The organism is Streptomyces sp. SID8374 (assembly GCF_009865135.1).
In the GTDB taxonomy this organism is placed as follows: domain Bacteria; phylum Actinomycetota; class Actinomycetes; order Streptomycetales; family Streptomycetaceae; genus Streptomyces.
The window spans coordinates 1,364,161-1,594,846 of sequence record NZ_WWGH01000001.1 but is presented as its reverse complement, the minus strand read 5'-3'; the positions used below and the strand labels follow the sequence as shown (position 1 = coordinate 1,594,846).

The 230,686-nt window shown below is 72.1% G+C and carries 201 protein-coding genes, 1 tRNA gene, 5 pseudogenes and 1 riboswitch (2 of these 208 running past the window's edge); of the genes and pseudogenes, 124 read left to right on the top strand and 83 right to left on the bottom strand.

Annotated elements, in window-relative coordinates:
* On the top strand, window positions 1–553 hold the final stretch of the coding sequence (locus GTY67_RS07165; RefSeq protein WP_026241475.1) for a 3-deoxy-7-phosphoheptulonate synthase class II. It extends 794 nt beyond the left edge of the window; only the last 553 of its 1,347 coding nucleotides appear in the window; its start codon lies off the left edge, out of view; its stop codon occupies window positions 551–553.
* Between the two features lie 176 nt (window positions 554–729).
* Window positions 730–1,062 (top strand): (2Fe-2S)-binding protein, encoded by a 333-nt coding sequence (locus tag GTY67_RS07160; RefSeq protein ID WP_161278130.1) that lies wholly within the window; start codon window positions 730–732, stop codon window positions 1,060–1,062.
* Window positions 1,063–1,087: 25 nt separating this feature from the next.
* On the opposite strand, the gene bfr is transcribed toward GTY67_RS07160, so the two are convergent.
* A complete protein-coding gene (bfr, locus tag GTY67_RS07155) occupies window positions 1,088–1,567 on the bottom strand; it encodes a bacterioferritin (protein WP_030117819.1) in 480 nt (159 codons plus the stop codon).
* 152 nt (window positions 1,568–1,719) lie between these two features.
* Here bfr and GTY67_RS07150 point away from each other — a divergent pair, with 152 nt between their 5' ends.
* Entirely contained in the window at window positions 1,720–2,352 is a 633-nt protein-coding gene (locus GTY67_RS07150; protein ID WP_093692972.1) for a sulfite oxidase-like oxidoreductase, read from the top strand.
* Here GTY67_RS07150 and GTY67_RS07145 read toward each other — a convergent pair.
* The 5 genes from GTY67_RS07145 to thiO form a co-directional block, all read right to left on the bottom strand.
* Window positions 2,349–3,206 carry a deoxyribonuclease IV gene (locus GTY67_RS07145; protein ID WP_161278129.1) on the bottom strand — a complete coding sequence of 286 codons (858 nt, stop codon included), beginning with the start codon at window positions 3,204–3,206 and terminating at the stop codon, window positions 2,349–2,351. The genes GTY67_RS07150 and GTY67_RS07145 overlap by 4 nt on opposite strands.
* A 28-nt stretch (window positions 3,207–3,234) precedes the next feature.
* On the bottom strand, window positions 3,235–5,169 hold the full coding sequence (pknB, locus tag GTY67_RS07140) for a Stk1 family PASTA domain-containing Ser/Thr kinase (RefSeq protein WP_161278128.1): 1,935 nt from the start codon (window positions 5,167–5,169) through the stop codon (window positions 3,235–3,237).
* A 114-nt stretch (window positions 5,170–5,283) separates the two neighbouring features.
* On the bottom strand, window positions 5,284–6,078 hold the full coding sequence (locus tag GTY67_RS07135; RefSeq protein ID WP_161278127.1) for a thiazole synthase: 795 nt from the start codon (window positions 6,076–6,078) through the stop codon (window positions 5,284–5,286).
* A 2-nt stretch (window positions 6,079–6,080) separates the two neighbouring features.
* Window positions 6,081–6,293 (bottom strand): sulfur carrier protein ThiS, encoded by a 213-nt coding sequence (thiS, locus tag GTY67_RS07130; RefSeq protein WP_161278126.1) that lies wholly within the window; start codon window positions 6,291–6,293, stop codon window positions 6,081–6,083.
* On the bottom strand, window positions 6,290–7,498 hold the full coding sequence (thiO, locus tag GTY67_RS07125) for a glycine oxidase ThiO (protein ID WP_161278125.1): 1,209 nt from the start codon (window positions 7,496–7,498) through the stop codon (window positions 6,290–6,292). The genes thiS and thiO overlap by 4 nt, the downstream gene beginning before the upstream one ends.
* Window positions 7,496–7,608: riboswitch (TPP riboswitch) on the bottom strand. It overlaps the preceding gene by 3 nt.
* Before the next feature lie 53 nt (window positions 7,609–7,661).
* On the opposite strand from thiO, the gene GTY67_RS07120 reads away from it, so the two are divergent.
* From GTY67_RS07120 to GTY67_RS07095, 6 genes are all read left to right on the top strand, one after another.
* Window positions 7,662–8,003, top strand: a complete 342-nt coding sequence (locus GTY67_RS07120) for a hypothetical protein (protein ID WP_093692966.1) — start codon at window positions 7,662–7,664, stop codon at window positions 8,001–8,003.
* A gap of 29 nt (window positions 8,004–8,032) precedes the next feature.
* On the top strand, window positions 8,033–9,277 hold the full coding sequence (locus GTY67_RS07115) for an FAD-dependent oxidoreductase (RefSeq protein ID WP_161278124.1): 1,245 nt from the start codon (window positions 8,033–8,035) through the stop codon (window positions 9,275–9,277).
* Window positions 9,278–9,347: 70 nt separating this feature from the next.
* On the top strand, window positions 9,348–9,713 hold the full coding sequence (locus tag GTY67_RS07110) for an Rv2175c family DNA-binding protein (RefSeq protein WP_030564177.1): 366 nt from the start codon (window positions 9,348–9,350) through the stop codon (window positions 9,711–9,713).
* Between the two features lie 81 nt (window positions 9,714–9,794).
* Window positions 9,795–10,445: a thiamine phosphate synthase gene (thiE, locus tag GTY67_RS07105; protein ID WP_161278123.1), complete on the top strand. Its 651-nt coding sequence runs from the start codon at window positions 9,795–9,797 to the stop codon at window positions 10,443–10,445.
* Between the two features lie 121 nt (window positions 10,446–10,566).
* Window positions 10,567–11,484, top strand: coding sequence for a methylenetetrahydrofolate reductase [NAD(P)H] (gene metF / locus GTY67_RS07100; RefSeq protein ID WP_093692963.1), 918 nt, complete (start codon window positions 10,567–10,569; stop codon window positions 11,482–11,484).
* 48 nt (window positions 11,485–11,532) lie between these two features.
* Window positions 11,533–12,483: a hypothetical protein gene (locus GTY67_RS07095; protein ID WP_161278122.1), complete on the top strand. Its 951-nt coding sequence runs from the start codon at window positions 11,533–11,535 to the stop codon at window positions 12,481–12,483.
* Between the two features lie 119 nt (window positions 12,484–12,602).
* On the opposite strand, the gene GTY67_RS07090 is transcribed toward GTY67_RS07095, so the two are convergent.
* From GTY67_RS07090 to GTY67_RS07070, 5 genes are all read right to left on the bottom strand, one after another.
* Window positions 12,603–14,105: an NAD(P)/FAD-dependent oxidoreductase gene (locus tag GTY67_RS07090; RefSeq protein ID WP_202461347.1), complete on the bottom strand. Its 1,503-nt coding sequence runs from the start codon at window positions 14,103–14,105 to the stop codon at window positions 12,603–12,605.
* Between the two features lie 31 nt (window positions 14,106–14,136).
* On the bottom strand, window positions 14,137–14,754 hold the full coding sequence (locus tag GTY67_RS07085) for a DUF4126 domain-containing protein (protein ID WP_093692960.1): 618 nt from the start codon (window positions 14,752–14,754) through the stop codon (window positions 14,137–14,139).
* A gap of 358 nt (window positions 14,755–15,112) precedes the next feature.
* The gene (locus tag GTY67_RS07080) at window positions 15,113–15,724 is read right to left on the bottom strand and encodes a TetR/AcrR family transcriptional regulator (RefSeq protein WP_093692959.1); all 612 of its coding nucleotides are present in this window, start codon (window positions 15,722–15,724) and stop codon (window positions 15,113–15,115) included.
* Window positions 15,725–15,753: 29 nt separating this feature from the next.
* Entirely contained in the window at window positions 15,754–17,841 is a 2,088-nt protein-coding gene (locus GTY67_RS07075; RefSeq protein WP_161278121.1) for a YhgE/Pip domain-containing protein, read from the bottom strand.
* A complete protein-coding gene (locus tag GTY67_RS07070; protein WP_093692957.1) occupies window positions 17,813–18,583 on the bottom strand; it encodes an ATP-binding cassette domain-containing protein in 771 nt (256 codons plus the stop codon). The genes GTY67_RS07075 and GTY67_RS07070 overlap by 29 nt, the downstream gene beginning before the upstream one ends.
* Before the next feature lie 193 nt (window positions 18,584–18,776).
* Between GTY67_RS07070 and GTY67_RS07065 the strand changes: the two genes are divergently transcribed.
* The 3 genes from GTY67_RS07065 (at window position 18,777) to GTY67_RS07055 (ending at window position 20,895) form a co-directional block, all read left to right on the top strand.
* Window positions 18,777–19,304 (top strand): SAV_6107 family HEPN domain-containing protein, encoded by a 528-nt coding sequence (locus tag GTY67_RS07065; RefSeq protein WP_093692956.1) that lies wholly within the window; start codon window positions 18,777–18,779, stop codon window positions 19,302–19,304.
* A gap of 125 nt (window positions 19,305–19,429) precedes the next feature.
* Window positions 19,430–20,188, top strand: a complete 759-nt coding sequence (locus GTY67_RS07060) for a methyltransferase (RefSeq protein WP_093692955.1) — start codon at window positions 19,430–19,432, stop codon at window positions 20,186–20,188.
* Window positions 20,189–20,490: 302 nt separating this feature from the next.
* Window positions 20,491–20,895 carry a DUF3040 domain-containing protein gene (locus GTY67_RS07055; protein WP_093692954.1) on the top strand — a complete coding sequence of 135 codons (405 nt, stop codon included), beginning with the start codon at window positions 20,491–20,493 and terminating at the stop codon, window positions 20,893–20,895.
* 150 nt (window positions 20,896–21,045) lie between these two features.
* Here GTY67_RS07055 and GTY67_RS07050 read toward each other — a convergent pair whose 3' ends face one another.
* The 4 genes from GTY67_RS07050 to GTY67_RS07035 all read right to left on the bottom strand — a co-directional run bounded on the left by GTY67_RS07050 (window position 21,046) and on the right by GTY67_RS07035 (window position 26,667).
* On the bottom strand, window positions 21,046–23,466 hold the full coding sequence (locus GTY67_RS07050; RefSeq protein WP_161278120.1) for a transglutaminaseTgpA domain-containing protein: 2,421 nt from the start codon (window positions 23,464–23,466) through the stop codon (window positions 21,046–21,048).
* Window positions 23,463–24,845, bottom strand: coding sequence for a DUF58 domain-containing protein (locus GTY67_RS07045; protein ID WP_161278119.1), 1,383 nt, complete (start codon window positions 24,843–24,845; stop codon window positions 23,463–23,465). Before GTY67_RS07045 ends, GTY67_RS07050 begins: the two co-directional genes overlap by 4 nt.
* Window positions 24,845–25,897 carry a MoxR family ATPase gene (locus GTY67_RS07040; RefSeq protein ID WP_161278118.1) on the bottom strand — a complete coding sequence of 351 codons (1,053 nt, stop codon included), beginning with the start codon at window positions 25,895–25,897 and terminating at the stop codon, window positions 24,845–24,847. The genes GTY67_RS07045 and GTY67_RS07040 overlap by 1 nt, the downstream gene beginning before the upstream one ends.
* Window positions 25,898–26,106: 209 nt before the next feature.
* Window positions 26,107–26,667, bottom strand: coding sequence for a carbonic anhydrase (locus GTY67_RS07035; protein ID WP_093692951.1), 561 nt, complete (start codon window positions 26,665–26,667; stop codon window positions 26,107–26,109).
* A 427-nt stretch (window positions 26,668–27,094) separates the two neighbouring features.
* On the opposite strand from GTY67_RS07035, the gene rsmH reads away from it, so the two are divergent.
* The 16 genes from rsmH (at window position 27,095) to GTY67_RS06955 (ending at window position 45,039) form a co-directional block, all read left to right on the top strand.
* The gene (rsmH, locus tag GTY67_RS07030; RefSeq protein WP_161278117.1) at window positions 27,095–28,060 is read left to right on the top strand and encodes a 16S rRNA (cytosine(1402)-N(4))-methyltransferase RsmH; all 966 of its coding nucleotides are present in this window, start codon (window positions 27,095–27,097) and stop codon (window positions 28,058–28,060) included.
* A 19-nt stretch (window positions 28,061–28,079) separates the two neighbouring features.
* On the top strand, window positions 28,080–28,745 hold the full coding sequence (locus GTY67_RS07025) for a septum formation initiator (RefSeq protein WP_161278116.1): 666 nt from the start codon (window positions 28,080–28,082) through the stop codon (window positions 28,743–28,745).
* 4 nt (window positions 28,746–28,749) lie between these two features.
* On the top strand, window positions 28,750–30,732 hold the full coding sequence (locus GTY67_RS07020; RefSeq protein ID WP_161278115.1) for a penicillin-binding protein 2: 1,983 nt from the start codon (window positions 28,750–28,752) through the stop codon (window positions 30,730–30,732).
* 187 nt (window positions 30,733–30,919) lie between these two features.
* Complete coding sequence (locus GTY67_RS07015; RefSeq protein ID WP_343238646.1) at window positions 30,920–32,491, top strand: UDP-N-acetylmuramoyl-L-alanyl-D-glutamate--2,6-diaminopimelate ligase; 1,572 nt, start codon at window positions 30,920–30,922, stop codon at window positions 32,489–32,491.
* Between the two features lie 4 nt (window positions 32,492–32,495).
* On the top strand, window positions 32,496–33,917 hold the full coding sequence (murF, locus tag GTY67_RS07010; protein WP_093686653.1) for a UDP-N-acetylmuramoyl-tripeptide--D-alanyl-D-alanine ligase: 1,422 nt from the start codon (window positions 32,496–32,498) through the stop codon (window positions 33,915–33,917).
* The gene (gene mraY / locus GTY67_RS07005) at window positions 33,914–34,984 is read left to right on the top strand and encodes a phospho-N-acetylmuramoyl-pentapeptide-transferase (protein ID WP_093686654.1); all 1,071 of its coding nucleotides are present in this window, start codon (window positions 33,914–33,916) and stop codon (window positions 34,982–34,984) included. The genes murF and mraY overlap by 4 nt, the downstream gene beginning before the upstream one ends.
* Window positions 34,966–36,408 (top strand): UDP-N-acetylmuramoyl-L-alanine--D-glutamate ligase, encoded by a 1,443-nt coding sequence (gene murD / locus GTY67_RS07000; RefSeq protein ID WP_202461345.1) that lies wholly within the window; start codon window positions 34,966–34,968, stop codon window positions 36,406–36,408. The genes mraY and murD overlap by 19 nt, the downstream gene beginning before the upstream one ends.
* A gap of 61 nt (window positions 36,409–36,469) precedes the next feature.
* Window positions 36,470–37,801, top strand: coding sequence for a putative lipid II flippase FtsW (ftsW, locus tag GTY67_RS06995; RefSeq protein ID WP_161278113.1), 1,332 nt, complete (start codon window positions 36,470–36,472; stop codon window positions 37,799–37,801).
* Between the two features lie 6 nt (window positions 37,802–37,807).
* Window positions 37,808–38,896, top strand: a complete 1,089-nt coding sequence (gene murG / locus GTY67_RS06990) for an undecaprenyldiphospho-muramoylpentapeptide beta-N-acetylglucosaminyltransferase (RefSeq protein ID WP_093686657.1) — start codon at window positions 37,808–37,810, stop codon at window positions 38,894–38,896.
* 62 nt (window positions 38,897–38,958) lie between these two features.
* On the top strand, window positions 38,959–39,753 hold the full coding sequence (locus GTY67_RS06985; RefSeq protein ID WP_161278112.1) for an FtsQ-type POTRA domain-containing protein: 795 nt from the start codon (window positions 38,959–38,961) through the stop codon (window positions 39,751–39,753).
* Between the two features lie 276 nt (window positions 39,754–40,029).
* Entirely contained in the window at window positions 40,030–41,253 is a 1,224-nt protein-coding gene (gene ftsZ, locus GTY67_RS06980; protein WP_093686660.1) for a cell division protein FtsZ, read from the top strand.
* On the top strand, window positions 41,250–41,993 hold the full coding sequence (pgeF, locus tag GTY67_RS06975) for a peptidoglycan editing factor PgeF (protein WP_161278111.1): 744 nt from the start codon (window positions 41,250–41,252) through the stop codon (window positions 41,991–41,993). The genes ftsZ and pgeF overlap by 4 nt, the downstream gene beginning before the upstream one ends.
* A 3-nt stretch (window positions 41,994–41,996) precedes the next feature.
* Window positions 41,997–42,716 carry a YggS family pyridoxal phosphate-dependent enzyme gene (locus GTY67_RS06970; protein WP_161278110.1) on the top strand — a complete coding sequence of 240 codons (720 nt, stop codon included), beginning with the start codon at window positions 41,997–41,999 and terminating at the stop codon, window positions 42,714–42,716.
* Between the two features lie 126 nt (window positions 42,717–42,842).
* Window positions 42,843–43,466, top strand: coding sequence for a cell division protein SepF (gene sepF / locus GTY67_RS06965; protein ID WP_093686663.1), 624 nt, complete (start codon window positions 42,843–42,845; stop codon window positions 43,464–43,466).
* Between the two features lie 90 nt (window positions 43,467–43,556).
* Window positions 43,557–43,841, top strand: coding sequence for a YggT family protein (locus GTY67_RS06960; RefSeq protein ID WP_006123846.1), 285 nt, complete (start codon window positions 43,557–43,559; stop codon window positions 43,839–43,841).
* A gap of 49 nt (window positions 43,842–43,890) precedes the next feature.
* On the top strand, window positions 43,891–45,039 hold the full coding sequence (locus GTY67_RS06955; protein WP_093686664.1) for a DivIVA domain-containing protein: 1,149 nt from the start codon (window positions 43,891–43,893) through the stop codon (window positions 45,037–45,039).
* A gap of 319 nt (window positions 45,040–45,358) precedes the next feature.
* Here the strand turns inward: GTY67_RS06955 and ileS are convergent, their stop codons facing one another.
* On the bottom strand, window positions 45,359–48,502 hold the full coding sequence (ileS, locus tag GTY67_RS06950; protein ID WP_161278109.1) for an isoleucine--tRNA ligase: 3,144 nt from the start codon (window positions 48,500–48,502) through the stop codon (window positions 45,359–45,361).
* 574 nt (window positions 48,503–49,076) lie between these two features.
* Here ileS and GTY67_RS06945 point away from each other — a divergent pair.
* The 5 genes from GTY67_RS06945 (at window position 49,077) to GTY67_RS06925 (ending at window position 53,803) form a co-directional block, all read left to right on the top strand.
* A complete protein-coding gene (locus tag GTY67_RS06945) occupies window positions 49,077–49,904 on the top strand; it encodes a TraR/DksA C4-type zinc finger protein (RefSeq protein WP_161278108.1) in 828 nt (275 codons plus the stop codon).
* Window positions 49,905–49,962: 58 nt separating this feature from the next.
* Window positions 49,963–50,553, top strand: a complete 591-nt coding sequence (gene lspA, locus GTY67_RS06940) for a signal peptidase II (protein ID WP_093686667.1) — start codon at window positions 49,963–49,965, stop codon at window positions 50,551–50,553.
* 43 nt (window positions 50,554–50,596) lie between these two features.
* A complete protein-coding gene (locus GTY67_RS06935) occupies window positions 50,597–51,538 on the top strand; it encodes an RluA family pseudouridine synthase (protein ID WP_093686668.1) in 942 nt (313 codons plus the stop codon).
* Window positions 51,535–52,026 (top strand): GNAT family N-acetyltransferase, encoded by a 492-nt coding sequence (locus tag GTY67_RS06930; protein WP_161278107.1) that lies wholly within the window; start codon window positions 51,535–51,537, stop codon window positions 52,024–52,026. The genes GTY67_RS06935 and GTY67_RS06930 overlap by 4 nt, the downstream gene beginning before the upstream one ends.
* A 190-nt stretch (window positions 52,027–52,216) precedes the next feature.
* Complete coding sequence (locus GTY67_RS06925; protein ID WP_093686670.1) at window positions 52,217–53,803, top strand: Na+/H+ antiporter; 1,587 nt, start codon at window positions 52,217–52,219, stop codon at window positions 53,801–53,803.
* 55 nt (window positions 53,804–53,858) lie between these two features.
* Here the strand turns inward: GTY67_RS06925 and GTY67_RS06920 are convergent, their stop codons facing one another.
* Window positions 53,859–55,010, bottom strand: coding sequence for a mechanosensitive ion channel domain-containing protein (locus GTY67_RS06920; RefSeq protein WP_093686671.1), 1,152 nt, complete (start codon window positions 55,008–55,010; stop codon window positions 53,859–53,861).
* A gap of 37 nt (window positions 55,011–55,047) precedes the next feature.
* Between GTY67_RS06920 and GTY67_RS06915 the strand changes: the two genes are divergently transcribed.
* On the top strand, window positions 55,048–55,626 hold the full coding sequence (locus tag GTY67_RS06915; RefSeq protein WP_093686672.1) for a dienelactone hydrolase family protein: 579 nt from the start codon (window positions 55,048–55,050) through the stop codon (window positions 55,624–55,626).
* 6 nt (window positions 55,627–55,632) lie between these two features.
* On the opposite strand, the gene GTY67_RS06910 is transcribed toward GTY67_RS06915, so the two are convergent.
* From GTY67_RS06910 to GTY67_RS06895, 4 genes are all read right to left on the bottom strand, one after another.
* Entirely contained in the window at window positions 55,633–57,300 is a 1,668-nt protein-coding gene (locus GTY67_RS06910) for an alkaline phosphatase D family protein (RefSeq protein WP_161278106.1), read from the bottom strand.
* A 179-nt stretch (window positions 57,301–57,479) separates the two neighbouring features.
* Complete coding sequence (locus GTY67_RS06905; RefSeq protein WP_161278105.1) at window positions 57,480–58,295, bottom strand: DsbA family protein; 816 nt, start codon at window positions 58,293–58,295, stop codon at window positions 57,480–57,482.
* Between the two features lie 65 nt (window positions 58,296–58,360).
* Window positions 58,361–59,092, bottom strand: coding sequence for a hypothetical protein (locus tag GTY67_RS06900; RefSeq protein WP_161278104.1), 732 nt, complete (start codon window positions 59,090–59,092; stop codon window positions 58,361–58,363).
* 81 nt (window positions 59,093–59,173) lie between these two features.
* Window positions 59,174–60,499, bottom strand: a complete 1,326-nt coding sequence (locus GTY67_RS06895) for a DUF2252 domain-containing protein (protein ID WP_093686675.1) — start codon at window positions 60,497–60,499, stop codon at window positions 59,174–59,176.
* Window positions 60,500–60,713: 214 nt separating this feature from the next.
* Here GTY67_RS06895 and dnaE point away from each other — a divergent pair, with 214 nt between their 5' ends.
* The gene (gene dnaE, locus GTY67_RS06890; RefSeq protein ID WP_093686676.1) at window positions 60,714–64,253 is read left to right on the top strand and encodes a DNA polymerase III subunit alpha; all 3,540 of its coding nucleotides are present in this window, start codon (window positions 60,714–60,716) and stop codon (window positions 64,251–64,253) included.
* Between the two features lie 93 nt (window positions 64,254–64,346).
* Here dnaE and GTY67_RS06885 read toward each other — a convergent pair whose 3' ends face one another.
* Complete coding sequence (locus tag GTY67_RS06885) at window positions 64,347–64,526, bottom strand: hypothetical protein (protein ID WP_093686692.1); 180 nt, start codon at window positions 64,524–64,526, stop codon at window positions 64,347–64,349.
* Between the two features lie 291 nt (window positions 64,527–64,817).
* Here GTY67_RS06885 and GTY67_RS06880 point away from each other — a divergent pair, with 291 nt between their 5' ends.
* The 4 genes from GTY67_RS06880 (at window position 64,818) to GTY67_RS06865 (ending at window position 68,981) form a co-directional block, all read left to right on the top strand.
* Window positions 64,818–66,092, top strand: a complete 1,275-nt coding sequence (locus GTY67_RS06880; protein ID WP_343238645.1) for an NYN domain-containing protein — start codon at window positions 64,818–64,820, stop codon at window positions 66,090–66,092.
* A 140-nt stretch (window positions 66,093–66,232) separates the two neighbouring features.
* Complete coding sequence (locus tag GTY67_RS06875) at window positions 66,233–67,216, top strand: ABC transporter ATP-binding protein (protein WP_109167554.1); 984 nt, start codon at window positions 66,233–66,235, stop codon at window positions 67,214–67,216.
* Between the two features lie 115 nt (window positions 67,217–67,331).
* Complete coding sequence (locus GTY67_RS06870; protein ID WP_093686678.1) at window positions 67,332–68,177, top strand: ABC transporter permease; 846 nt, start codon at window positions 67,332–67,334, stop codon at window positions 68,175–68,177.
* Between the two features lie 60 nt (window positions 68,178–68,237).
* Window positions 68,238–68,981, top strand: coding sequence for an ABC transporter permease (locus GTY67_RS06865; protein WP_161278102.1), 744 nt, complete (start codon window positions 68,238–68,240; stop codon window positions 68,979–68,981).
* A gap of 156 nt (window positions 68,982–69,137) precedes the next feature.
* On the opposite strand, the gene ybaK is transcribed toward GTY67_RS06865, so the two are convergent.
* From ybaK to GTY67_RS06845, 4 genes are all read right to left on the bottom strand, one after another.
* Window positions 69,138–69,635, bottom strand: a complete 498-nt coding sequence (gene ybaK / locus GTY67_RS06860; protein WP_161278101.1) for a Cys-tRNA(Pro) deacylase — start codon at window positions 69,633–69,635, stop codon at window positions 69,138–69,140.
* A 16-nt stretch (window positions 69,636–69,651) separates the two neighbouring features.
* A complete protein-coding gene (locus tag GTY67_RS06855; protein WP_161278100.1) occupies window positions 69,652–70,416 on the bottom strand; it encodes an LON peptidase substrate-binding domain-containing protein in 765 nt (254 codons plus the stop codon).
* A gap of 5 nt (window positions 70,417–70,421) precedes the next feature.
* Window positions 70,422–71,462, bottom strand: a complete 1,041-nt coding sequence (locus GTY67_RS06850; RefSeq protein ID WP_093686682.1) for a hypothetical protein — start codon at window positions 71,460–71,462, stop codon at window positions 70,422–70,424.
* A gap of 221 nt (window positions 71,463–71,683) precedes the next feature.
* The gene (locus GTY67_RS06845; protein ID WP_161278099.1) at window positions 71,684–73,285 is read right to left on the bottom strand and encodes an oxidoreductase; all 1,602 of its coding nucleotides are present in this window, start codon (window positions 73,283–73,285) and stop codon (window positions 71,684–71,686) included.
* A gap of 169 nt (window positions 73,286–73,454) precedes the next feature.
* Here GTY67_RS06845 and hisD point away from each other — a divergent pair, with 169 nt between their 5' ends.
* The 11 genes from hisD to GTY67_RS06795 all read left to right on the top strand — a co-directional run bounded on the left by hisD (window position 73,455) and on the right by GTY67_RS06795 (window position 85,553).
* Window positions 73,455–74,777, top strand: a complete 1,323-nt coding sequence (hisD, locus tag GTY67_RS06840; RefSeq protein WP_161278098.1) for a histidinol dehydrogenase — start codon at window positions 73,455–73,457, stop codon at window positions 74,775–74,777.
* Window positions 74,774–75,934 carry a histidinol-phosphate transaminase gene (locus GTY67_RS06835; protein ID WP_256062141.1) on the top strand — a complete coding sequence of 387 codons (1,161 nt, stop codon included), beginning with the start codon at window positions 74,774–74,776 and terminating at the stop codon, window positions 75,932–75,934. The genes hisD and GTY67_RS06835 overlap by 4 nt, the downstream gene beginning before the upstream one ends.
* Entirely contained in the window at window positions 75,931–76,527 is a 597-nt protein-coding gene (hisB, locus tag GTY67_RS06830) for an imidazoleglycerol-phosphate dehydratase HisB (protein ID WP_093686685.1), read from the top strand. Before GTY67_RS06835 ends, hisB begins: the two co-directional genes overlap by 4 nt.
* Complete coding sequence (locus tag GTY67_RS34460) at window positions 76,524–76,691, top strand: hypothetical protein (RefSeq protein ID WP_003969742.1); 168 nt, start codon at window positions 76,524–76,526, stop codon at window positions 76,689–76,691. The genes hisB and GTY67_RS34460 overlap by 4 nt, the downstream gene beginning before the upstream one ends.
* A gap of 13 nt (window positions 76,692–76,704) precedes the next feature.
* Window positions 76,705–77,349: an imidazole glycerol phosphate synthase subunit HisH gene (hisH, locus tag GTY67_RS06825; RefSeq protein ID WP_093686686.1), complete on the top strand. Its 645-nt coding sequence runs from the start codon at window positions 76,705–76,707 to the stop codon at window positions 77,347–77,349.
* Window positions 77,349–78,074, top strand: a complete 726-nt coding sequence (gene priA, locus GTY67_RS06820) for a bifunctional 1-(5-phosphoribosyl)-5-((5-phosphoribosylamino)methylideneamino)imidazole-4-carboxamide isomerase/phosphoribosylanthranilate isomerase PriA (RefSeq protein WP_093686687.1) — start codon at window positions 77,349–77,351, stop codon at window positions 78,072–78,074. The genes hisH and priA overlap by 1 nt, the downstream gene beginning before the upstream one ends.
* Window positions 78,071–78,484, top strand: coding sequence for a RidA family protein (locus GTY67_RS06815; protein WP_093686688.1), 414 nt, complete (start codon window positions 78,071–78,073; stop codon window positions 78,482–78,484). The genes priA and GTY67_RS06815 overlap by 4 nt, the downstream gene beginning before the upstream one ends.
* Window positions 78,481–79,236, top strand: coding sequence for an imidazole glycerol phosphate synthase subunit HisF (hisF, locus tag GTY67_RS06810; RefSeq protein ID WP_093686689.1), 756 nt, complete (start codon window positions 78,481–78,483; stop codon window positions 79,234–79,236). The genes GTY67_RS06815 and hisF overlap by 4 nt, the downstream gene beginning before the upstream one ends.
* 201 nt (window positions 79,237–79,437) lie before the next feature.
* Window positions 79,438–80,364, top strand: a complete 927-nt coding sequence (locus tag GTY67_RS06805) for an alpha/beta hydrolase (RefSeq protein ID WP_161278097.1) — start codon at window positions 79,438–79,440, stop codon at window positions 80,362–80,364.
* A gap of 156 nt (window positions 80,365–80,520) precedes the next feature.
* Window positions 80,521–83,808 (top strand): LuxR family transcriptional regulator, encoded by a 3,288-nt coding sequence (locus tag GTY67_RS06800; protein ID WP_161278096.1) that lies wholly within the window; start codon window positions 80,521–80,523, stop codon window positions 83,806–83,808.
* 188 nt (window positions 83,809–83,996) lie between these two features.
* Entirely contained in the window at window positions 83,997–85,553 is a 1,557-nt protein-coding gene (locus GTY67_RS06795) for a helix-turn-helix domain-containing protein (RefSeq protein ID WP_202461342.1), read from the top strand.
* Window positions 85,554–85,556: 3 nt separating this feature from the next.
* Here GTY67_RS06795 and GTY67_RS06790 read toward each other — a convergent pair whose 3' ends face one another.
* Window positions 85,557–86,189 carry a TIGR03085 family metal-binding protein gene (locus GTY67_RS06790; RefSeq protein WP_161278094.1) on the bottom strand — a complete coding sequence of 211 codons (633 nt, stop codon included), beginning with the start codon at window positions 86,187–86,189 and terminating at the stop codon, window positions 85,557–85,559.
* Between the two features lie 84 nt (window positions 86,190–86,273).
* On the opposite strand from GTY67_RS06790, the gene hisI reads away from it, so the two are divergent.
* The 11 genes from hisI to lgt all read left to right on the top strand — a co-directional run bounded on the left by hisI (window position 86,274) and on the right by lgt (window position 95,508).
* Window positions 86,274–86,657: a phosphoribosyl-AMP cyclohydrolase gene (hisI, locus tag GTY67_RS06785; protein ID WP_161278093.1), complete on the top strand. Its 384-nt coding sequence runs from the start codon at window positions 86,274–86,276 to the stop codon at window positions 86,655–86,657.
* 9 nt (window positions 86,658–86,666) lie between these two features.
* Window positions 86,667–88,160 carry an anthranilate synthase component I gene (locus tag GTY67_RS06780; RefSeq protein WP_093692217.1) on the top strand — a complete coding sequence of 498 codons (1,494 nt, stop codon included), beginning with the start codon at window positions 86,667–86,669 and terminating at the stop codon, window positions 88,158–88,160.
* A gap of 14 nt (window positions 88,161–88,174) precedes the next feature.
* Complete coding sequence (locus GTY67_RS06775) at window positions 88,175–88,855, top strand: TIGR02234 family membrane protein (RefSeq protein WP_161278092.1); 681 nt, start codon at window positions 88,175–88,177, stop codon at window positions 88,853–88,855.
* Between the two features lie 123 nt (window positions 88,856–88,978).
* Window positions 88,979–89,230, top strand: a complete 252-nt coding sequence (locus tag GTY67_RS06770; protein ID WP_093692221.1) for an HGxxPAAW family protein — start codon at window positions 88,979–88,981, stop codon at window positions 89,228–89,230.
* 484 nt (window positions 89,231–89,714) lie between these two features.
* The gene (locus GTY67_RS06765) at window positions 89,715–90,104 is read left to right on the top strand and encodes a DUF2752 domain-containing protein (RefSeq protein WP_202461777.1); all 390 of its coding nucleotides are present in this window, start codon (window positions 89,715–89,717) and stop codon (window positions 90,102–90,104) included.
* A gap of 115 nt (window positions 90,105–90,219) precedes the next feature.
* The gene (trpC, locus tag GTY67_RS06760; protein ID WP_030805722.1) at window positions 90,220–91,029 is read left to right on the top strand and encodes an indole-3-glycerol phosphate synthase TrpC; all 810 of its coding nucleotides are present in this window, start codon (window positions 90,220–90,222) and stop codon (window positions 91,027–91,029) included.
* Window positions 91,030–91,047: 18 nt separating this feature from the next.
* The gene (locus GTY67_RS34800; RefSeq protein ID WP_161278091.1) at window positions 91,048–91,260 is read left to right on the top strand and encodes a tryptophan synthase subunit(beta); all 213 of its coding nucleotides are present in this window, start codon (window positions 91,048–91,050) and stop codon (window positions 91,258–91,260) included.
* A gap of 141 nt (window positions 91,261–91,401) precedes the next feature.
* The gene (trpB, locus tag GTY67_RS06750; RefSeq protein ID WP_161278090.1) at window positions 91,402–92,688 is read left to right on the top strand and encodes a tryptophan synthase subunit beta; all 1,287 of its coding nucleotides are present in this window, start codon (window positions 91,402–91,404) and stop codon (window positions 92,686–92,688) included.
* Window positions 92,685–93,497, top strand: coding sequence for a tryptophan synthase subunit alpha (gene trpA / locus GTY67_RS06745; RefSeq protein ID WP_161278089.1), 813 nt, complete (start codon window positions 92,685–92,687; stop codon window positions 93,495–93,497). Before trpB ends, trpA begins: the two co-directional genes overlap by 4 nt.
* Window positions 93,498–93,599: 102 nt before the next feature.
* Window positions 93,600–94,427 (top strand): thioredoxin domain-containing protein, encoded by an 828-nt coding sequence (locus tag GTY67_RS06740; RefSeq protein WP_093693415.1) that lies wholly within the window; start codon window positions 93,600–93,602, stop codon window positions 94,425–94,427.
* Between the two features lie 121 nt (window positions 94,428–94,548).
* Window positions 94,549–95,508, top strand: a complete 960-nt coding sequence (gene lgt / locus GTY67_RS06735) for a prolipoprotein diacylglyceryl transferase (RefSeq protein ID WP_161278088.1) — start codon at window positions 94,549–94,551, stop codon at window positions 95,506–95,508.
* Between the two features lie 47 nt (window positions 95,509–95,555).
* Here the strand turns inward: lgt and GTY67_RS06730 are convergent, their stop codons facing one another.
* From GTY67_RS06730 to GTY67_RS06700, 7 genes are all read right to left on the bottom strand, one after another.
* Window positions 95,556–96,422 carry an aldolase/citrate lyase family protein gene (locus GTY67_RS06730; RefSeq protein WP_343238644.1) on the bottom strand — a complete coding sequence of 289 codons (867 nt, stop codon included), beginning with the start codon at window positions 96,420–96,422 and terminating at the stop codon, window positions 95,556–95,558.
* A complete protein-coding gene (locus GTY67_RS06725; protein ID WP_161278087.1) occupies window positions 96,419–97,618 on the bottom strand; it encodes a CoA transferase in 1,200 nt (399 codons plus the stop codon). Before GTY67_RS06725 ends, GTY67_RS06730 begins: the two co-directional genes overlap by 4 nt.
* Window positions 97,615–98,499, bottom strand: coding sequence for a ribokinase (gene rbsK / locus GTY67_RS06720; protein WP_093693418.1), 885 nt, complete (start codon window positions 98,497–98,499; stop codon window positions 97,615–97,617). The genes GTY67_RS06725 and rbsK overlap by 4 nt, the downstream gene beginning before the upstream one ends.
* Entirely contained in the window at window positions 98,496–100,154 is a 1,659-nt protein-coding gene (locus tag GTY67_RS06715; RefSeq protein WP_161279972.1) for an ADP-ribosylglycohydrolase family protein, read from the bottom strand. The genes rbsK and GTY67_RS06715 overlap by 4 nt, the downstream gene beginning before the upstream one ends.
* Before the next feature lie 98 nt (window positions 100,155–100,252).
* Window positions 100,253–101,449, bottom strand: a complete 1,197-nt coding sequence (locus GTY67_RS06710; RefSeq protein WP_093693419.1) for an ADP-ribosylglycohydrolase family protein — start codon at window positions 101,447–101,449, stop codon at window positions 100,253–100,255.
* Entirely contained in the window at window positions 101,373–102,641 is a 1,269-nt protein-coding gene (locus GTY67_RS06705; protein WP_161278086.1) for an ADP-ribosylglycohydrolase family protein, read from the bottom strand. Before GTY67_RS06705 ends, GTY67_RS06710 begins: the two co-directional genes overlap by 77 nt.
* The gene (locus tag GTY67_RS06700) at window positions 102,638–103,762 is read right to left on the bottom strand and encodes an ADP-ribosylglycohydrolase family protein (protein ID WP_161278085.1); all 1,125 of its coding nucleotides are present in this window, start codon (window positions 103,760–103,762) and stop codon (window positions 102,638–102,640) included. Before GTY67_RS06700 ends, GTY67_RS06705 begins: the two co-directional genes overlap by 4 nt.
* Window positions 103,763–104,059: 297 nt before the next feature.
* On the opposite strand from GTY67_RS06700, the gene GTY67_RS06695 reads away from it, so the two are divergent.
* From GTY67_RS06695 to GTY67_RS06685, 3 genes are all read left to right on the top strand, one after another.
* Window positions 104,060–104,791, top strand: a complete 732-nt coding sequence (locus GTY67_RS06695; RefSeq protein WP_161278084.1) for a VIT1/CCC1 transporter family protein — start codon at window positions 104,060–104,062, stop codon at window positions 104,789–104,791.
* Window positions 104,792–105,248: 457 nt separating this feature from the next.
* Window positions 105,249–109,808 (top strand): glutamate synthase large subunit, encoded by a 4,560-nt coding sequence (gltB, locus tag GTY67_RS06690; RefSeq protein WP_093693423.1) that lies wholly within the window; start codon window positions 105,249–105,251, stop codon window positions 109,806–109,808.
* Complete coding sequence (locus GTY67_RS06685; protein WP_093693424.1) at window positions 109,801–111,261, top strand: glutamate synthase subunit beta; 1,461 nt, start codon at window positions 109,801–109,803, stop codon at window positions 111,259–111,261. The genes gltB and GTY67_RS06685 overlap by 8 nt, the downstream gene beginning before the upstream one ends.
* A 168-nt stretch (window positions 111,262–111,429) precedes the next feature.
* Here the strand turns inward: GTY67_RS06685 and GTY67_RS06680 are convergent, their stop codons facing one another.
* Window positions 111,430–112,338: a rhomboid family intramembrane serine protease gene (locus tag GTY67_RS06680; RefSeq protein ID WP_161278083.1), complete on the bottom strand. Its 909-nt coding sequence runs from the start codon at window positions 112,336–112,338 to the stop codon at window positions 111,430–111,432.
* A gap of 173 nt (window positions 112,339–112,511) precedes the next feature.
* On the opposite strand from GTY67_RS06680, the gene GTY67_RS06675 reads away from it, so the two are divergent.
* Genes GTY67_RS06675 through GTY67_RS06665 form a run of 3 tightly spaced genes read left to right on the top strand, consistent with a single transcriptional unit; the run spans window position 112,512 to window position 114,362 of the window.
* Window positions 112,512–113,261 (top strand): VWA domain-containing protein, encoded by a 750-nt coding sequence (locus GTY67_RS06675; RefSeq protein ID WP_093693426.1) that lies wholly within the window; start codon window positions 112,512–112,514, stop codon window positions 113,259–113,261.
* The gene (locus tag GTY67_RS06670) at window positions 113,258–113,815 is read left to right on the top strand and encodes a HutD family protein (RefSeq protein WP_093693427.1); all 558 of its coding nucleotides are present in this window, start codon (window positions 113,258–113,260) and stop codon (window positions 113,813–113,815) included. Before GTY67_RS06675 ends, GTY67_RS06670 begins: the two co-directional genes overlap by 4 nt.
* A gap of 55 nt (window positions 113,816–113,870) precedes the next feature.
* The gene (locus GTY67_RS06665; RefSeq protein ID WP_202461339.1) at window positions 113,871–114,362 is read left to right on the top strand and encodes a pyridoxamine 5'-phosphate oxidase family protein; all 492 of its coding nucleotides are present in this window, start codon (window positions 113,871–113,873) and stop codon (window positions 114,360–114,362) included.
* A 69-nt stretch (window positions 114,363–114,431) separates the two neighbouring features.
* On the opposite strand, the gene GTY67_RS06660 is transcribed toward GTY67_RS06665, so the two are convergent.
* Both GTY67_RS06660 and GTY67_RS06655 read right to left on the bottom strand, forming a co-directional pair.
* Window positions 114,432–115,418 (bottom strand): acyl-CoA dehydrogenase family protein, encoded by a 987-nt coding sequence (locus GTY67_RS06660; RefSeq protein WP_161278081.1) that lies wholly within the window; start codon window positions 115,416–115,418, stop codon window positions 114,432–114,434.
* A complete protein-coding gene (locus GTY67_RS06655) occupies window positions 115,418–116,563 on the bottom strand; it encodes an acyl-CoA dehydrogenase family protein (protein ID WP_161278080.1) in 1,146 nt (381 codons plus the stop codon). Before GTY67_RS06655 ends, GTY67_RS06660 begins: the two co-directional genes overlap by 1 nt.
* Before the next feature lie 111 nt (window positions 116,564–116,674).
* On the opposite strand from GTY67_RS06655, the gene GTY67_RS06650 reads away from it, so the two are divergent.
* From GTY67_RS06650 to GTY67_RS06630, 5 genes are all read left to right on the top strand, one after another.
* Entirely contained in the window at window positions 116,675–117,460 is a 786-nt protein-coding gene (locus GTY67_RS06650; protein ID WP_161278079.1) for an SDR family oxidoreductase, read from the top strand.
* A 30-nt stretch (window positions 117,461–117,490) separates the two neighbouring features.
* Window positions 117,491–118,102 carry a TetR/AcrR family transcriptional regulator gene (locus GTY67_RS06645; RefSeq protein WP_176727584.1) on the top strand — a complete coding sequence of 204 codons (612 nt, stop codon included), beginning with the start codon at window positions 117,491–117,493 and terminating at the stop codon, window positions 118,100–118,102.
* A 52-nt stretch (window positions 118,103–118,154) separates the two neighbouring features.
* Complete coding sequence (locus GTY67_RS06640) at window positions 118,155–119,312, top strand: acetyl-CoA C-acetyltransferase (RefSeq protein WP_161278078.1); 1,158 nt, start codon at window positions 118,155–118,157, stop codon at window positions 119,310–119,312.
* A gap of 231 nt (window positions 119,313–119,543) precedes the next feature.
* Window positions 119,544–119,747 carry a cold-shock protein gene (locus GTY67_RS06635; protein ID WP_015607926.1) on the top strand — a complete coding sequence of 68 codons (204 nt, stop codon included), beginning with the start codon at window positions 119,544–119,546 and terminating at the stop codon, window positions 119,745–119,747.
* A 187-nt stretch (window positions 119,748–119,934) separates the two neighbouring features.
* Window positions 119,935–121,527, top strand: coding sequence for a DEAD/DEAH box helicase (locus GTY67_RS06630; protein WP_093693432.1), 1,593 nt, complete (start codon window positions 119,935–119,937; stop codon window positions 121,525–121,527).
* 216 nt (window positions 121,528–121,743) lie between these two features.
* Here the strand turns inward: GTY67_RS06630 and GTY67_RS06625 are convergent, their stop codons facing one another.
* The 4 genes from GTY67_RS06625 to GTY67_RS06610 are packed head-to-tail and all read right to left on the bottom strand — an operon-like array spanning window position 121,744 to window position 125,235.
* Window positions 121,744–122,850, bottom strand: coding sequence for a nitronate monooxygenase (locus GTY67_RS06625; protein ID WP_161278077.1), 1,107 nt, complete (start codon window positions 122,848–122,850; stop codon window positions 121,744–121,746).
* Window positions 122,850–123,599, bottom strand: a complete 750-nt coding sequence (locus tag GTY67_RS06620; RefSeq protein ID WP_161278076.1) for a CoA-transferase — start codon at window positions 123,597–123,599, stop codon at window positions 122,850–122,852. Before GTY67_RS06620 ends, GTY67_RS06625 begins: the two co-directional genes overlap by 1 nt.
* A complete protein-coding gene (locus tag GTY67_RS06615; protein ID WP_161279971.1) occupies window positions 123,596–124,456 on the bottom strand; it encodes a CoA transferase subunit A in 861 nt (286 codons plus the stop codon). Before GTY67_RS06615 ends, GTY67_RS06620 begins: the two co-directional genes overlap by 4 nt.
* A gap of 29 nt (window positions 124,457–124,485) precedes the next feature.
* Complete coding sequence (locus tag GTY67_RS06610) at window positions 124,486–125,235, bottom strand: enoyl-CoA hydratase family protein (protein WP_161278075.1); 750 nt, start codon at window positions 125,233–125,235, stop codon at window positions 124,486–124,488.
* A gap of 96 nt (window positions 125,236–125,331) precedes the next feature.
* Between GTY67_RS06610 and GTY67_RS06605 the strand changes: the two genes are divergently transcribed.
* Window positions 125,332–126,258 (top strand): SDR family oxidoreductase, encoded by a 927-nt coding sequence (locus GTY67_RS06605; RefSeq protein WP_093686361.1) that lies wholly within the window; start codon window positions 125,332–125,334, stop codon window positions 126,256–126,258.
* 108 nt (window positions 126,259–126,366) lie between these two features.
* Here the strand turns inward: GTY67_RS06605 and GTY67_RS06600 are convergent.
* A protein-coding gene (locus GTY67_RS06600) for an IS5 family transposase (protein WP_246570322.1) occupies window positions 126,367–127,196 on the bottom strand; the annotation gives its coding sequence in 2 pieces (ribosomal slippage) (window positions 126,367–126,857 and window positions 126,857–127,196; 831 coding nt in all).
* A 146-nt stretch (window positions 127,197–127,342) separates the two neighbouring features.
* Here GTY67_RS06600 and GTY67_RS34795 point away from each other — a divergent pair.
* Together GTY67_RS34795 and GTY67_RS34790 are read left to right on the top strand one after the other, a co-directional pair.
* Window positions 127,343–127,645: pseudogene (locus GTY67_RS34795) on the top strand (VOC family protein); the annotation flags it as partial.
* A gap of 366 nt (window positions 127,646–128,011) precedes the next feature.
* A complete protein-coding gene (locus GTY67_RS34790) occupies window positions 128,012–128,605 on the top strand; it encodes a GNAT family N-acetyltransferase (RefSeq protein WP_237502716.1) in 594 nt (197 codons plus the stop codon).
* 10 nt (window positions 128,606–128,615) lie between these two features.
* Here GTY67_RS34790 and GTY67_RS06590 read toward each other — a convergent pair whose 3' ends face one another.
* The 3 genes from GTY67_RS06590 to GTY67_RS06580 all read right to left on the bottom strand — a co-directional run bounded on the left by GTY67_RS06590 (window position 128,616) and on the right by GTY67_RS06580 (window position 130,954).
* The gene (locus tag GTY67_RS06590; protein ID WP_093686362.1) at window positions 128,616–129,398 is read right to left on the bottom strand and encodes an ankyrin repeat domain-containing protein; all 783 of its coding nucleotides are present in this window, start codon (window positions 129,396–129,398) and stop codon (window positions 128,616–128,618) included.
* 30 nt (window positions 129,399–129,428) lie between these two features.
* A complete protein-coding gene (locus GTY67_RS06585; protein ID WP_093686363.1) occupies window positions 129,429–130,331 on the bottom strand; it encodes a hypothetical protein in 903 nt (300 codons plus the stop codon).
* Between the two features lie 113 nt (window positions 130,332–130,444).
* Window positions 130,445–130,954: a MarR family winged helix-turn-helix transcriptional regulator gene (locus GTY67_RS06580; protein ID WP_256062126.1), complete on the bottom strand. Its 510-nt coding sequence runs from the start codon at window positions 130,952–130,954 to the stop codon at window positions 130,445–130,447.
* A gap of 140 nt (window positions 130,955–131,094) precedes the next feature.
* Between GTY67_RS06580 and GTY67_RS06575 the strand changes: the two genes are divergently transcribed.
* From GTY67_RS06575 to GTY67_RS06565, 3 genes are all read left to right on the top strand, one after another.
* A complete protein-coding gene (locus GTY67_RS06575; protein ID WP_161278073.1) occupies window positions 131,095–131,865 on the top strand; it encodes an SDR family oxidoreductase in 771 nt (256 codons plus the stop codon).
* A 19-nt stretch (window positions 131,866–131,884) separates the two neighbouring features.
* Entirely contained in the window at window positions 131,885–132,793 is a 909-nt protein-coding gene (locus tag GTY67_RS06570; RefSeq protein WP_161278072.1) for an NAD-dependent epimerase/dehydratase family protein, read from the top strand.
* A gap of 225 nt (window positions 132,794–133,018) precedes the next feature.
* Window positions 133,019–133,798: a serine protease gene (locus GTY67_RS06565; protein WP_093686367.1), complete on the top strand. Its 780-nt coding sequence runs from the start codon at window positions 133,019–133,021 to the stop codon at window positions 133,796–133,798.
* 108 nt (window positions 133,799–133,906) lie between these two features.
* On the opposite strand, the gene GTY67_RS06560 is transcribed toward GTY67_RS06565, so the two are convergent.
* Entirely contained in the window at window positions 133,907–135,706 is a 1,800-nt protein-coding gene (locus GTY67_RS06560; RefSeq protein ID WP_161278071.1) for a beta-galactosidase family protein, read from the bottom strand.
* A 161-nt stretch (window positions 135,707–135,867) separates the two neighbouring features.
* On the opposite strand from GTY67_RS06560, the gene GTY67_RS06555 reads away from it, so the two are divergent.
* Complete coding sequence (locus GTY67_RS06555; protein WP_161278070.1) at window positions 135,868–136,746, top strand: AraC family transcriptional regulator; 879 nt, start codon at window positions 135,868–135,870, stop codon at window positions 136,744–136,746.
* A 25-nt stretch (window positions 136,747–136,771) separates the two neighbouring features.
* Window positions 136,772–137,128 carry a chorismate mutase gene (locus GTY67_RS06550; protein WP_093686370.1) on the top strand — a complete coding sequence of 119 codons (357 nt, stop codon included), beginning with the start codon at window positions 136,772–136,774 and terminating at the stop codon, window positions 137,126–137,128.
* Here GTY67_RS06550 and GTY67_RS06545 read toward each other — a convergent pair.
* Entirely contained in the window at window positions 137,109–137,900 is a 792-nt protein-coding gene (locus tag GTY67_RS06545; protein WP_237502558.1) for an aquaporin, read from the bottom strand. The two genes, GTY67_RS06550 and GTY67_RS06545, sit on opposite strands and share 20 nt — an antisense overlap.
* A gap of 234 nt (window positions 137,901–138,134) precedes the next feature.
* On the opposite strand from GTY67_RS06545, the gene pepN reads away from it, so the two are divergent.
* Entirely contained in the window at window positions 138,135–140,660 is a 2,526-nt protein-coding gene (pepN, locus tag GTY67_RS06540; protein ID WP_161278069.1) for an aminopeptidase N, read from the top strand.
* Window positions 140,661–140,804: 144 nt separating this feature from the next.
* Here the strand turns inward: pepN and GTY67_RS06535 are convergent, their stop codons facing one another.
* The 4 genes and pseudogenes from GTY67_RS06535 to GTY67_RS06520 all read right to left on the bottom strand — a co-directional run bounded on the left by GTY67_RS06535 (window position 140,805) and on the right by GTY67_RS06520 (window position 144,144).
* Window positions 140,805–141,164 (bottom strand): metalloregulator ArsR/SmtB family transcription factor, encoded by a 360-nt coding sequence (locus GTY67_RS06535; RefSeq protein WP_093686372.1) that lies wholly within the window; start codon window positions 141,162–141,164, stop codon window positions 140,805–140,807.
* 118 nt (window positions 141,165–141,282) lie between these two features.
* Window positions 141,283–141,504: an alkylphosphonate utilization protein gene (locus GTY67_RS06530; protein WP_030079631.1), complete on the bottom strand. Its 222-nt coding sequence runs from the start codon at window positions 141,502–141,504 to the stop codon at window positions 141,283–141,285.
* Between the two features lie 634 nt (window positions 141,505–142,138).
* Window positions 142,139–143,728: pseudogene (locus GTY67_RS35290) on the bottom strand (SulP family inorganic anion transporter); the annotation flags it as partial.
* Window positions 143,729–143,802: 74 nt separating this feature from the next.
* Entirely contained in the window at window positions 143,803–144,144 is a 342-nt protein-coding gene (locus GTY67_RS06520; RefSeq protein ID WP_028415692.1) for a metalloregulator ArsR/SmtB family transcription factor, read from the bottom strand.
* A gap of 438 nt (window positions 144,145–144,582) precedes the next feature.
* Here GTY67_RS06520 and GTY67_RS06515 point away from each other — a divergent pair, with 438 nt between their 5' ends.
* Together GTY67_RS06515 and GTY67_RS06510 are read left to right on the top strand one after the other, a co-directional pair.
* On the top strand, window positions 144,583–146,007 hold the full coding sequence (locus tag GTY67_RS06515) for an aminotransferase class V-fold PLP-dependent enzyme (RefSeq protein WP_161278068.1): 1,425 nt from the start codon (window positions 144,583–144,585) through the stop codon (window positions 146,005–146,007).
* Window positions 146,004–147,431, top strand: coding sequence for a SidA/IucD/PvdA family monooxygenase (locus GTY67_RS06510; RefSeq protein ID WP_161278067.1), 1,428 nt, complete (start codon window positions 146,004–146,006; stop codon window positions 147,429–147,431). Before GTY67_RS06515 ends, GTY67_RS06510 begins: the two co-directional genes overlap by 4 nt.
* A 60-nt stretch (window positions 147,432–147,491) precedes the next feature.
* Here the strand turns inward: GTY67_RS06510 and GTY67_RS06505 are convergent, their stop codons facing one another.
* Window positions 147,492–149,333, bottom strand: coding sequence for a 5'-nucleotidase C-terminal domain-containing protein (locus GTY67_RS06505; protein WP_161278066.1), 1,842 nt, complete (start codon window positions 149,331–149,333; stop codon window positions 147,492–147,494).
* Window positions 149,334–149,477: 144 nt separating this feature from the next.
* Between GTY67_RS06505 and GTY67_RS06500 the strand changes: the two genes are divergently transcribed.
* Together GTY67_RS06500 and pyk are read left to right on the top strand one after the other, a co-directional pair.
* Window positions 149,478–150,203: an SIMPL domain-containing protein gene (locus GTY67_RS06500; protein WP_161278065.1), complete on the top strand. Its 726-nt coding sequence runs from the start codon at window positions 149,478–149,480 to the stop codon at window positions 150,201–150,203.
* A gap of 120 nt (window positions 150,204–150,323) precedes the next feature.
* Entirely contained in the window at window positions 150,324–151,763 is a 1,440-nt protein-coding gene (gene pyk, locus GTY67_RS06495; RefSeq protein ID WP_093686376.1) for a pyruvate kinase, read from the top strand.
* Between the two features lie 6 nt (window positions 151,764–151,769).
* Here pyk and GTY67_RS06490 read toward each other — a convergent pair whose 3' ends face one another.
* Both GTY67_RS06490 and GTY67_RS06485 read right to left on the bottom strand, forming a co-directional pair.
* Window positions 151,770–152,408, bottom strand: a complete 639-nt coding sequence (locus GTY67_RS06490; RefSeq protein ID WP_202461338.1) for a transcriptional regulator — start codon at window positions 152,406–152,408, stop codon at window positions 151,770–151,772.
* A gap of 109 nt (window positions 152,409–152,517) precedes the next feature.
* Window positions 152,518–152,592, bottom strand: a tRNA-Leu gene (locus GTY67_RS06485).
* Window positions 152,593–152,689: 97 nt separating this feature from the next.
* Here GTY67_RS06485 and GTY67_RS06480 point away from each other — a divergent pair.
* Window positions 152,690–153,346: a response regulator gene (locus GTY67_RS06480; protein ID WP_018512090.1), complete on the top strand. Its 657-nt coding sequence runs from the start codon at window positions 152,690–152,692 to the stop codon at window positions 153,344–153,346.
* A gap of 72 nt (window positions 153,347–153,418) precedes the next feature.
* Here the strand turns inward: GTY67_RS06480 and GTY67_RS06475 are convergent, their stop codons facing one another.
* From GTY67_RS06475 to GTY67_RS06445, 7 genes are all read right to left on the bottom strand, one after another.
* The gene (locus GTY67_RS06475; RefSeq protein ID WP_093686378.1) at window positions 153,419–154,135 is read right to left on the bottom strand and encodes an ABC transporter ATP-binding protein; all 717 of its coding nucleotides are present in this window, start codon (window positions 154,133–154,135) and stop codon (window positions 153,419–153,421) included.
* A complete protein-coding gene (locus GTY67_RS06470; protein ID WP_161278064.1) occupies window positions 154,132–155,112 on the bottom strand; it encodes an ABC transporter ATP-binding protein in 981 nt (326 codons plus the stop codon). The genes GTY67_RS06475 and GTY67_RS06470 overlap by 4 nt, the downstream gene beginning before the upstream one ends.
* 2 nt (window positions 155,113–155,114) lie before the next feature.
* Window positions 155,115–156,953: a branched-chain amino acid ABC transporter permease gene (locus GTY67_RS06465; RefSeq protein WP_343238643.1), complete on the bottom strand. Its 1,839-nt coding sequence runs from the start codon at window positions 156,951–156,953 to the stop codon at window positions 155,115–155,117.
* On the bottom strand, window positions 156,950–157,879 hold the full coding sequence (locus GTY67_RS06460) for a branched-chain amino acid ABC transporter permease (RefSeq protein ID WP_093686380.1): 930 nt from the start codon (window positions 157,877–157,879) through the stop codon (window positions 156,950–156,952). Before GTY67_RS06460 ends, GTY67_RS06465 begins: the two co-directional genes overlap by 4 nt.
* Window positions 157,880–157,975: 96 nt before the next feature.
* Entirely contained in the window at window positions 157,976–159,211 is a 1,236-nt protein-coding gene (locus GTY67_RS06455; protein ID WP_093686381.1) for a branched-chain amino acid ABC transporter substrate-binding protein, read from the bottom strand.
* A 631-nt stretch (window positions 159,212–159,842) separates the two neighbouring features.
* A complete protein-coding gene (locus GTY67_RS06450) occupies window positions 159,843–160,313 on the bottom strand; it encodes a hotdog fold thioesterase (RefSeq protein WP_093686382.1) in 471 nt (156 codons plus the stop codon).
* An 89-nt stretch (window positions 160,314–160,402) separates the two neighbouring features.
* Window positions 160,403–162,703: an FdhF/YdeP family oxidoreductase gene (locus GTY67_RS06445; RefSeq protein WP_161278062.1), complete on the bottom strand. Its 2,301-nt coding sequence runs from the start codon at window positions 162,701–162,703 to the stop codon at window positions 160,403–160,405.
* 120 nt (window positions 162,704–162,823) lie between these two features.
* On the opposite strand from GTY67_RS06445, the gene polA reads away from it, so the two are divergent.
* Window positions 162,824–165,535, top strand: a complete 2,712-nt coding sequence (gene polA, locus GTY67_RS06440) for a DNA polymerase I (RefSeq protein ID WP_161278061.1) — start codon at window positions 162,824–162,826, stop codon at window positions 165,533–165,535.
* Between the two features lie 121 nt (window positions 165,536–165,656).
* On the opposite strand, the gene GTY67_RS06435 is transcribed toward polA, so the two are convergent.
* On the bottom strand, window positions 165,657–166,532 hold the full coding sequence (locus GTY67_RS06435; protein WP_161278060.1) for a DUF4184 family protein: 876 nt from the start codon (window positions 166,530–166,532) through the stop codon (window positions 165,657–165,659).
* Between the two features lie 201 nt (window positions 166,533–166,733).
* Here GTY67_RS06435 and GTY67_RS06430 point away from each other — a divergent pair, with 201 nt between their 5' ends.
* The 3 genes from GTY67_RS06430 to GTY67_RS06420 all read left to right on the top strand — a co-directional run bounded on the left by GTY67_RS06430 (window position 166,734) and on the right by GTY67_RS06420 (window position 169,725).
* A complete protein-coding gene (locus tag GTY67_RS06430; RefSeq protein WP_161278059.1) occupies window positions 166,734–168,458 on the top strand; it encodes a lytic transglycosylase domain-containing protein in 1,725 nt (574 codons plus the stop codon).
* A 132-nt stretch (window positions 168,459–168,590) separates the two neighbouring features.
* Complete coding sequence (locus tag GTY67_RS06425) at window positions 168,591–168,728, top strand: SPW_0924 family protein (protein WP_107439751.1); 138 nt, start codon at window positions 168,591–168,593, stop codon at window positions 168,726–168,728.
* Window positions 168,729–168,753: 25 nt separating this feature from the next.
* Window positions 168,754–169,725: a DUF3068 domain-containing protein gene (locus GTY67_RS06420; protein WP_161278058.1), complete on the top strand. Its 972-nt coding sequence runs from the start codon at window positions 168,754–168,756 to the stop codon at window positions 169,723–169,725.
* Here GTY67_RS06420 and GTY67_RS06415 read toward each other — a convergent pair.
* Together GTY67_RS06415 and GTY67_RS06410 are read right to left on the bottom strand one after the other, a co-directional pair.
* Window positions 169,706–172,414, bottom strand: coding sequence for an ATP-dependent helicase C-terminal domain-containing protein (locus GTY67_RS06415; RefSeq protein ID WP_161278057.1), 2,709 nt, complete (start codon window positions 172,412–172,414; stop codon window positions 169,706–169,708). The two genes, GTY67_RS06420 and GTY67_RS06415, sit on opposite strands and share 20 nt — an antisense overlap.
* Window positions 172,415–172,511: 97 nt before the next feature.
* On the bottom strand, window positions 172,512–173,342 hold the full coding sequence (locus tag GTY67_RS06410) for a class I SAM-dependent methyltransferase (protein ID WP_093686389.1): 831 nt from the start codon (window positions 173,340–173,342) through the stop codon (window positions 172,512–172,514).
* A gap of 436 nt (window positions 173,343–173,778) precedes the next feature.
* Between GTY67_RS06410 and rpsA the strand changes: the two genes are divergently transcribed.
* A complete protein-coding gene (gene rpsA / locus GTY67_RS06405) occupies window positions 173,779–175,290 on the top strand; it encodes a 30S ribosomal protein S1 (protein WP_018512105.1) in 1,512 nt (503 codons plus the stop codon).
* A gap of 104 nt (window positions 175,291–175,394) precedes the next feature.
* Here rpsA and GTY67_RS06400 read toward each other — a convergent pair whose 3' ends face one another.
* On the bottom strand, window positions 175,395–176,354 hold the full coding sequence (locus tag GTY67_RS06400) for a right-handed parallel beta-helix repeat-containing protein (RefSeq protein ID WP_161278056.1): 960 nt from the start codon (window positions 176,352–176,354) through the stop codon (window positions 175,395–175,397).
* 238 nt (window positions 176,355–176,592) lie between these two features.
* Between GTY67_RS06400 and GTY67_RS06395 the strand changes: the two genes are divergently transcribed.
* From GTY67_RS06395 to GTY67_RS06385, 3 genes are all read left to right on the top strand, one after another.
* Window positions 176,593–177,531, top strand: coding sequence for a PAC2 family protein (locus tag GTY67_RS06395; RefSeq protein ID WP_161278055.1), 939 nt, complete (start codon window positions 176,593–176,595; stop codon window positions 177,529–177,531).
* Between the two features lie 142 nt (window positions 177,532–177,673).
* Window positions 177,674–178,279 (top strand): dephospho-CoA kinase, encoded by a 606-nt coding sequence (coaE, locus tag GTY67_RS06390; RefSeq protein ID WP_161278054.1) that lies wholly within the window; start codon window positions 177,674–177,676, stop codon window positions 178,277–178,279.
* Between the two features lie 66 nt (window positions 178,280–178,345).
* A complete protein-coding gene (locus GTY67_RS06385; protein WP_093686392.1) occupies window positions 178,346–178,714 on the top strand; it encodes a tetratricopeptide repeat protein in 369 nt (122 codons plus the stop codon).
* A gap of 24 nt (window positions 178,715–178,738) precedes the next feature.
* On the opposite strand, the gene GTY67_RS06380 is transcribed toward GTY67_RS06385, so the two are convergent.
* The gene (locus GTY67_RS06380) at window positions 178,739–179,071 is read right to left on the bottom strand and encodes a DUF6343 family protein (RefSeq protein WP_093686393.1); all 333 of its coding nucleotides are present in this window, start codon (window positions 179,069–179,071) and stop codon (window positions 178,739–178,741) included.
* Window positions 179,072–179,127: 56 nt separating this feature from the next.
* Between GTY67_RS06380 and GTY67_RS06375 the strand changes: the two genes are divergently transcribed.
* The gene (locus GTY67_RS06375) at window positions 179,128–179,835 is read left to right on the top strand and encodes a class I SAM-dependent methyltransferase (protein WP_161278053.1); all 708 of its coding nucleotides are present in this window, start codon (window positions 179,128–179,130) and stop codon (window positions 179,833–179,835) included.
* A gap of 50 nt (window positions 179,836–179,885) precedes the next feature.
* On the opposite strand, the gene GTY67_RS06370 is transcribed toward GTY67_RS06375, so the two are convergent.
* On the bottom strand, window positions 179,886–180,242 hold the full coding sequence (locus GTY67_RS06370; RefSeq protein WP_093686395.1) for a hypothetical protein: 357 nt from the start codon (window positions 180,240–180,242) through the stop codon (window positions 179,886–179,888).
* 350 nt (window positions 180,243–180,592) lie between these two features.
* Between GTY67_RS06370 and GTY67_RS06365 the strand changes: the two genes are divergently transcribed.
* The 4 genes and pseudogenes from GTY67_RS06365 (at window position 180,593) to GTY67_RS06350 (ending at window position 185,985) form a co-directional block, all read left to right on the top strand.
* Window positions 180,593–183,634, top strand: a complete 3,042-nt coding sequence (locus GTY67_RS06365; RefSeq protein WP_161278052.1) for a DEAD/DEAH box helicase — start codon at window positions 180,593–180,595, stop codon at window positions 183,632–183,634.
* Window positions 183,631–185,028 carry an SWIM zinc finger family protein gene (locus GTY67_RS06360; protein ID WP_161278051.1) on the top strand — a complete coding sequence of 466 codons (1,398 nt, stop codon included), beginning with the start codon at window positions 183,631–183,633 and terminating at the stop codon, window positions 185,026–185,028. The genes GTY67_RS06365 and GTY67_RS06360 overlap by 4 nt, the downstream gene beginning before the upstream one ends.
* Before the next feature lie 79 nt (window positions 185,029–185,107).
* Window positions 185,108–185,839 (top strand): hypothetical protein, encoded by a 732-nt coding sequence (locus GTY67_RS06355; RefSeq protein WP_093686398.1) that lies wholly within the window; start codon window positions 185,108–185,110, stop codon window positions 185,837–185,839.
* A 60-nt stretch (window positions 185,840–185,899) separates the two neighbouring features.
* Window positions 185,900–185,985 (top strand): annotated as a pseudogene (locus GTY67_RS06350).
* Between the two features lie 375 nt (window positions 185,986–186,360).
* Here GTY67_RS06350 and GTY67_RS06345 read toward each other — a convergent pair.
* Window positions 186,361–186,969 (bottom strand): peptidase, encoded by a 609-nt coding sequence (locus tag GTY67_RS06345; protein WP_161278050.1) that lies wholly within the window; start codon window positions 186,967–186,969, stop codon window positions 186,361–186,363.
* On the bottom strand, window positions 186,966–188,177 hold the full coding sequence (locus GTY67_RS06340; protein WP_093686401.1) for a pyridoxal phosphate-dependent aminotransferase: 1,212 nt from the start codon (window positions 188,175–188,177) through the stop codon (window positions 186,966–186,968). Before GTY67_RS06340 ends, GTY67_RS06345 begins: the two co-directional genes overlap by 4 nt.
* 86 nt (window positions 188,178–188,263) lie before the next feature.
* On the opposite strand from GTY67_RS06340, the gene GTY67_RS06335 reads away from it, so the two are divergent.
* Both GTY67_RS06335 and GTY67_RS06330 read left to right on the top strand, forming a co-directional pair.
* Window positions 188,264–188,941 carry a helix-turn-helix domain-containing protein gene (locus tag GTY67_RS06335; RefSeq protein WP_237502557.1) on the top strand — a complete coding sequence of 226 codons (678 nt, stop codon included), beginning with the start codon at window positions 188,264–188,266 and terminating at the stop codon, window positions 188,939–188,941.
* 53 nt (window positions 188,942–188,994) lie between these two features.
* Entirely contained in the window at window positions 188,995–189,639 is a 645-nt protein-coding gene (locus tag GTY67_RS06330) for a uridine kinase (protein WP_161278049.1), read from the top strand.
* Here GTY67_RS06330 and GTY67_RS06325 read toward each other — a convergent pair.
* Both GTY67_RS06325 and GTY67_RS06320 read right to left on the bottom strand, forming a co-directional pair.
* Complete coding sequence (locus tag GTY67_RS06325) at window positions 189,636–190,553, bottom strand: PfkB family carbohydrate kinase (RefSeq protein ID WP_161279968.1); 918 nt, start codon at window positions 190,551–190,553, stop codon at window positions 189,636–189,638. The genes GTY67_RS06330 and GTY67_RS06325 overlap by 4 nt on opposite strands.
* 41 nt (window positions 190,554–190,594) lie before the next feature.
* A complete protein-coding gene (locus tag GTY67_RS06320) occupies window positions 190,595–191,527 on the bottom strand; it encodes a pseudouridine-5'-phosphate glycosidase (RefSeq protein ID WP_161278048.1) in 933 nt (310 codons plus the stop codon).
* Window positions 191,528–191,632: 105 nt separating this feature from the next.
* Here GTY67_RS06320 and GTY67_RS06315 point away from each other — a divergent pair, with 105 nt between their 5' ends.
* Window positions 191,633–191,995 carry a cupin domain-containing protein gene (locus GTY67_RS06315; protein ID WP_093686405.1) on the top strand — a complete coding sequence of 121 codons (363 nt, stop codon included), beginning with the start codon at window positions 191,633–191,635 and terminating at the stop codon, window positions 191,993–191,995.
* 107 nt (window positions 191,996–192,102) lie between these two features.
* Here the strand turns inward: GTY67_RS06315 and GTY67_RS06310 are convergent, their stop codons facing one another.
* The 3 genes from GTY67_RS06310 to GTY67_RS06300 form a co-directional block, all read right to left on the bottom strand.
* Window positions 192,103–193,302, bottom strand: a complete 1,200-nt coding sequence (locus GTY67_RS06310) for an MFS transporter (RefSeq protein ID WP_343238743.1) — start codon at window positions 193,300–193,302, stop codon at window positions 192,103–192,105.
* A gap of 420 nt (window positions 193,303–193,722) precedes the next feature.
* On the bottom strand, window positions 193,723–194,280 hold the full coding sequence (locus GTY67_RS06305) for a methylated-DNA--[protein]-cysteine S-methyltransferase (RefSeq protein WP_161278046.1): 558 nt from the start codon (window positions 194,278–194,280) through the stop codon (window positions 193,723–193,725).
* Window positions 194,281–194,360: 80 nt separating this feature from the next.
* Entirely contained in the window at window positions 194,361–195,251 is an 891-nt protein-coding gene (locus tag GTY67_RS06300) for a glycerophosphodiester phosphodiesterase family protein (RefSeq protein WP_093686408.1), read from the bottom strand.
* Between the two features lie 236 nt (window positions 195,252–195,487).
* On the opposite strand from GTY67_RS06300, the pseudogene GTY67_RS06295 reads away from it, so the two are divergent.
* From GTY67_RS06295 to GTY67_RS06275, 5 genes and pseudogenes are all read left to right on the top strand, one after another.
* Window positions 195,488–196,102 (top strand): annotated as a pseudogene (locus GTY67_RS06295) (MHYT domain-containing protein); the annotation flags it as partial.
* 120 nt (window positions 196,103–196,222) lie between these two features.
* Complete coding sequence (uvrB, locus tag GTY67_RS06290; RefSeq protein WP_161278045.1) at window positions 196,223–198,352, top strand: excinuclease ABC subunit UvrB; 2,130 nt, start codon at window positions 196,223–196,225, stop codon at window positions 198,350–198,352.
* A gap of 159 nt (window positions 198,353–198,511) precedes the next feature.
* Complete coding sequence (locus GTY67_RS06285; protein ID WP_093686411.1) at window positions 198,512–199,090, top strand: TerD family protein; 579 nt, start codon at window positions 198,512–198,514, stop codon at window positions 199,088–199,090.
* A 114-nt stretch (window positions 199,091–199,204) separates the two neighbouring features.
* The gene (locus GTY67_RS06280) at window positions 199,205–201,190 is read left to right on the top strand and encodes a TerD family protein (RefSeq protein ID WP_161278044.1); all 1,986 of its coding nucleotides are present in this window, start codon (window positions 199,205–199,207) and stop codon (window positions 201,188–201,190) included.
* A 242-nt stretch (window positions 201,191–201,432) separates the two neighbouring features.
* Window positions 201,433–202,446: a TerC family protein gene (locus GTY67_RS06275; RefSeq protein WP_093686413.1), complete on the top strand. Its 1,014-nt coding sequence runs from the start codon at window positions 201,433–201,435 to the stop codon at window positions 202,444–202,446.
* A gap of 248 nt (window positions 202,447–202,694) precedes the next feature.
* On the opposite strand, the gene GTY67_RS06270 is transcribed toward GTY67_RS06275, so the two are convergent.
* Together GTY67_RS06270 and GTY67_RS06265 are read right to left on the bottom strand one after the other, a co-directional pair.
* Window positions 202,695–203,351, bottom strand: a complete 657-nt coding sequence (locus tag GTY67_RS06270; RefSeq protein ID WP_161278043.1) for an MBL fold metallo-hydrolase — start codon at window positions 203,349–203,351, stop codon at window positions 202,695–202,697.
* A gap of 63 nt (window positions 203,352–203,414) precedes the next feature.
* A complete protein-coding gene (locus GTY67_RS06265; RefSeq protein ID WP_161278042.1) occupies window positions 203,415–204,104 on the bottom strand; it encodes a maleylpyruvate isomerase family mycothiol-dependent enzyme in 690 nt (229 codons plus the stop codon).
* Window positions 204,105–204,282: 178 nt separating this feature from the next.
* Here GTY67_RS06265 and uvrA point away from each other — a divergent pair, with 178 nt between their 5' ends.
* Together uvrA and GTY67_RS06255 are read left to right on the top strand one after the other, a co-directional pair.
* Window positions 204,283–207,372 carry an excinuclease ABC subunit UvrA gene (gene uvrA, locus GTY67_RS06260; protein WP_161278041.1) on the top strand — a complete coding sequence of 1,030 codons (3,090 nt, stop codon included), beginning with the start codon at window positions 204,283–204,285 and terminating at the stop codon, window positions 207,370–207,372.
* Between the two features lie 286 nt (window positions 207,373–207,658).
* Window positions 207,659–208,087: a Rieske (2Fe-2S) protein gene (locus tag GTY67_RS06255; protein ID WP_093686417.1), complete on the top strand. Its 429-nt coding sequence runs from the start codon at window positions 207,659–207,661 to the stop codon at window positions 208,085–208,087.
* Between the two features lie 159 nt (window positions 208,088–208,246).
* Here GTY67_RS06255 and GTY67_RS06250 read toward each other — a convergent pair whose 3' ends face one another.
* On the bottom strand, window positions 208,247–209,173 hold the full coding sequence (locus GTY67_RS06250; protein ID WP_093686418.1) for a hypothetical protein: 927 nt from the start codon (window positions 209,171–209,173) through the stop codon (window positions 208,247–208,249).
* Window positions 209,174–209,400: 227 nt separating this feature from the next.
* On the opposite strand from GTY67_RS06250, the gene GTY67_RS06245 reads away from it, so the two are divergent.
* From GTY67_RS06245 to GTY67_RS06175, 15 genes and pseudogenes are all read left to right on the top strand, one after another.
* Window positions 209,401–210,015: a papain-like cysteine protease family protein gene (locus GTY67_RS06245; RefSeq protein ID WP_093686419.1), complete on the top strand. Its 615-nt coding sequence runs from the start codon at window positions 209,401–209,403 to the stop codon at window positions 210,013–210,015.
* A 4-nt stretch (window positions 210,016–210,019) separates the two neighbouring features.
* Window positions 210,020–210,901, top strand: a complete 882-nt coding sequence (locus GTY67_RS06240; RefSeq protein WP_093686420.1) for a hypothetical protein — start codon at window positions 210,020–210,022, stop codon at window positions 210,899–210,901.
* Window positions 210,902–211,000: 99 nt separating this feature from the next.
* Window positions 211,001–213,163, top strand: coding sequence for an excinuclease ABC subunit UvrC (uvrC, locus tag GTY67_RS06235; protein WP_161278040.1), 2,163 nt, complete (start codon window positions 211,001–211,003; stop codon window positions 213,161–213,163).
* The gene (gene rapZ / locus GTY67_RS06230) at window positions 213,160–214,161 is read left to right on the top strand and encodes an RNase adapter RapZ (protein ID WP_237502556.1); all 1,002 of its coding nucleotides are present in this window, start codon (window positions 213,160–213,162) and stop codon (window positions 214,159–214,161) included. Before uvrC ends, rapZ begins: the two co-directional genes overlap by 4 nt.
* Complete coding sequence (gene yvcK, locus GTY67_RS06225) at window positions 214,158–215,192, top strand: uridine diphosphate-N-acetylglucosamine-binding protein YvcK (RefSeq protein WP_093686422.1); 1,035 nt, start codon at window positions 214,158–214,160, stop codon at window positions 215,190–215,192. Before rapZ ends, yvcK begins: the two co-directional genes overlap by 4 nt.
* Complete coding sequence (gene whiA, locus GTY67_RS06220) at window positions 215,183–216,172, top strand: DNA-binding protein WhiA (RefSeq protein WP_084745309.1); 990 nt, start codon at window positions 215,183–215,185, stop codon at window positions 216,170–216,172. Before yvcK ends, whiA begins: the two co-directional genes overlap by 10 nt.
* Before the next feature lie 308 nt (window positions 216,173–216,480).
* A complete protein-coding gene (gene gap / locus GTY67_RS06215) occupies window positions 216,481–217,491 on the top strand; it encodes a type I glyceraldehyde-3-phosphate dehydrogenase (RefSeq protein ID WP_093686423.1) in 1,011 nt (336 codons plus the stop codon).
* Between the two features lie 114 nt (window positions 217,492–217,605).
* A complete protein-coding gene (locus GTY67_RS06210) occupies window positions 217,606–218,817 on the top strand; it encodes a phosphoglycerate kinase (protein ID WP_161278039.1) in 1,212 nt (403 codons plus the stop codon).
* Between the two features lie 6 nt (window positions 218,818–218,823).
* A complete protein-coding gene (tpiA, locus tag GTY67_RS06205; protein WP_093686425.1) occupies window positions 218,824–219,600 on the top strand; it encodes a triose-phosphate isomerase in 777 nt (258 codons plus the stop codon).
* A gap of 115 nt (window positions 219,601–219,715) precedes the next feature.
* On the top strand, window positions 219,716–219,952 hold the full coding sequence (secG, locus tag GTY67_RS06200; RefSeq protein WP_026241503.1) for a preprotein translocase subunit SecG: 237 nt from the start codon (window positions 219,716–219,718) through the stop codon (window positions 219,950–219,952).
* 109 nt (window positions 219,953–220,061) lie between these two features.
* Window positions 220,062–220,397 (top strand): RNA polymerase-binding protein RbpA, encoded by a 336-nt coding sequence (locus GTY67_RS06195; RefSeq protein ID WP_073217477.1) that lies wholly within the window; start codon window positions 220,062–220,064, stop codon window positions 220,395–220,397.
* 186 nt (window positions 220,398–220,583) lie between these two features.
* On the top strand, window positions 220,584–222,236 hold the full coding sequence (gene pgi, locus GTY67_RS06190; protein WP_093686426.1) for a glucose-6-phosphate isomerase: 1,653 nt from the start codon (window positions 220,584–220,586) through the stop codon (window positions 222,234–222,236).
* Between the two features lie 4 nt (window positions 222,237–222,240).
* Window positions 222,241–222,750: a PH domain-containing protein gene (locus tag GTY67_RS06185; RefSeq protein WP_161278038.1), complete on the top strand. Its 510-nt coding sequence runs from the start codon at window positions 222,241–222,243 to the stop codon at window positions 222,748–222,750.
* Window positions 222,747–224,276: a PH domain-containing protein gene (locus tag GTY67_RS06180; protein WP_161278037.1), complete on the top strand. Its 1,530-nt coding sequence runs from the start codon at window positions 222,747–222,749 to the stop codon at window positions 224,274–224,276. Before GTY67_RS06185 ends, GTY67_RS06180 begins: the two co-directional genes overlap by 4 nt.
* 85 nt (window positions 224,277–224,361) lie before the next feature.
* A pseudogene (locus tag GTY67_RS06175) lies at window positions 224,362–224,925 on the top strand (poly-gamma-glutamate hydrolase family protein); the annotation flags it as partial.
* A gap of 45 nt (window positions 224,926–224,970) precedes the next feature.
* Here the strand turns inward: GTY67_RS06175 and GTY67_RS06170 are convergent.
* The 6 genes from GTY67_RS06170 to tkt form a co-directional block, all read right to left on the bottom strand.
* Window positions 224,971–225,333, bottom strand: coding sequence for a VOC family protein (locus GTY67_RS06170; protein WP_161278036.1), 363 nt, complete (start codon window positions 225,331–225,333; stop codon window positions 224,971–224,973).
* Window positions 225,334–225,412: 79 nt separating this feature from the next.
* Window positions 225,413–226,195, bottom strand: coding sequence for a 6-phosphogluconolactonase (gene pgl / locus GTY67_RS06165; RefSeq protein WP_161278035.1), 783 nt, complete (start codon window positions 226,193–226,195; stop codon window positions 225,413–225,415).
* On the bottom strand, window positions 226,192–227,217 hold the full coding sequence (gene opcA, locus GTY67_RS06160; protein ID WP_161278034.1) for a glucose-6-phosphate dehydrogenase assembly protein OpcA: 1,026 nt from the start codon (window positions 227,215–227,217) through the stop codon (window positions 226,192–226,194). Before opcA ends, pgl begins: the two co-directional genes overlap by 4 nt.
* Window positions 227,214–228,746 (bottom strand): glucose-6-phosphate dehydrogenase, encoded by a 1,533-nt coding sequence (gene zwf, locus GTY67_RS06155; protein ID WP_093686433.1) that lies wholly within the window; start codon window positions 228,744–228,746, stop codon window positions 227,214–227,216. The genes opcA and zwf overlap by 4 nt, the downstream gene beginning before the upstream one ends.
* 5 nt (window positions 228,747–228,751) lie before the next feature.
* Window positions 228,752–229,870 carry a transaldolase gene (gene tal, locus GTY67_RS06150; protein ID WP_093686434.1) on the bottom strand — a complete coding sequence of 373 codons (1,119 nt, stop codon included), beginning with the start codon at window positions 229,868–229,870 and terminating at the stop codon, window positions 228,752–228,754.
* 33 nt (window positions 229,871–229,903) lie between these two features.
* Window positions 229,904–230,686 carry the 3' portion of a transketolase gene (tkt, locus tag GTY67_RS06145; protein WP_161278033.1) on the bottom strand. It continues 1,320 nt past the right edge of the window, so the window shows 783 of its 2,103 coding nt (coding positions 1,321–2,103); the start codon falls outside the window, past its right edge; it ends in the stop codon at window positions 229,904–229,906.

The window sequence follows — 230,686 nt, the reverse complement described above, 5'->3', positions numbered from 1 at the left end:
GATCGGTGAGCGCACCCGGCAGATGGACGGCGCGCACATCGAGTTCGCCTCCAAGGTCCGCAACCCGATCGGCATCAAGCTCGGCCCGACGACCACCGTCGACGAGGCCCTCGGCTACGTCGACCGCCTGGACCCCGAGCGCGAGCCCGGCCGGCTGACCTTCATCGTCCGCATGGGCGCCGACAAGGTCCGCGACAAGCTCCCCGAGCTGGTCGAGAAGGTCACCGCGTCCGGCGCCACCGTGGCGTGGGTGACCGACCCGATGCACGGCAACACCTTCGAGGCCGCCTCCGGCCACAAGACGCGCCGCTTCGACGACGTCCTGGACGAGGTCAAGGGCTTCTTCGAGGTCCACAAGGGGCTGGGCACCCACCCGGGCGGCATCCACGTGGAGCTGACCGGCGACGACGTCACCGAGTGCGTGGGCGGCGGCCACGAGATCTTCGTGGACGACCTGCACCAGCGCTACGAGACGGCCTGCGACCCCCGGCTCAACCGCAGCCAGTCCCTCGACCTGGCCTTCCTCGTCGCCGAGATGTACCGCGACCAGTAGGAATCCCTGGCGGGTATTCCCGCCGGACGCACCTGTGGGGCACGGATCCATGTGATCCGTGCCCCACAGTGCGTCTCCGGACTTTTGCGCGCCTCGCCGGACGGGTAAGGTTAGGTTAGCCTCACCGACGAAGACGGGGACGGCATCAGCGACCGGCCCGCAGGGAGGTGAACCGCATGTACGTCTGCTCCTGCTTCGGCATCACCGAGGCGCAGGTCAAGAAGCATGCGGACGCCGGGGCGTGCACCCCGCGCCAGATCGCCTCGGCCTGCAAGGCCGGCACCGACTGCGGCGGCTGCGTCCGGCGGATCCAGGCCCTGCTGGGGCGCGACTGCTCGCGCCGCGACCTCGTGGGCCGGCAGCGGGAGCCCGTCGCGGCGCCCGTCACCCACCCGGTCCCCGCAGCGGCATCCGTCACACACCCGGTCACCGCGCCGGTCGCGACCCCGGTCACGGCGGGGGTCGCCCTCTCCGCGGTCCGGGACGTCCAGCTCTCCGACGCCGCCTGACCCGCCTCGCGTAACGCGGCGGCTCTCAGCTCTCCGGCTGTTCGATCAGCTGTGCGATGTACAGCGGCTCACCGAGCTTCTCCACCAGCTCCAGCTGGGTGTCGAGGTAGTCGATGTGGTGCTCCTCGTCCTCCAGGATCGACTCGAAGATGTTCGCCGAGGTGATGTCCCCCTTGGCGCGCATCACCTCGATCCCGCGCTTGAGGCGGTCGATCGCCTCCACCTCGACCTGGCGGTCCGCCTGGAACATCTCGGTGACCGTCTGGCCCACCCGGACGTGGAAGAGCCGCTGGTAGTTGGGCAGCCCGTCCAGGAACAGGATCCGGTCCGTGAGGATCTCGGCGTGCTTCATCTCGTCGAAGGACTCGGCCCGGGTGTACTTGGCGAGCTTGGTCCAGCCGAAGTTCTCCTGCATCTTCGCGTGCAGGAAGTACTGGTTGATAGCGGTCAGTTCGGCAGTCAGCTGTTCATTGAGGAACTCAAGGACCTCGGGGTCGCCCTGCATCGCAGAGGCTCCTTCCAAGCGTGATCGACAAGGTGGCCGCATCCTCGCACCGCACTCACCGGCCGTCCAGTAAGTGCACGCTTAGTACGAGTTGACCCCATGGGGGTCTGCCCTGGTCATGACCACCCCTGCCTGTCTGTCACCATGGAGGCATGGGTCAGCCGGAAAGCCGGGAATACCGCGAATCAGAGCAGTCGGAGCTTCCACCGGGACAGCGACTGCAACGCGGATGGCCGGTCACCCACTACGGGCCCGTTCCCAAGTTCAAGCCGGAGCGCTGGGAGTTCCGGGTCTTCGGCGCCACCGCCGACGGCGACAAGCACTGCTGGAACCACCAGGACTTCTCGGCGCTCCCGTTCTCCTCCGTCGTCGCCGATCTGCACTGCGTGACGAAGTTCAGCATGATCGGCGCCGAATGGGGCGGAGTCCTCGCCCGTACGGTGCTGGACCTGGCACCGCCCGCGCCCGACGCCACCCATGTGATGGTCTGGGCCGAGTACGGCTTCTCCTCGAACCTGCGCCTGGACGACTTCGCCGCCGAACGCACCCTCTTCGCCACCCACAAGGACGGCGAACTCCTCACCGCCGAGCACGGCTTCCCGCTTCGCCTCGTCGTCCCGCACCTGTACGCCTGGAAGGGCCCGAAATGGGTCCGGGGCATCGAGTACATGACGGCCGACCGGCGCGGGTTCTGGGAGGAGCGGGGGTACCACAACATCGGCGACCCCTGGAGCGAGCAGCGCTACTCCTACCAGGAGGAGCCCGGGGACGGCCCGGAGCTCTAGCGGGTACCCCGCAGCTCCTTCAGGCGGGCCACGTCCGCCGCGTGCCCCTCCTTGCCGCCGGGCGTCTCGATGATCAGCGGTACGCCCTCGGTCGCCGGGTGCGCGAACAGCTCCCGGAAGGGCTCCGCACCGATGTGACCGGCGCCGATGTTCTCGTGCCGGTCCTTGTGGGCGCCCACCACGTCCTTGGAGTCGTTGGCGTGGATCAGCTTCAGCCGCCCCTCACCGACCGTCTCCACCAGCAGGTCGAGTGTCTGCCGCATCCCCGAGGGGCCGGCCAGATCGTGGCCCGCCGCGTAGATGTGGCAGGTGTCCAGGCAGATGCCCAGCTTGGGGTGGGCGTCCAGCGCCTCGAAGTACGGCCCGAAGTCCCACGTACGGGAGCAGAGCGAGGAGCCCTGGCCCGCCGTGGACTCCAGCAGCAGATACGGATCGTCGTCGTGGGTCAGCTCGTCCAGCAGCGGCCGCATGTGCTCCCGCACCTGGGCCAGCGCCTCGGAGCGGGGCCGCCCGCCGGTCGCCGAGCCGGTGTGCACCACCACGCCCAGCGCGCCGATCTCCCGGGCCCGGCGCAGCGAGTGGCGCAGGGAGTCCACGGACTTCTCGACCGTCGCCTCGGTGTGCGAGCCGAAGTTGATCAGATACGGGGCGTGGACGTACGCCGGTATCGACGCGGCCGCGCACTCCGACCGGAACAGCTCGTCCTGCGCCGGGTTCCCGGCGGGCGTCGCCCAGCCGCGCGGATTGGCGACGAAGACCTGCACGGCCTCGGCCGCCAGCTCCCGGGCGTAGGAGAGGCCGACCTTGGCGAGACCGCCGGCCACCGGGACGTGTCCGCCTACAGGGTTACGCATATATCGCTACCGGCTTCCGCATGTGGTCCTAGAACCCCTTGGTCCTGATGGTGATGGTGGAGCCCTCGGGGGCCTGCTCGCCGCCGTCCACGGACTGGCTCGCGATCGTGTTGCTGAAGGAGAGGAACGGCCGGTCGACCTTCACCTCGAAGCCCGCCTCCTCCAGGGTGGCCCGGGCCTCGTCGACGTCCCGGCCGGTGACGTCGGGGACGTCCAGCATCCGGGGGCCCTTGGAGACGGTCAGTTCGATGGTGTCGCCCTCGGCCGCCTCGGCGCCCGCGCCGGGGGACTGCTCGGCGATGTCCCCGTCGGCCTCGGAGGAGTGGACCCGGCCGGGCAGCACCTCCACCTTCAGCCCCTCCTCCGCCAGCTCCGCCGTGGCGTCCTCGACCGAGAGGCCGGTGACGTCCGGGACATCGACGGGGCTGCCCTTGCTGACGACCAGGGCCACGGCCGTGTCGGGGTTCCGGTCGGTGCCCGCGCGGGGGTCCGTACGGATCACGTCGCCGCGCGCCACGTCCTCGCTGAACTCCTTGGTCACCATGCCGGGGGCCAGGCCCACCTTCTTCAGGGAGCGCCGGGCGTCCGCGAGGGAGGAGCCCGCGACATCGGGGACCCGGACGATCTCCGGTCCGCGCGAGACGACGAGCTTCACCGAGCCGTTGCCCCGGATCCGGTCGCCGGAGGCGGGATCGCTGCCGACCACCGAGCCCCGCTCCACCGTGTCGCTGAAGACCCGCTCCACGCCCTTCAGCCCGAGACCCTCGTCGGCGAGCCGCTGCTCCGCCACCTTCTGGGTCTGGCCGAGCAGCGAGGGGACCTGGGTGAACTGGCCGGAGTTGATGTACCAGACGCCCGCACCGACGCCGAGCGTCAGCAGGACGGCGGTGATGATCGTGATCAGCTTGCGGTGGGGTCCGCCGAACGGGCCGCGCCGGGCGGCCCGGCGCCGGGGCGGGGCGACCGGAGGCGGCATCTCCAGACGGCTGGTGCGGTGCATGCCGCCCCCGTCCCCCTCGCCGTTCACCGGAAGGGCCCGGGGGATCACGCTCGTACGGTCCTGTGCGCCGTCATGGGTGTCCGACAGGGCCTGCGGCGGTACGGCGTCCAGCTCGGCCTCGGTCAGCGCGGCGCGGGCCTCCCGGGCCTCGGCCAGCAGCAGCACCGCGTCGTGCGGGCGCACCTCGGGGTTGCGGGCGGTGGCGCTCGCCACCAGGCTGTCCAGCGCGACGGGGAGCCCCGGTACGACGGCGGACGGGGCCGGGACGTCGGTGTTGAGGTGCTGGTAGATGACCTGGGCGGCGTTCTCCCCGGTGTGCGGCTTGGCGCCGGTCAGCATCTCGTACAGCACGACCCCGCAGGCGTACACATCACTGCGGGTGTCGGCGGTGCCGTGTTCGATCTGCTCGGGCGCCAGATACGACACCGTGCCCAGCAGCGAACCGGTGGTGTCGGTGGCCGTGCCGACCGCCCTGACCAGGCCGAAGTCGGCGACCTTGACCCGGCCGTCGTCCCCTATCAGGACGTTCTCCGGCTTCATGTCGCGGTGCACGAACCCCGCCCGGTGCGCGGCGCCGAGCGCGGCGAGGACCGGCTCCAGGATGTCCAGCGCGGCCCGGGGCTGGAGGGCGCCCCGCTCGCGCAGGACGTCGCGCAGGGTGCAGCCCGCCACGTACTCCATCGCGAGGTAGACGTACGCGCCCTGGGCGCCCTGGTCGAAGACCGCGACGACGTTGGGGTGGGCGAGCCGGGCCACCGACTTGGCCTCGCGGATGAACCGCTCCACGAAGGCGGCGTCGACGGCGAGCGCCGGGTGCATCACCTTGAGGGCGAGCACCCGGTCCAGACGGGTGTCCACGGCCCGGTAGACCGTGGCCATCCCGCCGACGGCGATGCGCGCCTCAATGCGATACCGGCCGTCGAGAAGCTGCCCGACGAGAGGGTCCTGGAGGGTCGTGTCCACCCCGAGAGTCTACGAGCCGCCACCGACACCCCGGACGGGCCGGGGCTCTCCCGGGGCCGTTCCCTTACCGATCCGTGACAAGGGCACGTCCCAGGTGGGGGGCGCGGGAGACCCTCAGAACGCCGGCCGCTCCGGATCCAGCGCCGCCCGCCCCTCCACCGGCGAGGACGCCTCGGCGAAGTGGCGGCGCGGGATGCGGCCCGCCCGGTACGCCAGCCGCCCGCCGTCCACCGCGTGCCGCATCGCCGCCGCCATCAGCTCCGGCTCCTGCGCCCGCGTCACCGCCGAGGCGAGCATCACCGCCGCGCATCCCAGCTCCATCGCCAGCGCCGCGTCCGACGCGGTCCCGGCCCCCGCGTCCAGGATCACCGGCACCCCGGCCCGCTCCACGATCAGCTCGAAGTTGTGCGGGTTGCGGATGCCGAGCCCGGAGCCGATGGGGGAGCCGAGCGGCATGATCGCCGCGCACCCCATGTCCTCCAGCTTCCGGGCCAGGACCGGGTCGTCGTTGGTGTACGGCAGCACGGTGAACCCGTCGTCGACCAGGACCTCCGCCGCGTCCAGCAGTTCGATCGGGTCGGGCAGCAGCGTCCGCTCGTCGGCCACCACCTCCAGCTTGACCCAGTCGGTGCCCAGCGCCTCCCGGGCCAGCCGCGCGGTCAGCACCGCCTCACCGGCCGTGAAGCAGCCCGCCGTGTTCGGCAGCACCTGGATGGAGAGCCGCTCCAGCACGGAGAGGACCGAGCCCTGCACGGTCGGGTCGAGGCGGCGCATCGCGACCGTCGTCAGCTCGGTGCCGGAGGCGATCAGGGCGCGCTCCAGGATCTCCAGGCTCGGCGCCCCGCCGGTACCCATGATCAGCCGGGAGCCGAAGGCGGCGGGTCCCAGGGTGAAGACGTCGTCGGACACCGTCAGCCTCCCTGGACGGCGGTCAGGACCTCGATGCGGTCGCCCTCGCCGAGCGTGGTGTCGGCCCACCGGCCGCGTGGCACGACGCACTCGTTGACGGCGGCCGCGACCCCGGAGGGCGCGGTGGTCAGGGCGGCGACGAGCCGGTCCAGCGCGGTGCCCGCGTCGAGGGTGCGCGGCTCCCCGTTGACCGAGACGGATACCTGAGGGGTCATGCGGACTGCTCCTGGAGTACGGGGGTGGCGGCGGCGGACGTGAACCGGCCCGGGGCGAAGGGGCGGGCCACCTCGGGCAGCTCGCCGGTGGTCAGCGCTTCGGCCATCGCGTCGCCGGTGACGGGCGTCAGCAGGACGCCGTTGCGGTGGTGGCCGGTGGCGAGGAGGAGACCGGGCAGGGCGGTCGGGCCGAGCAGCGGGGCGTTGTCGGGGGATGCGGGGCGCAGTCCGGCCCGGGTCTCGGTGAGCGGCAGCTCGGTGATGCCGGGGACGAGTTCGTGGGCGTCGCGCAGCAGCTCGTAGACCCCGCCGGCGGTGACCGTGGTGTCCCAGCCCATCTCCTCGCTGGTGGCGCCGACGACCAGCTCGCCGTTCTCGCGCGGTACGAGGTAGAGGTGGCCGCCCCGGACGACGGCGCGCACGGTCCGGCTGAGGAAGGGGGCGTACGCCGGGGGCACGGTGAGCCGCAGGACCTGCCCCTTGACCGGGCGGACCGGTGGCAGGACCTCCTCGGGCACCCCCGCGAGCCGCCCGCTGAGACTGCCCGCCGCCAGGACGACCTGGTCGGCCCCGGCCTCCGTACCGTCACCGAGCACCGCCCCGGCCGCCCGGCCCCCGGCGACGGTGAGCCGCTCGGCGGGAGCCCTGCGGAACACCACCCCCGCCCGCTCGCACGCGGCCAGCAGCGCCGCCGCGAGCCGGCGCGGATCCACCTGGTGGTCACCGTCCACCCGCAGCCCGCCCCGTACACCCGGCGCGAGCATCGGCTCCAGGCGGCGGCATTCCCGCCCGCTCAGCCAGACCGACTCAAGACCTGAGCGCTCCTGGAGGGCGTGCAGCTCCCGCAGATGCGCCCGGTCGTCGGAGTCCAGCGCGACGGCCAGCGTGCCGCAGGTACGGAAACCGGTTTCCCGGCCGCTCGCCGCCTCCAGCTCCGCGACGAACTCCGGATAGCGGGCGGCGGAGGCGAGGTTGAGGCCGAGCAGCATCTCCTCGCCGTAGTGCAGTTCGGTGACGGCGGCCAGCATGCCCGCCGCGACCTGGGCGGCCCCGCCGCCCGGACCGGGGTCGGCCACGGTGACGCCCAGCCCGCGCTGGGCCGCCCGCCACGCGGTGACCAGGCCGATGATGCCGCCCCCGATGACGAGGACATCGGATCCTGAGCTTCCCCCCGGAATTCCGGAGGTCTTCCCCGAGACGCGCATGGGTGTCCAGCCCCTCCCTTCGCCGGCATGACCCGGATCAGGTTCGTACGGTCGGAGGCGCTCCAGCCTCCCTCTCAGCCCGGTGCGTCCGGGCTCCCGCGAGTGTTCTACCGTGACCAGCCTAGACCCACCCGCCCACAGCACGGTCAAGGGAGCAGCCACCGTGGCCCGTTCACTCGACGGTCTCGTCCTCTCACCCGTCGCCGACCAGGCCCCGGGCCAGGTCGGCACCCGTACCCGCTTCACGTACCACGAGCAGGACGGCACGGTCTGGGCCGAGTACGCGGGCGGTGACGTGGTCCGCGGCCATCTCGTCGGCACCCGCGAGGGGGACGCCCTCGACTTCCGCTACGTCCAGCTCAAGCGGGACGGAACGACCTCTTCCGGACACTGCCTCTCCACCGTCACCGAACTCCCGGACGGCCGGGTGCGGCTGGACGAGCGCTGGGCGTGGGAGTCGCAGGAGGGCAGCGGGACGAGCGTGGTGGAGGAAGTCACCATCTGATCCGTAGTCAGATGAATAGACTGGTACACGTGAGCGAGCAGACGGAACACCACGCGGCGCGGCAGCGCACACGGAACGTCGTGATCGTCGGGGCGGGCATGGCGGGTGTGCAGACCGCCGTCGCCCTGCGGGAAGCCGGCTTCACCGGCCCCGTCACCCTGATCGGCGCCGAACCCCACCAGCCCTACGACCGGCCGCCGCTGTCCAAGGCGGTGCTGCTGGGCAAGGCCGAGGACTCCGCCTTCGACATCGACTTCGAGGCGCTGGAGATCACGCTGCGCCTCGGCCTGGACGTCACCGCCCTGCGCGCCGCCGACCACGTCCTGGACACGGCGGACGGCCCCGTCCCCTACGACGTCCTGGTCCTGGCGACCGGTGCCGAGCCCATCGCCCTGCCCGGCACCGAAGGCGTCCCCGGCGTCCATCTGCTGCGCACCCTCGACGACGCCGCCCGGCTGCGGCCCGTCCTGGAGCGGCAGCACGACGTGGTCGTCGTCGGGGCGGGGTGGATCGGCGCCGAGTTCGCCACCGCCGCCCGCGCCGCCGGGTGCACGGTCACCGTCGTCGAGGCCGCCGCCCGTCCGCTGGCCGGCACCCTGCCCGCCGAGGTCGCCGCCCCGATGGCCGACTGGTACGCGGAGAGCGGCGCCGAACTCCTCACCGACGCCCGGGTGGAGCGCGTCGAGGAGGGCGCGGTGGTCCTCGCGGACGGCCGGAGGCTGCCCGCCGGGGCCGTGGTCGTCGGCATCGGCGCCCGCCCCGCCACCGGCTGGCTCGCCGGCTCCGGGATCGAACGCGGCCCGGACGGCTCGGTCACCGCCGACAGCGCCCTGCGCACCTCCCTGCCCGATGTGTACGCCGTCGGGGACTGCGCCTCCTTCCCGTCCGCCCGCTACGGCGAGCGCCTGCTGATCCACCACTGGGACAACGCCCTCCAGGGCCCGCGCACCGCCGCCGCCGCGATCCTCGCCGCGGAGAGCGGTGCGCCGCTGCCGGTCCACGACCCCGTCCCGTACTTCTGGTCCGAGCAGTTCGGCCGCTTCGTGCAGTACGCAGGCCACCACGCCCACGCCGACACCCTGATCTGGCGCGGCGACGGCGCCGAGGCCACCTGGTCGGTGTGCTGGCTGAAGGGCGGGGCCCTGGTCGCCGTCCTCGCGGTGGGCCGCCCGCGCGACCTCGCCCAGGGCCGCAAGCTCATCGAATCCGGGGCCGCCCTCGACCCCGACCGGGTCGCCGACCCCGCCGTACCGCTGAAGTCCACGGCCCTGTGACCACCCGGGCCGACCCCCGTACGGTCGGCCCGGCTACCGGCTGTCGGTCCTGGATGGCACGCTTGTCCTTGTGACCGAGATCGACGCAAAGACCGATGCACTCGTCCCCGCCTGGCTCCACCTCCCCGACATCGCGGAAAAGCTCGATGTCGAGGTGACGCGTGTCCGGCAGCTGGTCAAGGAAGGCCAGCTCATCGCCGTACGCCGTGGTGAGAACCGGACGCTTCAGGTGCCTGCCGCCTTCATCGACGGCGACAAGGTGGTCAAGGGCCTCTCCGGCACCCTGACCCTCCTGAGGGACGACGGCTACTCCGACGAAGAGATGCTGGAGTGGCTCTTCACTCCCGACCCGACCCTGCCCGGCACCCCCGCACAGGCGCTGAGCGAGAATCGCGGTACGGAGGTGAAGCGCCGCGCGCAGGCGCTCGCCGTCTGACCGACACGACAGGAAGCGGCGTACGGGCCCCGCGTGCAGCGCGCGGCCCGTGCCCCGCCCCGACCACGGGGGGACTCCACCATGCCCACGCCTCGCGAGCAGCTGTCCGACGCCCGGCTCTATCTGTGCACGGATGCCCGTAAGGCGCAGGGTGACCTCCCCGCCTTCCTGGACGCCGTGCTCGCCGGCGGTGTCGACATCGTCCAGCTCCGGGACAAGGGCATGGAGGCCGCCGAGGAGCTGGAGCACCTCGCCGTCTTCGCCGACGCCTGCCGCCGCCACGGCAAGCTCCTCGCCGTCAACGACCGGGCCGACGTCGCCCACGCCATCGGCGCCGACGTCCTCCACCTGGGCCAGGGCGACCTTCCGGTGCCGGCCGCCCGCGCGATCATCGGTGCCGACCGGCTGATCGGCCGCTCCACGCACGCCGAGTCCGAGGTCGACGCCGCCGTCGCCCAGGACGGCGTGGACTACTTCTGCACCGGCCCCTGCTGGCCCACCCCCACCAAGCCCGGCCGCCACGCCCCCGGCCTCGGCCTCGTGCGGTACGCCGCCTCCCTGGAGCAGCCCCGCCCCTGGTTCGCGATCGGCGGGATCGACGCGGGGAACCTGGACGAGGTGCTGGAGGCGGGCGCCCGGCGCATCGTGGTCGTCCGGGCGATCACCGCGGCGGACGACCCGGCGGCCGCCACCGCCGAGCTGGCGAAGAGGGTCCGGGCGCACGCCCTCTGAGCAGCTCTTTCGCCCTCTCCGGGGCGCCGCTGTCCCAAGGGGTGGACGGCAAACCGGCAAAACGAGACAATCTCGGCTGCTCTGGTTGGGGAGGTGTCCGCCCCCTGGTTAACCTCGCCATATGGCCCTTGGGACAGCTTCCACCAGGACGGACCACGCACGCACGGTGCGTGACCTTCTCGCGACCGGCAAGACCTCGTACTCCTTCGAGTTCTGGGCGCCCAAGACCGAGAAGGGCGAGCGCAACCTCTGGAACGCGCTGCGCCGGATCGAGTCAGTGCGCCCGAGCTTCGTCTCGGTGACCTACGGGGCCGGCGGCTCCACCCGGTCCGGGACCGTGCGCGCGACCCAGCAGATCGCCGCCGACTCCACGCTCACCCCGGTCGCCCACCTCACCGCCGTCAGCCACTCGGTCGCCGAGCTGCGCAACATGATCGGCCAGTACGCCGACGCCGGGATCAGGAACATCCTCGCGGTCCGCGGCGACCCGCCCGGCGACCCGATGGGGGAGTGGGTGGAGCACCCGCAGGGCGTGAAGTACGCGGCCGACCTCGTCCGCCTCATCAAGGAGTCCGGCGACTTCTGCGTCGGCGTCGCCGCGTTCCCCGAGATGCACCCGCGCTCCACCGACTGGGAGACGGACATCGGCCACTTCGTCGACAAGTGCCGGGCCGGGGCCGACTACGCGATCACCCAGATGTTCTTCCGCCCGGAGGACTACCTCCGGATGCGTGACCGGGTGGTCGCGGCCGGTTGCGATACGCCGGTGATCCCCGAGGTCATGCCGCTCACCAGTGTGAAGCAACTGGAAAGATTCTCCCAGCTCAGCAACGCGACCGTCCCGGAGCCGCTGAAAGAGCGGATCCTCGCGGTCAAGGACGATCCGGCCGCTGTACGCTCCATCGGTATCGAGTTCGCAACGGAGTTCTGCGCGAAACTGCTGTCCGAGGGTGTGCCCGGGCTGCACTTCATCACGCTCAACAACTCGACGGCAACGCTCGAAATCTACGAGAATCTCGGACTGCACAAGCAGTCGTGACCGGCCGTACCCGCCCCCGAGCGGCTGCGGCCGCAGGAGGGGGCGGGCGTGGGCTGGACGGTCCTCTACATCGCATTCGGCTTGGTGGCGCTGTGGCTGCTGGGTGAGGTGCTGCTGCAATACAAGGCACGGCTGCGCTGGCGGCTCCTCGCCTTCGGCGGCTTCCTCGGCGTGGTCATGGGCGTCCTGCTCGCCTCCGTCCCGGTCATCGTCGTCGGCACCCTCGCCTTCGCCACCGGCCAGACCTATGTGACGCTCTCCTTCCGGCGCGGCTTCTCCACCGGCTGGGCCATAGGCGGCAGTCCGGGCGAGAGCCGCCGTCGCAAGGGCGCCGAGCGCGCGGCCGCCAAGGAGCCCACCCTTGAGGTCTCCGACCTGGAGGTCTCGGACCCCGCCGCCGAGCCGGGCTTCGACTCCTTCGGCCACGGCTCCGGTGCTCCGGCCGCCGCGTCCGACGCCACCTCGGTGTACGAGCCGCAGCCGCTGCCCGACGACACCGGCCAGTACGGCGTGTACAGCGACCCCGGCTACGCGGCGAACAGCCCCGGGGACCAGGGCCAGCACGGGTACGAGCCGCACCCCGCGGCCCAGCCGCAGTTCGCCGCGTACGACCCGTACACCGGCTACGACCCGCAGCAGGCCCAGGACACCTACACGGGACCGTACGACTACGGGACCGGCCAGCAGAGCTACGCCGCCTACTCCGACCCGTACATCGGCACCACCAACGGGTCGGCCCCCTACGCCGGTTACGACGCCTACGGCAACGGCGGCAACGGCTACGACAGCCAGGGCGGCCAGCAGAGTTACGCCGACCCCTACGCGCAGAGCTACGACACGGACCCGTACACCACGGACACCCCGCCCGGGGGCGTCTGGGTCCCGCAGCAGCGCGACGCCGAGCAGTACCCCCCGATGCCTCCCGAGCAGCCCGCCCCGTACGGCCAGGGCAACGGCAACGGCAACGACACCGGCCAGAACGAGCAGTACCGCTACTGAGGCCCGCTGACCCCCGCGGCTCGTCAGGCCCTCCTGTGAGCCGCGGAAGTCGTCACCGAGGGCTCCGGAAGTCCTGGCTGCCGGCTGCGGAAGCCGTCACCGCGAGCCCCCGGAAGTCCTCACCGCGAGCCCCGGAATCCGTCGCCCTCCACCACGAGCCCGGCCACCAGCGTCCCCGACATCCCGGCGTGCGCCAGCCCGCCGCCCGGGTGCGACCAGCCGCCCGCCAGATACAGCCCCGGCAGCCGGGTGAGGTTGCCGGGGTGCAGATACGCGCCCTGCGCACCGGCCAGCGCGGGCGGCGGCACCGCACCGCCCTCGGCCCCGGTTTCCGCCTCGGTCTCCGCAGGCGTACGGACCTCCGTGTGCAGGATCCGCTCCCGCAGCCCGGGCACGGCCGCCTCGGCCCGCTCCACCAGCACGTCCGCGAACCGCCGCCGCACCTCCGGGTCCGTCCACTCCACCGGGCCCTGCGGGGCCACCACCGCGCTCAGCGTCACCGCCTCGTGCGCACCGTCCGGGCGGGTCGCCGGGTCGTCGGGGCGCAGCACCGTCACCGTTGGGTGCGCCGCGACCCGGCCGCCGAACACCGCCTCCTGCTCCGCCGCCCCGTCCGCGCTGTGCACCACGGTCCGGTGCACCGCGTCCGCCTCCCGGCCCCCGCGCAGCGACAACAGCACCATGAACCGCCCCGGCACCGAGCCGCCCCGGACCGTCACATCGTCCGCGCCCCACACCTGCTGACCCGGCACCAGATCCGCGTGCGGCCGGACCCCCAGCACCACCCGGTCCGCCTCGGCCACCTCACCGCCCGTCAGCTCCACGCCCGCCGCCCGGCCGTCCTTCTCGACGACCCGGACCACCTCCGCCCCGAAGGCGAACTCCACCCGCCGGGCCACACACCGCTCGTACACCGCCCGGGCCAGCTCCCGCATCCCGCCCATCACGTACCAGCTGCCGAAGGTCTGCTCCATGTACGGCAGCAGCGCGGCGCTGGCGGGGGCGGTGCGCGGGTCGAGGCCGTACGCGAGCGCGTACCCGTCCAGCAGGGCGGCGAGCCGGGTGTCCGCCAGCTCCCAGGCGCCGATCTCCGCCACGGTGGCCGCCTGCCGGGTGCGCAGCAGCCGCCGCTGCCTCAGGGCGGGATACGGGTCGCGGCCCAGCACCCGGTGGTCCGCCCGCAGCGGCTCCTCCAGCAGCGGCCGCCGCGACCGGTCCCAGGCGTCCCGGGCCCGCTCCAGGAACCCGGTCCACCGCTCCCCGGCACCCGCGCCGAGCGCCGCGTCCAGGGCGGAGGCCACCCCGGCCCGGGAGGCGTTGGGCAGGGAGACCGCCGTGCCGTCGGCGAAGAGGTGCCGGCTCGCCGGGTCGACCTGGGTCAGCGTGACGCACTGCTCCAGGGACTCCTTGCCGGTCTTGACGAAGAGGTCCCGCTGGACGGCGGGCAGATGCAGCAGCCCGGGCCCGGTGTCGAAGACGAAGCCCTCGTGCTCATGGCGGCCGAGCGAGCCCCCGTAGCTCGCGGACCGCTCGTACACCGTCACCTTGTCGCCCGCGACGGCGAGCCGGGCGGCCGCCGCCATGGCGCCCGTCCCGGCGCCGATCACCGCAATTCGTGCCATGCCGGTGACTTTATCGACCGCCACCGACAGCTCAGCCGGGAGGCCAGGGCCCACCCGAGTCGGCCAGGTGCTTCTCCTCGCGGCGCTGGGCCCGGCGGCGCAGGAAGCGGCGGATCCGCGAGGTCAGGAAGACCACGAGGACGATCCCGAGGACCAGCAGAACCCCGGCGATGATGGCCGCCGCCACCGGGTTGAATATGGCGAACGTGACGACCCCGGCGACCCCGAGGTCCTCGGCGATGCTCATCCCGATGTTGCTGAAGGGCTCCGGGGAGGTGTTGACCGCCATCCGCGTGCCGGCCTTCACCAGATGGCTCATCAGCGCCGTCGACCCGCCGATCGCCCCGGCCGCCAGCTCCGGCAGCGAACCGCTCTCCCCGGCGAGGAGGGCGGCGATCACCGCACCCGCCACCGGACGGATCACGGTGTGCGCGGTGTCCCAGACCGAGTCCACGTACGGGATCTTGTCGGCCACCACCTCGCAGAGGAAGAGCACACCGGCCACGATCAGCACATCGGTGCGCTGCAACGCGTCGGGCACCTCGTCGGAGACGCCGGTCGCGCCGAACAGGCCGAGCAGCAGGACCACCGCATAGGCGTTGATCCCGCTCGCCCAGCCACTTGTGAACACCAGAGGGATTACGGACACGCAGGAGATCGTAACGACCCGGTCCGACAACGGGCTGGGGTCGGGTGCGCAGCCCTGAGTACCCGTACTCAGAGAGTGAGATGAGTAGGTGAGCGGATAGGCCCGGACCTGCGCGGACGGAAGAGTGGTGACCACGGAAGGGGCGCGGCGCCCGGACCGCCGGCACGGGGCGGCGGAACGGCGCGGCCCCTGACGGAACGGGGGTGCACGACGTCAGGACCCGGGGGCCACGGGGGAACACACGGGGTCACGGGGAACGGGTCCGACGGATGCACGGAAGACGCCGGTCCGGTGGAGTTCGCAGGGGGATGCGAACTCCGGCGGCCGGCGTCTTCGTGTTCTCCCGGAGCCCGGGCCCTCAGTGCCCGCTGACCCGCCCGTGCAGCAGCAGGGACAGCGCCGAGTGGACCTCGTCGATCGACCGCTCCGGCTGGAACGCCTGCCAGTCCAGCGCCGCCACCAGCACCATCCCGACCAGGGCCGCGGCCGTCAGCGGGATGTCGATCTCCTCGCTCAGCTCACCGCTGCGCACCGCCTCGCGCAGCACGTCCTCCACCACCGCGACAGCCTCCTGCCGCACCACCAGCAGCGTGGACTGCCAGGCGCGGTTGGTGCGCCAGAGCTCGGCCACGTACAGCTGGGTGAAGGCCGGGTAGCGGTCGATGAAGGCGAGGCCGGCCCGGATCATCGCGTCCAGTGCCTCGACCCGGGTGCCGCCGCGCTCCTCCGACTCCTCGGCGGCGGCCCGCAGCGAGGCCGTCAGCAGCCCGACGCCGTGCCGGAGCAGCTCCTCGAACAGTTCGGTCTTGCTCTTGAAGTTGTAATAGACCGTGCCCTTGGCGACCCCGGCCCGCTCGGCGATCTCGTCGACGGTGGTCGCCGAGAAGCCCTTCTCGGCGATGAGGGTCACCGCCGCCTCGTAGAGCCTCTGCCGGGTGGCCTGGCGGCGCGTGGTGCCACTGCTTTCCATGAGGCCGATTCTCCCAGCTTCCGGGGCGCTCACAGGCTCAGCTCCGGGTGCAGCCGGCTCAGGCTCCACACCTGCTTGCGGCGGGCGGTGAACGCGGTCAGGGCGAGGGCGCCGACGGTGAAGGCTCCCAGCACCGCGCAGCCCAGCCAGACCGGGCCGAGGGGACCGCCGGTGATGAGCCTGCGCAGCCCCTCGACGACGTACGTCATGGGCAGGTACGGGTGGATCGCGCCGAAGAAGCCGGGGCTGGTCTGGACGGGGTACGTGCCCCCGGCCGAGGTCAGCTGGAGCATCAGCACGACCAGCACCAGGATGCGTCCCGCCGCGCCGAAGCAGGCGTTCAGCCACTGCACGATCGCACCGAAGCAGCAGGTCACCAGCGCCAGGAAGGCGATCGTCCCGGCGGAGCGCTCCATCTCCAGGCCCAGGCCCCAGTGCAGGACGGCCATCAGGGCGCCGACCTGGAGGAGGCCGATCGCGGCGACCGGGAGCCATCCGGCGAGGGCGATCCGCCAGGCGGAGGCACCGGTGGACAGCGCCCGCCTGTTGAGCGGCTGGATGATCATGTACGCCACCATCGCGCCGACCCAGAGGGAGAGCGGGATGAAGTACGGGGCGAAACCGGTGCCGTAATTGGGTGCCGCGTGAAGGGACTTGGAGGCCAGTTTCACCGGGTCGGCCATGACGTCGGTACGGGCGTCACGGTCCTTCTTGTCGTAGTCCGGGATCTTCTCCACGCCGTCGTTGAGTCCCTGGGCGAGCTCGGCCGAGCCGTCGCCGAGCCGGAACAGCCCGCCGTCCAGGTTCTCCGCGCCCGTCTTGAGCTTGCCCATGCCGGTGTCCAGGTCGGCGGAGCCGGTACGGGCGCTGCCGAGGCCGGTGTGCAGGTCCGCCGCGCCCTTGGCGACCTTCTGGGCGCCGGTGTTGAGGGCGTTGACGTCCTTGACCGCCTGCTCCAGGTCGTTGTCCAGGGCCGGTGCGCGCTTGGACAGCGCCTCGGCCTGCTTCTGGAAGGCGGCCAGGTGGGTGTTGAGCTTCTTCAGATCGCCGTTCTGGTTGGTGACCAGGGTGTTCACATCGGCGGCGATCTTCGCGACGTCGACGGCCGTGGTCTTGGCGCGCTCCAGCGGCGGGCAGACCGCGGCGTCGGGCTCTTCGGCCTCCACACACTGGGTCCGGTGGATCTCCGTCAGGTCGTCGGCCGCCTTCTTGGCCTCGACCGCGGCGGTGGGCGCGCTCTTCACGAGCACGTCGAGGTTGTGCCGTACGGCCTGGGAGGTGTCGGCGACCAGCCGGGCGGTGTCCCCGATGGACTTCCCGTTGTCCTTGAAGAAGGGGCGGACATCTCCGGCGATCTTGTTGACCTTGTCGGCCAGCGCCTGGGTGCCGCCGGCCACCTGCCGCGAGCCGGAGGCGAGTTCGCCCGCCCCGCTGTCCAGCTTGCCGATCCCGTCGGAGAGCCGCTTGCTGCCCGCCTTGGAGTCCTTGAGGCCGTCCGCGAGCTCCTTGGAGCCCTTCTTCGCCTTCGATATGCCGCCCTTGAGCTCGTCGGCGCCCTTGGCCGCGTCGGCGGTCTTGTCGTGCAGATCGGAGAAGTTGACGAAGATGCGGTCCAGGAAGCCCCGCGAGGCGTTGGTGGAGGCGGCGTTGCGCACCTCGCCGAAGACCGTCTTGGAGATCTGCCCGACGATGTAGTTGTTTGCGTCGTTCGTCCGCACCTGGAGCGCGCCCGTCTCGGGGGAGTCCCCGCCGCTGGACGCGATCTTCTTGCTGAAGTCGGCCGGCATCGTCAGCGAGAGGTAGTACGTCCCGTCCTCGACGCCCTTGTCCGCCTCCGCGGAGCTCACCTCATGCCACGCGAACACCTTGGAGTCGAGGAGCTTGTCGCTGATCTCGTCCCCCGCGTTGAGCCGCTTGCCGTCGTTCGTGGCCCCCTTGTCGTTGTTGACCAGGGCGACGGGCAGCTTGTCGAGGTTCCCGTACGGGTCCCAGAACGAGAACAGGTACAGGGCGCCGTAGAGCAGCGGCAGGAGCAGCAGCGCGACCAGCGCGGCGGCCGGCAACTTCCCCCTGCGGAACCGCCTCAGCTCAAGCGCGGCCAGTTTCGGCGAACGCATCGGCCGTCTCCTCTTCGGTGGTGGGTGCGGTCGGGGCCTCGTCGGCGGCGGGCGTGGTGCGGACGATCCGGGCGTCCTCGGGGGCTTCGCTGCACACGGCGAGCACGGTGGTGCCGGAGTCGGCGATCGAGCGCAGCGTCAGCCAGGCCTCGGCGCGTTCGGCGGGGGAGAGCTTGAGGTCGGCGTCGTCCAGGGCCAGCACCCTCGGGGTGCCGATCATCGCCAGGGCGACGGAGAGCCGCAGCGCCTCCAGCCGCTCCAGATCCCGTACGGAGGTCCGTTCGGCCTTGGGCAGGGTCGCGGGGTCCAGCCCCGCGGCCTCCAGCGCCGCGTCGATCCGGGCCCGGGCGGTGGCCCGGCGCTCGGCGCGCGGGCGCAGCAGGGTGCGCAGCGAGGCCCCGTAACGGCCCTGGAGCAGGGCCCGTTCGCGCAGGTGCTCGGCGACGGTGAAGGCGGGGTCCAGCTCGCTGACGCCGGGCACCGGGCCCAAGGCCGCGATCCGGCGGACGGCGGCCGCCTTGCGGGGCAGTGCGAGTCCGCCCACTTCGGCGCTGCCCTCGGTGGCACGCATACGACCGGTCAGAGCGAGCAGAAGGCAGGTACGGCCGGAGCCGGACGGCCCCTCGACCGCGACGAGCGACCCCGGCGGAGCGCTGAACCCCACGTGGCGGAAGACCCAGCCGCGCGGCCCCTTGAGTCCGAAGTCCTCGGCGCCGACCGCGGCGCCGTGCGGGCTCTCCACAGACCCTCCCCTGATTCGTCCGTGATCCGGTCGCCACTCTTTTGAACTGACCGGTCAGTGCAAAAAGTTAGCCCGAACTCGCGCTCGAAGCAAAACGGCAGGTCAGGCAAGGGTTCTGACCGATTGTCAGTGGGGCCCGCCACCATGGACACATACGGCCATGGAGCCGTCACACGACGACAGGAGGTTCGTCATGGCCAGCTCGTCCGCAGCCGCCGCCCCGCGGCGCCGCGCAGGCAGCCCTGCCCCCTCACTGACCGGTCCCGCCGACGATGTGCACCCCGTGCTGCGCCGCACCACGGCACCGCCCGCCGCCCTCGACCTGCTCGCCAAGGCCCGCACCGGCCTGGACGAGGCCGCCGTGCTCCACGAACCGAACGAGCGCTACGCCACCGCCCACCTCGCGGCCCTGCGCACGGCGGCCGCCGTGCTGGCCGCCCGTGGCCGCCCCGAGACGAACAAGCGCGACCGCGACCGCATCCGGAGCGTCTGGGAGGTCCTCCCGGAGGCAGCCCCGGAGCTGACCGACTGGAGCGACCTCTTCGCCGCAGGGGCGCCCCGCCGGGCCCGTGCGGAGGCCGGCATGCCCGGCGCCGCCGACGACCGGGACGCGGACGACCTGCTCCGCGACGCCGCCCAGTTCCTGCGCCTGGTGGAGCGGCTGCTGGTCCTCCAGCCGGTGCTCCCGCAGCCGAGGACGGGGAGGCAGGCCACGGGGTGAGACGGGCCGGTGCCGGATGACCGGGACGGCGGTGCGAGGCAATAGGGTGGTCAACGCTCACATCACCACCTGCACTGTTCACGCTCCGCCGTCCCAGGCGGCACCGTGCCGAGGAGTCATCTGCCGTGTCGGACCAGCTGCGCCCCCGCGCCTCCCTCCGTACCGCCGTGGTCTGGGAGGTCCTGAAGGACGCTCTGGACCGTCAGGTCAAGGCGGCCGGCCGGGACGCCCTGGATGTTCTGGACACCGGCGGCGGCACCGGCAACTTCGCGGTGCCCGCCGCCCGGCTCGGCCACCGCGTCACCGTCGTCGACCCCAGCCCCAACGCGCTCTTCGCGCTGGAGCGCCGCGCCGCCGAGGCCGGGGTCGCCGACCGCGTCCGGGGCGTCCAGGGCGACATCCTCGGCCTGTTCGACGTCGTGGAGCGCGGCGGCTTCGACGCGGTGCTCTGCCACGGCGTCCTGGAGTACGTCGACGACCCCGCCGAGGGCGTACGGAACGCGGTCGCGGCCCTGCGCCCCTCCGGCGCCCTCAGCCTGCTCGCCGCGGGCCTGGGCGGGGCCGTCCTGGCCCGCGCGCTGGCCGGCCACTTCACCGAGGCCCGGCAGGCGCTCGCCGACCCGGCGGGCCGCTGGGGCGAGGGCGACCCGGTGCCCCGCCGCTTCACCGCCGAGCAGCTCACCGAGCTGGTCTCCGGGGCCGGCCTGGAGGTCGGCGCCGTGCACGGCGTGCGGGTCTTCGCCGACCTCGTACCGGGCGTTCTGGTGGACACCGAGCCCGGCGCCATGGACGCGCTCCTCAAGCTCGAAGCCGCCGTCGCCGAGCTGCCCGCCTTCCACTCCGTCGCGACCCAGCTGCACGTTCTCGGCGAGAAGCGCCCCTGAACCAGCCCCGCGGACCGGCCCCCGGGAGCACCCGCGCGGGCCGGTACGGGGCTGATCAGCAACGAAGCTGCACACGGAGTGGGACGCGGGACCCCCGTAGCGGGCAGGAGCCCCGTATGATCGGGTGACACCATCCGGCATGACGGATCGGTCGTCGGGGAATCTACGCCTCAGCAGCCGAGCCGACATAGCGGTCCGGACTGGCTGAACGCTAGAGGGCGGGTTTCACGGGGGCGAATCCCTGCCTATCCTGGAAGGGCCGCATACCGGTCGCCCCCGCGGCCGACGACGAGGAGGATCCCGTGCCGCTCTCGGAGCACGAGCAGCGCATGCTCGAGCAGATGGAGCGAGCGCTGTACGCCGAAGATCCCAAGTTCGCGACAGCGCTCGAGGGAACCGGGCTGCGTACGTACACCCGGAAAAGGGTCTACCAGGCGGTCGCTGGCTTCCTGGTGGGTATCGCGCTCCTCATGGCCGGAATGGTCGCCCAGCAGATCTGGATCAGCGTGGTGGGGTTCCTCGTCATGCTCGGCTGTGCCGTGCTCGCGGTCACCGGATGGCGCAAGGCGCCCAAGCCCGGTGAACAACAGCAGGCCGCCGCGGACAGCGGGGACAGCGGCTCGCGCCGCCGACCGAGACAACGCCGGTCGATGATGAACCGCATCGAGCAGCGGTGGCAGCGCCGCCGCGACGAACAGGGCCAGTAGGACTCCTGTCCCAGGCCCGGCCCCGGAGCACATCACGGGGCAGGGCCTGCCGGGCACGACGCAGGACCTATGCACCTACGGGTGAGGGGCGGCCGCATTTCTGCGGCCGCCCCTCACCCGTTCCACCACGTAGGCCTCCCGGCCCGCGCCTCAGCCGTGCTGGCGTGACAGCCTGCGCCACCGGGCCGTCCAGCGGCCGCGCCCCGGACGGTCCGTCCACCGCTGGACGAGCGAGGTCCACCGGTCCGAGACCGCCCACACCACCCGGACGGCCGAGCGGGGTGCGAGCCTCGCCCGCAGCCGTGCGCCCCGGCCCGCGTTCGCCTCCAGGCCCGCCCGTACCGTCAGCGCGTCCTCGGTCAGACCGGCTGCGGGGCGCGGCTCGGGGGCGTACAGCACCTGTTCCACCGCGCCCGCGATCCGGTGCACGGCCTCGGCCGCCATGATGTCGAGACCGCCCAGCCGCACGATCCGGGCCGCCGCCTTCCGGGGCGTCAGCGACTCGTCCGGCGCGATGCCGTAGTCCCAGGCGCAGTCGGTGATCTCCTGCCAGGCGGCCAGGGCCCTGGCCGCCGCGTCCGCGGGCGTACGCCCCCCGGAACCGAGCCGCCGGTTTCTCGCCCGGATCCGCCAGAGCAGCGGCAGCAGAGGAAGCAGCAGGACCAGGAGCGCCCCGAGGACCACCAGCAGGACCGTCCCGGCCGGGGTGCCCCGGTCGGTCGGGGCCGTCGCGCCGGGTGCGGCGGAGAGGCCGCACTCACCCTGTCGGCGCATCTGCGGCGAGCAGCTTTCCGGGGCGGACGGGACCGCGGACGGGGCGGCGGTCGCGTCGGCCGACGGCTGCGCCGGATCGCTCGCGCCACCCGTGGGGGTCTCCGGCAGGGTGTACGCCGGGGCCGACCCCCGGCTCGGGGTCGGCTCGAACCGGGTCCACCCGACGCCCTCGAAGTACAGCTCGGGCCAGGCGTGCGCGTCGCGCAGTCCGACCGAGTACGAGCCGTCCCCCTTGAGGGTGCCCGGGGTGAACCCCACCGCCACCCGGGACGGGATGTCCAGGGTCCGGGCCATCGCGGCCATCGTGAAGGAGAAGTGGATGCAGAACCCCTCCTTGTCACGGAGGAACCGCGCTATGGCCGAGGAGCCCGTCCCCGAACTGACCGAGGTGCTGTACCTGAAGCCGCCCTCGGAGGCGAACCAGCTCTGGAGCTTCACGGCCCGCTCGTAGGCGTTGGCCGAGCCCTCGGTGATCTTCTCGGCCTCCTCGGCCACCACGTTCGGCAGCGAGTCGGGGACCTGGGTGTACTCGCTGCGCAGCCCCTGCGGCGGCGATCCGGCCGCCGCCAGCTGGGCCGCGGTCGGCTGCACGATCAGGCTGGAGACCTCGTACTGCGCGCCGCCGGTGTTCTGCCCCTTGTCGCCGATGAGCGTGCGGCCCTCCGGCTCGTACCGCCAGCGGCCGCCGATCGCCACCTCGCTCGCCGGATAGGGGAGCGGCAGATAGTTCTGCTGGTAGGAGGGCGAGGTCGAGATGTTCGTCCGGATCTCGGTGACGTCGACGTCCCGGCCCAGACCGGTGGGCTGCGGGAGGCGGTCCGGCACATCCGTCAGACGGCGGGTCGAGGAGCGCCACTCGCTGCCGTTGAACTCGTCCAGGGCGATGATCCGCAGATAGAGGTCGCGCGGGTCCTGGGCGTTGGTGCGGTACGTCATCACCTCCCGGTCCTCCGGCTGGTTGAGGTTGTCCTTGAGGGAGACCAGCGGGTTCACCGCGGTGATGGTGCCGCCACCGCTGCCCTTGCCGCTCCCGCCGCCCCGGCCGCCCAGCAGACCGCTGTCCAGGGCGGGCAGGGCGAGGGGGACCACCAAAGCGATGCCCAGCGCCAGCACACCGATGCGCCGCCCGGTGCGGACCGGTGCGGACGTACCGCCGCCCCGGCCGGACAGGCCGTCCGACAGCCCTCCCGGCGACCGGCTCGCACCGCCGAAGACGCGCCCCCACTGGGAGAGCCGGTCGCGGCCCTCGGCCAGCAGGAGGAACAGATAGCCGCAGGCCGCCAGCAGGAACCAGAGCCACCCCGTCCCGCCGTCGCCCAGTCCGGCGGCGACCGAGTACAGGGCGAGCAGCGGCAGTCCGGCCGGGGCCGCGCTGCGGAAGGTCACCGCCAGGGCGTCCACCGCCAGCCCGATCAGCACCACCCCGCCGACCACCATCAGCCGGATGCCGTCCGTCATCGGGGCCGGGACGGCGTACGTACCGATGTCCTCGCCGCCCGCCACCAGCAGCTCACCGAGGCGCATGACGGCCTGCGGGCCCGGGACCACACCGAACAGGGCCTGGTCCCGCGCGAAGACCACGGTCAGCAGCAGCAGGGTCACCAGCGCCTGGGCGGCGATCGTCAGCGACCGGGCCAGCGGGACCCGGCGGGCGAGCGCGCCCACCCCGCCCTGGACCCCGAGCAGCAGCGCCGCCTGGAGGAGCCAGCCGGCCCCCTCCACCAGCGGGAGCAGCGCCCCCGACGCCAGGAGTGTCGCGGCGAAGGCGCAGAGCGCCAGCCGGGTCCGCCCGCTCATGACCATCCCCCCGGGAAGCCTGTCGAACCGCCGTTCCCGGCGGACTGGGTGTCGGTGCGCATCTGGCCCGCCAGCTGCCACAGTGCGGGCAGCTCGGCCCCGGGCTCCACGGGCACCACGATCCAGCCGGCCTCGCGCAGCCGGCGCACCCGCTCCTCGGCCCGGGCGGCCGTCGGGATCACCGAGAGCTCGGCGCCGCCGGACCAGCGGGCGCTGTCCAGGACGAAGGCGACCGCCGCCCCGGTGCGCTGCCGCATCCGGGCCGCCACCGAGGTCTGCTCCTCGTCGAGATCGCCGAAGAACGCGATCAGCAGCCCCTCGTTGCCGCCGCGCAGCACGTCGTGGGCGCGGGAGAGGCCGCCGCCGTCGGAGTGGCCGACGACCGCGAGGGTGTCCAGCATCAGGCCCGCCGAGTCGGCGGACTCCTGGGTCGACCCCGCGAAGCCGTCGGACCCCTCCCCGGGCACCGCGTTCCCGTCGTCCGTGAGCAGCCGTACGGCGAAGCCGCGCTCCAGCATGTGCACCAGGGCGGAGGCCGCCCCCGAGACGGCCCACTCGAACGCCGAGTCGGGCCCGGCACCCACGTACCCGACCTGCCGGGTGTCCAGCAGCACCGTGCAGCGGGCCCGCTGGGGCTGTTCCTCACGGCGGACCATCAGCTCGCCGTAGCGGGCGGTGGAGCGCCAGTGGACCCGGCGCAGATCGTCGCCGTGCCGGTAGCCGCGCGGGATGATGTCGTCCTCACCGGCCAGCGCGAGCGAACGCTGCCGCCCGTCGCCGTACCCCGACGCCTCGCCCGCCAGCCTCAGGGTGGGCAGCGCCACCGTGCGCGGGATGACCACGAGGGTGTCGTACGCGCTGAAGGAACGGGTCAGCTCGCACATCCCGAACGGGTCGCTGAGCCGCAGCTGCAACGGGCCCAGCGGATAGCGGCCGCGCAGGTCGGAGCGGACCCGGTAGGACACCTCACGCCGGCCGCCCGCCTCCACCCGGTCCAGCACGAACCGGGGCCGGGGCCCCAGCACGTACGGCACACGGTCCTGGAGCATCAGCAGCCCCGTGGGGAGCCGGGACACATTGTCCATCCGCAGATGCACCCGGGCCTCCGAGCCCGTGGGCACCCGGGACGGCGTCAGCCGCCGGGTACCCGTCACCCGGTAGCGGGTGCGGTAGAGCACGACCACGCAGACCAGGGGCAGCACGGCCAGCAGCAGCCCGACGCGCAGCAGGTCCGCCTGGCCCAGGACGTAGGCGCAGACGGCGGCGGCCACCCCGGCGGCGAGGAAGGACCGCCCCCGGGTGGTGAGCCCGCCGAAGGCCGCGCGCAGACCGCCCTTGCTGGAGCCGTCCTGCACGGCGCCGGGCTCGCCGGCCGTCATCACAGCCGCCGGGTGCCGGGCGGCTGCTGGCCGTACAGCGGGCGGCCCGGCTCGTGCGCGCCCTGCGCCGGGGGCACGGGGCCACCCGGAGAGGTCGGGACCGGGGTGCGCTGGATGATCTCCAGCACCACCTGTTCCGCCGTGCGGCGGTTCAGCTGGGCCTGCGCGGTGGGCAGCAGCCGGTGGGCGAGCACGGGCGCGGCCAGCGCCTGGACGTCGTCCGGCAGGGCGTAGTCGCGGCCGCTGAGCGCCGCCGAGGCCTTCGCGGCGCGCAGCAGGTGCAGCGTGGCGCGGGGCGAGGCCCCGAGTCTGAGGTCCGGGTGGCTGCGGGTGGCCCCGACCAGCTCCACCGCGTACCGCCGCACGGCGTCGGCGACGTGCACCGTACGGACCGCGTCGATCAGCTTCACGATGTCGTGGGCGTGCGCCACCGGCTGGAGGTCGTCCAGCGGGGAGAGGCCCCCGTGCACGTCCAGCATCTGGAGCTCGGCCTCCGGGCTCGGATAGCCGATGGAGACCCGGGCCATGAAGCGGTCGCGCTGGGCCTCGGGCAGCGGGTAGGTGCCCTCCATCTCCACCGGGTTCTGGGTGGCCACCACCATGAAGGGGTCGGGCAGCTCGTACGTCTTGCCGTCGATGGTGACCTGGCGCTCCTCCATCGACTCCAGCAGCGCCGACTGCGTCTTCGGCGAGGCGCGGTTGATCTCGTCGCCGATCACGATCTGCGCGAAGATCGCGCCGGGCTTGAACTCGAAGTCGCGCCGCTGCTGGTCGAAGATCGACACACCGGTGATGTCCGACGGCAGCAGGTCCGGCGTGAACTGGATGCGCCGCACCGAACAGTCGATGGACCGCGCCAGCGCCTTGGCCAGCATCGTCTTGCCGACCCCGGGCACATCCTCGATGAGGAGGTGCCCCTCGGCGAGCAGCACGGTCAGCGAAAGCCGTACGACCTCAGGCTTGCCCTCGATCACACCCTCCACCGACCTGCGCACCCGCTCCGCTGTGGTGGTCAGATCTGTGAGGCTCGCTCGATCGTCATAGGTCGTCACCCGGCCCTCCTCGGCCCTTTTTGCGCATGGACCGGTGTGCGTACCCGCCCGGCCCACCCCGAAATACGGACACTCCTCCGGAAGGCCCGGTGGAGGTCACCCACGCATTCTTGTTGCCGTTACCGCTTCGTGTCACTCGCCTGTGGATAAGTGGGTGCGAAATGTCAGTCTCTGCCGTGTTTCGCCGGGTGGGCCGGGCGGGCGGATGGTCAGGCGGGCTGGATCTCGCGGAGGAGACCGGTGGTCACGTCGAAGACGAAACCGCGGATGTCGTCGGTGTGCAGGAGGAACGGCGAGGTCCGCACCCGCTGCATCGACTGGCGTACGTCCTGGTCGGCGTCCGTGTAGGCCTCCACCGCCCAGACCGGCCGCTGGCCGACCTCGCGCTCCAGGTCCTGCCGGAACTCCTCGGTGATGGACTCCAGGCCGCAGCCCGTGTGGTGGATGAGGACGATGCTGCGGGTGCCGAGCGCCCGCTGGCTGATGGTGAGCGAGCGGATGACGTCGTCGGTGACGACCCCGCCGGCGTTGCGGATGGTGTGGCAGTCGCCGAGTTCGAGACCCAGCGCGGCGTGGAGGTCGAGACGGGCGTCCATGCAGGCGACGATGGCGACCTGGAGGACCGGGCGGGCGTCCATGCCCGGGTCGCGGAAGTCCTTCGCGTACGTGGAGTTCGCCTGGACCAGCTGATCGGTGACCTGGCCCCCCTCGCGGACCGCCGCGGCGGAGGACGTCACGGACTCGGCGGGGGAGTGAGCAGAAGTCGACATGGCTACGACGTTAGCCTTCCCACCTGGCCCGGGTGGGCTGTGAGAGCGGACAAAGAACGTCAACGCGCCTTGTTGTGAGCTAACCCACAAGCACCAGGAAACGCGCCCGTTCGGGTGGCGTTGCCGCTTCCGGACGGGTGGCACGACTCGCTGCCCGGTTCGTTGATCGCGAATCGATCGAATGGCAGGGTGGACTAAAGTAACGCGAAGTCACCACCCTGAATCCGCACCACCCGCACTCCGCACACCCTGCACCTCCTGCATATTCCGTTTTTCCCCCGTGATGTGCGGCGTACGTGCGGCCCGGCCCTCTCCCGCTCTCGGTCGGCCGACGCCCCTTCCCCGGCGCCGGCGGACCTCCCCTTCAGAGCGGGCGGGGACCAGGACGTACGTACCGGCCGCGCGGGACAGAGCCTGAGAGGGCGCATTGAGCCAGACCCGACACGTCCCGGTGATGCTCCAGAGGTGTCTGGACCTGTTGGCCCCGGCTCTTCAGGACCCGGCCCACCCGGAGCCCGTGGTCGTCGACTGCACCCTCGGCCTCGGCGGCCACAGCGAGGCGCTCCTCGAAGCGTTCCCCACCGCCCGGCTGATCGCCCTGGACCGGGACAAGGAGGCACTGCGGCTCTCCGGTGAGCGGCTCGCCCGCTTCGGCGACCGCGCCACCCTCGTCCACGCCGTCTACGACGAACTCCCCGACGTACTCGCCCGGCTCGGCGTCCCCAAGGTGCGGGGCGTCCTCTTCGACCTCGGCGTCTCCTCCATGCAGCTGGACGAGGCCGACTGCGGCTTCGCGTACGCCCAGGACGCCCCCCTCGACATGCGGATGGACCAGTCCACCGGCATCGGCGCCGCCGAGGTGCTCAACACCTACCCGCCCGGCGAACTCGTGCGGATCCTGCGCGCGTACGGCGAGGAGAAGCAGGCCAAGCGGATCGTCTCCGCCGTCGTGCGCGAGCGCGAGAAGGAGCCGTTCAGCAACAGCGCCCGGCTCGTCGAGCTGATCCGCGACTCCCTGCCGCAGGCCGCCAAGCGCACCGGCGGCAACCCGGCCAAGCGGACCTTCCAGGCCCTGCGCATCGAGGTCAACGGCGAGCTCGGCGTCCTGGAGCGGGCCATCCCGGCGGCCGTCGCGAGCCTCGCGGTCGGCGGCCGGATCGCCGTGCTGTCCTACCACTCGCTGGAGGACCGGCTGGTCAAGCAGGTCTTCGCGGCCGGCGCCGCCAACACCGCGCCCCCCGGCCTGCCCGTGGTCCCCGAGCGCTACCAGCCCCGCCTCAAGCTCCTGACCCGCGGCGCCGAGCTGCCCACCGAGGAGGAGGTCGCCGAGAACCGGCGCGCCGCCCCCGCCCGGTTCCGCGGTGCCCAGCGCATCCGGGAGGACGAGCGATGAGCACCACGGGGGGCGCGCGGTGAGCAGGCCGGCCGCACCGCTGAAGGGGCGGGCCGGACGGCTCGCCCGGCTGATGCCGTCCGCGTCGCCCAGCAGCGCGGCCCGCACCCCCTTCGTGCTGCTGGTCGTGCTCCTCCTGGGCGGCGGGCTCATCACCCTGCTCCTGCTGAACTCCGCGCTCAACGAAGGATCGTTCAGGCTCAGCAAGCTCAAGCGGGACACCACCGAGCTCACCGACGAGCAGCAGGCCCTCCAGCGCGACGTCGACAGCTACTCCCAGCCCGACGCCCTGGAGCGCCGCGCCCGGGAACTGGGCATGGTCCCCGGCGGCAGCCCCGCCTTCCTCAACCCGGACGGCACGGTCCGCGGAGTCCCCACGAAGGCCACCGCCCCGCCGCCCAGCCCCAGCCCCACCCCGAGCCCCGAGGCGACACCCGAAGGCGGTGCGCAGGCCGAAAGCGCGGACCCCACGGCCCCCACCGACCCCGCCGCCCCCTCCGGCTCCGCGAGCCCCTCACCGGGCGCATCCGCCGCGCCGGGAGCCCAGGGAGCCCCCGAGGCCCAGGGAGCCCCGGCGACCCCCGGCGCCCAGGCCGACACCGCCCCCACCGAGCCCGAGGCCCAAGGCGCCCCCGCCTCGGAGAACACCCCGGCGACCCCGCCCCCGACCACCCCCGGCAGGTGACGCAGTGCCGCCCAAGGAACCGCCGCGCCGCCGCGTACCCGGCCCGGCACGCCCCCGCAGCGGGGCCGACGGCCGCTCCGGCGCACGCCCCCCGGCCCGCCGCCCCCGCCCCGCCCCCGGCCGCACCACCGCACGCGGGCGCGCGCCCCGGACCTTGCGGCTGGGCAGCCCGCGCCCCCGGCTGCGGCTGGTCAGCCTCGGGCTGACGCTGGTCATGCTGCTCTTCGTGGCCCGGCTCCTCCAGGTCCAGGCCGTCGACGCCACGGCGTACGCGGCCAAGGCCGAGAAGAACCGCTACCTGGAGTACACGGTCGCCGCCGAGCGCGGGGAGATCACCGACCGCAGGGGCGTCGCGCTGGCCACCAGCGTGGACGCGCACAACATCACGGCCGACCCGAAGATGTTCACACCCGAGGACAGCAAGGCCCCCGACGCGCCCCAGCAGGCCGCCGCCCTGCTCGCGCCCATCCTCGGCAAGGACGTCGACGAGCTGGTCAAGAAGCTCTCGGCCCCCAAGAGCCGCTACACCGTGCTCGCGTACCGCCAGACCCCCCAGGTCTGGAAGCAGATCAAGGACCTCAAGGCCGTCTTCGCCGAGAAGGCCGCCGAGGACAAGCTGAACGGCGGCACGGGCGCCAACGTCCTGGCCGGGGTCCTCCAGGAGCCCACCACCAAGCGGGTCTACCCCAACGGGGACCTCGCCGCCGGGATACTGGGATTCGTCAGCGCCGACGGCAAGGGCGGCGGCGGCATCGAATCGCAGCTGGACAAGGAGCTCGCGGGCGAGGACGGCAAGATCCGCTACGCCCAGTCCGGCGGCCGCCGCGTCCCCACCGCGGGCAGCAGCGAGATCCCGGCCGTGCCCGGCTCCGACATCGAGCTGACCATCGACCGCGACATCCAGTGGGCCGCCCAGAAGGCCATCAGCGACCAGGTCGCCCAGTCCAAGGCCGACCGCGGCTACGTCATCGTGCAGAACACCCGGACCGGCGAGCTGCTGGCCATGGCCAACGCGCCCGGCTACGACCCCAACGACCTCTCCCAGGCCACCTCGGCGTCGCTCGGCAACGCGGCCCTCCAGGACGTGTACGAGCCCGGCTCCACCAGCAAGGTCATGTCGATGGCCGCCGTACTGGAGGAGAAGGCCGCCACGCCCGGCACCCATGTCACCGTCCCCAACCGGCTGCACCGAGGCGACCGGCTCTTCAAGGACGACGTCGACCACCCCACCTGGTACCTCACGCTCAACGGGGTCCTCGCCAAGTCCAGCAACATCGGCACCATCCTGGCGACCGGTCAGCTGGGCAAGACCCAGGCGGAGTCCAACCAGGTCCTCTACTCCTACCTGCGCAAGTTCGGCCTCGGCGCCAAGACCGGGCTCGGCTACCCCGGCGAGTCGCCCGGCCTGCTGGCCCACCCCAAGGACTGGTCGACCTCGCAGCAGTACACGATCCCCTTCGGCCAGGGCCTCTCGCTCAACGCCGTCCAGGCCGCCTCGGTCTACTCCACCATCGCCAACGGCGGTGTCCGGATCGCCCCCACCCTCGTACGCGGAACGAAGGGTGCCGACGGCCGCTTCACCGCCGCCGAGGCCCCCGAGGAGACCCGGGTGGTCAGCGAGAAGACCGCCAAGACCCTGGCGACCATGCTCGAATCCGTCGTCGACGACCAGGAGGGCACCGGCACCAAGGCCGCCATCCCCGGCTACCGGGTCGCGGGCAAGACCGGCACCGCCAACCGGGTCGACCCGGTCCGCGGCGTCTACAAGGGGTACACCGCCTCCTTCGCCGGCTTCGCCCCGGCCGACGATCCGCAGATCACCGTCTACTGCGCGATCCAGAACCCCACCAAGGGAAGCTACTTCGGCGGCCAGATCTGCGGCCCGATCTACAAGCAGGTCATGGAGTTCGCACTCAAGACGCTCCAGACCCCACCGTCCGGCAGCAAGCCGCCCCGGCTGCCGGTGTCCTTCAAACCCGGCGAGTGAACACGGGGATGCGCGAGCATCTCCTCCAAGGGAACCCTCAGTGACAACCATCACCCCCGATCCCGGGAACCGGAACGAGAACTTCCCGGGACCCGGTCCCTCGCTTCGCGAGAGCCCGCACCGGCCCGGTACGCTCACCGCCGTGCCCCACGCTGATCAGTCCCAAACCTCTCAGAAGGACGCGCCTGTGACCTACCCGGGAGCGCCCCGACCGGACCGGCTCCGGCCCACCCCCCTCGGCGAGCTGGCCGCCCGGCTCGGCGTCGACGCGACGGGAGCCGGTGACGTCACCGGCATCACCCACGACTCGCGGGCTGTGCGCCCCGGAGACGTGTACGCGGCCCTGCCCGGCGCCCGGTTCCACGGCGCCGACTTCGCGGCCCAGGCCGCGGGCCTCGGTGCCGCCGCCGTCCTCACCGACCCGACGGGCGCCGAACGCGCCGCCGCGACCGGCCTGCCGGTCCTCGTCGTCGAGGACCCGCGCGCCGTCATGGGCGAGCTGGCCGCCGACATCTACGGGCGGCCCGGCATCGGCCTCCTCCAGATCGGCATCACCGGAACCTCCGGCAAGACCACCACCGCGTACCTCGTCGAAGGCGGACTGCGCGCGGCGGGCCGGCCCACCGGGCTCATCGGCACCGTCGAGATGCGCATCGGCGACGAGCGCATCAAGTCCGAGCGCACCACCCCCGAAGCCACCGACCTCCAGGCCCTCTTCGCCGTCATGCGCGAACGCGGCGTCGAGGCCGTCGCGATGGAGGTCTCCAGCCACGCCCTGGTGCTCGGCCGGGTCGACGGCTGCGTCTTCGACGTCGCCGTCTTCAACAACCTCAGCCCGGAGCACATGGAGTTCCACTCCGGCATGGAGGACTACTTCCAGGCCAAGGCGCAGCTCTTCACCCCCGAGCGCAGCCACCGCGGCGTGGTGAACTTCGACGACGAGTACGGCCGCAGGCTCATCACCGAGTCCGGCGTCCCCGTCACCACCTTCTCCGCCGAGGGCCACCCGGACGCCGACTGGCACGCCGAGGACGTCCAGGTAGGCCCGCAGGACAGCACGTTCACCGCCGTCGGCCCCAAGGGCGAGCGGATCACCGCCCGCGCCCCGCTGCCCGGCCCGTTCAACGTCGCCAACACCCTGGCCGCGATCGTCACCCTGGCCGTCGCGGGCGTCGACCCGCAGACCGCCGCCGACGGCATCGCCGCCGTCCCCGGGGTCCCGGGCCGCCTGGAGCGGGTGGACGCCGGACAGCCGTACCTCGCCGTCGTCGACTACGCGCACAAGACCGACGCCGTCGAGTCCGTGCTGCGCTCCCTTCAGAAGGTCACCGAGGGCCGGGTGCACATCGTCCTCGGCTGCGGCGGCGAACGCGACACCACCAAACGCGGCCCGATGGGCGCCGCCGCGGCCCGCCTCTCCGACACCGCCGTACTGACCTCCGACAACCCCCGCTCCGAGGACCCCCTCGCGATCCTCGCCGCGATGCTCTCCGGCGCCGCCGAGGTCCCCGTCCACGAACGCGGCGACGTCCTGGTCGACGCCGACCGCGCCTCGGCCATCGCCGCCGCCGTCGCCCGCGCCGAACCGGGCGACACCGTCCTCGTCGCCGGCAAGGGCCACGAGCAGGGCCAGGACATCCACGGGGTCGTACGCCCCTTCGACGACCGCAAGGTCCTGCACGACGCCATCGAGCGGTCCCTGGGGCGCACCGGCGCCGCGGACCGTGCCCCTCACCACGAGAACAACAGTCAGGGATGACCAAGTGATCACCCTTTCCCTCGCCGAGATCGCCGAAATCGTCGGCGGGCAGCCGCACGACATACCGGACCCGGCAGTCACCGTCACCGGACCCGTCGTCATCGACTCCCGCGAGGTCGCGCCCGGCAGCCTGTTCGCCGCGTTCGCCGGCGAACGCGTGGACGGCCACGACTACGCGCAGCGCGCCGTCGAGGCGGGCGCGGCAGCCGTCCTGGCCGCCCGTCCCGTCGGCGTTCCGGCGATCGTCGTGGACGACGTCGTCGGCGCGCTCGGCGCGCTGGCCCGTACCGTCGTCGAACGCCTCGGCACCACCGTCGTCGCGCTCACCGGCTCCGCGGGCAAGACGTCCACCAAGGACCTGATCGCGCAGCTCCTCCAGCGCAAGGCCCCCACGGTCTGGACGCCGGGCTCCCTCAACAACGAGATCGGCCTGCCGCTCACCGCCCTGAGCGCCACTTCCGAGACCCAGCACCTGGTCCTGGAGATGGGCGCCCGCGGCATCGGGCACATCCACTACCTCGCCGACCTCACCCCGCCCCGCATCGGCCTGGTCCTCAACGTGGGCTCCGCCCACCTCGGGGAGTTCGGCAGCCGCGAGGCGATCGCCCAGGCCAAGGGCGAGCTGGTCGAGGTGCTCCCCGAGGACGGCTGCGCCGTGCTCAACGCCGACGACCACCTCGTACGCGCGATGGCTTCGCGCACCAAGGCCCGGGTCCTGCTCTTCGGAGAAGCCCCGGAAGCGGACGTACGGGGCGAGAAGGTCCGGATGACCCCCGACGGGCGGCCCGCGTTCGAGCTCCACACACCCACCGGGTGCAGCGACGTGACCTTGCGCCTGTACGGTGAGCACCACGTGTCGAACGCGCTCGCCGCGGCCGCCGTCGCCCATGAGTTGGGCATGTCCGTGACCGAGATCGCCGAGGCGCTCTCGGAGGCGGGCACCCTCTCCCGCTGGCGCATGGAGGTCACCGAGCGTCCGGACGGTGTGACGGTCGTCAACGACGCCTACAACGCGAACCCCGAATCCATGAGAGCCGCACTGCGTGCGCTGGCTGCCATGGGCCAGGCCCGAGCGGCCGACGGGGGGCGCACCTGGGCGGTGCTCGGTCAGATGGCCGAGCTCGGTGACGCGTCGCTCGCCGAGCACGACGCGGTCGGACGGCTCGCCGTCCGGCTCAACGTCAGCAAGCTCGTCGCTGTCGGGGGGAGAGAAGCCTCCTGGCTGCAACTGGGCGCATATAACGAGGGTTCGTGGGGTGAGGAGTCGGTGCACGTGTCCGACGCACAGGCGGCCGTCGACCTGCTGCGCAGTGAACTGCGCCCGGGAGACGTCGTGCTGGTGAAGGCGTCCCGGTCGGTCGGCCTGGAGAAGGTCGCCCAGGCACTGCTGGAGAACTCGACCGAGGGCGAGGTCGCCGGCCGATGAGGCAGATCCTCTTCGCGGGGGCCATCGGGCTCTTCCTGACCCTGGTCGGGACCCCGCTGCTGATCAAGCTGCTGGCCCGCAAGGGATACGGGCAGTTCATCCGGGACGACGGCCCGCGCACGCACGGCAGCAAGAAGGGCACGCCCACGATGGGCGGCATCGCCTTCATCCTGGCGACGATCATCGCGTACTTCCTCGCGAAGGTGATCACCGGCGAGGACATCCGGTACTCCGGCGTCCTCGTGCTGTTCCTGATGGCCGGGATGGGCCTCGTCGGCTTCCTCGACGACTACATCAAGATCGTCAAGCAGCGTTCGCTGGGCCTGCGGGCCAAGGCGAAGATGGCCGGGCAGCTGATCGTCGGCATCGCCTTCGCGGTGCTCTCGCTCCAGTTCGCCGACTCCCGGGGCAACACCCCCGCCTCCACCCGGCTCTCCTTCGTGGAGGACTTCGGCTGGTCGATCGGCCCGGTGCTGTTCTGCGTCTGGGCGCTGTTCATGATCCTCGCCATGTCCAACGGCGTGAACCTCACGGACGGCCTGGACGGACTGGCCACCGGCGCCTCGGTGATGGTCTTCGGCGCCTACACCTTCATCGGCCTCTGGCAGTTCCAGGAGTCCTGCGCCAACGCGGCCAACCTGACCAACCCCAGCGCCTGTTTCGAGGTACGCGACCCACTCGACCTCGCCGTCGTCGCCTCGGCCCTGATGGGCGCCTGTTTCGGCTTCCTGTGGTGGAACACCTCGCCCGCCAAGATCTTCATGGGCGACACCGGCTCGCTCGCCCTCGGCGGCGCCCTCGCGGGCCTGGCGATCCTGTCCCGGACCGAGTTCCTGCTCGCCATCCTCGGCGGCCTCTTCGTGATGATCACCATGTCCGTGGTCATCCAGGTCGGTTCGTTCAAGATGACCGGCAAGCGGGTCTTCCGGATGGCACCGCTCCAGCACCACTTCGAACTCAAGGGGTGGTCCGAGGTCCTTGTGGTGGTCCGGTTCTGGATCATTCAGGGCATGTGCGTGATCGTCGGCCTCGGCCTCTTCTACGCGGGATGGGCAGCCAAGAAGTGAGCACCGTGGACTGGCAGGGCAAGCACGTCACCGTCGCAGGACTCGGTGTCAGCGGCATCCCCGCGGCCCGCGCCCTGCACGAGCGCGGCGCGCTCGTCACCGTCGTCAACGACGGCGACGACGAGCGCGCCCGCGCGCAGGCGGCCGAACTGGAGGCGCTCGGCATCACCGTGCGCCTCGGCGACGGCGCCACCCTGCCGCCGTCCACGGAACTCGTCGTCACCGCCCCCGGCTGGCAGCCGGACAAGCCGCTCTTCCTGGCTGCCGCCGAGGCGGGCGTCGACATCTGGGGCGACGTCGAACTCGCCTGGCGGCTGCGCGGGACCAACGGCCGCAAGGCCGCGCCCTGGCTCGCCGTCACCGGCACCAACGGCAAGACCACCACCGTACGGATGCTGGCCTCGATCCTCGAAGCGGCCGGCCTGCGCACCGCGGCGGTCGGCAACATCGGCGTATCGCTGCTGGACGCGGTGCTCGGCGAGCAGGAGTACGACGTCCTGGCCGTCGAACTCTCCAGCTACCAGCTGCACTGGGCGCCCTCCCTGCGCGCCCACTCCGCCGCCGTCCTCAACCTCGCCCCGGACCACCTCGACTGGCACGGCTCCATGGAGGCGTACGCCGCCGACAAGGGCCGGGTCTACGAGGGCAACACGGTCGCCTGCGTCTACAACGCGGCCGACCCCGCCACCGAGGAGCTGGTCCGCGAGGCCGACGTCGAGGAGGGCTGCCGGGCCATCGGCTTCACCCTGGGCACCCCCGGTCCCTCGCAGCTCGGCGTGGTCGACGGCATCCTCGTCGACCGGGCCTTCGTGAAGAACCGCCAGAAGCAGGCCCAGGAGCTGGCCGAGGTCTCCGACGTCAACCCGCCGGCGCCGCACAACATCGCCAACGCGCTGGCCGCCGCCGCCCTCGCCCGCGCCTTCGGCGTGGAACCGGCCGCCGTCCGCGACGGGCTGCGCGACTTCCGCCCCGACGCCCACCGCATCGAACACGTCGCGGACATCGCCGAAGTCGCCTACGTCGACGACTCCAAGGCCACCAACACCCACGCCACCGAGGCCTCGCTGGCCGCCTACGACTCCATCGTCTGGATCGCGGGCGGCCTCGCCAAGGGCGCCACCTTCGACGAGCTGGTCACCGGCGCGGCGAAGCGGCTGCGCGGGGTCGTGCTGATGGGCGCCGACCGCGCGCTGATCCACGAAGCCCTGACGCGACACGCCCCCGAAGTCCCGGTGGTCGACCTCGACCGGACCGACACTGGGGCGATGTCCGAGGCGGTGGAGCACGCCGCCCGGCTCGCGCGGCCGGGCGATACGGTACTGCTGGCCCCGGCCTGCGCCTCGATGGACATGTTCACCAACTACAACAAGCGGGGCGAGGCGTTCGCGGACGCGGTCCGCGCACGCGCCGAGACGAGCGCCTGACCGACCGGGCTCCGCGCCGGGGCCGCGCCCCCGGGCACGAGCAGTGGAGGGGACAGCGACAATGCCGGCCGAGAAGAGCTCCGCCGTACGCAGCCGCCGGCCGGCGCCGCCCCGTGGCGCGGGACGCGGCTCCCCGGTCCCCCGCACCCCGCGCGGCGGAGGCGCGCGGCGCCTCTACGAGCAGGCACGCCGGGCCTGGGACCGGCCCCTGACCGCCTACTACGTGATCCTGGGCTCCAGCCTCCTGATCACCGTCCTGGGCCTGGTGATGGTCTACTCCGCCTCGATGATCAAGGCGTTGAGCATCGACAAGTCCTCGACGTACTTCTTCGGCAAGCAGTTCGTCGCCGCCGTCATCGGGGGCGCGCTCATGCTGATCGCCTCCCGGATGCCGGTGAAGCTCCACCGCGCGCTGGCCTACCCGATGCTGATGATCACGGTCTTCCTGATGGTCCTGGTCCAGGTGCCGGGGATAGGGATGTCGGTCAACGGCAACCAGAACTGGCTCTACCTGGGCGGCCCGTTCCAGATCCAGCCCAGCGAGTTCGGCAAGCTCGCGCTCATCCTCTGGGGCGCCGACCTGCTCGCCCGCAAGCAGGACAAGCGGTTGCTGACGCAGTGGAAGCACATGCTCGTCCCGCTCGTCCCGGTCGCCTTCATGCTGCTCGGGCTGATCATGCTGGGCGGCGACATGGGGACCGCGATCATTCTCACGGCGATCCTCTTCGGCCTGCTCTGGCTGGCCGGCGCCCCCACCCGGCTCTTCGCCGGGGTGCTCGGATTCGCCGCCGTCATCGCGTTCCTGCTGATCTGGACCAGCCCCAACCGGATGTCCCGGCTCTCCTGCATGGGCATCGTCGGCGAACCCGACCCGGACGGCGGCTGCTGGCAGGCCGCCCACGGAATCTACGCTCTGGCCTCCGGCGGATGGTTCGGTTCCGGGCTGGGTGCGAGTGTGGAAAAATGGGGTCAACTCCCGGAACCCCACACCGACTTCATCTTCGCGATCACCGGTGAGGAACTGGGGTTGGCAGGGACGCTGTCCGTGCTCGCCCTGTTCGCGGCTCTAGGCTATGCGGGTATCCGCGTGGCCGGACGCACGGAGGACCCCTTCGTCAGGTATGCCGCGGGAGGCGTGACCACCTGGATCATGGCCCAGGCCGTGATCAACATCGGTGCGGTGCTCGGCCTGTTGCCGATCGCCGGTGTCCCGCTCCCGCTGTTCTCCTACGGAGGGTCCGCCCTGCTGCCGACGATGTTCGCGGTCGGGCTCATGATCGCCTTCGCGCGGGACGATCCCGCCGCGAGGGCGGCCCTGGCCATGCGGAGGCCCGGGGTGAGATGGAAGACGATGAGACGGCGCGTCAAGAAGCGTTCGTCCGGAGAGCGGTGAATTTCGGTGCATGTCGTACTCGCCGGCGGGGGGACCGCCGGACACATCGAGCCCGCGCTTGCCCTCGCAGACGCCCTGCGCAGGCAGGACCCGACCGTGGGAATCACTGCCCTCGGCACGGAACGCGGCCTGGAGACCAGGCTCGTACCCGAGCGGGGGTACGAGCTCGCCCTCATCCCTGCCGTGCCGCTGCCCCGTAAGCCCACCCCCGAGCTGATCACCGTCCCGGGCCGGCTGCGCGGCACGATCAAGGCCGCCGAGCAGGTCCTGGAGCGCACCAAGGCGGACTGCGTGGTCGGCTTCGGCGGCTACGTCGCGCTGCCCGGCTACCTCGCCGCCAAGCGCGTCGGCGTCCCGATCGTGGTCCACGAGGCCAACGCCCGCCCGGGCCTCGCCAACAAGATCGGCTCCCGGTACGCCCACGGGGTCGCCGTCTCCACGCCGGACAGCAAGCTGCGCGGCGCCCGCTACATCGGCATCCCGCTGCGCCGCACCATCGCCACCCTGGACCGCGCCCGGGTCCGCCCGGAGGCCCGCGCCTCCTTCGGCCTCGACCCCAACCTGCCCACGCTGCTGGTCTCCGGCGGCTCGCAGGGCGCGCGCCACCTCAACGAGGTGGTCCAGCGGGTCGCGCCGCTGCTCCAGCGCTCCGGGATCCAGATCCTCCATGTGGTCGGTCCGAAGAACGAATTGCCGCGCATCGACAACATGCCCGGGATGCCGCCCTACATCCCGGTACCGTACGTGGACCGGATGGACCTCGCGTACGCCGCGGCCGACATGATGCTCTGCCGCGCGGGCGCGATGACCGTCGCCGAACTCTCCGCCGTCGGGCTCCCCGCCGCCTACGTCCCGCTGCCCATCGGCAACGGCGAACAGCGGCTGAACGCCCAGCCGGTGGTCAACGCCGGCGGCGGCCTGCTGGTGGACGACGCGGCGCTGACCCCGGAGTGGGTGCAGGGCAACGTCCTGCCGGTGCTCTCGGACCCCCACCGGCTGTACGAAATGTCCCGTGCCGCCGCCGAGTTCGGCCGGCGCGACGCCGACGACCTGCTCGTCGGCATGGTGTACGAAGCGATCGCCGCACGCCACTAGGCGTGCGGCGCGAGGCGGTGCGGACCCGGGGCGGGCGCCCCGGGTCCGGCGAAGGAGCGAGCGTGGCCGGACCGACGACCGCCCAGCGCGGCGCAACGGGGCGTGCGGACACCCCCGCCCGCCCGCCGCACATCGGCCCCGAGGAGCGCCGGATCAGCCGCCGTACGCTGCTGATCCTGATCGGTGTCGCGGCGGCCCTGCTCACCGCTTTCATCATCTGGGTGCTCTACGGCTCCTCCTGGCTCCGCGTCGAACGCGTCTCCACCACCGGCGTCGAGGTGCTGACCCGGCAGGAAGTGGAAGCGGTTGCCGCCGCGCCGATCGGAGCCCCGCTGATCTCCGTGGACACCGGGGCCATCGAAGCCCGGTTGCGCCAGAAGTTGCCTCGTATCGACTCGGTGGATGTCGTACGGTCCTGGCCGCACCGCATCAGCCTTAAGGTGACCGAACGCAAGCCGGTCCTGCTGGTCGAAAAGGGTGCGAAGTTCGTCGAAGTGGACGGTAGGGGCTTCCGGTTCGCCACGGTGGACCGGGCTCCCAAGGGCGTACCCCTGCTGGAGCTGAAGCCGGAACGGTCGGCGAGCCTGCGCCGGTTCGGCAGTGACCGTCTGTTGCAGGAAGCGGTTCAGGTCGCGGGTGAACTCCCCAAGGGGGTCGCCAAGGACACCGAGGCCGTACGGATCACCTCGTACGACGCGGTTTCCTTGCGGCTCACACGGGATCGGCTGGTGATCTGGGGCAGTAGTGAGGACGGGCCCGAGAAGGCGCGTGTTCTCACCGCTCTCATGAAGGCGGAGCCCAAAGCGGGACAGTTCGACGTGAGTGCCCCCAGCGCCCCTGCGGTATCGGGGAGTTGACGTGCATTTGTGCTGGCCAGCACCCTGGTTGGTCAGCGCTACGGGTGATCACATAGGGTGAAAAGAAAAACGGGAGGTTCGGCGTGTTCGTTGAACGTGCGCCACTTGTCGACTTAGTGTCCTGTTCGGAAGAGTCCAGGAAGCAGACACACTGGTAACCCTAAAGTTGAACGTTAGGGTTTGGGTCGGCGTTCGGACCGTCCCCATCGACATCAGTCGTCGCCGCGGGTCCTCCGCAGAGCGACGACACGTAACTCGAGGCGAGAGGCCTTCGACGTGGCAGCACCGCAGAACTACCTCGCAGTCATCAAGGTCATCGGTGTCGGCGGCGGTGGTGTCAATGCCATCAACCGAATGATCGAGGTCGGTCTCAAGGGCGTCGAGTTCATCGCGATCAACACGGATGCACAAGCCCTGTTGATGAGCGACGCCGACGTCAAGCTCGACGTCGGCCGCGAACTCACCCGGGGCCTCGGCGCCGGGGCGAACCCGGCCGTCGGTCGTAAGGCGGCAGAGGACCACCGTGAGGAGATCGAGGAGGTCCTCAAGGGGGCCGACATGGTCTTCGTCACCGCCGGAGAAGGCGGCGGCACCGGCACCGGCGGCGCACCCGTCGTCGCCAACATCGCGCGCTCGCTCGGCGCCCTGACGATCGGTGTGGTCACCCGCCCGTTCACCTTCGAGGGCCGGCGACGCGCGAATCAGGCGGAGGACGGCATCGCCGAACTCCGCGAAGAGGTCGACACCCTCATCGTCATCCCCAACGACCGCCTGCTGTCCATCTCGGACCGTCAGGTCAGCGTCCTCGACGCCTTCAAGTCGGCCGACCAGGTCCTGCTCTCTGGTGTCCAGGGCATCACCGACCTGATCACCACCCCGGGCCTGATCAACCTCGACTTCGCCGACGTCAAGTCGGTCATGTCCGAGGCCGGATCGGCGCTCATGGGCATCGGCTCGGCGCGCGGCGACGACCGCGCGGTCGCGGCGGCGGAGATGGCGATCTCCTCGCCGCTCCTGGAGGCGTCCATCGACGGCGCCCGGGGCGTCCTGCTCTCCATCTCCGGCGGCAGCGACCTCGGTCTCTTCGAGATCAACGAGGCCGCCCAGCTGGTGAGCGAGGCGGCCCACCCCGAGGCCAACATCATCTTCGGCGCCGTCATCGACGACGCCCTGGGTGACGAGGTGCGGGTCACCGTGATCGCGGCCGGGTTCGACGGCGGACAGCCGCCGACCCGCCGGGAGAGCGCCCTCGGCGGCAACACGAACAAGAGGGAGGAGCCGGCCGCTCCGGCCAGGCCCTCCGCGGAGTCCGCGCGCCCGGCCGGCGGACTCGGCTCCGTACCTCCGCGCGAGGAGAGCCCGGCCCCGGCCGAGCCCGCCCCCGCGTCGGCTTCGAGCGAGAGCCCGCTGTCGCAGGTCTCTCCGCCGCACGTCCCGCCGGCCCGTCCCTACCAGGACACCCAGGCCGAAGAGCTGGACGTACCGGACTTCTTGAAGTGATAGGTCACCACCAGGCGGAACCCGTCACGGGCAGCGCTCACTTCGCCTTCACCGACCGGTGGGGCGGGGTGAGCGCCGCTCCGTACGGTGAGCTCAACCTCGGCGGCGCGGTCGGTGACGACCCCGCCGCCGTCGGCGCGAACCGCGAGCGCGCGGCCCGCCGGCTCGGCCTCGACCCGGCCTCGGTCGTCTGGATGAACCAGGTGCACGGCCGGGACGTGGCGGTGGTCGACGGACCCTGGGGCACGGACGCGGAGATCCCGGCCGTGGACGCGCTGGTGACCACGCGGCGCGGACTCGCGCTCGCGGTCCTCACCGCCGACTGCACCCCCGTCCTCCTCGCCGACCCGGTCGCCGGAGTCGTCGGGGCGGCGCACGCCGGGCGGCCGGGGCTGGTCGCCGGAGTCGTCCCCGCGGTGGTCGAGGCCATGACCGCGCTGGGCGCACGCCCCTCCCGGATCACCGCGCACACCGGACCGGCCGTCTGCGGACGGTGCTACGAAGTGCCGGAGGCGATGCGCGCCGAGGTCGCCGCGGCCGTCCCCGGCACCTGGGCCGAGACCAGCTGGGGGACCCCGGCGGTCGACGTCACCGGCGGAGTCCACGCCCAGCTCACCGCTCTCGGCGTGAGTGACCTGCACCGTTCGCCGGTCTGCACCCGTGAATCGGGCGACCACTTCTCGTACCGCCGCGACCGCACCACCGGGCGGCTCGCCGGATATGTCTGGTTGGACGGATAGGGCATGACGGACCGTAAGGCTCAACTCGCGGCGAATCTCGCACAGGTGGAGGAAAGGATCACCTCCGCCTGCGCCGCGGCCGGCCGCAAGCGCGAGGAGGTGACCCTGATCGTGGTCACCAAGACCTACCCCGCGAGCGATGTGCGGATTCTGCACGAACTGGGAGTGCGTCATGTCGCGGAGAATCGTGACCAGGACGCGGCACCGAAAGCCACCGCTTGTGCGGATCTGTCCCTGACATGGCACTTTGTCGGACAATTGCAGACGAACAAGGTTCGTTCTGTGACGAGTTATGCCGATGTCGTGCAGTCGGTGGACCGGATCAAGCTGGTCACGGCCCTCTCGGCCGCGGCGGTCCGCGCGGAGCGCGAGCTCGGCTGTCTGATCCAGGTCGCCCTGGACGCGGAGAGCGGCGAGCGCGGTGAGCGCGGCGGGGTCGCGCCGGACGGGATCGAGGAGTTGGCGGCCGCGGTCGACGCGGCCGAGGGTCTGCGGCTGGACGGCCTGATGACCGTGGCGCCGCTGGCCGGACCGTTTGCCGGCAGGCAACGGGCCGCGTTCGACCGGCTGATGGAATTCGCCACCCGCCTGCGCACCGGTCATCCGGCTGCGAACATGGTCTCCGCAGGTATGAGTGCGGACCTCGAGGACGCGGTGGCGGCCGGAGCGACACATGTACGCGTCGGTACGGCGGTACTCGGAGTCCGACCCGGGCTCGGGTAACGTCGCGAAGCAAGTCGGACCACAGCAGAAAATATGGTCATTCCCCAGTACAACGGGGCGGACCACAGTGGATCGCGGGCACTTGGTGACGAATGCCGATCCACCACAGAGCGGAGGACTCGGAGCATGGCCGGCGCGATGCGCAAGATGGCGGTCTACCTCGGCCTCGTGGAGGACGATGGGTACGACGGTCCGGGGTTCGACCCCGACGACGAATTCGAACCTGAGCCGGAGCCCGAGCGGCGACGGCATCAGCCCCCGCACCAGGTGGAACGCGAGCGCGAGCGGGAGCGCGAAAGGGACGAACCGGTACGAGTGGTGCAACCGCCCGCCCAGCGCGAGCCGGTTCAGCTCCCCGCGGAAAGCGGGCGACCCGCCCGAATCGCCCCCGTGGCATCCATCACACCTGAACGTCCGAACATGGAGAAGAACGCACCGGTGATCATGCCCAAGGTCGTGTCCGAGCGGGAGCCGTACCGCATCACCACGCTGCACCCCAGGACCTACAACGAGGCCCGTACCATCGGGGAACACTTCCGTGAGGGCACTCCGGTGATCATGAATCTCACGGAGATGGACGATACGGACGCGAAGCGACTTGTCGACTTTGCCGCAGGACTCGTCTTCGGGCTCCATGGCAGCATTGAACGCGTGACGCAGAAGGTGTTCCTGTTGTCGCCTGCTAACGTCGATGTCACGGCGGAGGACAAGGCCCGCATCGCAGAGGGCGGATTCTTCAACCAGAGCTGAGAACACGACACCGGGAACAACCCGGCCGCGAGGCCGGTACCGGCCGAGAGGCCGGAGCTACGAGAGCCAGGGGAGAGGGAAGCGCGAGACATGGGCGTCGCACTGGATGTGGTCTATATCGCGCTGATGTGTTTCCTCATCGTGCTGATCTTCCGGCTGGTCATGGACTACGTCTTCCAGTTCGCACGTTCATGGCAACCCGGCAAGGCGATGGTGGTCGTACTTGAGGCCACCTACACTGTCACCGATCCACCGCTCAAGCTTCTGCGGCGGTTCATTCCGCCGCTGCGTCTCGGGGGCGTGGCACTCGACCTGTCCTTCTTCGTTCTGATGATCATCGTCTACATCCTGATCAGCGTTGTGGTCAGGTTGTGAGCGATACGGTCTTGCCGACTGCCGACGACTACGTAGAGGTGAAGAAGAGATGCCGTTGACCCCCGAGGACGTGCGGAACAAGCAGTTCACGACCGTCCGCCTCCGAGAAGGCTATGACGAGGACGAGGTCGATGCCTTTCTCGACGAGGTCGAATCGGAGCTGACCCGTCTGCTCCGTGAGAACGAGGACCTGCGCGCCAAGCTGGCCGCCGCGACGCGTGCCGCCGCGCAGAACCAGCAGCAACAGCAGCAGCAGGGTATGCGCAAGCCCCCGGAGCAGCAGGACCGCCCGGGTGCACCCGTCCCCGCCGCCATATCTGGACCGCCGCAGCAGCAGCAGCCCCCGCAGATGGGTCCGCCCCAGCTGCCCGGTGGAGCTCCGCAGCTGCCTGCCGGCCCCAGCGGTCACGGCCCCCAGGGCGGCCACGGCGGCCCGCAGGGTCCGCACGGCCCCGGCCCGATGCAGGGCGGTCCCATGGGTGGCCCGATGGGCGGCCCCATGGGTCAGCACCCCCAGCAGCAGCAGATGCAGCAGATGCAGCAGCCGCAGATGCAGCAGCAGGGGCAGGGCCCCGGTGGCGACAGCGCCGCCCGTGTCCTCTCGCTCGCCCAGCAGACCGCCGACCAGGCGATCGCGGAGGCCCGTTCCGAGGCCAACAAGATCGTCGGCGAGGCGCGCAGCCGTGCCGAGGGTCTGGAGCGCGACGCCCGTGCCAAGGCCGACGCCCTGGAGCGGGACGCGCAGGAGAAGCACCGCGTGGCGATGGGCTCGCTGGAGTCGGCCCGCGCGACGCTGGAGCGCAAGGTCGAGGACCTGCGCGGCTTCGAGCGCGAGTACCGCACGCGGCTGAAGTCCTACCTGGAGAGCCAGCTGCGTCAGCTGGAGACCCAGTCGGACGACTCGCTCGCCCCGCCGCGGACTCCGGCGACCGCCTCGCTGCCGCCGTCCCCCTCGCTGGCTCCGGCCGGTGCGGGTGCGATGGGTCACTCCATGGGCAGCTCCAACCACGGTGGCCACGGCGGCCAGCAGATGGGTGGCGGTCAGTCCATGGGCGGTGCGCCGTCCTACGGTGGGCAGCAGCAGATGTCGCCCGCGATGACGCAGCCGATGGCGCCGGTTCGGCCTCAGGCGCCGCAGCCGATGCAGCAGGCGCCGTCGCCGATGCGTGGGTTTCTGATCGACGAGGACGACAACTGAGCGGATCGCGCTCGCTGAGCGCGTAGCCGTCGGCAGTCAAAGGGCCGGGCCCCGGGGAAACCCCGGGGCCCGGCCCTTTGACGTGGGCGCCGCGCCGTTGTTGCCGGGTGCGGGTGGGGGCGCCTGCGGCGGGCCGTTCCCCTACCCGCCCCTTCCCGAAACCGGGGCGCTGCCCCGGACCCCGCTCCTCAAGCGCCGGAGGGGCTATCTGTAGCCTCGCCGGCGCTTGAGGAGCGGGGTCCGGGGGCGGAGCCCCTGAGGTGGGTACGGCGGAGGGCCCGGCCGGAGCGTGTCCGGCCGGGCCCTCCGTCCTACGGACCTACTGCTTGCGCAGGCGGAACACCAGCTCCAGGCCCTCGTCCTCGAACGGCGCGCCGTACGTGTCGTCCGCCTCGCCCTCCGCGTACTCCACCGCCAGCACCTCGTCCGCGATCAGCGGCTTGTGCTCCGTGAGGGCCTCCACCGTGGCCGGGGACGTCGAGGTCCAGCGGACGGCGATGCGGTCCGCCACGTCCAGGCCGCTGTTCTTGCGGGCCTCCTGGATCAGGCGGATCGCGTCACGGGCCAGGCCCGCGCGGCGCAGCTCCGGGGTGATCTCCAGGTCCAGCGCCACCGTCGCACCCGCGTCCGATGCGACCGACCAGCCCTCGCGCGGGGTCTCCGTGATGATGACCTCATCGGGGGTGAGGGTGATCTGCTCGCCCTCCACCTCCACCGACGCCGTGCCCTCGCGCAGGGCCAGGGAGAGCGCCGCCGCGTCCGCGTTCGCCACCGCCTTGGCCACCGCCTGCACGCCCTTGCCGAACCGCTTGCCCAGCGCCCGGAAGTTGGCCTTCGCCGTCGTGTCGACCAGCGAGCCGCCGACCTCCGAGAGCGTGGCCAGCGATGTGACGTTCAGCTCCTCCGTGATCTGCGCCCGCAGGTCCGGAGCGAGCGACTCGAAGCCCGCCGCCGCCACCAGCGCCCGCGACAGCGGCTGGCGCGTCTTCACGCCCGACTCCGCGCGCGTGGCCCGGCCCAGCTCCACCAGGCGGCGCACCAGCGCCATCTGGGTCGAGAGCGTCGGGTCGATCGCCGCCAGGTCCGCCTTCGGCCACGAGGACAGGTGCACCGACTCCGGGGCGTCCGGCGTGACCGGTACCACCAGGTCCTGCCAGACGCGCTCGGTGATGAACGGGGTCAGCGGCGCCATCAGCCGGGTCACCGTCTCGACCACCTCGTGCAGCGTGCGCAGTGCCGCCTTGTCGCCCTGCCAGAAGCGGCGGCGCGAGCGGCGTACGTACCAGTTGGAGAGGTCGTCCACGAACGCCGAGAGCAGCTTGCCGGCGCGCTGGGTGTCGTACCCCTCCATCGCGACCGTCATCTGGTCGACCAGCGCGTTGAGTTCGCTCAGCAGCCAGCGGTCCAGGACCGTGCGGTCCGCCGGGGCCGGGTCGGCCGCCGACGGGGCCCAGCCCGACGTGCGCGCGTACAGGGCCTGGAACGCGACCGTGTTCCAGTACGTCAGCAGCGTCTTGCGGACGACCTCCTGGATCGTGCCGTGGCCCACCCGCCGTGCCGCCCACGGGGAGCCGCCCGCCGCCATGAACCACCGCACCGCGTCCGCCCCGTGCTGGTCCATCAGCGGGATCGGCTGGAGGATGTTGCCCAGGTGCTTGGACATCTTGCGGCCGTCCTCGGCGAGGATGTGGCCCAGGCAGACCACGTTCTCGTACGAGGACTTGTCGAAGACCAGCGTGCCGACCGCCATCAGCGTGTAGAACCAGCCGCGGGTCTGGTCGATGGCCTCCGAGATGAACTGCGCCGGGTAGCGGCTCTCGAAGATCTCCTTGTTCTTGTACGGGTAGCCCCACTGCGCGAACGGCATCGAACCCGAGTCGTACCAGGCGTCGATGACCTCCGGGACCCGGTACGCCTCCAGCTGGCAGTTCTCGTGCGTGCAGGTGAAGGTGACCTCGTCGATGAACGGGCGGTGGGGGTCCAGGGACGACTGGTCGGTGCCTGTCAGTTCCGTCAGTTCCGCCCGTGAGCCCACGCAGCTCAGATGGTTGTCCTCGCAGCGCCAGACCGGCAGCGGCGTGCCCCAGTAGCGGTTACGGGAGAGCGCCCAGTCCACGTTGTTGTTCAGCCAGTCGCCGAAGCGGCCGTTCTTGACCGAGTCCGGGAACCAGTTGGTCTTCTCGTTCTCCTGGAGGAGGCGGTCCTTGATGGCCGTCGTCCTGATGTACCAGGACGGCTGCGCGTAGTAGAGCAGCGCCGTGTGGCAGCGCCAGCAGTGCGGGTAGCTGTGCTCGTACGGGACGTGGCGGAAGAGCTTGCCCCGCGCGTCCAGGTCCGCGGTGAGCGCCTCGTCGGCCTTCTTGAAGAAGACGCCGCCGACCAGCGGGAGGTCTTCCTCGAAGGTGCCGTCGGGGCGCACCGGGTTGACCACCGGGAGGCCGTACGCACGGCAGACCAGGAGGTCGTCGGCGCCGAAGGCGGGGGACTGGTGGACCAGACCCGTACCGTCCTCGGTCGTGACGTACTCCGCGTTGACCACGTAGTGCGCCTCGGCCGGGAAGTCGACCAGCGTGAAGGGGCGCTCGTAGGTCCAGCGCTCCATCTCCGCGCCGGTGAACGACTGGCCGGTCACCTCCCAGCCCTCGCCGAGGGCCTTCTCCAGGAGGGGTTCGGCGACGACGAGCTTCTCCTCGCCGTTCGTCGCGACGACGTAGCGGACCTCGGGGTGCGCGGCGACCGCCGTGTTGGAGACCAGCGTCCACGGCGTGGTCGTCCAGACCAGGAGCGCCGCCTCGCCGGCCAGCGGGCCGGAGGTGAGGGGGAAGCGGACGAAGACCGAGGGGTCGACGACCGTCTCGTACCCCTGGGCCAGCTCGTGGTCGGAGAGGCCCGTGCCGCAGCGCGGGCACCAGGGGGCGACGCGGTGGTCCTGGACCAGCAGGTCCTTGTTGAAGATCTCCTTCAGCGACCACCACACGGAGTCGACGTACTCCGGGTCCATCGTGCGGTACGCGTCGTCCAGGTCGACCCAGTAGCCCATACGCGTCGTGAGCTCGGCGAACGCGTCGGTGTGGCGGGTCACCGACTCCCGGCACTTGGCGTTGAACTCGGCGATGCCGAACGCCTCGATGTCCTTCTTGCCGTTGAAGCCCAGTTCCTTCTCCACCGCGAGTTCGACCGGCAGGCCGTGGCAGTCCCAGCCGGCCTTGCGGCCCACGTGGTAGCCCTGCATGGTGCGGAAGCGGGGGAAGACGTCCTTGAAGACGCGGGCCTCGATGTGGTGGGCGCCGGGCATGCCGTTGGCGGTGGGCGGGCCCTCGTAGAAGACCCACTCGGGGCGGCCCTCGGACTGGTCGAGGCTCTTCTCGAACACCTTGTTCTCTTGCCAGAAGTCGAGAACGGCGTGTTCCAGCGCGGGCAGGTCGACCTGGGCGGGTACCTGGCGGTACTGCGGCGATGTCATGTGCGGCTTCCTCCGGCGGACGTATTCCACTTCCGTCGGAGGGACGAGAGCGTCTCGGCTCCCGCGGTACCACCCTCCTTGGCCCCGGGCGTGCCCGTGGCCCCCTCATTGGGGTCGCGATGCCGGGTCTAGTGGCCTCGGTGTCCGTGGGGCGGAACCCACGGTCCGAGGCGTTCTTCCGGCGGCTCCGGGGTGATCTTCACGACGCGCTCGCCCCCGGGCTCCCACCGTCCCCGGGTCGCTGCTGGCTGCGTACGGCGCTACTCGTCCCATCCATGCCTTTCGCTGGGCCCAGTGTACGGGCCCGTACGGCTGACGGCCGACCGGTTTAACCCGGGGCCCGGGCGTGACCCGAATGGCCAGTCGGGGGCGTACGGAGTCGGCTGCGCGGTGCGGGGGCCTGCGGGGGCTGGATTACCGGGCGGGGAGCTGGGAACAACGGATGCAGGCGCGCCACGACCGGGTACGGGGAGGGGCGAAAGGGCGGCGTGCCCCGTTGCCGCGGGGCTGGGGTCGATTTATCGTCCCAGCACGATTCGCGTGCAAGATCACAATATGTGAAGGGGCCGCGGCCATGGTGGCGAAGAAGACGGCGGAAGAGACCGCGGCCGGGCAGAAGGCCGACGGGAAGCCACCGGCCGACGGGACGTCCGAGGACGGGACGGCAGAGGAGAAGGCGCCCGCGGGAAAGGCGGCCGGCAAGAAGGCGGTCGGCAGGAAAACGGCCGCCAAGAAGACCGCTGCGAAGAAAGCGCCTGCCAAGAAGACCGCGGCGAAGAAAACAGCCGCCAAGAAGAGCACCACGAGCACCAAGAAGAGCGCCGCGAAGAAGAGCGCGGCCAAGAAGGCTTCGAAGACGGCCGCAGAGACGGCCACGGGGGCGGCTGCGGCCGCCGAGGAGACGGGAGCCCACACGGTGGTAGCCAAGAAGAGCGCGAGTCGCCCCGCAGCCGGTACGGACGAGGCGGCCGTGCCGCCCGCCCGGGCCGCCGCCGCGACCGCTCCCGGCGAGCTGGCGGTACGGCCCGGGGAGGACCCCTGGACGCCCGAGGAGGTCACCGAGGCGCGCACCCTGCTGACCAGCGAGATCGTACGGCTGCGGAGCGAGCTGGAGGCCTCCGGCGCGGCGCTGGCCGGGCTGATGCGGGACTCCGGCGACGGCGCGGGTGACGACGAGGCCGACACGGGCACCAAGAACATCACGCGGGAACACGAGCTGTCGCTGGCCGCCAACGCCCAGGAGATGCTGGAGCAGACCGAGCGGGCCCTCGCGCGGCTGGAGGCGGGGACCTACGGGCTCTGCGAGATCTGCGGCAAGCCGATCGGCAAGGCGCGGATGCAGGCGTTCCCCCGCGCCACCCTCTGCGTCGAGGACAAGCAGAAGCAGGAGCGGCGCGGCTGACCCGTACAGGTGTGTCGTACCCTCGTCCTCAGTCAGGCACCTAGGTTGAGGGACTCACGTGGCAGAGGCGGAGCGCATCATCGGTACGCCGGACAATCCCGAGACCGAGCACCCGGACGAAGGCGGCTCCACGGCCGCCGACGCCGCGGTGAACGCGGGCCGGGGCAAGCGCAAGATCCTGGTGCTCATCGGCGTCTCCGTCGTCGCCTACCTGCTGGACCTGGTCAGCAAGCTGATCGTGGTCGCCAAGCTGGAGCACCAGCCGCCGATCGACATCATCGGCGACTGGCTGCAATTCCGGGCGCTGCGCAACCCGGGGGCCGCCTTCGGGTTCGGCGAGGCGTTCACGGTGATCTTCACGGTCATCGCGGCCGGTGTGATCGTGGTCGTGATCCGGCTGGCCCGCAAGCTCTACAGCCTGCCGTGGGCCATCGCCCTGGGGCTGCTCCTGGGCGGTGCGCTCGGCAACCTCACCGACCGGATCTTCCGGGCGCCCGGCGTGTTCGAAGGGGCGGTGGTCGACTTCATCGCCCCCAAGCACTTCGCCGTCTTCAACCTCGCCGACTCCGCCATCGTCTGCGGCGGCATCCTCATCGTCATCCTCTCCTTCAAGGGCCTGGACCCCGACGGCACTGTCCACAAGGACTGACCGGGCGGCGCGGGCACCGGCGGGCGCAAGGCATACTCGACAGGTGAGTACGCACCCCGAGATCCGCACCCTGCCCGTACCGGACGGCCTGGAAGGCGAGCGTGTCGACGCCGCCATCTCCAGGATGTTCGGTTTCTCCCGCACCAAGGCCGCCGAGCTGGCCGCTGCCGGGAAGGTCCAGGTGGACGGTTCGGTGGCCGGCAAGTCCGAGCGTGTGCACGGCGGCGCCTGGCTGGAGGTCGAGATGCCGGGAGCGCCCGCCCCGGTCCAGATCGTCGCCGAGCCCGTCGAGGGCATGGAGATCGTCCACGACGACGACGACATCGTGGTCATCATGAAGCCGGTCGGCGTCGCGGCCCACCCCAGCCCCGGCTGGACCGGCACCACCGTCATCGGCGGCCTCGCCGCCGCCGGGTACCGCATCTCCACGTCCGGCGCCGCCGAGCGCCAGGGCATCGTGCACCGCCTCGACGTCGGCACCTCCGGCCTGATGGTCGTCGCCAAGTCCGAGCGCGCCTACACGCTGCTGAAGGCCCAGTTCCGCGACCGGGTCGTCGACAAGAAGTACCACGCGCTCGTGCAGGGCCACCCGGACCCGATGAGCGGCACCATCGACGCCCCCATCGGGCGCCACCCCAACCACGACTACAAGTGGGCCGTCACCGCCGAGGGCAAGCCGTCGGTGACCCACTACGACCTCATCGAGGCGTACCGCGCCGCCAGCCTCCTGGACATCAAGCTGGAGACCGGCCGCACCCACCAGATCCGGGTCCACATGTCCGCCCACCGCCACCCCTGCGTCGGCGACCTGACGTACGGCGCCGACCCGACCCTGGCCAAGCGGCTCGGGCTGACCCGGCAGTGGCTGCACGCCGTGCGCCTGGGCTTCGAGCACCCGAGCGACGGCAGCTGGGTGGAGTTCTCCAGCACCTACCCCGCCGATCTCCAGCACGCCCTCGACACCATCGCCGCGGAGAGCCAGTGACCGCCGTACCACCCGCGTACACCACCCGCAGGGCCGTCGAGGAGAGCGACCTGGCGGCCTGCTTCCAGGTGCGCAAGGAAGTCTTCGTCGGCGAGCAGAACGTGCCCGAGGAGATCGAGTACGACGCCTACGACCCGACCGCCGTGCACGTCCTGGCCGTCGCGGCCGACGGCACCGCCCTCGGCACGGGACGGCTGCTGTACGGCGAGATCGCGGCCGGGAAGACCGGCGGCGACCTCACCGTCGGTTCGCTCGGCCGGCTCGCGGTGACCCAGCGGGCGCGCGGCCTCGGCGTCGGCGCCGCCCTGGTGCGCGCCATCGAGGAGGAGGCGGCCCTGCTCGGCCTGGCCGCCGTCGACCTGCACGCCCAGACCCACGCCCTCGGCTTCTACGAACGGCTCGGATACGTCGCGTACGGCCCCGAGTTCCCGGACGCGGGCATTGCCCACCGGGCGATGCGACGCGCACTGCCCCAGGCCCGGGGCTGACTTCGTCCGCGGGGGGTCTCGTCCTCCCCGTGAACCGTGCGTGGCAGGGTGGAGGCCCCGCCCGGCCGTCGACCCGGCCGGGCTCCTGACGGCCGCTCATCCGGCCGGACCCGCAGGCACGGCCGGCCGTGACCTGTGCCTCGGCCCGGCGTGAGAGGTACGGAACCGTACGCTCCGGAAGGCATCTCCCGTGGATCAAATGGCCCTGCTGCTCCTGCTGCTGCTCGGAGCCGTGGTCACGGTGCCGCTCGGCGCCCGCCTGGGGCTGCCGGCACCGGTCCTGATGACGCTGGCCGGGGTCGCGATGGCGTTCGCGCCCTTCGTGCCGAACGTCAGCATCCCGCCCGAGATCATCCTCCCGGCCCTGCTGCCGCCGCTGCTCTACGCCTCCGTGCAGCGCACCTCCTGGCGCCAGTTCGCCGCCAACAAACGGCCGATCTTCCTGCTGGCCGTCGCCCTGGTCTTCGTCACCACGGCTGCCGTCGCCGCGGTCGCCAACTCGATCGTGCCGGGGCTGCCGATCGCCGCCGCCGTCGCGCTGGGCGCGCTCGTCGCCCCGCCCGACCCGGTCGCCGCGACCGCCGTGGCCGGCTCGGTCGGACTGCCGCGCCGACTGGTGTCGATCCTGGAGGGCGAGGGGCTCTTCAACGACGTCACCGCGATCGTGCTCTACCACGTGGCCATCGCCGCGGCGGTGAGCGGCAGCTTCTCGGTGCCCGAGGCCTTCGGGCTGCTGATCCTCTCCGCCGTGGTCGCGATCGCCGTCGGCCTCGCGCTCGGCTGGCTCACCATCAAGCTGATGGGGCTCCTCGGCGACGCCACCCTCCAGGTCGGCCTGAGCCTCCTGGTGCCCTTCGTCGCCTACGTCCTCGCCGAGGAGCTGATGGGCTCCGGCGTGCTCGCCGTCCTGACCATCGCGCTCTACCTCGCCGAGCACACCGCCGACGCCGACGACGTGCTCGGGCGGCTCACCGGACGTACCTTCTGGGAGATCGTCGACACCCTGGTCACCGGTGTGGCCTTCGGGCTGATCGGCCTGGAGCTGCACAGTGTGTTCGGCACCTCCGACGGCCGCGAATTCCAGATGCTCGGCTGGGGGCTCGCGATCGTCGGGGTCGTCGTCGGCGTACGGCTGGCGTGGCTGCTGCCCGCCACCTGGCTCGCCAAACGGCTGCACACCCGGCGGGACGTCAGCGAGGAGATCCCGACCAGCTGGCGGGAGACCGTCGTCATGTGGTGGGCCGGGATGCGCGGGGTGGCCTCCGTCGCGCTGGCGCTGGCGATCCCGCTGGAGACGGACGACGGGCAGCCCTTCCCCGGCCGCGACGAGATCATCTTCGTCGCCTTCTGCGTGATCATGGTCACCCTCGTCTTCCAGGGGCTCACCCTGCCCTGGCTGGTCCGCAAGCTCAGGGTCCGCGCCGACTCCGACGCGGAGGAGGCCCTGGAGCGGGACCTCGCCCTGCGCGCCGCCAAGGCCGCCAAGCACCGGCTCAAGGAGATCCAGGAGGTCGAGGAGTTCCCGGACGAGGTCATGGAGCGGCTCCAGCGGGCCGCGTACGACATCGGGGCCCGGATCAACCCGGAGATCGTCGACGAGGAGCGGCGCGAGGCGTACGCGAAGCGGGCCGAGCGGTTCCAGGCGGTCAGCCGGGTCCAGCGCGAGATGATGTCGGCCGCCCGCCACGAGGTCCTCTCGGCCCGCAACGAGGCCGGCTCCGACCCGGAGGTCGTGGACCGGGTGCTGCGCTACCTGGACGTGCGCTCCCTGCGCTGAGGCTCCGGGTCCCGTACGGGGGCGGCCGCGGCCGCCCCCTGCGTACGGCCGCCCCTCAGCCCCGCCCCGTCCGGGGCGCCTTGGATTCGTCCAGGTCGCGGGAGGGGCCGGAACCGTTGCGGCCGGGCCGGGGCCGCGCCCCCGTCAGCTCCGCCCACTGCTCGCCCGGCGGCAGCGCGGCGGGGGAGCTGGCGATACGCGGCAGCGCGTACGGGTGGTGGTCGCGGAGCCAGCCGATCAGCTGCTCGCGCACCGCGCACCGCACCGTCCAGATGTCGTCCGCGTCCTTCGCCGTGACCACCGCCCGCACCTGGATCGTGGTCGGGGTCGTGTCGGTGACGGCGAGGGACCAGTCCCGGCCGTCCCAGGCGGCGATGTCACCGAGGATGTCCCGCAGCTTCTTGCGCATCGCGGCCACCGGAGCCGCGTGGTCCAGGTGGAAGAAGACCGTGCCGGTCATCTGGACCCCGCCGCGCGACCAGTTCTCGAACGGCTTGCCGGTGAAGTACGAGACCGGCATCGTGATCCGCCGCTCGTCCCACGTCCGTACCGCCAGGAAGGTCAGCGTGATCTCCTCGACCGTGCCCCACTCGCCGTCCACCACCACCGTGTCGCCGATCCGGACCATGTCCCCGAACGCGATCTGGAGCCCCGCGAAGAGGTTGCCGAGGGTCGACTGGGCGGCCACACCGGCGACGATGCCGACCACCCCGGCCGAGGCCAGCATCGAGGTGCCGACCGCGCGCATCGCCGGGAGCGTCAGCATCATCGCGGCGAGGGCGACGACCGTCACCACCGCTATCACCACCCGCTGGATCAGCGTCACCTGCGTACGGACCCGGCGCACCCGGGCCGGATCGCGGGTGGACGTGGCGTACCGCGCGTAACTGGACTCGACGACCGTCGCGGCGACCCGCACCACCAGCCACGCCGTGGCGCCGATCAGCACGAGCGAGAGGACCTGGCCGATCCCGGCCCGGTGCTCCCACACCCAGGCGATGCCCGACTGGCGGTAACTGCCGCGCAGCAGCGCGGTGATGATCACCACTTGCAGCGGTGGCCGGCAGCGCCGCAGCAGACCCCACAGCGGGGTCTCGTGGTGGCGGCTGTCGGCCCTGCGCAGCAGCCGGTCGACCAGCCAGCCGATCAGCAGGGTGATCACCACGGATCCGCCGAAGACGATCAGCGGGCGCAGCACGTTCTCCATCGTCCGGTCCTCCAAGCATTGAGGCGCAACTGGCACCATGGGCCTCATGAACATCATGCTTTTCCACTCGACCTACGGGCTCACGCCCGCAGTGCACGCCGCGGCCGCACGTCTGAGGGACGCCGGCCACGAGGTGCGCGTGCCCGATCTGTTCGAGGGGCACACCTTTGACACGGTGGAGGAAGGCATGGCCTTCAAGGAGGAGGTCGGCAAGGAGGAGCTGCTGAAGCGCGCCGTGCTGGCCGCCGCGCCCTACTCCGACCAGGGGCTCGTCTACGCCGGTTTCTCCCTGGGGGCGGCGACCGCGCAGACCCTGGCGCTCGGCGACGCGAAGGCGCGCGGGCTGCTGCTCTTCCACGGCACCTCGGACATCGCCGAGAACGCGACGGTGGACGAGCTCCCCGTCCAGCTGCACGTCGCGGACCCGGACCCCTTCGAGTCCCACGACTGGCTGAACAGCTGGTACCTCCAGATGCAGCGCACCGGCGCGGACGTGGAGATCTACCGCTACCCCGGGGCCGGCCACCTGTTCACCGACCCCGATCTCCACGACTTCGACCAGGCGGCCGCCGAGCAGACCTGGAAAGTAGCGCTCGGCTTCCTGGCCACGCTGTAGGGCGGCTCAGCGCACCGGCCGGTCCACCCGCTCCACCCGCTGCGTGCCCCGGCGCGTCCGGTAGGAGCGGGACCAGGCCGACGCGGCGTCCTTGGCCGTCTTGTCGGAGAGCACGTAGTAGTCCATCTGCGAGCGCTCGGCGGTGACGTCCAGGACGCCGTAGCCGTGCGAGTCCATGTCCACCCACTTCACATGGCGGTTGGCGGTGCGGACGGCCGCCGCCGCGGCCAGCGACACGGTCTGCGGCGCGACCCGCAGGATGTCGTCCAGGTTGTCCGAGGTCACCGACGTGACGACGAACTCTGTCGCCGCCGAGGGCGACAGCGGGTACGTCGCCGCCTTCACCGGCACCTCACTGGCCCAGGCCATGTGCACGTCGCCGGTCAGGAACACCGTGTCGGTGATCCCCCGGTCCCGCAGATGCCCGATCAGCTCCTTGCGGTCGTCGGTATACCCGTCCCACTGGTCGACGCTCACCGCCAGCCCCTCCTTCGGCAGCCCCAGCAGCCCGGTGAGCGGCCCCAGCAGATGGGCGGGGAGGGCCCCGAAGGCGACCGGCGAGATCATCACCGACGTCCCCACCAGCTTCCACACCGCGTCCGACCCGGCCAGACCCGCCTTCAGCCAGTCCAGCTGCGCCCGGCCGGTGATCGTCCGCTCCGGGTCGTCCACCGCCCCGTTGCCGATGGACGCCTGCTGGGAACGGAAGCTCCGCAGGTCCAGCAGGTGCAGGTCGGCCAGCCGCCCGAACCGCAGCCGCCGGTAGACCGTCCCCTCGGTGGAGGCGCGGACCGGCATCCACTCGAAGTACGCCTGCTTGGCCGCCGCCACCCGCTGCTCCCACACCCCCTCCGTCCCCGGGGTGTGGTTCTGCGCCCCGCCCGACCAGGCGTCGTTGGCGAACTCGTGGTCGTCCCAGATCGCGATGACCGGATGCGCGGCGTGCAGCGCCTGGAGGTCGGTGTCGGTCTTGTAGGTGCCGTGCCTGAGGCGGTAGTCGGCCAGGTTCAGGATCTCGTGGGCGGGCCGGTGCTCGCGCAGGGCCGCGCCCTGGGTCGGGTAGCCGCCGGTCGCGTACTCGTACAGGTAGTCGCCCAGGTGCAGCACCGCGTCCAGGTCGTTATGGGCGGCGAGATGGCGGTACGCGGAGAACCAGCCCGCCTCCCAGTTGGCGCAGGACACCACACCGAAGCGGAGGCCGGCCACGCTCGCCCCGGTGGCGGGCGCGGTGCGGGTACGGCCGACGGGGGAGCGGACCTCGGCGCCCTCGCCGCCCGCCGTGAACCGGAAGTGGTACGAGGTGGCCGGCCGCAGTCCGCGGACGTCGGCCTTCACCGTGTGGTCGGAGGCGGCCGAGGCGAGCGTCGTCCCGCTCGCGGCTATCGCGGTGAACTCCCGGTCCTCCGCGATCTCCCAGCGCACCGGCGTATCCGCCCCGCGCCCCGAACCGGGCTCCGCGCCGGGCTCAGGGGTGACGCGGGTCCACAGCAGGACCCCGTCGGGCAGCGGGTCACCGGAGGCGACGCCGTGGAGGAAGGCGGGGGCCGCCGCCTGGGAGTCGGCGGTGGCGGAGGTGGTGGTCGCGGCGGAGAGTACGGGGACGGCGGCGGCGGTCGCGGCGGCGGCCCGGACGACCGTGCGGCGGCTCGGCGAGGGTACGTGTCGACTGGTCACGGCCGATCACCCTACTGGCGCGTACAGCGAACGGGCGGGCGAACAGAGGAAGTTCGCCCGCCCGTCGGGAAACGGTCGCCGGGAGGTGGCCCGCCGGCCGGGGGAGCACCCGGAGAGGGCCGGACGGACGGCCGGGAACCGCCCGGACCCGGTCGCGCCGCCCGGCAGCCTCCGAGGCCTTACGCCTTCAGCGCCTTGTCCACCGCCGCAGTGAAGTCGGCCGCCGTCATCGGGGCGTTGTCGCTGCCCTCGGCCGTGACCTTCTTGCCGTCCATCTTCAGCGTCGGCGTGCCCTTGACGTCGCTCTTGTTGAACGCGGCGGACATCTTCATCGCCCAGGCGTCGTACGTACCGTCCTCGACGTCCTTCTGGAAGGCCTTGTTCCCCTTCAGGGCGTCCACCGAGTCGGCGACCTCGATGAGGTAGCTGTCCTTGGCGAACTTGTCCTCGCTCTCCTGCGGGTGGTACTTCGCGGAGTACAGCGCGGCCTTGTAGTCCAGGAACGCCTCGGGGCTCACGTTCAGCGCGGCGCCCAGCGCGCTCAGGGCGTTCTTGGAGCCCTCACCGTTGTCGGTGTTGTCGATGAAGGTCGCACCGACGTACTTGACCTTGTACTTGCCGGCCTCGACATCCTTCGCGAGGGTCTCGCCGACGCCCTGCTCGAACGTGGCGCAGACCGGGCAGCGGGAGTCCTCGTACAGCTCCAGGGTCTTCTTGGCGTCGGACTTGCCGATCACCACCGTGGTGCCGTCCTCGCCCGAGGTGTTCTTCGGCGCGGTGACGTTCTTCGCGTCGGCGGCCGCCTCCCAGGCGTCCGGCTTGTTCAGCTGCATCACGCCGTAGCTGATGCCGCCGACGACGGCGAGGGCCGCGACGACCGAGACGGCCACGATCAGCTGCTTGCGGGTGCGGTCCTTCTTGGCCTGACGCTCGCGCTCGGCGCGCAGCCGCTCACGGGCCGCTGCCTTGTTCTGCTGGGTGTTGCGCTTGCTCATGGTGGTGTTCTCCGTGCATGTGTGGGGAGTGGAAGGGTGCTGCTCGGCGTCCGGCCGTCCTGCCCTCAGGCAGCGGCGGCGTACGCGGTGAGCGGCGGCCCCCTCCGTCCCACGGAGTGCACGAGGAAGCGGGCCGGGGAGAGCGGGAGCACGCGCCCGGCGGCGCGGGGGAGACGGGCGGCGGACCGGATCGTCCCGCGCACCACGGCGACCGCGGTGAGCAGCGGCCGGAACGCCACCAGGGCCGCCGTGCGCAGCAGCCCCGCCAGCGCCGCCTCTCCGCGCCGCAGCCAGGCGGCCGCGAGCAGCCCGAGGGCCACATGGGCGGCGAGCAGCAGCCACGGCACGGCCGGACCGGGCTGCGCCAGCAGGGCCGCCGCGCGGTCGCCCGCACCGGTCACCCCGGCCAGCGGGGTGCCCACCGTGCCGACGCCCGCGAGGTGCGCCCCCCTCGCCCCGACCTCGCCGCCCCCGCAGAGCACGTCGAAGCCGACCGAGCGCAGGGGACCCGCGATGGGCCCGCCGGCCGCCCCGTAACAGAGGTGCTGGCCGGTGGTGAAGAGCGTGTCGGCCGCCAGCTCCAGCGGGACCAGGAGCCCCGCGATGGCGCCGAAGCCGCGCTCCCGGCCGGCCAGGGCGTACGCCACGGCGAAGACGGCCGCCGCGAGGAGCGCGACGGCGGTCAGCGGCAGCGGGACCCCGGAGAGCAGCACATGGGACGCCGTGGACAGGGTGACGACGAGCGCGGCGAAAAGCGCCGCGCGCACCACCCTGAGCTGCGTACCTGAGATGTCCATCGCCGGAAAGTGTGTCATGTGCGGAGGTAAGCGGACCTTAAAAGAAGCTGAGAGTCACAGCACGGCCGGATCCGGGCGGGCCTACAGGCCCGGGATCTTCCCGTTGCGGAAGAGGTCCACGAAGATCTGGTGGTCCGCGCGGGCCCGGGCCCCGTAACTGTGGGCGAAGTCGACCAGCAGCTCGCCGAACCCCTCCTCGTCGGCCGCGATGGCCGCGTCGATCGCCCGCTCCGTGGAGAAGGGCACCAGCGAGTGGCCGCTCTCGTCGTCCGCCGCCGCGTGCATGGTGGCCGTCGCCCGGCCCAGATCGGCGACGACCGCCGCGATCTCCTCCACCTCGTCGATCTCGGACCAGTCCAGATCGACCGCGTACGGCGACACCTCGGCGACCAGCTGGCCCGCCCCGTCCAGCTCGGTCCAGCCCAGCCACGGGTCAGCGTGCGCCTGGAGCGCCCGCTGCGAGATCACCGTGCGGTGACCCTCGTGCTGGAAGTAGTCCCGCACGGCGGCGTCCGTGATGTGGTGCGAGACCGCCGGGGTCTGCGCCTGCTTGAGGTAGATCACCACATCGTTCTCCAGGGCGTCGCTGTTGCCCTCCAGGAGGATGTTGTACGAGGGCAGCCCGGCCGATCCGATGCCGATGCCCCGGCGGCCCACCACGTCCTTGACCCGGTAGGAGTCGGGGCGGGTCAGACTCGACTCCGGCAGCGTCTCCAGATAGCCGTCGAACGCGGCCAGCACCTTGTACCGCGTAGCGGCGTCCAGGTCGATCGCGCCGCCGCCGTCCGCGAAGCGGCGCTCGAAGTCCCGGATCACCGTCATCGAGTCCAGCAGCGAGAAGCGGGTCAGCGAGCGGGCGGCGCGCAGCGCGTCCAGCAGCGGCCCCTCGGCGGTGTCCAGCGTGAAGGGCGGCACCTCGTCGTTCTTCGCGCCCGTCGCCAGCGCGTGGATCCGCTCCCGGTAGGCGGCGGCGAAGACCCGGACCAGGTCGGTGATCTGCTCGTCGGCCAGCGCCTTGGCGTACCCGATGAGCGCCACGGAGGCGGCGAACCGCTTCAGGTCCCAGGTGAAGGGGCCCACGTACGCCTCGTCGAAGTCGTTGACGTTGAAGACGAGGCGGCCGTTGGCGTCCATGTAGGTGCCGAAATTCTCCGCGTGCAGATCACCGTGGATCCAGACCCGGCCCGTGCGCTCGTCCAGATACGGGCCGCCGCGCTGCTCCCGCTCCAGGTCGCTGTAGAACAGGCAGGCCGTGCCCCGGTAGAAGGCGAAGGCCGAGCCCGCCATCTTGCGGAACTTGACCCGGAAGGCGGCCGGATCGGCGGCCAGCAGCTCCCCGAAGGCGGTGTCGAAAACGGCGAGAATCTGCTCCCCGCGCTGCGCTGCGCCGGTCTGCGTTTCCGACATTTCTTGCTGCCTCCTGCTGTCGTTGGCGTGGCTGGCCGGGACCGGGTCCGCCCCACTGCGAGCGTGACTGAGTGCATGACAAAACGGACGCCCGTCCCGCCCTCTCCAACGCTCGGCGATCGCGGGTAGTGCCCGCCGTCCGGGTCCGTCACGTCGTAGACTTCCACGCTGTCCCCCCGTCCGTCATCGCCCGACTTCCCGGAGGCCCGACGCCGTGACCAAGCCGCCCTTCACGCACCTGCACGTTCACACCCAGTACTCGCTGCTGGACGGTGCGGCGCGGCTCAAGGACATGTTCGAGGCGTGCAACGAGATGGGCATGTCGCACATCGCGATGACCGACCACGGCAACCTGCACGGGGCCTACGACTTCTTCCACTCGGCGACCAAGGCGGGCGTCACACCGATCATCGGCATCGAGGCGTACGTCGCCCCCGAGTCGCGTAAACACAAGCGCAAGGTGCAGTGGGGACAGCCGCACCAGAAGCGTGACGATGTGTCCGGATCCGGTGGGTACACCCACAAGACGATCTGGGCGGCGAACAAGACCGGGCTGCACAACCTCTTCCGGCTCTCCTCCGACGCGTACGCCGAGGGCTGGCTCCAGAAGTGGCCCCGGATGGACAAGGAGACCATCTCCCAGTGGTCCGAGGGGCTCATCGCCTCCACCGGCTGCCCCTCCGGCGAGGTGCAGACCCGGCTGCGGCTCGGCCAGTTCGACGAGGCGGTGCAGGCGGCCTCCGACTACAAGGACATCTTCGGCGAGGGCCGGTACTTCCTGGAGCTGATGGACCACGGCATCGAGATCGAACGCCGGGTCCGCGACGGGCTGCTGGAGATCGGCAAGAAGCTGGACATCCCGCCGCTGGTCACCAACGACTCCCACTACACGTACGCGCACGAGGCCACCGCCCACGACGCCCTGCTCTGCATCCAGACCGGCAAGAACCTCTCCGACCCGGACCGCTTCCGCTTCGACGGCACCGGCTACTACCTGAAGACGACGGACGAGATGTACGCCGTCGACTCCTCCGACGCCTGGCAGCAGGGGTGCGCCAACACCCTGCTGGTCGCCCAGCAGATCGACACCACCGGCATGTTCGAGGCGAAGAACCTCATGCCGAAGTTCGAGATCCCGGACGGCTTCACGGAGATCACCTGGTTCCAGGAGGAAGTGCGCCGGGGCATGCAGCGCCGCTTCCCGAACGGGGTCCCCGACGACCGGCAGAAGCAGGTCGAGTACGAGATGGACATCATCATCCAGATGGGGTTCCCGGGGTACTTCCTGGTCGTCGCCGACTTCATCATGTGGGCCAAGAACAACGGCATCGCGGTGGGCCCCGGCCGCGGTTCGGCGGCCGGTTCGATCGTGTCGTACGCGATGGGCATCACCGACCTCGACCCGATCGAGCACGGGCTGATCTTCGAGCGGTTCCTCAACCCCGAGCGCGTCTCCATGCCCGATGTCGACATCGACTTCGACGAGCGTAGGCGCGTCGAGGTGATCCGGTACGTGACCGAGAAGTACGGCGCCGACAAGGTCGCCATGATCGGCACGTACGGCAAGATCAAGGCGAAGAACGCCATCAAGGACTCGGCCCGGGTGCTGGGCTACCCGTACGCCATGGGCGACCGCCTCACCAAGGCGATGCCCGCCGACGTCCTCGGCAAGGGCATCGACCTCAACGGCATCACCGACCCCAAGCACCCGCGCTACAGCGAGGCGGGCGAGATCCGGGGGATGTACGAGAGCGAGCCGGACGTCAAGAAGGTCATCGACACCGCGAAGGGTGTCGAGGGCCTGGTGAGGCAGATGGGCGTGCACGCCGCCGGCGTCATCATGTCCAGCGAGCCGATCGTCGACCACGCACCGGTCTGGGTCCGGCACACCGACGGCGTCACCATCACGCAGTGGGACTACCCGCAGTGCGAGTCGCTCGGCCTGCTGAAGATGGACTTCCTCGGCCTGCGCAACCTGACGATCATGGACGACGCCATCAAGATGGTGAAGTCCAACAAGGGCATCGACCTGGAGATGCTCGCCCTGCCGCTGGACGACCCCAAGACGTACGAACTGCTCTGCCGCGGTGACACGCTCGGCGTCTTCCAGTTCGACGGCGGGCCCATGCGTTCCCTGCTCCGCCAGATGCAGCCCGACAACTTCGAGGACATCTCCGCCGTCTCGGCCCTCTACCGGCCGGGCCCGATGGGCATGAACTCGCACACGAACTACGCGGAGCGCAAGAACGGCCGCCAGGAGATCACCCCGATCCACCCGGAGCTGGAGGAGCCCCTCAAGGAGGTCCTCGGCCTCACCTACGGCCTGATCGTCTACCAGGAGCAGGTCCAGAAGGCCGCCCAGATCGTCGCCGGGTACTCGCTCGGCGAGGCCGACATCCTGCGCCGCGTGATGGGCAAGAAGAAGCCCGAGGAGCTGGCGAAGAACTTCGTCCTCTTCGAGAAGGGCGCCAAGGAGAAGGGCTTCTCCGACGCGGCGATCAAGGCCCTGTGGGACGTCCTGGTCCCGTTCGCCGGGTACGCGTTCAACAAGGCGCACTCCTCGGCGTACGGCCTGGTCACCTACTGGACCGCCTACCTCAAGGCGAACTACCCCGCCGAGTACATGGCCGCCCTGCTGACCTCGGTCAAGGACGACAAGGACAAGTCCGCGGTCTACCTCAACGAGTGCCGCCGCATGGGCATCAAGGTGCTGCCGCCCAACGTCAACGAGTCGCTGTCCAACTTCGCCGCCCAGGGCGACGACGTGATCCTCTTCGGCCTGACCGCCATCCGCAACGTCGGCCAGAACGTCGTGGACTCGATCATCCGCTCCCGCAAGGCCAAGGGGAAGTACAGCTCCTTCCCCGACTTCCTCGACAAGGTCGAGGCGGTCGTCTGCAACAAGCGCACCGTCGAATCGCTGATCAAGGCCGGCGCCTTCGACGAGATGGGCCACACCCGCAAGGGCCTCGTCGCCCACCACGAGCCGATGATCGACAACGTGGTGCAGGTCAAGCGCAAGGAGGCCGAGGGGCAGTTCGACCTCTTCGGCGGGATGGGCGAGGAGGAGAGCGACGAGCCGGGCTTCGGGCTGGACGTGGAGTTCTCCGACGTCGAGTGGGAGAAGTCCTACCTGCTCGCCCAGGAGCGGGAGATGCTCGGCCTGTACGTCTCCGACCACCCGCTCTTCGGCCTGGAGCACGTGCTCTCCGACAAGGCCGACGCCTCGATCTCCCAGCTCATGGGCGGCGACTACAGCGACGGATCGATCGTCACCGTCGGCGGCATCATCTCCGGCCTCCAGCGCAAGATGACCAAGCAGGGCAACGCCTGGGCCATCGCCACCGTGGAGGACCTGGCGGGCTCCATCGAGTGCATGTTCTTCCCCGCCACCTACCAGCTGGTCTCCACCCAGCTCGTCGAGGACACCGTCGTCTTCGTCAAGGGCCGCCTCGACAAGCGCGAGGACGTGCCCCGGCTGGTCGCCATGGAGATGCAGGTCCCCGACATCTCCAACGCCGGGACCAACGCGCCCGTCGTCCTCACCATCCCCACCGTGAAGATCACCCCGCCGATGGTCACCCGGCTCGGCGAGGTGCTCAGCCACCACCGGGGCGACACCGAGGTGCGCATCAAGCTCCAAGGCCCCCGCAAGACCACCGTCCTGCGCCTGGACCGCCACCGGGTCAAGGCCGACTCGGCCCTCTTCGGCGATCTGAAGGTGCTGCTCGGCCCGTCCTGCCTGGCCGGCTGAGCCCGGGGGCTTCGAACGGCGTACGAAGACGAGAGGGGCGTCCCGCACCGTGCGGGACGCCCCTCTCGTGCATGACCGCGAGCGGCCGACGCGTCAGTTGTGACCGAAGCGCCGCTGGTGCTTGCGCGCCACGTCGGACGGGCTGCCCTGGGACTGCGACTGCGGCTGGGCCTGCGACTCGAACGCCGTCGACTTGGCCTGCTCGGCGCTACGCTCCGACGCGGACGCGCGATCGTGCTGGCTGCCCTGCTTGCGGTTCTTGTTCTTGGCCATGGTGAATGCCTCCTGTGGGGAATCCTGGGGGGCCAGGACCATCGTCAGACTCACATAGCGCCGCAAACCGTGCATGTTGGATCATTACCGTGCGTAGCGGTATCCGCAGCGAGGGTCGTTCCGGCTCTGATCCCCAGACCTTTTCCAGCCCTTTCCCGATTCGCCACGCCGATGATCGAGTTCCGGCCGTTAACCCCTGCACGGTCGGGCAGACTCGAAAGAAACCCTGGGTAAGCGGACCCGGTCATCGAGGGGCGGGCCGCTGAACCGTTCCCGAATTCCTGGAAGAGGGTGGAACGCGTGGACCGTTGCGTCGTCCTGGTGGACGCCGGCTACTTGCTGGGCGCAGCCGCGAGTCTGCTGGCCGGAGAGCCCGCCCGTTCCCGCATCACCGTCGACCACGCGGCCCTCATCCAGGGGCTGCGCGAGCGCGCCGAGGCCGATACGCAGCAGCCGCTGCTGCGGATCTACTGGTTCGACGGCGCCCCCGACCGGGTGCCCCAGCCCGAGCACCGCAGGCTCCGGGTGATGCCCCGGGTGACCGTGCGGCTGGGAGCCCTGACCCGCAGCGACGGACGCTGGGCGCAGAAGGGCGTGGACGCCGCCATGCACGCCGAACTGACCGAGCTGGCCCGGAACCGGGCCTGTTCGGATGTGGTCCTGGTGACCGGCGACGGCGATCTGCTGCCCGGCCTGATGTCCGCCAAGGAGCACGGGGTCGCCGTCCACCTGTGGGCCGTCCAGGCCGCCGACGGCGACTACAACCAGTCCGAGGACCTCGTCGCCGAGGCGGACGAACGCCGCGTCCTGGACCGGGCCTGGATCACCAAGGCCGTCCGCGCCAAGGACACCGGCGGCAACTGCGCCCCGCCGCCCGCCCCGCGCCCCGAGATCGCCGCCATCCTCTCCGCCCCGCTGCCCGAGGCCGCCCTCGCCGCCTCCGCCGAGCGGGCCTCCGAGGCGGCGCAGGCAGCCCAGGCCGCCGCCGCCCGCAACGGCCCCGCCGCACCCGCCGAGCCCGGCCCCTCCGAGCCCGAGCCCGCCCCCGGCCACAAGACCGTCCCCACCCCCAAGGACCTCGCCGCCCTCCGCGCCCACGCCACCCACCCCGACCGGACGGCCGCCCAGAACGCGGCCCCGGCCAACGCCACCCTGCGCTGGTCCTCCGACAAGGGCTGGGTGGAGCGCTCAGGCCCCCTCGGCGAACCGGCCGAGACCGCCTCCCTGCCGACCCTCGCCCAGCTCACCAGCGCCGAACAGCGCTGGGCCGACCGGGAGGAGGACATCACCACCGTCGGCGGCGACCCCTTCGAGGTCGGCCAGGTCTTCGCCCGCCGCTGGATGGAACGCCTCCCGGAGACCGTCCACCTCCAGAAGCTCTCCACCATGTACCCCCGCATCCCGCACCGCATCGACGGCGAACTCCTGCGGTACGCGGCCCGCTTCGGCCTCCTCGCCCACAAGGACGACCAGATCGACGAGCACGACCGCTACGCGATCCGGGCCGGGTTCTGGCGCGAGATCGACGTGCGCGCGGCGGCGGAGCACGTGCCCGCGGGGGAGTAGGGGCGTACGAGGGCGCGAACAGGGGTGTACGGAGGCTCCGCGACGCGGGGTGGCCCCGGGCGCAAACCGGGGCGTGTGACCCCGTACCCTCGTACCTCGTGAGTACGGGCACAGCACAGGCGCAGAGCGACACCGGCACCGTGTGCGCGGTGCGTGACCTCGTCAAGACCTATCCCGCCGTCCGGGGCCGCCGCGGCGCGCCCGCCACCCCCGAGGTGCGGGCCACCGACGGGATCAGCCTCGACGTCGAACGCGGCGAGATCTTCGGACTGCTCGGCCCCAACGGCGCCGGCAAGTCCACCCTGGTCCGCCAGCTCACCGGGCTGATGCGCCCCGACTCCGGCTCCGTCGAGGTCCTCGGCCACGACCTCGTACGCCACCCCGAGCGGGCCTCCCGGCTGATCGGCTACCTCGGGCAGGAGTCCACCGCCCTCGACGAGCTGACCGTCTCCCTGGCCGCCGAGACCACCGGACGGCTGCGCGGCCTCCACCTCCGCGAGGCGCGCGCCGAACGCGACGCCGTACTGGAGGAGCTCGGCCTCACCGAGCTGGCCGGGCGGCCCCTGAAGAAGCTCTCCGGCGGTCAGCGCAGGCTCGCCTGCTTCGCCGCCACGCTCGTCGGGGACCGGCCCGTGCTGGTCCTGGACGAGCCCACGACCGGCATGGATCCGGTGGCCCGGCGGGCCGTCTGGGCCGCCGTCGACCGCCGCCGGGCCGAGCGCGGCGCCACCGTCCTGCTCGTCACCCACAACGTCATCGAGGCCGAGACCGTCCTCGACCGGGTCGCCGTCCTGGAGCGCGGCCGGGTCATCGCCTGCGACACCCCCTCCGGGCTCAAGGAGAAGGTCGCGGGCGAGGTCCGCGTCGAGTTGATGTGGCGTGAGCGGGCCCCGCTGGACGTCCCGGAGGTCGCGGCGCTGCGCCCGTCCGCCCAGGAGTCCGGGCGGCGCTGGGTGCTGCGGCTCAGCCCCGACGAGGCCCGGGCCGCGGTCGCCGCGGTGACGGGCGGCGCGGCCTTCGCCGCCCTCGACGATTTCACCCTGGCCACACCCAGCCTGGAAGATGTGTACCTGGCGCTCGGGGGAGACGCGGCCAATGCGAGCAAGGGGCTGGTGAAGGCGTGAGGATCCGGGGACGCGGGGCGCGGACGCTGAACGGCGTACAGGCGCCGTACGTATTGCGGTACGTGGTGGCGGGCGCGGTGGATGTACTGGACGGGTGTAAGGGGAGCGGCCTCAGGTGACGAGCATCATTCCGGCCCGGACCGCACCGTCGCGGCCCCGGCCCCTGCCCCGCCCCTCCGGCCCCGGCTCCGCCGCGCGGACCGTGCCCGCCCCGCTCGCGCCGCGCGCCCGGCTGCTGCCCTCGCTGGCCGCCGTCTACCGCGCCCAGCTCTCCCGGGCGCGGGTCGCCCGGATCCCGCTGCTCTTCGTGGCGACCTTCCAGTCCGTCGGGATCATGGTCCTGATGCGCGGTGTCGTCGACGGCGGGTCCGAGGCGCGTGCGGTGGTCGCCGGCTCCAGCGTGCTGGTCGTGGCGTTCGTCGCGCTCAATCTGCTCGCCCAGTACTTCGGCCAGCTGCGGGCGGGCGGCGGACTCGACCACTACGCCACGCTGCCGGTGCCGCCCGCCGCCGTGGTGCTGGGGGCGGCGGCCGCGTACGCCTCGTTCACCGTGCCCGGCACGGTCTTCACGGCGATCACCGGGAGCGTGCTCTTCCAGCTCCCGATGACCCATCTGTGGGTCCTGGTCGCCGTCATCCCGCTCTCCGGCGCCGCACTGGCCGGTCTGGGCGCGGCCCTCGGGCTGCTCGCCCCGCGCCAGGAGCTGGCCACCCTGCTGGGGCAGCTCGGCATGTCCGCCGCCCTGCTGCTCGGGGTGCTGCCGGCCGACCGGCTGCCGGAGCCGGTGGGGTGGGCGCGTGATCTGCTGCCCTCGACGTACGGGGTCGAGGCGCTGGCCCGCTCCTTCGACGCCTCGCCGGACTGGGGCATGATCGGCTTCTTCCTCGCCGTCTGCGCGGTGGTGGGGGTGCTGTCGCTGGCGGTGGCCACGTGGGCGTACCGGCGGGCGGCCGTACGGTAGGTGGCGCCGCTGGTGTGCCCCGTACGCACGGGTGCGGCATCCGGTGAGGCGCCGCACAGGGTGGCCTGGCACGATGGCACGGTGACCGCACCTCTGACGCCGCCTCACCAGCCGGACCCCCACGATCCGTGGCAGTCCCCGCCCTCGGGATCCCACCTCGCGCCCGCCTTCGGCTCGCCCGACGACCCGGACACGGCGACGGAGCTCCGTCAGACCGGGGTGGTCGTCGTCCTCGTGGCGCTCGCCGGGATCGCGCTCGGGCTGCTGTGGCTGTGGCTGGCCCCCCGGGTCCCCCTGGTCTCCGACGGCAGCGCCGTCTTCCTGGAGAACAGCGAGGGCGAGGAGGCGATCGGGGCGGACGGAACGTTTGTCCTGCTGGCGGCCGGGTTCGGCGTGCTGTCGGCGGCGGCCGTCTTCTGGCGGCTGCGGCGGGGCGGTGTCTTCGTCGTGGTGGGCCTGGCGCTGGGCGGAGTGCTCGGCTCGCTGCTGGCCTGGCGGGTCGGGGTCTGGCTGGGCCCCTCCTCCGACGTGGTGGCCCGGGCGCGGGAGGCCGGCAAGGGGGTCGTCTTCGACGCGCCGCTGGAGCTGCACGCGGTGGCGGTGGCGGTGCTGGTGTGGCCGTTCGTGGCGCTGGCCCTGCATCTGCTGCTGACGGCGGCGTTCGGGCCTCGGGACCCTGAGCCGGAGTGGTCGGGGGCGGGGTGGTCGTCGTACTACGGGGGGCCGGGGGCGGAGGGGCCGACGGCTGGGCCCGCTGGGCCGCCTGTGCCCCCGCCGCCGGGCGGGGGTTCGGGGGCGTCGTGAACGTGCGGGTGGGGCGCCCGCGGCGGGCTGTTCCCCTACCCGCCCCTTCCCGAAACCGGGGCTGCGCCCCGGGCCCCGCTTCGTCCTCAAGCGCCGGACGGGCTACAGACAGCCCCGCCGGCGTTTGAGGCGCGGGGGCAGCGCCCCCGGGTGGGCCTAGAGGCGCCCGATCTCCGCGAACACCGCCCCCGTCAGCCTCGCCAGGTCCTCCGCCGACAGCTCCACCTCCAGGCCCCGGCGCCCCGCCGACACGCAGATCGTCGGGTGCGACCGGGCCGACGCGTCCAGCACCGTACGCAGGCGTTTGCGCTGGCCCAGGGGGGAGATGCCGCCGCGTACGTAGCCCGTGGTGCGTTCCGCCGCCGCCGGGTCCGCCATCGTGGCGCGTTTGCCGCCCACCGCCGCGGCCAGGGCCTTGAGGTCCAGGGAGCCGGCCACCGGGACGACCGCGACCGTCAGTTCGCCGTCGACCTCCGCGACCAGGGTCTTGAAGACCCGGTCGGCGGAGACGCCCAGGGCCTCGGCGGCCTCCTCGCCGTAGGAGGGAGCCGCCGGGTCGTGGTCGTAGGCGTGGACCGTGAAGGCGGTGCCCGCCTGGGTCAGGGCGACCGTGGCGGGGGTGCCGCCCGACTGTTTCTTCGGCTTCTTCGCCACGGGAAGGGGTCCTTGTTCAGTTGGGGTGCGTCGGGGCGCGGGTCAGGTCCGGCGCGGGGAGCGAGGGCAGGTGGCGGATGACCGCCGTTTCCCGGCGCAGCAGCGTCAGCTCCTCGCGCAGGCGGGTCGCGGTGTCCGGGGCCTGGAGGAGGCGCTGCTTGGTGGGGATGTCCAGGACGGTGGCCGCCGCGACCAGGTAGGAGACGACGGAGGGGTCGTCGGGCAGCTCGGAGCCGGTGGCGAGGGAGCGTTCGGTCGCTCCCGCCAGACGCTTCTGGTAGGAGCGGAACGCCCGCAGGACGCCCTCGGCGAGGGCTCCGGCCTCGTCGGCCTCGTCCTCGGCGGGCGGCTCCTCGGTCACCTCCTCGACCTCGGCGCTCAGGTACGGGCCGCTCGCGTCGATTGAGAGCAGCCTGACCCGGGTGGTGCCGGTGGCCAGGACCTCGAAGCTGCCGTCGGGGCGTTCGCGGATGGTCGCCGCGTCGGCGATGCAGCCGACCCGGTGGAAGGTCTGGATGGGGTCGGGGCCGAAGCCCTCGGCGGGGGCGCGCTCGGCGGGGGGTGCGGAGGCGACGGGGTCCGGCATGCCGGTGCCCGTCACCGCGGTCTCGCGGCCGTCGCGGATGGCGACCACGACGAAGCGGCGAGGTTCGTCCTCGTCGCTCTTCAGCAGCTCCCGCATCATGGCGCGATAACGCTCCTCGAAGACGTTGAGCGGCAGCACGAGGCCGGGGAACAGCACCGCGTTGAGCGGGAAAAGGGGAAGACGGGCGGTGGTCACAACGCTCAAGCGTAATGGCCGCGCGGACGTCCGCGGTCGGCCCGGTTCCGCAGGGGGGTCACGGAGGCCACCTGGAGCCGTGCGCCGTCCCGTGCGTCGAGGAACCGGCCCAGCGCGTCGTCGGAGACCGAGGACCACGGGAACGACGTCGCGTGCTGCCCGATCAGCGTGAACTGCTCCAGCGCCTCGGCCCAGCGCCCACGGGCGAGGAGTACGTACGCGAGGAGGTTGCGGACCTCGGCGGGCCACGGGTCGCCGGGCCGGTAGGCGGCCGAGAGCCGGATGGCCGCGTCGGCGGCCGCGTCGATCCGCTCCTCCAGTACGGAGGTGGTCCGGCCCGCCGCCTGGGTGTCCAGGAGGAGCGCGAAGGCCGCCCGGACCGGCAGGGCCTGCACCAGGGAGTCCGGTACGGCGTCCTCGGCGGCCCGCTCGGCGAAGTCGAAGCACTCGCGGTGCGAGCCGTACCAGGCGGCCGAGAGGTAGCGCAGCGCCGCCACATGGCAGCCGTAGTGGTGCGCGGAGCGCCGTATCGCCTGTTCCCACAGCGACTCGAAGGCGGTGTGCGTGGCGTGGGTGCCGCGCGCGTGGTCCAGGGCGAGCCGCCAGGGCACCGGGTCGCGCGGGTCCGCCTCGGCGGCGGCGGTGATCAGCGGGCCGACCTCGTGGAGCCGCTCCGCGCGGGCGGGCGACTCCCAGGCCAGGCGGACCGCGAGCTCCGCCTTGACCAGCAGGGCGTCGGGGTCGCGCGGGGCGGCGGCCAGCCAGTCGGTGAGCCAGCCGTCCCGGTGGCGGGCGAAGGTGACGAGCCGGCCGAGGTAGCGGTCCCGGTTCTCCCAGTCGGCGGCGTCACGGGTGGTGGACAGGAGCTTGGCGGCCGGTTCGGGGTCGCCGAGGGCAGCGGCCACCAGCGCCGGGGAGAGCCGCTCGTCGGGGGCGTCGAGCAGCACGGCGTCATCCGCGGGCAGTCCGGCGGACAGCGGAGGGCTGTGCCGGATCATGCGCGCGGTACTGAGCAGAGCGCGAAGGAAGGCCATGGTGCAGACCATTGAAAAGCGCTGGTGAGGGCCGCGCCAGGGGTGCGCTGTGAAGCTTCTGTGCCGAGTGGATGGGTTGTATCAGGCCGGGTCAAGAAAGGGCAAAGGAAATGTCCGGCGGTGGCTTGAACATGACCCTCCGGGCACCTCGTCACCGTCACCCCAGCCGTCCCGCACATCCCTCGGACCCGCCGGTCCCGGCCGCTTCCACCCTCTTCGAGCTGCCCTTTCGGTCAGCCCCTGCGCAGCAGCCGGGAGGCGCCGGCGGCCACCGTCGTGGCCAATATCCACCCCACGAGCACCAGAGCGGCCGCCGCCCACTGCCAGCCGCCCTCCATCCGCCAGTAACCGTCCTGGCCGAGGTTGATCACCGGGATCAGGAGGTCCAGCGCGTAGAGCGCCGGATTCCACAGCGGCGACTCGCCGTCCTTGATCGACGCCGGGTCGTACTGCGAGAAGGCCGCCGTGCCCGCCGCCCACAGCACCGCCATCCACACCGCCGCCCGCCCTGGCCGGTACCCGTACGCCACCGTCCAGTCCTGGAGGAACCCCCAGGCCTTCGCGGCGGGCGGCAGCGTCTCCCGGCGGCGGCGCTGCTTGGCCAGCAGCACCTCCCGCGCGTCCGCGTCCTCACCGCTGCCGCGCAGCACCGTCGCCAGGCGCTCGTACGGCTCGGGCACATACTCCGGGGTCGCCGCCAGCACCCACTCCAGCCGCCGCGAGAGCGGGAAGTGGCCGTAGGGGACGAGGTTCTCGTAGACGAAACCGCCCATCGCCAGGCCGCCGGGCCCCGGCCAGCTGGTGGAGAGGTCGATCAGGGTCACCACCTTCGCCCCGTTCAGTACGACCCGGCCCTCCTCCGGCCGCTCCGCGTTGAACCGCAGCTCCGGCGTGACGATCCTGCGCAGCGACAGCTCCTCCTGCCGGGTCATCGAGAACCGGGCCTTGTGCAGGTCCACCGCGTCCCCGAACCGCCCGTCGTCCAGCCGCACCCCGCCCTTGCACTCGAAGATCTGCGACCGGGTCCCGCGCGCCGGAGTCGGGGCGTAGACCACGCCGTACGGGGGAGTCGTGCCCTGGTTCCCGGTGTCGACGCTCACCCACGCCTCGGTCATGTAGAGCGTGCGCTCCACCGTCAGCTGCGGCGCGTTCAGCGCGCGCCGGTCCTCCGCCGCCCGCAGATGGCTGCCGCGCAGACTCAGCGAACCGCCCACCTTCGCCCCGCGCAGGCTCAGCTCCCCGTGCGTCTCGATCATCTCGGCCTGAAGGTCCTGGGCGACCGACATACCGTCCCCGACGAACGCCCTGCCGTGCCGGTCGGGCCCCACGCTGAGCTGGTTGATCAGCAGGTCCGTGCCGATCTGGGCGTCGGTGAGCCGGATGCCCCGGTCGATCCGGCAGCGCGGCAGATGCAGATCGCCCTCCGTGTGCAGCCGGGCCGCCTCCAGCCGGGGCAGCAGACAGCCCACCATCCGCAACGTCGTGAAGTGGCACTCCGGCAGCACCACCTCCTGCTCGAAACGGCACCCCGTCAGCTCCACGTACGGCGAGACCCGGCCGCCCGCCAGGTCCAGCTTCCCGGTGATCCGCACCCCCCGGAGCTTGAGCGCCGGCACCCGGCCCGGCCGCGCGGGCGGCCCGCTCAGCAGCAGCCGCGCCACCGTCCGCGCCCCGACACTCCGCTCGGGTCCCCAGTTGTGCGGGGCGAACGGATCGTTGCGGCTGGAGTCGTAGGTGCGTAAGTCGTACGTCGTCCCGTTGCGGAAGGACTGCCACATGCCCAGCTCCGCTGCGCTGAGTCCGTCCGGGATATCGCCTTCGTGCGGCTCGGTCACGGCCGCTCCCTCCGTGCACACATGCTGTAGTGCTGTTCTTCCCTCTGCGTGACGCCGTGAAAGCTATCGGTCAGCAGTGACAAGGGGGCATGGCCCGAGATGGCTGAGACATGTATCAGCCAGTGATACGGGCGACCGGCGCTCCTGAGCGGTCTGCGAGAATTGCGGTGTGATCTCTCGAATCGACTTGCGCGGTGACACCCTCCCCGAGGGTGCCGCCCTGCGTGACCTGCTGCCCCGTGCCGAGTTCGACGTGGAAGCCGCCCTGGAGACGGTGCGGCCCATCTGCGAGGACGTACGCCATCGTGGCTCGGCGGCAGTGATCGAGTGGGGGGAGAAGTTCGACGGTGTCCGGATCGCATCGGTCCGGGTGCCCGCCGAGGCGCTGACGAAGGCCCTGGACGAGCTGGACCCGGCCGTCCGCGCGGCCCTGGAGGAGTCGATCCGCCGCGCCCGCCTCGTCCACCGCGAGCAGCGCCGCACCACGCACACCACCCAGGTCGTCCCCGGCGGCACCGTCACCGAGAAGTGGGTCCCGGTCGAACGCGTGGGGCTCTACGTCCCCGGCGGCCGCTCGGTCTACCCCTCCTCCGTCGTGATGAACGTCGTCCCGGCCCAGGAGGCGGGCGTCGAGGGCATCGCCGTGGCCTCCCCGCCGCAGAAGGACTTCGACGGGCTGCCGCACCCCACGATCCTCGCCGCCTGCGCCCTGCTCGGCGTGGACGAGGTGTACGCGGCGGGCGGTGCCCAGGCCGTCGCGATGTTCGCGTACGGCACCGAGGACTGCCTCCCGGTCAACCTGGTCACCGGCCCCGGCAACATCTATGTCGCCGCCGCCAAGCGCCTCCTCAAGGGCCGCATCGGCATCGACGCCGAGGCCGGGCCCACCGAGATCGCGATCCTCGCCGACGCCACCGCCGACCCGGTGCACGTCGCCGCCGACCTGATCAGCCAGGCCGAGCACGACCCGATGGCCGCCGCCGTCCTGGTCACCGACTCCGAGGAGCTGGCCGCCGCCACCGAGGCGGAGCTCGCCCCGCAGGTCGCCGCGACCAAGCACATCAAGGACCGCATCGAACCCGCCCTTGCCGGGCGCCAGTCCGCGATCGTCCTGGTCTCGTCCATCGAGGACGGCCTCAAGGTCGTCGACGCGTACGGCGCCGAGCACCTGGAGATCCAGACCGCCGAGGCCGCCGCCGTCGCCGACCGGGTCCGCAACGCCGGAGCGATCTTCGTCGGCCCCTGGGCCCCCGTCTCGCTCGGCGACTACTGCGCCGGCTCCAACCACGTCCTGCCCACCGGCGGCTGCGCCTGCCACTCCTCGGGCCTCTCCGTGCAGTCCTTCCTGCGCGGCATCCACATCGTCGACTACACCCGCGACGCGCTCGCCGAGGTCACCCACCATGTCGTGACCCTCGCCGAGGCGGAGGACCTCCCCGCCCACGGCGCAGCGCTCAAGGCACGGTTCGGATGGAAGGTCCCCCAGCAGTGACGAACGGCAGCACCACCCCCCGTGACGCAGGGACCGCCGGGAGCAAGGCGCTCAACCCCTGGGACGAGCTCCCCATCCGCGACGAGCTGCGCGGCCAGTCCCCGTACGGCGCACCCCAACTCGACGTCCCCGTACGCCTCAACACCAACGAGAACCCCTACCCGCTCCCCGAAGCCCTGGTCGACCGCATCGCCGAGCGGGTCCGCGAGGCCGCCCGCGGTCTCAACCGCTACCCCGACCGGGACGCCGTGGAGCTCCGCACCGAGCTGGCCCGCTACCTCACCCGCACCGCCGGGCACGAGGTGACAGCAGCACACGTGTGGGCGGCCAACGGCTCCAACGAGGTTCTCCAGCAGCTGCTCCAGACCTTCGGCGGCCCCGGGCGCACCGCGATCGGCTTCGAACCCTCGTACTCGATGCACGCCCTGATCTCCCGGGGCACCGGCACCGGCTGGATCTCCGGCCCGCGCAACGACGACTTCACCATCGACGTCGAGGCCGCCCGCGCCGCCATCGCCGAGCACCGCCCCGAGGTCGTCTTCATCACCTCGCCCAACAACCCCACCGGCACCGCCGTGGACGCCGACACCGTCCTCGCGCTGTACGACGCCGCCCAGGCCGCCGGGCCCTCGATCGTCGTCGTCGACGAGGCGTACGGCGAGTTCAGCCACCACCCCTCGCTGCTCCCGCTGATCGAGGGCCGCCGCGAGCTGATCGTCTCCCGGACCATGTCCAAGGCGTTCGGCGCGGCCGGACTGCGCCTGGGCTACCTCGCCGCCGACCCCGCCGTGGTCGACGCCGTCCAGCTGGTGCGGCTGCCGTACCACCTCTCCTCGATCACCCAGGCCACCGCGCTCGCCGCCCTGGAGCACACCGATACGCTGCTCGGGTACGTCGCGCAGCTCAAGAGCGAGCGCGACCGGCTGGTGGCCGAGCTGCGCGCCACCGGCTACGAGGTCACCGAGTCGGACGCCAACTTCGTCCAGTTCGGCCGCTTCGACGACAGCCACGCCGTCTGGCAGCAGATCCTCGACCGGGGCGTCCTGGTCCGGGACAACGGCGTACCGGGATGGCTGCGGGTCACCGCGGGAACCCCGGCAGAGAACGACGCGTTCCTCGATGCGGTACGCGAACTCAAGAAGGAGCACGACGCATGAGCCCCCGCGTAGGCCGCGTGGAACGCACCACGAAGGAAACGTCCGTGCTGGTCGAGATCAACCTCGACGGCACCGGAAAGGTCGATGTCGCCACCGGGGTCGGCTTCTACGACCACATGCTGGACCAGCTCGGCCGGCACGGCCTCTTCGACCTCACGGTCAAGACCGAGGGCGACCTGCACATCGACAGCCACCACACCATCGAGGACACCGCGCTCGCGCTCGGTGCCGCCTTCAAGCAGGCCCTCGGCGACAAGGTCGGCATCTACCGCTTCGGCAACTGCACCGTCCCGCTGGACGAGTCGCTCGCCCAGGTCACCGTCGACCTCTCCGGCCGCCCCTACCTCGTGCACACCGAGCCCGAGAAGATGGCGCCGATGATCGGCGAGTACGACACGACGATGACCCGGCACATCCTGGAGTCCTTCGTCGCCCAGGCGCAGATCGCCCTGCACGTCCACGTGCCGTACGGGCGCAACGCCCACCACATCGTGGAGTGCCAGTTCAAGGCGCTCGCCCGCGCCCTGCGGTACGCCTGTGAGCACGACCCGCGCGCCGCCGGCATCCTGCCCTCCACGAAGGGCGCGCTGTGACCGGCCTCAACACCATCCTGATCGTCGTCGGCCTCTTCCTGGCCGGCGGCGTCTACTCCTTCGCCAAGCAGGGGATGCCCAAGGGCGTCATCGTGCTGCTGTCGATCGGCTCCGTGATGTGCCTGGTGGCGGGCATCCTGCGGATCCAGGGCCTGTGGGACTGAGGACAGGTACGCCATGAGTGAGAACAACAAGAAGGTCGTCGTCTTCGACTACGGCTTCGGCAACGTCCGCTCCGCCGAGCGCGCCCTCGCCCACGTCGGCGCGGACGTCGAGATCACCCGCGACTACGACCGCGCGATGAACGCCGACGGGCTCCTCGTCCCCGGCGTCGGCGCCTTCTCCGCCTGCATGGACGGGCTGAAGCGGGCCCGCGGCGACTGGATCATCGGCCGCAGGCTCTCCGGCGGCCGCCCCGTGATGGGCATCTGCGTCGGGATGCAGATCCTGTTCGAGCGCGGCATCGAGCACGGCGTGGAGACCGAGGGCCTGGACGAGTGGCCCGGTACGGTCGGGCCCCTGAAGGCCGACGTCGTCCCGCACATGGGGTGGAACACCGTGGACGCCCCCGAGGACTCCCGGCTCTTCGCGGGCCTGGACCCCGAGGCCCGCTTCTACTTCGTGCACTCCTACGCGGCGCACGACTGGTCCCTCGAAGTCACCAACGCCAAGATCCGTGCCCCCAAGGTCACCTGGGCCACGCACGGCGAACGGTTCGTGGCCGCCGTCGAGAACGGCGCGCTGTGGGCCACCCAGTTCCACCCCGAGAAGTCCGGCGATGCCGGCGCCCAGCTGCTGACCAACTGGATCGAGACGCTGTAATGCCGAAGCTTGAACTGCTCCCCGCCGTCGACGTCCGCGACGGCCAGGCCGTCCGCCTCGTGCACGGCGAGTCCGGCTCCGAGACCTCCTACGGCTCCCCGCTGGAGGCCGCCCTCGCCTGGCAGAGCGCCGGTGCCGAGTGGCTGCACCTCGTCGACCTGGACGCCGCCTTCGGCACCGGTGACAACCGGGACCTGATCGCCGAGGTCGCCGGGGCCATGGACATCAAGGTGGAGCTCTCCGGCGGCATCCGGGACGACGCCTCGCTGGAGGCCGCCCTCGCCACCGGCTGCCGCCGCGTCAACCTCGGCACCGCCGCCCTGGAGACCCCGGAGTGGGTCGCCAAGGTCATCGCCGAGCACGGCGACAAGATCGCCGTCGGCCTCGACGTGCGGGGCACCACCCTGCGCGGCCGCGGCTGGACCCGTGACGGCGGCGACCTCTACGAGACGCTCGCCCGCCTCGACGCCGAGGGCTGCGCGCGGTACGTCGTCACCGACATCGCCAAGGACGGCACCCTCCAGGGCCCGAACCTGGGCCTGCTCCGGGACGTCTGCGCCGTCACCGACCGCCCGATCGTCGCCTCCGGCGGCGTCTCCTCGCTCGCCGACCTCCGCGCGATCTCCCTCCTCGTCCCCGAAGGCGTCGAGGGCGCCATCGTCGGCAAGGCGCTGTACGCGAAGGAGTTCACGCTGGAAGAGGCGCTCAAGGCGGTCGCCGCATGACGGAGCCCACGGCTTCGGCCTCCGTACGCCGGATCTCCACCGGCGCCCCCTGGGAGGACAAGTTCGGCTACTCCCGTGCGGTCGAACTCCCCAACGGCCTCGTCCTGGTGGCCGGCTGCACCTCCGTGGTGAACGGCCAGATCTCCGCGGGCTCCCCCTACGAGCAGGCCATCACCTCCTTCGACGTCGCCTTCGCGGCGCTGGAGCAGGTCGGCCTCACCCGTGAGGACGTCGTCCGCACCCGGATGTACATCACCCACGCCCGGGACGTGGACGACATCGGCCGCGCCCACAAGGAGCTGTTCGACGCCGTACGCCCCGCCGCCTCCATGATCATCGTGTCCGGGTTCGTCGACCCGAGCCTGGTCGTCGAAGTCGAGGTCGAGGCCTACCGAGGAGGCGCGAAGTGACTCTCGCCGTACGCGTCATCCCCTGCCTGGACGTCGACAACGGCCGGGTCGTCAAGGGCGTCAACTTCCAGAACCTGCGGGACGCGGGCGACCCCGTCGAGATGGCCAAGCTGTACGACGCCGAGGGCGCCGACGAACTGACCTTCCTCGACATCACCGCCTCCAGCGGCGACCGCGAGACCACGTACGACGTGGTCCGCCGCACCGCCGAGCAGGTCTTCATCCCGCTCACCGTCGGCGGCGGCGTCCGCACCCCCGACGACGTGGACAAGCTGCTGCGCGCCGGGGCGGACAAGGTCGGCGTCAACACCGCCGCCATCGCCCGCCCCGACCTCATCCGCGAGATCGCCGAGCGCTTCGGCCGCCAGGTCCTGGTGCTCTCCGTCGACGCCCGCCGCACCCCGGAGGGCACCTTCGAGGTCACCACCCACGGCGGCCGCAAGGGCACCGGCATCGACGCCGTCGAGTGGGCCCACCGGGCCGCCGAGCTGGGCGCGGGCGAGATCCTGCTCAACTCGATGGACGCGGACGGCACCAAGGACGGCTACGACACGGAGATGATCGAGGCGGTCCGCAAGCACGTCACCGTCCCCGTCATCGCCTCCGGCGGCGCGGGCCGCCTCGCGGACTTCGCCCCGGCGATCGAGGCGGGCGCGGACGCGGTGCTCGCCGCGTCGGTGTTCCACTTCGGCGACCTGCGGATCTCCCAGGTCAAGGACGCGCTGCGGGAAGCGGGTCACCCGGTCCGCTGAGGCAGGTGACCTCTTCCGGCGGTATCACCGGTGCGCCAAGACCGGTGATACCGCCGATGCGTGTGTACGGGCCGCACCGTGAGAGTGGCGACCGCCGACGAACGACGACGGCAGCCACGCGGTGCACCCGACAGCCCCCGGACGACGGGCTCGTGGGCCTCGCGTGGTGTGGTTCCCGCCACCACCGAGAGGAATCCCCCCGTGCAGCAGCACCTCCTCCCCTCACGCCAGCACCCCCCGCGCCCGAGCCGCTCCCGTACGCTGACGGGCCTGCTGGCCTCCGCCGCGGCCACCGCCGGTCTCCTGCTGACCGCCCTGGCACCCGGCGCCCAGGCCGTCGCCGCCAACCCCTACGAGCGCGGCCCGGCCCCCACCAACGCCTCCATCGAGGCGAGCCGCGGCTCGTACGCCACCTCCCAGACCTCCGTCTCCTCGCTCGTCGCGAGCGGATTCGGCGGCGGCACGATCTACTACCCGACCTCCACCGCCGACGGCACCTTCGGCGCGGTCGTCATCTCGCCCGGCTTCACCGCCTACCAGTCCTCCATCGCCTGGCTCGGGCCGCGCCTGGCCTCGCAGGGCTTCGTGGTCTTCACCATCGACACCAACACCACCCTCGACCAGCCCGACAGCAGAGGCCGCCAACTCCTCTCCGCGCTGGACTACCTGACCCAGCGCAGCTCGGTACGGACCCGGGTCGACGCGACCCGGCTCGGTGTGATGGGCCACTCGATGGGCGGCGGTGGCTCCCTCGAAGCCGCCAAGAGCCGTACGTCGCTGAAGGCGGCGATCCCGCTGACCGGCTGGAACACCGACAAGACGTGGCCCGAACTGCGTACGCCCACCCTGGTGGTGGGGGCGGACGGCGACACGGTCGCCCCGGTCGCCACGCACTCGAAGCCGTTCTACGAGTCGCTGCCCGGCTCGCTGGACAAGGCGTATCTGGAGCTGCGCGGCGCCTCGCACTTCACGCCGAACTCGTCCGACACCACGATCGCGAAGTACAGCCTTTCGTGGCTGAAGCGCTTCATCGACAACGACACCCGCTACGAGCAGTTCCTCTGCCCGATCCCACGGCCGAGCCTGACCATCGCGGAGTACCGGGGCAACTGCCCGCACACCTTGTAGAACCGGCGTAGCCGGCGCGGAACCGGCCCTCCGGCGGCTCCGGCACTGTGCCCGCGCACAGCGCCGGAGCCGTCCGGCTAGGAGCCCGCACCGCCCCGGCCGGGCCGCCGGACGCGCACCTTCCGCCTCCGCCCGCACGGTCCTACCGTGCCGAACGTGACCTCATCGACGACCGTCCACAGTCCGCTCCGGCTGTACGGCCGCAGCGGTGAACTCGCCATCCTGGAGGGCCTGCTGGCCCGGCTCCGGCAGGGCGACGGCGGCGCCCTCGTCCTGGCGGCACCGCCCGGACTCGGCCGCACGGCGCTGCTGCGCGAGGCGGCCGCCGCGCACCGCCCCCGGGGCCCGGTGCTGTACGCCACCGCCGCCCCCGCCGAACGCGCCCTGCCCCACAGCGGACTGCACGCCCTGCTCTGCTCGGCCCCTCTCACCCGGCCCACCCCGGAGTCGCTGCTCGCCCGCCTGCGCGAACTGGGCGCCGCCCGCCCGCTGCTGGTCTGCGCCGACGACGCCCACGCCTGGGACCCGGCCTCCCGCACCGCCCTCGGCTTCGCGGCCCGCAGACTCGGCGCGGACAGCCGTGTCGCCGTCCTGATCACGGCAGACGACGGCCCCGCCTTCACCGGCCTGCCCACACTCCGCCTCGGCCCGTTGGACGAGAACGCGTCGTCAGCGCTGCTGGACCGGCTTACGGGGGGTGGGGAGGGGGGCGTCCGGGGTGCGGGGGTTTCCGGTGGTGTGGAAGGCCCCGGTCGTGGTGGGGGGTTCGCCGGTGGTAGGGCGGGCCTTGTCCGGGGTGCGGGGGTTTCCGGTGGTGTGGAAGGCCCCGGTCGTGGTGGGGGGTTCGCCGGTGGTACGGAGGGCCTTGCCCGGGGTGCGGGGATGCCCGACGGCGTGGAGGTCCCCGGTCGTCCCCCGCAACGACTTTCCGGCGTTACGGGGGGACTCGACCCGGTCGTCCGCGCCGAGCTCCTCCGGGAGGCGGCCGGCAACCCCCGCCTCCTCACCGGGCTCACCGCCCGCCTCACCCCGGACCAGCTCGCCGGGCGGACCCCGCTGCCCTGCCCGTTGCCCGGCGCAGAGGGCGTGCTGGCCGCGCACGCGGACCGCCTCGACGGGCTCCCGGCGCACACCCGGGCGCTGCTCCTGCTGGCGGCCGCAGCCCAGGAGCACGAGCCCGCCGGCGCGGGGGCGGACGCCTTGCTCCTGCTGCGCGCCGGCACCCGGACCGGGCTGCCCCGGGACTTCCTGGACGGCGTCCTGTTCGGTTCGGCCGCCACCCAGGGGTTCCTCCAACGGGCGGGCAGCCGGGTCCACTTCAGCCACCCGCTGTTCGCCCGCGCGGTCCTGCACCACGCCCCACCCGCCCACCGCCGCGCCACCCACGAGCTGCTGGCGGCCCTGCTGGCGGAGACCGGCGACCGGACCACCGCCCCTGCCGCGTCGGCGTCTTCCGGTGGCCGCCCTGCCTCGCCGGGGGCGCCGGTGCGCTCCGGCGACGGGCCCGACCCGATGATGCACTCCGGCGCCCGCACCGCCTCGTCAACCCGGTCGGCGCACTCCGGCGCCCGCACCGGCTCGCCGGACGCGACGGCGCACCCCGGCGACCGCCCGGCCCCGTCGCCCACCCCGGCGGCCGCTGCCGGTGGCCGGGCCGCCGCGTCGGCGCTGTCGTCGCCGCCTCCCGGCGACCGCCCCGCCCCGCTCGCCTCCCTCGTCCAGCTGGCCTGTGCCGCCCCCGGCCCGGACATGGGGCTCGCCGCCCGGCTGGAGGCCGCCGCGACCGCCCCGTACCCGCATGCCGAGCGTTCCTCGGCCCTGGCCCGCGCCGCCGCGCTCACCACCGATCAGCCCCTGCGCTCGGCCCGGTTCGCCGCGGCGGCCGAGCAGGCGGCCCTCGCCGGGGACCCGGGACGGGCCCGCGCCCTGCTGGCCCGCACCGGGGCGGCGGGGGAGCAGGCCGCCGCGCCCCGCCACGGGCTCGCCCCCTACGTCCACGGCCTGCTCGCCCTGCGTTCCGGGCCCGCAGCCGATGCCCACGCGGCCCTCCTCGCCGCGGCCGCGCTCCTCGGGCCGTACGACCCCGGGCGGGCCCTCGACGCCCTCCTCGGTGCGGCCGAGGCGGCCTGGGTGATGGGGGACGCGGCCTGTTACCTGGAGGCCATGGGCCGCATCGACCCGGCCCCGTACGACCGTGCGTTCGCCGCCTACCGGGCCGGGATGTGCGCGGTGCTCGCCGGAAGCGCCGAGGCGGGGCATGCGCTGCTCCGCCAGTGCCTGCACCCGGCGGACCCCGCAGACCCGGCGGACCCAGCGGAACCGGTGAGCCGAGCCGCCCCCGCAACCGCCCCCGCCGCCCTCCTCCGTGCCGGGGTTGCCGCCCTCGTCCTCGGGGAGGTCGCCACCGCCTGCCGGACCGGGGCGCGGGCGCTCGCCGCCGTACGGACCAGTGGGCCCGACGCGCTGCTGCCGCAGGCCCTGGAGCACCTGGCCTACGCCGAGCTGCGGGCCGGGCTCCACGCGGGGGCCCGCGCCCATGCCCTGGAGGGGCTGCACGCCGCACGCCGTACCGGGCAGCCCAACAGCGCCGTCCACCTCCACGCCGCCCTGGCCCTCGCCGCCTCCGTGGAGGGGCCCGCCGAGGCCTGCGCCGCCCACTGCGACGCCGCGCTCGCCGGGGCCGGGCCGCACGGGCTGGCCCAGCCCGCGACCCTCGCCACCTGGGCCAGGGCGCGGGCCGACCTCGCCGCCGGACGCTCCGATGAGGCGGCCGCCCGGCTCGGCCCGCTGGTGCGCCCCGGCCCCCGGCAGGGCCACTTCGCCGCCCGGATGCTCGCCGTGCCCTGCTACATCGAGGCCGCCGTCCTCGCGGGACGGGCAGCCGCGGAGGCCGGCGAACTCCGCGCCGCCGTCGCCGAGTTCGCCGGGTGGACCGCCCGCACCGCCGACCCGCAGGCCCCCGCCCAACTCGCCCGCTGCCAGGCCCTGCTGGCCACCGCCGACGAGGCCGACGCCCGGTACGCGCAGGCCCTGGCCCACCACGAACGGGCGGGCGGCGACTTCGAACGGGCCCGCACCCAGCTCCTGTACGGGCAGTGGCTCCGCCGCCGACGGCGTACCCGCGAGGCCCGCACCCCGCTGCGCGACGCCCTCGTCGCCTTCCAGCGCTGCTCGGCCCGCGCCTGGGCGGAGCGGGCGGCCGGCGAGTTACGGGCGGCGGGGGAGCACGGCCCGTCGGTGCGGCCCGCGACGGACGGGGCGCTCGCCGCGCTCACCCCGCAGCAGCAGCGCATCGCCCGCTGCGTCGCCGAAGGGGCCACCAACCGCGAGGTCGCGCTCCGCCTCTCGCTCAGCCCGCGCACGGTCGACCACCACCTCCGCAACGTCTTCGCCGCCCTCGGCATCCGCTCCCGCACCGAGCTGGCCCGCCTGCTGGGCCCCTGAGCCCCGTCCCCGATGGCCGCGGGGTTGCGAGACCGTGATGACAAAGTTCCGCGCAGACCCCTAGGTACCGACCGGGCGGTATGCCATTCTGCGGGCGTCAGGATCATTCGGCTGTGCTCGTGCCCTGCCGGGCCGGGTGCTCCGAGCCGGCCGATCGCGCAGCCGGCCGATTCCCGGTGGAGGCCGCCATGCCACAGGTCGTACGTTCGCGGATCGCGGTGCTTCAGGGCACCCACCCCGTGTCGCCGTTGCCCCAGCGCCTGCGTTCCCTGGCCGACCGCGAAGCCGTCGAGGTGCTGCACCGGGCCGCCCGGGTCCTCGTGGCCTCGCTCCCGGTCCTCACCGACCGGCTCGTCGACGCCCTGTACGAACAGGAACCCGGCTACCGGGCGGCGATCGACTCCGACCGGGCCGAGGTCTGGCAGGAGGTCCACCACTCGCTGCGGCACAACGTCGGCTCGCTGATCCAGCCCCGGGAGTACCGCGAGGCCGCCCATCGCACCTCCCGCCGGATCGGCGAGATCCGCGCCGAACAGGGCGTCCCCCTCGACGCCGTCCTGCACGCCTTCCGGATGGGCGGCGCGATGGTCTGGCAGGACCTGGTGGACGAGACGGCCCGCCGCGACCCCGACGACGTACGGCTGCTCGTCCATGTCGCCGCCGATGTGTGGAACTTCGTCGACGAGCACTGCCGCATCGTCGGCGACGCCTACCGGCAGGCCGAGCGGCGGCTCTCCTGGCGGCGCGAGAACCAGCAGCGGCTGATGATCGCGGCGCTGCTGGACGGGACCGCGCGCATCGCGGACCTCTGCGAGGCGGCGGCCATGCTGGGACTGCCGGAGCAGGGACGGTACGCCGTACTCGCGGTGGCCTCCGCCCCGCGCGGACCCCAGCAGCCGGGCCCCGCCCGGCTATCCCTGAACCTGCCGACGGCCGCGCTGTCCCCGGGCGAGGCGCCGGACACCGCTCCGGACACCGCTCCGGGCCAGGCCCCGGACGGGCGGGCGGGATCGGACGGTCGGAACGGACCGGACGGGCACTTGCGCACCGCCCGGGGCCCGGGACGGGACGGCCGCCCGCACGCGATTCCGAGTCCGGCAGCGACCGGCCGCCCGCACGCGACCCCGAGTCCGGCAGCCACCGGGCGCCCGCAAGAGGTCCCGACCCCGGCACCGGACGGGCGCCCGCACCCGGCCCCCACCCCCGCCCCCCTCTGGCACACCGGCCCCGACGCCGAGTTCGCGATCCTCCGGCTCACCGGCGAAACGGGCGACCCCGACGAGCTGCGCGCCATCGCCGCGGCCCTGGGCGCCCCCGCCGGCACCCGGGCCGGGATCGGCTCGCCCGTGGACGGGCTGGCCGCGCTCGGGGACGCCCGGCGGCTGGCGGAGACCGCGCTGCGCGCCTGCCCGGCCTCCGGGGGCACGGTCCTGCTGGACGAGCACCTCCCGGACGCCCTCGTCGTCTCCTCCCCGGCCCTCGGCTCCGCCCTCGCCGACCGGGTGCTGGGCCCGCTGGACCGGCTGGACCCCTCGGACCGGGACGTCATCGTGGAGACCCTGACGGCCTGGCTGGACGCGGACGGCTCGGCGCAGCGGGCGGGCGCGCGGCTCTACTGCCACCGCAACACCGTCCTCAACCGGCTGCGCCGCTTCGAACAGCTCACCGGCCGCTGTCTGACCCGCCCCCGGGACGCCGTCGAGGTCTCCCTCGCCCTGGCGGCCCGGCGGCTCCTCGGGTCGTAGGGCCTACATCCCCAGCGCGGCCCGGTGCAGCCGGTCCACCGCGTCCTTCTCGCCCTCCACCTGCACATCCGCCGCGTCCTGCCGGCCGAACGCGAACAGCAGCAGCTCCGAGGGCTCCCCGGTCACCGTCACCACCGGGGCGCCCTTGTGGGCCACCGCCGTCCGGCCGTCCGGGCGGCGCAGCACCAGCCCCACCGGGGACTTGCGCCCCAGCACCCGGGAGGTCTTCTCGACGTTGGACCAGAGCACATCGGCGAAGACCGGGTCCAGCTCGCGCCGCGACCAGTCCGGCTGGGCCCGGCGTACGTCCTCCGTGTGGACGAAGAACTCCACCGTGTTCGCCGCCTCGTCGATCTGCTTGAGGGACATCGGCGAGAACCGGGGCGGTCCCGTACGGATCAGCTGGATCAGCTCCTCGTACGGCTTCGCCGCGAACTCGCCCTGCACCCGCTCCAGCCGGTTCTTCAGGGCGGAGATCACCAGCCCGCCCGCCGCGTCGGCGCGGCGCTCACGGACCACCACATGGGCGGCCAGATCACGGGTCTTCCAGCCTTCGCACAGGGTCGGTGCCTCGGGACCGGCCGCTTCCAACAGATCGGCGAGCAGAAGACGTTCACGCTTCGCATGGGTCGACATGCCCGCCAGCGTACGACCGTCACCCGGGGTCCGCCCAGTGGACGTCCGCCCGGGAAGCCCCCGCCACCACGGCACAATGGGCCCATGACCAGCAGCACGCCCGGCCCCACACCCCCCGCCAGCAGCCTCGACCCCGCCATCGCCGCGCGCCTCAAGCGCGGCGCCGACGGCCTGGTCCCGGCCATCGCCCAGCAGTACGACACCGGCGAGGTGCTGATGCTCGGCTGGATGGACGACGAGGCGCTGCACCGCACCCTCACCACCGGCCGCTGCACCTACTGGTCGCGCAGCCGCCAGGAGTACTGGGTCAAGGGCGACACCTCCGGCCACATCCAGCGGGTGAAGTCCGTCGCCCTGGACTGCGACGCCGACACCGTGCTGGTCAAGGTCGACCAGACGGGCGCCGCCTGCCACACCGGCGACCGCACCTGCTTCGACGCCGACGTCCTCACCCTCATCGACAGCTAAGGTCCGGCCATGGATCTCGACACCTTCCGCAAGCTGGCCGTCGACCGGCGCGTCGTCCCCGTCAGCCGCCGCCTCCTCGCGGACGGCGACACCCCGGTCGGCCTCTACCGCAAGCTCGCCGCCGAGCGCCCCGGCACCTTCCTGCTGGAGTCCGCGGAGAACGGCCGCACCTGGTCGCGCTACTCCTTCATCGGCGTACGCAGCGACGCCACCCTCACCGCCCGCGACGGCGCGGCCCACTGGCTCGGCACCCCGCCCGTCGGCGTCCCCGTCGGCGGCGACCCGCTGGACGCCCTGCGCGCCACCGTCGAGACCCTCCACACCCCCCGCGACCTGGTGAGCGACGCGGGGCTGCCGCCCTTCACCGGCGGCATGGTCGGCTACCTCGGCTACGACGTCGTCCGCCGCCTGGAGAAGATCGGCGAGCACGGCGGCGACGACCTGAAGCTCCCCGAGCTGACCATGCTCCTCACCTCGGACCTCGCCGTCCTCGACCACCAGAACGGCACGGTCCTGCTGATCGCCAACGCGATCAACCACAACGACCTCTCCACCGGCGTCGACGAGGCGTACGCGGACGCCGTCGCCCGCCTCGACGCCATGGAGCAGGACCTGCGCCGCCCGGTCGAGAACGCCCCGGCCGTCCTGCCCCCGTCCGAGCTGCCCCCGTACACCGCGCTCTGGGGCGGCGAGGCCTACCAGGAGGCCGTCGAGGACATCAAGGAGCGCATCCGGGCGGGCGAGGCCTTCCAGGTCGTCCCCTCCCAGCGCTTCGAGACCCCGTGCACCGCGAGCGCCCTGGACGTCTACCGGGTGCTGCGGGCCACCAACCCGTCCCCGTACATGTACCTCTTCCGCTTCGACGGGTTCGACGTCGTCGGCTCCAGCCCCGAGGCCCTGGTCAAGGTCGAGGACGGACGGGCCATGGTCCACCCGATCGCCGGGACCCGGCACCGCGGCGCCACCCCGCAGGAGGACCAGGCGCTCGCCGAGGAGCTGCTCGCCGACCCCAAGGAGCGCGCCGAGCACCTGATGCTCGTCGACCTCGGCCGCAACGACCTGGGCCGCGTCTGCGAACCGGGCAGCGTGGAGGTCGTCGACTTCATGTCGATCGAGCGGTACTCCCACGTCATGCACATCGTCTCCACCGTCACCGGCCGCGTCACCGAGGACCGCACCGCCTTCGACGTCCTCACCGCCTGCTTCCCCGCCGGCACCCTCTCCGGCGCCCCCAAGCCGCGCGCCATGCAGATCATCGAGGAGCTGGAGCCGAGCCGACGCGGACTGTACGGGGGCTGCGTCGGCTACCTCGACTTCGCCGGGGACTCCGACACCGCCATCGCCATCCGCACCGCGCTGCTGCGCGACGGTACGGCGTACGTGCAGGCGGGCGCCGGGGTCGTCGCGGACTCGGACCCGGTGGCGGAGGACACCGAGTGCCGCAACAAGGCCGCCGCCGTCCTGCGCGCCGTCCATACGGCCAACCGGCTCCACGACCGCTGACGCCGTAAGGGATAGTGGACGACGTGAGTGCTGTCCCCGTACCCCAGCCCCGTGCCCGAACCGCCGACGACGCACCCGACGCGTCTTCCGGAGCCGCGCCCGACTCCTCGGGCAGCCGCCGGTCGCTCGCCCTCGCGCTGCTCCTGGGTGCGGCCGGTGCGACCGTCGTCCTCCTGGCCTCCGGCCAGATCTGGGCCGAGGGCCGGGCGGCCACCGGCGGCGGCGCCCTGCCGCTGACCGCCGACGGCCAGGACATCACCGGGGCCCCGGCCGCCCTGGCGATCGTCGGCCTGGCCGCCCTCGTCGCCGTCTTCGCCGTCCGCGGCGCGGGCCGCCGTATCGTCGCCGCCCTCCTCGCCCTCAGCGGCCTCGGTGCCGCGCTCAGCGCCTGGGCGGGCGCCTCCGACAGCACGGCCCTCGACGAGGAGGCCGCCCGCACCACCGGTGACGCGGCGGCCACCATCGACGCCCTCACCCACACCGCCTGGCCCTATGTCACCGCCGCCGGGGGCGTGCTGATCCTGCTCGCCGGGCTGCTCGCCCTCCGTTTCGGCAACCGCTGGCCCACGATGTCGGGCCGGTACGAGCGCGACGGCACCCCGCGCCCCCGCAAGGCGCCCCGCACCGCCCCGGACCCGGACCGGCCCGAGGAGCTGTGGAAGGCGCTGGACCGGGGCGAGGACCCGACGGGCTAGACACTCCCGAGGGGTGACCCCCCGCTCACCTCCGGTGGCCCCGTGCGGGACAATGGAGGCGAGCCGTCCCCCGAGCGACAGCTACAGCGACACCCACTGCGCAACATCAACGAGGAGCAACTCATGGCGGGCACGAGCCACGGACACACCCCGGCCGCCTGGACCGGTGTCATCATCTCCTTCATCGGCTTCTGCGTCGCAGGCGTCTTCATGGTCGCGGCCAACCCGCTCGGCTTCTGGGCCGGTATCGCCGTCATCTTCGCCGGTGGCATCGTCGGTTACGCCATGAAGCTGGCCGGTCTCGGCATGCCGAAGGAGTCCTCCGAGCTGGCGGAGGCCCGGGCGCGCGCCGGAGAGGCGCAGGTCTCCCACTGACCCGCGCGGCCGACACGCAGCGAGGCGCAGCCCCGGGTGGGCTGCGCCTTTCCGTATGACCGGGGACAATCACCGGGTGGACGCCACCCCGACCCCGAACCCGAACCGTGAAGCCGAGCCCGAGGGCGTCGGCCCCTGGAACATGCCCCTGACGGTCTGCCCGACCCCGGACATGGCCCGGCCCACCACTTCAGCCCACCCTGTGTCCGTGGACGAGACCCTCGCCACTCCAGCCCGCCCGGCCTCGGGGGACGAGCTCCTGGCCACTCCAGCCCGTCCGGGCTCCGGGGACGAGACCCTCGCCACTCCAGCCCGTCCGGCGTTCGAGGACGGAACCCTTGCGGGGGTGGGCCCGGAGTTCACAGGCCCCTCGGGCGAGGAACCCTCGCAGGTAGCGGCCCCCCAAGGCCCCGGTTCCGTCCTCGAACGCCGGACGGGCTGGGTAGGGGCGCACGACCCCGTCCGCAAGCCCTCGCCGGGTCGGCTGAGGCGCCTCGCCACCCCCCTCGGCATCCTCGCCACCGTCACCGCCGCCTTCGCCTACGTCGGCACCGTCGACCCCAACGAGCCCGGCCACTACCCCGTCTGCCCCCTGCTCAAGATCACCGGCGCCTTCTGCCCCGGCTGCGGCGGCCTCCGCAGCGCCCACGCCTTCATCCACGGCGACCTCGGCGCCGCGTTCTCCTCCAACGCGCTCGCCACCACCGGCTACTTCCTCTTCGCCGCCGTCTGGGTCCTGTGGCTGGTCCGGGCCTGGCGCGGACAGCCGCTGCGGATCGCGCTTGCCCCCGCCTGGTGGTGGGGCATCGGCGCCCTGCTCCTGATCTTCACCGTGGTCCGGAATCTGCCGTTCGGCTCGGCGCTGGCGCCCTGAATGCCCAGGTAGTGGGACGCGGCGTGGCCGGATGCGGGCCCCGGGGCCTCCTGCGGATACCATCGGTATGGCTGATCCTGTTCACCGTCAACCGTTCCGGAAGGGGGCCGCTCGCGTGAGTGTGCTCGACGAGATCATCGACGGCGTTCGCGCCGACCTCGCGGAGCGGCAGGCGCGCGTCAGCCTCGACGAGCTGAAGGAGCGCGCGGCGCGTGCTCCCCAGGCGAAGGACGGAGTCGCCGCCCTGCGCGGCGAGGGCGTCACCGTCATCTGCGAGGTCAAGCGCTCGTCCCCGTCCAAGGGGGCCCTTGCCGCCATCGCGGACCCCGCCGCGCTCGCCGCGGACTACGAGGCCGGTGGCGCGTCCGTCATCTCGGTCCTCACCGAGGAGCGCCGCTTCGGCGGTTCGCTCGCCGACCTGGAGGCCGTCCGCGCCAAGGTCGACACCCCGATCCTGCGCAAGGACTTCATCGTCACCTCGTACCAGCTGTGGGAGGCCCGGGCGTACGGCGCCGACCTCGCCCTGCTGATCGTCGCCGCCCTCGACCAGGAGGCCCTGGTCTCCCTGATCGAGAGGGCCGAGTCGATCGGGCTCACCCCGATCGTCGAGGCGCACGACGAGGAGGAGGCGGAGCGCGCCGTGGACGCCGGAGCGAAGATCATCGGTGTCAACGCGCGCAACCTGAAGGACCTCAAGGTCGACCGCTCCACCTTCGAGCGCGTCGCCCCCGAGATCCCCGACCACATCGTCAAGGTCGCCGAGTCCGGCGTCCGGGGCCCGCACGACCTGATCGCGTACGCCAACGCCGGCGCCGACGCCGTCCTGGTCGGCGAGTCCCTGGTCACCGGCCGCGACCCGCGCGCCGCCGTCGCCGACCTGGTGGCCGCCGGCGCCCACCCGGCCCTCCGCCACGGCCGCGGCTGACCCGGGAGCCCCACGACCATGACCGACCGTCCCGCGCCCCGCACCCGGCCAGGCCTGCGCCCCGCCGGGGCCCCGGCCCGGGATCCGCACGCCCCGCTGGCGCGCGGGTGCAGGCCGCGAGGCTGCCGCGCCCCCGCCCGGCGCGTGCACGGACGGCGGGTGCGGTACGTGATCGGTGACGAGCCCGGCCAGGTGAACGGGATGCGATGGCGCCCGGGGTCCGCGCAGTAGCGAGCCCCGGCCGACGTACCGCAGTACCCACCCCCGTACGTACGACCGCACCACCCGACCGCACGCCGGTCCCGGTGGCGCTCGCTGCTCCGCGCATACGGTGAACCCACCCGTTGCCATGCATGCCGAGGAGCACGTCGCATGACGTCCGAATTCTTCATCCCGGACCCCGAGGGTCTGATCCCCAGCGCCGAGGGCTACTTCGGCGCGTACGGCGGCAAGTTCATCCCGGAGGCGCTCGTCGCCGCCGTGGACGAGGTCGCCGTCGAGTACGACAAGGCCAAGTCCGACCCGGCCTTCGCCGCCGAGCTCAACGAGCTGATGGTCAACTACACCGGCCGCCCCAGCGCGCTGACCGAGGTCCCGCGCTTCGCCGAACACGCGGGCGGCGCCCGGGTCTTCCTCAAGCGCGAGGACCTGAACCACACCGGCTCGCACAAGATCAACAACGTGCTGGGCCAGGCGCTGCTCACCAAGCGCATGGGCAAGACACGGGTCATCGCCGAGACCGGAGCCGGTCAGCACGGGGTCGCCACCGCGACCGCCTGCGCCCTCTTCGGCCTCGACTGCACCATCTACATGGGCGAGATCGACACCGAGCGCCAGGCGCTCAACGTGGCCCGGATGCGGATGCTCGGCGCCGAGGTCGTCGCCGTGAAGTCCGGCTCGCGGACCCTGAAGGACGCCATCAACGAGGCGTTCCGCGACTGGGTCGCCAACGTGGACCGTACGCACTACCTCTTCGGTACGGTCGCGGGTCCGCACCCCTTCCCCGCGATGGTCCGCGACTTCCACCGCGTCATCGGCGTCGAGGCCCGCCGCCAGCTCCTGGAGCGCACCGGCCGCCTCCCCGACGCGGCGGTCGCCTGTGTCGGCGGCGGCTCCAACGCCATCGGCCTCTTCCACGCCTTCATCCCGGACGCCGAGGTCCGCCTGGTCGGCTGCGAACCCGCCGGGCACGGCGTGGAGACCGGCGAGCACGCGGCGACCCTGACGGCCGGGGAGCCGGGCATCCTGCACGGGTCGCGCTCCTACGTCCTCCAGGACGACGAGGGCCAGATCACCGAGCCGTACTCCATCTCCGCCGGTCTGGACTACCCGGGCATCGGCCCCGAGCACTCCTACCTCAAGGACATCGGGCGCGGCGAGTACCGCGCGGTCACCGACGACGCCGCCATGCAGGCCCTGCGCCTGCTCTCCCGCACCGAGGGGATCATCCCGGCCATCGAGAGCGCCCACGCGCTCGCCGGTGCGCTGGACCTCGGCAAGGAGCTGGGCAAGGACGGGCTGATCCTCGTCAACCTCTCCGGCCGCGGCGACAAGGACATGGACACCGCCGCCCGCTACTTCGGGCTGTACGACACCGACGCCGCCGTCGAGGCGGACACCGACAGCGACCGTGCCGAGATCGAGGGGGACGCCAAGTGAGCGGCAACATCCAGCTGTTGAGCACCACCCTCGCCGCCGCCAGGGCGGAGGACCGGGCCGCGCTCATCGCCTACCTCCCGGCCGGCTTCCCGACCGTCGACGGCGGCATCGAGGCGGTCAAGGCCGTCGTCGCGGGCGGCGCCGACATCGTGGAGGTCGGGCTCCCGCACAGCGACCCGGTCCTCGACGGACCGGTCATCCAGACCGCCGACGACATCGCCCTGCGCGGCGGGGTCAAGATCGCCGACGTGATGCGTACGGTCCGCGAAGCGTACGAGGCCACCGGGGTCCCGATCCTGGTCATGACGTACTGGAACCCCATCGACCGCTACGGCGTGGAGCGCTTCACCGCCGAGCTGGCCGAGGCGGGCGGCGCCGGGTGCATCCTGCCCGACCTGCCGGTCCAGGAGTCGGCGCTGTGGCGCGAGCACGCCGAGAAGCACGGTCTCGCCACCGTGTTCGTCGTCGCCCCCAGCAGTCAGGACGCCCGTCTCGCCACCATCACGGCGGCGGGCAGCGGCTTCGTCTACGCCGCCTCCCTGATGGGCGTCACCGGCACCCGCGCCTCGGTCGGCGCCCAGGCCCAGGAGCTGGTGGGCCGCACCCGCGCCACCACCGACCTGCCGGTCTGCGTCGGCCTCGGGGTCTCCAACGCCGAGCAGGCCGCCGAGGTCGCCGGGTTCGCCGATGGCGTCATCGTCGGCTCGGCCTTCGTCAAGGCGATCCTGGACGCCCCCGACGAGGCCGCCGGTCTCGACGCCGTCCGCTCGCTGGCGGGGGAGCTGGCCCAGGGCGTCCGAAAGCGCTGACAGTCCGGCGCGTTCGAAAGCGGTGACCCTCGAAGTCACCTGAATGGGTGGAATATGGACCGGGGAGGCGCGTACGTGCCTCCCCGGTTCGTTGCTGCGGGTGTGAGCGACAAGATTCCTGAGGGAAACCGAAGTGCGCGTGAGCGCCTGGCCCAGCAGCGCGAGCGGGAAAAGGGCCGCGAGAAGCGCCGCCGTACGCTGATCGTCTCCTCCGCCGTGGTCGGCGTCCTGGCGCTGGCCGCCGTGGTCGGCCTGATCGCGGCCAACGTGGGCAAGGACGGCGGCAGCGACAGCGCCTCCGGCCCCGCCATCACCCCGTCGGGGGCGACCGGCGAGGACTCCCTGACCCTCCCGGTCGGCGCATCCGACGCCCCGTCCACGCTCACGATCTGGGAGGACTTCCGCTGCCCGGTCTGCGCCCAGTTCGAGAACGCCTTCCGGGACACCATCACGGAGCTGGTCGAGGCGGGCCGGCTCAAGGTGGACTACCACCTGGCCACGATCATCGACGGCAACCTCGGCGGCAAGGGCTCGCTGCGCGCCGCCAACGCCGCCGCCTGCGCCCAGGACGTCGGCAAGTTCGCCCCGTACCACGACGTGCTCTTCCGCAACCAGCCCCCCGAGCCCGACGACGCCTTCGCCAAGAACAGCCGGCTGATCGAGTTGGCCGGTGAGGTCGAAGGCCTCGACACACCGGGCTTCCGCACGTGTGTGGAGAGCGGCGAGCACGACAGCTGGGTCCAGAAGTCCGACACCGCGTTCCGCGAGGGCGGCTTCCAGGGCACCCCGACCGCCCTCCTCAACGGCGAGTCGATCTTCCCGAAGAAGGGCGACGAGCAGATCTCCGTGGAGAACCTGAAGAAGTGGGTCGCCGAGGCCAACAAGGGCAAGAAGCCCGGCACCGCCACCCCGTCCGCGCCCGCTTCCTGAGGGACCGGGCGGGGCCCCGCAAGGGGGCGGGCACACGGGTCCATGACAGGGCCCTCGTTATCCAGACGTTGCCGGGTGGCTTGCCGTACCCACCGCCCGGCAAGGTAGCGTCGACCCCGTCATGAATCTTGCCTCCATTCCCAGCCCGTCGACCGGCGTGATCGAGCTCGGCCCGATCCCGCTCCGCGGCTACGCGTTCTGCATCATCATCGGTGTCTTCGTCGCCGTCTGGATCGGCAACAAGCGCTGGGTCGCCCGTGGCGGCAAAGCCGGCACCGTCGCCGACATCGCCGTCTGGGCCGTGCCCTTCGGCCTCGTCGGCGGCCGGCTCTACCACGTGATCACCGACTACCAGCTCTACTTCAGCGACGGCCAGAACTGGGTCGACGCCTTCAAGATCTGGGAGGGCGGCCTCGGCATCTGGGGCGCCATCGCCCTCGGCGCGGTCGGCGCGTGGATCGGCTGCCGCCGCCGGGGCATCCCGCTGCCCGCCTGGGCGGACGCGCTGGCCCCCGGTATCGCCATCGCCCAGGCCATCGGCCGCTGGGGCAACTGGTTCAACCAGGAGCTGTACGGCAAGCCGACCGACCTCCCCTGGGCGCTGGAGATCAGCGAGGGCCCGAACCGGCTCGCCGGGACGTACCACCCGACCTTCCTCTACGAGTCGCTGTGGTGCATCGGCGTCGCGCTGCTGGTCATCTGGGCCGACCGCCGCTTCCGGCTCGGCCACGGACGGGCGTTCGCGCTGTACGTCGCCGCCTACTGCGCCGGACGCGGCTGGATCGAGTACATGCGGGTCGACGAGGCCCACCACGTCCTCGGCCTGCGCCTGAACGTGTGGACCGCGATCGTCGTCTTCGTCCTCGCCGTCACCTACATCGTGCTCTCCGCGAAGCTCCGCCCGGGCCGCGAGGAGATCGTGGAGCCGGACCGCGAGGCGGAGGCCGCCGCGAAGAAGGACGAGGCCAAGGACGCGGACGCCCCCGAGGCCTCCGGCGACCTGCTGAAGAAGGACACGGACCCGGCGGAGACCGAGGCCCCGGCCGGGGACCCCGCCCCCGAGGCCGCCGACAAGAGCTGACCTCGCGCGTCGCACTGCCCCCGATCGCCGGGCGGACCTGGGAAACCTCAGGACCGCCCGGCGATCGCCAGTGTGCGGCGCGCCGCCGCGACCACCGCCGCGTCCACGAACCGCCCGTCCGGCAGCGCCAGCGCCCCCGCCTCCACCGCCGACGCCGCGACGATCTCCTCCGCCTCCTCGATCTCCCGGGCCGACGGCCGGAACGCCCTCTCGATCACCTCCAGCTGACGCGGATGGATCGCCGCCCGGCCCAGCAGCCCGAGCCCCCGCCCCCGTACGCACGAGGCCCACAGCCCGTCCAGGTCCCGCACGTCCGGGAAGACCGACTGCGCGGGCGGCGGCAGCGCGGCCGCCCGGGCCGCCACCACGAGCCGGCTGCGCGACCAGTCCAGCCCGCTGTCGTCCCGTACGCCGAGATCCGCGCGCAGATCCGCCTCGCCCAGCGCGATGCCCCGGACGGCGGGATCGGCCGAGGCGATCGAGTACGCGTGCTCCATGGCGAGCGCCGACTCCAGCAGCGGATAGAGCGGTACGCCGGGGGCGACCGCCGCCACATGGTGCACGGAGACCGCGTGCGTGATCTTCGGCAGCCGGAGACCGGCGAGGCCCGGCAGCGCCATCAGCGCCCGGATGTCGTCCTCGCCGTGCACCCGGACATGGACCGGTACGGCGTCGGGAGCGGCCGTCACCGGGTCGGCGAGGAGTTCGGCGGTGGCGGCGCGCGCGTACTCCTTGCGGTCGGGGGCGACCGCGTCCTCCAGGTCGACGATGACCACGTCCGCCCCGCAGCCGAGCGCCTTGGCCACCACCTCCGGCCGGTCCCCGGGGACGTACAGCCAGGTCAGCGGGGGTCGGCCGAGCGGCGGAGGAGGGCCCTCCGGGGCCGGCGGGCCCGGGATCGGGCGGCCGGTCACAGCGCCCCCTGGTCGTGCAGCGCCGCGATGCGGTTCTCCGAGAGGCCGAGTCCGGCGAGGATCTCCTCGGTGTCCGCGCCGGGCGGGCGGCCCGCCCAGCGGATGGCGCCCGGGGTCTGCGAGAGCCGGAAGAGGACGTTCTGCATCCGCAGCGGCCCCAGCTCCGGGTCGTCGACCTCGGCGATCGTGCCCAGCGCCCGGTACTGCGGGTCCTCCATCACCTCCCGTACGTCATGGATCGGCGCCACGGCCGCCTCCGCCTTCTCGAAGCCGTTCAGCACCTCCTCGCGGCTGTGGCGGGAGATCCAGTGGCCGACCGCCCCGTCCAGCTCCTCGGTGTGCTCGGCCCGGGTGGTGCCCGACCCGAACCACGGCTCCTCGATCAGCTCGGGGCGGCCCACCAGCCGCATCACCCGCTCGGCCACCGACTGGGCGGAGGTGGAGACCGCGACCCAGTGGCCGTCGGCGGTGCGGTAGGTGTTGCGCGGGGCGTTGTTGCGGGAGCGGTTGCCGGTGCGCGGCTGGACGTAGCCGAGCTGGTCGTACCAGAGCGGCTGCGGTCCCAGCACGGTGAGGATCGGTTCGATGATCGCCAGGTCCACCACCTGCCCCTCGCCCGTCTTCTCGCGCCCGGCGAGCGCGGCCATCACCGCGTACGCCGTCGCCAGCGCCGCGATGGAGTCCGCCAGCCCGAACGGCGGCAGTGTCGGCGGCCCGTCCGGCTCCCCGGTGATCGCCGCGAACCCGCTCATCGCCTCGGCCAGCGTGCCGAACCCGGGCCGGTGCGCGTACGGGCCGAACTGCCCGAAGCCGGTGACCCGGGCCAGCACCAGGCGCGGGTTGACGGCGTGCAGCTCGTCCGGTCCGAGCCCCCACCGCTCCAGGGTCCCGGGCCGGAAGTTCTCCACGATCACGTCGGTCTCGGCGGCCAGCTGGAGCAGCACGTCCCGGCCACCCGGGGCGGACAGGTCCAGCGTCAGGGTGCGCTTGTTGCGGCCGAGCAGCTTCCACCACAGGCCGACCCCGTCCTTGGCGGGCCCGTGCCCGCGCGAGGGGTCCGGCTTACGGGGGTGCTCCACCTTGATCACATCGGCGCCGAAGTCCCCGAGCATGGTGGCCGCGAGCGGTCCGGCGAAGAGGGTGGCGAGGTCGATGACCTTCAGCCCGGCCAGGGGCCCTGCGGATGTCGTACTCATGCTGCCTCGATCTCGCTCCGGTACGGCATGGACGTGGACGCGCCCGGTTTCTGGACGCAGAGCGCGGCGGCCGAGGAGGCGAAGGCCAGCGCCTTGGCCACCGGCCTCCCCTCACCGAGCGCCACCGCCAGCGCCCCGACGAAGGTGTCCCCGGCCCCGGTCGTGTCGACGGCCCGCACCTCGGGGGCCTCGAACAGCACCGGCTCGCCGCCCCGGGCCGCGTACAGACTGCCCCGCGCACCGAGCGTGATGATCACCTCGGGCACCTGCCGCAACAGGATCTGCGCGGCCGCGTGCGGTTCGGCCTGCCCGGAGAGTTCGGCGGCCTCGTGCTCGTTGGGGACCAACAGGTCGATGTGGTCCAGGAGTTCATCGGGCAGCGGCTGTACGGGGGAGGGGGTGAGGATGGTCCGTACGCCCTGGGACCTGGCCGCGCGGGCGCCCTCCACGACGGCGGAGAGCGGGAGTTCGAGCTGCATCAGCAGCAGGTCGGCGGCGGCGATCGCCGCGATCTCGCCGGGGCCGAGCGCGGTGACGACGCCGTTGGCGCCGGGGATCACCACGATCGCGTTGGACCCGGAGTCGTCCACCACGATGTGCGCGGTGCCGCTCGGTCCCTCGGCGGTGTGGAGCAAGTCCGTGTCGACCCCGGCGTGTTCGAGGCCGTCGCGGAGCTGGGCGCCGTACGCGTCGTCGCCGACCGCGCCGATCATCGTCACCTCCCCGCCCGCGCGGGCGGCGGCGACCGCCTGGTTGGCGCCCTTGCCGCCGGGGACCGTCCGGAACTCCCGGCCGGTGACGGTTTCCCCGCGCTCGGGGGCGCGGGCGGTGTAGGCGACGAGGTCCATGTTGGTGCTGCCGAGCACCGCGATTCGGGTCATGGGCGCAGAGCCTCCTGGTGGGTCAGTGCGGCGAGGGTGTCGAAACCGGTCCGGTCGTAGCCGGGTACGGAGGTGGCGAGGCGGTTCTTCAGGGGGGCCGTCCAGTGGTCGGGCAGGGCGTCCGGGGCACCCGCCAGCAGCCCGGCGAGCGAACCGGCGGTGGCCCCGTTGGAGTCGGTGTCCCAGCCGCCGGAGACCGCGAGGCCGATGGACCGGGTGAAGTCGCCGTCGGCGTGGGTGAGGGCGGCGGCGAGCAGCGCGGCGTTGGGCAGCACGTGTACCCAGTGGTGGGTGTCGGCATACGCGGCGTGCAGCCGGTCCACCACGGTGTCGAAATCCCCTTCCGTACGCGCCGTTTCGATGCCGAGCCGGACCGCCCGCGCGTACCGCGAGTGCGGCGGCACGACCCGCAGCCCGGCGGCCAGGCAGCCGTGCACTTCGCTCTCGCCGCCCGCCGCCACCGCGAGCGCGGCCGCCGTGAACATCGCGCCGTAGACCCCGTTGGCGGTGTGGGTCAGGACCGCGTCGCGATGGGCCTGGGCGGCGGCTCCGGCCGGGTCGCCGGGGTGGGTCCAGCCGTGGACGTCGGCCCGGATCTGGGCACCGATCCACTCGCGGTACGGGTTGCGGTAGCGGGCGGTCCACGGGGGTTCGACGCCCGCGAGAAGATTGCCGTACGCGATCCGCTCGGCGGTGAAGGTGCGGCCCGCCGGGAGTTCGTCCAGCCAGAGCCGGGCCAGGTCGGCGGTGGTGAAGGAGCGCCCGTGCCGCTGGAGCAACAGCAGGGTGAGAAGCGGGTAGTTGAGGTCGTCGTCCTCGGGCATGCCGTCGATGTTCTCGGCGAGCGAGGTGGGGGCCGAGCGGCGGTTCCAGGGGTGTGCGGCGAGGAGTTCCGGGGGGACGCCGCGCCCGGTGAACCAGGTGGTGAGGGGCCAGTTGCCGGTGGCGCGGGCGAGGGCGCGGATGCCGTGAAGGGGCAGCTTCTCCACCGGCTTCCCGAGCAGACAGCCCGCCGCCCGCCCGAGCCAGGCGGCGTGCAGCCGGGCGGGGGTGATGGTGGGTGTCGATTCCCGGCGGGCGGTGGGTGTCGGGCCTGGGCGGGTGACGGGCAGCCCGTTCTGGTCGGTGACTGGTGTACGGCCCTGGCCGGTGACAGGCAGACCGAGGGCCTGGTCGGTGAGGGGCGTACGGTGCTGGCCGGTGGCCGGCAGCCCGCCCCGGTCGGCGACGGGCGGTGCGTCCTGGCCGGTGACGGGCGCCCGGCCCGGGCCAGTGACCGGCAGCCCGTTCTGGTCGGTGAGGGGCGTACGGTCCTGGCCGGTGACCGGCAGCCCGGTCTGGCCGGTGACGTGCGTACGGTTCCCGTCGGCGGGCGGGGCCTCGGGCGGGCCGGGCCAGTGGGGGCAGGCGGCCATGATGTCCGCCAGCTCGGTGGGCTCGTCGGCGGCCAACGGGGACTCCAGCAGGGCGAGTTCGTCGAGGAGCTGCCCGGCCAGTGCGCGCAGGCGCGGCGGTGCGGGGGGCTCGGAGGCGCCCGCGCGGTCCGGGGCGGGGGAGCCCCCGGCCGCGTACCACCGCTCCTCGATCGCCCGGGCGTCCCGCCCGTCCTGCGCGGCCTGCCGAAGCTCGTGCCCGACCAGGTCCTCGGGCTGCACCCAGGTGAGGCGGAGGTGGGGGTCCTGGGGCGGTTGGACGTGCGGGGCGTCGGGCTGTGCGTAGGGGTGTCCGGGCTGAGCCTCGGGCGGGTGGACGCTCACCGCGTACCGGCCAGCGCCGCGAACGCCTCCTCGTGGGACCGGCGGCGCTCCACGTCCCGGGCGAAGACCTCCCGGGCCACCTGCGCCAGGGTCCGGGCCGGGGCCTCCAGGTCCAGCCGGCTCGCCTCCGCCACAGTCTCCGCCCAGTCGGCCGGCACCTCACCGCCCAGCGCGCCCGCGATCGCGCCGCTCATCGTGGCGATGGAGTCGCAGTCCCGCCCGTAGTTGACCGAACCGAGCACCGTACGCCGGTAGTCGCCGCCTCCGACCAGCAACATGCCCAGCGCGACGGGCAGTTCCTCGATGGCGTGCAGCCGGGATGGGCGGCGGGCGCCGAGCGAGGGGGAGCGGTAGTCGGGGCCGACGGTGTCGAACGGTTCAACTGCCGCCCGCAGCGGGGCGAGCGCGGCCTCGAAGTCGTCGTGGCGCGCGGCCACTTCGCAGACGGCCTCGATCGCGGACCGGGTGCCGTCCTTGGCCAGGGTGAGTGCGGCGTCGACCACCGTGTCCGGCGTCGCGCCCGGGCGGCAGGCGGCGGCGACAGCGGCTGCGAAGACCCCGGCGGCCTCCCGCCCGTACGAGGACTGGTGGGGCGCGGCCACCTCCAGCGCCTCGGCGTACGCGGCCTCCGGATGGCCCGCGTTGACCAGCCCGACCGGGGCCATGTACATCGCGGCCCCGCAGTTGACGATGTTGCCCGCACCGGCCTCGCGCGGGTCGACGTGCCCGTAGTGCAGCCGGGCCACGAGCCACTTCTCCGCCAGGAAGATCCGCTGGAGCGGCAGCGCCTCGGCCTCCAGCTCGGGGATCCAGCGGGGGGAGAGGAGGTCCGGTACGAGGTGGTCGGCGACGGCGTACGCGTCGAGGTGGCCGCGGACCCGGTCGTAGACCCGGACCAGGGCGTGGGTCATCAGGGTGTCGTCGGTGACGTGCCCGTCGCCCTTGTGGTACGGGGCGATGGGGCGGGCGGTACGCCAGTTCTCGCCGTGCCAGGGGCCGACGATCCCGGTCACCCGGCCGCCGTGGCGCTCGGCGATCTGCTCGGGTGTCCAGCCCTCGACCGGGCCGCCGAGGGCGTCCCCGACGGCCGCGCCGACGAGGGCCCGGGTGATGCGGTCATCGAGGCCGGGAGGGGAGTGCGGTGTCGAGGGGGCGGGGACGGGCTCGGCTGCCGTGGCCGTTGTGGGCGTCATGTCGGAATTGTCCACCCGGGGCGGCCGGTTCCGTGGCTGCCAGCAGCCCGGCGAGTTCGATCAGGTCCAGGCCCGCGAGCCGGGGCAGCGCACATCCGGCGAGCGTCCGGCACGCCTCGCGCCAGCCCGCCGGTACGGCGGCGACCGAGCCGATCGCCCCGGTCAGCGCCCCGGCCAGGGCGGGCGCGGAGTCCGCGACCCGGGAGAGGCAGGCGGCGGCCGGGAGCGCCTGGGCGATCTCGCCCCGGGCGGCGGTGGTGAGGGCCAGGGCGACGGGTACGGTCTCGGCGGCGGCGATCCCGTAGCTGTAGACGTGGTCCACGATCTGGTGTTCCAGGACCGGGACCAGGGCGAACGCCCCGGCGGGCTCGTCGGCGAACTCCCGGGCGAGGCGGACCGCGTGCGCGGCGTTGCGGGCGATCTCGGTGCCCTCGGGGAGCTGGGCGAGGGCGGCGTTCACCACGGTGTCGACGTCCGCCCCGGCCAGCGCCACGGCGATCGCGGCGGCCATGGCCCGCGCCCCGTGCACCCCGTCGCCGTCCTGGGTGTAGCGGGCGTCGAACTCCGCGAGCGCCGCCGCCTCCTCGGGGTCGCCCGGGTGGACGACGGCGAGGACGGCGGCCCGTACGCAGGCGGCGTCGTCGAAGTAGTGCGGGTTGTCGTGCCCGGTGGCGGGCGGCCGCAGCCCGGCGGCCAGGTTGCCGAGCCCGGCCCGTACCGAGATCCGGGCCCGCAGCGGGAGCACCGCCGCCTCCACCTCGGGGGCCCGGGCACTGGCGGCGGCGACGGTGGCGGCGAGCGCGTTCCAGGCCCGGTCCACCGCGTCCCGCATCCGGCGGCCCGGGGAGAGGCCGTCCGCGTCGTCGGCCGCCGCCAGCACCGTACGCCCGGCGAACGCGGCCCACTCGGCGTCGTCGGACGGGCCGAGCCGCAGGGGCTCGGGCGGCTGGTTGAGGGCGATGGGGACGGGGAGCGTGGTCGTGGCGTTCTGCTCGGCGAAGGTGTCCAGCTCCCGGGTGAGCCGCCGGGTCCACTCGGGCATCCGGGCCGCCCGGTGCCGCGCGGCGGGCCACCCGGCGGCGTCCCCGGAGGCGAGGCCGAGGAGGAGGCCCTCGATCCGGGCGCGCCGGGAGGGGGCGGCGTCTTTGGCGGCGGCGGTCCCGGTGGTGGCGGGCAGCTCCGTCGTCGTCATCGCCGCTCCTCCCGTACGGGCTCGAAGGAAGCGGCCACCGACGCCATGTCCCGTACGGCGGAAGGCTCCCGCCCACCGCCCCGGCCCGCGCTCTCCACCGCCTCCGCGCCCTCCACCGCCTCCGCACTTTCCACCGCCTCCGTGCCCTCCGGTGTCAGCAGGTCCGCGATGTCCAGCACGTGGTACCCCCGCATCGAGGGCAGGCAGCTGCCCCGCACCGGGCCGATCGCCGCCGCCCACTCCGGCGGGATCGCGCCCGCCCCGTGCAGCGCCCCGGCCAGGGACCCCGCCACCGCCGCCGTCGTATCCGCGTCGCGGCCCATGTTCACGGCCGTCAGCACCGCCGTACGGAAGTCGCCCCGCGCCGCCGTGAACGCCCCGAACGCCAGGCCCACCGCCTCCGGTGCCAGGTCTGTCCACGGGTAGCCGCCGATCACCACCGCCGAGCGCACCGCCCGCTCCATCGTGAGCCGGTCCGGGTACGGGCGCTGGGCCGCCGCCACCGCGCGGCGCAGCGAGCGGGCCGTCCAGGAGTCCATCGGGACCACCGACAGCGCCGCCGCGATCACCGAGGCGAGGCCCGCGCCGACCATGGCCGCCGCCACCCCGGCCGCCACCGCCTGGCCCCCGTAGATCCCCTCGCCCTCGTGGCTGACCCGGCCGTCCACCGCCACCAGCCGGGCCGCCTCGGCGGGGCGCCCCGCCGCGAACACCCCGAAGGGGGCCGCGCGCATCGCGAGGCCGTCGCTCCAGGCGTGCCGGTGCTGGGCCGAGATCGGTGCGGCGAGGCCCCGGCGCAGGTTCTCCAGGGTGCCGCGCTCGCTGAACCCGGCGCCCCGGAACGGCCCCTCGTCCAGATCGGCGATCCAGTGGTGCCAGGCCCGCTCCACTTGGGAGACGGTGAGCGCGGAGCCGTGCCGGGCCAGCAGCAGCCCGGAGAAGATCGCGTACTCCGTGTCGTCGGTGCCCGCCGGGTCCTCGCTCACGAACCCTTCGATCCGGCCCCAGCGGCGGCGGATCTCCGAGGGCCGCAGATTCTCCGCCGGTGCTCCGAGCGCGTCCCCGACCGCGAGACCCAGCAGCGCACCCCTGGCCCGTTCCTTGCCGACGGCCGTGTCCATGGCGTCGCCCTCCGCTCGTCCGGCGAGTCCGATTCGGGTCCATCTCCGGGCCCTGTCCGCATATGTGCCACGCGGGGCGCGGCCGGAGGTCGTACGGCCGCAGAAAGGGACCACTCGGATGACCCGCCAGGAAAGCTGAGCCTGGCCTTTATTCGCAGGTCAGAGGGGTGGTAAGTCAGGCCTGCCTTGCTGGCGGAGGTCGCCCGTCCGGCGTACCTTGGACTTTGTCGAAAGTTGTACAGGCAACCACTTGGTGGGGGTGACAGCCCGCCGGGGGAGCAAGGGGAGACGCACACCGTGGCCATCATCGAGACCGACGCCGTCCTGCACGAGGCGCACCGGGACAACCACACCCACCGGGATGTGAACGGCGGCTGGCTGCGCCCCGCCGTCTTCGGTGCCATGGACGGTCTGGTCTCCAACCTCGCCCTGATGACCGGTGTCGCGGGCGGTGCGGTCTCCCAGCAGACCATCATCATCACCGGGCTCGCGGGCCTGGCCGCCGGTGCGTTCTCCATGGCGGCCGGCGAGTACACCTCCGTCGCCTCGCAGCGCGAGCTGGTCGAGGCGGAGCTGGCCGTGGAGCGGCGGGAGCTGCGTAAGCACCCCAAGGACGAGATGGCCGAGCTTGCCGCGCTCTACGAGGCCCGGGGCGTCGACGCCCCGCTGGCCGGCGAGGTGGCCCGGCAGCTCTCGCGCGACCCGGAGCAGGCGCTGGAGATCCACGCCCGCGAGGAGCTGGGTGTCGACCCGAACGACCTGCCGTCCCCTCTGGTGGCCGCAGTCTCCTCCTTCGGCGCCTTCGCCCTCGGTGCTCTGCTGCCCGTCCTGCCCTACCTCCTCGGCGCGAACGCCCTGTGGCCCTCGGTGCTCCTCGCGCTGGCCGGCCTCTTCGGCTGCGGTGCGGTGGTGGCCCGGGTGACGGCCCGCAGCTGGTGGTTCAGCGGACTGCGTCAGCTCGCCCTCGGTGGCGCGGCGGCGGCCCTGACGTACGGACTCGGCACCCTCTTCGGTGTGGCGGTCGGCTGACGGAGAGATGTGTCCGGGGTAGGGCTTACGGCGTAACGAACCCGCCCTAACGGCTTAACCCCGGGGCAACCCGTGTGACGTACGTCTTGGCACCGCCCTCTGGGCGGGAGCCGCCCGGCGGCCGTAAAATGAGACTCTATGCAGGGCTACACATAAGTAGCCGTTACTCGGTGGTTTCGTTTCCTTTGCCGCCGGGCATGAGCCGTAGGCACCGCAGGCAACGACGCCTGCTCTCTGCGGGTCTCCCCGGGCGCCGATCGTTCCGACAGCGACCCACCTCCTGGTCAACCGGTCACCTCTGGTCACCCAGTCACTTCCGGTCACCACGGTGTCCGTATGTTGGAACAAGCCTTCCGCTTCTTGAGAAGCGCCCCATCATGTAACCTGCACGAAATTTCGCAGAGGGCCAACGTCGTCCCTCGGCACCGCAAATGCCACGACGACGACGGGAGAGCCGATGCGTATCGACGCCTGGTCGCCCATGGACGGTCGCCCCGCCCAGCAGGGGATGTACGACCCCCGTAACGAGCACGACGCCTGTGGCGTCGGGTTCGTGGCCACTCTGACCGGTGTGGCCAGCCATGAGCTGGTCGAGCAGGCGCTGACCGTACTGCGCAACCTCGAACACCGCGGCGCCACCGGCTCCGAGCCCGACTCCGGCGACGGCGCCGGCATCCTCTGCCAGGTCCCGGACGCCTTCCTGCGCGCGGAGACCCCTTTCGAGCTTCCCGAGGCGGGTTCGTACGCCGTCGGTATCGCTTTCCTCCCCGCCGACGGCTCCACCGAGGCCGTCCGCACGATCGAGGAGATCGCCACCCAGGAGGGCCTCACCGTCCTCGGCTGGCGCGACGTCCCGGTCACCCCCGCACTTCTCGGCAACGGCGCCCGCGCCACCATGCCCACCTTCCGCCAGGTCTTCGTCGCCGACGGCGAGTCCACCGGCATCGTCCTGGACCGCAAGGCGTTCGTCCTGCGCAAGCGTGCCGAGCGTGAGGCCGGGGTGTACTTCCCCTCGCTCTCCGCCCGCACCATCGTCTACAAGGGCATGCTCACCACCGGGCAGCTGGAGCCGTTCTTCCCGGACCTCTCCGACCGCCGCTTCGCCTCCACGGTCGCGCTGGTCCACTCCCGCTTCTCCACCAACACCTTCCCGAGCTGGCCGCTGGCCCACCCGTACCGCTTCGTCGCGCACAACGGCGAGATCAACACGGTCAAGGGCAACCGCAACTGGATGAAGGCCCGCGAGTCCCAGCTCGCCTCCAGCCTCTTCGGCTCCGAGCAGCTGGACCGGATCTTCCCCGTCTGCACCCCGGACGCCTCCGACTCGGCCTCCTTCGACGAGGTCCTGGAGCTGCTCCACCTCGGCGGGCGCTCGCTGCCGCACTCGGTGCTGATGATGGTCCCCGAGGCGTGGGAGAACCACGACTCGATGGACCCGGCCCGCCGCGCCTTCTACCAGTACCACGCCACGATGATGGAGCCCTGGGACGGCCCGGCCTGCGTCACCTTCACCGACGGCGTCCAGGTCGGCGCGGTCCTCGACCGCAACGGTCTGCGCCCCGGCCGCTACTGGGTCACCGACGACGGCCTCGTCGTGCTCTCCTCCGAGGTCGGCGTCCTGGACATCGACCCGGCCAAGGTCGTCCGCAAGGGCCGCCTCCAGCCCGGCAAGATGTTCCTCGTCGACACCGCCGAGCACCGCATCATCGAGGACGACGAGATCAAGGCGTCCCTCGCCGCCGAGCAGCCGTACCAGGAGTGGCTCCAGACCGGCGAGATCGAGCTGAGCGACCTGCCCGAGCGCGAGCACATCGTGCACACCCACGCCTCGGTCACCCGCCGCCAGCAGACCTTCGGCTACACCGAGGAAGAGCTGCGCGTCATCCTCGCGCCGATGGCCCGCACCGCCGGAGAGCCGCTCGGCTCCATGGGCACCGACTCGCCGATCGCCGCGCTCTCCGAGCGCCCCCGGCTGCTCTTCGACTACTTCACCCAGCTCTTCGCCCAGGTCACCAACCCGCCGCTGGACGCCATCCGCGAGGAGCTCGTCACCTCGCTGCGCTCCTCGCTCGGCCCCCAGGGCAACATCCTGGAGCCGACCGCCGCGGCCTGCCGCAGCGTCACGCTCCCGTTCCCGGTGATCGACAACGACGAGCTGGCCAAGCTGATACACATCAACGCCGACGGCGACATGCCGGGCATGAAGGCCGCCACCCTGGCCGGTCTCTACCGGGTCGGCGGCGGTGGTGACGCCCTGGCCGCCCGGATCGAGGAGATCTGCACCGAGGTCGACGCCGCCATCGAGGACGGCGCCCGCCTCATCGTCCTCTCCGACCGGCACTCCGACGCCGAGCACGCCCCGATCCCCTCGCTGCTGCTCACCTCCGCCGTCCACCACCACCTCATCCGCACCAAGCAGCGCACCCAGGTGGGCCTGCTGGTCGAGGCCGGGGACGTCCGCGAGGTCCACCACGTCGCGCTGCTGATCGGTTACGGCGCCGCCGCCGTCAACCCGTACCTCGCGATGGAGTCCGTCGAGGACCTCGTCCGCGCGGGGACGTTCATCGAGGGCATCGAAGCCGAGCAGGCCATCCGGAACCTGATCTACGCGCTCGGCAAGGGCGTCCTCAAGGTCATGTCCAAGATGGGCATCTCCACCGTCGCCTCCTACCGCGGCGCCCAGGTCTTCGAAGCCGTCGGCCTGGACGAGGACTTCGTCGCGACGTACTTCAACGGCACCGCCACCAAGATCGGCGGCGCCGGTCTGGAGGTCATCGCCAAGGAGGTCGCCGCCCGGCACACCAAGGCGTACCCCGCCTCCGGCATCGCGGCATCCCACCGCGCGCTGGAGATCGGCGGCGAGTACCAGTGGCGCCGCGAGGGCGAGCCGCACCTCTTCGACCCGGAGACGGTCTTCCGCCTCCAGCACGCCACCCGCAACCGGCGCTACGACATCTTCAAGCAGTACACGGACCGGGTGAACGAGCAGTCCGAGCGCCTCATGACGCTCCGCGGCCTCTTCGGCTTCACCTCCGACCGGGCCCCGATCTCCCTCGACGAGGTGGAGCCCGCATCCGAGATCGTCAAGCGGTTCTCCACCGGCGCCATGTCGTACGGCTCCATCTCCCGCGAGGCCCACGAGACCCTCGCCATCGCGATGAACCAGCTCGGCGGCAAGTCCAACACCGGCGAGGGCGGCGAGGACGCCGACCGCCTCTACGACCCGGCGCGCCGCTCCTCCATCAAGCAGGTCGCCTCCGGCCGCTTCGGTGTGACCAGCGAATACCTGGTCAACGCGGACGACATCCAGATCAAGATGGCCCAGGGTGCCAAGCCCGGCGAGGGCGGCCAGCTGCCCGGCCACAAGGTCTACCCGTGGGTCGCCAAGACGCGGCACTCGACGCCGGGCGTCGGCCTCATCTCGCCGCCGCCGCACCACGACATCTACTCCATCGAAGACCTCGCGCAGCTGATCCACGACCTGAAGAACGCCAACCCGCAGGCCCGCATCCACGTGAAGCTGGTCTCCGAGGTCGGCGTCGGCACGGTCGCCGCCGGTGTCTCCAAGGCGCACGCGGACGTCGTCCTCATCTCCGGCCACGACGGCGGAACGGGCGCCTCCCCGCTCACCTCCCTCAAGCACGCGGGCGGCCCCTGGGAGCTGGGTCTCGCCGAGACCCAGCAGACGCTGCTCCTCAACGGCCTGCGCGACCGCATCGTCGTGCAGACCGACGGCCAGCTCAAGACCGGCCGTGACGTCGTCATCGCCGCACTCCTCGGCGCCGAGGAGTTCGGTTTCGCGACCGCGCCGCTCGTCGTCTCCGGCTGCGTCATGATGCGCGTCTGCCACCTGGACACCTGCCCGGTCGGCATCGCCACCCAGAACCCGGTGCTCCGCGACCGGTTCTCCGGCAAGGCCGAGTACGTCGTCAACTTCTTCGAGTTCATCGCCGAAGAGGTCCGCGAGATCCTCGCCGAGCTGGGCTTCCGCACCATCGAGGAGGCCGTCGGCCACGCCGAACTCCTCGACAAGGACCGGGCGATCACCCACTGGAAGGCGCAGGGCCTCGACCTGACCCCGCTCTTCCACGTGCCCGAGCTGCCCGAGGGCGCGGTCCGCCACCGGATCGTGGAGCAGGACCACGGTCTGACCAAGGCACTCGACAACCAGCTGATCAAGCTGGCCGCCGACGCGCTGGGCGCCGAGTCCCCCGAGGCCGCGCAGCCGGTCCGGGCCCAGGTCGCCATCCGCAACATCAACCGCACGGTCGGCACCATGCTCGGCCACGAGGTGACCAAGAAGTTCGGCGGTGCGGGCCTGCCCGAGAACACCATCGACATCACCTTCACCGGCTCGGCCGGCCAGTCCTTCGGCGCCTTCCTCCCGCGCGGGGTCACCCTGCGCCTGGAGGGCGACGCCAACGACTACGTCGGCAAGGGCCTCTCCGGCGGCCGCGTGATCGTCCGCCCCGACCGGGGCGCCGACCACCTCGCCGAGTACAGCACCATCGCGGGCAACACCATCGGCTACGGCGCCACCGGCGGCGAGCTGTTCCTGCGCGGCCGCACCGGCGAACGCTTCTGCGTCCGCAACTCCGGCGCCCTCGTCGTCTCCGAAGGCGTCGGCGACCACGGCTGCGAGTACATGACCGGCGGCCACGCGGTCGTCCTCGGCGAGACCGGACGCAACTTCGCCGCCGGTATGTCGGGCGGTGTCGCGTACGTCATCGACCTGAACCGCGACAACGTCAACGTGGGCAACCTCGGCGCCGTCGAGGAGCTCACCGAGACCGACCGGCAGTGGCTGCACGACGTCGTGCGCCGCCACCAGGAGGAGACCGGCTCCACCGTCGCGGAGAAGCTCCTCGCCGAGTGGGACACCGCGGTGACCCGCTTCAGCAAGATCATCCCGTCCACGTACAAGGCAGTGCTCGCCGCCAAGGACGCCGCTGAGCTCGCCGGTCTCTCCGAGCAGGAGACCACCGAGAAGATGATGGAGGCGGCGACCAATGGCTGACCCCAAGGGCTTCCTGACCACCGGACGCGAGGTCGCCAAGACCCGCCCCGTGGCCGAGCGCGTCAAGGACTGGAACGAGGTCTACGTTCCGGGCTCGCTGCTCCCGATCATCAGCAAGCAGGCCGGCCGCTGCATGGACTGCGGCATCCCGTTCTGCCACAACGGCTGCCCGCTCGGAAACCTCATCCCCGAGTGGAACGACTACGCCTACCGCGAGGACTGGACCGCCGCATCCGAGCGGCTGCACGCCACGAACAACTTCCCGGAGTTCACCGGGCGGCTCTGCCCGGCCCCCTGCGAGTCGGCGTGCGTCCTCGGCATCAACCAGCCCGCCGTCACCATCAAGAACGTCGAAGTCTCCATCATCGACAAGGCGTGGGACAGCGGCGACGTCACCCCGCAGCCGCCCGAGCGGCTCTCCGGCAAGACCGTCGCGGTCATCGGCTCGGGCCCGGCGGGACTCGCCGCCGCCCAGCAGCTGACCCGGGCCGGCCACACCGTCGCCGTCTACGAGCGCGCGGACCGCATCGGGGGGCTCCTCCGCTACGGCATCCCCGAGTTCAAGATGGAGAAGTCGCACATCAACCGCCGCATCGAGCAGATGCGCCTGGAAGGCACCAAGTTCCGTACGGAGGTGGAGATCGGCAAGGACATCGACGCCGCCAAGCTCCGCCGCCGCTACGACGCGGTCGTCATCGCGGCCGGTGCCACCGTCTCCCGCGACCTGCCGGTCCCCGGCCGTGAGCTGGGCGGTATCCACTTCGCGATGGAGTACCTGCCGCTCGCCAACAAGGTGCAGGAGGGCGACCTCACGGTCTCCCCGATCCACGCGGGCGGCAAGCACGTCGTCGTCATCGGCGGCGGCGACACCGGCGCCGACTGCGTGGGCACCGCCCACCGCCAGGGCGCGGCCTCCGTCACCCAGCTGGAGATCATGCCGAAGCCGGGCGAGGAGCGGAACGCCAACCAGCCGTGGCCGACCTTCCCCATGCTCTACAAGGTCACCTCCGCGCACGAGGAGGGCGGCGAGCGGGTCTACTCCGTCTCCACCACCCACTTCGAGGGCGACGAGGACGGGAACGTCGCCGCCCTCCACCTGGTCGAGGTCGAGTTCAAGGGCGGTAAGCTGGAGCAGAAGCCCGGCACGGAGCGGCGCATCCCCGCGCAGCTCGTCACCCTCGCCATGGGCTTCACCGGAACCGACCAGTCCAACGGTCTGGTCCAGCAGTTCGGCCTGGAACTCGACGAGCGTGGCAACGTCGCCCGCGACGAGAACTACGCGACCAACGTCGACGGCGTCTATGTCGCCGGTGACGCGGGACGCGGCCAGTCGCTGATCGTCTGGGCGATCGCCGAGGGCCGCTCCGCCGCCCGCGGTGTGGACCGCTTCCTGACCGGGACCAGCGCGCTGCCGGCCCCGATCCGCCCGACGGACCGCTCCCTGCTGGTCTGAGCACCACCCGGGTTCCCCCTGGGCCACGCGGCCCGGGGGTGAGCCCCCAGAAACGTCCCGTACAACGGCGTACGGAACTGAACGCGGCGCCCGCCTGTCCCCGACCGGACTCAGTGGGCGCCGTGGCGCGTCCGGGGCCGGGCCGTCCGACCGGCTCAGCCCGTCAGCTCAGCCGGTCAGCGCCGAGGTCTGCACCGCCACCGCCACCGCGAACAGCCCCACCAGCACCACCCCGCCCGCGAGCTGCATCGGCCAGGTCCGCAGCTTCGCGGGCGCGTAGGCGAGTCCGTACGTCACCAGCGCCCCGGTCAGCAGCCCGCCCAGGTGCCCCTGCCATGAGGTGAACAGGGCCGAGAGCACCATCCAGACCAGGAACCCGGCCATGAACCGGTTGACCGCCGCCATGTCCCGGCCGAGCCGCCGGTTGATCACCCAGTACGAGGCGGCCAGCCCGAACACCGCACCGGAGGCGCCGACGGTGGAGGTGTCCGGCGCCAGCAGGTACACGACGACGGAACCGCCCACCGCCGACAGCAGGTACAGCGCCAGATAGCGGGCCCGGCCGAGCTGCCCCTCCACCACCCGGCCGATGTTCCACAGCGCGAACATGTTGAACAGCAGGTGCATCACCCCGAACGAGGCGTCCGGCGGCAGATGGAGGAAGGCCCCGGTCACCAGCCGGTACCACTCGCCGTCCGCGATGCCCGTCAGCTCGTACCCGACGTACGTCTCGCCCCGGTAGTAGTACCGCTCCCCGCCCGGCCCGGTCAGCGCGGCACCGAGCACCGCGAACCGGTCCACGATCCCGGGCCGCACCACCTCGCCGAGGTAGGCCAGGATGTTCAGCGCCATCAGGACGTACGTCACCACCGGAGCCGTCGCCCCGGAGACCGCACCGCCGAACACGGTCCGGGCCCTCCGCACCGAGCGCTGCCCCTCCTTCATGCACTCCGGGCAGTGGTGGCCCACCGCGGCCTCGCGCATGCAGTCCGGGCAGATGGCGCGCTCGCAGCGGGTGCAGCGGACATACGTCTCGTGCGACGGATGGCGGTAACACGTGGTGGCGGCGGCCTCCATGACCGGCTCCTTCACTGGGGGTGCGCTGCGGGGCCGGTGTGGGCGGCGGCGATCAAGATAGCGAACCGGTGCGGGCGACTCCGGAGCCGGGGGCTCCGCCGTGGCGGACGGCAGTGTGACGACAGGCCCTAAGCTCTAGGTCCGCAGAGCACGGACCGCACAAGGGGGGCGCCATGCACGGCGTGGACACGGCGGCCGCCACCGGCCCGGCCATCAGCCTGGAAAAGGTACGGGAGACGGCGCCCGGCCTCGTCAGCCTCTACAAGAGCGCCGGAGTCTCGCTGGAGAAGCACGGACTGAACGGCCGGCGGGCGGCCGTCTATCTCGTCCTCGACCACTCCGGCTCCATGAGGGACTACTACAAGGACGGCACCGTCCAGGCGCTGGCCGACCGGGTGCTGGGCCTCTCGGCCCACCTCGACGACGACGGCCGGGTGCCCGTCGTCTTCTTCTCCACCGGCATCGACGGGTTCGGGGAGGCCGGGCTGAGCGACCACCACGGGATCATCGACAAGATCGTGGCGAACCTCGGGCACATGGGCCGCACGAACTACCACGTCGCCATGGACGAGGTCATCGACCACTATCTCGACAGTGGCGCCACCGAACCCGCCCTGGTCGTCTTCCAGACGGACGGCGGGCCCACCAGCAAGCTCGCCGCCGAGCGCTACCTCTGCAAGGCCGCGAAGCTCCCGCTGTTCTGGCAGTTCGTCGGCTTCGGCGACACCCGCAGCACCCAGTTCGACTTCCTGCGCAAGCTGGACGAGCTGGCCGTACCCGCCGAGCGGGCCGTCGACAACGCCGGGTACTTCCACGCGGGCCCCGACCCCCGGAAGGTCCCGGACGCCGAACTGTACGACCGGCTGGTCGCCGAATTCCCGTCCTGGCTGGCCGCCGCCGAGGCCAAGGGGATCGTCCGATGACCGCCCGCGTCCTGCGCGCCGCCGACCGTACGCCGGTCCCCTGGAAGAACGGCGGCGGCCTCACCCGCGAGGTCGCCACCTCCCCCGGAGAGGGCGAGGGGTTCGACTGGCGGGTGAGCCTCGCCGACGTCACCGCCGACGGGCCCTTCTCCGACTTCCCCGGGGTCGACCGCACCCTGACCGTCGTCGAGGGCGCGGGCATGGACCTCCTCGTCGGCGGCGAACACCACATCGTCGACGAGCCGCTGTGGCCGCACGACTTCCCGGGTGACCGGCCCACCGAGGGCTTCCTGCTGGCCGGAGCGGTGGTCAACCTCAACGTCATGTACCGCAGGGGGCGTACGCGGGCGGAGACCGCCGTCGTCTGCGGCACCGTCCGGCTCATGGCACCCCCGGGCGGCGCGGTGCTGGCCCTCTCCCTCGACGACGGGGCCGTACTCGACGGGACGGACATCCGACTCGACCGCTACGACGCGGTGCTGGCCGAGGGCGGATCGCCCGGGGTGCTGCGGACGATGGGCCAGGCGGTGGTCATCACGTTCTCGGACGTGTGAGCGGCCGGAGGCGGTCGGCGATACCGGACAGAAGGTGTCGGGTATCGGGTGTTCGATGGCGGCCATGACGTCTTCCTCACCCCTGTCCTGGGGCGCCTTCGCCGCCGCCGAGCCCGTCTTCGCCGACACCGTGCGCCGGCGCTTCCAGCTCTACAAGCACCACGTCCTCGCCACCGTGCGCGCGGACGGCTCGCCCCGCGTCACCGGGCTGGAGGCCGACTTCCGCTTCGGTGAGCTGCTGCTCGGCATGATGCCGGACTCCCGCAAGGCCCTGGACCTGCGCCGCGACCCGCGCTTCGCGCTCCACGCCAACCCGGGGCCCGACGCCGAGATGAACGACGGCGACGTCCGCGTCAGCGGCCGGGCCGTGGAGATCACCGACGCGGAGTTCCTCGCCCGCTTCGTCGAGGACGCCGCCCCGCCGGAGCCCTTCCACCTCTTCCGGGCCGAGCTGACGGAGGCGGTCCGCACCGGCCTGGACGGCGACTCCCTGGTCATCGAGTCCTGGCGGCCCGGACAGCCGCTGCGCACGGTACGCCGGAAGTGACGGCGTACCGGCGGTAGAGCCGCTCGGGGCCTGCGGGGTCGGCCCCGCCAGCACCCGTGCCTGCGGGGTTCACCCCTCGAGCACCCGCGCCCGGCAGGCCGACGGCGTTCCCCACGCGTCCCGCAGCGGCCGGGCCCGGCGCAGCCACCACGCCAGGTCCAGCTCCTGCGTGTACCCCACCGCGCCGTGCAGGTGCAGCGCGGTGCGGGCCGCCGCGTACCCCGCCTCGCCCGCCGCCACCTTCGCCGCCGCGACCGCGGCCCCGGCCCCGGGCGCCCCCTCGGCCAGCTCCACCGCCGCCCCGTACAGCAGCGGGCGCGCGAACTCCAGGCCGAGCAGGGTGTCCGCGAGGCGGTGCTTGACGGCCTGGAAGGAGCCGACGGGCACCCCGAACTGGGTGCGCTGCTTCACGTACGCCACCGTCGCCCGCAGCAACTCCTCGCCGCAGCCGAGCGCTTGGGCCGCCGTCGCGAAGGTGGCCCAAGTGCCTGCCGCCCCGGCCGCCTCGCGCACCCTGGGCCCGGCCGCCGGTACCTCGCCGCCCGCCTCGGGCCGGAACAGCCGCCGCGCCGGGTCCGTCGAGACCGTCAGCGCACCCGGGCCCGGCGCGAGCCGCAGCTCGTCCCCGGTCACCGTGAAGACCGCGTTCGCCACGTCCGCGTCCAGCGCGTACGGCCCGTACCCCTCCAGGACCAGCGACACCACCGCCGTACCCGACGCGATCCTCGGCAGCCACTCCATGGCGACCGGGCCGCCCACCGCACCCAGCAGCACCCCCGCCGCCACGCTCTCCACCACCGGCCCCGGCACCCCGTGACGGCCCAGCTCCACGCATGCCACGGCCGTCTCCACCGGGAGCGGGCCGACACCCCCGTACGCCTCCGGGACCGCCAGGGCGAACACCCCCGCCTCCGCCAGCCGCCGCCACAGGGCCAGCCCCGGTCCGTGGTCCCCGGCGGCCCACGCCCGTACGACCGCAGGCGTGTCGGCCACCGTCAGCAGCGCGTCCAGCGAGCGGGCGAACTCCCGCTGCTCGTCGTCGAGGAGGAAGGGCATCAGCGCCGCCCCTTCGGCAGGCCGAGCAGCCGCTCGGCGATGATGTCGCGCTGGATCTCGTTCGTCCCCGCGTAGATGGGGCCCGCCAGCGCGAAGACGTACCCCTCCGCCCAGGCGCCGGCCGCCGCCTCCGCGTCCGGGCCGAGCAGGTCGAGGGCCGTCTCGTGCAGCGCGATGTCGTACTCCGACCAGAACACCTTGTTCAGGCTGGACTCCGCCCCCAGCGCCGCCCCCGCCGCGAACCGGGCCGCCGAGGCGGCCGTGAACAGCCGGTACGCCCGCGCCCCGATCACCGCGTCCGCCACCCTGCCCCGCACCGCTGTGTCCCCCGGGTCGCCCGTCTCCCGCCACAGTGCCGTCAGCCGGTCGGCGGCGGCCAGGAAGCGGCCGGGGGAGCGGAGGGTGAGGCCGCGCTCGTTGCCGGTGGCCGCCATGGCGATGCGCCAGCCCTGGCCGGGCTCCCCGATGACGTCCTCGTCCGGTACGAAGACCTCGTCGAGGAAGATCTCGGCGAAGGCGGGCTTCCCGTCCAGCCGCCCGATAGGACGGACCGTGACCCCGGGGGTGCGCAGGCCGAACATCAGGTACGTCAGCCCCTGGTGCGGCTTCGCGGCCCCCGGGTCCGTACGGAATATCCCGAAGGCCCGGTCCGCGAAAGCTGCCCGCGACGACCAGGTCTTCTGCCCCGACAGCAGCCAGCCGCCCGCCGTCCGCACCGCTCGCGACCGCAGCGCCGCCAGGTCCGAACCGGCCTCCGGCTCCGACCAGGCCTGCGCCCAGATCACCTCGCCGCCCGCCATCGGGGGCAGCACGCGGGCCCGCTGCTCGGCGGTGCCGTGGTCGAAGAGGGTCGGGGCGAGGAGGCTGATCCCGTTCTGCGAGACCCGGCCGGGGGCGCCCGCCGCCCAATACTCCTCCTCGAACGCCAGCCACCCGAAGAGGTCCGCGCCCCGGCCCCCGTACTCCTCCGGCCAGGCGACCGCCGACCACCGGCCCTCGTACAGCTCGGCCTCCCACTCCCGGTGCGCGGCGAACCCCTCGGCCGTCTCCAGGGAGGGGAGCGGCCGGGCGGGCACATGGGCGCGCAGCCACGCCCGCGCCTCGGCCCGCAGTGCCTCGGTCCGTGCTGTCTGCGCGAGATCCATGGGGGGCCTGCCTTCCATGAGGTCGGCACTGTCGCCGAGGCCGTTCCCTAACAAGTGTTTGGTAGGTTAACGTATGGCCCCAGCACCGTCGAGGAGCAAGGGGATGGGCCGATGGGCGCACCACCGGACTACCTGCCGGGCCACGGACTGCTGACCGGCCGCACCGCCGTCGTCACCGCCGCCGCCGGGGCCGGGATCGGCGGCGCCACCGCCCGCCGCTTCCTGGAGGAGGGCGCCCGCGTCGTCATCGGCGACGCCCACACACGGCGGCTGAAGGAGAGTGCGCAGGCCCTCGCCGAGGAGTTCGGCGCCGACCGCGTCACCGCCCTGACCTGCGACGTCACCGACGAGGACCAGGTGCGGGCCCTCTTCGCCCACGCCGAAGCCACCCATGGCCGCCTCGACATCGTCGTCAACAACGCGGGGCTCGGCGGCACCGCCGAACTCGCCGAGATGACCGACGACCAGTGGACGAAGATCCTCGACGTCACCCTGAACGGCACCTTCCGCTGCACCCGCGCCGCCCTGCGCTCCCTCAAGGCCGCCGGGACCGGGGGAGTGGTCGTCAACAACGCCTCCGTCGTCGGCTGGCGCGCCCAGCGCGGCCAGGCCCACTACGCCGCCGCCAAGGCCGGTGTCATGGCCCTCACCCGCTGCGCCGCGCTCGAAGCCGCCGACTACGGCGTACGCGTCAACGCCGTCGCCCCCAGCCTCGCCATGCACCCCCACCTGGCCAAGGTCACCTCGGCCGAGCTGCTCGCCGAGCTGACGGAGAAGGAGGCGTTCGGCCGGTACGCCGAGCCCTGGGAGGTCGCCAACGTCATCGTCTTCCTGGCGAGCGGCTACTCGTCCTACATGACCGGCGAGGTCGTCGCCGTCAGCAGCCAGCATGCGTGAACGCGGCGGTGGCGGGCGGACAATGGACCGGTGCCTACCAAGAAGAAGCCCCAGGTGACCCCCACCCCCGAACGGCGCCGCGAACTCCTCGCCACCGCCGCCGAGGTCTTCGCCGCCCAGGGATACAACGCCACCACCGTCCGCCGCATCGCGGACGAGGCGGGGATGCTCGCCGGCAGCCTCTACTACCACTTCGATTCCAAGGAATCGATGATCGACGAGATCCTCTCCACCTTCCTCGACGAGCTCTGGCAGGGGTATGACGCCGTCCTGGCGGCCGGGCTCGGCCCGCGCGAGACCATCGAGGCACTGGTCACCGAGTCCTTCCGGGAGATCGACCGGCACCGCCCCGCCGTCGCGATCTACCAGAAGGAGTCCAAGCACCTCGCCACCCAGCCGCGCTTCGCCTACCTCACCGACTCGCAGGCGAAGTTCGAGAAGGTCTGGCTCTCCACCCTGGAACGCGGCGTCGCCGCAGGCACCTTCCGCGACGACCTGGACATCCGCCTGACCTACCGCTTCGTCCGCGACACCGTCTGGGTCGCGGCCTCCTGGTACCGGCCCGGCGGACACCACAGCCCCGAAGAGATCGCCCGCCAGTACCTGTCGATGGTGCTGGACGGAATTGCCCTGCGCACCTAGGGAGTGTCGGACGGCCCCCTAGCCACCTCTCGATGACCGAGGAGCAGCAGCCATGGCCGAGGCCTACATCGTCGAAGCGGTACGGACACCCGTCGGACGGCGCAGGGGCGGCCTCGGGGCCGTCCACCCCGCCGATCTCGGCGCCCATGTGCTGCGGGAGCTGATCGCCCGCGCGGGCGTCGACCCGGCGGCCGTGGAGGACGTCGTCTTCGGCTGCCTGGACACCGTCGGGCCGCAGGCCGGGGACATCGCCCGTACGTCATGGCTGGCCGCCGGGCTGCCCGAGGAGGTGCCGGGCGTCACCATCGACCGGCAGTGCGGCTCCTCGCAGCAGGCCGTCCACTTCGCGGCCCAGGGCGTCCTCTCCGGCACCCAGGACCTCGTCGTGGCGGGCGGCACGCAGAACATGACCCAGATCCCCATCGCCTTCGCCTCCCGCCAGGCCGCCGAACCGCTCGGCCTCACGGAGGGCCCGTACGCGGGCAGCGAGGGCTGGCGCGCCCGGTACGGCGACGCGCCCGTCAACCAGTTTTACGGCGCCCAGCTCATCGCGGAGAAGTGGGACATCAGCCGCCGGGACATGGAGGAGTTCGCCCTCACCTCCCACCGCCGCGCCGTCCGCGCCATCGACGAGGGGCGCTTCGCCCGCGAGACCGTCGCGTACGGGGACGTCACCACGGACGAGGGGCCGCGCCGCGACACGACTCTGGAGAAGATGGCCGTACTGAGCCCCGTCCTGCCCGGTGGCACGATCACCGCCGCCTGCTCCTCGCAGGTCTCCGACGGGGCCGCCGCCCTGCTCATCGCCTCCGAGCGGGCCGTGGCCGAACACGGCCTCACCCCGCGCGCCCGGATCCACCACCTCTCCGTACGGGGCGAGGACCCGATCCGCATGCTCTCCGCGCCGATCCCCGCCACGGCGTACGCCCTCAAGAAGACCGGCCTCACCATCGACGCCATCGACCTCGTCGAGATCAACGAGGCCTTCGCCCCGGTCGTCCTCGCCTGGCTGAAGGAGACCGGCGCGGACCCGGAACGCGTCAACGTCAACGGCGGGGCGATCGCCCTGGGCCATCCTCTCGGCGCGACCGGCGCCAAGCTGATGACCACGCTCCTGCACGAACTGGAACGCACCGGGGGCCGCTACGGGCTCCAGACCATGTGCGAGGGCGGCGGACAGGCCAACGTCACCATCGTCGAACGCCTCTGACCAGCCTCCGGCGTCTTCGAGGTCCGCGTGGCGTGATCCACCACGCGGAGGGAGGACGTGCTACGGTGTTCCCGTTGCAGTTTTGGTACCCATGAACTTTATGTGCGCCTGACGGGAATGCTTCCTCAGGCGCTTTATTGTTTTCCGGCTTTCTCCGGGTGGGGCTCAATGCGGCGACTTGGAATCCGTAAAGTGCGGATTCTCGGCACTGCACCTATTTAGGAGAATGACATGGCTACTGGAACCGTGAAGTGGTTCAACTCGGAAAAGGGCTTCGGCTTCATCGAGCAGGACGGCGGCGGCGCCGACGTCTTCGCCCACTACTCCAACATCGCCACCCAGGGCTTCCGTGAGCTCCAGGAGGGCCAGAAGGTCTCCTTCGACGTCACGCAGGGCCAGAAGGGCCCGCAGGCGGAGAACATCGTCCCGGCCTAATTGCCGCGACGCGTACCTCTCTGACCGGGGCCCGCACCGTGAAGGTGCGGGCCCCGGTTTGTGCTGTTCGAGCGACAACCCGTTTTGTGCGCGCATCCTGGGGGCGCACAACAAGCGGTAGGACAAGCACATCGGCAGTGATCCGAATCCGTAGTTGCCCAGGAATCCCCCAGGAGGGCAATTCCGTATGACTCGCTTCGAACGCCAGGACCGCACCCCCCGCTCCCGCCCGGCCCGTGGCCGCGGCCAGGGTGCGACCGCGCAGGCCCCCTCGGGCAACCGGGGCGGCGGCGCCCGTGGCAAGGCTCCGGCCCGCCGCCGGGCCACCCCGCCGCAGGGCGAGTTCGCCCTGCCGGAGATGGTGACCCCCGCACTGCCGGCCGTCGAGGCCTTCGCGGACCTCGACATGCCCGCCGCGCTGCTGAAGACCCTTGCCGCGCAGGGCGTCACCGAGCCGTTCCCGATCCAGGGCGCGACCCTGCCGAACTCGCTGGCCGGCCGGGACATCCTCGGCCGTGGCCGCACCGGCTCCGGCAAGACCCTCGCCTTCGGCCTGGCCCTGCTCGCCCGCACCGCCGGGCGCCGCAGCGAGCCGCGCGCCCCGCTGGCCATGGTCCTCGTCCCCACCCGTGAGCTGGCCCAGCAGGTCACCGACGCGCTGACCCCGTACGCCACCGCCGTGAACCTGCGGATGGCCACCGTCGTCGGCGGCATGTCCATCACCAAGCAGTCCGCCACCCTGCGGCGCGGCGCCGAGGTGCTCGTCGCCACCCCGGGCCGGCTCAAGGACCTCATCGAGCGCGGCGACTGCCGGCTGGACGAGGTCGCCATCACCGTCCTCGACGAGGCCGACCAGATGGCCGACATGGGCTTCATGCCGCAGGTCGTCGCCCTGCTCAAGCAGGTCGAGGCGGACGGGCAGCGGATGCTGTTCTCCGCGACCCTGGACAAGAACATCGACCGCCTCGTCAAGATGTTCCTCACCGACCCGGTCGTCCACTCCGTCGACCCGTCCGCCGGTGCGGTCACCACGATGGAGCACCACGTGCTCCACGTCCTGGACGAGACGGACAAGAAGGCCGTCGCCACGAAGATCGCCGCCCGTGAGGGCCGCGTGATCATGTTCGTGGACACCAAGCGCGCCGCCGACCGCTTCGCCAAGCGGCTGCTCGCCAGCGGTGTACGGGCGGCCGCCCTGCACGGCGGGCGCTCCCAGCCGCAGCGGAACCGGACCCTGGACCAGTTCAAGAACGGCCAGGTCACCGCGCTCGTCGCGACGAACGTGGCGGCCCGTGGCATCCACGTCGACGACCTCGACCTGGTCGTCAACGTGGACCCGCCCACCGACCACAAGGACTACCTCCACCGGGGCGGCCGTACGGCCCGCGCCGGTGAGTCCGGCAGCGTCGTCACGCTGGTGCTGCCCGAGGAGAAGCGGGAGATGACCCGGCTGATGCAGGACGCGGGCATCGCGCCGCGCACCACGCGGGTCACCTCCAGCGACGAGGAGCTGTCCCGGATCACGGGGGCACGTGAGCCGTCGGGCGTCGCGATCGTGGTCGAGGTCCCGCAGCCGACTCCGCCGAAGCAGCGGACGCGGTCGGGCGGTTCGGGTTCGGCCGGCTCCGGCGGGGGCGCGGTGCGCTCCGGGAGCCGGGGGCGGGGCCGGCGTGGGGCCGGGTCCGGTGCGGGTGCCGGTGGCGCGTCTGGTGGTGCGGGCCGCTCGGGTGGCGCGGCTGCGCGTTCTGCCGCTCCTGCGCGGCGGCGCCGGGCCGCGTAGGGCGGCCAATTCCAGCCCGTCCGGCGATTTGAGCCGGGCGTACATCCGGCCGTCCGGTGATGGAGGGCCGGACCACCTTCAGCCGTCGGGCGATGGAGGGCCGGACCACCTTCAGCCGTCCGGCGATTGAGGACCGGGGTCCGGGGCAGAGCCCCGAAAGCCCCGGACCGGGGTTGTCCTCAAACGCCGGACGGGCTGGATGCGTTGGGCCTGTCCTCAAGCGCCGGACGGGCTGGAGATGGCGTCGGGCGGGCCGGATTCGGCGGCGGGTCGGCTGGGTTCGGTGCCCAGCGCCGCCAGGGTCCGCTCCGCCTCCGCCATGATCCGGGCCACCAGCTCCCCCACGCTCGGCAAATCCTCGATCAGGGCCGCCACCTGGCCCGACGCCATGATGCCGACATCCGCGCGGCCCTCCACCATCGCCGCCCTCAGCAGCATCGGCGTGTTCGCCGCCAGCAGCACCTGGCTCCAGGTCAGCTCCTTGCCGTGCCGCAGCGCCAGCCCGTCCCGCACCATCGCGGGCCAGCTCAGGCCGGAGACCCGGCGGAAGCCGGACGCCCGCCGCAGTGCGCGGTACAGCGAACGCAGCCGCCCCGCCCCCTCCAGCTCCGCCACCATCTCCGTACGGAGCATCCGGTGCGGGAGCCCGTCCACGGCCCTCGTCAGGGTGATGTCCCTGACCCCGGCCGCCAGATACCGCGCCTTCACCGCGTCCGGCACCGTCGAGTCCGAGGTCAGCAGGAACCTGGTCCCCATCGCGACGCCCGCCGCCCCGTACGCCAGCGCCGCCACCAGCCCCCGCCCGTCGTGGAAGCCGCCCGCCGCGATCACCGGGATGTCCACCGCGTCCACCACCTGGGGCAGCAGCACCGTCGTCGCCACGTCCCCCGTGTGACCGCCGCCCTCGCCGCCCTGCACGATCACCGCGTCCGCGCCCCACGCCGCGACCTTCTCCGCATGGCGCCGGGCCCCCACCGACGGGACGACCACCACGCCCGCGTCCTTCAGCTCCGCGATGAGCTCCTTCGACGGGGCGAGCGCGAACGACGCCACCCGTACCCCCTCCTCGACGATGATCCGCACCCGCTCCCGCGCATCCCCGGCGTCCGCCCGCAGGTTCACCCCGAACGGGGCGTCCGTCCGCGACCTCACCTCCCGTACGGCGGACCGCAGTTGGCCCGGCGTCATCGTCGCCGAGGCCAGGATGCCGAGCGCCCCGGCCCGCGCGGTCGCGATGACCAGGCGGGGGCCGGAGACCCATCCCATCCCCGTCTGCACGATCGGGTGCCGGACCCCGACAAGGTCCGTGAGCGCCGTACGCATCAGGGCCGCACCTCGCGGTCACGGGTGCCCGACGGGTCGATGACCTCGCGGATCAGGGCGAGTTCGGCGGGGGAGGGGGCGCGCGTGTACGGGACGTCGGCGGGGACGGTCAGGGCGAAGCCCGTCGCCTCGCGCACCTGGTCCACCGTGACGCCCGGGTGGAGCGAGGCCAGCCGCATCGAACGGTCCGGGGTCGCGAAGTCGAAGACCCCGAGATCGCTGACGACCCGGGGGATGCGGTGGAAGCGCGTCGCCGAGGGGCCCGCCGCCTCGGCCCGGTCGTGACCGACCCCGCAGACCATGTCGACCCGTTCGACGAAGACCCGGGGCGAGTGCCGGGGAATCCAGTAACTCACCGGGTTGTTCAGGGTGTTGACCGGTGCTCCGCGCACTCCCAGGAGCTGGCGGGAGGGCTGTTCCCAGTCGCCGATGCAGGAAATGTTCTGGTTGCCGAACCGGTCGATCTGGCTCGCGCCCATCATCACGTGCCGCCGGCCGCCGGTGACCAGGGTGAGGTGCCTGCGGTAGGGGAGCCAGCCCTCCGCCTCGCCGTCCGGGCCGGCGATCGTCGCCTCGCCGTCCGTGAGGAGCAGCTCGGGGGCGAAGGTCAGCCGGGCCAGCCGCGCGCCTACGGAGGGAACCGCCCCCATCGGGCTGGCCAGTACCTCGCCGTCGCCGCGCCAGGCCTCCGCGCAGGCGATCACACAGTATTCGGCACGGGTCGCGGCAACAGCGCCGGGCGGCTTCACTCCTGCTCCTCGTGCCAGGTGCGGACCGCCTGCTGGTAGCCCTTCTCGTCGCCGTCCGGAGGCAGGAAGCGCGCGCTGAACTCGGCCCAGGCCGCAGGATCCGCCGCAGCGGCCGCGTACGCCTTCTGGAACGGCTCGTCGCGCGGGTGGTCGGGGACGCACGAGGTGAAGTGCGCACCGCCCGGGGTCTCGACGACTCCCGTTACGGAGTGCCGCTGGACGAGGAGGGTTTGGGGTGCCGCGCCGGACTCACCCGTCAGCTCCGCCGTCTCCACCAGGCGTTCGCAGGAGACGTACGCCTCGTCCGCCGCCTCGCAGAACAGATCGTCGAAGTACGGGTCGGGGCCCAGGTATTGGCCGTTGCCCAGCCGGTCCGCCCGGTTCAGGTGGACCAGCGCCGCGTCCATGCGCAGGGCCGGCGCCGCGACGAACTCCTCGCCGTCCTCGTACGGTGAAGTCACCGTGCGCAGCTCGGGGTTGACCCGCATCACGTCCGAGCCGAGCCCCGCCCGCACCGGCAGGAACGGCAGCCGGTTGGCTGCGGCGTGCAGCCCCCACATGAACATCGCCTCGTCGATCTCCGTCAGCGCGAACGCCCCGCGCTGCCGGGCCGCCCGGTAGTGCGGCTCCAGCGGGATGGAGTCGAGGGTCACGAACGCCGTCACCAGGCGGGCGATCCGGCCGGCGGCGGCGAGCAGTCCGATGTCCGGGCCGCCGTAGGAGACCACCGTCAGATCGGTGACGGGCGAGCGTAGCAACGCCCTTACCAGAGCCATGGGTTTGCGACGCGACCCCCAGCCGCCGATGCCGATCGTCATGCCGCTGTGCAGCCGGGCGACGACCTCCTCGGGCGTCATCGTCTTGTCGCGCGCGGCGGACACCGTACTCACGTTTCAGCCTCCTTGCCGAAGGTGGAGCGGACCCGGTCGGCGGTCCCCGCCAGGCTCGCCTCGAAGGTGAAGCCCTGCTCGAAGCGGTAGCTGCGCCGTACGTCGACGGGGTCGATGCCGTTGAGCGCGGCCTTGGCCAGCCGCAGCAGGTGGCCGTCCTTGCTCGCGATCTCCGTCGCCAACTCCACTGCGCTGTGCAGCAGTTCGTCCGGCGGCACGACCCGCCAGACCGAACCGTGGGTCAGTAGCTCGGCCGCTGTCACCGTGCGCGAGGTGTAGTACAGCGTCCGCATCAGATGCTGCGGGACCAGCCGGGACAGATGCGTCGCCGCCCCGAGCGCGCCCCGGTCCAGCTCCGGCAGGCCGAAGACGGCGTCCTCGCTCGCCACGATCGCGTCGGCGTTCCCGACGAGGCCGATGCCGCCGCCGAGGCAGAACCCCTGCACCGCCGCGACCACCGGGACCTCGCACGCGTACACGGCCTCGAACGCCTCCGCGCAGCCCCGGTTGACGCCGATCAGGGCCGCGTTCCCCGGGTCGCGCTGCAACTCCTTGATGTCGACACCGGCGTTGAAGCCCCGCCCGGCGGCGGCCAGGACGACGCACCGCACCTCCGGGTCGCGGCCCGCCGCCCGGACGGCGTCGGCCAGGTCGTACCAGCCCTGCACAGGAAGCGCGTTGACCGGTGGCCGGTCGACGGTGACGACGCGGATGCCGTCGGCGGGAGATGCGGTGGAGACAGTCATCGGAGGATCAGCTACCTTTCCACCAAACATTTGTTAGGTGGACGGTAGCAGTCGCACCTCCGCCCGCCAACCAGGCCGACTCGTACGGGAGATGAGATGACGCCACCCACCACCGGACGGCTCTGCGCCGGCCGGGTCGTCGCCGTCACCGGCGCCGGACGCGGCCTCGGCCGGGCCCACGCGCTCGCCTTCGCCGCCGAAGGGGCGGCGGTTGTGGTCAACGACCTGGGCGTCGGGCCCGGCGGCGACGGCAGCTCGGCCGGGCCCGCCCGCCGGGTCGTCGAGGAGATCGTGGCCGGGGGCGGGGAAGCGGTCGTCCACGACGGTGACATCGCCACCACCGAGGGCGCCGCCTCCCTGGTCACCACCGCCCTGGACGCCTTCGGCCGCCTCGACACCCTGGTCAACAACGCGGGCTTCCTGCGCGACCGGATGCTCGTCAACCTGGACGAGGACGACTGGGACGCCGTGATGCGCGTCCACCTCAAGGGCCACTTCCTGCCCCTGAAACACGCCGCCGCGCACTGGCGGTCCGAGGCCAAGGCGGGCCGCCCGCCCGTCGCCCGGGTGATCAACACCAGCTCCGGCGCCGGCCTCCTCGGCAGCGTCGGCCAGGGCAACTACGCGGCCGCCAAAGCCGGGATCGTCGCCCTCACCCTGGTCGCGGCCGCCGAACTGGGCCGGTACGGAGTCCAGGTCAACGCCCTCGCCCCGGCCGCCCGGACCCGGATGACCGAGCAGACCTTCGCCGCGACGATGGCGGCCCCGGGGGAGGGGAAGTTCGACGCGATGGCCCCCGAGAACGTCTCGCCCCTCGTCGTCTGGCTCGGTTCCGCTTCGAGCGACGGGGTGACCGGCCGCGTCTTCGAGGCCGAGGCGGGCCGCATCACCGTCATGGAGGGCTGGCGCCCCGGCCCCACCGACGACCGGGGCGCCCGCAGGTCCCCGGCCGAGGCGGGGAAGGCGGTCCGCCGGCTGCTGGCGGACGCGGAGGTCCCGCAGCGGGTGTACGGGGCGTCGTAGGCGGTTCCGTACGGCGGTCCTGTACGGAGGTCCCGTACGCCAGTCCCGTACGCCAAGTCCCGTACGCCGGTCCCGTACGACGCGCGGACTAGGTCCTGTCGTCAAATGTCACGCCCACATCAGGAGTGACGCGAGCGTGACGGCCGCTTCGTAGGACTGGGCGGTTTTGTCGTAGCGGGTGGCGATGCCGCGCCACTGCTTCAGGCGGTTGAAGCACCGTTCCACGACGTTGCGGTGCTTGTAGGCCTCGCGGTCGAAGGCCGGCGGGCGGCCACCGCGACTGCCCCGCCTGGCCCGGTTGCCGACCTGGTCGGCACGCTCGGGAATCGTGTGAGGGATGCCGCGGCGGCGAAGCCAGGCGCGGATCGCTTTCGAGCTGTAGCCCTTGTCGCCCAGGACGTGATCGGGCCGGGTGCGGGGTCGCCCCGGTCCGATCCGGGGCACCCGGATCGCTTCCATCACGGCGGTGAACCGGGTGCAGTCGTTGGTGTTGCCGCCCGTGACGACGAAGCCGAGCGGACGGCCTCTGCCGTCACAGGCAAGATGAATCTTGCTGGTCAGGCCGCCCCTGGACCGCCCGAGGGCCGGGTCGCGGAGCCCCCTTTTCGAGCCCCCGCCCCATGCTGGTGGGCCCGGACGATCGTGGAATCGACCGACACCAGCCACTCGATGTCGCCCGCCGCGTCCGCTTTCGCCTGGGCGGCCCGCAGCATTCGGTCGAACGTTCCGTCCGCCGCCCACCTGCGGAAACGGGTATGCAGCGTGGCCCACGGACCATAGCGCTCGGGCACGTCCCGCCAGGCCGTCCCGGTCCGGAACTTCCACACGATCCCGTTCAGGACCCTGCGGTCGTCCAGCCGCTTCCGCCCCCGCAACGACACGGGCAGCAACGGCCGGACGAACTCCCACTCAGCATCGGACAGTTCATGGCGACGTATCACGACACCATGATCCACCAGCGATGATCATTTGAAGACACTGCCTAAGCGCTGCGGGGAAACCCGCTTGCGGAGACGCCCGGGCGCCCGGTATCCAGCACAGGACACCCGAGGCCGTATCCAGCAGGACACCCGAGGAGCGCACGATGACGCGGCACGGCCCCCTGAACGAGTTCTGCTGGATGGACCTCAAGACACGTGACCCCTCCGGCACCGCCGCCTTCTTCTCCTCGGTGCTGGGCTGGGACTTCGCCGTGGACGAGAACGACTGGCGCAAGGCCGTCAGCTTCTCCACCGGGGACCACCGCATCGGCGGCGTGAGCGACCTCGCCCGGCCCGTCTACCCGCCGGGCACGCCCGCCCATATCGCCTACTACCTGGCGGTCGACGACGTGGACCACCGTACGGCCGTGGCGGCGGCGCACGGGGCTCAGGTCCTCGTACCGCCCTTCGACGCGGGCGACCAGGGGCGGATCGCCACCCTGATCGACCCGGTGGGCGCCGCCGTCTCCCTCTGGCGGCCGTCCGGGTTCGCGGGGTGGCCGGTGTCGCCCCCGGACGGGGCCGGGGCCGTACCCCATCACGCGGTCCTGGCCTGCGAAGACCCCGAGCGCGCCCGGCACTTCTACGCCGCGGTGACCGGCGCTCCGCCCGCCCGGGCCGCGTTCCTCGAAGCGTCCACCGCCACCGCGCCGCAGTGGGAGCTGGTCCTCGCCGTGGGCGATCCGGACGGTGTCGCCGCCCGGGCCCGTGACCACGGCGGGGAGTTCGTGACCACCGCCGAAGGCCTGAAGCGGCTGCGGAGTCCGGAGGGCCTGGCCTTCCGCGTCCGGACGCCGGAGGCAGCCCCGGCCTTCCTGGAGACCGACCGGCTCGTCCTGCGCCCGTTCACGGAGGCCGAGGCCCCCGGCCTGCTCGTCCTCGACAGCGATCCCGAGGTCATGCGGTACCTCAACGGCGGCCGCCCCACCACCGCCGAGGCCATCCGGGAGCGGACCCTGCCGAGGCTCCTCCACGACCACCCGTGCACCGGGACACGCGGGTTCTGGGCCGCCGAGGAGAGGGCCACCGGCACCTTCCTCGGCTGGTTCGAACTCCGGCCCGTCGACGACCACGACCGCACCGTCGTCGAACTCGGCTACCGGCTCAACAGGGCCTCCTGGGGCCGTGGTTACGCCACCGAGGGCGCGCGGGCCCTCGTGGACAAGGGGTTCACCGACCTCGGGGCCGAGCGCGTCACCGCCAACACCATGGCCGTCAACGCGGGCTCCCGGCGGGTGATGGAGAAGGCGGGGCTGACCTTCCTCCGCGCCTACACCGAGGAGTGGCCGGACGCCATCGAGGGCTCGGAACACGGGGAGGTGGAGTACGAACTCACCCGGGCGGTATGGGAGAAGCGCCGGGCGTAGGAGTGCGTCCTCACCCCTGCGGAACGGAAGGCGTGCCCGCCGCAGCCTCCCGGAGCAGCGCCGCGATCTCCGCGTGTCCCGTGTGCCGGTCCACCCCCGCCATCGGCTCCCCGTCCCGCAGCAGCTCCACGGTCACCGTCTCCTCGCCGTCGACCAGGTCCCGCCGGACCACCGCGTCGAGGCCGGGGCCGTACGTCTCCTCCAACTGCCGCAGCAGCTCCTGCTCCTGGTCGAGACCGGCCAGCCGCCGCGCCTCGGCCAGCGCCACCCCGGCCACCGCCTCCTGCCCCGGCGCTCCCGCCCCGTGCTCCAGCAGCGCCCGCACCGTCCGCAGCGAGCCGCGCTGCGCCGCCAGGACCAGCATCGGTTCGCCCTGCGGGCCGGGCAGCAACGGGTCCGCGCCCCCGGCGAGCAGCACCTCCACCGTCGGGGCGTGGCCGAGACCCACCGCCCAGCGCAGCGCCGTGAACCCGAACTCCTCGCGCAGATCCGGCTGCGCCCCGGCGGCCAGCAGCGCCTTCACCACCTCGGTGTGCCCGCCGCACGCGGCCCCGCACAGCGGCAGGTCGCCCGCCTCGGGGCCGCTGGCCCGGTTGGGATCGGCGCCCGCCGCGAGCAGCAGCCGTACCGCTTCCGGCAGGTCCTGGACCGCTGCCAGATAGAGCGCCGTCGTGCCCTCCTCGTCACTCGCCTCGGCCTGCGCACCCGCGCGCAGCGCCCGTACGACAGCGTTCTCATCCTCGTACAGCGCATCGAACAGGCTTGGTTCGTCCCTGATCGGCTCGTTCGTCATGCTTCGACCCTACGGTGGCCGGAATGACACTCAGGTGTCGCACTCCAGTCGCGTACGACACAGCCCGCACCGCGCGACGGTCCGGCCCCGGACGGGGAGCCGGATGCGCTGGTGGCAGGTGGGGCAGGGGAAGGAGACCCGCAGCCCCTCGCGGCCGGACTCGAAGGCGTACGGAACACTCGGGTCCGCGCCCGTTCCGGGGTGGTCCTGGGCGTACCGCCGGTCCTTGGCGTACCGTCGCCGGCCCGCCCACCCGGCCGCCGTCAGCGGAGGCCGGCGCAGATCGTGCAGCGCCTGCGCCCGCCCCTTGGTGTACGCCGTGTACGCCTGCGGGCTGGTGAACCAGGGGGAGGGGTCCTCGTCGAAGACCAGCGCCCGCTTGGCCAGGACGTAGCCGAACTCCTCCGGCGTCAGATAGCCCAGCTTCTGCCGGGACAGGGCGTCCTCCCGGAACGCGTCCAGCAGCAGCCAGCCCGCGCCGAGATAGGCGGTCACCGTGTCGGTGAGGATCTCGTTGTCCCGGGTGCCGGGGAACTCCAGGTCCAGCCGGTGCAACAGGACATGGGTGATCTCGTGGGCGAGCGCCGCGCCGATGTCCCTGCGGTGGGTGCGGAACCGGTCGTTCAGTTCGATGAAGTATTCGGGGCCCGCGGTCAGTTCCACGCTCGCCGCGTGCTCCATCGTGCGGAAGCCGACGATCATGCGGGCGTCGGGCAGATGGAGGTGCTGGACCAGCGCCCGGGCCACCCGCTGGGCGCCGAGGTGGAGGTCGTCCGCGTCGGAGAAGGCGGCGTCGGCGGGGACCAGGCTGGTGCCGTAGGTGTGGACGCCGTCCGGGGAGAGCCGCCGGTACAGCGCGGTGATCGCGGACCGGACCGTGTCCAGATGCGGAAAGCCGTGGACGACCGGTGCGCCCGGACTGCCGTTGCTCACGCCCGTACCCCCATCAGCTCCGGTCCGCTCCGGCCGAGGACCCCCGCCTTGGGCCGGTCTCCACTGTAGGCCGGGCGCCGCAAGAGCGGTGCCCGGCCGGGCGGGTGGGGCTGTCAGCAGTTCGCCGCGTCGGCTTCGTCGGGGGTGACGGCTTCGCGCTGGGCGGTCTGCGCGACGCGGGAGAGCAGGGTGCGCAGCTGCGCCGAGTCCTGGGCGTCGAGGTCGGTGAGCAGGCGGTCCTCGGCGGCGGCGAGGCTGCGCCGCACCTGGTCGAGGCGGGTGCGGCCGGTGTCGGTGATCAGGACCTGGCGTGCGCGGCGGTCGCGCGGGTCGGGACGGCGGGTGACCAGCTCGTGGGCTTCGAGGTCGTCCAGCAGGTAGGTCATCACGGTCCGGTCGAGGCTGACCTCTCGGGCCAGGGCCAGCTGGGTCGGGGGCTCGCCGCCGGCGAGGGCGACCAGGACGAGGTAGCCGCGGGCTCCGCCGGGCAGATCGGCGACGGATTCGGTGGCGACGCGGCGGAACGCGGCGGAGACCATACGGATCGCCCAGCCCAGGTCGGTGTCGAGAGCCGGATCAGCGCTCCCGCCGCTCGGCTTCTTCTCGGACATGGATGCGCTCACCCGCGCAGGCTACCACCATGCGCTTACGGCAAGATGTTCTTGCGAGCAGAACATCTGGGGGGCATAGTGAATTGGGCAAGCCCGCCACGGACGCGATTCCGCCCGGCGCGGGATCGGCACCCACAGCAGGGAAGACGACGATGGCCAGCACCATCAGCACCACCACCAGCACCGCTCTGCGGGGCCGTACCGCTCTCGTGACCGGGGCGACCTCCGGGATCGGCAAGGCCGTCGCACAGAACCTCGCCCGCCAGGGCGCCGAGGTCGTGCTGCACGGACGGAACCAGGGCCGGGGCGAGGCCCTCGTCAAGGAGATCGCGGCCGAGGGCGGCACCGCCCGCTTCATCGCCGCCGACCTCGCCGACGCCGAGGACACGCTTCGCCTGGCCGCCGAGGCGGGCGCCGTGGACATCCTGGTGAGCAACGCGGGCCTGTACGAGTTCGCCCCGACCGCGGCGACCGACGCGGCAAGCTTCGACCGGCACATCGCGGTCAACACCCGCGCCCCGTTCCTCCTGGTCGGCGCCCTGGCCCCGGGCATGGCCGGGCGCGGGCACGGTGCGATCGTGCTGGTCGGCTCCAGCGCGGCCCGCCTGCCCGCCCCCATCGGTGCCGCCTACGGCGCCTCGAAGGCCGGCGCGGAGATCCTCACCCGCTACTGGGCCACCGAGTTCGGCCCCGCCGGCGTACGCGTCAACACCGTCTCCCCGGGCCCCGTGCACACCGAGGGCACCCGGACGATGCTCGGCGAGCACGTCGGCGCCCTGGACGCCACCAACGCCCGCGGCCGCGCCGGAGACCCCGCCGAGATCGCCGAGATCGTCTCCTTCCTGGCCGGTCCGGCCAGCTCGTACGTCAACGGCGCTGTCCTGTACGCCGACGGCGGCGAGCGCAGCACCCTGCCGGCCTGAGCGCCAGGGGAGCCACGCCATGGAGATCTTCGTCATCGGCGCCACCGGTTTCGTCGGCGGCCACCTCGTCCGCCACCTCGCGGCCGAAGGCCACACCGTCACCGGCCTGGCCCGCACCGGTGCGGCGGCCACCGCCCTCCGGGCCCGGGGTATCACTCCGGTCGCCGCCGACCTGGACGTGCGCCGCCCCGCCGCCGTCGCGGCGGCCCTGCGCGCGGACGCGGTCGTCTACGCCGCCCGGCCCGCCCCGGAGCAGGAGAGCGCCACCGCCGAGGAGCTGGTCCGCGCGCTCGCCGGTACGGGCAGGACGTTCGTCTTCCTGTCCGGCAGCGGGGTGCTGATGCAGCGCACCGAGGGCGCCTGGAGCCCCGGCGTCTTCGCCGAACACGACCCCTTCACCCCCGAGCCGCTGGCCGCGTACCGCAAGGCGGCCGAGGACACCGTCCTGGCCGCCGCAGGGGAGGGTGTGCGGTCGATGGTCGTCCGCCCCGGTCTGATCTGGGGCCCCGGCGACCACGGCCACGTGCCGATGGTCCACCGGTCCGTCGCCACGACCGGGGCGGCCGTCTATGTCGGGCCGGGGCTCAACACCTACGGCCACGTCCACATCGACGATGTGACGCGCCTGTTCACCCTCGCCCTGGCCGGCGGACGCGCCGGCGGGCTCTACCACGCGGTGGCCGGCGAGATCCCCAACCGCTGGATCGCGGAACGCGTCGCCGCCGACCTCGGGGTGAGGACGCGCAGCCTCACTCCCGGGGAAGCCGCCGGGGTGTGGGGCGAGTTCGGCGCCCTCGTCATGGCCGCGTCCAGCCGCATCCGCGCCGTCGCCTCCCGGCAGGAACTGGGCTGGCGTCCTGAGCACACCGACATGCTCACCATGATCGGCGAGCCGCGGCTGCGCGCGCTCGCCACGCCCGGAGCGTGAGCCCTGAGCAGGTGAGGCAGAGGGAACGCCGCCCGGCCCCGACCGGTCGCGGCGGCGCTTTCCGTACCTCACCTGCCCACCCGCGGACTTGGCCGAAAAGTGCGCCTTGTGGCAGCGGTGACCACATCCCGATAATCGGATGGCCTTGACGGGTTCATGACCAGCACGCCGTGTCGTCGTCCCGTCGTGGTTCCCACCGCAACCCCCCACGAAAGAAGGCAGTCCGTGAAGCAGCTCCTGCGTGCGCTGAAGAGATGTTCCGTCGTCGTCGCGACCGTCGCGATCGCCGTCGTCGGCCTCCAGCCCGTCACCGCCTCGGCCGCCCCCAACCCCGTCGTCGGCGGAACCCGCGCCGCCCAGGGCGAGTTCCCCTTCATGGTCCGGCTCTCCATGGGCTGCGGCGGCGCCCTCTACGCCAAGGACATCGTCCTCACCGCCGCCCACTGCGTGAACGGCTCGGGCAACAACACCTCCATCACCGCCACCGGCGGCGTCGTCGACCTCCAGTCGCCCAACGCCGTCACGGTCCGCTCCACCAAGGTCCTGCGCGCCCCCGGCTACAACGGCGCGGGCAAGGACTGGGCGCTCATCAAGCTCGCCCAGCCCATCAACCAGCCCACCCTCAAGATCGCCACCACCACCGCCTACAACCAGGGCACCTTCACCGTCGCCGGCTGGGGCGCCAACCGCGAGGGCGGCAGCCAGCAGCGCTACCTGCTCAAGGCCAACGTCCCGTTCGTCTCCGACGCCGCCTGCCGCGCCGCCTACGGCAACGAGCTGATCGCCAACGAGGAGATCTGCGCCGGCTACCCCGACACCGGCGGCATCGACACCTGCCAGGGTGACTCCGGCGGCCCGATGTTCCGCAAGGACAACGCCAACGAGTGGGTCCAGGTCGGCATCGTCAGCTGGGGTTACGGCTGCGCCCGGCCCGGCTACCCCGGCGTCTACACCGAGGTCTCGACCTTCGCCTCCGCCATCGCCTCGGCGGCCGCCACACTCTGACGCCGCTGACTGATCACGGCTGAACCACCCCGGGAGCGCCCGACCGTACGGGCGCTCCCGGACCGGGCTCGGGGGTGCCGGTACGGACGGGCGCCCCCGGGGACCCAACTACGAGGCTCCCGACCGTACGGGCACCCCCGGACCCAGCTCCACCCACGCCTCGCCCGCACCCTCCAGCTCCAGCACCCACACCTCGTTGACGCCCTTGCGGAGCACCGGCCCCGGCACGTACAGCGTCTCCTGCGGGCCCGCCGACCAGTACCGGCCCAGGCAGAAGCCGTTCACCCAGACGAAGCCCCGCGTCCAGCCCGGCAGTCGCAGCCCCGCGTGATCGACACCCTCCGTCGCCTCGACGGTGAACGCCCCCCGGAACAGCCCCGTCCGGTCCGCGAGCGCACCCGGAGGCACCGGCCCGAACGGCACCCCCGCCACCGCTCCCGCCTCCTCGAAGGCGTCCAGCCGCAGCCCCCGGGCCCGTACACCGTGCAGATACTGCCGCTCGTGCAGCACCCCGCCCGTGATCCCCTTCGGCTCACCCAGGCGCGGCCCGTAGTTGACCCGGCCCAGCGACTCCACCCACAGCTCCACCTCCGCCGGACCCGCCACCGGCTCCGGCAGCGTGGCGCTCTCCTCGGTCAGCACGCCCGCCCGCACCCCGTCCACGTACACGACCGCCCGGTCCCGCAGCCCGGCGGCGGTCAGCGGGTACGGGATGCGCGGCCCCGGCACCGCCACCCGGTAGCGCACCAGCCCCCGGCCGACCCCCAGCTCCTCGAAGGTCGGCGCGACCCCGGACTCCGGGCCCTCCGGATCACCGAGTGTCTCCAGTACGTCACCGAGTCCGGCCCACCCGTCCAGTTCCACCCGCACCGGCCCGGCCAGCCCCTTCGGCTCCGGCGGCAGCGCGGGCAACGGGCCCTCCGCGTACTCCGCAAGCACCTTCCGGAACAGGTGGAACTTCTCCGTGGCCCGCCCGTACTCGTCGACCGGCGCGTCGTAGTCGTACGACGTCACCGTCGGCTGGAACTCCCCGTCCTGCACCGGACCGCCCCGGTTCGCCCCCGCCCACCCCGCGAAGTTCGTGCCGCCGTGCGCCATGTAGACGTTCACCGACGCCCCGCACTCCAGGATCTCCCGCAGCGCCTCGGCCGCCTGCTCCGCGTCCCGTACGACGGGTTCGGCCCCCCAGTGGTCGAACCAGCCGCACCAGAACTCCATGCACATCAGCGGCCCCTTGGGCTGATGGCGGCGCAGCACCTCGAAGGCCCCCCGCGCCCCCGAGCCGAAGTTCGCCGTCGCCAGCAGGCCGGGCACGGAACCGCCCGTCAGCATGTGGTCCTCAGGACCGTCCGACGTGAACAGCGGAACGCTCACCCCGCACTCCCGCAACAGCCCCGCCAGCCACTCCAGATACACCGCGTCGCTGCCGTAACTCCCGTACTCGTTCTCCGCCTGCACGAGGATCACCGGACCACCCCGGTCCACCTGGCGCTCCACCACCTGCGGCAGCAGCTCCCGGAACCACCGCTCCACCACCGCCCGGTACCCCGCGTCCCGCGTCCGCACCCGCCGCCCGAACCGGCCCGTCACCCACACGGGCAGCCCGCCGTTCTCCCACTCGGCACAGATGTACGGACCCGGGCGCACGATCGCCCACAGCCCGGCCTCCTCCACCGCGTCCAGGAACCGGCCGAGCGCCCCCACATCCCGGTAGGTGCCCTCGCGCTCCTCGTGCAGATTCCACGGGACGTACGTCTCGACGCAGTTCAGCCCCATGGCCGCCAGCATCGCCAGCCGGTGGCCCCACTGCTCCTCGTGCACCCGGAAGTAGTGCAGGGCGCCCGACAGCAGCCGTACGGGCTTCCCGTCGATCCGGAAGTGGTCGTCCCCCACGGTGAAGTCGGACATCGTGTGCGTACGCTCCTGTGCTCGGCCCGCCCGGCGGCCCCCGGGCGGATTGGTCCGACCACTTTCACCCCTGGCGCACGCCCGGTCCATGGACAAAGATCGCTGCTGATTGGACGCAACGGACGCAACGGTTCCACGGACCCTGGGAGGGGAAGGCCGCGATGTACCACACCTGGATGCGCTTCTTCACCCCCAGCCCGCTCCACCACCGCCTCGGCCTCGTCTGCCTCGGCGTCGGCCTCCAGCACGGCGCACTGCCCACCGTCGGCCCCCGCACCCTCGACCACCACGTCGCCGTGATCGTCAACTCCGGCACCGGCTGGTTCGCCGGCCCCGACGGGCGCCGCACCCCCGTCACCGGGCCCACCCTGATCTGGCTCACCCCCGGCACCCCGCACCACTACGGCGCCGACCCCGGCACCGGCTGGGACGAGAGCTTCGTCGACTTCACCGGCCCCGCCACCTCCACCTACACCGAGCTCGGCTGCATCGAACCCGACCGCCCCCTCGTCCCGCTCTCCGACACCGCCGGCCCCCGCGCCGCCGTCGGCCGCATCGTGCGCGCCGCCCGCCGCGGCAACCCCCTGCTGGAGGTCGAGACCGCGGCCGCCGTCCACGAACTCCTCGTCTCCCTGCGCCGCGCCCGCGCCGACCTCGGCCCCGACGGCGACCCCGTCCTCCAGGCCCTCGCCCGCGACGCCTACCAGCCGCTCACCGTCGCCGAACACGCCGCCAAGCACGGCATGACCCCCGCCGAACTCCGCACCGCCGTACGGCGCGGCGCCGGATGCAGCCCCAAGGACTACCTGCTCACCATCCGCCTCGGCCGGGCCAAGGAACTCCTCGCCGCCACCGACCTCCCGGTCGCCGCCGTCGCCCGCCGCGTCGGCTACGACGACCCCGCCTACTTCTCCCGCCTCTTCGCCCGCCGCGTCGGCACCGCCCCCGTCCGCTTCCGCGAACAGCAGGGCCGAAGCGTGCCCGGCGGCTGGAGCGACCAGGTGCCCGACCCGGACGACCCGCCGATGATCGGGCCGTGAGGAGGGGCGTCTAAGCTCGCTGACCATGAGTACGAGCGAAACCGGCGCGACCGCCCCGATCGACGCGACCGTCCAGGCCGAGCTGAACCGGCTGCGCGAGTCCATCGACAACATCGACGCCGCCGTCGTCCACATGCTCGCCGAGCGCTTCAAGGCCACCCAGCAGGTCGGCCGCCTCAAGGCCGACCACCAGCTGCCGCCCGCCGACCCGGCCCGCGAGACCCGCCAGATCACCCGGCTGCGGCAGCTCGCACAGAGCGCCAACCTGGACCCGGCGTTCGCCGAGAAGCTGCTGAACTTCATCATCGCCGAGGTCATCCGCCACCACGAGCGCATCGCGGAGGAGGCGGGGAACGGGAGCGCTACGGCCGCCGAGGGCTGACCGGCGGCCGGGGGAGCCGGACCCCGAGCGCCCCGGCCCTCCTCCCGTACAGCCCCGCCCCGGCCACCGCCCCCAGCACCGGCCCCGCCACGTACACCCACAGTCGCCCGACCTCCCCCGACAGCAGCGCCGGGCCGAACTGCCGGGCCGGGTTGGCCGAACCGCCGCTCAGCGGACCGAGCACCGCGATCACGAGGGCGGTGACCAGACCGACGGCGTACGGGAGGAGTCTCCGGCCCACCGGACGCGCCAGGAGCCGGGCGAGCAGCAGCGTCGACCCGGCCAGCACCACCGCCTCGGCCGCCACCACGGCCCCCTCACCCCACCCCGGACCGGGCCGCACCACCGCGTGACCGACCGGCGGCCGGGAGACCACGGGCCCCCACACCGCCCCCGCCAGCCACGTCCCCGCCACCGAGCCGGCCGACTGCGCGACGACGTACGGCACCACCTCCCGCCCCGGGAACACCCCGAGCCGCCACAGGGCGACGGTGACGGCCGGATTCAGCTGCCCGCCCGACCACCGCCCCGGCGCGGAGAGCATCAGCACGGCGAGCAGCACGCCGACCCCCGCCCCGAGCAGGGCGAACGCCACCCCGCCGCCTCCGTACCCGTCCGGCGCGAACAGCCACCGCACCCCGCTCACGACGGCCAGGAGCAGCAGCGCCGTCAGCCCGAACTCGCAGACCGTACGGCGCAGCAGGCCGGGGGAGGGGGCAGGAACCAGGTCAGGTACGCGGGCGGCGGTATCGCGCGCAGGCGTGAGCGTCATGAGGACGTCCTCGGTACTCGGTGTGCCGCGCCGAGGAGATGGTAAGCGGCCACATCCCCCCGGGGGTATCCCCCTGTGTCACCTGCCCCCTGGGGTATCCCCCTGCGCGACCTGCCCCCCCCGGGCCCTCTACGCCGCCTGCCCCAGGGGGCATACGCCCCGCCCCCGGCCCGCCCGTACGCCCAGCGAGAACCCCCCTGCGCCCGCCCCGCGCCGTACGGCAGCATGGCCCCCATGTCCGTACTGACGCGCGACGAAGCGCAGACCCGAGCCCAGATCATCGACGTGGAGCGGTACACGATCGCCCTCGACCTCACCACCGGCGAGGAGACCTTCGACTCCCGGACCGCCATCCGGTTCACCGCCCGCGCCGCCGGCGACACCTTCGTCGAGGTCAGGCCCGCCACCCTGCGCTCCATCGCCCTGGACGGACAGCCCCTGGACCCCGCCCTCCTCGACGGGAACCGCTACCCCCTCACCGGCCTCACCCCCGGCGTCCACGAACTCCACGTGGACGCCGCGATGAGCTATTCGCGCACCGGCGAGGGCATGCACCGCTTCACCGACCCCGCCGACGGCGAGACGTACCTCTACACCCAGCTCTTCATGGAGGACGTCCAGCGCGTCTTCGCCGCCTTCGACCAGCCCGACCTCAAGTCCGTCTTCGCCATCGAGGTCACCGCCCCCGAAGGCTGGACCGTCCTCGGCAACGGCGTCGCCGAACACACCGGCGGCGGGCGCTGGACCATCGCGCCCACCCCCCTCATCTCCACCTACCTCGTCGCCGTCGCCGCGGGCCCCTGGCACTCAATCACCACCGAGCACGCCGGACTGCCCTTCGGCCTCCACTGCCGGCGCTCCCTCGCGCCCTACCTGGACGCCGACGCGGACGAGATCCTTGGCATCACCCGGGCCTGCTTCGACCGGTACCACGAGAAGTTCGACGAGCCCTACCCGTTCGACTCGTACGACCAGGCCTTCGTCCCCGAGTTCAACGCGGGCGCCATGGAGAACCCCGGACTCGTCACCTTCCGCGACGAGTTCATCTATCGCTCCGCCGTCACCGACACCGAGCGCCAGACCCGCGCCATGGTCGTCTCCCACGAGATGGCCCACATGTGGTTCGGCGACCTCGTCACCCTCAGCTGGTGGGACGACATCTGGCTGAACGAGTCCTTCGCCGAGTACATGGGCTACCAGACCCTCACCGAAGCCACCAGGTTCACCGACACCTGGGTCGAGTTCGGGGTCGCCCGCAAGGGCTGGGGCTACGACGCCGACCAGCGCCCCTCCACCCACCCCGTCGCCCCCGACCCCGAGGCCGTGCCCGACACCGCCTCCGCGCTCCTCAACTTCGACGGCATCAGCTACGCCAAGGGCGCCTCCGCCCTCCGCCAACTCGTCGCCTGGCTCGGGGAGAAGGACTTCCTCGCCGGGATCAACACCCACTTCGCCCGGCACAAGTTCGCCAACGCGACCCTCGCCGACTTCATCGACAACCTCGCCTCCGCCACCGACCGCGACGTCCACGCCTGGGCCGAGCAGTGGCTGCGCACCTCCGGCGTCGACACCCTCACCGCCGACGTCCACGAGCCCACCGCGCCCACCGGAGCCGGACAGTCCTGGGCGCTCGCCGTGGAGCGCGACGGCAGCCGCCCCCACCGCATCACCGTCTCCACCTTCGACCACGCCCTCAACACCCAGGCGGGCCCCGGCCACCTCGCCCCCCGCGACCGCTTCGAACTCGACATCCCCGGCGACGGCACCCCCACCGTCCGCACCGGCCGCCGCCCCGCCCTCGTCGTCCTCAACGACGGCGACCTCACCTACGCCAAGATCCGCCTCGACGCCGCCTCCTGGGACACCGCCCTCACCCACCTCTCCGCGATCCCCGACGCCCTGACCCGGGCCGTCATCTGGAACGCGGCCCGCGACATGGTCCGCGACGGCGAGCTGGACCCCGCGCGCTACCTCACCGCCGCCCGCACCCACCTCCCGTACGAGAGCGACCTCGCCCTCGTCCAGGGCGTCCTGGCCTTCGCGGGCAGCCAGATCGCCGACCGTTACGCCACCCCGGGGACCCGGCCGGCCGCGCTCGCCACCCTCTCCAGCCTCTGCCGCGACCTGATCCGCCGCACGGAGGACGGCTCCCACCCGGGCCTGCGCCTCACCGCCGTACGCCACTTCATCGACGCCGCCACCCAGCCCGACACCCTCCAGAGCTGGCTCACCGAAGGCACCGTCCACGGCGGACCCGAACTCGACCCCGAGCTGCGCTGGCGCATCCTCACCCGCCTCGCCGTCCTCGGCGCCACCGACGAGGCGGCCATCGACGCCGAACTCGCCGCCGACCCCAGCGCCGCCGGGCGCGAAGGCGCCGCCCGCTGCCGGGCCGCCCTGCCCACCCCGGAGGCCAAGGCCGCCGCCTGGCAGGCCATGTTCGGCGACGACACCCTGTCCAACTACCTGTTCACCGCCACCGCCCAGGGCTTCTGGCAGCCCGGCCAGGACGAGCTGCTCAGCGCGTACGTCGACCGCTTCTACCCCGACGCCACCGCACTCGCCGCCCGCCGGGGCCCGGCCATCGCGGAGGCCGCCGGACGGTACGCCTTCCCCGCGTACGCCGTCGACACCGAGAGCCTTGCCACCGGCACCCGCGCCCTCAAGGACCCGGCTCTCATCCCGGCCCTGCGCCGCAAGCTGGTCGACCAGCTGGACGATCTGCGCCGGGCCCTGGCCGTACGGACGACGGAGCACTGAGCCGACGGACGGGACGGGGGTGGGGGGCCGGCGGGCGCACGGCAGCAGCCGTCATGTATCCGCCGGCCTCTCACCCACCGGGGCCGCCGCCCGCAGCCGTCACGTGTCCGCCGGGCCCTCACCCACCAGGTCCGCCGACAGCCGTCACCTACCCGCCGGCCCTTCACCGGCCGCCGGACCGGTCGCCCGCAGATCCGCCAGCAGCTCCGCCTGACCCGTCAGCACCTCGGTCAGGATCGTCCGGGCCACCCGCAGCAGCTCCGCCACCTCCGGGGCGGCCAGCGTGTAGTACACGGCCGACCCCTCCCGCCGCGCCACCACCAGGCCCGCCCGGCGCAACACCGCCAACTGCTGGGAGAGATGGGCGGCCTCGACCCCCACCTCGGCCAGCATCTCCGAGACCGCGTGCTCACGGTCGCTGAGCAGTTCGAGCACCCGGATCCGCACCGGATGCCCCAGCGTCTTGAAGAACTCGGCCTTCAGCCGGTACAGCGGCGTACTCACCTACGGAACCCCGATCCGTACCCCGGCAACCCGTCGCGGCGCGGTGCGCCAGATCTCTTCTCCATGGGTTCATCCTCGCGCCTTCGCACCGCGAGGATGAACCGGGGGACCGGACGGGTCAGGCCTTCTTCAGGAACTCGGTCTTCAGCACGAGCCCCTTCACCTTCTTCGTGTTGCACTCGATCTCCCCCGCACGGCCGGTGAGCCGGATGTTCTTCACCAGCGTGCCGCGCTTGAGCGTCTCCGAGGTCCCCTTCACCTTCAGGTCCTTGACCGTGGTCACGGAGTCACCGTCCGCCAGCACGGTTCCGTTGCTGTCCTTCACGACGATGTCGCTCATGGTGCGTTCCTGCCTTTCCCACACCCGTGCAGCTCTTGCAGCGGGAATCCTGAAGTCACCGGTCACGGGGCGCGCCCGTCCGCTGGAGGGGGAGCGTGACCCAGATGCTCTTGCCGCCCTCGTCCGCGTCGCCCCGCACCACCGCGCTGCCGCCCAGCTCCAACGTCAGCTCCACCACCGTGGCCAGCCCGCGCCCGGCACCGGCCACGGCGGAGGTGTAGAGCGCGGGACGGTACGGGTGCCGGTCATGGACGCCGAACGCGAACGCGTCCGGGCCGCCCGCGAAGATCACCGTCACATTCGGCGAGAGCACCGCCGCGTGCCGCACACTGTTGGCCACCAGCTCGCTCAGGATCAGCAACGCGGGCCCCGTACACGGCTCCTGCGGGCCCACCCCCCACTCGGCCAGCACCTGTTCCGTCGTCTCCCGCGCGATCCGCACCGCCGAGCCCATCGTGGGCAGCGTCAGCACATGGCGGTACGGCAACGAGTCATGGGGCCTGATCACCGGGCGGCCTCCTCGGCACCGGCCACCGACGCACGGGTCACCGAGGCCCCGGCCTTCGACGCTCCCGCCTTCGTCAGGCCGTGGCCAGGGGCCAGCACCCCCGCCTCCCGCAACCGGTCGCGCGCCCCCCGCGATCGCCTCCGGCGTCGTCGCGTACTCCCGGCCCTCCCGCCGCAACAGCTCCAGCGCCCCCACCGACTCCAGCGCCTGCCGCTGCCCGGGGCGGATGCCCGAGGCCAGCACCGCGATGCCCCGCCGGTTCAGCTGGTGCACCGCGTCCTTCAGCATCAGCGCACCCGAGGCATCCACCGTCGTCACCCGTGACATCCGCAGGATCACCACCCGCACGTCCGCGACCTCCGACAGCGTCAGCAGGAAGCGGTGCGCCCCGGCGAAGAACAACGGGCCGTCGATCCGGTACGCCACGATGTGCTCGGCCAGCAGCGCATGCTCCTCCTCGCTGTGCGCACCCGGCGCCTCCGCCCCCGTACCCTCGTCCTCCCGCAGGTCCACCCGGTCCATCCGCGCCTCGCCCGCCACCGCCCGCAACGCCAGCGCCCCCGCCACCACCAGCCCGATCACCACCGCCAGCACCAGATCCAGCACCAGCGTCGCGGTGGCCGTCAGCACCAGCACCACCGCGTCCGAACGGGTCGCCCGGGCCATCGCCCGCAACGCCCCCACCTCCACCATCCGCACCGCCGTCGCCAGCAGCACCCCGGCCAGCGCGGCGAGCGGGATCCGCGAGACCAGCGGCGCCGCCGCGAACACGATCACCGCCAGCACCGCCGCATGCGCCAGCGCCGCGAGCCGGGAAGAGGCACCGGTACGGACATTGACCGCCGTACGGGCGATCGCCGCCGTGGCGGGCACCCCGCCGAACAGCGGGGCCGCCAGATTGGCGATGCCCTGCCCGAACAGCTCCCGGTCCGGGTCGTGCTTCTGCCCCACCGTCATCCCGTCCGCCACCGTCGCCGACAGCAGCGACTCCAGCGCCGCCAGGGCCGCCACCGCGACCGCCGGTGCCACCAGCGACCCCAGCGCCGACACCTCCAGGAAGCCCAGCGACGGCGCGGGCAGCCCGGCCGGCAGCGCCCCGATCGGCTCGGCGTCCAGACGGAACACCGACACCGCCACGGTCGCCAGCGCCACCGCGACCACCGAGAACGGGACCGTGGGGAACCGCCGCGCGCCCAGCAGCATCACCCCGGCCACCCCCACGGCGATGGCGAGAGCCGTCACATCCGGATGCGCGGCGAACTCCTGCACCGCCCGCCAGGCGACCACCAGCACCTTGTCGCCCTCGGGCACCGCCACGCCCAGCGCGTTCGGGACCTGCTGGAGGGCGATGACCCCCGCGATGCCGAACGTGAACCCCTCCACCACCGGCGCGGGGACGTACCGCATGGACCGCCCCGCCCGCAGCAGCGCCAGCCCGATGAGCAGCGCCCCCGCCATCAGCCCCACGGTCAGCACCCCGCCCGGGCCGTGCTCGGCGACGATCGGCACCAGGACCACCGTCATCGCCCCGGTCGGCCCCGACACCTGGAGGTTCGACCCGCCGAACACCGCCGCCAGCGCCCCGGCGACCACCGCCGTCGCGAGCCCGGCCTCGGCACCGAGCCCCGAGGAGACCCCGAAGCCGAGCGCGAGCGGCAGCGCGACGATCGCCACGGTGAGCCCGGCGAGCAGATCACGGCGGGGGTTACGGGTCATGGCCGCGAAGTCCGCCCGTACGGGCAGCAGCGCCCGCACCCGGCCCCACGGCGACACCTGCGTGGACACCGCCGTCACCGCGAGGACACCTCGGCCTCCCGCAGCTCGGCCAGCAGCCCGTCCCGGCCCACCAGCATCTCGGTCAGGATGCGCCGGGCCGCCCGCATCAGCTCGGCGACATCACCACCGGCCAGCTCGTACACCACGGTCGAACCCTCCCGGGTCGCGGTCACGATCCCGGACCGGCGCAACACCGCCAGCTGCTGCGACAGGGACGACGGCTCCACCTCTATCGCCGCCAGCAGGTCCCGTACGGGGAGCGGACCGTCCTGGAGCAGCTCAAGGACCCTGATGCGGACCGGATGCCCGAGCATCCGGAAGAACTCGGCCTTCGCCTGGTACAGGGGGACCGCCATCGCTCCGTGCTCTCCTCCGCCGTACGCCACCACCGCGGGCGGGGAGCCGAGCGGGGGCCGTGCCGCACGGGTGACGGCGGGACGGCCCCCACAGCATGTAGTGAATTGCAGAATTTTGCAATTGGTTGATCGGCTAACTCCCGCCGACGTGCCGGTCCCCGCGCCCCGCCCTCGTCACACCCCGCGCCCAGCCCTCGCCGCGCCCGCCGCACCCGGCCCCGTCACACGCGCCGCGCCCGTCACACCCGCCCCTCCAGGACCACCCGTACACCCGTCCCGGAACCGCACAGCCTTACCACCAAAACCCCCGGCAAATGGCCCACACCGGCCACCAGTACCCCTTTCGAGTTCAGATCGTTGACCTCTTCGGCCGCGCCGCCCGAAACCCGGGACAAGCTGGCATGTCCACCCCCGCCCTCCCGAAGGACCACCCCACCCATGCCCACCCCACCCCTCGCCGGAGGCACCGCAGGCCCCGCCGCACTGCGCCCCCTCATCGACACCGTGCTCACCGCACTCCACGACGGCGCGGCCCTCCGGGACGGCCCCCTCCCCGCCGGCGGACCCGACACCGTCACCCCCCGCACCCGCACCGCCACCCACCCCCTCATCCCCGACCACGGCACCGGCGCCCACCACGCCCTCCGCGCCCTCGTCACCGCCCTCACCGAAGGCGCCGCCGACCCCGCCCACCCCCACTGCGCCGCCCACCTCCACACCCCGCCCCTCGCCCTCGCGGCCGCCGCCGACCTCGCCGCCAGCGCCCTCAACCCCTCCATGGACTCCTGGGACCAGGCCCCCGCCGCCTCCGCCCTCGAAGCCGACCTCACCACCGCACTCGCCGCCGAGATCTACCCCCACGCCCCCTCACCCGACGCCGTCATCACCACCGGCGGCACCGAGGCCAACCAACTCGCCCTCCTCCTCGCCCGCGAACGCCACGGCCCCGTCCAGACCGTCTGCGCCACCAACACCCACCACAGCGTCGCCCGCGCCGCCTGGCTCCTCGGCCTCCCCGAACCCGTCACCGTCCCCGCCCCCACCGGCACCCTCGACCCCGCCGCCCTCGACGAAGCCCTCACCCGCCTCGACCGCCCCCTCCTCGTCGTCGCCACCGCCGGAACCACCGACACCGGCCAGATCGACCCCCTCGACACCATCGCCGACCTCTGCGCCACCCACGGCGCCGAACTCCACATCGACGCCGCCTACGGCGGACCCCTCCTCTTCAGCCCCACCCACCGCACCCTCCTCCACGGCCTCGACCGCGCCCAGAGCATCACCCTCGACCTGCACAAACTCGGCTGGCAACCCGCATCCGCCGGCCTCTTCGCCGTCCCCGAACGCCACCACCTCACCCCCCTCCACCACCACGCCCCCTACCTCAACGCCGACGACGACACCGAAGCCGGCCTCCCCGACCTCCTCGGCCGCTCCCTGCGCACCACCCGCCGCCCCGACGCCCTCAAGATCGCCGTCACCCTCCAGGCCCTCGGCCGCACCGGACTCGCCGACCTCATCGACCGCACCGTCGCCACCGCCCACCACCTCGCCGACCTCATCACCGACACCCCCGCCCTCGACCTCTACGACCGTCCCACCATCTCCACCGTCCTCTTCCGCCCCACCGGAGCCGACGACCACACCGTCGCCACCCTCCGCCGCACCCTCCTCAACCGAGGCCACGCCGTCCTCGGCCGCGCCCACGCCGCCGGCCGCCTCTGGCTCAAGGCCACCCTCCTCAACCCCCACACCACCCCCCAGGACCTCCAGGCCCTCATCGACCTGGTCACCGCCACCACCACCGGCCTGGCGGTCACCACCACCCCCACCCCCCGCACGGAAGGCGACACCCCGCGATGACCGACCGGCCCGCCCCCGCACCCGACCGCCCCCACGACCTCGTCGGCATCGGCATCGGCCCCTTCAACCTCTCCCTCGCCGCCCTCGCCCACAACATCCCGGCCGCCCCCGACGACCCCCGCCCCCTCGCCGCGACCTTCTACGAACAACGCCCCGCCTTCCACTGGCACCCCGGCCTCCTCCTCGACGGCGCCAGCCTCCAAGTCCCCTTCCTCGCCGACCTCGTCACCCTCGCCGACCCCTCCAGCCCCTGGAGCTTCCTCAACTACCTCCGCACCCGCGACCGCCTCTTCCCCTTCTACTTCGCCGAGCGCTTCCACATCCAACGAGCCGAATACGACGCCTACTGCCGCTGGGTCAGCGAACAACTCCCCGGACTCCACTTCGGCCACCAGGTCGACGCCGTCCGCTGGAACACCGAACGCGCCCTCTTCGAAGTCGACTTCACCCAACTCGACCCCGACGGCGAAGCCGAAGCCCTCGGCCGCGCCTACGCCCGCCACATCGCCCTCGGCATCGGCACCGAACCCTTCGTCCCCGAACCCCTGCGCCCCCTCGCCGAAGCCCCGTCCGTCCCCGTACTCCACTCCGCCGACTACCTCCGCCACCGCGAACGCCTCCTCGCCGCCGACCACATCACCGTCATCGGCTCAGGGCAGTCCGGCGCCGAAGTCTTCCTCGACCTCCTGCGCGCCCGCCCCGAAGGCGCCGAGAAGATCCACTGGCTCGCCCGCACCCAGGCCTTCGCGCCCATGGAATATTCCAAGCTCGGCCTGGAGCACTTCACGCCCGACTACAGCCGCTACTTCCACGCGCTCCCCGAAACCGCCCGCGACGAACTCGTCCCCCGCCAATGGCAGCTCCACAAAGGCATCGACGCCGACACCATCGCCGCCATCCACGACGAGCTCTACCGCCGCACCCTCCACGGCGGCTGGCCCGACGCCACCCTGACCCCCGGCGTCCACGTCCGCACCGCAGGCCGCCTCGCCAACACCCGCGTCGAACTCCACCTCGAACACACCCAGCAAGGCACCCGCTCCCGCCTCACCACCGACGCCGTCATCCTCGCCACCGGCTATCGCGAACGCCCCCTCGACGCCCTCCTCGGCGGCCTCGACCCCTACCTCCGCCGCGACGCCTCCCACCGCCCCCGCATCGACGACCAGTACCGCCTGATCCTCGACCGCACGGTCACCGGACACGTCTACGTACAGAACGCCGAACGCCACACCCACGGCGTCGGCGCCCCCGACCTCGGCCTCGCCGCCTGGCGCAGCGCCACCATCCTCAACAACCTCACCGGCACCACCCCCTACCCCCTCCCCGAACGCACCGCCTTCACCACCTTCGGCCTCACCACCGACCACCCCCGCGTCCCCGCCCAGGCCCCCGCCCTCATCCCCCTCAGCCAGTCCGTCTAGCCGCCGGACACAGAACGGCCCGGGACCCCACCGAAGGAGCCCCGGGCCGGACGAACAGGGTTACGGGAACACCGGCGTCCCCTCACGCGTCAGCCGCCACCCCACCGAAGCGAACGCCGCCGGATCCACCGACCCCTTCTCCTGCACCCAGGCGATGATCGTGTTCCGGATCTCGTCCGAATTCGCCCACAGCTGCTTCGCCCCCGGCACATGCGGGAAATTACCCCCACCGCTCGCCCGGTAGTTGTTCACCGCGAACACGAACCGCGCCGCCGGATCCACCGGCTTCCCCTCGAAGGACAGCCCCACGATCCGCGACCCCACCGGCTTGGCGATATCGATGTCGTACGCCACCCCCGACACCGCGTCATAGTTGTAATCCGGAATCCCGTCCGCATTCGTCAGCTTCGCCGTGTCCACCGGACCACCCGCCGGCGTCTGCACGTAATACCGCGCCGAATACTCCAGGTACTCCTTCAGCTGCGCCCCCGTCAGCAGCCGCGCCTCCAGCGTGTTCTCGAACGGATACAGCCCCGCCGCGTCCTTGATCGTCACATCACCGGCCGGAATCCCCGCCGTACGGGAGAAACACGACGCCTGCGACAGCACCGGCAGCTCCCCGTACTCCCCACCCGCCAGAGCCGCCGCCACCGTCTCCGTCTGCACCTGGTTGATCAGATCGATGATCGGCTCGTCCTTCCACGGCGCGTCCGCCGTCGACATCGCCACCACCGACGTACCGATCACCTGGTTCACATACGCCACCACCTTCCGGTGCTCGCTCCGCAACAGCGAGACCACCTTCCGGTCCTCCGCCACCGTATTCGAATTCAGCACCTGCGAACCGGCCTTCTCGACCGCCCAGCGCCCCTTCTCCCACACCAGATCGAAATCGAAAACCGTCAGCCGCTGCCCCCACTTCGCCGGCTCCGAAAGAACGACCCGCTTCCCCGTCGCCTTGTTCGTGACGAAGTGCTCGGCGATCTCCACATGCGCGTGCCCCACCAGAATCGCGTCGATCCCCGGCACCTGCTCCGCCACCAGACCCGCCGCGTTCTCCACGTACGGCAACTGATCCCCGTACGACGACGTCCCCGACGAACCCGAATGCGCCGACACGATCACCACATCGGCACCCATCGAACGCAGCTTCGGCACCCACTTCGCCGCCTGCTCCTCCAGCCCCGGGAACACCATCTTCCCGCCCACATTCACCTTGTCCCAGATCGCGATCCCCGGATTCGTCAACCCGAGAACGGCCACCCGCACATCACGCCCGAACGGCGTCCGCAACCGCTTGATGACGTACGGGGCGAACGCCGGCCGCAACGTCTTCGCATCCAGTGCGTTCGCCCCCAGCAGCGGAAAATCACACTGCTCCTCGAACTTCCGCAGCACCGGAATCCCGTAATTGAACTCGTGATTCCCCAGCGCCGCCGCGTCATAGCCGATCGAGTTCATCGCCCGCGCCATCGGATGCACCGGACCACGCCGCGCCGTGATCGGATCGACCTTCGCGTAGTAGTACGACAACTGCGTGCCCTGGATCGTGTCACCCGCGTCGATCAGCAGAGTGTTCCGGCGCCCCTTCTCCCGGCGCACCTGATCCACCAGCGTCGAGATCTTCGCCAGACCGACGTCGTTGTGGGCCGCGTCGTCGTACTCCTTGTCGGTGAAGTAGTCCCAGTTGAAGACGTTCCCGTGCAGATCCGTGGTGCCCATCACCGTGAACGAGTACCGCTTCCCAGGCCGCCCATGACCGTGCCCATGGCCATGCCCGCGGCCGTGCGCCTCCGCCGTACCCGCCGCCCCCACGACCGCACCGCCCGCCAACGCCACCCCCGCACCGGCGGCAGCCGAACGGCCCAGAAACGTCCTGCGGTCCACGGGGTTCAACGACATCGCTCACTCACTCCTCGTTCAGTACGGGCAACGCGCGTAGATTCTGACCCGCCCCCCGTTCCACGCAACACCCCACGCAGGTTTCGATCCGATGACCACCCCACACACCTCCTCCACACCCACCCCCCGTGCCACAGTGAACGCATGACCGAAACCCCCACCCCCCAGCCCGCACCCGCCGCCCACCACCCCTACGGCACCCCCGACACCCCCCACGTCACCGTCCGCGGCGAAGCCCACCTCGAAGTCGACCCCGAAATCGCCCACATCACCGTCACCGTCACCGCCCGCTCCACCGACCGCCGCACCACCCTCGACGTCCTCACCCGCCGCAACACCACCACCCTCGACCTCATCAAGAGCTACGGCGACACCATCGAAAAACTCGAGACCGGCACCCTCTCCATCAACCCCGAACTCACCCGCCACGGCCGCGCCGAACGCGTCCGCTCCTACCACGGCCACATCCAACTCACCCTCACCGTCAACGACTTCACCACCCTCGGCGAACTCACCGCCCGCCTCGCCGACCAGGAACTCACCCGCGTCGACGGCCCCTGGTGGTCCCTGCGCCCCACCTCACCCCACCACGCCACCGCACGCCGCCAAGCCGTTCGCGAAGCCCTCCAGCGCGCCCGCGAATACGCCGAAGCCCTCGACACCCGCCTCGGCGCCCTCCTCGAACTCAGCGACACCGGCACCCACCACAGCCCCCTCGGCCGCGCCGCCTTCGCCGAATCCATGCCCTACGCCGCGGCCGCGGGAGGAGCGGAACCCGACGCCGCCCCCATCGACCTCGAACCCGTACGCCAGAACATCGACGCCCAGGTCGAAGCCTCGTTCACCCTCATCCCGCCGGCCCTCGGATAAACGCTCATCGGAGCGGACCGCCGCACAATTCAACACTTGTCAATAACCCTTCACCCAAAGGTTGTTGAGGTGTCATGCCGAGCCAAATACCTACCCGTAGGTAAGGTTTAGGCTCGAACCATGCGCCGAGCGAAAATCGTTTGTACCCTGGGACCGGCAACCGACACATACGACCAGATCAAGGCCTTGGTCGAAGCGGGAATGGACATCGCCCGCTTCAACCTCAGCCATGGCTCCTACGCCGAACACGAGCAGCGATACCACCACGTACGCAAAGCCGCCGAAGAGACCGGCCGCAGCGTCGGCATCCTCGCCGACCTTCAAGGCCCGAAGATCCGCCTCGGACGCTTCCGCGAAGGCCCCGTACTCCTTGAACGCGGCGACACCTTCACCATCACCGTCGAACCCCTGGAGAACGAGGGCAACGGCGACATCTGCGGCACCACCTACGACGGCCTCGCCGCCGACGTCACCACCGGCGAACGCATCCTCGTCGACGACGGCCGCGTCACCCTCGAAGTCACCGACGTCGACGGCCCCCGCGTCCACACCACCGTCATCGAAGGCGGCATGGTCTCCGACAACAAGGGCCTCAACCTCCCCGGCGTCGCCGTCTCCGTCCCCGCCCTCTCCGAGAAGGACATCGACGACCTCCGCTGGGCCCTGCGCACCGGCGCCGACCTCATCGCCCTCTCCTTCGTCCGCACCGGACGCGACATCGACGACGTCCACCGCATCATGGACGAGGAAGGCCGCCGCCTCCCCGTCATCGCCAAGGTCGAGAAGCCCCAGGCCGTCGAGAACATCGACGACATCGTCGCCGCCTTCGACGGCATCATGGTCGCCCGCGGCGACCTCGGCGTCGAAATGCCCCTGGAGCAGGTCCCGATCGTCCAGAAGCGCGCCATCAAGCTCGCCAAGCGCAACGCCAAACCCGTCATCGTCGCCACCCAGATGCTGGACTCGATGATCGACAACTCCCGCCCCACCCGCGCCGAAGCCTCCGACGTCGCCAACGCGATCATCGACGGCACCGACGCGGTGATGCTCTCCGGCGAGACCAGCGTCGGCAAGTACCCCATCGAGACCGTGCGCACCATGTCCCGCATCGTCGAAGCCGCCGAGGAAGACATCCTCGCCAAGGGGCTCCCGCCCCTCACCGAACGCAACAAGCCCCGCACCCAGGGCGGCGCGGTCGCCCGGGCCGCCGCCGAGATGGGCGACTTCCTCGGCGCCAAGTTCCTCGTCGCCTTCACCCAGAGCGGCGACACGGTCAAGCGCCTCTCCCGCTACCGCTCACCCATCCCGCTCCTCGCCTTCACCCCCGACGAAGCGACCCGCGCCCAGCTCAACCTCACCTGGGGCGTCGAGACCTTCCTCGGCCCGAAGGTCGACTCCACGGACGCGATGGTGGCCCAGGTCGACGAGGAACTCCTGCGCATCGGCCGCTGCGCGAAGGGCGACATCGTGGTGATCACCGCCGGCTCCCCGCCCGGCGTAGCAGGCTCCACCAACCTGGTCCGCGTCCACCACATCGGCGAGGACGACAGCCCGAAGTAGGGCGGCTCAGTATTTCGGCCCGACGTGCGCATCCATGAGGGCGACGGATGCCCGTCGGGCTACGGAGATGTTGAGGGGTTTGCTGCCGCGCGCGAGGGTGGTCCACTCGACACCCACGGCGGTGAGGGTGTCGCTGAAGAGCTTGCGGATGTCGTCGGACTTGTTGGTGAAGAAGTACCGGGGGTATTCGTAGCGCTTGCGTTCGCCGCGAACCATGCGCGTGGCCCAGTTGGTGATGCGGCAGCCATCGGAGTGGATGAGCCCGCGGATGAATTCCCAGGGGTGGGCGTCCTTGTTGTGTGGGCGCGAGATCCGGATGGCTTCGGCGCAGGCGTCGATGAGGCCCGGCCAGGCGTCGGCGCACGCGATTCGCAGCGAGTACACGCCACGCTTCGCTGCGCTGATGCAGCCGTCCCCGAGGTAGAGCCCCAGTAAGTAGGCATACGAGGAGGAGTGCTCGATCGCCGTGGGCTCTTCGGCACACCTCGGGCATGACCTGCTCCGGTGCTTGTCGACCGGTTCGAGGCGCGTCTGCCAGGAGCGGATCGCTGCGCGCGACATGCCGGTCTGCTTGCTCACGGAATTGAGGCTGCGGCCCTGCGCGACCAGAGCCAGAACTCGCTCGCGCGTCTTCACGTCGTACATGGCGGTGAGTCTTGTCGCGCAGATGGTGATCCGGTGCGGAATGGAACGCCAGTACCCGGATCAAGTGAACTTCGATCACCGGCGTTGCGCCTTGGAATCGAAGGAAAAGTGCCCCAGGTGGGATTCGAACCCACACTGTCCGCTGTTTGAGAGCGGCCTCTCTAACCAGTTGGAGTACTGGGGCCTTAGAAAGGAAGGGTCATTGCTGCCCTGCGCGTCACTACCTTACAGGAGCTAGGTAGGCTCGTGGCAGCAGTATCTGCCCCATATCAAGGAGCCCCGTGACCACCCCCGAGTCGCCCCAGCCCGTAGACGCCGTCGACGACGACAAGTCGCACGTCCCGCCGCTGACGACCCGCGTCGTCATCGCCGAGGACGAGGCCCTCATCCGCCTCGACCTCAAGGAGATGCTGGAGGAGGAGGGCTACTCCGTCGTCGGTGAGGCGGGCGACGGGCAGCAGGCCGTCGAGTTGGCCCGGGAGCACAAGCCGGACCTGGTGATCCTCGATGTGAAGATGCCGGTCCTCGACGGGATCTCCGCCGCCGAGAAGATCGCCGAGGAGTCCATCGCGCCCGTCCTCATGCTCACCGCCTTCTCGCAGCGCGACCTGGTCGAGCGGGCCCGGGACGCCGGGGCGATGGCGTACCTCGTGAAGCCGTTCAGCAAGAGCGACGTCGTGCCGGCCATCGAGATGGCCGTCTCCCGGTTCGCGGAGCTGAAGGCGCTGGAGAGCGAGATCGCGGACCTCTCCCAGCGGCTGGAGACGCGGAAGCTGGTGGACCGGGCGAAGAGCATCCTCCAGACGGATTACGGGCTCTCCGAGCCGGCCGCGTTCCGGTGGATCCAGAAGACGTCGATGGACCGCCGGATGTCGATGCAGCAGCTGGCGGAGGCGCTGATCGCGGACGCCGAGGAGAAGAAGAAGGCGGCCGAGTAGCCCCGTACGAACGCGCAGGAGAGAGGCCCGCACCCGGGACCGGGTGCGGGCCTCTCGCGTACGGGGAAGGCCTCAGTCCTCGCCCAGGTACGCCTTGCGGACCGAGTCGTCGTGCAGCAGGTCCTCGCCGGTGCCGGAAAGGACGATGCTGCCGACCTCCATCACGTGCGCGTGGTTGGCGAGCGAGAGCGCCGCCTGGGCGTTCTGCTCCACGAGCAGGATGGTGGTGCCCTGGGCACGCAGTTCGGTGATGGTCGCCATGATCTTCTGCATCATGATGGGGGAGAGGCCCATGGAGGGCTCGTCCAGCATGAGCAGCTTCGGCTGGGACATCAGGGCCCTGCCCATGGCGAGCATCTGCTGCTCGCCGCCGGAGAGGGTTCCGGAGGCCTGCTTCCGGCGTTCCCCGAGGATGGGGAAGAGGTCGTAGGCGCGCTGGATGTCCTTGTTGATCCCGTCGCTGTCCTTGCGGAGGAACGCGCCGAGGCGCAGGTTGTCCTCGATGGACATGCGGGGGAAGATGTGGCGGCCCTCGGGGGAGTGGGCGAGTCCGAGGGAGACGACCTGGTGGGCCGGGACCTTGCGGAGGGACTTGCCGTTGAACTTGATCTGGCCGGCGAGCGGCTTGATCAGTCCGGAGAGGGTGCGCAGCGTCGTCGTCTTGCCGGCGCCGTTGGTGCCGATGAGGGTGACGACTTCGCCTTCTTCGACCTTGAACGAGATTCCCTTGACGGCCTCGATCTTGCCGTAGGCGACGCGCAGGTCCTCGACTTCGAGAAGTGCGGTCATCGGTCGTTCTCCTTGCTGGTGCTCTCGCCGGGGGCGGCCGGGGCGTCCTCGGTGGTGGCCTCGGCCGCGGGGGCGGGGGCTTCCGGGGCGGTGGCCCCGGTGGTCTCCGTTGCGGCGGCGGCTTCGGCGGCTTCGACCTCGGCGACTTCGGCGGCGCCCGGGTCGCCCTCGAAGGGTTCGCCGAGGTAGGCGGCGACGACGCGGTCGTCGCCCTGGACCTCGGCGGCGGTGCCTTCGACCAGTTTCTCGCCCTGGACGAGGCAGGCGACGCGGTCGCAGAGGTTGAAGATGAAGCGCATGTCGTGCTCGATGACGAGGACGGCGATGCCCTTGTCGCGGATGGCGAAGATGAGTTCTTCGGCCGCGCGGGTCTCCTGCGGGTTCATGCCTGCGGTGGGCTCGTCGAGGAGGAGGAGTCCGGGCTCGCTGGCGAGCGCGCGGGCGATCTCCAGCTTGCGCTGTTCACCGTAGGGGAGGTTGCGGGAGAGGTGTTCGGCCTTGTGGTCGAGGCCGACGAACTCCAGCAGTTCCATGGCCCGGGCCTTGGATTCGGCCTCGGCGCGGTGGAAGCCGGGGCCGCGGAGGAGGGCGGACCAGAGGCCTTCCCTGGTGCGGGTGTGGCGTCCGACGAGGACGTTCTCCAGGACGGTCATGTTGGAGAAGAGCCGGATGTTCTGGAAGGTGCGGGCGATGCCGGTCGCCGTGATCTTGAAGGATTTGGCGGGGAGGACGTTGCCCTTGTAGCGGACTTCGCCCTCGGTGGGGATGTAGAGGCCGGTGAGGCAGTTGAAGAAGGTGGTCTTGCCGGCGCCGTTGGGGCCGATGAGGCCGACGATCTCGCCGGAGTTGACGGTGAGGTCGACGGAGCGGACGGCGGTGAGGCCGCCGAACCGCATCGTGACGCCGCGGGCGTCGAGGACAGTTTCGCCGGGTGCGCTCACGGCTGTGGCCTCGGCGGTGGTGGTGTCGGTGGTCATCGTCAGGCCCCTGCCTTGGTGAGAGTGGCGGGCGCTTCGTCCTTCTCGTGGAATTCGAGCTGTCGGCGGCGGTTGGCGATGAGGCCCTCGGGGCGGAAGCGCATCAGCAGGACCAGCGCGAGCCCGAAGGCGAAGAGCTGGTAGTCGCTCATGAACTGGAGCTTGGCGGGGATGAGGAAGAGCAGTGCGCCGCCGACGAGCGGGCCGCTGATCGTTCCCATGCCGCCGAGGACGACCGCTGCGAGGAGGAAGGCCGAGTTGGGCGGGACGGCGTGGGCGAACTGGTACTGCTCGGGGGTCACGGTGTAGGTGACGTGTGCCTGTACGGCTCCGGCGAGGCCGGCGAGGGTGGCGCCGAGGGCGAAGGCGATGAGCTTGGTGCGGAAGCCGTTGATGCCCATGGCTTCCGCTGCGGTCTCGTCCTCGCGGATGGCGACCCAGGCGCGGCCGATGCGGGATTCGGCGCTGCGGCGGAAGACCACGACCACGATGAGCGTGACGAGCAGCATCAGGAAGAAGTAGTTCGCGAAGCGGCCGATGGTGAATCCGGCGATGGAGTGGGTGGCGCCGAAGTCGAAGCCGAAGATGGAGAGGTTCGGGATCGAGGAGATGCCGTTGGAGCCGTTGGTGACGTCGGGGCCGGAGGTGCCGTCGAGGTTGAGGACGGCGATGCGGAAGATCTCTCCGAAGCCGAGGGTCACGATGGCGAGGTAGTCGCCGCGCAGTCGCAGGGTGGGGGCGCCGATGAGGACGCCGAAGACCATGGATGCGGTGGCGCCGACGAGGATGGCCTGCCAGAACGGCAGCTGGATGCCGAGCGGGGAGGTCGGAGAGCCGGAGACCAGGGCGGCGGCGTAGGCGCCGACGCCGAGGAAGGCGACGTAGCCGAGGTCGAGGAGGCCGGCGAGGCCGACGACGATGTTCAGGCCGAGGGCGACGGTGGCGAAGATGAGGATGTTGACGCCGATGGTCGCGTACTGGTCGTCGGACTGGGTGAACGGGAAGGCCGCGGCGGCGACGAAGGCGCCGACGAGGGTCACGTTGCGGTGGCGTGCGGTGAGGGTGGAGACCCGCTGGATGAGGCCGGCTTTCTGGATCGCCGCGAAGCCGAAGCCGGCGGTGATGAGGAAGCCGATGAAGAGCTCGTCGTACTCGGTGGTGATGCCGTAGGTGAAGACGGCGAGGCCGAGGGCGAGGACGACCGCGACGATCAGGATCTCGATGTACGAGGGGAGGGTCTTCGCGGGCTGGGCGGTGCCGGTGGCGAGGGTCGCCTTGTAGGTGGCCCAGCGGTTGCTGAAGCGGTGCTTGAACTGCTCGAAGGCGCTGTCCTCGGGGTCGGCCGGGTGGTTCTCGGGCCGCTCGTAGGGCAGGGAGCGGGCGCCGAGCCAGCCGATGAGGGTGGCGGCCAGGGCGACGTAGGCGCCGGGTTCGAGGTTGACCGCGCCGCCGAGCTTGGTGCTGATGGCGCCCATGGTGAACCAGGCGGTGGCGAAGGCCGCGTAGGCGGCGAGCCGGATCGCGGGGTCGGCGCCCTGGGGGGTGAGCCAGCCCAGGCCCTTGATCCCGTAGGAGGAGAGGCCGAAGAGGGCGAGGAGGGCGCCGCTGACGAGGACGAGCCACTGGAGGCCGCCGGGGTAGCCGTAGACCGTGAGGTCGCCGGGGAAGGCGGAGGTCCAGGTCCAGGCGAGGAAGGCGGAGACGACGGTGAGTGCTCCGCCGGCCGTGGCGGTGGCGCGGGCGATGTGCGGCGGGAGGGTGAGGGTGCCGCCGGTGGTGGGTGCGGTCGGTGCGGGTGCGGTGACCGTGCTGGTGGTCTGTGTGGTGGTCATGGTGGTCACGCCCTGTCCGCGACGCGCTCGCCCATGATGCCCTGGGGCCGGAAGAGGAGCACGAGGATGAGGAGTACGAACGCCCAGGCGTTGGCCCAGGACTGGCCGCCGAGCTGTTCGAGGCCGGGGACTTCGGCGATGTAGGCGGCGGCCATGGTCTCGGCGACGCCGAGGGTGAGGCCGCCGATCATGGCGCCGTAGATGTTGCCGATGCCGCCGAGGACGGCTGCGGTGAAGGCCTTGAGGCCGAGCAGGAAGCCCATGCGGAACTGGACCTCGCCGTACTTGAGGCCGTAGGCGACGGCTCCGATGGCGGCGAAGGTGGCGCCGAGGGCGAACGCGACCACGATGATGCGGTCGGTGTTGATGCCCATGAGCTTGGCGGTGTCGGGGTCCTGCGCGGTGGCCTGCATGCCGCGGCCGGTGCGGGTCTTGATGACGAAGTAGCCGAGGACGGCCATCGACACGGGGGCGGCGATGAGCAGGAAGACGTCACCGGTCTGGATGGTGACGGGGCCGAGCTCGAAGGGTCCGCCGGGGATTTCGGGGAAGGTGCGGGCGGACTTGGCGCCCGGGTACCAGGCCCATACGGCTTGCTGGAGGGCGAGCGAGAGGCCGATGGCGGTGATGAGGGGTGCGAGGCGTGGTCCGCCGCGGAGCGGTCGGTAGGCGAATCGTTCCGCTCCGACCGCGATGGTGGTGGCGACGACGATCGCGCCGATGAGCATGAGGGGGAGTGCGAGCAGCACGCTGGTGCCGCTGGGGAGTATGAGCCAGACCGTGAGGGCCCCGAAGCCGCCGGTCATGAAGATCTCGCCGTGGGCGAAGTTGATGAGCTGGACAATGCCATAGACCATCGTGTAGCCGATGGCGACGAGCCCGTACATCGATCCGAGTAGCAGGCCGTTGACCAGCTGTTGCGGCAGTTCGTTCACCGCGGGTCCTCCGTGTCTTTCGCCGGATATAGAGCAGCGCGGGGCGCCTGGTGTGCGGTGCCCCGCGCTGCCGGTGGTAGGTCGGGCTGGTGGGTGTCAGCTGGTCAGTTCGCCGGACTTGACCGCGGCCCAGGCGCCGTCCTTGTACTCGTAGACGGTGAGCTGCTTGTTGGTGGTGTCGCCGTACTCGTCGAACGAGACCTTGCCGGTCACGCCGTCGAAGTCGACCTTGCCGACGGCCTCGGCGACCTGGGCGCGGGCGTCGCTCGGGAGCTTGCCGTCGTTGGCCTCGACGACGGCCTTGACGGCCTCGATGATCGACCAGGCGGCGTCGTAGGAGTAGCCGCCGTAAGCCTCGAAGGGCTCCTTGTAGCCGGCCTTCTCGTAGTTCGCGACGAAGTCCTTGGCGGAGGGCAGGGTCTCGATCGGCGCGCCGACCGAGGTGGCGAGGTCGCCCACGCCTTCGGCGCCGGAGAGCTTGATGTACTCGCCGCTGTAGATGCCGTCGCCGCCGACGAGCGGGATCTTGGCGCCGGCCTTCTTGATCTGCTTGCTGAGGGGGCCGGCCGCAGGGTACTCGCCGCCGTAGTAGACGACGTCGGCGCCGGAGCTCTTGACCTTGGTGGCGACCGAGGAGAAGTCCTTGGTCTCGGGGTCGATGTGCTCGGTGCCGGCGATGGTGCCGCCGAGCTTCTCGAACTCGGCCTTGAAGGTGCCGGCGAGGCCGGCGCCGTAGGTCTTCTTGTCGTCGATGACGAAGACCTTCTTCTTCTTGGCGTCGTTGAAGAGGTACTGCGCCGCGAAGGGGCCCTGGACGGCGTCGGTGGTCGAGGTGCGGAAGTAGGAGGCGAAGGGGCGCTCCTTGGTTCCCTCGTTCCACTTCTGGCCCTGGGTGAGGGAGGGCGAGGTGTTGGCCGGGGAGACCTGGGCGAGCTTGGCGTCGGCCAGGACCTTCTGCATGGACTCGCCGACGGACGAGTTCAGCGGGCCGACGGTGCCGAGGACCTTCTTGTTGGCGACGAACTTGCTCGCGTTCTGCTGGCCGGACGACGGCTGGGCCTGGTCGTCGAGGGCCTGGATCTCGAAGGTGACGCCTTCGACGTACTTCTTGGCGTTGGCCTGCTTGACGGCGAGGTCGGCGGAGTTCTTGATGCCGAGGCCGAGGGCGGAGAGGTCGCCGGTGAGCGGGGCGTCGAGGCCGATGACGACGGTCGTGGTGCCACCGTCGCCGCCGCCGCTGTTGTTGCTGTCGTCGCGCGAACCGCAGGCGGTGAGGGTGAGTGCTCCGGTGGTGAGCACGGCAGTGAGTATGAGCAAAGAACGGTGTCGCACGAAAAGTCCTTTCCCTGGCGCGGCCTCCTCTGCTTGAGGTGCCGTGTCGGTCGCCGGGCGTACTGAGGTGGTGCGAGGGGGCTGTGCAGCAGACGTGCCCGGCGGCGCGGTGACTGGCGGTGACTCTAAGCGCAGCTGGGGGCGTCCGGGACGGGTCGGCGACGGATGTGACGCTCTTGTTATGCCGTTGAGCAAGGCTTGAGGTTCCTGGGTGTGGATGTGTGGCTTTGGCACGGAGTGCGGAATGACCACATGCTGAGAACGCGCAGCTCTGCTAAGGGGCTTGGGGTGATCTTGGTGCTGACGCGGGGTGGGGGTGGCGTCGGGCGTGCCGGAGTGCCCCGGGGGCCTCGGGCCGGGGTGGGCGGCTGGTTCTCACATTTCGTGGTTGTTACGCAGTGTTACAACGGCGAAGGTGCGTTCGAGTCCACTGAGGCCAATGTGGCTGCTGAGTGGCTCATGGAACGTGGTTCGGCGTCAAGGGTGTTGACCGAGTGTGGTGATCAACGGTGCTGGTTTTGGTGGGGATATGGCGCTGCCCGGTCGGAATGCGAGGTGCGATTCCGGCCGGGCAGGGGGGCCTTGCGGCGGTGGTACGGGGGTGATGGGGGGTGTTGTCGGGGTGCGGGTGTCAGCCGGCGTCGGGGCGGGGGGCGTCGCGGAGGAGGCAGGTGAGGCGGGCGGTGCAGACCCGCTTGTCCTGTTCGTCGGTGATGACGATCTCGTACGTGGCGGTCGACCTGCCCCGGTGTACGGGGGTGGCGACGCCGGTGACGAGGCCGCTGCGGGCGCCTCGGTGGTGGGTGCAGTTCAGGTCGACGCCGACGGCGATCTTGCTCGCGCCGCCGTGGAGCATGGAGCCGATGGAGCCGAGGGTCTCGGCGAGGACGGCGGAGGCGCCGCCGTGCAGGAGGCCGTAGGGCTGGGTGTTCCCTTCGACGGGCATGGTGCCGACGACGCGGTCGGCGGCGGCCTCGACGATGGTCACGCCCATGCGTTCGCCGAGGTGGCCGGCGGAGAAGAGGGCGGGCAGGTCGATGCCGAGTGCCGCGTACTCGTCGATGACTTCCTGCGGGAAGAGGGGTGCGGTCTGCTCGCCCATGGGTCCGGCTCCGATCGTCTGCGCTGGTTCATTGCTGTGTGCACTGTTCTTACCAGACGGCTGAGCGAACGCTTAGGGAGTGGCGGTTTTCAGTCTTCCCCAGGAGCCTCGGAGTCGCTCCGGGGGTTCTCGAAGCGGATGACGACGGACTTGCTGGCCGGGGTGTTGCTGGTGTCCGCGGTGGAGCCCAGCGGGACCAGGACGTTGGTCTCGGGGTAGTAGGCGGCGGCGCAGCCGCGGGCGGTGGGGTAGTGGACGACGCGGAAGCCTTCCGCGCGGCGCTCCACGCCGTCCTTCCACTCGCTGACGAGGTCGGTGTAGGAGCCGTCGGCAAGGCCGAGGGCGGCCGCGTCGTCGGGGTTGACCATGACGATGCGGCGGCCGTTCTTGATGCCCCGGTAGCGGTCGTTCAGGCCGTAGATGGTGGTGTTGTACTGGTCGTGGGAGCGCAGGGTCTGCAACAGGAGCCTGCCTTCGGGGAGTTCGGGGAACTCGACGGGGGCGGCGGTGAAGTTGGCGCGGCCGGTGGCGGTGGGGAAGCGGCGCTCGTCGCGGGGGGCGTGGGGGAGGGTGAAGCCGCCGGGGCGGGCGATGCGGGTGTTGAAGTCCTCGAAGCCCACGACGACTCGGGAGATGCGGTCGCGGATGGTGGCGTAGTCCCGCTCGAACTCCTCCCACGGTGTACGGGAGTTGGCGCCGAGCACCGCCCGTGCGAGGCGGGCGACGATCGCCGGTTCCGAGAGCAGGTGGGGGCCGGCGGGGGTGAGGTTGCCTCGGGAGGCGTGGACCATGCCCATGGAGTCCTCGACGGTGACGAACTGCTTGCCGCCCGCCTGGACGTCCTTGTCGGTGCGGCCGAGCGTCGGCAGGATCAGCGCGCGGGTGCCGGTGACGGCGTGGGAGCGGTTGAGCTTGGTCGACACGTGGACGGTGAGGCGGGCGCGGCGCATCGCGGCCTCGGTGACGGCGGTGTCGGGGGTCGCGGCGACGAAGTTGCCGCCCATCGCGAAGAAGACCTTGGCCTCGCCGTCGCGCAGGGCCTGGATGGAGCGCACCACGTCGTAGCCGTGGTGGCGGGGCGAGGTGATGCCGAACTCCTTGTCGAGGGCGTCGAGGAAGGCCGGTGCGGGCCGTTCGAAGATGCCCATGGTGCGGTCGCCCTGGACGTTGGAGTGGCCGCGCACCGGGCAGACACCGGCGCCGGGGCGGCCGATGTTCCCGCGCAGGAGAAGGAAGTTGACGACTTCCCGGATGGTGGGAACGGAGTGCTTGTGCTGGGTGAGGCCCATCGCCCAGCAGACGATGGTGCGCTGCGAGGCGAGGACGAGGGCGAGGGCCTCTTCGATCTCGGCGCGGGTGAGGCCGGTGGCGGTGAGGGTCTCGTCCCAGTCGGCTGCTTCGGCGGCCTTGGCGAACTCCTCGTAACCGTGGGTGTGTTCGGTGACGAACGCGGTGTCGACGGCGCCCTCGGTGGCCAGGATCAGCTTGTTGAGGAGGCGGAAGAGGGCCTGGTCGCCGCCGATGCGGATCTGGAGGAACAGGTCGTTGAGCGGGGTGCCCTTGAGCATGCCGTGCGGGGTCTGCGGGTTCTTGAACCGCTCCATGCCCGCTTCGGGGAGCGGGTTCACCGAGATGATCTTCGCCCCGGCGTTCTTCGCCTTCTCCAGGGCGGAGAGCATCCGGGGGTGGTTGGTGCCGGGGTTCTGCCCGGCGACGATGATCAGGTCGGCCTGGTGGATGTCCTCCAGGGAGACGCTGCCCTTGCCGATGCCGATGGTCTCGTTGAGCGCCGAGCCGGACGACTCGTGGCACATGTTGGAGCAGTCGGGGAGGTTGTTGGTGCCGAACTCGCGGGCGAAGAGCTGGAGGAGGAACGCGGCCTCGTTGCTGGTGCGCCCCGAGGTGTAGAAGAGGGCCTCGTCGGGGGAGTCGAGTGCGGTCAGCTCCTCGGCGATGATCGCGAAGGCGCGCTCCCAGGTGATGGCCTCGTACCGGTCGGCGCCCTCGGGGAGGTACACCGGCTCAGTGATCCGGCCCTGCTGGCCGAGCCAGTAGCCGCTGCGTTCGGCGAGGTCGGCGACGGGGTGCGCGGCGAAGAAGCCGGGGGTGACGCGGCGCAGCGTCGCCTCCTCGGCGACGGCCTTGGCCCCGTTCTCGCAGAATTCGGCGGTGTGCCGCTTGTCGCCCTCGGGCCAGGCGCAGCCGGGGCAGTCGAACCCGTTCTTCTGGTTGACCTTGAGGAGGGTCTGCGCGGTGCGGCGCACGCCCATCTGCTGTTGCGCGATGCGCAGGGAGTGGGCGACGGCGGGCAGCCCGGCGGCGGCGTGCGGGGCCGCCTCGACCTGTGGGGCGTCCTGGACCGGGTCACCGGTGGGCGGCTTGCTGGCCATGATGCTGCTCCCCTTCGAGCGCTTCTTCGGCGGTCGTGTGTCCTCACCATCGATCCTGTCACGGTCGCGCAAGGCCGTGCCCGGTCCGGATTGTCAGTGGGCCGTGGCAGGATCGGGGGCGTGGCTGAGACGGCATCGAAGAAGACGGCAGACAACCGACCGCGCCTGCTCCTCATGGACGGGCACTCCCTGGCGTACCGGGCGTTCTTCGCCCTGCCCGCGGAGAATTTCACGACGGCGGTGGGGCAGCCGACGAATGCCGTGTACGGCTTCATGTCGATGCTGGCGAACACCCTGCGTGACGAGGCGCCCACGCACTTCGCGGTGGCGTTCGACGTGTCCCGCAAGACGTGGCGTGCCCAGGAGTTCCCGGAGTACAAGGCGAACCGCTCCAAGACCCCCGACGAGTTCAAGGGGCAGGTGGAGCTGATCGGCGAGCTGCTGGACGCGATGCACGCGGACCGGTTCGCGGTCGACGGCTTCGAGGCGGACGACGTCATCGCGACGCTGGCGACCCAGGCCGAGGCGGCCGGGTTCGAGGTGCTGATCGTCACCGGCGACCGGGACTCCTTCCAGCTGATCACGGAGAACGTGACCGTGCTGTACCCCACCAAGGGGGTCTCCGAGCTGACCCGGTTCACCCCGGAGAAGGTTTTCGAGAAGTACGGGCTCACCCCGCAGCAGTATCCGGACTTCGCGGCCCTGCGCGGCGACCCGTCGGACAACCTGCCGGGCATTCCGGGGGTCGGTGAGAAGACGGCCGCGAAGTGGATCAACCAGTTCGGTTCGTTCGCCGAGCTGGTGGAGCGGGCCGAGGAGGTCAAGGGCAAGGCCGGGCAGAATTTCCGGGACCACCTGGACGCGGTGAAGATGAACCGGGTGCTGACCGAGATGGTCCGGGACGTGGAGCTGCCGAAGTCCCCGGCCGAGCTGGAGCGCGCCCCGTACGACCGCACGGCGGTCACCGGTGTCCTGGACATACTGGAGATCCGCAACCCGAGCCTGCGCGAGCGCCTTCTCGCCGTCGACCCGGGTGCGGCGGAGGCCGAGCCGCCCGCGCCCGCCGCCGGTATCGAGTTGGACGGAGCCGTGCTCGGCTCCGGTGAGGTCGCCCCGTGGCTGGAGGCGCACGGTGCGCAGCCGCTCGGCGTGATGACCGTGGACACCTGGTCGCTCGGCGCCGGTACGGTCACCGAGGTCGCGCTCGCCGCCGCCGACGGGGCCGCCGCCTGGCTGGATCCGGCGCAGCTGGAGGAGGCCGACGAGCGGGCGTTCGCCGCGTGGGTGGCGGACCCGGAGCGGCCGAAGGTCCTGCACAACGCGAAGAACGTGATGCGGGTCTTCCCTGAGATGGGCTGGCAGCTCGAAGGCGTCACCATGGACACCGCGCTCGCCGCGTATCTGGTGAAGCCGGGCCGCCGCTCCTTCGCCCTGGACGCGCTGGCCGTGGAGTATCTGGGCCGCGAGCTGGCCCCGGCCGCCGCCTCCGACGGGCAGCTGGCCTTCGGCGCGGACGACCGGGCCGAGCAGGACGCCCTGATGGCGCAGGCCCGCGCGGTGCTGGACCTGGGCGACGCGTTCACCGCCCGGCTGAAGGAGGTGGGCGCGGCCGAGCTGCTCCATGACATGGAGCTGCCGACCTCGATCCTTCTGGCCCGGCTGGAGCGGCACGGCATCGCCGCGGACCGGGCCCATCTGGAAGGCATGGAGCAGCAGTTCGCGGGGACCGTGCAGCAGGCGGTGAAGGAGGCGCACGCGGCGGTGGGCCGGGAGTTCAATCTCGGGTCGCCCAAGCAGCTCCAGGAGATCCTCTTCGGTGAGCTGGGCCTGCCGAAGACGAAGAAGACCAAGACCGGATACACGACGGACGCGGACGCGCTGGCCTGGCTGGCCGCGCAGACCGAGCACGAGCTGCCCGTCCTGATGCTGCGCCACCGCGAGCAGGCGAAGCTCCGGGTCACTGTCGAGGGCCTGATCAAGACGATCGCCGCCGACGGCCGCATCCACACCACGTTCAACCAGACGGTGGCGGCGACCGGCCGGCTCTCCTCCACCGACCCGAACCTCCAGAACATCCCCGTCCGCACCGACGAGGGCCGGGCGATCCGCCGCGGCTTCGTCGTCGGCGAGGGCTTCGAGACGCTGATGACGGCGGACTACAGCCAGATCGAACTGCGGGTGATGGCCCACCTCTCCGAGGACGCCGGTCTCATCGAGGCGTTCACCTCCGGCGAGGACCTGCACACCACGGTCGCCTCCCAGGTCTTCGGCGTGGAGAAGGGCGCCGTCGACCCGGAGATGCGCCGCAAGATCAAGGCCATGTCGTACGGCCTGGCCTACGGTCTCTCCGCGTTCGGCCTCTCCCAGCAGCTGAACATCGACCCCGCCGAGGCGCGGGTGCTGATGGACACCTACTTCGAGCGGTTCGGCGGCGTACGGGACTATCTCCACCGGGTCGTCGAGGAGGCGCGGGCCACCGGCTACACCGAGACCATCCTCGGCCGCCGCCGCTACCTCCCCGACCTGAACAGCGACAACCGCCAGCGCCGCGAGGCCGCCGAGCGGATGGCGCTCAACGCCCCGATCCAGGGCACCGCCGCCGACATCGTGAAGGTGGCGATGCTGCGGGTGGACAAGGCGCTGCGGGAGGCGGAGCTGACCTCGCGGATGCTGCTCCAGGTCCACGACGAAATCGTGCTGGAGATCGCCGAGGGCGAGCGGAAGCAGGTGGAGCAGATCCTGCGCCACGAGATGGCGGGCGCCGTGGAGCTGCGCGCCCCGCTGGACGTCTCGGTCGGCGTCGGCAAGGACTGGGAGTCGGCGGCCCACTGAGCCTCGGGAAGCCGAAGGGCCCGGAACCGCATCGCGGTTCCGGGCCCTTTCCTGCGAGGCCCTGCCCGGCCGGTGGGCGCTGCCGGTCACTTCCGGCCGCTGGAGGCTTCCGTACGGGACTTCAGGCCGCGGTGGACGCCCCTGCCGGGGATTCGTCCGCCACGGGTGCCTGCTCCGGCCTGTCCTCCTCCGGCCGCCGCTTCCGCAGCAGCCGCATCCACACCCCGTACAGCAGCAGACCGCCCGCCAGCCCGGCGCCCGCGCCGAAGCAGGCCGTCGGGATGATGTCGAGGGGGTTCTCGATCCGCCCGAAGTGCGTGTAGAAGCGCACACACCGGTGGGCGATGCCCACCACCACGCAGGCGGCCAGCAGCCCGAGCGCGCCCCACCGTTCACCCCGGCCGAGCGCCGGGAGCGCCTCCGGCAGCGGGTTCGCGGCCGCGCGCCGCAGCCCGGTGGCGACGAACCGGACCAGCACCGCCAGGGCCGCCGCCGAACTGCCGTACTGCGCGAACTGGTAGAGCGGGAAGCCCCCGACGCTCCGGTTCAGGACGGGCAGCAACTCCGTGCCCCACCGGCTGTGGTGGGTGAACGCGTCCCACACCACATGCGTGGCCGCCCCGAGCGCGGCCGACCCCACGAACACCAGCCAGGCGTGCGGCCCGAACGACTCCCGGGTCCACCGCTGCCCCCGTACGAAGGCGTGGACGCGGCCCCGTACGCGTACCGGAACCAGCGCCACCAGCGGCTCCCGCAGCGCCGCCCACACCGCCACCAGCGCGGCGGCGATCAGCACGTTCACGGTGACCACGCCGAGGAACGTGTGCGTGAAGTCGCCGAACCGCATGGCCCCGGGGATCACCGTGTCCGCGAAGTAGGTGACGTCGGGCGCGAACGAACCGGCGACGAGGGCAGAGGGGAACAGCCCCCAGCGGGCGGTCCCGTTCCGGCGGACCGCCGGGAGCACGGCGGCGGCATGGCTGAGCGTGAACGGCATGGCGGCAAGTATGCGCGACCGCCGTCCACGGCACCCCAGGGCACCCTCCGTTGCCCTCCCGGACACCGTCCACGCGGGAACGTGAAAAAACAGTAAGAAGCGGTCAGGGTGCGGTGCCGAGGCGCCACAAGGTGCCGTAGGGTCGCTTGAGTCCCGCGCTGGGGAGCGCGATCAGCCTTCGAGGGGGAGGGACCGGAACGTATGGCAGCGCACATTCGCCGACGGCTGCGCAAGGGGGCCACGACCACCGCGGTGGCGGCGGCCGCCGTGGCGGCGCTCGCGGCGTCGCAGGCACCCGCGGCCCCGCTGGCCGAAGGGTCCACGGGCGGCGACCAGCAGTCCGCCGGCGGTGAGTCGGGCGGCCCGGAGGACAGTGCCGCCACCGGCAACTCGCCGTACTACACCGACCTTCCGCCCCTCGTCACGCCCGACAGGCCCGGTTCGTCCAGCAACCTCCCGGCCGCCACCGGCAGCGCGGAAGCGGGCATTCCGGCCTCCGTCCTGGCCGCGTACAAGCAGGCCGAGCAGTCCGTCGCCGCCACCGACCCGGCCTGCCGGCTGCCCTGGCAGCTCCTCGCCGCGATCGGCAAGGTCGAGTCCGGCCAGGCCCGCGGCGGCCAGGTCGACGCGAACGGCACCACCCTCTCCCCGATCCTCGGCCCGGCCCTCAACGGCCAGGGCTTCGCGCTCATCAAGGACACCGACGGCGGGGCGTACGACGGCGACGCCGTCCACGACCGCGCGGTCGGCCCGATGCAGTTCATCCCGTCCACCTGGGCCGTCTGGGGCCAGGACGCCAACGGTGACGGCCGCAAGGACCCCAACAACATCTACGACGCGGCGCTCGCCGCCGGCCGCTACCTCTGCGCGGGCGGCCGCAACCTCGCCGTCGCCGCCGACCTCGACCGGGCGGTGCTGAGCTACAACCGGTCGACGGAGTACCTGCGTACGGTCCGCTCCTGGTTCTCGTACTACCAGCGCGGCACGCACGAGGTGCCCGACGGCGGCGGCGTCCTCCCCACCGCGCCCAGCACCCCGACGCCGAGCCCGACCCCGACCCCCGTCGGGACGCCGAGCACGAAGCCGTCCCCGTCGCCCTCCAAGCCCGGCACCACGAAGCCGAGCCCGAGCCCCTCCAAGCCCGGCGGCGGCACCACCAGCCCGACCCCGACGCCGCCTCCCACCCCGACCCCGCCCCCGAAGCCGACCCCGTCCCCGGCCGACACCCTCGGCTCCCTGGAGAACGCCGGCACCGGCCCCCTCACCGCCACCGCCGGCTCCACGTTCGACGAGCGGGTCTCCGTCCGCGCCCGCAACGCCCTCGGCGCACCGATGGCCCAGCTGCCCGTCACCTTCACCGTCACCGGGACCACCGGCGCCCTCTTCGACGGCGGCAGGAAGACGGTCACGGTCATCACCAAGGCCGACGGCACCGCCACCGCACCCGCGCTCAAGGCGGGCGAGAAGACCGGCGACTTCACGGTGACCGCCACCGCGGGCACCACCCGGCCGCGCACCCTGACCTACAAGGCGAGCGTCACCGCCCGCCAGGCCGACAAGCTCCAACGGACCGACGACAAGGCGCTCGTCGCCGCACCCGGCGAGAAGTTCGCCGACGCCGTCACCGTCAAGGCCACCTACAAGGGCGCTGCCGCCGCCGGGGTGGCCGTCACCGCCACCATGGTCAAGGACAGCCTGGGGCTCATCGACAACGACAAGGGCCCGTACTTCAAGGGCGCGGACGGCAAGCCGCTGCGCACCCTGACCCTCACCACGGACGCCGACGGCCTGCTCCAGCTCCCGGAGATCTTCGCCGACGAGAACCCGGGCACCTACAAGCTGCGGCTCACCACCGAGGGCGGCGCCCCGATCGTCATCGAACTCACCGTCCAGGCCCCGGAGGAGACGGAAACCCCCGAAGCCTGACCCACCGCTCCACCGACAGCCCCCGCGCCCGCCCGGCGCGGGGGCTGTCGTCCGTGTTCTCATCTCGCGTCCCGGTTGCTACGGTGCCCCACCCCTGACGAACCATCAGATCACCGCCCCGGGAGGCCGAGCATGCGTGCCCTCGTCGCCGCCGCCATCGGACTGGCCGCCGCCCTCGCGCTCGTGTTCACGATCTCCGCCGTCGGCTCACCGCCGGGCGAGACCTCGCCCAAACCCCTGCTCACCACCGTCCCGGGCCCCGAGCAGTAGCCCGGCAAGGGAGAGGTCCACCACCATGCGCCGCCGAGCCGGTCTCGTCCTCCTGGCCTTCGCCGTCTTCTTCGCCGCCCTGTCCCCGCTGCTGCGCTGGTACGCCTTCCCCCGCCTGGCGAAGGTCCCGCCGAACCAGTACCAGGAAGTCGTCCTGGAGGCGAGGCCCGCCACCCTCCTCGACTACACGACCCTCAAGGCGAAGGAGGTCGAGAAGGTCACCATCGTCCAGACGCTCAAGGGCAACGTGGAGGAGTCCGAGAAGATCGAACGCAGCGCCGGGCGGGACGTCGTCGTCTGGGACGCGCTCTCCTACATCGAGGGCCCCGACGGCGAAATGGTCTCCGAGATCCCCGAGCGCTACATCTTCGACGCCCACACCCAGGCCCCCGTCAACGCCACCGGTGAGATGGTCGACGGCGACCCGGTCCGCCGCGAGGGCATCGAGTTCAAGTGGCCCTTCCTCACGGAGAAACGGGACTACGCCTACTTCGACGCCCAGACCCGCACTACCGCCCCCATCCACTACAAGGGGACCCGCACCTTCCGCGGCCTGGAGGTCTACTACTTCGAGCAGACCATCCCGTGGACCAAGGTCCCGATGCCGAAGAAGATGCCCATCGAGGGCGTCACCGCCGAGCAGATCGCGCAGACCGGCATCACCCGCTGGTACACCACCAAGCGCATGTTCTGGGTCGAACCCGTCACCGGAGCCCCGGTCAACGGCGAGGAGATCCACGAGGAGGAACTGCGCAACGCCAAGAAGATGGGCATGTCCGAGGACACCGTCACCGCGTTCTCCGGCCATGTGAAGATGCGCGAGGACTACATCGTGGACACCGTCGACCTGGTGAAATCCCAGCGCGTCCTGGTCCTCCTCCTCACTTCCTACCTGCCCTGGGGCTTCCTGGGCCTCGGTATCGGCCTGCTCGCGCTGGCGCTGTGGCTGGAGGCGCGGTCGCGGCGGCCGTCGGATGCTAGGAGCCCTGCCGCTTGAGCCTGGCCGAGGTGTACCGCGTCGCCTGTACGGTCGTGGGGTCCTCCGGCCACGGGTGCTTCGGGTAGCGGCCGCGCAGCTCCGCCCGTACGGCCTTGTAGCCGTCCTGCCAGAACGAGGCCAGGTCCGCCGTGACGGCCGCCGGGCGCCCGGCGGGGGAGAGCAGGTGGACCAGGACCGGCACCCCGGCCACCCGGGGCGTCTCGCCCAGCCCGAACAACTCCTGGAGTTTCACCGCGAGTACGGGCTGCTCGCCGCCGTACTCGACGCGGATACGGGAGCCGCTCGGCACCTCGATCCGCTCGGGCGCCAGCTCGTCCAGCCGCACCGCCTCGCCCGTCGCCCACGGCAGCAGCCGGCGCAGCGCCTGCCCCGCGTCGATCCGGCCCAGGTCGGAGCGGCGCCGGGCCCGTGACAGCTCCGGCTCCAGCCAGGCGCCCGGCTCCGCGAGCAGCGCCTCGTCCGACACGTCGGGCCACGGCGTGCCCACCACCCGGTGCAGGAACGCCAGCCGCTGCCGGAACTGCTCACTGTCCCGGGTCCACCGCAGCAGCCCGAGCCCCTCCCGCCGCAGCCCCTCCACCAGGGCCCCGCGCACCAGCTCCGGATCCGGCTGCTTCAGCGGGCGTACGGCCAGCTCCACCGCCCCCACCCGGTCCACCGACCGGGCCACCACCTCGCCGTCCACCCAGCGGACCTCCTCGCCCCGCACCCGTAGATGCCCGGCGGCCAGGAGGGCGGTGGACTCGTCGACCACCGCCGCCAGCCGCACCCGGGCCGAGGCCGCGTGGGAGGGCCGGTCCGCGACGGCGACGGCGAGCCAGGGCGCGCTGCGCAGCCGCGACCCGTCCCGCAGCTCCGCGCCCGTACCCGACACCATGAGAAAGGCCCCGTCGCCCCGGGCCCGCGCCACCCGCTCGGGGAACGCCAGGGCGGCGACGAGCCCGACGACGGCGTCATCGGAGCCGCCTTTCCCGGGCCCGGAGCCGGAGCCACCGCCTGTGGTGGGCCCGGAACCGGAGCCGCCGGTTCCCCGAGGCGCGCCCCCGGAGCCCGAGCCACCGCCTGTGGTGGGCCCGGAACCGGAGCCGCCGGTTCCCCGAGGCGCGCCCCCGGAGCCCGAGCCACCGCCCGTGGCGCCCCCGGAACCGGAGCCACCGGCTCCCCGGGGCGCGCCCCCGGACTCCGAGCCCACCGACGACGACAGCCGCCGTACCTCCTGCTTCCAGCGCCCCGCGTACCCGTCCTGCCCCCGGCGGGCGGTCCGCAGCGCTGCCGCGAGATCGTCCCCGTACTCCCTCGGCGGCTCCTCGCTCAGCAGCGCCACCACCTCCGCGGCCCGCCGCGCCCCGGCCTCCCGGGCGCCGTCCAGCAGGGCGCGGGCGAGCCGGGGGTGCAGCCCGAGCCGGGACATCCGTACGCCCCGGTCGGTGACCCTGCCCGTCCCGTCCACCGCGCCGATCGCCTCCAGCACCTCGCGGGCGGCGCCCATGGCCCCGGCGGGCGGCGGGTCCAGCAGGGCGAGCGAGGAGGCGTCCGGGTCGCCCCAGCACGCCGCCTGGAGCGCGAACGCCGCAAGGTCGGCCACCTTGATCTCGGGGGAGGGGAAGCGCGCGAGCCGCCCGTCCTCGGCCTGCTCCCAGCACCGGTACACCGCCCCGGGCGCCTCCCGCCCGGCCCGGCCCGCTCGCTGCCGACCGGCCGCCTGGGAGGCCCGTACGGTCGTCAGGGCGCTCAGGCCCCGGGCATGGTCGGTACGGGGCTCCCGGGCGAGGCCCGAGTCGACGACCACCCGCACGCCCGGCACCGTCAGCGACGACTCCGCCACCGAGGTCGCCAGGACCACCCGCCGCCCACCCGAGGACCCGGCGAGCACCGCGTCCTGCGCGGCGGCCGGGGCGCGCCCATGGACCTGGAGCACCTCCGCGTCCACCCCGGCGAGCTGTCCGGCCACCCGCGCGATCTCCCCGACGCCGGGCAGGAAGCAGAGGACGTCCCCCTCCCGCTCCGCGAGCGCCCGCCGCAGGGTCGCGGCCACATGCGTCAGCAGCGCGGGATCGACGCGCATCCCGTGCGGCGGCTTCACCGGCCGGGCGGGCGGCGCCCAGACCACCTCCACCGGGTACGAGACACCCTCGGCCTCGATCACCGGCGCATCGCCCAGCAGCCGCGCCCACCCCTCCGCGTCCGTCGTCGCGGAGGCCGCCACCAGCCGCAGATCGGGCCGGATCGCCTCCCGTACGTCCAGGAGGAAGGCGGCCACCGTGTCCGCGTCGAGGTGGCGCTCATGGCACTCGTCGATGATCACCACGTCGACCCCGGCCAGCTCCTGGTCGCGCTGGAGCCGCTGGAGCAGCACCCCGGTGGTCACGACCTCCACCACCGTCTCCCGCCCGACCACGCGCTCCCCGCGCACGGTGAAGCCGATCCGGCCGCCCGGCTGCTCGCCCAGCAGCCAGGCCATCCGCCGCGCCGCCGCCCGTGCGGCGATCCGGCGCGGCTCGGCGACCACGACCCGGCGCACCGGCCCGTCCCCGGTCAGCCCGGCCAGGACCAGCGGCACGAGGGTCGTCTTGCCGGTGCCGGGCGGGGCGCACAGGACGGCGACGCCCCGGTCGTCGAGGGCGCGCCGCAGGGCGGGGACGGCGGTGCGGACGGGGAGGCGGTCCAGGGCTTCGGTGCGGATCACGGTCCCAGTGTCGTACGGGCGTTTCCCCGGGCCGGACGTCGGCCCGGGGAAACGCCCGTACGCGAAGGAGATCAGTCCCGCCCGCCCACCAAGGGCCTCAGTCCCGCTCGCACACGAAGATCGCCGTCCCCGGGATCAGGTTGCCGCGCAGCGGGGACCAGCCTCCCCACTCCTGGTCGTTCCAGGCGGGCCATTCCGGTTCGACGAGGTCGACCAGGCGGAACCCGCCCGCCACCACGTCCCGTACCCGGTCGCCGAGGGTGCGATGGTGTTCCACATAGACGGCGTTGCCCTGCTCGTCCTGTTCCACATAGGGGACGCGGTCGAAGTAGGAGGCGGCGACGGAGAGGCCCTCGGGCCCCGGCTCGTCCGGGAACGCCCAGCGGATCGGGTGCGTCACGGAGAAGACCCAGCGCCCGCCGGGCCGCAGCACCCGGTGCACCTCGCGGAAGACCTGAACGGGGTCGGCGACGAAGGGCACCGCCCCGTACGCGGAGCAGGCCAGGTCGAAGGAGGCGTCCCGGAAGGGCAGCCGGCCCGCGTCCGCCTCGACGAGCGGGATGCCCTCGCCGATGCGCAGGGCGTGCTGGAGCTGGCGGTGGGAGAGGTCGAGGGCGACCGGGCGGGCGCCCTGCCCGGCCAGCCAGCGCGAGCACTGCGCGGCCCCGGCGCCGATCTCCAGGACGTCGAGGCCCTTGAGGGAGGCGGCGGGCCCCAGCAGGGCGGCCTCCGCCTCGTCCAGCCCTTCGGGGCCCCAGACGAAGCGGTCGTCGCCCAGGAAGCCGCCGTGGTCGCTCTGGTACTCGTCGGCGTTCCGGTCCCACCATCCCCGGCTGGCCCGGCTGCTCTCGGCCTCGTCCGCCGCCCGGCGGGTGGCTTCGGGTTCTGCGGGTTCCTCTGTGTAGGTCCCGTGGATCTCTTGGCTCATCGTGCCCGTCGTTGTAGTTTGCCTTCACTCGCCGCACGCGGTACGTACCAGGGGTAGGTGCCGGGAGACGGACGCGTGTGCGCGACGCCTTGCCGCACTGCCGTATTGTGTTCGGGTCGAATCGGCCCGAACGCGCCTCGGAGAACAGGAGTTGCTCCGGTACAGGGCCGTTGAGGGGCCGTCGCGTCCCCGGTCCGCGCCTGCGCGCATTGACCCTGTCCGGCTGCCCCCGTATGCTACAAGTTGCGCTGCGAGCCTGCGCGCCTCAGACCTAGCAGGCCGCGCTCGCGTCTGTTGCATGTCCCCTCGGTTGTCGAGGCGTCTCTCCGGAAACGGATTGCGCGCTTTCCAGGCTGTCCGGCTTCTGCAGAGGCGATACGGGCTTTCGGCGTAGCAGTACCTACGACTCTCTGTCCGTACCGGAGCCCTTTCCCACATGACGAGCAGCACCGAGACCACCGCCACCACTCCGCAGGTTGCGGTCAACGACATCGGCGACGCGGACGCGTTCCTCGCGGCGATCGACGAGACGATCAAGTACTTCAACGACGGCGACATCGTTGACGGTGTCATCGTCAAGGTTGACCGGGACGAGGTTCTCCTCGACATCGGTTACAAGACCGAAGGTGTCATCCCGAGCCGCGAGCTCTCGATCAAGCACGACGTCGACCCCAACGAGGTCGTCAAGGTCGGCGACGAGATCGAGGCCCTGGTTCTCCAGAAGGAGGACAAGGAAGGCCGCCTGATCCTCTCGAAGAAGCGCGCTCAGTACGAGCGTGCCTGGGGCACCATCGAGAAGATCAAGGAAGAAGACGGCATCGTCACCGGTACCGTCATCGAGGTCGTCAAGGGTGGTCTCATCCTCGACATCGGCCTCCGCGGCTTCCTCCCGGCGTCGCTCGTCGAGATGCGTCGTGTCCGCGACCTCCAGCCCTACGTGGGCAAGGAGCTCGAGGCGAAGATCATCGAGCTGGACAAGAACCGCAACAACGTGGTCCTGTCCCGCCGCGCCTGGCTCGAGCAGACCCAGTCCGAGGTTCGCCAGACGTTCCTCACCACCCTCCAGAAGGGTCAGGTCCGCTCCGGCGTCGTCTCCTCGATCGTCAACTTCGGTGCCTTCGTGGACCTGGGTGGCGTCGACGGTCTCGTGCACGTCTCCGAGCTCTCCTGGAAGCACATCGACCACCCCTCCGAGGTTGTCGAGGTCGGCCAGGAAGTCACCGTCGAGGTCCTCGACGTCGACATGGACCGCGAGCGCGTCTCCCTGTCGCTCAAGGCGACGCAGGAAGACCCGTGGCAGCAGTTCGCCCGGACGCACCAGATCGGTCAGGTCGTCCCGGGTAAGGTCACGAAGCTCGTTCCGTTCGGTGCGTTCGTCCGCGTCGACGAGGGCATCGAGGGTCTGGTCCACATCTCCGAGCTGGCCGAGCGCCACGTGGAGATCCCGGAGCAGGTCGTCCAGGTCAACGACGAGATCTTCGTCAAGGTCATCGACATCGACCTCGAGCGCCGCCGCATCAGCCTCTCGCTGAAGCAGGCCAACGAGTCCTTCGGTGGCGACCCGGCCTCGGTCGAGTTCGACCCGACGCTGTACGGCATGGCCGCGTCGTACGACGACCAGGGCAACTACATCTACCCCGAGGGCTTCGACCCCGAGACCAACGACTGGCTCGAGGGCTTCGAGGCGCAGCGCGAGGTCTGGGAGACCCAGTACGCCGAGGCGCAGCAGCGCTTCGAGCAGCACCAGGCCCAGGTCATCAAGTCCCGCGAGGCCGACGAGGCCGCCGCTGCCGAGGGTGCTGCCGCCCCGGCCGGCGCCGCTCCGGCCGCCTCGGGTGGCTCCGGTGGCGGTTCGTACTCCTCGGAGTCGGCGGACAACTCCGGCGCCCTGGCGTCGGACGAGGCCCTCGCCGCCCTGCGCGAGAAGCTGGCGGGCGGCCAGAGCTGACGCTCCGGACCCCGACGGCTCATCGGCTGCGGTGAAGCTGTAGAGCACTGAGTGAGGCCCGTTCCCTTCGGGGGGCGGGCCTCATGCGCGTATCCGGGTGCTGATCAGGGCGTCACGGCGATGTTGGTCAGCCCCCTGCCTCCGGTGACGGTGTTGCCGGCGTACACCGTGGTGGGGCAGGTGGCGCTGTTGTTGGTGACGTTGACGGCGAGCTGCCGGTCGCCGGTGGCGCCGGACAGGTTCGAGGTGTTGTTCCGGAAGACGGTGCCGCAGCCCCAGCCGCTCTGCTGGGTGTGGGTCTCGTAGCCGTTGTTGGTGGTACGGGAGCCCCTGTTGCCCTCCACCAGGACGTTGTTGCCCTTCACGTCGACCCAGGAGTCGTCGTAGTTGGCGCCGGTGAGCCCGTTGCCGTCGAAGGTGTTGCCGATGATCCTGGCCCCGGTGGTGCCTTCCTTGATGTCGACGTTCTCGCCGCGGACATCCGGCCCGATCGTGTTGTTGAGGATCTGCGCGTTGTCGCTGCGGTCGGAGAGGTCGTTGGCCGTGCCGACGTACACGCCCTCGCCCATGCCGCGCCCGTTCTGCCCGGTGTCGTAGATGCGGGAGTTCTTCAGTACGCCGTCCCGCGAGGACATGCGGAAGTGGACGCCCTCCATGTCGAGGTCGTGGACGGTCACCGAGTCGATGACGACGCCGTTCGCCGCGTCGGCCATGATGCCCTTCTGGCCGCCCTTGACCGTGACGCCCTGGACCGTCCAGTACGAGGCGCCGTTCAGGTGCAGCCCGTAGCCGCCGCCCGCCGTCAGGACGGCTCCGCTGGAGCCGGTGAGGGTGATCCGGGCGCCCGGGGTGCCGGGCCGGGTGGCCTTGAAGTTCCCGGTGTACGTGCCGTCGGCGAGCCGGATCGTGTCGCCGGGGGAGACGGTGGTGAGCGCCGACTTCAGCTGGGCGGCGGTGGACACGTCGATCACGGCCGCCGCGCCGGCGGGGGCGGCGGCCAGGGTGAGGCCACCGGTGGCGAGGGCGGCGGCGAGCAGGGCGGTGAGGGGGATGCGGGGGCGCATGGGGGGAGGCCTTCCCGTCGGAGGGGGCCAGGGCGTTCCCCGTACATTCCTGTACGTGAATGGGGGATGCATCCCTGAACGTGTTGCCCAGTGACGGTAGGGACGGCCGCCGGGCGCGTCAAGGTCTGGACCAATAACTGACGCGCCGTGAAGCCCCGTTGCCGGAAAGTGCGGTCCCGGGGAATGCTCATGGAGCCGGCCGCGTTCTTCCCAAGGAACACGAGGAGGAGCGGTAACCGTGCCTGATCCGCAGAGTTTGTACGAATGGGAGCCGAAGGGCCTGGCCGTCGTCGACATGGCGCTGGCCCAGGAGTCGGCCGGCCTGGTCATGCTCTACCACTTCGACGGATACATCGACGCGGGCGAGACCGGCGAGCAGATCGTCGACGGCCTGCTCGAAACGCTGCCCCACCAGGTCGTCGCCCGCTTCGACCACGACCGGCTCGTCGACTACCGCGCCCGGCGCCCCCTGCTGACCTTCCGGCGCGACCGCTGGACGTCCTTCGAGGCCCCGACCCTGGAGGTCCGGGTCGTCCAGGACGCCACCGGAGCGCCCTTCCTGCTGCTGTCGGGACCGGAGCCGGACGTGGAGTGGGAGCGGTTCGCCGCCGCCGTGGAGCAGATCGTCGAACGCCTCGGCGTACGGCTCGCGGTCAACTTCCACGGCATCCCCATGGGCGTCCCGCACACCCGGCCCGTCGGCATCACCCCGCACGGCAACCGCACCGACCTGATGCCGGGCCATCGCAGCCCCTTCGACGAGGCCCAGGTCCCAGGCTCGGCGGAGTCCCTCGTCGAGTACCGGCTGATGGAGTCCGGCCACGACGTCCTCGGGGTCGCCACCCACGTCCCGCACTACGTCGCCCGGTCCGCCTACCCCGACGCGGCGCTGACCGCGCTGGAGGCGATCACCGCCGCGACCGGCCTGGTCCTGCCCGCCCTCGCGCACTCCCTGCGCACCGAGGCGCACCGCACCCAGACCGAGATCGACCGGCAGATCGGCCAGGGCGACGAGGAGTTGGTCTCGCTCGTCGAGGGCCTCGAGCACCAGTACGACGCGGTCGCCGGCTCCGAGACCCGGGGCAACCTCGTCGCCGAGCCGGTCGACCTGCCGTCCGCCGACGAGATCGGCCGCGAGTTCGAGCGCTTCCTCGCCGAGCGGGAGGGCGACGGCTGACCCGCCGGGCCACCGAGCGGGAGGGCGACGGCGGGGCCGCGCCGAGAGCCGACCGGGGGACGGCGACGGCCGAGCCGCACCGAGGGGGCCGAGCCGGAGGGTGGTGGCCGGGCGCCCCGGCCGGACCCGTAGGCTGCGGCCCATGCTGAAAGTGGGCCTGACCGGCGGGATCGGCGCCGGCAAGAGCGAAGTGTCGCGGCGACTCGTCGCGTACGGTGCCGTGCTGATCGACTCCGACCGGATCGCGCGCGAGGTCGTGGAGCCCGGCACCCCTGGGCTGGCCGCCGTGGTCGAGGAGTTCGGGCCGGACGTCCTGGCCGCCGACGGCACCCTGGACCGCCCGGCGCTCGGCGCCATCGTCTTCGCCGACCCGGACCGCCGTGCCGCGCTCAACGCGATCGTCCACCCTCTGGTCGGCGCCCGCGCCGCCGAGCTGGAACGGGAGGCGGGTACGGACGCCGTCGTCATCCACGACGTACCGCTGCTGGCCGAGAACGGCCTCGCCCCCTTCTACGACCTGGTCGTCGTCGTGGACGCGTCCCCCGAGACCCAGCTCCACCGGCTGGTGAACGTACGCGGCATGACCGAGGCCGACGCCCGCGCCAGGATGGCCGCCCAGGCCACCCGCGAGGAGCGCCTCGCCGTCGCCGACCTGACCGTCGACAACGACGGGCCGCTGGAGGCGCTGGAACCGCAGGTCCGCGGGGTGTGGGAGGAGCTGCTGCGCAGGGCGGCGGCCACCCGCTGAACCGCGCCGGAATACCCGCACAGAGGTGGACGTTGGAAACGCGGGACCGAAGGGAAGGATGTGGCCGTGCCCGAGAGCAACCCGGAAACCCATGTCATCGACTTCCGTGCGGCCGAGCAACTGCTGGACGCCCGGGACCCCCGGGGCGCGGTCAAACTCCTCGACTCGGTGATCGCCGCCCACCCGGAGAACACCGCCGCCCGGCTGCTGCGGGCTCGCGCCTTCTTCGCCGCTGCCCAACTGCGCCCGGCCGAGCTGGAGTTCGAGCTGGTGCTGGAGCGTGAGCCGGACAACGCGTTCGCCCACTACGCCCTGGCCCGCACCTTCGAGCGGGCGGGCCGCCCGGAACAGGCCATGCGCCACTTCCGGCTCGCGGCGGCGCTGGACCCGAAGCCGGAGTACCTGAAAGCGGCCAGGTTCGACGCGGGGGACTGAACGCCGGAGGCGGCCTCCAGCCCCTCACGGCGGTTTCGTACGGTCCTGCGGGTCCGGCCTGCGCCACCGGGGGCGCCCGCCCCGGTCGGGTTCGTACGGGGGCACGTCCCGGCCCGGCTGGAAGTGCGCGCCCTGGCGCATCCGGTACGTGACCACGCAGAGGTCCAGGAGTGTGAGGGCCAGCAGCACCGCGCAGGCCACCGCCCACCCCGGCCGCCCCACCAGGGAGAACGCCACCAGACCGAAGAGCGCCCAGAGCGTCCCCCACAGGCTCAGCCAGAGCCGCATCCGCAGCGGACTGCGGGCGGTCGCGGGCTCACTGCCGGTACGCATGACGATCACCTCACCCTCCAGCATGTACCCGTGGGGGCCGTCGCGGGAACCGCGACCGGAGGGCGGCTCGTTGGTCGTTCATGGGTGAATCACCGGTACGCGAGGGGTATGCGGGGACGGGCCCGGGAGCCATCACTCCGGACGGGTGCGCCGTGGAGCTCTACCGGCGGCTGGCCGTCGGCGACGAGCCCGATGTGATCGCGTCGGTGGCCCCCGCCGGTGCGAGCATTCTCGAACTGGGCTGCGGGGCGGGCCGGGTGACGCACCCCCTCGTCGACCGGGGCTTCACCGTGACGGCGGTGGACGAGTCGGCCCAGATGCTGGCGCAGATCGTCGGCGCGCGCACGGTCCGCAGCCCCATCGAGACGCTGGACCTCGGCGAGGAGCGCTTCGACGTCGTGCTGCTCGGCTCGTTCCTGGTCCACGCGGGCGAGCACCGGGTGCGGGGCGGCATGCTCCGCGTCTGCCGCAAGCAGGTGAAGGACGACGGGATCGTCCTCATCCAGCGCGAGGGCGTCGCCCACCGCTCCGAGCTGCCGTGGGAGCGGGTCGACGCGTCCGGCTGCCGCATCCGTATCGTCTCCGCGGAGCCGGTGGGGGACGGGGTGCGCTCGGTGCGCGCGGAGTACGACTTCGGTGACGCCCGGTGGACGCAGACGTTCCTGTCGCGGGAGCTGTCCGAGGAGCAGCTCGCCGGACACCTGGCGGCGGCGGGCCTGGCGGTGGACCGCACCCTCACCGACGACGGCACCTGGCTGCTGGCCCGCCCCGCGCACTCAACGGCGTAACGGGGCGCTGTGGTCTCCGCGCACGGGCCGCCACTGTCTCTCCGGCTCGCTCAGTGCACGAAGGTGTAGCTGCGCCACGGCGGGCCGCTCTCGGCGGCCACGTCGCTGAACCGGGTCGCCACATAGGCCGTCCCACGGCCGGTGCAGTCCCGGGTGGGGTAGAGGACGATGTCGACCAGCGTGCCGTTCTCGATCTCGCGGGCTCCGTCGGGGGCCAGCCGGTGGCAGCCGCGTACCGACGGGCTGTTCACCTGCACCACCGCCTCACGGTCGGTGTGGTACGTCACCGGGCCGACGGCGGTACGGCCGAGGCCGGAGCAGCCCGAGGCGGTGAGGGCGAGGAGCGAGGCGGCGGCGACGGCGCCGAGACGGCGTCGGCGGCGGGGATCGGGCGCGGTCACGGACATGGGCGGGTCCTCGTCTGCTCGTCCGGTGCTCGTCCGGCTCTCATCGGGTACGCCTCCCGGCCCTCATCGGCGCGCCGGGGCAGACGTGCTGGCGCTGGCCACCCTGCCCGCTCCGCACCGCCCCGGCATTTCGTGCGCGGCCGACCGGGCGAGCGGCAGGCCGTTCAGCTCCTCGCCCGCCCGTCACGGGGCGTAACCGGTGCCGGACCGGTCCCGAGCGCCCCGCATACCGCTCTGAGCTGCGGTGACGCGGCCGGGGGAGGGGTTGTCAGACCTCCCGCCTAGACTCGCAGAGTCAGCATGAACCGTGCCGGCCGGATCAGTGGAACAGGTGGGAGGGGGTGGCCGGAATGGCAGCACAAGAGGCTCGGGACGCACACGACCCGCGCGGTGGCGCGTCGCACACCGCGGACGTCGGCCGCCTGCTGCGCTGCGCCGCGGTCTTCCTGCCCGGCCCGGTCCCGCGCGACGGCCACATCGCCTTCTGGGACCCGCACGCGGTCGCCGACGCGGCCACGCGGGACGGGTCCTCCTTCGCCTACGCGGACGACGCCTACGCCGACGACCGGGCCCCGGCCGACACCGTGCCGTACAGCGCGTCCCAGCTCACCGTCGTCCGGCCGGACGGGCCCCCGGGCCGGGGCAAGCCCGGGGTCCGGAGCGTCGAGGTGCCCGCCGCGCTGCTCCCCGTGGCCGACGCGCTCCCCGTCCTCGTCCGCGCCCGGCACCAGGCGTCCGCCCACCCCGCCACCCGCTGCTGGGGCGCGGCCGCGCTCCACGCGCTCCACCTGGTCGCGCGCGGCAGGCTGCTGCCCGGACTCACGGCGGACGGCCACGACGCCTGGCGGGCGGGCCCGCGCGACGCCGAGGACGTCGCGCATCTGCGGGCCACCGCCGCCGCGATGCCCGTCGAGGGGTACGCGACACCGCTCCCGGAGCAGGCCCCGCCCCGGCTCCCCGACCCGGAGGCGCTGATCGGGTCCTTCCTGGACGCCGTCGCCGACACGCTCCCGCGCACCCCCGCCGCCGCCTTCGCGATGGGCGCGCCCTTCGCCGCCCGGGAGCCGCAGCACCTGCCGCACGCCGCCACCTGGGCCGTCGAGGTGGCCTCAGGCCTGGACGCGGGGGTACGGGTCTCCCTCCGCCTGGACCTCTCCGCCTACGAGCTGTTCGACACCGCCGACACCTACGCCGTCACGGCCGCCGGGGAGGACGCCGACCAGAACGGTTCGGAGCGCCCGGCGCACCCGGGCCGCGCGGCGCACCCGGACGATCCGGCGGTCCGCCACGCCGCCGCGGCCGTCGTGCAGGTGCACAGCCTCGCCGACCCGACGTATGTGGTCGACGCGGCCGCCCTCTGGCACGGCGCGGCGGGTGAGCCGTTCGGGCCGCGCGCCCGGGTCGACGCGGTGCTGGCGCTGCGCCGGGCCGCCCGGGTCTGGGCCCCGCTGGAACGGCTGCTGGACCAGCCCGCCCCCGATGTGCTCGCGATCACCGAGGACGAGCTGTACGAGCTGCTGAGCGACGCGGGGGCCCGGCTGGCGGCCGCCGGGGTCGAGGTGCACTGGCCCCGCGAGCTGGCCCGCTCGCTCACCGCCGCCGCCGTCGTGCGGCCCGCACCCGGATCGGCCACCGACGGCACCTCGTTCTTCGACGCCGAGCAGCTGTTCGCCTTCAACTGGCAGCTCTCCCTGGGCGACGAGCGGCTGACCGAAGCGGAGATGGACACCCTCGCCGAGGCCCACCGCCCGGTGGTGCGGCTGCGCGACCAGTGGGTGGTCGTCGACCCCGCCCTCGTACGGAAGGCGCGCAAGCGGGAGCTGGGGCTGCTGGACCCGGTGGACGCGCTGGCCGTCGCCCTCACCGGGTCCGCCGAGGTGGACGGGGAGCAGGTCGAGGCCGTCCCCGCCGGAGCCCTCGCCGCACTCCGTACGCGGATCCTCGCCGACGACACCCCCATCGCCCCGCCGCCCGGCCTCGACGCGACCCTGCGCGACTACCAACTGCGCGGCCTGGCCTGGCTGGACCGGATGACCTCGCTCGGGCTCGGCGGCTGCCTCGCCGACGACATGGGCCTCGGCAAGACGATCACCCTGATCGCCCTCCACCTGCACCGCGCGCAGCAGGCCCCCACCCTGGTCGTCTGCCCCGCCTCCCTCCTCGGCAACTGGCACCGGGAGATCAACCGCTTCGCCCCCGGCGTCCCGGTCCGCCGCTTCCACGGCACCGACCGGACCCTGGGCGAGCCGGACGGGGGCTTCGTCCTCACCACGTACGGCACCATGCGCTCCAGCGCGCCCCAACTCGCCGCGCACACCTGGGGTCTGGTCGTCGCCGACGAGGCGCAGCACGTCAAGAACCCGCACTCCTCCACCGCGAAGGCCCTGCGCACCATCCCCGCCCCGGCCAGGGTCGCCCTGACCGGCACCCCCGTGGAGAACAACCTCTCTGAGCTCTGGGCCCTCCTCGACTGGACGACCCCCGGACTGCTCGGCCCGCTCAAGGCGTTCCGGGCCCGGCACGCCCGGATCGTGGAGAACACCGGCACGGCCGCGGGCCTGGGCAACGAGGAGGCCGTCGAGCGGCTCGCCCGGCTGGTCCGCCCCTTCCTGCTCCGCCGCAAGAAGTCCGATCCCGGCATCGCCCCCGAGCTGCCGCCCAAGACGGAGACCGACCACCCCGTCTCCCTCACCCGGGAGCAGGCCACGCTCTACGAGGCGGCCGTGCGCGAGACGATGGCGCAGATCGAAGGGGCCGAGGGCATCGCCCGGCGCGGGCTGGTGATGAAGCTGCTGGCCGCGCTCAAGCAGATCTGCAACCACCCGGCGCAGTATCTGAAGGAGGAGCCCACCCGGCTCACCGGCCGCTCCGGCAAGCTCGCCCTGCTGGACGAGCTGCTGGACACGATCCTCTCCGAGGACAGCTCGGTCCTGATCTTCACCCAGTACGTGACGATGGCCAAGCTCCTCTCCGCGCACCTGGCCTCCCGGGCCATCCCCTCGCAGCTCCTCCACGGCGGTACGCCGGTGCCCGAGCGGGAGCGGATGGTGGACCGCTTCCAGTCCGCCGAGGTCCCCGTCTTCCTGCTCTCCCTCAAGGCCGCCGGGACCGGGCTGAACCTCACCCGGGCCGCCCATGTCATCCACTACGACCGCTGGTGGAACCCGGCCGTGGAGGAGCAGGCCACCGACCGGGCGTACCGCATCGGCCAGACCCAGCCCGTGCAGGTCCACCGCCTCATCGCCGAGGGCACGGTGGAGGACCGGATCGCCGAGCTGCTGGAGTCCAAGCGCGCCCTCGCCGACGCGGTCCTCTCCACGGGCGAGACCGCCCTCACCGAGCTGAGCGACCGCGATCTCGCCGACCTCGTCTCGCTGCGGAGGCCCGCATGAGCCCGCACATGAGCCCCCGGTCGACACCCGGTTCGCCGTCCCGTCCGGCACCCGGTCCGGCCTCGCGCCCCGCCCCGCGTTCGGCCCCCCGCGCCCGCCCCGGTCCCGACGATCTGCGGCGCACCTTCGAAGCGGTGCCCGCCCGCACCTCGCAGGAGGGCGAGCCCTTCGCCGACAGCTGGTGGGGCCGCGCCTGGGTGGCCGCGCTGGAGTCGCTGTCGATGGACGGGGCCCGGCTCGCCCGCGGCCGCGCGTACGCCGACGAGGGCAAGGTCGCCGCGATCACCGTCACCCCCGGCCGCGTGGTCGCCTATGTGCACGGCAGCCGCGCCCGCCCCTACCGCGCCGAGCTGCGGCTGCGCACCTTCGCCGACACCGGCTGGGACACCCTCCTCGACGCGGTCGCCGCCCACCCCGGCCATCTCTCCGCCCTGCTGGCGAAGGAGATGCCGCACTCCCTGGCCGACACCGCGCGGGAGGCGGACGTCCGGCTGCTGCCCGGCGACGACCTGGACCCGAGCTGTACGTGCCCCGACCACGGCCGGCCCTGCAAGCATGTCGCCGCCCTCTGCTACCAGACCGCACGGCTGCTGGACAGCGACCCGTTCGTCCTGCTGCTGATGCGGGGCCGGGGCGAGCGCGAGCTGCTGGACGAGCTGGGCCGCCGCAACGCCGTCCACACCGCCCGCGAGCGCCCCGCCGCCCCCGCTGTCCCGTCGGTCCCGGCGGCGGAAGCCCTCGCGGACCGCTACCTGCCGCCGCTCCCGGCGCCCCTCCCCGTACCGCCGTATCCGGGCCAGCCGCCGTCCTACCCGGACCTGCCGGGTGCGCGCGATCCGCTGGGCCTGGACCACCTCGCCACCGACGCCGCCACCCGCGCCCACGCCCTGCTGACGACGGGCCGCGATCCGCTCGCCGGGCTCACCCCCTGGCAGGACGCGGTCCGGATCGCCGCCTCCCGCCCGACCGCCGGGCTCACCGCCACCACCCGCGCGCTCTACCGCGAGCTGGCCCACGCCACCGGCCGCAACACCACCGACCTGGCCCGTGCGGTGGCGGCCTGGCGGCAGGGCGGCGCCGAGGGGCTCACGGTCCTGGAGACGCCCTGGGACCCTCCGGCGGGACCTTTCGACCGGGCCAGGCCCCTGCTGGCCGCCGCCGACTTCCCGCGCTTCACGCCCTGGCGCAACCACCTCACCCACCCGGCCGGCACGTTCCAGCTCCGCTTCGGCCACGACGCCCGCTGGTACGGCTACGAGTCCGACCCCGGCGCCGACGACTGGTGGCCCCGCGCCACCCCGGACCCCGACCCGGTCGCCGCGCTCGAAGCCCTGCTGGCCGGCGACACGGACACGGCGGCCCTTGACGAAACCGACCCGTCGTACGTCCGGTGACATCCGGAGACGCCCGGTGACACCTGCGTACGGTAAAACCCTTGGCCACAGCCCAGTTGGCGCTGTTAGCGTCCTCGACGTGGCGAAACTCAATCAGATCATCGCAGTGGAGAAGGGCGTCAAGTCCAAGGCGCACCAGGACCTGACGGCAGCACACCACGGCCTCCAGAAGGCCGGACTGCTGGCCGGTATCTCCCGGACCTACCAGCCCAAGGACGAGGAGGGCGAGCAGCTTCCGCCCGAGTCGACGCTGGTCCAGGTCAAGGCCGAGGACGTGCTGCGGGACACCGCCGCCACGCTCACCCGGCTCTTCGATGTGACCGCCACGAAGGACTGGGCGAACTGCTCGGCCCGGGCCGATGTGAAGGTCGACGGCCGGGTGCTGGTGGCCGAGGTGCCGGTGTCGTATCTGCTCTTCCTGGAGAAGCAGCTGACCGACCTCAACACCTTCATCCGCAAGCTGCCGGTGCTGGACGCCGCCGAGGCCTGGGTGCAGGACCCGTCCACCGACTCCTGGAAGACCGAGCCGGTCCGGACCCTCCGTACGAAGAAGGTGCCCCGCAACCATGTGAAGGCGGAGGCCACCGAGAAGCACCCGGCGCAGGTCGAGGTGTACTACGAGGACATCCCGATCGGTTACTGGACGACGGTCAAGTTCTCCGGGGCGCTGCCCGCGCGACGCGTCAACGAGCTGCTGGACCGGGTCGAGAAGCTCCAGCAGGCCGTGAAGTTCGCCCGCGAGGAGGCCAACGGCGTCGAGGTCACCGACCAGCGGGTGGGTGATGCGGTATTCGGTTACCTCTTCGGGTGACCGGCCTCGGTCATCTCTTCGGGTGACCGACCATGGATTCCCCGGCCGCCGATCAAGGGGGCCGGGGTGCGCGAGGAGCGCAAGCTGAAACTGAAGCTTGTCGTGAAGGCGCGGTTCCAGTGGAGGTTCGACTCCTCCCTCCGGCACGGGCCGGAGTAGCCCAAGCAGGCAGAGGCAGACCGCCGTCAATCTCAGACTCTTGCTCCAGACTCAGCATTCGCCGCCGATCGCCGGATCGAACGGGCCCGGGCCCGCGCGCGTCGAGATGCCGGTTCAAGTCCGGCCCGCAGAGCTCCGATCTGCGGTGGTCCAAAGGCAGGACGCGACGACATCATGACTGACCCGGACCCTTAAACGTGCCGGCGTGCAAGATGGGTGGCACTCTCAGGGCCCGGAGGCCGGCTACGCCTCCGGGCCCGCTCCCGTTTCCGGGACCGGCGGGCCCGTTCCGGTTCCCGGCCGACCCGCCGCTCCCGCTCCCGCTCCCGCTTCCGGAGGTTCCGGTTCCGAGGGCGGGTGCGTCACACCAGCGAGACGCCCCGCCCCGCGAAGAAGCGCTCGAACTCCGTCAGCGGCAGCACGGCCGACCGCGTCCCGGCATCCGTCCCCGACGGGTTGTGGAAGTGCAGACCGGACCCGTCGGCCGTCCGTGCCGTCACCAGCACCAGATGTCCGCCCCGCCCCGGAGCAGGCAGCTCCGGATGCCGGATCCCGTAGTGGACGGAGGCCAGCACCGTCCGGCCCGCGTCCAGCAGTGCGGGGATCCCGTCCACCTCCAGGTGCCGGTGGACCGTGGCCTCGCGCCCGTACACCTCGCTGACGTACTCCGCGAAGGGCGCGTAGACCAGGCCCCGGATCACCCCGTCCACGTCCTCCGTGTACGCCCCGTACTTCAGCGCCCCGTCCCGCAGTTCGAACAGCGAGGGCGCGTCGGAGCCCAGCGCCATGCGCAGGCAGGTCATACCGCACAGATGACCCGCCCAGCGCGCGTACTCCTCGCGCGAACCCGCCCCCGACTCCGCCCAGCCCGGGTCCTCGACCGGATCCAGCCCGCCCTCTACGATCGCCCCCACCAGCTCCGGCGTGGCGAACTGGGTGTGGACGGGGACGGAGCAGAGGGCACAGGTCACTGGCGGTATCCGTTCAGGAAGCGGCCGATGCGGCTGATCGCCGCGTCGAGGTCGTCGGCGTACGGGAGGGTCAGGATGCGGAAGTGGTCCGGGCGCGGCCAGCTGAAGCCCGTGCCCTGCACCACCTGGATCTTCTCCCGCAACAGCAGGTCCAGCACGAACTTCTCGTCGTCGACGATCGGGTGCACCTTCGGATCGATGCGCGGGAACGCGTACAGCGCGCCCTTCGGCTTCACGCACGAGACCCCGGGGATCTCGTTCAGCCGCTCCCAGGCACGGTCCCGCTGCTCGTGCAGCCTGCCGCCCGGCGCCACCAGCTCCCGGATGGACTGCCGCCCGCCGAGCGCGGCCTGAATGGCGTACTGGGCAGGGGCGTTGGGGCACAGCCGCATGGAGGCCAGCATGGTGAGGCCCTCCAGATAGTTGCGGGCGTGCTGCTGCGGACCGGAGACCACCATCCAGCCGGAGCGGAAGCCTGCCACCCGGTACGTCTTCGAGAGCCCGCTGAAGGTGAGGCAGACCAGGTCGGGGGCGAGGACGGCGGCGCTGTGGTGCTCGGCCCCGTCGTACAGGATCTGGTCGTAGATCTCGTCGGCGAAGACCATCAGCCCGTGCCGGCGCGCGAGATCGAGGATGCCCTCCAGGATCTCGCGCGGATAGACCGCGCCGGTGGGGTTGTTCGGGTTGATGATCACGACGGCCTTGGTCCGGTCGGTGATCTTGGCGGCCATGTCGGCGAGATCCGGGTTCCAGTCGGATTCCTCGTCGCAGATGTAGTGCACGGCCTTGCCGCCCGCGAGCGTGGTGACCGCCGTCCAGAGCGGGAAGTCCGGAGCGGGGATCAGCACCTCGTCGCCGTCCTCCAGCAGCGCCTGCACGGCCATGGAGATCAGCTCGGAGACCCCGTTGCCGAGGAAGATGTCGTCGACACCGACCTCGGTGAGCCCCATGGCCTGGTAGCGCTGGGCCACCGCCCGCCGGGCGGAGAGGATGCCGCGCGAATCGGTGTAGCCGTGCGCCTGGGGCAGCATCCGGATCATGTCCTGGACGATCTCCTCCGGCGCCTCGAAGCCGAAGAGCGCCGGGTTGCCCGTGTTGAGCCGGAGCACGCTGTGGCCCGCCTCCTCCAGGGCGTTGGCGTGCTCGATGACCGGCCCCCGGATCTCGTAACAGACCTCGTTGAGCTTGCTGGACTGCCGGAACTCCATGCGGTGCCTCCCCGAGCCGAACTGCGATACTTGGTTTTACCAAGTGAGAGCTTGGAAAGTCCAACAACATGTCTAGACTGCGTCGCATGCCACGTCAGCAGCCCGCCGCATCACGCCCCGTCAGACGCCGGAGCTACGACCAGTTCTGCGCCTCCGCCCGCGCCCTCGACTCCGTCGGCGACCGGTGGACGCTGCTGATCGTCCGCGAACTGCTCGCCGGACCCCGCCGCTACACCGACCTCCACGCCGACCTCCCGGGCGTCTCCACCGACGTCCTGGCCTCCCGCCTCAAGGACATGGAGCAGGGCGGCCTCGCCGTACGCCGCAGACTCCCGCCGCCCGCCGCCGCCTCGGTCTACGAGCTGACCGAGCGCGGCCACGGCCTGCTGCCGGTCCTCACCGCCCTCGCCGAGTGGGGAGCCCCGGCGCTCACCGAACGCCGCCCGACCGACGCCGTACGGGCCCACTGGTTCGCCCTGCCGCTGCTGCCCGCACTGACGGGGCTGACGCAGGAGGGCGTCCTCGAAGTGCGTCTGGACGAGGGGGAGTTCCATGTCCGTACGGGAGGGGGCGCGGCGATGGGGGCCGAGGGCGAGCCGTACGGGTTCGGCCCGGCGCCCCGGCCCGACGCCCGCATCACCCTCGACGCCGAACTCTGCCTGGAGCTGGGACGCGGCGGCGTGACCCTCGCGGAGGCGGTCAAGGACGGGCGGATCGAGGTGACGGGGGAAGGACCGCTCGCCACCGAGCTGCGGGGCGAGTGAGGCGCCGGTCGTCACCTCCACAGGGCGCGTCTCCCGGGATGGATGATGGAGGCGTGCGACTCGAAGCGATCACCTGGGAACGGCTGGCCGGCGAGCTGGCCCGGCACAGCGACGGCCTGACCGCCGCCGACGGAGCCCCCTGGCTCACCCTCGGCATCGACGGCGCCCCGGCCGCCCGCACCGGTGACCTGGCCGAACGCCTCGCCGATGAGCTGAGGCTGCGCGGCCGGTCGGTGCTCGTGGTCCCCACCGAGGGGTTCCTGCGCCCGGCGAGCCTGCGCTTCGAGTACGGGAAGGAGGACCCGGACTCGTACGTCGACAGCTGGTTCGACACGGGCGCGCTCTGGCGCGAGGTGTTCGGGCCACTGGAGGCGGGCGGCTCCGGGCGGGTGCTGCCCGATCTGTGGGACCCGGTCACCGACCGGGCGACGCGTACGCCGTACCACCCGCTGCCGGAGGGCGGGGTGGTGATCGTGCACGGGCCGCTGCTGCTGGGCCACTGGTTCCCGTTCGCGCTGAGCGTCCATGTGCGGCTCTCGCCGGGGGCGTTGCGGCGGCGCACGGCGGAGGGGGAGCGGTGGACGCTGCCCGCTTTCGCCCGGTACGAAGAGGAGGTGGCGCCCGCCGAGCAGGCGGACGTGGTCGTGCGCGCGGACGACCCGCTCCATCCGGCGTGGTCGGTGCTGGGCGGCTTCTAGGGGAGGGGCGGGCGGCCGCCCACCGTGGCCACCGCCTCGGCCCCGGTCCGGCAGCCCTCCGCCGCTGCGGCCTCGTCGTCCGCCCCGGCCAGCAGGGCCGCGAGGTACCCGCCGGTGAACGCGTCACCCGCGCCCGTCGAGTCGACCGGGTCGCGGACCGCCCGGGCACGGACCTGGCCCGTCACCGCACCCCCGGCGGCCAGCACCGCACCCCGGTCGCCGAGGGTGAGGGCGACCCGGGGAAACGCCCGGCTCAACTCGGCGGCCGCGTCAGCTGGTTCGCGCAGGCCCGTCAGCAGCCGGGCCTCGTCCGCGTTCGGCAGCAGCAGCTCGGCCCCCTCGGCGAACTCCAGGAACCGTTTCGGCCCCAGCTCCGCCAGGAACCCCGCCGACGCCGGATCCACGCTCACCGGAATGCCCCGTTCCCGGGCCGTCCGCAGGGCGAGCCGCGCCGTGGCGCGGCTGGTCGCGGCGAACAGGAGGTAGCCGGAGAGGTGCAGCCACCCCACGCCGTCCAGCATCGAGGGCGCGAAGTCCTCGGGGGCGAGCCGCAGCACGGCCCCGCTGTCGGTGAGGAACGTCCGCTCGGCGGCGGCGTCCACCAGGGAGATGACGGTCGCGGTCGCCACCTCCTCGTCCACCGCCAACAGTGCCCGCACCCCCGCCCGCTCCAGCGCGTCCCGGTGCCACTCGGCGGACTCGGCCCCGGCCCGGGCGAGCAGCGCCGCCTCCCGGCACCCCGAACGCACCGCCCAGCACGCCACGTTGGCGCCCGCGCCGCCCGGCACGCTCCGGATCCGGGCGGCGGTGTCCGTGCCGTGGACGAGCGGGGAGCCGTGGAGCGCCACGATGTCGGTGACCACGTCCCCGACCACGAGGAGCCCGCGCCCTCGCGCCGGGCCCGCCCCGGACACCGTACGGCCGTCGCCGCCGTACGCCGCCGGGTCGGCGCCGTTCACCGTACGGCTGCCACTGCGGCGATCCGTGCCGCGAGCCGCACGTTCCCGCGTACCGCCGCGAGGTTCGCCTCCAGCGACGCGCCCTCGGTCCGCCGCATCAGCTGGTCCAGCAGGAACGGGGTGACACCCTGCCCGGTGATCCCGCGCTCCCGGCACGCGTCGAGGGCCTCCGCGAGCACCCGGTCGTGCAGCGCGGGGTCCAACTGGTCCTGTTCCGGTACGGGATTGGCGACGATCAGCGCGGCTTCCGGGCCGCCCAGCGCCTCCTTCGCCCGCACCGCCTCGACCACCTCCTCCGGGCTGTTGACGGTCCAGTCGACCGGCTGGCCGGAGCTGCGCAGATAGAAGCCGGGGAAGTGGTCGGTGCCGTAACCGAGGATGCCCACCCCCAGGGTCTCCAGGCGCTGGAGCGTCGCCGGGACGTCGAGGATCGACTTCACGCCCGCGCAGACCACCGTGATCCCGGTGCGGGCGAGCAGCCGCAGATCGGCCGACTCGTCCTGGCTGTCGGCCCACTCCCGGTGTACGCCGCCGAGTCCGCCGGTGGCGAAGAAGCGCAGGCCCGCCCGAGCCGCCAGGAACGCGGTCGCGGAGACCGTCGTCGCTCCGCTCGCCCTGAGCGCGAGTGCGGGGGCGAGATCGCGGTGGCCCAGCTTCCGGACCGCCGGATCCCCGGCCACCCGCTCCAACTGGTCCTTCTCCAGCCCCACATGGGCCTGCCCGTCCAGGACGGCGATGGTGGCCGGGACCGCGCCGGCGGACCGGACGATCCCTTCCAGCTCGGTGGCCACCCGGAGGTTGCGGGGGCGCGGCAGCCCGTGCGCGATGATCGTCGACTCCAGGGCCACGACGGGGACCCCGCCCGCCAGGGCCGCGCGTACCTCGGTGGAGAGGACCGGCTCGTAGGAGGTGTCGGTGTTCTGTGGCATGCCCCCATCCCTGTCGCGGTCAGGAGGGCCGCAAACCACGGGAGGACGGGTTCCGGCCGGTCCTGGTGACGGGACGGCCGGAAGTGGTCGCTAGGGTGACCGCCCATGACGACAAATGACCAGGCCCCCGCCTCCTTCGCCGTGCACATCCCGGACGCCGACCTCGAACCGGAGCCCCTCGATCCGGCACAGATCGTCTCGGGCGAGCCCGTGGTGACGGGCAAGGTGCTGTGGGAGTCCCCCGACGGCAAGCAGGTGCGCGGGATCTGGCAGATCACCCCGGGCGTGGTCACCGACACCGAGGCGAACGAGCTGTTCGTGGTCGTCAGCGGGCGGGCCACCGTGGCGGTGGAGGGCGGCGCGACCCTGGAGATCGGGCCCGGGGACGCCTGTGTCCTGCGCGAGGGCGACCGGACGACCTGGACGGTCCACGAGACGCTCCGCAAGGCGTACCACATCAGCCTCTGAGGCTTGTGGGGCCTGCGGGACCCATGAGGTCTCAGAGGCTCGCGGGGCCTGTGGGGTCGGGCCTGCCGGGCCTGCGGGGTCTGGGGGGCCTGCATGGCCCGACGGCGTCAGGCTCCGGCGGCGGACGGCTTCATGCTCCGCCGCATCGCCAGCGCGGCCACCGGCAGCAACAGGGCGGCACCGATCGCGTTCAGTGGGCCGTACCCCCACTGGGCGACGATCACCCCGGCCGTCGCTCCGCCGATGCCCGCCGCCGCGTTCATGGTGAGGTCCGACAGGCCCTGCACCGCCGCCCGGGCGTCCTGCGGCACGGAGTCGGTGAGCAGCGCCGAACCGGCGATCATCCCCGCCGACCAGCCGAGGCCCAGCACGAACAGGCCCAGGGCGGTCTGGCCGTGCCGGGGCCCCGCGGTGCCCGCGAGCAGCGCGGCGCAGCTCAGCAGACCGACCGCGAGGCCGATCACGGAGAGCCGGCCGAAGCGGTCGGCCAGCCACCCCATCACCGGTGAGAACGCGTACATGCCCGCGATATGGCCGCTGATGACCAGCCCGATCAGCTGAAGACCGGCGCCGTGGCCGCCCAGATGGACCGGGGTCATGACCATGATCGACACCATCGCGGTGTGCGACACGGTGACGGTCCCCAGGGCCAGCTTGGCCATCGGCGACTCCCGTACGGCCGCGACCCCGGCGCGCAGCGACCGCTTCCGCCCGCTATGGGCGCCCTGCGGCGCCAGCGCACGCGCCGTGAGCAGCGGGTCCGGGCGCAGCAGGACGGCCACGATCACCCCGGCGAGCAGGAAGGCGACCGCGGACCAGAGGTAGGGGCCCGCGGTCTCGGGCACCGGGCTCCCGCGGAAGAGGCGGCCCGCCGGGGCCGCGATGTTGGGGCCCACCACGGAGCCGATGGTGGTGGCCCAGACGACGGTGGAGATCGCCCGGCCCCGCCGCTCCGGCCCGACCAGGTCGGCCGCCGCGAACCGGGCCTGGAGGTTGGCGGAGGACCCGGCGCCGAACGCGGCCATCCCGAGCAGCAACAGCGGGAAGCTGCGCGCCACCGTGCCGAGGACCACCAGGGCGCCGCCGAGCGCGCCGATCAGATAGGCGAGCACCAGGCCGGGGCGTCGGCCGCGCGAGGTCATCAGGGCGGCCAGCGGCAGCGACAGCAGCGCCGTACCGGCGACGGACGCGGTCGGGGCCAGCCCGGACAGGGCCTCGGAGCCGGTCACCTCGGTGGCCAGCATCGGGGCCAGGGCGATGCCTATGGCGACACCGAGGCCGCCGAGTATCTGGCTGACGACGAGCACGGCCGACGTGCGGCGCTGGAGCCCGGGCAGCGCGGCCGCCGTGACGGGGGGCGCGGCGGAGCGGGGGAGGGATGGTGTCACCGGCGCAGTGTGCCATCAGATGAACGGGGTGTTGCACCCGTACGGGTGAACCGGCCGCCGAAGCGTCCGGGAATCGCACCGGCTGCCGGTCACCGGCCGGAACAGGCGCCGGTCACCCTCCGGAGCAGGTGCCGGTAGCCGTCGGAACCCCCGCAGCTCACCCGCTGGAGCAGCCGTCGGCCACCCTCCGGAGCACCAGCCGCCGGTCGCCCGCCGGAACACGCCGGTCATCCGCCGGTCCCCCCCGCCGGAACGGTCGGCGGGCAGGCGCCGGCAGAGCTGCCGGAGGCCCCTCGACCGCCGCCGGACACGGCGCCCCCGGGACCGGACGTGGCGCCCCTAGAACAGCGGCTGCGGAAGCACCCCCTCCAGTGCCAGCAGCTGCCGCTTCGTCTCCAGCCCGCCCCCGAACCCGCCCAGGCCGCCGTCGCTCTCCACCACCCGGTGGCAGGGCACCACCACCGGCAGCGGGTTGGACCCCATGGCGGCCCCCACCGCCTGCGCCCCCTCCGGCCGGCCGACCCGCGCGGCCAGCTCCCCGTACCCGACGACCGTCCCGTAGGGCACCCCGGACTCCAGCTCGCGGAGCACCTCGCGGTGGAAGCCGGCCGTCAGCGACCAGTCCAGCTCCAGGCCGAAGTCCTGCCGCTCACCCGCGAAGTACGCCGCGAGCCTGCGTATCGGCTCGGCGAGCCGCGCCGAGCCGGGCGCCTCCACCGGCTCCGCGCCCAGCCGGTTCCGCAGCTGGGCGAGCGCCGCGTCCCGCACGTCGGGCCGGGCGTGGAAGGCCACGCTCACCAGACCGGCGGAGGTCGCGGCGAGCAGCAGCGGCCCGATGGCGCTCTCCACGACGGACCACTCGACGACCGGCTCTCCACCGGCCCCGTAGCTGTTCATGCCGTCCACGGTACGACCGGCCACTGACAACGACGGGCCCGTCGGCGGCAACCGACGGGCCGGCCCCTGCCTCCGCCGCGTCAGCGCGTGGCGTCGCGCACCACGTCGGGGTAGTTGGTGATGATGCCGTCGACGCCGTACGCGCGGGCCTTCGCCGCGTTGGCCGCGTCGTTGACCGTCCAGGTGTTCACCCGCAGCGGCTTGCCGTGCGGGCCCTTGAGCCGCTGCACGGCCGCCACGTAGTCGGCGCCGATCGTGGCGTACGAGGGGTTGATCTGGTCGGTGAACGCCGCGTACGAGGGGAGGTCGGCCACCGCCGGGGTGCCCAGGAAGCCGGTGGTGATGTCCGGGCGCAGGGCGTGCACCTGCTTGACGCTGTCGGCGCCGAAGCTCTGGATGACCAGCCGGTCCCGTACGTGCGTCCGGTCCAGCCACCCGGCCTGGCCGAGCACGCGCAGGATGTCCTTCTCGATGCCCGGGTAGGCCGCCGGGCTCTTGATCTCCAGGAGCAGCTTCTGCCGGTTGCGCTCCAGGCGGTCCACGAACTGGGTGAGCGTCGGCACCCGGGCCCCCGCGAACTGCTTCCCGAACCAGCTGCCCGCGTCCAGCTTCGCCACCTCGGCGGCGGTGAAGTCCTTGACCGCCCACGGCGCACGGCCGGGGAAGACCTCCTCGACGTTCGTCGTGCGCTTCAGGTCGGTGTCGTGCAGCACGACGAGCACGCCGTCCTTGGTGCGCTGGACATCGTTCTCCACCCAGTCGACGGAGAGCGCCTTCGCGGCATCCACGGCGGCGAGCGTGTTCTCCGGTGCGTAGCCCGACGCGCCCCGGTGGGCCACGACGACGGGGCCCGCCGACCGGTCCGGGGTCCAGGCGGTCGTCTCCTGCGGCTGGGCGGCGGGCAGCAGCAGGGCGCCGGCGCCGAGTACGGCCGCGGCGGCGGTGGAGGCGGTTGCGGTGCGTACGAACACGGGGACTCCTCGTATCGGAGTGTGCGGACACGACGAGACTGGCAGCGGTCCACCAACACCGGGCGGGGCGGCGATGGCCGCGGAATGAACGGAATCCGCGCCACCGGAGTGGCCCGGGATACACGCCGGGGGGCCGGGAGCACCGTCCCGTGCCGATAAAATGTGTTCTTTACATATGCCTGTCGGACCCTGGGGGATCCCCCTCGAACCCGGGCTTTCTCGAAGGGCGTGCAGGCGTGCAGGGAACGGTTGAAGGATTCACCCATGGCCCGGTGATCCCGGTCCTGGCTTTCCTCGTGGCCTGCCTGGGGGCCGCTCTCGGACTCCGCTTCACCGTCAGGTCTCCCCGCACGGCACGCTCCTTCAGGACCGGCCGGCTGGCGCTCGGTGCGCTGTCCATCGGCTCAGGGATCTGGACCATGCACTACGTGGCGATGACGGGCTTCACCGTCGTGGAGGCACCGCTCTCCCACGACAAACCCCATGTCATCGCCGGTCTGGCCGTGGCCGTCGTGATGGCCGGCGTCGGCCTCTTCATTGTCGGGTACCGGGGCGCGACCCGCATGGCGTTGATCACCGGCGGCGCCCTCACCGGCCTCGGCATCGCCTCCACGCACTACCTGGGGATGGCGGGCATCCGCTTCGGGGGGCACTTCACCTACGAGACCCCCCTCGTCGTCCTCTCGGTCCTGATCGCCGCGACCGCCGCCACGGCCGCGCTCCGGGCCGCCCTCTCCCCCCGTGCCCTCCTCTCGGGGCTGGGCGCGGGCGCCATGATGGCCGTCGCGGTGACCGGGATGCACTACACCGGGATGGCCGCGCTCGGTGTGCACCTGCACCCCTCCGCGCCCGGAGCCACCTCCGGCCACCTCCCTCCGGACTGATCGCTTCCGCCGCCCCCCCCGGCCGCCGGACGGCCCGCGCGGCGCCGATCCGAGGCCGTTGTCAGTGGGTGGCCGTACGGTGGTTGCATGCGGCCCGTTTCCAAGATCGAACGTTCGGTGGCGCCCTTCGAGGTCGTCAGTCCCTACCAGCCCAGCGGCGACCAGCCGGCGGCCATCGCCGAACTGGAGCGGCGCATCCGCGCAGGTGAGAAGGATGTCGTCCTGCTCGGCGCGACCGGCACCGGCAAGTCGGCGACCACCGCCTGGATGATCGAGAAGCTGCAACGCCCCACCCTGGTGATGGCGCCGAACAAGACGCTCGCCGCCCAGCTGGCCAACGAGTTCCGCGAACTCCTGCCGAACAACGCGGTGGAGTATTTCGTCTCGTACTACGACTACTACCAGCCCGAGGCGTACGTCCCGCAGTCGGACACCTACATCGAGAAGGACTCCTCCATCAACGAGGAGGTGGAGCGGCTGCGCCATTCGGCGACGAACTCGCTGCTCACCCGGCGCGACGTCGTCGTGGTCGCCTCCGTCTCCTGCATCTACGGCCTCGGTACGCCCCAGGAGTACGTGGACCGCATGGTCCAGCTCAAGGTCGGCGAGGAGACCGACCGCGACCAGCTGCTGCGCCGGTTCGTGGAGATGCAGTACACGCGCAACGACCTCGCGTTCACCCGCGGCACCTTCCGGGTCCGGGGCGACACCATCGAGATCTTCCCGGTCTACGAGGAGCTCGCCGTCCGCATCGAGATGTTCGGCGACGAGATCGAGGCCCTCTCCACCCTGCACCCGCTGACCGGCGAGGTGATCAGCGAGGACCAGTCGCTGTACGTCTTCCCCGCCAGCCACTATGTGGCCGGGCCCGAGCGGCTGGAGCGGGCCGTCCGGGGCATCGAGGAGGAGCTCCAGGAGCGCCTGTCCGAGCTGGAGAAGCAGGGCAAGATGCTGGAGGCCCAGCGGCTGCGGATGCGCACCACGTACGACATCGAGATGCTCCGCCAGATCGGCAGCTGCTCCGGCGTCGAGAACTACTCGATGCACTTCGACGAGCGCGCCCCCGGCACCGCGCCCAACACCCTCCTCGACTACTTCCCCGAGGACTTCCTGCTCGTCCTGGACGAGTCCCACGTCACCGTGCCGCAGATCGGCGCGATGTACGAGGGCGACGCCTCCCGCAAGCGGACCCTCGTCGACCACGGCTTCCGGCTGCCGTCCGCGATGGACAACCGCCCGCTGAAGTGGGAGGAGTTCCTGAAGCGGATCGACCAGACGGTCTACCTCTCCGCCACCCCGGGGAAGTACGAGCTCTCGCGCGGCGACGGCTTCGTGGAGCAGATCATCCGCCCCACCGGCCTGGTCGACCCCGAGATCGTCGTCAAGCCCACCGAGGGCCAGATCGACGACCTGGTGCACGAGATCCGCAAGCGCACCGAGCGCGACGAGCGGGTCCTGGTCACCACCCTCACCAAGAAGATGTCGGAGGACCTCACCGACTACTTCCTGGAGCTCGGCATCCAGGTCAGGTATCTGCACAGCGACGTCGACACCCTGCGCCGCATCGAGTTGCTGCGCGAGCTGCGCTCCGGTGAGTACGACGTCCTGGTCGGCATCAACCTGCTCCGTGAGGGCCTCGACCTCCCCGAGGTCTCCCTCGTGGCCATCCTCGACGCCGACAAGCAGGGCTTCCTGCGCTCGGGCACCTCGCTCATCCAGACCATCGGACGCGCCGCGCGAAACGTCTCCGGCCAGGTCCATATGTACGCGGACAAGGTGACCCCGGCGATGGCGCAGGCCATCGACGAGACCAACCGCCGCCGTGAGAAGCAGATCGCCTACAACACCGAGCGCGGCCTCGACCCGCAGCCGCTGCGCAAGAAGATCAACGACATCGTCGCGACCATCGCCCGCGAGGAGATCGACACCGAGCAGCTCCTCGGCACCGGCTACCGCCAGGGCAAGGAGGCCAAGACCCCCGTGCCTACCCTCGGGGTGAAGGCGGCCAAGGGGGGCGCGAAGGGCCGGGGAGCGTCGCCCGGCGCGGTCGTCAGCGACCGCCCCGCGACCGAACTGGCCGGAATCATCGAGGAGATGACCGACCGGATGCGCGCTGCCGCCGCCGACCTTCAGTTCGAGGTGGCCGCCCGGCTGCGCGACGAGGTGGGCGAGTTGAAGAAGGAGCTGCGCCAGATGAAGGAGGCGGGCCTCGCCTGAGGCCCGGCACACCGGGCGAGCCGCGATCGCCGCGCGCCCGGTGTGTTGCAAGACCGACACAAAAAGGGACCGAGCCTGCTGCCGCGCCCGGGGGAATGCGTAGGGTGCGGAGAAACCGCACACGGACGGTTGCGGGGCAATGCCGAGAGGGGACAGCGCGTGACGGTCAACATGACCAAGGGTCAGGCCATCAGCCTGCAGAAGAGCGACGGGGGGACCCTGACCGCGGTACGGATGGGGCTCGGCTGGCAGGCGGCTCCGCGCCGCGGTCTGTTCGGCTCGCGCACCCGGGAGATCGACCTGGACGCCTCGGCGGTGCTCTTCGCCGACAAGCAGCCGGTCGACGTCGTCTTCTTCCGGCACCTCGTCAGCGACGACGGCTCGGTCAAGCACACCGGGGACAACCTGGTCGGCGGCGCCGGCTCGGGCGGCGACGACGAGGCGATCCTCGTCGATCTCCAGCGCGTCCCGGTCCACATCGACCAGATCGTCTTCACGGTGAACTCCTTCACCGGCCAGACGTTCCAGGAGGTCCAGAACGCCTTCTGCCGCATCGTCGACGAGACCAACGGCCAGGAGCTCGCCCGGTACACGCTGGACGGCGGCGGCCAGTACACCGCCCAGATCATGGCGAAGGTGCACCGCTCGGGCGCCGGATGGCAGATGACGGCCCTCGGGAACCCGGCCAACGGCCGCACCTTCCAGGACCTGATGCCGTCCATCCTTCCGCACCTGTAGGCGGACCGGACCGGAACAGACCGGCACCGGCACGTGCAGCTCCCGGAGGCACCCGCTTCCGGGAGCTGCACCGCGCGGCGCCGACGCAGTACACATCGTCGAGGGGGCAGCGCAATGACGGCCGAACTGGTCCGGGGGCAGAACCACGTCCTGCCCCGGACCCGTCTGGAGATCCGGGTGTCGGCGGGCTCACCCGTCGTGGCCGGTGCCACCCTCGCCGACGAGAACGGCGTGGTGCGCGGCGCCGGGTGGATCGCCCACCCCGGCTCGCCGCAGCTGCCCGGCCTCGAAGTCTCCCGCCAGGCCGCGGCCGCCCACCGCCTCGCCGTCGACCTGGAAGCCGTACCCGCCGAGGCGCACCGGGTCACCGTGCTCCTCGCCCTCCCGGTGGGCGTCGGCGGCCCGGCCAGATTCGGCGCCACCGCCGCCCCCTTCGTCGCCGTCACCGGACTCGACGGCACCGAGATCGCCACCTTCACGCTCACCGGCCTCGACACCGAGACGGCGGTCAGCGCCCTGGAGCTCTACCGCCGCCAGGGCGCCTGGAAGGTCCGGGCCGTCGGACAGGGGTACGCGGCCGGCCTGGCCGAGATGCTCGCCGACCAGGGCCTGGCTCAGGCGGCCGAGCTGGCCGCGTCCATCCAGGAGGCGGTCTCCCGGTCCCTGGCCCGCTCGGTGGCCCCGCCGCCGCCCCGGACCCCCGAAGGCGACCGCGTACGACAGGCTTCCGGAACGCCGGACCGGCCCGCGCCGCCCGCGGACCCCTCAGCCGCGCATCCCCCGACCGCGCCCCAGGCTGCCGCGACCCCCGCGCACCCGCCGACCGGCACCGGAACGAACCCCGCAGCGGGCCCCGGTACCGGCACCGCCCCCGGCGGCCCCATCAACTACGCGCACCCGCGCCGTCAGCACGCCGCCCCGCCGACGCCGCCTCCCACTCCGCCCCCGGCCCAGCCGGGGCAGCCCCCGCAACCGGTCGCCGGGGACGCCACCGGCTGGTCGATGGACGAGCGGCTCTACAACCAGATCTGGGGCATGTTCGAGGACCTGGCCCGGGCCGCCGCTGCCTACCGCAGCGCCGTGGACTTCGCCGAGTCCCGGATGGAGCAGGAGGTGGACCGGTCGCTCTCCGACCCGCGCAACCGGATCGGCGGCGCGGGCGACCGCGCCCGCGAGGAGGCCCGCGCCAAACGCGACGAGCTGACCGCCCGGGCCCGTGAGGTCCTCGACCGCGACCTCGCCCAGCTGGCCGCCGAGACCGCCGTCGTCGAACCCGCGCTCCCCGCCGCGTACGCCGGTTGGGACAACCCCGTCTGGCACGCCCACCGCATCCCGATGGAGCTGCCGATGGCCCTGCGTCTGGGCGACCTCCATCTGCCCGAGCGTCCCGGCCTGCGCATCCCGCTGCTGGTCCGGCTGCCGCTGGAGCGGGGGATATGGGTCGACAGCGGGCGTACGGGCTCCGAGGCCGCCGCCCTCATGGACAGCGACCGGCTGCGCCGCCTCGCGATGGAGACCGCCGTCCTGCACGCGGCCCGGCTGCTCGCGGTCTACCCGCCCGGCGAGTTCTCGGTCCATGTCATCGACCCGGCGGGTGCGGCTGCCGGGCCGCTGGCGCCGCTGGTCGAGGCGGGCGTCCTCGCCGGTCCGCCGGCCGCCGGGCCCCAGGGCGTGGCCTCGGTCCTCGCCCACCTCACCCGCCGCGTGGACCTGGTGCAGATGGCGGTGCGCGCCGGTGCGGCCGACTCGCTCCCGCCCGACCTGGACACCGGCGAGCAGCTCCTGGTGGTCAACGACTTCCCGCACGGCTTCGACGACCGGGCCGTCACCCAGCTCCGCTACCTCGCCGACGAGGGCCCAGCGGTCGGCGTGCATCTGCTGATGGTCGCGGACCGCGAAGATGCGAATGCGTACGGACCGGTCCTCGACCCCCTGTGGCGCTCGCTGCTGCGGATCACACCGGTCGCCGACAGTCACCTCGCCGACCCCTGGGTCGGTCACGCCTGGACATATGAGCCGCCGGTGACACCACCGGGCAGCCAGGTCCTGGAGCAGGTCCTCGCGGCGGTCGCGGCCGCCCGGAAAGCTGCGGGCCGCTGAGCTGCGTACCCAATCTGACCTGCACTTTTGGTGAACTCTTTACTGTTTTCTTTACCTTTCCTTGGTGATGCCTGTACTGTTCGGTGCACGGAGGGGAGTACTCCTTACGCGACGTTCCCGTCAGTACGGACCGTGACCGGTCCCGGGGCGTCGGCCCGGCGCGCATCCCGTGTGCCAGGGTGGAAGAGACCTCCGGCAGCGACGACGCTGATCAGTAGCCGTAGCGAACTGCCGGAGGCGCAGTGGACGTTTCATGGACCCTTTGGGCCCTGACCATCTTTGGGCTGTCAGCCCTGATCGCCGTCGACTTCTTCATCGGGCGCAAGCCCCATGACGTGTCGACCAAGGAAGCCGGGATCTGGACGGTCGTCTGGATCGCGCTGGCCGTCCTCTTCGGACTCGGCCTGCTGGTGTTCGGCAACAGCCAGGCGTCCGGCGAGTTCTTCGCCGGATTCATCACCGAGAAGTCGCTGAGCGTCGACAACCTCTTCGTCTTCGTCCTGATCATGGCGAAGTTCTCGGTGCCCTCGCACCTCCAGCAGCGGGTGCTGCTCATCGGTGTGCTGATCGCCCTGGTGCTCCGGGCGATCTTCATCGCCGCCGGTGCCGCCGTGATCGCGAACTTCTCGTGGGTGTTCTACATCTTCGGCGCGTTCCTGATCTACACCGCCTGGAAGCTCATCCAGGAGGCGCGGGCCGGCGAGGAGGAAGAGGAGTTCGAGGAGAACCGCCTCCTCAAGTCCATCGAGAAGCGCTTCGGGGTCTCCGACCAGTACCACGGCACGAAGCTCTTCATCCAGAAGCACGGCAAGCGCGTCATGACCCCGCTGATGGTGGTCATGCTCGCCATCGGCACCACCGACGTGCTCTTCGCGCTGGACTCGATCCCGGCGATCTTCGGCCTCACCCAGGACCCGTACATCGTCTTCACGGCCAACGCGTTCGCGCTGATGGGCCTGCGCCAGCTGTACTTCCTCATCGGCGGTCTGCTGAAGAAGCTGGTCCACCTCAGCTACGGCCTGTCGGTGATCCTCGGCTTCATCGGCGTCAAGCTGGTGCTGCACGCCCTGCACGAGTCCGGGGTGCACGTGCCCGAGATCTCGATCCCGTTCTCCCTCACCGTCATCTGCGGCGTCCTGGTGGTCACCACGATCACCAGCCTGATCGCCAACAAGAAGCAGGAGGAGGCCGAGGCGGCCGCCAAGGCCAAGTCCCTCGACGCGGCCGACGAGGAGACCGAGAGCGTCAGCAGCTGACCCCGGGCCGCCCGGGGCGGCACGAGGAGTTCACCGGCAGCGGCCGGGGCGGAACGGCGCGAGCCGTCCACCCCGGCCGCTGTTCAGTCAATGGCCGAGGCCCAGACGGTCGTGGGCCGCGCCGGCGAAGGGCGGCCGGCGTCCATCGAGGTCCAGAACGACGCGTGCCGCCTCCGGCACGGTGAAGGTCATGCCGGGACCCTGGTCTGCGGGTCTGACACTGCCCGCAGCACAAGGGTCCCCGTCGGCTACCAGCCCCGCGCCCGCCACTCCGGCAGATGCGGGCGCTCGTCGCCGAGGGTCGTGTCGTTGCCGTGGCCCGGGTAGACCCAGGTCTCGTCCGGCAGCTGGTCGAACAGTTTCGTCTCGACGTCGTGCAGCAGGCTCGCGAACGCCTCGGGGTCCTTGTGCGTGTTGCCGACCCCGCCGGGGAAGAGGCAGTCCCCGGTGAACAGGTGCGGGGCCCCGTGCGGGTCGTCGTAGACCAGTGCGATGGAGCCGGGCGTGTGGCCGACCAGGTGGCGGGCGGTCAGCTCCACCCGGCCCACGGTGACCGTGTCGCCGTCCTCGACGAGCACGTCCGTGGCGACCGGGATGCCCTCGGCGTCGTAGCGGCCCGCGTACGTACGGGCGCCGGTGGCCGCCACCACCTCGGCCAGCGCCTGCCAGTGGTCGCCGTGCCGGTGGGTGGTGACCACGGAGGCGATGGAGTCGTCACCGATCAGTGCCAGCAGGGTCGCGGGCTCGGCCGCCGCGTCGATCAGGAGCTGCTCGCCGGTGGCCCGGCAGCGCAGCAGATAGGCGTTGTTGTTCATCGCGCCGACGGCGACCTTGGAGATCATCAGATCCGTCAGTTCGTGCACGCTCGCCGGTCCGCCGACCTTCACCGCTCCGCTGTACGTCATACGGCTCACCCTAATCCGTCCCGGCGGGGCCCGGACGGTGTCCCGGGCCCCGGTGGAAGGCGTCTACAGCGGGGGCAGCGGCGGCAGCGCGCCCCCGGTCACTTCCAGGGCCGAGCCGTCGCGGCGGCCGGCCAGCCAGCCGAGGAGATCGGCCGCCGTACCCCGTACCTCCACGGCCGGGCCGTCCGCCCCGCCGCCCGTGGTCCAGGCGCGGCCGTCCTCGGCGGTCACCGTGGTGCCGGGAACGTCCGGGTGGCCGCTGAAGCGGTCGGTGAGGAAGACGATCTCCCGCTCCGTGAACCCCTCCGGCAGGTCCTCCAGCTCGTAGCCGACGTCCAGGTCGACATGGTGGATCTCCACCTCGATCAGCCGGCGGAAGGGGACCCGGGAGGCGGAATCCGTCACACCGTTGCGCAGGGTGACCGTACGGGACCAGTCGGCCGGTTCGTCGGCCACCGCCTGCAAACGGTCCGCGCTCTCCCGGAAGTCGGCCAGCTGTTCGGCCAGGGGGCGGGAGGCGCCGTTCTCGATGTCGGCGTCCCGGGTTTCGCTGCTCGCGTACATCGGCAGACCCCGGAGAACATTTCCGAGCGCGTCGGCGTTACGTGACAAGTGGGTCAGGACATGGCCCCGACTCCATCCGGGCAGCCGTGACGGCTGGGCGAGTGCGGCGTTGTCCCACTTACCCGCTTCGCTGAGCAGCCGATCGGTCGCTTCGCGTACAGCTCCCAGGTCGTGCGCATGATCCATCATGCGGCCGAGCCTAGCTCCGCCACCCATTCGGGTGAAGGTGTCCCAGCGCGACCGTAAATCGAATGTGCGTGCTATACGCTCGGAGGAGACAAAGCTTCCCACATCGCTGTGGCGCCCCCCATAACCTGGAACGGGGGCTGAGTTCCCCCCGTTTCTCTCTAGAAAGGTGCGGACCGGCGTGGCCGACCGTCTCATCGTCCGTGGCGCGCGCGAGCACAACCTGAAGAACGTCTCGCTCGATCTCCCCCGTGACTCCCTCATCGTCTTCACCGGGCTCTCCGGGTCGGGCAAGTCGTCCCTCGCGTTCGACACGATCTTCGCCGAGGGCCAGCGGCGCTATGTGGAGTCCCTCTCCTCGTACGCCCGGCAGTTCCTCGGCCAGATGGACAAGCCGGACGTCGACTTCATCGAGGGCCTCTCGCCCGCCGTCTCCATCGACCAGAAGTCGACCTCGCGCAACCCGCGCTCCACGGTCGGCACCATCACGGAGGTCTACGACTACCTCCGGCTGCTCTTCGCCCGGATCGGCAAGCCGCACTGCCCCGAGTGCGGGCGCCCCATCGCCCGCCAGTCGCCGCAGGCCATCGTGGACAAGGTCCTCGGCCTGCCCGAGGGCAGCCGGTTCCAGGTGCTCTCGCCGTTGGTGCGCGAGCGCAAGGGCGAGTTCGTCGACCTCTTCGCCGACCTCCAGACCAAGGGGTACAGCCGCGCGAGGGTCGACGGCACCACCATCCAGCTCTCCGAGCCGCCCACGCTCAAGAAGCAGGAGAAGCACACCATCGAGGTGGTCATCGACCGCCTCACCGTCAAGGAGAGCGCCAAGCGCCGCCTCACCGACTCGGTGGAGACCGCCCTCGGCCTCTCCGGCGGCATGGTCGTCCTCGACTTCGTCGACCTCCCCGAGGACGACCCCGAGCGCGAGCGGATGTATTCCGAGCACCTCTACTGCGCGTACGACGACCTCTCCTTCGAGGAGCTGGAGCCGCGCTCCTTCTCCTTCAACTCGCCTTTCGGCGCCTGCCCCGACTGCACGGGCATCGGTACGCGCATGGAGGTCGACCCGGAGCTGATCGTCCCGGACGAGGAGAAGTCCCTCGACGAGGGGGCCATCCACCCCTGGTCGCACGGGCACACCAAGGAGTATTTCGGTCGGCTGATCGGCGCGCTCTCCAAGGCGCTCGGCTTCCGCACGGACATCCCCTGGGCCGGACTGCCGCAGCGCGCCAAGAAGGCCCTGCTGTACGGCCACAAGATCCAGACCGAGGTCCGCTACCGCAACCGGTACGGGCGCGAGCGCGCCTACACCACCCCCGCCTTCGAAGGCGCGGTCCAGTTCGTCAAGCGGCGCCACACCGAGGCCGAGAGCGACTCCAGCCGGGAGCGGTTCGAGGGCTACATGCGCGAGGTGCCCTGCCCCACCTGTGAGGGCACCCGGCTCAAGCCGATCGTCCTCGCGGTGACGGTGATGGAGCGGTCCATCGCCGAGGTCTCCGCGATGTCGATCAGCGAGTGCGCCGAGTTCCTCGGCCGCCTCAAGCTGAACGCCCGCGACAAGAAGATCGCCGAGCGGGTGCTCAAGGAGGTCAACGAGCGGCTGAAGTTCCTGGTCGACGTCGGCCTGGACTACCTCTCGCTCAACCGCGCGGCCGGCACGCTCTCCGGCGGCGAGGCCCAGCGCATCCGGCTCGCCACCCAGATCGGCTCCGGCCTGGTCGGCGTGCTGTACGTCCTGGACGAGCCGTCCATCGGCCTGCACCAGCGCGACAACCACCGGCTGATCGAGACCCTGGTCCGGCTCCGCGACATGGGCAACACGCTCATCGTGGTGGAGCACGACGAGGACACGATCAAGGTCGCCGACTGGGTCGTGGACATCGGCCCCGGCGCCGGTGAGCACGGCGGCAAGGTCGTCCACTCCGGCTCGCTCAAGGAGCTGCTGTCCAACAAGGAGTCGATCACCGGGCAGTATCTGTCCGGCAAGCGGGCCATCCCGACGCCGGACGTCCGCCGCCCGGTCGACCCCTCCCGCAGCCTCACGGTGCACGGCGCCCGGGAGAACAACCTCCACGACATCGACGTCTCCTTCCCGCTCGGCGTGCTCACCGCCGTCACCGGCGTCTCCGGGTCCGGGAAGTCGACCCTGGTCAACGACATCCTCTACACCCACCTGGCCCGTGAGCTGAACGGCGCCAAGTCGGTCCCCGGCCGCCACACCCGCGTCGACGGTGACGACCTCGTCGACAAGGTGGTCCACGTCGACCAGTCGCCGATCGGCCGGACCCCCCGGTCCAACCCGGCGACGTACACCGGGGTCTTCGACCACGTCCGCAGGCTGTTCGCGGAGACGATGGAGGCGAAGGTGCGCGGCTATCTGCCGGGCCGCTTCTCCTTCAACGTCAAGGGCGGCCGCTGCGAGAACTGCTCCGGCGACGGCACGATCAAGATCGAGATGAACTTCCTGCCCGACGTGTACGTCCCGTGCGAGGTCTGCCACGGTGCGCGCTACAACCGGGAGACCCTGGAGGTCCACTACAAGGGCAAGTCCATCGCCGAGGTGCTGGACATGCCGATCGAGGAGGGCCTGGAGTTCTTCGAGGCCGTCCCGGCGATCGCCCGCCACCTCCGTACGCTCAACGACGTCGGCCTCGGCTACGTCCGGCTCGGGCAGTCCGCGCCGACCCTCTCCGGCGGTGAGGCGCAGCGCGTCAAGCTGGCGAGCGAGCTCCAGAAGCGCTCCACCGGCCGCACGGTCTACGTCCTGGACGAGCCGACCACCGGTCTCCACTTCGAGGACATCAGCAAGCTGATCACGGTCCTCTCCGGTCTGGTCGACAAGGGCAACTCGGTGATCGTCATCGAGCACAACCTGGACGTCATCAAGACCGCCGACTGGGTCATCGACATGGGCCCCGAGGGCGGCAACGGCGGCGGTCTGGTGGTCGCCGAGGGGACGCCCGAGCAGGTCGCCTCGGTCCCCGCCAGCCACACCGGGAAGTTCCTCCAGGGGATCCTGGACGCGGACCGGATCAGCGAGGCCGCGGTGCCCTCGGGCCGTGGGACGGCCCGTAGGACGGCCGCGAAGAAGACCACCGCGGCGAAGAAGACCGCGGCGGCCGCTACGAAGCGGGCCACGGCGACGGCCGCCACCAGGAAGGCGACCGCCACCAAGGCCACGGCGACCAAGGCCACGGCCAAGAAGGCGACGGCGAAGAAGGCCACCGCCACCAAGGCCACCGCGAAGAAGGCGACGCGCGCCCGCAAGGCGTGAGGTGAGCCGATGGCTGTGGCCCCCTCCTGGACGGGAGGGGGCCACAACCATGACCGGGAGGGGCTCAGCCTTGACCGGGAGGGGACCAGGGACCAGCCATGACCGGCAGGGGCCGCCGCCATGACCGGCAGGGGCCCGGCCGGGACCGGGCCCGGCCGCAAGCCGTCCGTTCCCCGCCGGTATCGTCGGTTCCGTCACCTGCGGGAAGCAGACGGCCGCAACCTCGCCGCCGCCCTGCCCGCCCGGCGACACCGCCCCACCCCGAACAACGATCCGTGGAGTCCGCATGCCCGGCCTGCCCGCCGCCCGCCGTACCGTGCTGAAGGGCGCCGCGCTCGCCGGTGCCGCCGGGCTGGGAGCGGCCGCCTGCTCCACCGAGTCCAAGCTCGGCCACGCCAAGTCGCCCACCCCCACCGCGCCCGTCGCCCTCGGCGAGGCCTCGGCGGTGCCCGTCGGCGGCGCCAAGCTCTACCGCGAGCAGCGCCTCGTCGTGAGCTGTCCGGCGAAGGGCGAGTACAAGGCGTTCAGCGCCCAGTGCACCCACGGCGGCTGCGTCCTGACCAAGATCGAGGGCACCGAGGGCCACTGCGCCTGCCACGGCAGCCGCTTCGACACGACCACCGGCGAGGTCGTCCAGGGCCCGGCCACCGTGCCGCTGCCCGCCGTCCCGGTCACCGCCGAGGGCGGACAGCTCGTCGCGGGCCCGGACGCCTGACACGGCCCCCCGGCCTGGACGTCTGACGCCCTCGCCAGGCCGGGACGCTGGCACCGCCCCCCGGCCCGGACGCCTGACGCCCCCGCCCGGCCCGGACGCTGACCCCATCCGGTAACCCCGTAACCCGTAGCCACGCGACCCGTAACGCGGACCAGGCGGTCACTCCCAGTCCCAGTCGATGCCCACGAGCCCCGGCCGCACCCCCTCCTCCACCACGTGCACCGTCCGGTGCAGGCCGGTCAGCGTGAGGTCCCGGCGGGCCGCGCGCGCCGCACCGGCCGAGGACTGCTCGAACCGGCGGCACCGCACCGGCAGCGCCCCCTCGTCGAAGCCGACCTGGAGCACGTACTGCCCGCCGCCGAAGGTGAAGCCGCGCACGTACTCGTCGCTGGGGCCGCCCGTACCGTCCTCGAAGCCGTAGCCGAAGACGTACGTCTCGCCCGACCGCAGCCGGGTGTCGAAGAGCAGCTCCGCCACCAGCACCCCCGCCTCCGCGTCCCAGCGCACCCGCCCGGTCCGGCAGTTCTCCCCGGGCCGCACCGCGATCCGCGCCGGGTCGCACCCCGTATCGCCCCGGTGGATCGCCAGATAGCGGTCGACGCCGTCCCGGTGCGCCCGTACGACATGGAGCGAGGTGCGGCCCGCCAGCTCGCGGCGGGCCCCGATCCGTACCCGCTCCTGGTGGTCCACGGTGTGCAGCCCGCCGTCCACCGGTGACTCCATCGCCGCCAGCAGCCGCTCCACCGCCCCCGAGGACTCCAGCAGCGAGCGGTACGAGCGTGCCGCCGGGCGCTCCCCGTCGCCGCCGGGACCGTCGCCCCGCAGCAGCCGCAGCAGCGAGTCGTCCGGCAGCGCGAGTACGTCCTCCAGAGCGCGGACCGCCCGCAGCGACTCCGGGCGGCGGGGTCGGCGTACGCCCTGCTGCCAGTAACTCAGGCTGGTCACCCCGAGCTTGACGCCCCGGTGCGCCAGATGGTGCTGCACCCGGTGCAGCGGCAGCCCGCGCACCGAGAGGGCGGTGCGCAGGGCGAGATGGAAGGGGCCGGTGTGCAGGACTTGCGTCAGTTCGGTCTCGGTCTGCCGCATGGCGGGCCTCCGGTGAACATTCACGTGGGGGAGAGGGGACACCGTCCCCGGGGGATGCGGGGGAGCAGGTGAAGGGGCTGCGCCGTTCACACGGGCGTCGCGCCGTTCACACCGTGATGTCACTCCGCATTGAAGCGTGTTGACCTGCTCCGGACAACGGTCGATGCTCCTCATCAGCGTCCGGACGCGCTCCTCCGATCCCCACCCCCCGCCTTGGGAGGAACGCCATGCGCAACCGAAGAATCCGGCCCCGAAGGCTCTCGTTCACGGCCCTTCTGGCCGCCGCCCTCCTCGCCGTCCCCGCGGCCACCGCCACCGCGGCCCAGTCCCCGTCCGCATCGCAGGACGGCGTCACCGTCGCCGCCGCCCAGCGCCTCAACATCACCATGCAGGCCCAGCAGAAGAGCAACTGGTGCTGGGCGGCCGGCGGCAACACCATCGCCGCCTGGTTCGGCCGCAGCTACTCCCAGAACCAGTTCTGCAACGCCGCCTTCAACCGCTCGCAGAACACCGAGTGCCCCAACTCGCAGGCCACCCTCGGCAATGTCCAGACCGGCCTGTCCTGGACCGGCGTCCGGCCCGGCAGTTACGTCACCGGATGGCTGCGCTACCCGACCGTCCAGAGTGAGATAGCCGCCCAGCGGCCCATCGAGACCCGCATCCAGTGGTCGTCCGGCGGCGGCCACATGCACGTCATCTACGGCTACGACGACGCCAACAGCTGGGTCTACTGGGGCGACCCGTGGCCCTCCAGCGACCGCTACAACTGGGCCTCGCACTCCTGGTACGTCAACAACAACCAGTTCTCCTGGACCCACTCGCTCTACCGGATCGGGGCGTGAGGACATGACCGCGACCACCCGGCGCCTCGCCGTCGCCACCGCACTCGCCGCCACCGCCCTGCTCGCCGCCGCGCCCGTGGCCTCCGCCGACGAGGCGCCCGCCCCGCCCAAGCTGACCGCCGCCACCCAGGAAGCCGCCCACGAGGCCGCCTCCGCACCGGAGACCCTGGGCACGCTGTCCCGGTTCTTCGCCCGGGAGGGAGCGGTGGCGCGTACGGCGGCCGCCCCGCGCATCGAGGCGAAGACCGTCCCCGTACGCACGCTCTCCGCCGAGTTCGTCGCCGGGAAGCCGGGGGCCGCGCCGAGCACCCTGGACTACCTCGCCGCCACCGCCGTCTCCTCCGACGGCCAGAAGGCCTCCCTGTGGACCGTCCCCGGGGGAGGCGCGGGCGGGAAGTGGCAGGTGGTGAACATCGCCACCGGCGACGACGAGGCCCGCTACACCGCGCTGGGGGCCCGCAAGCTCCCCGGCGGCACGGTGTTCCGGGAACCGCAGATCGACGCCTGGTACGTCCACGACGCCTCCCGGGTCCTTCCGCTGGACGAGGACGCGACGGCGGCCGTGGGCGCGAAGGGCACCACCCTGAACGCCTACCGGACCCGGGTGAAGGAGGCGTACGGCGACAAGCTGCCCGGCTCCGGCTACGCGAAGTCCGGCAAGGCGGGGGGTTACGGCCCCGAGGCGGCGGCCGCCCCCGGTGCCGCCGAGGCCCCCGCACCGGGCCCCGCGCTCGCCGACGCGGCGGGCACCGGCACCCCGGACACCGCCCTGACCACCGTCTCCACGATGGCCGGAGCGGGGGCCCTGCTCGCCCTGGCCCTCGGCGGCGCCACCGCCGTACGCCACCGGATCCGCACCCGGCAGAACCCCGCGCCGGACGCCTGAGCGGAGCGCTCCGGGGCCGTCGGCACCACCGGCGCCCCGGAGCGCACCGGTCACCCGGAGGACGACGTACTGTCACACCCCGCAAGTAGGGTGTGAGACATGGCAGACCCCTCCAGCTACCGCCCCAGCCCGGGGCAGATCCCCGACTCCCCGGGGGTCTACAAGTTCCGCGACGAGCACCGCCGGGTGATCTACGTCGGGAAGGCCAAGAACCTCCGCCAGCGCGTGGCCAACTACTTCCAGGACCTGGCCAATCTCCACCCGCGTACGCGATCGATGGTCACGACCGCCGCCTCCGTCGAGTGGACGGTCGTCTCCACCGAGGTCGAGGCGCTCCAGCTGGAGTACACCTGGATCAAGGAGTTCGACCCCCGGTTCAACGTCAAGTACCGGGACGACAAGAGCTATCCCTATCTGGCCGTCACGCTGAACGAGGAGTTCCCCCGCGTCCAGGTGATGCGCGGCGCGAAGAAGAAGGGCGTGCGCTACTTCGGTCCGTACGGGCACGCCTGGGCGATCCGCGAGACCGTCGACCTGATGCTCCGCGTCTTCCCCGTCCGCACCTGCTCCGCCGGGGTCTTCAAGAACGCCGCCCGCACCGGCCGCCCCTGCCTGCTCGGCTACATCGACAAGTGCTCGGCCCCCTGCGTCGGCCGGGTCACCCCCGAGGAACACCGGGAGCTGGCCGAGGACTTCTGCGACTTCATGGCCGGGCGCACGGGCACCTACATCCGCCGCCTGGAGAAGGACATGACGCAGGCGGCCGAGGAGATGGAGTACGAGCGCGCCGCCCGCCTCCGGGACGACGCGGAGGCCCTCAAGCGGGCCATGGAGAAGAGCGCCGTCGTCCTCGCGGACGCCACCGACGCCGACCTGATCGCCGTCGCCGAGGACGAGCTGGAGGCGGCCCTCCAGATCTTCCACGTGCGCGGCGGCCGGGTCCGCGGCCAGCGCGGCTGGGTCACCGACAAGGTCGAGGCGGTCGACACCTCCGGCCTCGTCGAACACGCCCTCCAGCAGCTGTACGGGGAGGAGCGCGGCGACGCCGTCCCCAAGGAGGTCCTGGTCCCCGCCCTGCCCGAGGACACCGAAGCGGTCTCCCAGTGGCTCGCCGAGCGCCGGGGCTCCCAGGTCAGCCTGCGCATCCCGCAGCGCGGCGACAAGAAGGACCTCATGGCGACGGTCCAGCGCAACGCGCAGCAGGCGCTCGGCCTGCACAAGACCAAGCGCGCCTCCGACCTGACCACCCGCTCCCGCGCCCTGGAGGAGATCGCGGAGGCGCTCGGCCTGGACACGGCCCCGCTGCGCATCGAGTGCTACGACATCTCCCACCTCCAGGGGGACGACGTGGTGGCCTCCATGGTGGTCTTCGAGGACGGCCTCGCCCGCAAGAGTGAGTACCGCCGCTTCCAGATCAAGGGCTTCGAGGGCCAGGACGATGTCCGGTCGATGCACGAGGTGATCGGCCGCCGCTTCAAGCGCTACCTCCAGGAGAAGGAGCGCACGGGGGAGTGGGAGCAGGCGCCGCAGGCGGCCGGGGAGACGCCGGCGACCGGCGAAGCCCTCCCGGGAGCCGCCTCCGCGCCCACCGGCCAGACCTCCGCCGACCCCGCCCTCGGGATCACCGGCCCGGCCCCCGCCGATCCACTCACCGGCCCGGCCCCCACCGGCCCCGTCCCCGCTCCAACGCTCACCCCCGCCTCCCCGGTCGACGAGATCGACCCCCGGGAGGACGACGGACGGCCCAAGCGGTTCGCCTACCCGCCGCAGCTCGTCGTGGTCGACGGCGGACAGCCCCAGGTCGCCGCCGCCAAGCGCGCCCTGGACGAGCTGGGCATCGACGACATCGCCGTCTGCGGCTTGGCCAAGCGGCTGGAGGAGGTCTGGCTCCCCGATGACGACGACCCCGTCGTCCTGCCCCGCTCCAGCGAGGGCCTCTACCTCCTCCAGCGCGTCCGCGACGAGGCCCACCGCTTCGCCATCACCTACCAGCGCGCCAAGCGGGCCAAGCGCATCCGCTCCAGCCCCCTGGACGATGTGGCGGGCCTGGGCGAGACCCGCAAGCAGGCCCTGATCAAGCATTTCGGCTCCGTGAAGAAGCTCCGGCAGGCGACAATCGAAGAGATCTGCGAGGTCCCCGGCATAGGGCGCAGGACGGCCGAAGCGGTGGCGGCTGCCCTCGCCTCGGCCGCTCCCGCGACCCCTGCCGTGAACACGGCCACAGGAGAGATCATGGAAGAGGACGACGGGGGCACGTCATGACCGAGCACACCGGCCGGGCCGCCCACCAGGGCCTCGGCGCGCGCCCCGACGACCAGCAGCACGAACGAACAGACCGAGCAGACGGAGCAGACGTGAGTACGAACACCACGAACGAGACGGGCGAGGCAGTGGCGCCGGCCATCCCCGAGCTGGTGATCATCTCCGGCATGTCCGGCGCCGGACGCAGCACCGCCGCCAAGTGTCTGGAGGACCTCGGCTGGTTCGTCGTCGACAACCTGCCGCCCGCGCTGATCCCCACCATGGTGGAGCTGGGCGCCCGCTCCCAGGGCAACGTGGCGCGGATCGCCGTCGTCGTCGACGTACGCGGCCGCCGCTTCTTCGACAACCTCCGCGAATCCCTCGCCGACCTGGAGGCCAAGCACGTCACCCGGCGGATCGTCTTCCTGGAGTCCTCCGACGATGCCCTGGTGCGCCGCTTCGAGTCCGTCCGCCGCCCGCACCCCCTCCAGGGCGACGGCCGCATCGTCGACGGCATCGCCGCCGAGCGCGACCTGCTGCGCGAGCTGCGCGGCGACGCCGACCTGGTCATCGACACCTCCAGCCTCAACGTGCACGAGCTGCGGGCCAAGATGGACGCCCAGTTCGCGGGCGAGTCGGAGCCGGAGCTGCGCGCCACGGTGATGTCCTTCGGCTACAAGTACGGCCTGCCCGTCGACGCCGACCTGGTCGTCGACTGCCGCTTCCTGCCCAACCCGCACTGGGTCCCGGAGCTGCGCCCCTTCACCGGCCTCAACGAGGAGGTCTCCGGTTACGTCTTCGACCAGCCCGGGGCCAAGGAGTTCCTCAACCAGTACACGGAGCTGCTCCAGCTGATCGCCGCGGGCTACCGCCGCGAGGGCAAGCGGTACGTGACCATCGCCGTGGGCTGCACGGGCGGCAAGCACCGCTCCGTCGCCATGTCGGAGAAGCTCTCGGCCCGCCTCGCCGCCGAAGGCATCGAGACCGTCCTCGTCCACCGGGACATGGGGCGAGAGTGACCGGTCGCAATCTGCGGATGCGGCGGCTGAGCCGTGCCACATCGGCGCTCTCCGGCCGCAAACGCGGTGGACAGCCCAAGGTTGTCGCGCTCGGCGGCGGCATGGGCCTCTCGGCGTCCCTGGCGGCGCTGCGCCGGATCACCGGCGACCTCACGGCCGTGGTCACCGTCGCCGACGACGGCGGCTCCAGCGGCCGACTGCGCGAGGAGCTGGGCGTCCTGCCGCCCGGGGACCTGCGCAAGGCGCTCGCCGCGCTCTGCGGCGACGACGACTGGGGCCGCACCTGGTCCCGGGTCGTCCAGCACCGCTTCGAGTCCAAGGGTGACCTGCACGGACACGCGGTCGGCAATCTGCTGATCGTGGCCCTGTGGGAGCAGCTCGGCGACCATGTCCAGGCCCTGGACCTGGTCGGCAAGCTGCTGGGCGCGAACGGCCGGGTGCTGCCCATGTCCGCCGTGCCTTTGGAGCTCCAGGCGCTGGTCAAGGGGCATGACCCCGAGCTGCCCGACGCGATCGTCACCGTCCGCGGCCAGGCCACCGTCGCGCTCACCCCGGGCGAGGTGCAGTCCGTGCACGTCGTCCCGCCCGACCCGCCGGCCGTCCCGGAAGCCGTCGAGGCGGTCCTCGACGCGGACTGGGTGGTGCTCGGTCCGGGCTCCTGGTTCTCCTCGGTGATCCCGCACCTGCTGGTGCCGGAACTCCTCGACGCACTCGTCACCACGAAGGCCCGCAAGGTCCTGTCGTTGAATCTCGCACCACAGCCCGGTGAAACCGAGGGGTTCTCACCGCAGCGTCATTTGGAGGTTTTGGGACGACACGCCCCTAAACTCGCCTTGGACGTGGTGCTGGCCGACGAGGCAGCCGTGCCCGACCGCGAATCCCTCGCCGATGCCGCACAACGGCTCGGAGCCGCGGTCGAGCTGGCGCCGGTGGCATCGCCCGACGGCGTTCCGGTCCATGATCAGGAGCTGTTGGCCGCCGCGTACGACCGTATTTTTCGGATGCATGGAAGGATCGGCCCATGGCGATGACGCCAGCGGTGAAGGACGAAATCTCTCGGCTTCCCGTCACCCGGACCTGCTGCAGGAAGGCAGAGGTCTCGGCGATTCTTCGGTTCGCGGGCGGGCTGCACCTGGTGAGCGGCCGCATTGTGATCGAGGCGGAGCTGGACACCGCGATGGCGGCGCGCCGGCTCAAGCGCGACATCCTCGAGATCTTCGGGCACAGCTCGGAGCTGATCGTGATGGCCCCCGGCGGGCTGCGGCGCGGCTCGCGCTATGTCGTACGGGTGGTGGCGGGCGGCGACCAGCTGGCCCGCCAGACGGGTCTGGTGGACGGCCGCGGCCGCCCCATCCGCGGGCTGCCCCCGCAGGTGGTCTCGGGGGCCACCTGCGACGCCGAGGCCGCCTGGCGCGGGGCGTTCCTCGCGCACGGCTCGCTCACCGAGCCCGGCCGCTCCTCCTCGCTGGAGGTCACCTGCCCAGGACCGGAGGCGGCCCTCGCCCTGGTCGGCGCGGCCCGCAGGCTCTCCATCGCCGCCAAGGCCCGCGAGGTGCGGGGCGTGGACCGGGTCGTCGTCCGCGACGGCGACGCCATCGGCGCCCTGCTCACCCGGCTCGGCGCCCATGAGTCGGTGCTGGCCTGGGAGGAGCGCCGGATGCGGCGCGAGGTCCGCGCCACGGCCAACCGCCTCGCCAACTTCGACGACGCCAACCTGCGCCGCTCGGCCCGCGCGGCGGTCGCCGCCGGGGCCCGGGTGGGGCGCGCGCTGGAGATCCTCGGCGAGGAGGTCCCCGAGCACCTCGCGGCGGCCGGCCGGCTGCGCATGGAGCACAAGCAGGCCTCGCTGGAGGAGCTGGGAGCGCTCGCCGACCCGCCGCTGACCAAGGACGCCGTCGCCGGCCGGATCCGCCGTCTGCTGGCCATGGCCGACAAGCGCGCCCAGGATCTCGGCATCCCCGGCACGGAGGCCACGCTCAGCGAGGAGCTGGCGGACGGCCTGGTCGGTTGACCCGGCCACCGACAGCCGGCCGACTCGGCCACCGACAGCCGGCTGAGCCCGCCACCGACAGCCGGCCGACTCGGCCGCGAACACAGGACGTTGGTCCCCGGCCGCAGGGACCAAGGTCCTGAAGCCTGAACGGAGGCCCGTGACCCTACTGGGGAGTACGGGCCTCCCGGCGTGTTCGGGTGGCGCGTACGGCCCCTCTCGATGTCACCCCGGGGCCCTTGGAGGGGTAGGGTCGGAGGCGGTCGGGGACATCCCTATACAACTCGCCGGCGTCGAAAACCGGCGTACCTATACGAGGAGATCGGTTCGTGACGATCCGCGTAGGCATCAACGGCTTTGGCCGCATCGGTCGTAACTACTTCCGCGCGCTGCTGGAGCAGGGTGCGGACATCGAGATCGTGGCTGTCAACGACCTGGGTGACACTGCGACCACGGCCCACCTGCTGAAGTACGACACCATCCTGGGTCGTCTCAAGGCAGAGGTCAGCCACACCGCCGACACCATCACGGTCGACGGCCACACCATCAAGGTGCTCTCCGAGCGCAACCCGGCCGACATCCCCTGGGGTGAGCTGGGCGTCGACATCGTCATCGAGTCGACCGGCATCTTCACCAAGAAGGCCGACGCGGAGAAGCACATCGCCGGTGGCGCCAAGAAGGTCCTCATCTCGGCTCCGGCCAAGGACGAGGACATCACCATCGTGATGGGCGTCAACCAGGACAAGTACGACGCGGCCAACCACCACGTCATCTCCAACGCCTCCTGCACCACCAACTGTGTGGCGCCGATGGCCAAGGTTCTCGACGAGAACTTCGGCATCGTCAAGGGCCTGATGACGACGGTCCACGCGTACACCAACGACCAGCGCATCCTGGACTTCCCGCACTCGGACCTGCGCCGCGCCCGCGCCGCCGCCGAGAACATCATCCCGACCACGACCGGTGCCGCCAAGGCCACCGCCCTGGTCCTCCCGCAGCTCAAGGGCAAGCTCGACGGCATCGCGATGCGCGTCCCGGTCCCGACCGGTTCCGCCACCGACCTCGTCGTCACCCTCGACCGCGAGGTCACCAAGGACGAGGTCAACGCCGCGTTCAAGAAGGCCGCCGACGACGGCGACCTCAAGGGCTTCCTGACGTACACCGAGGACCCGATCGTCTCCTCGGACATCGTCGGCGACCCGTCGTCCTGCACCTTCGACTCCTCCCTGACCATGGTCCAGGAGGGGAACACGGTGAAGATCCTCGGCTGGTACGACAACGAGTGGGGCTACTCCAACCGCCTCGTCGACCTCACGGTCTTCGTCGGCGAGCAGCTCTGACCCTCGGGTCGGCAGGCACAACGATGTGAGTAAGGGGCTCGGCCGGCGCAACGACGCGCCGGCCGGGCCTCTTAGCATGTTCATCCGTCCTTGCAAGGAGTAACGGAAGACCAGATGAAGACGATCGACGAACTTCTCACCGAAGGGGTCGCCGGCAGGCGGGTATTCGTCCGCGCCGACCTCAACGTGCCGCTGGACGGCACCACCATCACCGACGACGGCCGTATCCGCGCCGTCGTACCGACGGTCGCCAAGCTCGCCGAGGCCGGCGCGCGGGTCGTCGTCGCCTCGCACCTGGGCCGCCCCAAGGGCGCCCCGGACCCGGCGTTCTCGCTGGCGCCCGCCGCCGCCCGCCTCGGTGAACTCCTCGGTGCCGACGTCGCCTTCGCGACCGACACCGTCGGCGACTCGGCCCGCGCCACCGTCGCGGGCCTGGAGGACGGCCAGGTCGCCGTCGTCGAGAACCTCCGCTTCAACGCCGGGGAGACCGCCAAGGACGACGCCGAGCGCGGCGCCTTCGCCGACCGGCTCGCCGAGCTCGCCGACGTGTACGTGGGCGACGGCTTCGGTGCCGTACACCGCAAGCACGCCTCCGTCTTCGACCTCCCGGCGCGGCTGCCGCACTACGCGGGCTACCTCATCGCCACCGAGGTCGGGGTGCTGAAGAAGCTCACCACCGACGTCAAGCGGCCGTACGCCGTCGTCCTCGGCGGCGCCAAGGTCTCCGACAAGCTCGGCGTCATCGACCACCTGCTGGAGCGGGCCGACCGCATCCTCATCGGCGGCGGCATGGCGTACACCTTCCTCAAGGCCCAGGGCCACGAGGTCGGCAGCTCGCTGCTCCAGGAGGACCAGATCCCCGCCGTACAGGAGTACCTGCGGCGCGCGGAGGAGAAGGGCGTGGAGTTCGTCCTCCCGGTCGACGTCGTCGTCGCCCCCGCCTTCCCCGACCTGAAGACCAAGGCCCCGGCCGACGCCTCCACCGTCGCCGCCGACGCCATCCCGGCCGGTCAGATGGGTCTGGACAACGGGCCGGAGACCAACAAGCTCTACGCATCGAAGCTCGCCGACGCGGCCACCGTCTTCTGGAACGGCCCGATGGGCGTCTTCGAGCACCCCGACTTCGCCGACGGCACCCGCGCGGTCGCCCAGGCGCTCGTCGACTCCCCGGCCTTCAGCGTCGTCGGCGGTGGCGACTCCGCCGCGGCCGTCCGCATCCTGGGCTTCGACGAGAATGCTTTCGGACATATTTCGACCGGTGGCGGCGCCAGCCTCGAATACCTCGAGGGCAAGACGCTTCCCGGCCTCGCCGCACTGGAGGACTGAACCTCAATGACCACCCGCACCCCGCTGATGGCGGGCAACTGGAAGATGAACCTCAACCACCTCGAGGCCATCGCCCACGTCCAGAAGCTCTCCTTCGCCCTGACCGACAAGGACTACGACGCCGTCGAGGTCGCCGTCCTGCCGCCCTTCACCGACCTGCGCTCCGTGCAGACCCTGGTGGACGGCGACAAGCTGAAGATCAAGTACGGCGCCCAGGACATCTCGGCGCACGAGTCCGGTGCCTACACCGGTGAGATCTCCGGCGCCATGCTCGCCAAGCTGCGCTGCACCTACGTGGCCGTCGGCCACAGCGAGCGCCGCCAGTACCACGGCGAGAGCGACGAGATCTGCAACGCCAAGGTGAAGGCCGCCTACCAGCACGGCCTGACCCCGATCCTCTGCGTCGGCGAGGGCCTGGACATCCGCAAGGCCGGTGACCAGGTCTCCTACACGCTCGCGCAGCTGGACGGCGGCCTGAAGGACATCCCGGCCGAGCAGGCCGAGTCCGTCGTCATCGCCTACGAGCCGGTCTGGGCCATCGGGACCGGCGAGGTCGCCACCCCCGAGGACGCCCAGGAGGTCTGCGGTGCGATCCGCCGCCGGCTGGCCGAGCTGTACTCGCAGGAGCTGGCCGACGCCGTCCGCATCCAGTACGGCGGCTCGGTGAAGTCCGGCAACGTGGCGGCCATCATGGCGCAGCCCGACGTGGACGGCGCCCTGATCGGCGGCGCCGCGCTGGACGCCGACGAGTTCGTCAAGATCGTCCGCTTCCGCGACCAGTGAGTATGCGGTAGCGCGGATCCGTCGTACCCTTGCGGGGGCCGTGAGGGTCACCACCCTCCGGCCCCCGCTGTACGTACAGGCAGTAGTCGAGAATTCCGGAAAGTAGGGACCAGCCGTGGTTATGGCGTTCCAGATCGCTCTGATCGTCTTCAGCCTGCTGCTGATGCTGCTGGTGCTCATGCACAAGGGCAAGGGCGGCGGCCTCTCCGACATGTTCGGTGGCGGAATGCAGTCCTCCGTCGGCGGCTCCTCCGTGGCCGAACGTAACCTCGACCGCATCACCGTCGTGGTCGGTCTGGTCTGGTTCGCGTGTGTCGTCGTCCTCGGCCTGCTGGTCAAGCTGGGTGACTGACCCGTCGTCCGCGATTCCCGGTGAGGGTGTAACTCCTTTCACTGGACGCGCGTTGGGCCTTACGTAGACTGGGGCATCCTCGAGCACCATCACGCAGGGAGTTACGACCGTGGCAAGTGGCAACGCGATCCGGGGAAGCCGGGTCGGAGCGGGGCCGATGGGTGAGGCCGAGCGGGGCGAGTCCGCGCCGCGCCTCCGCATCTCCTTCTGGTGCTCGAACGGGCACGAGACGCAGCCGAGCTTCGCCCATGACGCGCAGGTGCCGGACACCTGGGACTGCCCGCGCTGCGGCTTCCCGGCCGGCCAGGACAAGGACAGCCCCCCGGACCCGCCCCGCACCGAGCCGTACAAGACGCACCTCGCGTACGTACGCGAGCGGCGCAGCGACGAGGACGGCGAGGCCATCCTCGCCGAGGCCCTGGCCAAGCTCCGCGGCGAGATCTAGCCACTCCCCGGTCCGTACAGCTCCACGCACCACCCCAGTCGTTCACCGGCCGGACACCCACGGGTGTCCGGCCGGACTGCTTTGCCTCGTCCTGGCTCGCGTCCGCGTCACCCGCGTCCTCGATCAATTAGGTTGGAGGGGCAGCGGGGATGCTGACGTACAAGAAGAAGTGGGCTGATATCCGGGATGAACGCAGCAAGCCGAACCAAGCTCAACCAGACCCCCGAGTGGACGGCTCTCGCCAAGCACCGTGAGGGGTTCGGCGCGACCCAGCTGCGCGAACTCTTCGCGCAGCAGCCGGACCGGGGCACCGCCTACACCCTCCGGGTCGGCGACCTCCACCTCGACTACTCCAAGCACCTGGTCACCGACGAGACGCTGCGCCTGCTGCGCGAGCTCGCCGCCGCGACCGGGGTCGCCGAGCTGCGGGACGCGATGTTCCGCGGCGAGAAGATCAACACCACCGAGGACCGCGCCGTCCTGCACACCGCGCTCCGCGCCCCGCGCGACGCGGTGATCGAGGTCGACGGCGAGAACGTCGTGCCCGCCGTGCACGCCGTCCTGGACAAGATGGCCGCCTTCGCCGAGAAGGTCAGGGCGGGGGAGTGGACCGGTCACACCGGCAAGCCCATCAAGAACGTCGTGAACATCGGCATCGGCGGCTCCGACCTCGGCCCCGCCATGGCGCATGAGGTGCTGCGCTCCTTCACGGACCGCTCGCTCACCGTCCGGTTCGTCTCCAACGTCGACGGCGCCGACCTCCACGAGGCGGTCCGCGACCTGGACCCGGCCGAGACGCTGTTCATCGTCGCCTCGAAGACGTTCACCACGATCGAGACGATCACCAACGCCACCTCCGCCCGCGACTGGCTCCTCACCGAGCTGCGGGCCGGTCAGGACGCCGTGGCCCAGCACTTCGTGGCGCTGTCGACCAACGCGGAGAAGGTCGACGAGTTCGGCATCGACACGGCCAACATGTTCGAGTTCTGGGACTGGGTCGGCGGCCGCTACTCCTACGACTCCGCGATCGGCCTCTCGCTGATGATCGCCATCGGCCCGGACCGGTTCCGCGAGATGCTGGACGGCTTCCACCTGGTCGACGAGCACTTCCGCACCGCCCCCGCCGAGGAGAACGCCCCGCTCCTGCTCGGCCTGCTCGGCGTCTGGTACGGCAACTTCTTCGACGCCCAGTCGCACGCGGTGCTGCCCTACAGCCACTACCTGTCCAAGTTCACCGCGTACCTCCAGCAGCTGGACATGGAGTCCAACGGCAAGTCCGTCGACCGCCAGGGCGACCGCGTCGACTGGCAGACCGGCCCGGTCGTCTGGGGCACGCCCGGCACCAACGGGCAGCACGCCTACTACCAGCTGATCCACCAGGGCACCAAGATGATCCCGGCGGACTTCATCGGCTTCGCCGCCCCGGTCCACGACCTGCTGCCCGGCCTGATCGCCCAGCACGACCTGCTGATGGCCAACTTCTTCGCCCAGACCCAGGCGCTCGCCTTCGGCAAGACGCCCGACGAGGTCCGCGCGGAGGGCGTGCCCGAGGAGCTGGTCCCGCACAAGACGTTCCAGGGCAACCACCCGACGACGACGATCCTCGCCGACAAGCTGACCCCCTCGGTCCTCGGCCAGCTCATCGCGCTCTACGAGCACAAGGTCTTCGTCCAGGGCGCCATCTGGGACATCGACTCCTTCGACCAGTGGGGCGTCGAACTCGGCAAGGTCCTCGCCAAGAAGATCGAGCCCGTCCTGACCGGCGAGGCCTCCACCGGGGAGCTGGACAGCTCCACCGCCGCCCTGGTCACCGCCTACCGCACGCTGCGGGGGCGCTGAGCCCATGCCGGTGGGGGAGGGGGCGGCGGAGATACGGCTGCGGCCGCCGCGCAACACGCTGAACGAGCGGGTGGTGGGCTGGTGGCGGGTCCAGTGGCTGCTGATGACGGCGGTCCCGGTCGTCCCGCTGGCCGTGCTGGGCGCGCTGATCGACTCCGCCCGCTTCTGGCTCCTGCTGCCCGCCGTGGTGTTCGCCGCGGCGGGCGGTGGGGCCGCCGTCCTCCTCCCGCTCTGGTGGTTCCGCACGCACCGCTGGGAGGTCACCGAGGACGCGGTCTACGTACGCACCGGGTTCTTCTGGCAGGAGTGGCGGATCGCGCCGATGTCCCGCATCCAGACCGTGGACACCGTGCGCGGCCCGCTGGAACAGCTCTACCGGCTGGCCACCGTCACGGTCACGACCGCATCCTCCAAGGGCGCGGTACGGATCGAGGGCCTGGACCACGAGGTCGCCGCCGAACTGGCCGAACGGCTCACCCGCATCACCCGTAACACCCCCGGCGACGCCACATGAGCACCCCGCACACCCCGTACGCCCCCGAGGACGACTGGCGCCGCCTCGACCCCCGTACGGTCTGGGTCACCGCCCTCGTCGTCGCGGGCGTCGTCGCCGGTGCCGCCCTCCCGGCCACCCTCGGGCTCGCCAACTGGCTCGGGCTCCCCGGCGCGGTGCTCTGGGTGCTCGCCGCGGCCGTCCTGGTCATCGGGGTCGCGGCGGGCGCCGACCGGGTCCGCTGGCACCGCACCCGCTACCGCATCGGCGAGGAGCGCGTCGAACTCCACACCGGCCTCCTCCTCGTCAAGCGCCGCTCCCTGGCCCGCGAGCGCATCCGCACCGTCGACCTCACCGCCAACCCGCTGCTCCGCCTCCTCGGCCTGGTCACCGTCAGGATCGGCACCGGCGAGCAGGGCAACGACTCCACCCTGGAGCTGGACCCGGTCACCCGCGCCGAGGGCGAACGGCTCCGCCGACTCCTGCTGGAACGCGCCACGACCACACCCCCTGGCTCCCACCGCGACGGCGAACTGGCCTCCCTCGACCCGCGCTGGATCCGCTACGCACCGGTCTCCTTCCTCGCCCCCATGCTCGGCGGCGCGGCCGTCGGGGCCGTGATGCAGATCAGCGAGTGGGTGGGGGCGCAGGGCGAGGTCATCGCCTGGGTCGGCGACCGCTTCCAGGAGACCCCGCTCCTCTGGGTCATCGTGATACTCGTCGGGGCCGCCCTGGCCGCGGGTGTCGTCGGGGCGCTCGGCCTCTGGATCGAGATGTGGTGGAACTACCGCCTGGAACGCGAGCCCGGCGGCACCATCCGGGTCCGGCGCGGGCTGTTCACCTCCCGGTCCATCTCCGTCGAGGAGGCCCGGCTGCGCGGCGTCGACCTCGTCGAACCCCTCGGCGTACGGCTGCTCGGCGCCGCCCGGCTGGACGCCATCACCACCGGTCTGGCCAAGGACAGCGAGTCCAGGAACGCCGACCACAACACGGTCCTCCCGGCAGTCCCGCGCCCGCTGGCCGACTCCGTCGCCGCCGCGATACTGCGGGAGGAGGCCACCCCGACCGGCGCCCCGCTGACCCGCCACCCCCGCGCCGCCCGTGGCCGCCGGCTGCGCTGGGCCCTGGCAGCCGCCCTCGCCCCGATCCTGCTGCTCACCGTCCTCGGGGCGCTGCTCACCCCCGTACTCCTGTGGATCGCGCTCGGCTGCGCGGTGGTGTCCCTGCCGCTCGCGGTGGCGCTGGCGCTGGACGCGTACCGCAACCTCGGCCACGCGCTCTCCGGCCGCTACCTGGTGACCCGCTCCGGCACCCTGCGCCGCTCCACCGCCGCGCTGGAGCGGGCCGGGGTGATCGGCTGGACCGTCAAGCAGTCGTACTTCCAGCGGCGGGCGGGGCTGATCAGCGTCACGGCCACGACAGCCGCCGGAGGGGGCGCGTACACGGCGTACGACACCGACGCGTCCGAGGGGCTCACCTTCGCCGCCGAGGCCGTCCCGGGGCTGCTGGAGCCCTTCCTCGAGCGGAATGTGCGCCCCGGCCCGTGAGGGAACGCATGGGAGCGGGGACGTACGCCCCGGCCCGTGACCGACGGCACAACCGGCCGCCTGGGCAGCCGGACCGCTGTCGGCGACCGGCACCTCCGAACTCTGCCTCTCCATAGCCGGTTACCACCCGGCCACCCTCGCCCCGCTCCAGGACGGCCACGGGGTGCACGACTACTGGATGTTCGAGGGGCTACGCACCTCCGGCAACCGCGACCTGCACGTCACCGCCAAGAACTGCGACGACCACGTCGCCCTCTCCATGGCGGCGAGCAGCCTCAACGTCCTGAGCCTGCACGGCTGTACGTCGGCGCAGGCGGGCACCGTCCCGCAGGCCGTGGTGGTCGGCGGGCTCAACACCCGCTTCAAGACCCTGCTCAAGGCGGAGTTCGACAAGGTGGGCATCGCCTGGCGGGACGGGAACGAGCTGCCCGACCTGGCCGGGGTCAATCCCACCAACCCCGTCAACCGCACCATGCTGTCCAAGGGCGGTCAGCTGGAGCTCACCACGGAGCTGCGCGCCGCCATGTTCACCAACAACACCCGGGCGGGCCGGGCCGGCTCCACGACCGCGGTCTTCGACCGCTTCACCGCAGCCTGCCGGGCCGCGATCACCAAGCTGGAGCAGGGGACCGATCAGGTCATCCTCTGATGTACGGGGTCCGAGCCGCCGTGCGTCGTGTGACGCCGAAAGTCCTCAGCCGCCGTGCGTCGTGTCGATGACGCAGAAGCGGTTGCCCTCGGGGTCGGCGAGGACCACGAAATCCGGGTCCGGCGGGTAGAGCTCCCAGGCGACCCGCTCGGCGCCCAGCGCGATCAGCCGCTCCACCTCGGCCTCCTGCGTGTCGGAGTAGAGGTCGAGGTGGACCCGGGGGACCTCCTGGACGGGGGAGGTGGAGCGGCCCAGTGACAGCCCGACGCCGGGCCCCTCGACCGGGACCAGCACCACCCAGTCGTCCGTCCCCGGCTCACGCTCGGTGTAGGTGAGCGCGGCCTTCCAGAAGGCGGCGGCCCTTCGTACGTCGCTCGCGCCCATCACCACGGTTCCGATATGCACCATGGGGCGAGCTTTTCACGCACCAGGCCCGGCCCGCTGAGAAAAAGCGGGCCGGGCCTGGTGGCCGAAAAGGCGGAAAAGCTCAGGCGGAAGCCGGTGGATACAGCTCGCGCGGCAGCTGCGAAGCCGCCGCCGCGTCCAGCAGCCACAGCGTCCGGCTGCGGCCGTACGCGCCCGCCGCCGGGGCCTGGATCTCCCCGGCCCCGGACAGCGCGATGGCCGCCGCCTCCGCCTTGTCCTCGCCCGCCGCCAGCAGCCACACCTCACGCGCCGCGCGGATCGCGGGGAGCGTGAGCGAGACCCGGACCGGCGGCGGCTTGGGAGCTCCGTGCACACCGACGACGGTGCGCTCGGTCTCCCGTACCGCCGGCAGCTCCGGGAAGAGCGAGGCGACATGCGTGTCCGGGCCGACGCCCAGCATCAGCACGTCGAACGACGGCACCCGGCCGTGGTCCTCCGGCCCCGCGGCGGCGGCCAGTTCGGCCGCGTACGCCGCTGCCGCCTCGTCCACGTCCTTGCCGTACGGGCCGTCGGACGCGGGCATCGCGTGCACCCGGGCCGGGTCGAGGGGCACCGCGTCCAGCAGCGCCTCACGTGCCTGGGTGATGTTCCGCTCGGGGTCGCCATCGGGCAGGAACCGCTCGTCGCCCCACCACAGGTCCAGCCGCGCCCAGTCGACGGCGTCCCGGGCGGGCGCGGCGGCGAGTGCGGCCAGCAGGCCGTTGCCGTTGCGCCCGCCGGTCAGCACCACCGAGGCGTGGCTCCGGGCGGCCTGGGCGTCCACGATCCGCGTGATCAGCCGGGCCGCCGCGGCCTGTGCCATCAGCTCCTTGTCGCGGTGCACGACCAGCTGAGGAGGCGTCACTTGGCGGCCGCCTTCTTGGCCGGGGCCTTCTTCGCGGCGGGGGCCTTCTGCCCGTCCTCGGCCGGCTTCTCAGCCGGAACCGCCTTGGCCTCGCCGCCCGCGTGGAGCTTCTCCACCCCGAACTTCACCGCGGACTCATAGGTGTTGTCCGGGTCCAGCCGGCGCAGCTCCTCCGCCAGCAGCTCGGCGGTGTCCCGGCGCTTCAGCGCCACCGCGCGGTCCGGCTGGCCCTGCATGGAGAGCGTGGCCAGCGAGCCGTCGGCCCGGTCCAGGACGATGACGCCGTTCTTCGTCTCCATCCGGACGGCGGTCAGCCCGGGGCCGTCGGAGAGCGTGCGCTCCACCGGGACGCCGAGCCGGTCGGCGAGCCACATCGCGAGCAGTTCGCAGCTCGGGTTGTCGCTCTCGCCCTCGACGGTGGCGCCGATGACCTGCGCGGGCTGCTGGTCCAGCGCCGCGGCCAGCATGGAGCGCCACGGCGTGATCCGGGTCCAGGCCAGGTCGGTGTCGCCGGGGCTGTACGTCGCCGCCCGCACCGCCAGCTCGTCCAGCGGACGCTCGGCGGAGTAGGTGTCGGTGATGCGGCGCTGGGCGAGCGCGCCCAGCGGGTCCTTCGCCGCGTCGGCGGGTGCGCCCTCGGGCCACCACACCACGACCGGGGCGTCCGGCAGCAGCAGGGGGAGGACCACCGACTGGGCGTGGTTGGCCAGTTCGCCGTGGAGGCGCAGCACCACGGTCTCGCCGGTGCCCGCGTCGGAACCGACCCGGACCTCCGCGTCGAGGCGGGCGTCGCGGCGGGCGCGCGGCGAGCGGCTGACCCGCTTGATCACCGCGATGATCCGCGAGGGGTGCTCGCGGGAGGCGTCACCGGCGGACTTGAGCGCGTCGTACGCGTTCTCCTCGTCGGTGACGATGACCAGCGTGAGCACCATGCCGATGGCGGGGGTGCCGATGGCCCGGCGGGCCGAGACCAGCGCCTGGTTGATCTTGCTGGATGTGGTTTCCGTGAGATCGATCTTCATGGCCGCCTCCAGCTCCGTCCGTCACGTGCGAGCATCTCGTCGGCCTCGGCCGGACCCCAGGTGCCGGCCGCGTACTTCGCGGGCTTGCCGTGCTTGTCCCAGTACGCCTCGATCGGGTCGAGGATGGTCCAGGAGAGTTCGACCTCCTGGTGGCGCGGGAACAGGTTGGCGTCGCCGAGCAGCACGTCCAGCAGGAGCCGCTCGTACGCCTCCGGGCTGGACTCCGTGAAGGACTCGCCGTACGCGAAGTCCATCGTGACGTCCCGGACCTCCATCGAGGTGCCGGGCACCTTGGAGCCGAAGCGCACGGTGACGCCCTCGTCCGGCTGGACCCGGATGACCAGGGCGTTGCCGCCGAGCTCCTCCGTGGCACCGGACTCGAAGGGCAGGTAGGGCGCGCGCTTGAAGACGACCGCGATCTCCGTGACCCGGCGGCCGAGCCGCTTTCCGGTACGGAGGTAGAACGGCACGCCCGCCCAGCGGCGGTTGTTGATCGTCAGCTTGATCGCCGCGTAGGTGTCGGTCGTCGACTTGGGGTCGATGCCCTCCTCCTCGCAGTAGCCGAGGACCTCCTGGCCGCCCTGCCAGGCGTGCTCGTACTGGGCGCGCACCGTGTGCAGACCGAGGTCCTCCGGCAGCTCCACGGCGGTGAGCACCTTGAGCTTCTCGGCGACCAGGGCCTTGGGGTGGAAGGAGCCGGGCTCCTCCATCGCGGTCAGCGCCAGCAGCTGGAGCAGGTGGTTCTGGATGACGTCACGGGCGGCGCCGATGCCGTCGTAGTAGCCGGCCCGGCCGCCGATGCCGATGTCCTCGGCCATCGTGATCTGTACGTGGTCGACGTAGGACCGGTTCCAGATCGGCTCGAACATCGTGTTGGCGAACCGCAGCGCCAGGATGTTCTGGACCGTCTCCTTGCCCAGGTAGTGGTCGATCCGGAAGACCTCGTTGGGCGGGAAGACGTCGTGCACGAGCTGGTTGAGCTCCTGCGCGCTGGCCAGGTCGTGGCCGAAGGGCTTCTCGATGACGGCACGCCGCCAGGAGCCTTCCTTCTGGTCGGCCAGGCCGTGCTTCTTGAGCTGCTGGACGACCTTGGGGAAGAACTTCGGCGGCACGGAGAGGTAGAAGGCGAAGTTGCCGCCCGTCCCCTGTGCCTTGTCGAGTTCCTGGATGGTCGACTTCAGCGTCTCGAAGGCCTCGTCGTCGTCGAAGTTGCCCTGGACGAAGCGCATCCCCTGGATGAGCTGCTGCCAGACCTCCTCGCGGAACGGCGTACGGGCGTGCTCCTTGACGGCGTCGTGGACGACCTGCGCGAAGTCCTCGTCCTCCCAGTCGCGGCGCGCGAAGCCGATGAGCGAGAAGCCCGGTGGCAGCAGGCCGCGGTTGGCCAGGTCGTAGACAGCAGGCATCAGCTTTTTACGGGACAAATCGCCCGTGACGCCAAAGATGACCAGGCCCGACGGCCCCGCGATACGCGGGAGCCGTCGGTCCTGTGCGTCACGGAGCGGGTTGGCTCCGGGAACAGCAGACAAAGTGGTCAGCCCTCCGAGGGGGCGAGGCGCGAGAGCTCCGCCTCGGTCGACTTGAGCAGGTCGTTCCAGGACGCCTCGAACTTCTCGACGCCCTCGTCCTCCAGCACCTGCACGACATCGTCGTACGAGATGCCGAGCTTCTTGATCGCGTCGAGGTCGGCGCGGGCCTGGTCGTAGCCGCCGGCGACGGTGTTGCCGGTGATCTCGCCGTGGTCGGCCACGGCCTCCAGGGTCGCCTCCGGCATGGTGTTCACCGTGTTGGGGGCGACGAGGTCGTCGACGTACAGGGTGTCCTTGAGGGACGGGTCCTTGACACCGGTGGAGGCCCACAGCGGACGCTGCTTGTTGGCCTGCGCCTTGTCCAGCGGGGCCCAGCGGTCGCTCGCGAAGACCTCCTCGTACGCCTCGTAGGCCAGGCGCGCGTTGGCCAGGGCGGACTTGCCCTTGGCGGCCTTCGCCTCGTCGGAGCCGATGGCGTCCAGGCGCTTGTCGATCTCGGTGTCCACACGGGACACGAAGAAGGACGCCACCGAGTGGATCTTGGAGAGGTCCAGGCCTGCGGCCTTCGCCTTCTCCAGGCCCGCCAGGTAGGCGTCCATGACCGCGCGGTAGCGCTCCAGCGAGAAGATCAGCGTCACGTTGACGCTGATGCCCCGGCCGATGGTCTCGGTGATCGCCGGGAGGCCGGCCTTGGTCGCCGGGATCTTGATGAGCGTGTTCGGCCGGTCCACCAGCCACGCCAGCTGCTTGGCCTCGGCGACGGTGGCCACCGTGTTGTGCGCCAGGCGCGGGTCGACCTCGATGGAGACCCGGCCGTCCTGGCCGCCGGTCGCGTCGAAGACCGGACGCAGGATGTCGGCGGCGTCGCGGACGTCCGCCGTCGTGATCATGCGGAGCGCTTCCTCGACGGTGACCTTGCGGGCGGCGAGGTCGGTGAGCTGCTGCTCGTAACCGTCGCCCGAGGAGATCGCCTTCTGGAAGATCGACGGGTTGGTCGTGACGCCGACGACATGGCTCTGGTCGATCAGCTCGGCCAGGTTGCCGGACGTAATCCGCTTGCGCGACAGGTCGTCGAGCCAGATCGCCACGCCCTCGTCGGAGAGGCGCTTGAGTGCGTCTGTCATGGGTTGCATCTCCTACTAGTCGTATATAAGGCGTCAGCGCGCGGCGGCGGCGAGGGATTCCCGCGCGGCGGCGGCCACGTTCTCGGCGGTGAAGCCGAACTCGCGGAAGAGGACCTTCGCGTCGGCCGAGGCACCGAAGTGCTCCAGCGAGACGATCCGGCCGGCGTCACCGACGTACCGGTACCAGGTCAGGCCGATGCCCGCCTCCACGGCGACCCGCGCCTTGACCGACGGCGGGAGCACGCTCTCCTTGTAACCCTGATCCTGCTCCTCGAACCACTCGACCGACGGCATCGAGACCACCCGGGTCGGCACACCGGCCGCCTGGAGCTGCTCGCGCGCCTCGACGGCGACGTGGACCTCGGAGCCGGTCGCGATGAGCAGCACCTGCGGCTCTGTGTTCTGCCCGGAGGGCCCTTCGGCCTCGAAGAGGACGTAACCGCCCTTGGCCGCGTTCTCGTTGGCCTCGTACGTCGGCACGCCCTGGCGGGTCAGTGCCAGACCGTGCGGGGCGCCCTCGCCGAACACCTTGGTGTAGCGGCGCAGGATCTCGCGCCAGGCGATGGACGTCTCGTTGGCGTCGGCCGGGCGCACGATGTTCAGGCCCGGGATGGCGCGCAGCGCGGCCAGGTGCTCCACCGGCTGGTGGGTCGGGCCGTCCTCGCCGAGGCCGATCGAGTCGTGCGTCCACACGTACGTCACCGGCAGGTGCATCAGCGCGGAGAGCCGCACCGCGTTGCGCATGTAGTCGGAGAAGACCAGGAAGGTGCCGCCGTAGATGCGGGTGTTGCCGTGGAGCGCGATGCCGTTCATCGC

Coding starts and splice junctions, on each gene's coding strand:
- GTY67_RS06425 (WP_107439751.1), top strand. CDS start 168,591: ATGCGTGCCCTCGTCGCCGCCGCCATCGGACTGGCCGCCGCCCTCGCG.
- thiE (WP_161278123.1), top strand. CDS start 9,795: ATGCCCACGCCTCGCGAGCAGCTGTCCGACGCCCGGCTCTATCTGTGC.
- uvrB (WP_161278045.1), top strand. CDS start 196,223: ATGCGGCCCGTTTCCAAGATCGAACGTTCGGTGGCGCCCTTCGAGGTC.
- GTY67_RS06725 (WP_161278087.1), bottom strand. CDS start 97,618: ATGAGTACGACATCCGCAGGGCCCCTGGCCGGGCTGAAGGTCATCGAC.
- GTY67_RS06335 (WP_237502557.1), top strand. CDS start 188,264: ATGCCACGTCAGCAGCCCGCCGCATCACGCCCCGTCAGACGCCGGAGC.
- trpB (WP_161278090.1), top strand. CDS start 91,402: ATGACGTCCGAATTCTTCATCCCGGACCCCGAGGGTCTGATCCCCAGC.
- GTY67_RS06960 (WP_006123846.1), top strand. CDS start 43,557: ATGGGCGTCGCACTGGATGTGGTCTATATCGCGCTGATGTGTTTCCTC.
- GTY67_RS06570 (WP_161278072.1), top strand. CDS start 131,885: ATGGAGATCTTCGTCATCGGCGCCACCGGTTTCGTCGGCGGCCACCTC.
- GTY67_RS06265 (WP_161278042.1), bottom strand. CDS start 204,104: ATGATGGATCATGCGCACGACCTGGGAGCTGTACGCGAAGCGACCGAT.
- GTY67_RS06340 (WP_093686401.1), bottom strand. CDS start 188,177: ATGGAGTTCCGGCAGTCCAGCAAGCTCAACGAGGTCTGTTACGAGATC.
- GTY67_RS34800 (WP_161278091.1), top strand. CDS start 91,048: ATGACCGACCGTCCCGCGCCCCGCACCCGGCCAGGCCTGCGCCCCGCC.
- GTY67_RS06180 (WP_161278037.1), top strand. CDS start 222,747: ATGAGCACCCCGCACACCCCGTACGCCCCCGAGGACGACTGGCGCCGC.
- GTY67_RS06670 (WP_093693427.1), top strand. CDS start 113,258: ATGACCGCCCGCGTCCTGCGCGCCGCCGACCGTACGCCGGTCCCCTGG.
- GTY67_RS06640 (WP_161278078.1), top strand. CDS start 118,155: ATGGCCGAGGCCTACATCGTCGAAGCGGTACGGACACCCGTCGGACGG.
- GTY67_RS06660 (WP_161278081.1), bottom strand. CDS start 115,418: ATGCCCTTCCTCCTCGACGACGAGCAGCGGGAGTTCGCCCGCTCGCTG.
- GTY67_RS06470 (WP_161278064.1), bottom strand. CDS start 155,112: ATGACCACCGACACCACCACCGCCGAGGCCACAGCCGTGAGCGCACCC.
- GTY67_RS06590 (WP_093686362.1), bottom strand. CDS start 129,398: ATGACGAACGAGCCGATCAGGGACGAACCAAGCCTGTTCGATGCGCTG.
- GTY67_RS06255 (WP_093686417.1), top strand. CDS start 207,659: ATGCCCGGCCTGCCCGCCGCCCGCCGTACCGTGCTGAAGGGCGCCGCG.
- GTY67_RS06490 (WP_202461338.1), bottom strand. CDS start 152,408: ATGTACGACGTGAAGACGCGCGAGCGAGTTCTGGCTCTGGTCGCGCAG.
- GTY67_RS06560 (WP_161278071.1), bottom strand. CDS start 135,706: ATGTCCGACTTCACCGTGGGGGACGACCACTTCCGGATCGACGGGAAG.
- lgt (WP_161278088.1), top strand. CDS start 94,549: ATGAATCTTGCCTCCATTCCCAGCCCGTCGACCGGCGTGATCGAGCTC.
- GTY67_RS06500 (WP_161278065.1), top strand. CDS start 149,478: ATGACCGAAACCCCCACCCCCCAGCCCGCACCCGCCGCCCACCACCCC.
- GTY67_RS06625 (WP_161278077.1), bottom strand. CDS start 122,850: ATGCGTACGGCGCTCACGGACCTTGTCGGGGTCCGGCACCCGATCGTG.
- GTY67_RS06505 (WP_161278066.1), bottom strand. CDS start 149,333: ATGTCGTTGAACCCCGTGGACCGCAGGACGTTTCTGGGCCGTTCGGCT.
- coaE (WP_161278054.1), top strand. CDS start 177,674: ATGCTGAAAGTGGGCCTGACCGGCGGGATCGGCGCCGGCAAGAGCGAA.
- GTY67_RS06790 (WP_161278094.1), bottom strand. CDS start 86,189: ATGTCGACCCATGCGAAGCGTGAACGTCTTCTGCTCGCCGATCTGTTG.
- GTY67_RS06795 (WP_202461342.1), top strand. CDS start 83,997: ATGCCACAGGTCGTACGTTCGCGGATCGCGGTGCTTCAGGGCACCCAC.
- murD (WP_202461345.1), top strand. CDS start 34,966: ATGGGCAGCCAAGAAGTGAGCACCGTGGACTGGCAGGGCAAGCACGTC.
- GTY67_RS06635 (WP_015607926.1), top strand. CDS start 119,544: ATGGCTACTGGAACCGTGAAGTGGTTCAACTCGGAAAAGGGCTTCGGC.
- GTY67_RS06245 (WP_093686419.1), top strand. CDS start 209,401: ATGCGCAACCGAAGAATCCGGCCCCGAAGGCTCTCGTTCACGGCCCTT.
- GTY67_RS06435 (WP_161278060.1), bottom strand. CDS start 166,532: ATGCCGTTCACGCTCAGCCATGCCGCCGCCGTGCTCCCGGCGGTCCGC.
- pepN (WP_161278069.1), top strand. CDS start 138,135: ATGTCCGTACTGACGCGCGACGAAGCGCAGACCCGAGCCCAGATCATC.
- mraY (WP_093686654.1), top strand. CDS start 33,914: ATGAGGCAGATCCTCTTCGCGGGGGCCATCGGGCTCTTCCTGACCCTG.
- GTY67_RS06900 (WP_161278104.1), bottom strand. CDS start 59,092: ATGGACATCTCAGGTACGCAGCTCAGGGTGGTGCGCGCGGCGCTTTTC.
- ftsW (WP_161278113.1), top strand. CDS start 36,470: ATGCCGGCCGAGAAGAGCTCCGCCGTACGCAGCCGCCGGCCGGCGCCG.
- GTY67_RS06280 (WP_161278044.1), top strand. CDS start 199,205: ATGACGGCCGAACTGGTCCGGGGGCAGAACCACGTCCTGCCCCGGACC.
- tal (WP_093686434.1), bottom strand. CDS start 229,870: ATGACAGACGCACTCAAGCGCCTCTCCGACGAGGGCGTGGCGATCTGG.
- GTY67_RS06445 (WP_161278062.1), bottom strand. CDS start 162,703: ATGGCCAGCAAGCCGCCCACCGGTGACCCGGTCCAGGACGCCCCACAG.
- GTY67_RS06575 (WP_161278073.1), top strand. CDS start 131,095: ATGGCCAGCACCATCAGCACCACCACCAGCACCGCTCTGCGGGGCCGT.
- GTY67_RS07045 (WP_161278119.1), bottom strand. CDS start 24,845: ATGACGGCCGGCGAGCCCGGCGCCGTGCAGGACGGCTCCAGCAAGGGC.
- thiS (WP_161278126.1), bottom strand. CDS start 6,293: ATGACCCCTCAGGTATCCGTCTCGGTCAACGGGGAGCCGCGCACCCTC.
- GTY67_RS06700 (WP_161278085.1), bottom strand. CDS start 103,762: ATGGACACGGCCGTCGGCAAGGAACGGGCCAGGGGTGCGCTGCTGGGT.
- hisH (WP_093686686.1), top strand. CDS start 76,705: ATGAGTGAGAACAACAAGAAGGTCGTCGTCTTCGACTACGGCTTCGGC.
- GTY67_RS06555 (WP_161278070.1), top strand. CDS start 135,868: ATGTACCACACCTGGATGCGCTTCTTCACCCCCAGCCCGCTCCACCAC.
- GTY67_RS07145 (WP_161278129.1), bottom strand. CDS start 3,206: ATGCGTAACCCTGTAGGCGGACACGTCCCGGTGGCCGGCGGTCTCGCC.
- GTY67_RS06185 (WP_161278038.1), top strand. CDS start 222,241: ATGCCGGTGGGGGAGGGGGCGGCGGAGATACGGCTGCGGCCGCCGCGC.
- thiO (WP_161278125.1), bottom strand. CDS start 7,498: ATGCGCGTCTCGGGGAAGACCTCCGGAATTCCGGGGGGAAGCTCAGGA.
- GTY67_RS06920 (WP_093686671.1), bottom strand. CDS start 55,010: ATGGAGAACGTGCTGCGCCCGCTGATCGTCTTCGGCGGATCCGTGGTG.
- GTY67_RS06850 (WP_093686682.1), bottom strand. CDS start 71,462: ATGGTCTGCACCATGGCCTTCCTTCGCGCTCTGCTCAGTACCGCGCGC.
- GTY67_RS06655 (WP_161278080.1), bottom strand. CDS start 116,563: ATGGATCTCGCGCAGACAGCACGGACCGAGGCACTGCGGGCCGAGGCG.
- GTY67_RS06170 (WP_161278036.1), bottom strand. CDS start 225,333: ATGGTGCATATCGGAACCGTGGTGATGGGCGCGAGCGACGTACGAAGG.
- GTY67_RS06550 (WP_093686370.1), top strand. CDS start 136,772: ATGAGTACGAGCGAAACCGGCGCGACCGCCCCGATCGACGCGACCGTC.
- GTY67_RS06545 (WP_237502558.1), bottom strand. CDS start 137,900: ATGACGCTCACGCCTGCGCGCGATACCGCCGCCCGCGTACCTGACCTG.
- GTY67_RS06685 (WP_093693424.1), top strand. CDS start 109,801: ATGGCTGACCCCAAGGGCTTCCTGACCACCGGACGCGAGGTCGCCAAG.
- GTY67_RS07035 (WP_093692951.1), bottom strand. CDS start 26,667: ATGTCGACTTCTGCTCACTCCCCCGCCGAGTCCGTGACGTCCTCCGCC.
- GTY67_RS06430 (WP_161278059.1), top strand. CDS start 166,734: ATGGCAGCGCACATTCGCCGACGGCTGCGCAAGGGGGCCACGACCACC.
- GTY67_RS06780 (WP_093692217.1), top strand. CDS start 86,667: ATGGATCTCGACACCTTCCGCAAGCTGGCCGTCGACCGGCGCGTCGTC.
- hisB (WP_093686685.1), top strand. CDS start 75,931: ATGAGCCCCCGCGTAGGCCGCGTGGAACGCACCACGAAGGAAACGTCC.
- GTY67_RS06885 (WP_093686692.1), bottom strand. CDS start 64,526: ATGGCCAAGAACAAGAACCGCAAGCAGGGCAGCCAGCACGATCGCGCG.
- GTY67_RS06530 (WP_030079631.1), bottom strand. CDS start 141,504: ATGAGCGACATCGTCGTGAAGGACAGCAACGGAACCGTGCTGGCGGAC.
- GTY67_RS06420 (WP_161278058.1), top strand. CDS start 168,754: ATGCGCCGCCGAGCCGGTCTCGTCCTCCTGGCCTTCGCCGTCTTCTTC.
- GTY67_RS06675 (WP_093693426.1), top strand. CDS start 112,512: ATGCACGGCGTGGACACGGCGGCCGCCACCGGCCCGGCCATCAGCCTG.
- GTY67_RS07160 (WP_161278130.1), top strand. CDS start 730: ATGTACGTCTGCTCCTGCTTCGGCATCACCGAGGCGCAGGTCAAGAAG.
- GTY67_RS06400 (WP_161278056.1), bottom strand. CDS start 176,354: ATGCGCCCCCGCATCCCCCTCACCGCCCTGCTCGCCGCCGCCCTCGCC.
- GTY67_RS06895 (WP_093686675.1), bottom strand. CDS start 60,499: ATGTCGGAAACGCAGACCGGCGCAGCGCAGCGCGGGGAGCAGATTCTC.
- GTY67_RS06515 (WP_161278068.1), top strand. CDS start 144,583: ATGCCCACCCCACCCCTCGCCGGAGGCACCGCAGGCCCCGCCGCACTG.
- GTY67_RS06380 (WP_093686393.1), bottom strand. CDS start 179,071: ATGCTGGAGGGTGAGGTGATCGTCATGCGTACCGGCAGTGAGCCCGCG.
- GTY67_RS06710 (WP_093693419.1), bottom strand. CDS start 101,449: ATGACGCCCACAACGGCCACGGCAGCCGAGCCCGTCCCCGCCCCCTCG.
- GTY67_RS06365 (WP_161278052.1), top strand. CDS start 180,593: ATGGCAGCACAAGAGGCTCGGGACGCACACGACCCGCGCGGTGGCGCG.
- GTY67_RS07065 (WP_093692956.1), top strand. CDS start 18,777: ATGGCCAGCTCGTCCGCAGCCGCCGCCCCGCGGCGCCGCGCAGGCAGC.
- GTY67_RS06705 (WP_161278086.1), bottom strand. CDS start 102,641: ATGACGACGACGGAGCTGCCCGCCACCACCGGGACCGCCGCCGCCAAA.
- GTY67_RS07090 (WP_202461347.1), bottom strand. CDS start 14,105: ATGGCACGAATTGCGGTGATCGGCGCCGGGACGGGCGCCATGGCGGCG.
- GTY67_RS06650 (WP_161278079.1), top strand. CDS start 116,675: ATGGGCGCACCACCGGACTACCTGCCGGGCCACGGACTGCTGACCGGC.
- tpiA (WP_093686425.1), top strand. CDS start 218,824: ATGACCACCCGCACCCCGCTGATGGCGGGCAACTGGAAGATGAACCTC.
- GTY67_RS06250 (WP_093686418.1), bottom strand. CDS start 209,173: ATGCGGCAGACCGAGACCGAACTGACGCAAGTCCTGCACACCGGCCCC.
- GTY67_RS06360 (WP_161278051.1), top strand. CDS start 183,631: ATGAGCCCGCACATGAGCCCCCGGTCGACACCCGGTTCGCCGTCCCGT.
- gltB (WP_093693423.1), top strand. CDS start 105,249: ATGCGTATCGACGCCTGGTCGCCCATGGACGGTCGCCCCGCCCAGCAG.
- GTY67_RS06520 (WP_028415692.1), bottom strand. CDS start 144,144: ATGGCGGTCCCCCTGTACCAGGCGAAGGCCGAGTTCTTCCGGATGCTC.
- GTY67_RS06945 (WP_161278108.1), top strand. CDS start 49,077: ATGGTGGCGAAGAAGACGGCGGAAGAGACCGCGGCCGGGCAGAAGGCC.
- GTY67_RS06315 (WP_093686405.1), top strand. CDS start 191,633: ATGACGACAAATGACCAGGCCCCCGCCTCCTTCGCCGTGCACATCCCG.
- bfr (WP_030117819.1), bottom strand. CDS start 1,567: ATGCAGGGCGACCCCGAGGTCCTTGAGTTCCTCAATGAACAGCTGACT.
- GTY67_RS06610 (WP_161278075.1), bottom strand. CDS start 125,235: ATGACTGTCTCCACCGCATCTCCCGCCGACGGCATCCGCGTCGTCACC.
- GTY67_RS06475 (WP_093686378.1), bottom strand. CDS start 154,135: ATGACCGCACTTCTCGAAGTCGAGGACCTGCGCGTCGCCTACGGCAAG.
- GTY67_RS06410 (WP_093686389.1), bottom strand. CDS start 173,342: ATGAGCCAAGAGATCCACGGGACCTACACAGAGGAACCCGCAGAACCC.
- whiA (WP_084745309.1), top strand. CDS start 215,183: ATGGCGATGACGCCAGCGGTGAAGGACGAAATCTCTCGGCTTCCCGTC.
- GTY67_RS06915 (WP_093686672.1), top strand. CDS start 55,048: ATGGGCCTCATGAACATCATGCTTTTCCACTCGACCTACGGGCTCACG.
- GTY67_RS06605 (WP_093686361.1), top strand. CDS start 125,332: ATGACGCCACCCACCACCGGACGGCTCTGCGCCGGCCGGGTCGTCGCC.
- GTY67_RS06905 (WP_161278105.1), bottom strand. CDS start 58,295: ATGAGCAAGCGCAACACCCAGCAGAACAAGGCAGCGGCCCGTGAGCGG.
- GTY67_RS06305 (WP_161278046.1), bottom strand. CDS start 194,280: ATGAACAGCTACGGGGCCGGTGGAGAGCCGGTCGTCGAGTGGTCCGTC.
- GTY67_RS06770 (WP_093692221.1), top strand. CDS start 88,979: ATGGCGGGCACGAGCCACGGACACACCCCGGCCGCCTGGACCGGTGTC.
- GTY67_RS06615 (WP_161279971.1), bottom strand. CDS start 124,456: ATGACGCCCGAGGAGGTCGTCGCCCGGCTGCACAGCGGCATGACGATC.
- sepF (WP_093686663.1), top strand. CDS start 42,843: ATGGCCGGCGCGATGCGCAAGATGGCGGTCTACCTCGGCCTCGTGGAG.
- GTY67_RS06815 (WP_093686688.1), top strand. CDS start 78,071: ATGACGGAGCCCACGGCTTCGGCCTCCGTACGCCGGATCTCCACCGGC.
- GTY67_RS06510 (WP_161278067.1), top strand. CDS start 146,004: ATGACCGACCGGCCCGCCCCCGCACCCGACCGCCCCCACGACCTCGTC.
- rpsA (WP_018512105.1), top strand. CDS start 173,779: ATGACGAGCAGCACCGAGACCACCGCCACCACTCCGCAGGTTGCGGTC.
- priA (WP_093686687.1), top strand. CDS start 77,349: ATGCCGAAGCTTGAACTGCTCCCCGCCGTCGACGTCCGCGACGGCCAG.
- GTY67_RS06630 (WP_093693432.1), top strand. CDS start 119,935: ATGACTCGCTTCGAACGCCAGGACCGCACCCCCCGCTCCCGCCCGGCC.
- hisI (WP_161278093.1), top strand. CDS start 86,274: ATGACCAGCAGCACGCCCGGCCCCACACCCCCCGCCAGCAGCCTCGAC.
- metF (WP_093692963.1), top strand. CDS start 10,567: ATGGCCCTTGGGACAGCTTCCACCAGGACGGACCACGCACGCACGGTG.
- GTY67_RS07150 (WP_093692972.1), top strand. CDS start 1,720: ATGGGTCAGCCGGAAAGCCGGGAATACCGCGAATCAGAGCAGTCGGAG.
- GTY67_RS07050 (WP_161278120.1), bottom strand. CDS start 23,466: ATGAGCGGGCGGACCCGGCTGGCGCTCTGCGCCTTCGCCGCGACACTC.
- opcA (WP_161278034.1), bottom strand. CDS start 227,217: ATGAAGATCGATCTCACGGAAACCACATCCAGCAAGATCAACCAGGCG.
- GTY67_RS07080 (WP_093692959.1), bottom strand. CDS start 15,724: ATGGAAAGCAGTGGCACCACGCGCCGCCAGGCCACCCGGCAGAGGCTC.
- GTY67_RS06370 (WP_093686395.1), bottom strand. CDS start 180,242: ATGTCCGTGACCGCGCCCGATCCCCGCCGCCGACGCCGTCTCGGCGCC.
- GTY67_RS06210 (WP_161278039.1), top strand. CDS start 217,606: ATGAAGACGATCGACGAACTTCTCACCGAAGGGGTCGCCGGCAGGCGG.
- uvrC (WP_161278040.1), top strand. CDS start 211,001: ATGGCAGACCCCTCCAGCTACCGCCCCAGCCCGGGGCAGATCCCCGAC.
- GTY67_RS06970 (WP_161278110.1), top strand. CDS start 41,997: ATGACGGACCGTAAGGCTCAACTCGCGGCGAATCTCGCACAGGTGGAG.
- GTY67_RS06680 (WP_161278083.1), bottom strand. CDS start 112,338: ATGGAGGCCGCCGCCACCACGTGTTACCGCCATCCGTCGCACGAGACG.
- GTY67_RS07075 (WP_161278121.1), bottom strand. CDS start 17,841: ATGCGTTCGCCGAAACTGGCCGCGCTTGAGCTGAGGCGGTTCCGCAGG.
- pgi (WP_093686426.1), top strand. CDS start 220,584: ATGAACGCAGCAAGCCGAACCAAGCTCAACCAGACCCCCGAGTGGACG.
- GTY67_RS06240 (WP_093686420.1), top strand. CDS start 210,020: ATGACCGCGACCACCCGGCGCCTCGCCGTCGCCACCGCACTCGCCGCC.
- rapZ (WP_237502556.1), top strand. CDS start 213,160: ATGACCGAGCACACCGGCCGGGCCGCCCACCAGGGCCTCGGCGCGCGC.
- rbsK (WP_093693418.1), bottom strand. CDS start 98,499: ATGACCCGAATCGCGGTGCTCGGCAGCACCAACATGGACCTCGTCGCC.
- GTY67_RS06320 (WP_161278048.1), bottom strand. CDS start 191,527: ATGCCACAGAACACCGACACCTCCTACGAGCCGGTCCTCTCCACCGAG.
- GTY67_RS06450 (WP_093686382.1), bottom strand. CDS start 160,313: ATGGGCGAGCAGACCGCACCCCTCTTCCCGCAGGAAGTCATCGACGAG.
- pyk (WP_093686376.1), top strand. CDS start 150,324: ATGCGCCGAGCGAAAATCGTTTGTACCCTGGGACCGGCAACCGACACA.
- GTY67_RS06955 (WP_093686664.1), top strand. CDS start 43,891: ATGCCGTTGACCCCCGAGGACGTGCGGAACAAGCAGTTCACGACCGTC.
- ileS (WP_161278109.1), bottom strand. CDS start 48,502: ATGACATCGCCGCAGTACCGCCAGGTACCCGCCCAGGTCGACCTGCCC.
- GTY67_RS06665 (WP_202461339.1), top strand. CDS start 113,871: ATGGCGGCCATGACGTCTTCCTCACCCCTGTCCTGGGGCGCCTTCGCC.
- GTY67_RS06375 (WP_161278053.1), top strand. CDS start 179,128: ATGGGTGAATCACCGGTACGCGAGGGGTATGCGGGGACGGGCCCGGGA.
- GTY67_RS06270 (WP_161278043.1), bottom strand. CDS start 203,351: ATGACGTACAGCGGAGCGGTGAAGGTCGGCGGACCGGCGAGCGTGCAC.